Origin of the sequence: Mycobacterium uberis, from assembly GCF_003408705.1 — a bacterium.
GTDB classification, from domain to species: Bacteria; Actinomycetota; Actinomycetes; order Mycobacteriales; family Mycobacteriaceae; genus Mycobacterium; species Mycobacterium uberis.
On record NZ_QAYL01000002.1, the window covers coordinates 1 to 230,686 of the forward strand.

Genomic DNA, 230,686 nt, shown 5'->3' on the forward strand with positions numbered 1-230,686 from the left:
GACCGGAGCTGTGCTGTTCGGTGGTCGCGTCCATTTGGTAGGGCTGTTCGCGGCCCCCTGAGCCCTGAGCTACGTTGACGAATCCATCGCGGTTTTGGGTGATGTAGTCGGTCAACGCCTGTTGATCGGGATAGTCGACGGGAAAGATCAAGTTGAGCGTGTACCTGGGACCTGAAGCATGGATATTGCACATCCCGACCGCCTGGATGCCGCCTAAACTCACGCACGATGGCGGTGCTGCGGCCGCCGGCCAGCCCAGCAGCACCACGAGCGCCAGTACCATGGTCGCTATCAGATAACGCATCGTCGAATTGTCCTCGCAGACCACACGAAGGCGGGGTGCCTCGCACAGTAACCGCCGTCAGCGTACCCGGGGATCAGTCTGACGGGCGGCAAACAAACGTCACCGCATGACTGGTGCACCCCGAACCGATGCGGGTGATAACGACAGACAGAGGCCGACTGCCGCGTAGCCACAGCCGACGGCGCAACGCATCGTAGTCGACCTGAATACCACGAGCCAGGATCTCCAACGCACCGCAGTCCAGCGCTGACAGTGCGTTCCACAGCCAGCACTCATCGAACATGAACTTTCGAGCACCTCGAAACTCCAAATTGTTGGCGACAGCCGATCTCCGGACATCAGGGTCAAGTTGCCACAGTCTGTGCCACGCACCGTAGTGCGTGTACCAGCCCAACCCGCACCACGACACCATTGGGGTCGATGATCCATTGCCCAGCGGGCCGCACCGAGCAACCATCCGGCTCCGCGTCAGCAACCTGTTCAGTGCTATCGAGAATACTGGCTCGTTGGCACACACCCTGGTCGACCAGTTCCGCCGACCAAAAGTACGTCTTACGGACCGAACCGTGGTATAATGTCACCTCGATTTCGGCCGCGAAGCCCAGGCTGCAGACCTGACCGAAATCGATGCTGGAAGCAAACTCTATGATGAAGTCCCGGTCACGGTAGCTATACAGCAACTTGCCCAAACTAGGTCGACAGTCGACTAGGCAGAAACAGCGCCGCCCACCGCTGCGAAGGAACGGGTCAGCGACAATCACCGTATCTCTGGTCACCAGATGCGACACTATAGCGCGGCACAAGTCGATGGTGTCTCCCAGATTGCGCCGCACCATCGTCCAGTCGCACCGGGTCGATATTGCTGCCCACCGTTTAGGTGACGAAGCTGCGGAACGCAGCGAGTTCGATGCCGATGGAACAGGCCACAGTGCACACGACACGACTAGCCAGCCGTTTCGCCTGGTGCGCAACAGTCACCTATTGCAGCGCCTCGTCGGTGAATAGCCAGCTTGAAATATCGCCTAACCTGGCGAGGTTGTCAGGGGTACGGCGGCAACAGCCGCGTCGTCTCCACCAGGATCGAGGCACGGTCACCAAACTAGGAACGTACCGCAGCGATGTCGGCAATCCGAGTGGTATCGGTCAGCCCGAATTCGCCTACGTCGCGAAGCACCGTGGCACCCGACTTGGACCCCAGGTAATTAACGTCTTCAACACTGAAACATAGACCGATGAAGCCGTTACTCAGGACGGTTTGATCCCGGTTACCATCACATTGTAAAACCAACTCTTCGGCACGATCCGGCGCCACACGTTAGCATCGACCCAGTTCAAAGTCTTCCAGCTGGTGAATGCAAAGCGTGCCCAGCCCCGGCCCAGTTTGTCCGGCGACACCGTCGACTCGAAAGTGCGTAGCGGCCAGCCCAGCATCGCGGCGGTAAACTCCTCGGTGGCAGCCTCGACCTGCACGGCGCCAGCGTTAGTTGCCATCGTCTCTAATGTTTTCGGTTCGAAGGTGTGCAGATCTACCACCCATTCCAAAGCCGCCGCGCGCGAGTTCTCGTCGATCTCAGCCTGCGGACGACGCCAGGCACTCAGTCCAGGCAGCTGTACTACCCGGATAGTGACTTTCCATGTCAGGTTCGCGAGCACACGAGCATATCGGCTGCCGACGTTGGTGGGTTCACCCGCGAACATAAACCGGCCGCCGGGCTTCAGCACCCGCAGTACCTCGCGCAGCGACAGCTCGACGTCGGGAATGTGGTGTAGCACCGCGTGTCCCACCACCAGGTCGAAGGCGTTGTCGTCGTAAGGGATGCCCTCGGCGTCGGCGACCCGGCCATCGACGTCCAGCCCAAGTAGCTGCCCGTTACGGGTGGCAACCTTGACCATACCGGGTGAGAGGTCGGTGACCGATCCACGCCGAGCGACCCCGGACTGGATCAGGTTGAGCAGGAAGAAACCGGTACCGCAGCCCAGTTCCAGGGCGCGATCGTAAGGCAGTTCGGCGATTACCTCGTCGGGCACGATGACATCGAAGCAGTGCCGCGCGTAATCGATGCAACGCTGGTCGTAGGAGATCGACCACTTCTCGTCGTAGTTCTCAGCTTCCCAGTCGTGGTACAGCACCTGAGCGAGCTTGCTGTCCTTCCGGGCCGCGGCTACTTGCTCTGCGGTGGCATGCGGATTGGGCGCAGCGTCCGCGGGGATTTCCGTACTCCTCGTCATGAAGGACAACCTAACTACCACCCCGGGTCACCTGCTCGCCACCGTATAGCGACGAACAGGGCCAAGCAGCGGTGAACGCCTCAACATAACGGCGCCGTGCGGCAGCGGTCAACTCAGTCGACTCCAAATCGAAGATCTCGTTGATGCCGGCCTTCGCGGCGGCCAGCGCATGCGGCGGGCTGTCAAGGAAGCGGCGCGCCCACGCTGCGGCGGTGTCGTACACATCGTCGGGCGCCACCATGTCGTCAATCAAGGCCAGCGCTAAGGCCTCCTCCGCATTAAAGAAACGCCCACTAAACACCAGATCCTTGGCCCTGCTCACCCCGGCTACCCGGGTCAGGCGAGCCAGTCCGCCACCATCCGGGATCAGGCCGGCCAGAACCTCGGTCACGCCGAACTTCACGTTGTCACCACTAACCCGCCAATCGGCAGCCAGAGTCAACGTCAGGCCCGCACCCAGCGCGTACCCAGTGATCGCAGCCACAGTCGGCTTCGGAATAGCCGCAACGGCGTCGACAGCCTGGCGCCGGACCTCGGCGACAACGCCGGCTTCCGCCGCGGTCAGAGTCTGCAGCTGTTGCATGTCGTCGCCGACGGAGAAAATCTCGTGGCCGCCAAACAAGATGACCGCGGCGACGTCGTCGCGATGGCCGAGCTCCTCGGCAGCCGACGCAATTTCCCGATAGACCTGGCGCGTCATCGCGTTGGTGGGAGGCCGCGCAAGAAGCAACATGGCCAGGCCGGCATCTTGCGAGCTGTCGCTGACCACAGTGCTGACAAATTCGCTCATGACGAACTCATAGGCCGATGGTGATGACCCGCTGCGCCCGGCTTCACCTCGCTTGCGCCCATCACAGTGGCCACCGCGATGATCCGCCGGCGATCCGCGCCCGGTTGTAGCGATCGGAGTCGAAAAACTCGATCTCCCAGTTGTCGCCTTGCTTCACCAGGTGTGGCTGCACCGGAACAATCTGACGTTCGACGGCCAGCACATCATGCACTTTCGAGGTCGTGAAACCGGCCAGCGCGTCCAGCTGGGCCCAAGTCGGCGGCAACAAGAAGTTACGGCCGGCCGCGAAGTCATTGATCGCCGCCTGCGGTGTCATCCAGTCAGCACGATCGGATTCGGTGTTCTCCCCGTCGGCGCGCTGTCCTTCCGGCAAAGCCGCCACAAAGAAATAGGTATCGTAGCGGCGGGTCAGCTCGGCCTCTGGGGCAACCCAGTTGGCCCACGGCCGCAGCAAGTCGGATCGCAGCACCAGGTTTTCGCAGCGCAGGAAATCTGCGAACGACAGTGTCCGGTCGACCAGCGCGCGACGAGCTTCGCCGTACACCGAGGCGTCTGTAACGACGCCGCTCGGTCCCGAATGCGACTGACCGGCCATCCCGGCGAACAGCACCCCCGACTCCTCGAATGTCTCACGTGCGGCAGCACAAACCAACGCCTGAGCCAGGTCGGCTGTGACACCGAACCGTTGCGCCCACCATACCGGCGAGGGCCCGACCCACGCGATGTCCCCATTGCGATCGCGGTCGTCGATGCCGCCGCCGGGAAACACCATCACTCCAGCGGCGAAATCCATCGCCGCGTGTCGGCGCATCAGGAAGACAGTTAAGCCAGCCGGATTGTCCCGAATCAACATTACGGTCGCCGCCAGTCGCAGTGGCGCCTGTGGGGTGAGCGGTGACGTCATCATGGCTGTCTCCGGTGAGCTGCTCGGGCACGAACTCGACGAGCGAAATAGCGCCCGTCGACAACGTCGAGAGCGATCGACTGGCCGAACACGGTAGACAGATTTTCTGCAGTCAGCACGTCGGACAACAAACCCGCGGCTACCACTTTTGCCTCCGATAATAACAGGCAGTGGCTAAAGTCCGGCGGAACCTCCTCCACGTGGTGGGTGACTAGCACCAACGCCGGCGCGCACACGTCAGTGGCCAGGTCAGCGAGTCGGGCTACCAACTCTTCGCGAGCACCTAAGTCAAGCCCGGCGGCAGGTTCATCGAGCAACAGTAGCTCCGGGTCGGTCATCAACGCCCGAGCGATCAGCACCCGTTTGCGCTCGCCTTCAGACAGCGTCCCGAAAGTGCGGTCGGCGATATGCTCGGCGCCCACACTCTCCAGCACGTCGATCGCGCGCTGGTAATCGACACCTTCGTACCGCTCGCGCCAGCGGCCCAGCACCGCATAGCCCGCCGATACCACGAAGTCGCGCACCACTTCATGGCTAGGCACCCGCTGCGCCATAGCCGACGAACTCAGGCCTATACGCGCACGCAACTCACAGATGTCAATGCACCCTAGCCGCTCACCGAGCACGTAGGCAACGCCCGTCGACGGGTGGTCAGCCGCCGCGGCGATACGCAGCAGCGACGTCTTGCCTGCCCCGTTAGGGCCGATGATCACCCACCGTTCATCAAGTTCCACCGCCCAATCCAGCGGGCCAACCAGGATACGCCCATCGCGGCGCAGCGACACGCCTCTAAAGTCGATCAGCAGATCGGGATCTGCTGCATCGTCGCCAGTTTCGGAACCAGACTCGGGCACCCGAACATCGTGCCGTACCGCGACGCCGCGACAGCTGCCGGGTCACCCCGAGCCGACTACCACCAGAAGCGCCTAATCGGGTGGGATAGCGACGCGACGCACCCCGCCGTCGACAGCGTCAGCGGCCTCAATCTCGCCACGTGTAACACCCAGCACAAAGAGCACCGTATCCAGGTAAGGATGGCTCAACGACGCATCGGCGACGGCACGCAACGCTGGCTTGGCGTTAAACGCAATTCCCAGCCCGGCCACCGCCAGCATGTCGATGTCATTGGCGCCATCACCGACGGCGACGGTTTGCTCCATCGGCACGCCAGCCTGTTCTGCGAAGTCACGTAACGCTTTGGCCTTACCAGGGCGATCGACGATTGTGCCGACCACCCGGCCGGTGAGTATGCCGTCGACGATCTCTAGCTCATTGGCCGCGACAAAGTCCAGCATCAGCTCGTGCGCAAACGGCTCGATAATCCGCCGGAAACCTCCGGACACCACCCCACAACGAAATCCCAGCCGTCGCAGCGTACGCAGAGTGGTCCGGGCACCAGGCATCAGCTCCAGCTGATCAGCTACCTCATCGATCACCGTGGCGGGCAGACCCGCCAAAGTGGCCACCCGCTGCTGCAACGACTCCGCAAAATCCAATTCACCGCGCATTGCGGCCTCGGTTATCGCAGCGACTGCCCCCTGCGCACCCGCTCGGGCGGCCAGCATCTCGATCACCTCGCCCTGCACCAGGGTGGAATCGACGTCAAACACAATGAGTCGTTTAGTGCGCCGGGCCAGACCATAATCCTCCACCGCTACGTCGACGTGCTCCGTGGTGGCCACTCTGTTCAGCGCCGTCCGTAACGGTCCCGCGGCTTCTATCGGCACCGAGACTCGTAACTCCAGCCCGGTAACCGGATAATCAGAAATGCCTCGAATGACATCGATATTGACATCCAGTGCCGCAACCTCACGTGCTACCGCGCCGAATGCCCGGGCGGTAATCGGACGGCCCAGCACGAAAATTGTGTGGGTTGACGGTTCCCGGATGATCGGCAAGTCGTCGCTGCGCTCGATCGTGGCATCGAGACCGCCCACGTGAATCGCAGCCTGCACGTCGTCTCGCAACGCGGTACCGTCGGCGACGTCCGGCGGACATGACACCAGCACACCTAGCGTAAGCCGGCCACGAATCACCACCTGCTCGACGTTTAGCAGTTCGACCCCGTGCCGCGACAACACCGCAAAAAGCGCCGACATCACACCTGGCTGATCCACACCAGTTACGGTTATCAGCACCGGCACCTTGAGTGGTGTGTTCACCCGCGACTCATCTGACAGCGCCGGCCGAGTCGAGCCGCATCAGTGCGAACTCACTTCGGCGTGACGACGCCCAACATGGGCCTCGGTGCGCAATCGTTTCACCATGTGCGGGTAGTGCAACTCGAACGCCGGACGCTCTGAACGAATCCGAGGCAGCTCGGTGAAGTTATGCCGCGGCGGCGGGCAGCTGGTCGCCCATTCCAGGGAGTTGCCATACCCCCACGGGTCGTCGACCGTCACCACCTCGCCATAACGCCAGCTCTTAAATACGTTCCACACAAACGGGAACATTGACGCACCTAGGATAAACGTCCCGATGGTTGAGACGACGTTGAGGCTTTGGAAACCGTCGGTGGGCAAGTAGTCGGCGTAACGTCGAGGCATGCCCATACCGCCCAGCCAGTGCTGCACCAAGAACGTGGTGTGGAAACCGATGGACGTCAGCCAGAAATGGAGCTTGCCTAACCGCTCGTCAAGCAACCGACCGGTCATCTTTGGGAACCAAAAGTAAATACCGGCAAACGTAGAGAACACGATGGTGCCAAACAGCACGTAGTGGAAGTGCGCGACAACAAAATAGCTGTCAGTCACGTGGAAGTCCAGCGGCGGGCTGGCCAGAAGTACACCGGTCAAACCACCCAACAAAAAGGTGACCGCAAAGCCAACAGAAAACAGCATCGGCGTCTCAAAAGTCAACTGGCCCTTCCACATCGTGCCGATCCAGTTGAAGAACTTGATTCCGGTCGGCACCGCGATCAAATATGTCATAAACGAAAAGAACGGCAGCAGAATGGCTCCGGTGGCAAACATGTGGTGCGCCCACACCGCGACCGACAACGCAGCGATCGACAGCGTTGCATAAACTAGCGTGGTGTAGCCGAAGATGGGCTTACGCGAAAAGACCGGGAAGATCTCCGATACAATCCCAAAGAACGGCAGCGCAATGATGTACACTTCGGGGTGGCCGAAAAACCAAAATAGGTGCTGCCACAATAGGACTCCGCCATTAGCCGCATCATAGACGTGAGCTCCCAGATGCCGGTCGGCAGCCAATCCAAACAACGCAGCGGTCAGCAGCGGGAATGCAATCAGCACCAAGATCGATGTCACCAAAATATTCCAGGTGAAGATCGGCATCCGGAACATCGTCATCCCGGGCGCGCGCATGCAGACCACGGTGGTGATCATGTTGACTGCACCCAGGATGGTGCCCAGACCGGCGACGATCAAACCCATAATCCACAAGTCACCTCCGACACCAGGCGAGTGGATCGCGTCGGTCAGCGGTGTATAGGCGGTCCAGCCGAAATCGGCAGCTCCGCCTGGAGTGATGAAACCGGCCATCCCGATGGTGGCGCCGAACAAGAACAACCAGAAAGAAAAAGCGTTCAACCGCGGGAATGCCACGTCGGGTGCGCCGATTTGTAGCGGCAGCACCAGATTGGCGAAGCCGAACACGATCGGGGTGGCGTAGAACAGCAACATGATCGTACCGTGCATGGTGAACAGCTGGTTAAACTGTTCATTCGACAAGAACTGCAGACCCGGTGCGGCCAACTCGGTACGCATCAGCATCGCCAGCAAACCGCCCACAAAAAAGAAGATGAAGCAGGCGACGCAGTACATGATGCCGATCATCTTGTGATCGGTGGTAGTGATCAGCTTATAAACGAGGCTTCCCTTGGGACCGGTGCGGGCCGGGTATGGACGGATGGCCTTGAGTTCTCCCAACGGGGGCGCTTCGACTGTCAACAGCTCCTCCAAACATCCATTCCGGGCAGGGACGCGCTACGCATTGCAGATGAAAAATCTTAGCCTTCAAACAGGTGGCCGGTAGAAGCTGATCCTACAAACTCTCGTAATGCTTCACGAGAATTCGGTGCGACGCGCATCGTTACCAAAGCTGAACTGGCCGGATGTTATGGTCGAACGCGTGCTATTCAGCGCGATGCGACCCCTACCGCTACCCACGGCTATTGTCGTCGCCGCGGCGACGACAATAGCCGTGGGTAGCGGTTGCGGGCCAGGACAGCCCGGCAACAAACCGTCGTCACCCATCCGGTCGCTGCTTATTCCCACCACCCAAATCGCAGGGGCCGGTGTGCTCGGAAACGAGCGCCGGCCGAATCAAGCGTGCGCACCAGAGCCGGCCGCGGTCGATCTGGGACCTCCGACACGGCCAGCCTACAACGCTGCGGGAGTCAAACCAGATGTGGTCCAGGTGCCGACCGAGGCGCAGCGCATTGTGGTGCTGGCCGGTGACCAGCTCGATGCGCTATGCGCACTCGGCCTTCAATCCCGAGTCGTCGCCGCCGCATTGCCGGACGGCTCCACAAACCAGCCTTCCTACCTAGGAAGCACCGTGCATGGCCTGCCCAGCGTCGGTACCCGCAGGGCCCCGGACCTGAGCGCCATCGCAGCGACTCAGCCCGATCTGATTCTGGGTTCTGCAGGGTTGACGCCGAAGTTATATCCGCAGCTAATGGCGATCGCCCCGACGGTGTTCACAGCAGCACCGGGCGCAGCTTGGGAAGACAATCTTCGCCGCGTTGGTGCCGCCACGGCGCGCAGTGATGCCGTAAACGCACTAATAAGCGGCTTCTCCCAACGGGCCATCCAAATTGGGGCCACTCATGACGCAACCCACTACCAGGCATCCATCGTCCAGCTGACCACCAACACCATGCGGATTTACGGGTCCAGTAACTTCCCGGCCAGCGTGCTTACCGCGGTCGGAGTGGACCGTCCCGCAGCACAACGTTTCACCAACAAAGCTTATGTCGAGATCCACACCACCGATGCCGATCTCGCGAAGGCCCCGGATTTTTCCACGGCTGACGCTGACATCGTTTATGTATCGTGTACATCGACAGCCGCCGCTAAGCGCGCCGCCACCGTCTTAGACAGCAGCTCGTGGCGTAAGCTGTCCGCCAATCACGATAACCGCGTCTTCATCGTAAACGACGAGGTGTGGCAGACCGGTGAAGGCCTGATCGCAGCCCACGGAATCGTCGATGACTTACGGTGGATCAACGCTCCCATCAACTGACATGTAGAAGTCCGGATACGGCCCCGCCCGGATCGGGGATACAGAGATTAGGCTTTGGGGTATTCGCTAGCTACGAAGTCACAAATGTTAGACTGTAGGGCAAGGAGTATATAGAGCGCCATGACAACCGTATCTACCTACGCTGCCACGTCTCCGACCGAACCGCTAACTAAGCTCACCATCAACCGTCGCGATCCGGAGCCACACGACGTAGCGATCCAAATTAAGTTCGCCGGAATCTGCCATTCCGATATCCATACCGTCAAGGCTGAGTGGGGCCAACCCAATTATCCGGTGGTCCCAGGACATGAGATTGCAGGCGTGGTGACTGCGATAGGCGCTGAGGTTACCAAGCACAAAGTGGGCGACCGCGTCGGCGTAGGCTGCATGGTGGGCTCCTGCGGTGAATGCAGCAGCTGTGTAGCCGGGCTCGAGCAGTACTGTAGACTGGGTCCAATCTTCACATATAATTCCATTGGTAAAGACGGTCACTATACCCAAGGCGGCTACAGTCAAGCAATCGTCGTCGACGAGAACTTCGTCGTACAGATTCCCGACGCACTACCGTTGGACGCCGCCGCGCCACTGCTATGCGCAGGCATCACACTGTATTCACCGCTTAGGCATTGGAATGTGGAGTCAAAGACGCGGCTGGCAATCATCGGTTTGGGCGGTCTTGGGCACATGGGGGTCAAGCTGGGCACAGCAATGGGCTGCGAGGTAACAGTACTGTCGCAGTCGCTAAAAAAGATGGAAGACGGACTGCGGCTGGGAGCCAGCAAATACTACGCGACCGCCGATCCCGACACCTTCCGCAAATTGCGTGGCAGCTTCGACCTGATTTTGAACACCGTCTCGGCAAATGTGGATCTCGGTGAGTATTTGAACCTGCTCGATGTCGACGGCACGCTCGTCGAGCTGGGCATCCCCGAACGCCCCATGCCAGTACCGGCATTCGCACTGGCACTGATGCGGCGCAGCCTGTCCGGGTCGAACATTGGCGGGATCGCCGAAACCCAGGAAATGCTGAATTTCTGCGCTGCACATGGTGTGACACCTGAAATCGAGATCATAGAACCAGATTACATTAACCAGGCCTATGATCGAGTGCTCGCCAGCGACGTACGTTACCGCTTTGTTATCGACATATCGCATTTGTAATGCTGTACAAGCAGAGAACGGCAATAATTTTATGCCATTGTATGTCCGGTCTAGCGCTATATTGACACTATCGTACTAGTGCATTCTAGTCTGATAGACGTGCCAAAGTGGGGCAAACATCATCAGACAGCACAAACTCCACCATCGGTGGCTGGAGTCATGGCCAGATATACGAAATCCTTTTCCTAGAAAGACATCCCAGCCTGATCAGAACATCTGGACAAGACCGCACCCGCAGTCGCTCGCTGTCAGACGAAGAGGCATCTACGGCGACGTTCTCTGTTCGAGAGATATACAACGGTGTCCACCGGCGAACCCGTGGGACGTCACGCGTGAATTACTGGAGATCTGATATCGAGACTACGACGACACCGATAACCATGTGCACGGACGGTTCTGCGACTCGACCTACAGCTCAACACGTGAGAGCCTGGTGGCAACTGTACATCTACACCATGTTTCGTTACCTCGGTTTACGGCAATCACCACTGATCCAGTCCTGCCCGACACCAATAAGGAGCCAGACTTCCTTCTCCGTAAGAATTCAACGGAGCTGATCGGGGAGTGAGCGGTGATGCTCAAAGCAGGATCTAATGAGCCCATTCTGAATGTCGCATATTCGTTGGACGAAGACATGGATAACCCTGCCGCCAGGCGGCGTGCCCTATGTAGTCGTTGATGGTCTTGAAGCAGTCAGGGCCGAAAAACAGCACTACAACTTGGTCGTGCCATCCAGAGACCAGCCTTAGCTAAAGGTGCTGCAGCAACACGCAACGGTTATACAGTCCAGTCAAATTGTCATAGCCGAACTTAATTTCGGCGGCAACACGGGTTTGTAACTGGGTAAAGAGAGCAACATATGGTCATGAAGGCGTTGAGCTTCGCCTCGTTCCATTCCCAGTCTCCATATTGACCAAGCCAAGCGTTCCAGTGGTATGGTCGACTCCCGGCTTAACACGACAGACTCTTTTGGCGTGTTGACAGAACGCAAACGCCAAGTCAGCATCAGCGAAGTAAACCACCGATGTGGATCGGAACCTGACACATAATGACGAAGCAGCCATTCGATCACCAGCCTTATGACACGAATGCCGTTATTACTGTGCCGCTGCTACTTCGGATTACTTTACCAGATAAGCCAGCATCTTTCGACTGGCCGCGATTGACGTGGCAGTGTCGACGGCCATGAGTTATTTAGCGAAGATGGTGACTAGCTTATTAGGTCTCGGTGTGCTGCAGCATCAATCGCGGATGCTAGCCCCTGTGAGACTTAAAGTATGACCACGACCGCAAGACTTATGCAAAATTCTTGCAGACAGTCACCGAGGCCGACGGCCCTCACGCAGATGATGAAAGTAGACACAGCCTGAGAGGTAATCCAGCTGCTCAACCATCAGCCGGGATGACTGCAACTCGCCATCCGCGTCCATAAGAGTTATAGAGCACTTAGTTGCAGGCTGACACGTTGATCAGCACAGGACGCTGAAGGACGAAGGCTAGGCACGAAGACGTTCTTCCAGGGCTACCCTCTGTCACTTCACAACTGCCACAAACGCTCCGACACGATACCGAACTGCACGCTGTTGCACTTACTGCTGGCCGAAGTCCGCGACAACTACTTACGCTGGGCGTACCACGCAGCTAAGTCCAGCCCGGCAATGACCTCAACGATGCATCAAAAACGGTGCTGATGAATACCAGCCCTGCTAGACATCCCTCGAACACAGGAGCCAATAACAACTGCTAGCAAACAATAGAATATCTCGACAAAGACCGGACGGGCAATGACACGGACTGCCTCCAACGGAAACTGCGGCCATAGGCGGTACAAACCAGAGGGAGCTCCCGGAACATTAGCATTAGATCCATCACCAGGCAGATCGACCATCCACGAGCATCCTGGCATCTCGACGGTGTCTATCAGTTCACACATACCAACGAGCATGCCAAGCGTAGGGACGAACGTCGAGCACTCGCTCAGGAATCAGCCGCCGCGCATACGACCCCCAATCAGCTAATCCACTTCACGATGCCGCCTACAGCGACCTCCTTGCCGCCCATGAACACCCCATCGCCAACACCCAATCCACCGGCCAGGTCGGACTGGCCGGCTTGTGCAGGCACAGAATTGTATTTACAACTAGCCCCCAACGGCCTGTTTGTCGCGGCAGCACCCAGCTATGCCCTATTTCCTAAAAACGTCAAAAAACTCCGTAACTCCTGCTCGATCGTGGCTAGCGTCAGCGCCAAAAGTCCCCATCTTGGTGCGGACAACACCACAACCAGGCATGAGACTGTGCTTGCAGGCGGTCAGGTGCCACATAGACATCAAGAAATACCCTGACATCGGCCACAGCTTCACGAAACGACGGCGCTGTGCTTACTCCGATTCGCCTGATAACTAGGATAACCTACTCCGAGTCCAAGGCCGAAGACGCGCAGCGACGTGTCGTCACTTTCTTCGAGCAACACTTCACCGGAAACCGACAACGATCTGGACTCCGCCGGTCAAGCCTGACCTGACCCGCCGACGATCACATGGCAGTGTGATCTCCGGAGACGATCGAACCGTTCGGTGACCTCGTTTCGCTTCACGGTCTTTGGGTACGGGCGCGTGCTAGCGACGCAGTCGAACGCGGACACGGATCGGACCATCGGCAATCATGGTGAAATGCAGTCCAACTGGGAATTCGTCATCGAGAGAACGGATTTCCACTCCACGGATGATGGTTGCCAAGGCGAGTGTAACCTGGAGCATGGCGAAATGGCCACCAATGCACGATCGCGGACCGCCACCGAACGGCAGGTACTGCCAGCGATCGAGAGCCTTGAAGTTCTCCGGGCTAAACCGCTCGGGGTCGAAGCGAAGCGGGTCGTCCCAGAGCGTCGGATCACGTTGCACAGCCATTCTCCCGACGATAAGCATGGTGCTTTTCGGCACCAAATACCCGCCCACTTCGACGTCACGGCATGCCATGCGCGTCCCGGTAGGCGCCGGCGGACACAGGCGAAGCGATTCCCGGATCACCTGCACGGTGTAGCCCAGCTGCGGAATGTCCTCGGGCGTTAGCGGTCGATCCGGCAGAGCAGCAACTTCTGCCGCGACGCGGTCCTGGTAGTCAGCATGATGCCCCAGCGACCACAAGGCATACGTCAAAGTCGTTGCGGTGGTGTCGTGGCCAGCGAACATAAACATGGTCAGCTCATCGCAGATCTCCTCGTCGGACAACCGATTTCCGGTTTCAGGATCTTCGGCGGCTATCAGTGCTCGAACTAGCGGTGCAACTTTCGTCGGACTCGCGCGACACTCACGGAGAATCTCCTGCATCAAAGCATGCAGTTTGGCGCTCGACACCCGCGCGCGCCGACGCGCCGGTGTCGGCAACCAACGCGGCGCACGCAGCGGGCGCGTCGCACGCCTGATCGCATAGGTCAATGCGACCCGCAACAGCTCTGTAACTTCGTCGGCACGCTGCTCGAGATCGAGCCCGAGTACTGATCGGCCAAGTGAACGCAAAGTTAGCATGCGGCACTCGGCGTCCAAATCGACCTCGGTATCCTCACACCACCCTTCGCACACCGCCTGCGCTGCCTCCGTCATATGGTAACCGAACTCGCTCACACGCTGCTTGGTGAACACCGGCTGTAGGGTGCGCCGACGCGGCATCCATGACTCAAAAGGGAGATCAATCAGGCTGGCGCCCATAATGCAACGTATCTGGTCGAAGACCGGGGTCGTCTTATCAATGGAGTCATCCTTGGCGCTCAAGACGTCACGAATAGCGCTCGGCGACGTTGCCAACACCATCGGAGGCATCAGCCAGCGTGGCCCCAACGTGAAAGCAGTCACCGGTCCGCCAGCATCACGTAGCCGCTCCATCCCCGTGCTGAATTCTCTCGCCGCCGCGAGACGTTGCCGAAAAGGCATCGGATTAACCGGCGGCAAAGGGAGTGACTTGGGCCCATCACCCGCAGGTGCCTGAACCATGACTTCCTCCTGGGGATAACGCCATCCACAGCCAATCAAGTTCAAAGCTTACCGAAGTGCGGTGCGCGTAGAGGCACGCAGTCGCATACCTTCTTCTCACGGCTGCTAGGCTTGACAGCCTACCCTAGCATGTTGGTGTGTGCCGACCCCAACTCACCAAAAGTCCTGCCCGAGGAAGCAATCTCCAGCTAGACAGCGGCGTTCACCTTCGCCGAACTATCGAAAGAGATTGCCACATCCGGACTATAGGGGATGCACTCCGAAAATTCTATGCCTTTTCCCTATTTGCAATCTGCAGACGTAGCTAGGATGTGCAGTGCGCGCGGCAAACTAAATACCTAAAGACTAAATACCTAAAGAGCGATACGTAGCATGACGAACTAAGCAGTCAGAACCGCGGTAGGGTGACGTTGTTACGTTGAGGATTAACGGCCAAGCCGTTCTTTAGGCTCCTATCGACAGTATCATCACCGCGGCGATGTCAAATTTAATTTATCAGATTTAATCTAATTGCGTTGCACACGAACTCGGCTTAGAGCACGCCGGCTTGGTGCTGACGACGGCGGTGCGGCGGTAAACCGCAATATAAGCACGATAGCCTTCTCGGGATTAATCCCGAGAAGGCTATCGAAACCGTCTTGCAACTGTCTTAATTCGTCGGCAAAGCGCTCCGACAACTCATTGAGATCAGCGGTGTTGCGAGCGTGCAAAAACACAGGCGACAAAGGCTGAACGCTGAGGCCTTCACGCTGGGCGAGAATCCATACCGCCTCAACGGCAGACCCTCCCCTAGCATAGTCGCCAAGACTATATCCAGTCACAGTGATCACTGCCAGCGCGGAGCTGGCGAGAACACGATCGCGCATGTCGTCACCCAGCGCGCTACCGGCGTTCCATTCCGCAAGGTGAGCCATGACATCGGGTCGGCGCAAGACATCTAGCAACGCCAAGTCGGCAGCATCAATTTCAAGAGTGCGTATGTCGATACCGGTGTCGGGGTCGGGATCCCCAGGCCAGCGAAGCTCCGAGAGCATCTCTTGGTGCAGCCGCGGTGTCAAATACCGGATGCGGTCGGCTGCACCAAAAATCGCTGCAACCCGGGAAAGATCATCTCGATCAGTAAGTAGGTGCAGTTGTGCCCCCTCGCTCTCGGCGGCGACGGTGAGTAACCTAACTGTCTCGTCGTTGAGTGTTTGAGGCGTTCCGTGATGACGGTTAGTCCTGCGTGCAAGCATAGGGTCATCCAGACTGGCAAGAGTAGGGTCGCTGCCGTTCTCAAAGATCATAGTGGCCCGCAGCGGAGATCCGTCTACGCCATCACAGACACTCACCGGACCGAGTATCCCACGGGCAGCAGCTGCGACTCTGATGTTAAACAGAGCTGCACCCAATGCAACAGCGCTACCGCGGAAACCGACATCCATTGTTGACGTGTGTTCTGCGGCAACACTGATAGTAATTTTAGCCGGTTCCGCATCAATACGCCACGGCTGGCAATTTCCACCAGACGGTGCACGCATAGCGGCAGTCACGATAGGATCCTCTACCGCCGAAAGCGTCGAGGCGGTGGTATGATCGGCTTCGAGAAAGGGGCGCCGCTGCTGGTCCATGTCGGGTTCATCGAGTTGATCCAGGGCTCTACTAACGTCGATACGACACCGACCGGATCGCAGAGTCTCACCCAGACCGATTCTGCGTACAGCTTCGGTCAATGCTGAAGCGCCTAGTACAACATCGGATGCTAACTGAGGCCAAGTCGACAGCGATCGGTCGATCTCAATGACTGATGCAGCAGTACGGGACGATATACGTTCACCTTCGTCGTAACGCAGCATGTGAGGGATCTTGTCCCGCTTACTCATACCCGGAAGCAGTCTGAGGTCTAGCTGGCCCAGCAGTCCATGCAGGATCGGACGTTCAGGTTCCTGATCGAAGCGTTCGACATCGACTCTTCCGCGGTCACTGGTGGCCATCAACACCGGGATATGCCGATCACGAGCACCTATACGCAGGACAGCCTTCATGTCGAGCGAGTCGCACTCTTCGACGACGATGTCAAGTCCATCCAGGAACGCGTCAAGAGTGTCGACGGTGAGCCCAGCGTCAAACACATCCACCGCTAGATAGGGGTCAAGCTCAGTAATTCTGCGTGCGGCCACATACGCTTTATTGAGCCCAAGGTCGAACACAGTGGCTGGCACCCGATTCAGATTCGATAGTTCTAAATGATCAAAATCGGCTAGCCGAAGTCCACCACACAATCCCTGTGCCGCCAGAGTGTGGGCGATGACGTGGCCGACACTAAGACCAACGACTCCAATAGTCAGCAAGTTGAATCGCGTCTGCTCTTGAGCGGTGATGTTGTTTCTGTTGCGATCAAGTCGTAGCGTCCGAAACCCGCGCAGACCTAGCACCGCAACGGCAGTACGCCGCCACGAGTAATAGGCCCACCGAGTCGGTTCAGCAAGAACCTCATCATCAGGCACCGGGAGGAGACTGCGTAGACTTGAAAGCTGTGCCTCGCGGTGATCGAGGAACTCCACCTTGGGATCCGCGCGCAACCGCTCCAACACCGCATGGTCGACAGCATCACTCGGGTCCAGAATCTGCGCCCTGTAAGCGATCGCATCGGATTTAGTCACTATACCAGATTATTATACATTGCTTCGGACCGACTGGGGCACCCTGCGACGAGCAACTTGAGTAGCACCTGACGAGCGGTTGGATTAGACTGATCACAGTGTAGATCATCGCATACTATAACCAAACTTAGCGAAAGTAAGCCTTGTAGTACTTTAGTTAGGTCAGTGTGTTACAGAGGTTTTCGATGTAACCGTAGGCTGGATGCAGTTGGTCTCGTATGTATCGGTGAGCAATCAGAATCCTTAATTATGTAGTACAGATGTTCTCACCATTGGTGTAGAAGGATCGGCAGGCGACAGCCGTGCTGTATTTGTAGGGACTGCTGTTCGAAGGTCAGCGCAAGTCGATACAGCCGATAACATAGCGACTGCTAGTGGAGCACCAGCGATTACAACAGTTTCCGACTAGTTCGCCGTGGGATGTAGAATCGATCCGTAAGGCACTTTCCGGCAAAGCCTGCACCACAATTGAAACCGAATGCATGGGTGATCGATGACGCCGAATTCGTCGAGGAAAGGCAGGCCTAGGTGTGTGGCCCGGCCAATACTCAGGTACCCTGAGCAAAGTCGACAATTATCAAATCACGGGCAGCATGCACACAGCCTCTGATGCGGCATCGACGCTGCTGAATTGGCTGCTATATATGTGCCTGAACGCTGAAACAAGCAGTGCGCCGGCGATCTTTCCGAGGTGACCGCGGTCGCGATCCACCGTAAGCGATGCACGATCGCCGACACCGAGCATCACCGACCGCAGTGACAGATAGCCCTGGAAATGATCGACGGGTTAATCGCATATCGCATGAGGACACACCGCACTACTGGCGACCGTAGACTTCTCCTAACCTCACACTACCGCGACCCACACCAATCCTGCAAAGAGCTAGCCGTGGCCTCCGGACGCGTTGCCGTAAACGGTGCCCTGGGGCCACGGCACGAAGGCCAGTCCGAACAACCTAGCCGCAGCAATACGTTCCCGATTCCTTATCCTGTCGATCAGTCCGGAAAACCGTGACATCATTACCGCCGACGACAGCAGCCTGTCCGAAGCCTAGTTGCTTGCTGAATAACACACCGAAGCAAAAGAATCCGCCGATTACTGGATCTCCATCATCGATCCCAACACACCACCCTAATATTCAAAACCTCTATACTGAGCTTAGCCAAGATCCGCCAGTGTATAGAACAAGATTACCGGAGAATCGATACTGTTCTAGGTCTAGACCACTTCGAGGGCCACTCAGGCCAGCTGGCGCCACTACACCCCCGCGTTTGCGCCGCCCACATGTTTATCACCACCCTGCAGTTGATCAATCCAAAAGCAATGCGGTCAAAGCTGATCTCTCTACGATCTAGTTCGTACAATCCAACGCGAACATGATCATTGGATTTATAACCCCAAACCAACAAAGTACTGCTTGATACCAGATACTCTTATGTTCCGGTAAAAAAGTTCGGTGGTTCCTCTGCTGGATTCAAGGACAGCATGACATACTTCGCGGTCGATGTATCGCTTGACACAACGTATGATTTTGTTACGGAGGCAGTGGCGGTGTCGACATGGCGTTCTAGGCGGGCAGCTTCAGTGGCAAAGTCGCGGCAACGCGTGGCCAATGACCTGATTGCCACAGTCACAGCATCGACTGGGGTGGTTAGTATTTCGAGTTTGGATAACTACTGACACGTCTGGATTGTGTAGTCTTTGTAGAGGTCGGCCAACTGTTCACGAAGTGCTACTGGCACAGTCACAACGAGGCCTTGCCGAGCGTTGTAAGTCTTGGCTTCGGGCACGCACCACACTGGTACGGACGATTCACAACACCCGCCTTATTTCCACGACACCATCGGAGCTTTTAGACTCACTAAGGGTAGCGCCGGCCAACACTATTGCGGTCGCTCTGGCCACATCAGCATTATCCGATTTGCTACAACAGGCACGGCGCTGCCGTTTAGGACACACAACTTCGCTGACCACGATGCCCTCCGTGCGAAAGTGTCAGGTCAGAACCGGGCCGAAATAGCCTGGGCCTTCAATACCTACCGTGCTGGTCAACGACATAAGCTGCATGGAACTGCTTGTGCGTGTCGAGGCCGACAGTAACCTGTGACCGAGCGGATGCGGTGATGGTGGATCCCACTGCAGCCCTTCCTGCAATCGGATTTTTTTAAATGGAATGAAGGGCAAAGCGATCGAGCAGTGACAATACTGCTACGGGATGCTTGGTCGCATTCCTAATTAGGTCACTCTGTCCGGCGGTTCCGTGTCGAACCGACACAGCCGACAAATCTGACAGGTGAAGACACGCCACAACGCTCGCAACCGGTCAAGAAACGAGTCAGACCACACCGATCCGGACATCGACTCTACCGACACAGCCGCAACGTCAAGCCGCGAAAACGTCGGTTGCTCTTTAATAAAATCCCCTCATCCCCAGTCAAAGTGAAGCTTTAGGCAGTGTCCTGGCTCCCGATCTGTGCCGAGGATCGGCGCAGTTCCACCTGGAGTGACTGTACATGCGACCACTTGTATAAAGAGTTTGGCGTGAATGAACTCGTCCTGGGTGGTCGTTGCTTGGGCGCCGTCTGTAGCGTTTTGTCTGGCCTGTTCTTCGCTGAGGAACCACGTCAAGAATTACAGCCAGCAGATAGTACAAGACAGCTTGCTCGATACTTAAGTCAATGTCGGTGATCTGGTTTCTTGGGGTGTAGCAACCTATTGCGGCGCTTAGCTGCCGGTCAGACACCCGATTGTACGATCTGGTTCAACGATAACTTCATGACACGCACGCAGGCTGTTTCGGCGAAAGTTTGGGCGAGCGGATACCCACCCACAAGCTCAGTACGAGAACGGAAGACATCGGTGATGTCGTGATCACTGTTTGACAGTGCCTGCTACGCATCAGCTCAACGATGCGAACGCATCACCCGACAATCTCCAACTACCAGTACGCCATACATTGTTGAATTCACATAACTTTCTGAATCAGTTGAGAGGCTCGGTCAGCTGCATCAAGGTCTGGAACGATTCATTGCACCGTTGGTGATAGTGTGTATCTCAACTGTAGTCGTCCCGCAGATAACAAGCTCCGTGTATTGGCTCAGGAAACTAGCTGAGAAAACAAGGAATCCTGCCCACCGTAGCATCGCTAATCAAGCAAAACTCTTGTAGTAGAATCTGTCTCGAAAAATGATGCTACTACATCCAATGGGCAACCTTGCGTAAGTGTGATAAAGCTGAGCACGATCACCAGATTGTCAATGTTGGTTCCGAATTGACGAACGAATGTTTGGCCGGCCTCTGGTGTATCGAACAGTCTCGTCTGCAAGAGCGACATGAAGCCGTTGTTTGAAGTTGTCAATTATGATACTAACACTAACTTCTTTAAGTCCAGCGAGAGTGACACAGGACGTAAATAGATCTTGCACAACGACATTCTCGGTTATTTCCAAACACATGGACGAGGTGTAAAGACCTTATCGGTTGATCGCGTCCGCGACGAAGTCGACAAAAACCACCGGTGAACAGCTGTCACCGTGAGACGTTGACACGCAGTAGTACCTTACAGCCCAAACCATTCGACTGCTATCCGGTGAATTCGTTACACATCGGCCACCACACCTACCAATCCAATTCCTCTGTGGAATTTATGAATTCTGCTACAGAGATAAAGCAATCCGGTGATAGCAATCCACAAATCGTTGTGCTACCAACGTAGCAATGCCTCCACCCCAATAATGTCACCGACCTGCAGGTTAACCTCGGGTAGCTAGACTAAGTGAAGAATATCGGGTTTTACGCGACACTGAAAGTGTAGTTCCATACCGTTGCGCAGTTCGCTTCAGACGGACGTGTCCGCGGTGAATCTCCATCAGCATGCCTAGCTTCCAGAACAGCTCAATCTGCCCGGCGAATTGAGATACAAGGTGTGTCCTGTGCAAGAGTCGCTGAGGCAACACCGATACTGACAACTTGAGTAACTACCTCGTCCGCGACGGCGACGTGTTCGTTGAATTCCTCTGGAAGACGTCCGCTAAGTGATTGAGCGGTATCGGCATCCATGCAGGCATGACCACGAATTCGTCTCCGCCGAACCGGGCGACCAGGCTCTCGTCGACGAAGACGTCGCGTATTTGTTGGGTGAACACCTGGATGAACTGGTCACCAGCAACGTAACCCAGGGAGTCGTTGATGGCTTTGAGACGGTCAAGATTGAGAAACAGCGCCGCGACTGGGCAGAATTGCCTAGGGTCAACCTTCGCTCAAGGTGTTGCGGCAACGCTCAACGGTTGTGTAGTCTAGTCAAATCATCATGGCCAGAATCGATTTCCGCGGCAACACGAGCTTGTACCTGGGCAAAAGTGGCCTTGAAGAGAGACTGAGCTCTACCTCGCTCCAGTCTCGGTTCCTGTATTGGAGGAACCCCAACATTTCGGTAATGGCGTCTCCGAATCACAGCGGCACGCACACCAGGGAAACTGCAAGAATGGTAATGGCCTAGTGAATACGTTGCTGATAGTCTTTAAATTGGCCGGCTCAGAACGGATTGCCATAGGTTTTTGAGGTTCTCGGCTATCGCGAAGAGCAAGTCGGCGTCGGCGAAAAACACAACACCCGATCGGGTTAGAGTTCGGTACCGCGAGGTGAGATAGCCAGTGGGCCATGAGCTTTGTTGCGCGCATATCATGATCGTTGTGTCGTATGAAGCTAGCATCCACACTCAGCTGATCCAGCAGATAGGTCAATGCACACTGACTGACCTCAATTGATGAGGAAATGTCAGCTGTCATCAGTCGCTTGGCAACGGTAGTCACCAACTGATCTAACCGGTGCACTGCGGTGTCGCCGTTCATCTCGGAAACCAACTCTGCGGTTCTGGACACATCACTGACTCGGGTTTCCGCAAATGCTATGGCGGTCTATTGCCGGGTTGGCGACCCGAACACGGAGGATACAAGTAATCTTCCGGAAGGGGGTAAATTCGGTGGCCCAGAGAACAGCTAGCTACAGTTATCGTAGTTGTTGATCCAAGTGGACATAGATACCGGCATCTGATTACAAGCTTATATTATATATATTATTGGGTTTATATTATTGGGTCCAACTTGTCGGATAGGCTGGGCTGAACCTGAAGTCATGGACTGGAGTGAAGTGTACCGTGACGAAGTCTCGCCAGGCTACCGCTGGTGACATTGCGGTATGTCTGCTTGCGCAGGCTGCCGGGTTGTTGACATCGACGGCGACTCCGGTGGAGGTTAAGGCCACCGGCAACGGGGGCTGAGCACGGCAACTATTCGTCTGGGACAACCTCACATCACTCACCAGCAACCACAAACACTTCGACACAGTGCTGGGCTGTATGCTGTTTAACTTGTGATCGGTCGAACCCGTGACAGCTACCCGCTGGGTGCACCATGGTAAACTGGATCTAGCGATGTATTTGTTGGTATTCACCACTGACGCCCTGCCGATTCGCCGTTTCCCGGGCTAAACTTCTCCTCACCATGAGGAGTGGCGTGAAACTAGGCGAAGTACTGACAGATCGAGGCGGTTTTCACGACCCTGGCTGGACCCCGTGAACCGGTCCACATGATCAACCGATTGAGGTCAGATCACCCCTTCCACACCCGGTGCTGTTTAGTGCAAGGTTCTGTCATGTGAGAATTGGGACAGGTATCATCCCTTTGGCCAATAGCGATTCCATCGCCGCGCCGTCAACTGGACGCGAGAATAGAAATCCCTGCGCGCGATGACAGCCCAATCCCACCAAGACCTGCGCCGACTCGGAAGTCTCGACGCCTTCAGCGACGACCTCGAGTTCAAACTCCCTGGCTAGCGCCATGATCGCCCGGACGATCGCCAGGTCGCTTGGATTGCTGCCTAGTTCGACGACGAACCCCTTGTCGATTTTGATGGTGTCCACTGGCAGAGATTTCAGATGAGTCAGAACACTGTAACCGGTGCCGAAGTCGTCGATGGCCAGGTGCACCCCGACCTCCTTGAGTCTGGCAAGTGTCTTACGTGTGGCCTCGATATCTTGGACCACCACACTTTCGGTGATCTCCAGACACACCACGTCGCTGTCAAGATCGAATTCATCAATGGCGCAGGCCACCGTATCGACGAAACCTTCGGCGACCAGCTGCACCGGCGAGACATTAATGCGCAACAGTGCATCGATTCCCACACCGGCTGAGCGCCATCGACTGAACTCCGCACATGCCGAACGCATCACCCTCCGACCTAGTTTGCCTGCAAGATTAGTCGATTCGGCCACCCGGATAAATGAGTCAGGAAACAGCAACCCCCGTGTCGGGTGCTGCCATCGCACTAGCGCCTCGGTACCCAGGACTTTGCCTGTACGCATGTCCACCTCGGGCAGATAGTGCAGCACCAAAGCGCCGTCATCGGCATCGATCATCCCGTTGAGGTGCAGTTCAACCTCGGTTCGCAGCGCATGCTCTGCGCTGATCTCGCGGTTCAAAACCGCAATCTTGCCGCCACCATCGCTTTTCGCTGATAACGCCGCCTGATCAGCCCAGCTCAGTAGATCCGACGTGCTGTCACGTCCTGGAAGACCGGTAGCGACACCGATGCTGACAGTGCGGGTGATTGTCTCGCCGTCAATTACCACTTGCCTTTGCAGCCGCGTCTGCATGCGATGAGCAAACGACTCGACGGCATTGACTGGCATCGACTCAACAGGCACCACAACGAACTCGTCTCCACCAAATCGGGCAATGATAGCCGGGCCTTCAGCCGCTTCGCGCAGCCGGTCGGCGAAGACCTCGATCAGCCGGTCACCAGCATTATGCCCCAGGTAATCGTTGACCGCTTTGAGCCGATCGAGATCCAGGAAAAGCAACGTCACCGGGCCCCGCTGACTGTCGTCCAGCCTCGCATCAAGGTGAGCGATCAGGGCTCGGCGGTTCAGCAATCCGGTCAGATCATCGTGTTCAGCCAGGTAACGCAATTGCTCTTCGGCAACAACGCGGGCCTGCAGCTGGGCGAAAAGGGTTGCGATCGCCTGCAACGCGCGCAACTCGGCGGCGTTCCATTCCCGGTCCCCGATCTTGACGAATCCGAGGACGCCGGTGGTGACCTCTCCGGACAGCAGCGGTACGCACGCCAGGGAAACAGCTGGCACCGCGGTGCTCTCCTCAATGCGACGCTGATAGTCTGCATTGGACGGTTCGGGACGCAAAACCGCCGGTTCTTTGAGGTGCTCAGCCATTGCGAAAACGGGGTCGGCGTCAGCGAAATACACCACACCGATCGGGTCAGGGTCAGGCACGTAATCGCGCGGCGGCCACTGCGCGACCAGTTTGGTTGCATGTATATCGTGGTCGTTGTGACGAAGAAAGCTCACATCGACACCGAAGTGCCCTGTCAGGTCAGCTAGCACCCGTTCGCTGATCGGAACCGCCGTAGCCGCGGTGGCCGCCATTAGCTCCGAGGCCACCGTAGTGACGAGCTCATCCAGAGACCGGGTCATAGTCTTACCGTAACCGCTTACCCGGGGAGCAACCGGACCCGCTCAAAGTTCTGGCGGCTCCGCACCAACGTGGGCCCCACGGCGGTCAATCGCAACACCAACTCTTAGGGAGTTCCTAGTCAGAATACATGCCAAACTGCGGATGTCGTTGCTCAGCTGATCTAAGTTCGTCGGCGAACAGTGCAGACGGTAAGTGTAACTCGTCAGCATCGTGAACGTAGAGGAACATCGACGAAACTAGCTTCATGGCAAGCCCTTGCCGTTGCGCGTCAATCCACACGGCCTCAACAGCCGATCCGCCAGAAACTATAGTATGCCAACGCGTGCCCACGAACCAAGACCACGGCAAGTACCAAACTGGCCACTACGCGATCATGGATGTCCTGGCTCAGCGCGGCGCCGATATTCCACTGCACGAGGAGTCCCACCACGTCCGTACGATTAAGCACTTCGAACACAGCCAACTGATGCCAGCCTATTTTGAGGCTGCGCACGTCAATGCCAGTGTCCAGAAAAGGATCTCCCGGACAACCCAGCTCCGATAGCATCTCCATGTACAGCTGTGGCGTCAGATACCGCGACCTGCCGGCGGCAACCAAGAATAGTTGCTGCCCGGACGATGTGGTCTCGCGTGGTCAGCAAGGTGCAGCAGCGCGCCTTCGGCTGCCGCGGCCGCGTACAGCACGTCAATCGTTTCGGCCGGGACCGGTGTCGGCTTGCCGTGATGGCGGTTAGTTCTGCGAGCTAATATCGGTTCATAGATAGTCACCAGGGCGGTGTCCTGCTCGTCGCCCAAACTCAAGGTGACCGGTAGCGGTGCACCGTCAACATTTTCAGCCAGGCTTACCGGCTCGAGTATACCACGAACCGCGACCGCAACCTTGACGTTGAACAACGCCGCGCCCACCGCGATGGCGCTGCCGCAGAAACCGACTTGGTGCGCTGCTTCAGCCACCATCGTCGATCCAAGCATCACATCCCCCGCCAACTGAGACCAGGTTGACAGCTAACAACCGATCTCGGCCAGCGTCGTCGCGGTGCGCAACGACAAGTGTTTGGCCTCCAGGAAACGCAGGATGTATGGGATATTCTCGCAGTTGCTTATCGCTGGAAACAACCGGATGTCAAACTCAGCGAGTAGACCGTGCAGAATCAGACATCACAGCCACAAATCGAATCGCTCAACGTCTATCAGGCTCCAGTCACTGGTCTCCATCAGTACTGGAATGCCACGGCTGTGGCCTCCTTCCCGCAGGACAGTCTTTATGTTCAGCGGATCGCATCGCTCCACAACGCGATCCAACCCATCCAGGAACTCATCGATAGTGTCGAATGTCAAGTCAGTGTCAAACACTCGCACTGTACAGATGCGGGTCCAGCTCGACAAGAGAGCGTGCAGCGGCCTGGAGCTTGTTAAGCCCGACGTCACACACTGTAACGGGCACCCGGTTGCAGTTGGACAGCTGCAGGCGATCAAAACTCGGTCAAATGCAGCTGCCCGCACAAACCCTGGACAGTCTGCATGTAGGCGATCACACATACCACGTTTAGCGCAACAACACCGATCTACAACGTAACCTACCAAGGTTGCTCCTCGGCGGTGATCTCGTTGCGGTTGCGGTCCAGCCGTACCACCCGAAACCCGCGCGGGCCCGATATCGCCATGGATAGTGCACTCACGGCCCTGGTTCAACGATCAACTCCGGATCGGGTACCGGCCGCAAGCTGAGCAACTTTCGCAGCTATCGCTCACGATTGGTTGATAAAGCCGACATCGGGATCAGCGTGCAGCCGCTGCAGTAATGCGGCATCAGTGGGGTTCTCAGAAGCTAGAACCTGCGTGCGTGCAGGTTCACGCCGGGCTCATCGCTCACCTGCTTGCCTCCCAAAGCCGGCGCCCATACGCCCAGCCGACATAGCCGGGTACCGCCTCGATCATCTCGCCTACAACTCAACCGCTCGGATGGAAGACTGCGGGTTCAAGTCGAGCAGCCGGCAACCACAATGAACGTTACCGCCATCGACGAAATCGTCGACCAGCAAGTGCACTACAGCGCTCAGGATGAACTGAACCAGCCCCAGGGTAGCTTCAAGCCTGCAAAGCACTCCCCGATGCATGCCCTGGAATAGACACCGAGTTATCATGTGAGTTGGTCACAGGCCGGCTCCTGCGGTCGCTGTAGTAATCTTGCTCCATGCGTTCGTGTCACGTAACAGCTTGCGCGTCTCAACCAGCATCCTTGATAGTTGTTGCGGTTCAGCATGGTTAGCTACAGTATTGCGGTCCCACCAAATCATCTTGGTTCGGTAGTGTTCATCCGGGTATGCAGCCGCCGGGATTTTTGCTGCCACTACTCCCCCCGAAGAACGCCACCGGTCCAGTACATGGGCTGCCGCCGTCGCCATAATGAACTGAACCTCCAACAGAGCCATGACTGTAAATGCGGGGCGTGCTAAGGCCTTGGTAATCGAACCACTCTGATGCGAGTCGCTGTCAGCCCAGGCAGTCTTCACTTCTACGACCCCAAACGGCACGCGATCATTAATCATCTTGCGCACCGCGGGCAGTCCAGAATTATCTGCCCATTCGACCACGGCATGCGAATCCTCAGCTGACCCCAGCGGACCAATCACGCGCGCACCTCCTACCACCCGTCCTTGAGTATTTACCGCTGCAAAAAATAAGCGTGTATCATTACCATAATTAGCATCGGGATCTAGAGTACACTCGACTCCGTGTTTGCTGTAAGTGCGAAATGCACCGTCAAGATACTCATTCCACAATTCCGGATCAAGTGCGGGATGCGATACCACAAGCTGGCATTGCGCGTCGGAAGCCCAGACACTAAGGTTTTTCCGAAGACATAACTTCCGCGGCGGTATAACGACATCCAATTGAGCGGTAACCATGGTTCTCCAATCTGTTGAGTACTAAATAGTGGTGCAGAGCGTCATTGCATTTGCGATTAATGGCACAATCCAGCAGGATATTTCCGCCTATATATAGCGATATCCAACTAGTAGTTTTACGACATGATTTCGAGTTATTATCGAATCGTGTTATGTACATTGCGTCTATTACGCAGATGTGTTGTATTTCGACATCTTGAGCCCACAACTATCGCGTGCACGAAAAAAGCTATATAAACCGTGATAATTGATCAGCCATTCCTGACCCCAGTTAGTACCGCTGTTGTAGATCGTTATTTCAACGGATCTGTGCCGGAAAACGCGATTAATACGACGTTGCTCGCGATATTTTTAGGACCAGCAAATTGGTTTTTCTAGACGACCTCCATTGGTTTATTTAATGGGTGCTATGGGCGCGATAGCGACCGGTCGTTGGACCAAAATTGCCTTTGTGAAATAGAGCACCGACCGAGCAAATTTTGTCGGCACATTAGCCGAAACCTTTGGGCTACTTTGTTTCGTAACCATAGGTCAGTGCTGAATTCAAGCGAATCCGGAGTACGCAGGTAGTCCAGTAGTGATCGTTTTAGGAAAATTGGCGCCGTGTGTCGAACTTAAACGCCTTGACCACGACCTGGCCGTGTCAATCCCCTCTACAGGGCGGCCAACGCAACAGGATGCGCTGACTTTGCAAGCACAACAAGGACATAGGCTTGTCTGTGCGTCACAGGGACGGAGGTAGTACGTACCGCACGCTGCCCAGCACCCAAGCCCACCGTCACCGACTGACAACCCAGATGCAGTTATCCCGCGACGACGGTTTTACACAGCACATCCACCTTCGGCTGGGTCAATTCGCAATATTCATTGCTCAGCACGACCAATTCCTTACGGCTATCGTCGCGAGTTCCGCTCTTTAACAAGCAACGCAGTTGATCTTGCGAAGACGGACTATGAAGTGTTTTGTCGCCCCACCGATCACGATCGATGAAGGTTATGGCCCGTCCTACCACTGGGCCTAGTGAGCCGGGTATGGCAGGCCTCGGAAGCTCAGACCCGACTCAAAAGCGGACCGTAAGCACTTACAGGACAACACCGTAAGCGCTTATGGAACAACCGATAAAACCAAAGCTGCAGCAGGACCTTGGTCAACGATGGCGGCTCGCACACCTACACCTACGAGGCGTGGCACCTCCACCAAGCAAGACATGGCCACCCTTGCACGTTCGTGGTGATAGTTCGCTGCGGCCCCAGCCAGACGACGGCCGTTCTCGTCAACCTGATCTGCGAACCGTTTCACATAGTCGGCGACCTCCGCGCCAGACCTTTGTCTAAGTCGAGCACCTTGGCGAACTACCGTGACCATGCGCATACCTTCTCGAATCAGAACCCTGATCAGAGATACCCGAAAGACCAGAGCTACCCCGAAATTTCGGTGGTTCCCCGGCGGGGAGATGCTGTCCCCTCTACGCACCGCCCCGCCGGGTGTCATTTACAAACCCCAGAGCTTCGCTCACAGCATCACTCAAGGTGTGTGACGGTTGAATTTGTCCTCGTCGATGAGGTAAAACCCAATCGATGGAGGGCCTCGCTCACCGCTATAACCAATTGACACGCGCCGCGGTTTGCTGGCTACGAGCCACCACCGATCTACGCTCACTACCCGACCACTACTCAGTGAAGAAATCGGCCGGTAGTGCTTTTGCAAAATGCCAGCCCTGGGCGGCGTCGCAACCAAAGTCACGCAACCATGCAGCTTGACCCGGCGTTTCGACTCGCTTGGCGCAGACAGCTATCCCGAGCTTGAAGGTGAGATCAATCATTGCCCGGGTGATCTGTTCATCAGCCAGTCTACTGTGGATATCGCCACCGAGATTCTCAATGAACTCGCCGGCGAGTTTGACCATATCGACGGGCAAGCTGCGTAGATAAGCAAGGCTGGAGAACCCGGTACCAAAGTCATCGATCGCTATACCCACGCCCACAGCGGACAATTCCTGCAATCTAGTGATCGATGTCTCATCTATGCTCAGGCTCGCGTTCTCAGTTAGTTCGAGCTGCAAAGCGTGAGCAGGCAGGGCACTATCGCCGAGCACCCGCTCAACCATCGGGAAGAAATCGGGATCCCGGATGTTATGGGCCGAAACGTTGACGCTGACGAATGGTCGTGGGTTGGTACTGTCGTCACGCCAGTTGCGGATGTGCCGACAGGCCTGCTCAATTACGAAGGCAGTGAGCGGTACAATCATGCCGTTTTGCTCGGCAAGCCTGATGAATCGCGCCGGGAGCAAGGTGCCGAGCGTCGGGTGCGCCCAGCGTAGTAGCGCCTCGACGCCGATAAAACGTTTGTCGTTGAGCCGGACGATCGGCTGGTAGACGAGAAAGAACTCCCCGCGATCCAGTGCAGCGGGAACCACTTGCAACAGGTCATCGCAGGAGCTCTGCTGCTCGTGATCGTGATGGCCATAAAACCATCCACTGTTTCGGTCTTCCGCCTCACCGCTGCCGGGCAACCCAATCGGGTTGCCACTAAACCTGTCCGGCAGTGCACTACTCCGCATAGCACCCTCGGTACACAACTATCGACAGGAACTCAACATCGTCGTATGCCAAGTCATCTTCAGACACACCGCGCAAATCGTCGCGACCCGTGACTTTCGATGCCGACATCACGCCAGTTCATTCCCTCATTAACGTTTGGTTGGGCGACGATGCCCGGCTAGCCACAGACTCTAGCGATGCCGTGCGGTGAAGATCGTCAGTACTATTACGTACAACTTTCCATTGTGCCGCGTAGACGGCTCGAGGTTGCCTACTTCGAAGCCCGAACCGCGAAGACGAAAGCACAGGCTGTGCCGGACAGTAGCAGAAAATCGGGTGACTCTTACCGGCGATCGCTACCGGATGCACAACTGCCCTCGTCGGTTTGACATCATGGTAGGTGAAAATGAACCACCTTGGCTGCCGAGTTTATACGTCACACCCAGGTAGATATCGTATAATTAGTCGAAAAGTATTGATAGAATTGCTGTTTTCGACAGAATATAACTCTAGCGCGTTCTTCGGGCTTCGCCCTTGAGAAGCATGCCACAGCAATCCAGTGACGCGATGGGCGCAGCAAAATCTACGCGGTATCAGTACTGGATATACGCAAACACACCGATGTTTACTGCTCGGCGATGAAAAATGCTAGCTAGCATACACAAGATTGATACGCGGAACGGGCGACATTACTGATGTCATCAACTACTTCAGTGCCAGTGAACTATAGCGAATACACGATAAAGGTACGGCTTCGGCAGGAACTACGCGACTGCGCTATCAACGCTATCAAGTTGCGCAAGCTGGTATACAGCCTCCCGTACGAGGTAGACGAGTTCGAGTTACTGCGGATTGTCTGAGCATATGACCGCAACCGCCGATAACTGGTGTTGCAGCGCTAGTTGGGCCGTATCGACAGGTCGTGACATTCATCAACAAGAAACGTCCGTAAGCACTGCCAGCGCGTTGTTATGCAACATAGCATCGCGACCGTGGCGAACCCGAACGATGCACTGTTTCTCGGAGCTGGCGGACTCCATGCACGCGTCTGGCATCTCGCAGTATTTGATTACGTTGACACACAAATCTTGATAGCAACCTCCGCGCTATCGACACGTCAGCGGGAGCCATCACCGGCGATGTTCGGCAGGGCAATAATGTCCGTGCTCCAAGCCATTCGGATGCACACCACCGTGCAAATAAACACTACTGGGCCTCTATCAACCAATACGGCTCTGGCAAAACGCATTCGGGTATGCACCCACAATGACGAGACAGCGATACGTAAGCTGATTTCGACTCACATTGCCCCGATATGCGTGCTGCAAGGATCCCAGCCCCCACATCACTCAAGTGCATGAGGCGCTCGGTGCTCTGTGACCGAAATCAAACCTGTCAATCGTCACGCGTAACCTACTCACTGGCCATAGCGTGATGTTCACTGCTGGGATTCTGCTGTATCTGGCCATAGGGGTATAATTGAGCGCTCCGCATCACAGCCCACCAGTTTTCTAATCGATCACGACTACTATTTTGTGGTGACCGCTTACACCGCGCTAAGATACATATCCAAGTGCTCCGCACATAACGGGCCCTGGCACAAATGTCGAACATCGACGAGATAATCGCCGTCACAATCAACTGACACAGCAATGGAGAGCCCGCCTATAACCGCCGTCGAGAACACCACAGTCTAGTTGTGGCGCGCAGCTTCTTGCACGAGTTGAACGCGGGAGGTGAGGCCAAGTTTGGAGTAGATACGGGTGAGATGGGTATGCACGGTGCGCACGGAGACGAAAAGCCGTGACGCGATTTCCTTGGTGTCTAACCCCTCGCTCACGAGCCGTACCACATTGTGCTCGGCAGGAGTTAGGGATTCCCAGCCGGTGGCCGGTCGTTTACGGTTACCACGCCCGCGCTGTGCGTAGGTGATCGCATCATCGATGGACATGGCTGCACCCTCAGCCCAGGCGGAGTCGAAGTCCTTGCGGCCCATCGCGTCACGAAGCGCCGCAACTGCGGTCTCATAACCAGCGTCCCAGACTTTAAAGCGGACTTCACCTATCTTCTCACGTAGTGCGGACGCCGCACCAAAGAGACGCCCGGCTTGACGATGGTTGCCACCCTTGTTAGTCAGCTCAGCTAACAATTCCATACTGTCTGATATGCCCAGAGAAGCCTGGATGTCAGTGCCACAGGCAAGCGCGGCATGGATATCAGCTCGTGCCAGTTCTGGTTCACCCTGCGCTATCGCGACGCGCGCACGTGTTGTCAAAGACACCATTTGATGCCACCCTGTGGTCGCAGCAACACCGTCGTCGGCGAGACGTCGCGCCATGATTACATCGCCTCGTGCCAAAGCGACCGCTGCCATAAGTTCGTGGTGTATCGCTACCAGGCCGTGGTCAGCACTAAAGTGCGGACGGCACGTCTCGCTGGCCTCGACAGCCGCGGCGACATCGCCCATGACTAATGCCGCGAAAATCATTGCTGCATAACCAATACCTTGGTAAACACCACTTAATTCTGCTGCAGCTTCGACGGCCATGCCGGCCGTGACTAGTGCCGCGTTGGTGTCGCGATGCACCAGCGCCCGAGTTTGAACGTACAGACCGAGAGTTCTCGTCACCACATCGTTAGCCGCTTCAGCACCGACAGCAACTTCACCCGATCGCGCGATCGCACCGTCTATATCGCCCTGCCATAACTGTGCAATAGAGAGCAGCAAATGGCACTGTCGCGAAACGAACCGGTCCCCGATTTCTTGAGCGAGATCGTCAGCCGCCTCAGCCGCTACTCGCAAAGCAACCGGGTCACCTGACACACAGAATCCAACAACTTCCCACAGCTGAATTTGGCTCAACGTCCACTTATCATCTTGCGTTCGCGCGAGCTCGACTGCCTCAGCGAAGTAAGGCTGAGCTACCTCCGCGTCGTAGCCACCGCTGAAACCGCAGGCGGTAAGTGCCCGAGCCAAAACAGCAGAGTCACCTGTTTCGCGTGCCATAGTCAGAGCTTGTTGCGCTTGAGCGGCAATATCACTGCCGTCTGCTGGACTGCTGGCCAGCATGACATGAAGCATAACCTTGTTGGCAAGCGCCCGTACTAAAATCTCTTTGGGTGCAACAAGATGATCGATGTCTTTGTGTTCAAGGACCGAGTCGAACCAGGCCAACCCCTCATGCATGAGGCCTCGCCCAAACCAAATCGGCTGTAGCGAGGACGCGAGTTGCAGTGCGCCAGCAATATCGCCGGTTTCGCGGCTCCATGTGAATGCGCTACGCAGATTGTCGATCTCGACCTCAACTTGCTCGACAAGCTGCTCGTGGTCGATGTCCCCCGAAGCCTCCAGCAAGGCCCCAAGCGCCATGTAGTGATCGCGGTGACGCGTACGCACGAGGTCAACCTCGTTGGACTCTTTGAGTTTCTCCATCGCGTACTGACGTGTCGTTTCGAGCAACCGATACCGCACACTACCCTGTCTGCTTTCGACCATGACCAGCGACTTATCTATGAGCAGGGTTAGCAGATCGAAAACCTGGTCAGGCTCATTAAGGTCATCGTGCCCAACCGCGTGAGCCACCGTGAGGTCGAACGTCCCCGAAATTACTGACAAGCGACGAAACAAGACCCGCTCGCTTTCAGTCAACAGCGCATACGACCAATTCATCGAGGCACGGAGCGTCTGCTGGCGTCTCACCACGGTACGCGCACCACTAGTCAACAGCCGAAATCGGTCATCCAAACTATCGGCTATCTCGGTTAGCGATAGTGTGCGTATCCGTGCGGCGGCAAGCTCGATCGCCAAAGGCATGCCGTCGAGGCTCTGACAGATCTCGGTCACGATCCGACGGTTGTCGTCGGTAATCCTGAAGCCGGGTTGAACCAGGGCAGCACGGTCCGTGAATAATTCGACCGCTTCGTTGGCCGACGACAACATCGGAACTCGCCATATGACTTCGCCGGCCACCCCAATCGGCTCGCGACTGGTCGCCAAAATCGTCAACGACGAGCAAGCACCCAAGAGCGTAGTAATTACCTCTGCACACAGCTCGAGAAGGTGCTCACAGGTGTCCAACACCACCAGCATGCGACGGTCACCGACGCACCTACACATGTTGTCTACCAACGCAATTGGGGAGATGTCATGATCTGTGAACGGTGCTAGGTCGAAGTACGACAGCTCGCTGTCAAACTCGTCCGTGACTCTGTCAACAACCTGTAACGCAAGCCGCGTTTTGCCTACTCCTCCTGCACCGACCAGCGTCAACAATCGTTTTTCGGTCAGAAGCTCTTGCACTTCTCGAATCTGCGCGGTGCGGCCCACAAAAGTGGTTAGTGGCTTCGGAAAGCTTAGTCCGCTAAGGACGGTCCGGATACCTAGCTCGGGAAGGTTTCTGCGCATATTACGGTGACACAACTGCATGACACGTATTGGCCGAGCCAGATCCCGCAGTAAATGACTACCAAGGTCAACCAGCCAAGCATCAGTGGGGAGCCTGTCAATGACGAGATTGCCTGTAGTAGAAGACAACACCGTGTGTCCTCCGCATGCTAGATCAAGCAACCCTGCGACCTGGACCATCGCTAGGACCACGCTATTGGCATCATCGTTGGATATCTGAACCTCACCGGTGTGCAGAGCGATGCGCAGCCGCACTGGTATGAGCGGGGCCAGCTGCAAGTCCAACGCGCAAGCTGCGGCGTCGCTAGCACGAGCGAACGCCGCGAGAAAGTTACCTCTTGCCCCTTGGACAACCTGTTGCACCCCGTCATGGGCCGCGACAGCTTCTGACACCGCGCAGTCTAGGCGTGCAATTGCATCCGATGTCTCATCAGACTGTATTTCGAACAGCTCTGTCAAACCCTCGACATCAACCAGAAGCAACGTCACCGTACAACCGCGATGGAGATCCATCGGCACGTCTGTCGACCTCAGCCGCTCTACCAGACATGAAGCCAAATAATCAGTGCCAACGGGTACTGGTTTTTGCATCTCGCCAAAAGAATACATGTCTCTCGACAAAAATTTGGCAGTGCATGTTAGCCGCGGTCTTGTTCCGTCGAAATGCACAGCCTGCGCCAAATATTTGGAGAAAAACCGATTCTCGATCGATTAACCTGCTGACATCTCGCAAGCCAACAGACTCGGTAGTCGGCGGCGAGCCTATACCTCACCGTAGGCGCGATCACCCTTGCCCACTCAAAACCCCAGAGCCGATCACCCCGACGGTCCAAGGAGGCACATCAAGATACCCGGTGGCATGGTCTTGTGCGACGCACTGCCATGTGGCCGGGCTGACACACTGGCACGTGACCACGACTTCTCCTGTGTTCTTGACCTTCCTGGACTCAACCATCAGCATGCCAGTGTCATCAATAGCATACGACCCGGACGCTTCATGCTCGGTACCATCTGTTTCCAACCCGATAACCCGTCCGTTGCTCAAAGTCACGGTGACCACCGTGTTCAACCTTTCCTTTGCCGCCTTACCACAACCAGCGCGCACCAGCTACGACAGTCGCTGCATGGTGTTCGACCTTGAATTCCGCGCACCACAATCAGCTGCAACAGGATTTAGTAATCGAATACCGCTGCCGAGGCGGCGTTGCCAACGGCGGTCTGTAATAATCTCTGACAATAACCTCCGCAAGCTTCGTGCGACAAGGGTCTAAACTACATCGGCGCAACTACGTATTTGGTCCAGTTCCGATACGTAGAATCAGCGGGCCTGGCCAACGCTTAGAATGGTTGCTGGCTTGGTCACGGGCAACTAGTCGACGGCGAGTGCAAGTCGTTCATCGGCAGGTACAACAGGCATCTGTAGCGCGCTTATAACACACCAGGGTTGCATTCCGTCTCGGCCGCCGGCGCAGTCACTACGTTCAGCAACGCGCCACAAGAAACTTAAAGCCAAGCACGGAACGCTCACAACGTTGAACATCGCGCCTGGACTGAGCGGAGACTTCTTGGTTGCAGCCGGGGGTGGGTGAGAAACACCAGAAGAAGCATCAGTAGCAACGCTGCGTAGTCATGAGGGCGTACTGGCGGTCAGTGCGTCGATCGAGACGCAGAAGGATCGGCTGGCAGCTACGTACACCGTTGCGGAGCAAGAGATTATGACGATAGCTCCGCATGGGGCCGACCTAGTGGCAGTGTAGAATGCGGCCGATCTTAGCGCGCGATAGGCAACGAATTTTTTGTGTAGTCATTGAAGGAGGCGAGTAGTTTAGCCGCAATGGAGGTCGACGTAGGTGCAGTTGAGTCGCATGTCAGCTATACCCCCGGTGGCATTGTCGTATGCGGATTCAGCGTGACGACACTGGGTGGGGGTTGTGTTTCACCCGCCGTTCCACCAGAGGAGTCTTCGACGTTACCGAGCATGAGACCGGAGGCAAGCCTCGTTGCAGGCGGCCGCTGAGACGCAGCGTTCACTGAGCTCCTAATACGCTTTCGTCAGCAAACGAACTCGCCAGCGTTCTGGCCGGGATGCAGTGCGGCGGGGTCCCAGCGCTGACGATTATGTGATTGCACATCTGCATGCAATTACGTTACACATACAACATTTACTGCGACGAATTTCTTTGAGAAGAATACGACTCCAAATGCACTTAATGAGGCCGAGTACGCAGAGATAGGGACTCAAGCCACCACCACGATGGAAATCTACGAGGCGATCTCAACTACGGCGGTGAACTCAATCCCAACCATCGCACCCGCGCCAAGGATCGTCCCAATCTGGTGTCGGTGCGAGAGCAACAAAGGGGCCAGTGCAGCCCGGGACGGCGATGTAGTAATCGACGTCATCTGAGAACTCCTTCTGTGAATGCTATGTCCGATCCGGGACGTGTTCACACCAATCGTGCACTTGATCGTGACATTCGTGTAAGAGCTTTATGAAGACTGGGGGTTTCGAGATCGTATGATTTCTTGAAGGGCTAATCGGCTGGATCGGAGAGTTGACCTAAACTACAGGGGATCTGCTTGTCGCCAACTCCCGGGACACACCCGGGAGTTGGCGACGTCGCCGAGGTTACCAAGCTCATCCCCCATCAGTGCGGTATCTAGTGGGCTGTAGCTGCCACTGGATATTAGGTAGATTTTGTGGATACAAACACCGTCGATGGCTTGACCACCTTGGACAACGACAAAGCGTCACACACATTTCCACTGCCACCAAGTGCTATCATATCGGCAGTGGCAATCTCAGACCCGGGTGCTGAAATTGTTAGATTTGTCAGCACTGCACTTTCGCCGACCACCGCTGGATCTTCTGGGCTGGCTACATTACATGGCGATCTTAGTGGTAGTCCACAGTCATCACTACTACCGACGACATGTGAGATGAGTTTAGCGGGTGCGGTGAGTTGATGGGTGTGCCGGTTGCCGCCGACGATTGGACTTACCAGCCAAACTCGCACTATCTGTGGCAACTACACCGCACGGTCAACATTCGACGACGTTGACCGCGATGGCGAGTCCGCCCTCGGCAGTCTCCTTGTACTTGGAACTCATGTCCCGGCCGGTTGCCCTCATGGTGGCGATCACCTCGTCGAGGCTCACCCGGTGGGTACCGTCGCCACGCATGGCCATCCGGGCGGCATTGATCGCTTTGCCAGCCGAAATGGCGTTGCGTTCGATGCACGGAATCTGGACCAGACCGGCGATCGGGTCGCAGGTTAGACCGAGACTGTGTTCCATAGCAATCTCAGCCGCGTTCTCGACCTGAGCTGGTGTGCCACCGAGGATTTCAGCCAGACCCGCAGCGGCCATAGAAGCCGCCGACCCCACCTCACCCTGGCAACCGACCTCCGCGCCGGAGATGGACGCAAGCTCCTTGTACAGCGAACCAATTGCCCCTGCAGTTAACAGGAACCGCACGCTCATATCGTCCGGGTCTGCCCGCCCGGCGGGACAGTAATGCTGCGCGTAATACAAAACGGCAGGGAGGATGCCAGCCGCACCGTTAGTCGGAGCGGTGACCACTCTCCCACCCGCGGCATTCTCCTCGTTGACTGCCAGCGCGACCAGGTTCACCCAGTCCTCGGCAAACGTCGGATCGCGATTAGGATCCTCGGCGAGCAGTCGCTCGTGCCAGGAGCGTGCACGTCGACGCACTTTCAGCCCGCCGGGCAGATAACCGTCCTGAGCGATGCCACGCTGAACGCATTGCATCATGGCATCTCGGACATTTAGCAGGCCAGCACGTACCTCTTGTACAGGCCTCAAGCTCTGCTCATACTCGGCCATGATCTCGCAGATCGACACTCCACGGATGGCAGCCAACTCAAGTAGTTCGCCCGCTGAGCTAAAGGACATCCTACCAGTGATCCGTTCGGCGCCATCGGGTGGATCGCCGTGCACAACGACAAATCCACCACCGACCGAGTAATAGGTATCGGCGGCCAGATTGGTTCCGTTGCGGGCGATCGCAGTGATAGTTAGGGCGTTGGGATGTCGGTCCAACACCGTCTGCGGGCTCAGCACGACGTCGGCTTCGGTGAAATTGATTACGATCAATCCACCTAAACAGATTGTCCCGGCAGCGCGCATACAGGCCAATCGAGCCGCCATGTCGTCGGCATCGAGTTTCTCCGGATGCTCCCCTTCGAGCCCCAAAAGGATAGCCGCCATGGTGCCATGACCAGCCCCAGTTGCCGCCAGCGAGCCGAACAACTCGACACGGATGTCACACACATCCGTGAGCAAACCGCTGTTAGCTAGGTCCTCGACGAAACGCGCTGCGGCGCGCATAGGACCGACCGTGTGTGAGCTGGACGGCCCAATACCGATCGTGAACAGATCGAACACGCTGATGGTCATGATGAATCCTCGTATGTCTCAGGTCGAGCAGCCATCACCCCCACCCTTTGACCAGCACGTACCGGAGACCTCCACGCGTATGGCCATCGCTGGTGAAAATGGCAGGGGTCAGGCCGATGTCGTACCGGTAGCGGCACTGCGCGATTCTGCAGCTTAACCATCTAGCTAACGACAAACCTCATGGCATCGACAAGCTGTCCGTTCCAGCAAACCACTCAACCCCTTTACGCATGTGCATATGTATGCTGAAAAAATTATAGTGGCTTATTTGTTCCTCTTTTGCGCGATCTTCGCGGAGGTAGTAGCGACTACCCTGCTCAAGAATACTGGAGGGTTCACCCGGCTGACGCCGACTCTAGCTTGTCTGGCTGGCTACGCAGTAGCTTTCGCGCTCCTGGCACTGTCGATCTCACGCGGCATGCAGACAGATGTCGCCTATGTGTTGTGGTCGGCCATCGGTACAGTCGCCATCGTACTAATCGCCGTGCTATTCTTCGACTCGCCGGTATCCGCGACGAAAGTCGTTGGCGTCATGCTGATTATCATCGGGGTAGTACTGCTGAGCCTGGCCGGTGACCATTGACAACCACCCTGGGCCGTTGTCAGCACAAACCCCATCCGTCGCCGGCAGGCAATCGTCGAGACAACTGGACGCGTAACCGCCCAGGAAGGTCCCGGCGAATTGGGCCACCGCCAGATAGCCGCGGAGGCAGATATGCCAGGTTGGATCGATCAACTTACTATTTCAGTCATCTCGAAGCACAGCAGGATGCCGCGCTCACGCATGCCACGACCACCGCGGCCGCGTATCTCGATCGGTGGCGTCGCTAACTCAAAGCGAAGGCCGAGCTTCCCGCCGTACTCGCCCAGCTCACCGTCGGTTACCTGGCCGACCAAGACCGACACCGCACGCTTAACAAAGCGTACATCGCAACTACCCGTCGACCGGAATTGCAATACCCTAGTGCAGCGGCATGAGGGGCCTAGTCGCACTGCTTGAACCGTGCATAGAACGACGGTACGCGGAAGTGGTCACCGTGTTTCTCGATGGCGCCATGCTTGAACTCACTAATCACCAATATCCCGATCAGTACCGATGCGCTCACCAACGCCATCGTCAGACTGGTCATGAACTGACCCTATTGGTTCCTGGGCTGCGCAAATTGTGTGTTGCGCTACAATTTGGTGGCACTGACCCCCCAGATAACCAGAATGCACTGTTATGCGCGCTACCAGGCGCTAAGTGCAGCTTCCTATTGCGCAACATCTTTTCTCCGCTTCAATGAGATCCAGAAATGCGTCGACTGCGTCCTGGCTACAGTCGCGTCTTCTACGAAGTGACTTGAAGAAAACCGCATAGCGGGTATCCTGCGGAGTAAGTAACATGAGATTTTTCCTGTAAATGGCTAGATGGCCCAGGAGCAGAACAGTATATAGAGCGTATAGTTGCCAGCAGCCCAGCGGTCGGTCAATGGGCAATAGACCGGCACCCGTTGCATCGATCGGTAGCCAGCCTCCGATCGTCATCTTCTGTCGCGGCGCAGGTAACACTCGGGATGAGCGTAGCTGTTGCCGCATCCACTGCCAAACCTCGGCGACCAGTTTGGCGTCTAGCGACTACGACCAGCAGATGATTCGACGAATCATATTCGCATAAAACAGACATCGCGATCTGATCATTCATCCGATAGATAAGAAAAAATTGTCATGCAACGGAATTGGTGATGGTCATCTTCAAAAACGTTGTTCAGGAACGCATCACCATCTTTGATTACTGTTGATCAAGCATCGACCACCACACAATCATTTCTTGCCCGTGAGATGTAAGCCAGTATTTCGTCATCCCCCTCCGCAATGTGACCCCGGCGGTCAACCTGCCCGGCTAGCACCTGACCTTGCAGGTCCCGCAGAGCCCTTACTGGAACAAGTAGGGGGTGGTCAGGTCACATTCGAGCATCACGTCCAGCGCCGACCGGTTAGCTGGCACGCTGAGCATCGGGTGCAAACACGCACATTCCAGCTCGAAAAGCATCCCGTCGACAACCAGCTACACACTGAATCGTTCGTAGTGGCGTGGCACGTTGGCGCGTTTGTAGCGTGCTGTACGCACCGACTCCAGCATGGCAAGTGGACCGCATACGTAAGCAGCTGTCGTCAGTGCCGTGTTGGCAAAGGTGTCTGCTACTGTGCCGACTCGGCCACACTTGTAGTAAGCCCATATGATGACCCGATGCGACACTACCGTAATCATCTCGTACAGCATCGGCATATGTTAGTAGATTACGACGAATATAGATTTCTCGCCAACTGATTCTACGATAATCCGCCTCTTGAATCGTCAAAAGGGTTGGCGTAAATCCGATGCCACCTATCACGAACAACACGCCATGCTCATCCGTTATGAGACAGAATGCTTCGTGAGAGCCTTCGAACTCGCACGTGTCACCCGCCTTGAAGGTATCATATATCTTCAATTGAACCGCTGGATCGCCGCCGGCGTCGGCAGCAATCCAGCGTACGGCGACACGAGAGTTGGCATGCAGCCTGACCGAACCGTACAGTGAGTACTGATGGTGACCCAAGGTTAGACGAATATCGATGTGCACACCCGGCGCCCAGGACGATAACAATCTGCCGTACACGTCGGCCAAGGTTAACGCGACCACATCGGGTGTAATCATTTCACGTTGGGTGATCACCGCGGTGTTAGTCCGTTGCACCGTAACCACCCGCGATGGCACCCACTGTGGTGCCAACATCAAAGCCACCGAAGAGCACAGCCGTCCCCACAACGCGGTGTAGGCATGGTCGCACTTTCGGTGACCGTACAAGTATGCGAATATGCTATTCCAAATGCTCTGCTACACAGCATCTCTTGTTATATATTCCGGAGATCTGCTGTGAGAATTACACCCTCGATGACCAGGTCGACCCACTCGCTGGCAAGCCGACCGATGACGTCGGTATGCGAAGTCACGACCAAGTGCCGGCCTTCGATTGGGACGACCCTGCTACAAGCTGGAATCAAGCAGGTTAACTGCTACAGAACTGGCTACACAAAATAGTCGTGACACGCTACTAGCACTTGTACCGATACCGTAAGCCTGCGGCATCTACGTCAGCATCGACCCGGACATGTTGGCGCAGTAGAGGTTGAGTCTATTGAGTGTAGTCATCGATCAACCGGTACACCGCACGGCACTGACTTCCGGCGCTCGATCAGTCAATAAGTTCAAAAGCTACAACAACTTTAATACCTACCCGAGAGCAGAATGCCAACTCGAACACCACTGTGCACAAGAAAAACAGATGCAGGATCTATTTGATGACGTTAGCTACGGCACGGGGTGTGCACGATGACTGTAGAAACCCACCGACATAGTTCAGATTCTGCCCGAATATGTACGTGAACGAAGCGATTTTGAGCATAATCGATCCGTTGGTGACCGCCGCTCAGGCCTTAATCTAGCCCCAGTCGTGAGTCAGCAGGTGCACCTAGTTCACCCCCGGGTTGTCGATCACCGTTCTGATGTCCGAAAAAGTTTGCAAAAAGCGTTATCTCGGCAAGAAGGCCAGGAACGCTGATGCAGCGAAACCACACACATTGTGTGGCCACAAAATTGTATCAGTCAACGGGCCGCTCTGTGACACCGTCCGACACGTGGTTGTTATCCGTATCGCCGTAGACCACCAAGATAGTCGGGCCTCCTCGATCGATCTCGGTGTACGAGTGGACCGCCAGGGTTACATTGCCAGACACGGTCCCGATTGTGTGAGTCATCTGCCCTCGATGCTCAGTGAGACGCCCAGGCAACAGGCTACCGAGCCAAGTTAGTCGACCATGCCCCCGCCCAGCTGTGGCGAATAGAAACTCGGCTTGCAGTAGGCGCCGATGGCCTATACGAACTGGGATGGCCCGAGCACTCAGCCGGGGCGCACTGCATCAAAGCAGTCTCGCCAGCACGACATGGCCCCCGACAACACGTGTGGGTCGACCGAGTACATGAATCGCACACCGCGTATCCACGCACCGGCTGTCACCAACAGCGGAGTACGCACCCGCCATCAGCCCCCAACACGAAGATACTTCATGGTGTCAAAGGCGACCGCTTGGTCTTCAACTCCGCTCTGCGCCGTACCGACGCAACAAGCCTAGCATCACTGGGTCGGTGCTCCAGGGGCTTGTCAAACAGCCAGGTGATCTGGTTGGTAAACGGTGTCACCTCAATACCCCTGGCAGCAAAAAGCCCAGGCATACCCGAATGTGCTTGGGAATGCATGGCGTCCTGGCTGATGAATCCCTGGATGCCCAGTCGCAGTTAGCCGTCTTCGATCAGCAGCAACACCGCCTTTAATACAAGGACGATTCGCTCGTGATCGAGCGAACAATCATGTGGACAGACTGTCTGATCATCGCGGGTACACTGTGGTTATCTCCCTACTGCGTTACAGCCCTGAGAATATTCTCTGGCCTGGCTAGGCACTGCGCGTCCGTCTCAGCCTCAGTGATCAGATGCTCACGCCGCAGGAAGCGGACGAGATCGTTGACCGTTTTGCTCAGCACCGGCTCGCACAGGGAGACCTTGGCGAGGGCACGTGTGCCGGTACCCAGTGTTGTCGTAGCGCTTGTCCCGCATCGCCGCGATCTTGTCGACCGACCAAGTGAGGCAATCGGCCGGACAGAGTGGATCTCGCGGCACGTACCAACGGTGCCACTGCTCGACGAAGGATACGCTATCACGGTAGCCGTGCCGTTCCGATAACAGTGGGATGATATCCCATCAGATTGCAGTAGTAGTCGGTGGTGATGTTGAAGACGGTGTCAGCTGTACCCGGGAAAGCCATCAGCGCGACAACGTGATCCGCGACCAAGTCCGCTGGCAACAGGCTGACTTGATTGTGGGCTTTGACGACCAGGCCGTGCACTATGAATTATCGTCCTGGGTACCAAAGTCTACGTGGGTGGGCGAGATGAGGAAAGCCGGTAGACGCGCACGTCGAGTCCGTGCCGCTAGGCCGCCAGCACCAGCTGCTCCGTGACTCACTTAACATCTGCGAAGAGCTGACGTCTAGGACGCTCATCTCGATCGTTGGCATCGGACCCCCGACCACCGGCTTGGTGTTTCAGCCGTAGACGAAGGTGTTAGAGGCCAGATAGCAAGGTCTTGGGGTGTGCGGTCAGTATCAGGAGCAAAAGCTCCAAGTTGCCAGCTACGTTTACCGGGCTCTAGGGCGTCGTAAGTCCGCGCGTAGTTGACCAAGTTACCGTTATGGACGATGACATCGACGCTGTCAACCAGTAGCTGGAACGCCACCCTGCCGATCCTCAGGTCAGGCTCGGCCAGGCCCCCGCAGATTATCCGCACCCGCGCTCGGGCCTCGGCTTAAATAGCTGAAGACTACAGGTAATCACGCTGCAGTATAGCGATGATCCAATCTAGGCCATGTCCCGCATCAGTGGCGCGGGCCAGCGCGTAAGCAGTGTAATAGGTCTGTTGAAACAGGCTGAACAGCAAAAAACGGTCCCAGAAATCCGATCACGCTAGTCAACAGGATCGCGCTCGGCACACCCGCTCACGCCGGTGAGAGCGCTAGCAGCGGCAACGATGCATCGGCACACATCTATGCGGTCTCGTATACCTTACACCCCACGGAAATCTGAGCCAGCACCTGCCGTAGAGTGTGCAGCGGACGTCCGGACCCATCCCCGAACTTCCGCATCAGCACGAAAAAATCAGCCGCCCTGAAGCGCTGCCGCAGCCGCATGTTGACCTCCTAGGCTAGTTCCCACACGCCATGCTCGTACAGCACGGCCTGCAGGGCCGCGGACAGTTCCGCCAAAGCCAGCAAGTTAATGCGGTACGCGGTAACAACACGTCGCACTTCACACAACTACGTATCAATCAGGTCGAGATCCTCGTCGGCACCGATGTCCATCACGGTCTCCGCAAGTGTGCCGTACTGGCGCTACCGTCGAACTTCCCGATAGGCAAACACATCGTCGAACACGGGCTGATGGCGGTTGCCGATGGGCTCAGCCGGAAGCTCTCCGCTGCTGATCAAGCGCACCACGGTAGGACAACTCACGCCACAAAGGTCAGCGTACTGCCAGGTGGTCACTGTCATGCTCTGCGGCGCACTAGTCACCGCATTGCCGGCCTGCAAGGCTGTCACCACCTGTCGCAACTCCTGATGAACTTCTCGCAGGAGCTCGACGCAGTCATGCTCATCACGCGCATCTGTGCGCTACCGCGTAGCCACGCCGCTGCTCATGGACAACAAACAAGAAACCCAGTACCGGCGTTAGGCCCTGGCGCTGCTCAGGCAGAAACGTTTTCGACTCAATGGCCCAAGCACCCATGCCACACCTAAACTCTCAGGCTATCCGAACGAATCGCACGATGTTTCGTAATCTCCGGGCAATACTGCAAGCTTCCGACTATTTTTCAGGCCAGTGTTGAGAGGGGCACGCAGCGTAGGCCAATAACTTCACTTCGAGATGATCCATGTTGAAATTCAACGCTGGGCGTTGATCTGTGACAAAGGTGCCGCTAGCGAAGGTGCTATCTATCAGCACTTTGCCATGAAACCGCAATTTCCGGAGTGGAGCTAAGGGGGCTCGAACCCCTGACCCCCACACTGCCAGTGTGGTGCGCTACCAACTGCGCCATAGCCCCGAGAAGTTGTGTTCATCGAAGCTACACCACTGTTAGGGAGCGTTCAAAGTCACTAGTCAAACGTCCTTACCCAATAGCTTGATTGACCACCTCGCAGGCTGTCTTTTGCACTGCGGCCAGATGCTCAGGTCCGTTGAAGGACTCCGCATAGATCTTGTAGACATCCTCGGTTCCCGACGGTCGTGCGGCAAACCACGCGTTGGCCGTCGTCACCTTTAGGCCGCCCAGCGGAGCACCGTTTCCCGACGCGGTGATCAACTTTGCAGTAATCGGTTCTCCTGCCAACTCGGTGACCTTCACCTGGTCCCCCGATAACTTGGCCAGCCGGGCTTTCTGGTCACGGTCAGCGGGCACGTCGAGCCGAGCATACGACGGGGTGCCGTACTTGGCGGCCAGTTTCTGGTAGCGTTGCGAGGGGCTTAAGCCGGTGACGGCCAGGATCTCGGAGGCCAACAGCGCCAGGATGATGCCGTCCTTGTCGGTGCTCCATACTGATCCATCGCGCCGCAGGAACGACGCCCCCGCTGATTCCTCGCCGCCGAAGCCGATCGTACCGTCGATCAGACCGTCGACGAACCATTTGAACCCTACCGGCACCTCGACCAACTTGCGGCCGATGCCGGCAACCACCCGGTCGATGACCGAAGAACTGACCGCGGTCTTACCGACCGCGATGCTGTCCGGCCAAGACTGCCGGTGCGTGTAAAGGTAGTCGATAGCCACCGCCAGATAATGGTTCGGATTTAGCAAACCCGCGTCGGGAGTCACGATTCCATGACGATCGGAGTCGGCGTCGTTGCCGATGACGATCTGGTAATGACCCCGGTTGGCGATGAGCGAGGCCATCACGTCCGGCGAGCTGCAGTCCATCCGGATCTTGCCGTCATGGTCAAGTGTCATAAACCGCCACGTCGCGTCTACCAGCGGATTGATCACGGTCAGGTCCAGATCATGCCGCTGCGCAATCTCGGCCCAGTAGTCGACGCTAGCCCCACCGAGCGGGTCAGCACCGATCCGGACCCCGGCGTCACGAATCGCAGCGATATCGACCACATTAGGCAGGTCGTCGACATAGCTGCCGAGATAATCGTGGCGTGCTACGGCCTGCAGCGCGTGAGTTAGTGGCGTGCGCCTGACCATCGAACCACTGCCACGCAGAATCTCATTGGCGCGCTTGGCGATTGCGTTGGTCACATCGGTACCGGCCGGGCCGCCGTGCGGGAGGTTGTACTTGAAGCCCCCGTCAGTCGGCGGGTTGTGCGACGGCGTCACAACGATCCCGTCGGCCAGCGCGGCGGTGCGACCGCGGTTGTAGGTCAGGATCGCGTGGCTGATCGCCGGTGTCGGCGTGTAACGGTCTCGGGAATCTACCACCGCTACCACGTTGTTGGCGGTAAGGACTTCCAACGCCGAAATCCATGCAGGCTCGGACAAACCGTGCGTGTCACGGCCAATGAACAATGGCCCCGTGGCACCGTGCATAACGCGATGCTCGACGATGGCCTGGGTGATGGCCAGAATGTGAGCCTCGTTGAAGGTCCCGCCCAGCGACGACCCACGATGTCCCGACGTGCCGAACACCACTTTCTGTGCGATGTTATCCGGGTCGGGTTCGATGGTGTAGTACGCGGTGACCAGTTGCGACAGGTCGACGAGGTCCTCAGGCTGGGCCGGCTGACCGGCACGTGAATTGGCCACCATGGTTACCAATTCTGCCCATGCTCGGCGTTCCCAGCTTACCTGGCCGGTCAGTCTGACCGTGCGCTGCCTAGCGCATCGGTAAACTCGAAGGGAATCCAAGAGTGCCAGATCATCGAGAGCTAGCCGCGGTGGTCTGTGTCGGTGGCACGCTGGATATAGCGACCCTCACAGCCCTGAGCACCCTCACGGTCTCCGAGCCGGGGTGTTGGCCATAGCCGAACTTTCATCGTCAATATAGTCGGCGTTTTTCTGGTGAGTTCTTTCACCACCTGACTACTGGAACGGTTACCGCTGTCGAGTGATAGGCGTCTCCTGCTCGACATCCGCTAGTAAGACGGGTTAACCACGTTCTCGACCATGCAGGTTGAGACGCTAACGATGATCAAACGTAACGCCTGAAGTCTGACCGCCCGCTAAACAATGATAAGCATCATGGCGCGCTTGCTGGCTGTACAGCTGGCCACAGTTTTGGTGCGCCGAGTTCGGGTGCGCCAATGACCGACACTGCGGCCATGACGGCCGCAACCTGGACCAACGACAGGGTCGCATTGGCCGCGGGTCAGCGCTGAGCCTACTGGTGAACCGCGCCAGGTAGCGAGGTCTTTTCCAGTCAGCATATTGGACGGTAAACATCAACGGTACCACGCTACTGGGGTTTCTGAGCGGCTTGGCGTTGAGCAAAAATGCAGTCCTGCTGGCCGGTATCGAATTCATCGATGGCTACACTGCTTTATTTTACCTGGATGCTGGAAAGTCAGCGGCTAAGGGAAGAAAGTCAAACACGTTCAACATTTGTCAATATCGTCACCAGTGTCGGGCTGGGTGTGATCGCGGTACTACTTCGGCAATGGGCCACGGAGCAACTATGAAACGGCAGTGTTTGAAGTTAACGGATATTTTTTGAGCGGCAACATACTTCGGTGAGCGGCAATGGGTCAGCTTCGAGTCGACTTCTGGCGGATTCCATCTTGGACTTGTTCGACGCCCGCGACGTTGCGACCAGCGTGATGCTGCGTGGAATCGCCAGTTTCGAGCCGAACCACGAACTGTGCAGTGACGCATCGCTAAGCCTGTCCGAAGACCCAGCGGTGGCGATTGCCGCGGTCGGCGTCAAGCCGAAAATCCACTCCCTCGTCCACGACGTAACCGCGATGACCAGCCACGGACTGCTGACTCTGGAGCGAGCAGTGCCAGCCGCCGAGTCTAGCAGATACCAGTACACTAGATGACTTTGACAACCACAACAGGGACCAAAACTGGTGATGAAGTCAAGATCACTGCCTACGTTGGCTGCCAGGAGCGCATAGTCGGGAAACTAGCTCGGTACGCGATATACGATTTTTGCATCGACACGGATACTGGTTCAATAGTACTTTTCGACGTCGACGGCAAAGTTCACGGTAAGTGCCGCCGGGCCCATTTTTTTCTGCCGCAACGTCAATGTTCCGTTGATGATCAACGGTATCGGGTCGACTCAACAAGTATCAGCAGGCGAAGCCAAACTCGCCATCCAACTGTCTAACCCATTGCTGACCGTCTACGAGGGTGCGCATCTGCAAACGCGACAATCAGCTGTTCAAACGACACCAGCCGCTGCCGATGAAAACAGACGCGCCCTGTGACAAAAGCTGATGATCTACACTGCCAAGGCCGCCCGACACGACGAACTGCCGATCCACCACGCGCTCGTCCAGCGACTACTGCAATTATGGCTATATTGGTGCGCAAAGGTTTTGCATGTTATCTGGGGATTTGATGGCGGCCACCAACCACACGAAGACAAACTATTTCAACTCACCCACAAAGTGCCGTCGACTACGATCATCGTTAACACCCTGGAGTCCATTCCACACAGTTTCGACATCGTCGACGAACTGACGACCCGATACGGGTTGGTAACCAGTGAGATGGTTCCGGCAACACTGCTCCTCGACGGAACACCCTGTGGTTCTAGAAGGCCCAACGAAATTACGCTGCGCAAAGCACCGCTAGTGGCCACCCCGATGTTGCCGAAGACTAGCTGCCGCGAAGGTGGGGAACATCGTCGAGCGTGCACGGCACACGTCGAACGTCAACCGTCAGTTGGCTACGTCGAATTCACCGAGAAAGACGTAACAAGGCCGACATCCATCGATCGACTAGCGCCGCAACCCAACTAGGCACAGCTTTCACGTCGTCAGGAGGCGCCTAGACCAAGACCAATTCGTCAATGCCCAACTCAGATAGCGCCACAATAGCATACACCGGAAGACCGGCCAGAGCCACCGCTAACCACAGTTCAAAGCTGTCACGGCCGAAATCGCCGCACAGCTACCCCTGGTCTAACTCATGGAGTGCTGCACTGTTAGACAGCCCCGCCTAGTAATGTACCGCAAACTTGTTGAACCGCTCCGGCTGATGCTGGTACCATTGGCGGAGTTCTTTCTGCAGCGTAACGCTTTTGAGCCAGATGTCCACCCGCGGGTCAGTCTTGTGGAATTCTTGCGGCCAGATTCTACTCACCAAAACGCGCTGGCCGTCGTCGGAGTCAACGTCGTGATGGACTCGCTTTACCCGAATGCCTAGCTGAACGGCCATCAACCTATCGCCTCCGCGACTGACGTCCGCTGGTGAGTTCTTCGACATCTATGGCGTCGCCGGGATTTATGCTGACCCGATCAGGAACATCGAAGTACGATTACAGAAACCGGCCAATCAACTCAGGGAAGTTCGGTCGTCCCGAAGACCACGTTCCACAATACTCAGGGCGGCCGCATCGGTCAGCGCACAGACCCGAGCAGGAATTGGCCGTCGGCGGCGACCCCGGCAAAGACAGCGTGGGCACGCCGTAATCGCCGGCATCCACGATCCACTGATGTTCGGCGCGAATGCCATCTTGGGTGCTCGGGTCGGCTAGCGCCCCATCAAGAATCGTCAGATCGACACCGGTGTCACCCAGTAGGAGTTGCGCCACCACGAGATCGTGTGGTTTGCCGCCTGCAGAGTACAGTTCATGTACAATAGCAGTATACCATCGGTCCAGTAACGACAGGCCGGTTGGCCGCAGCATTGCACCGATTCGCATCAAGGCCCAGCCATAGGAACACTCTCGCTGTCACGAGTGCTTCTTGCCTGTTTAGCGATTGATCGCTTCGAAGTCGAAGAATTGCCAGTTATACAGCGATTCCCAGCTGCTCCCGGACATCGCGGATCTACAACGATATCTGGTATGCGAACGGGCACAGCGAGTCCAATTGAAAACCAGCGGCTGTATTTATCAGACCAAGTTCTTTTTCGCGGTCATAACGGCAAAGATCGTGATGTTAGCCGCCGCCGCGGCGGTTACGACGCTCAGATCGCGAACCTTGACATGAAAGTGAAAGCCCACCGCCAACACGAAGTAGATCGTGAGCATAGTGGTGGTCAGACACACCAGTCCAGGCGACCATCGTGTCGAGAACAGTCCAATCGCGGCCGCCGTCCTGATAGGTGCGAATATTCACCGGTACCGGGGCGGAAAATCGATTGCATCAAGCACCTACGTCACAAACGGCAGCGGAATAGCTGTTACCTACAGCACTCGCGGCTACGTACGTCGCGAACACATCATTAGGTGCACGCTGATACCATGACGTTCCCCAAACGCGGTTCAGTAGTTATACGTGTCCAACGGCGCGGACGAACGAACCTGTTCGTCATCGAAGTCGGACACTAAGATGCCTTATGCACAAACCAACTTGAAGATCTTGGTAGACTGCGCGATGTGCAGCAGATCAGAGCCATTGCAGATCTCTCCCCAATCATGTTCGCACTCTGCAAAAAGATTTCAGCTTAATATATTTCTTAATACTGCAGAGATAGTACCTCATTAACCACCGAACATTGTTCGAATATCAGGAAGATCTTGCCTGTCACCCCGAACTCGACAGAGAAAACCGTAGACTCGATGAACGTCAACCATCAGAACCGATCATCGTTCCATCAACCGCACTGTTAAAGTTGGCCACCTTAGCAGCACATGGTGAAGCGTGATCGTACATACGCCAGAGTCATCAGGTCTTCCCGGAAACTGTTTTCACGGCGGAAATCGTCGATATCAAAAGCGAGTCGAAAGATGCTCGTGACCGCCGGCGATCTCGGTGATGCGCACTACAATCTAGACCGCAGGCCGTCCCAACCAGTATCACGATCGGCACGTTGGGTAATCGTGTCGCGATCTCGGTGACATGGTCCACCGATTCGACCATCACCAACGTCACCCTGCCGACCAAGCTAGTCGCCAATGCAGCTATGTCGTCCGCCCACCAAGGAATGCCAAAGCCATTGATAAGAAACCAGTCGGAGTTTTTAGTGCCAAGACAACGCATGACGCGGTCGCTGGCCATAAGCTTGTCCTTGGTCATGACCACATTCTCGGCGTCGAACACGACGATGTCAGCGCGAGAGCGCGCCGCTGACTGAAACCCGGTTGGCATACAAACCGTTTGATAATAGCTAGCTTTCAGCCAAAACGGGATCGATACGTGAACCAACGTCAACACCATCCACCGAGTAGCCATCGAGCTGTTCATACGTTGTTTGATCTGTCGTCGTCCTAATTCCTTAGGTACGTAGCTCGCCTCCCTAAACCGTAGCCGCATCACGAAACGAATGGCCCAAGTACCCCACAACAGACTAGCGACCCACGCTGACTTTGGCTACGCAACAGCTTCGCTGATGGCGAATGTTGCACGATTCAGGTTCGCTCGAAATAGCGCGTCACCTATTCAGTAGGATTCTCCCAGGAGAGCCCGAGCTAGGTCCATAGGGTCGACCGCAACACCAGCCACGTCAGAGTTGTAATTGGTGCCTACCAGATAACCGCACTCATGCATGCCTTTCAGTGGCCCACCGACGAACTCTTCGACGTCCATCGCTGCCGGCTCCCAACCCTCCCGCAGCCCGGCAGTGTGCTGTCGCGCATAGGCCGAAGCGGAGTAGACCAGATGGACCGGAACTAGCTGATTGTCTTCTCGTTAATAATGGTTCGATCCGACCCACAACCTCCACATATCAGAGTTTATGCAAAACCCAGACTTCGCCGTTGATGCACACACGACTGATAAAGTGCTGATAGCACGCCTCAACATCGACACTCAAATGTAAAGTCATGCTCGATTCTAACGACCCGAAAACAACAGTAAAAACCTGGTCATCGTTATACTTCCAATAACAACTGGCCGAACTGCCCCGGTACGACAAGCTTGGCGAGCAACGCGGCGTCGTCTCTTGACTCGCGCGCTTGCATTCGACAAAAACGGCAGCAAGTCAATCAGCGTTAGACAATCCGAGCACACCCAGAAATTCGAGGCGCTGTCAACACTGCGACAATCCCGAAGCGAGCTCACTGGTTAATGCTATCGAATGTCGATGCACAGTAGAATCGCCAGCAGTGCTAGGAAAAACGCTATCAGGCTCCAAGTGGGCGTCTGGTGGTAATTCGGATTCGACGTTGTGGTAATTATCGAAACGTCATCGGTGGTACCGAACTAAACCAATTGCACTCCGACGATCGGCGTCGTCGCTTGCGGCCGACAGCTGATACCGAAGACCTCAAAACCTTTTAGTCGCAACAACATAGCAAATGTCCGAGTAAACACTGATAATCAATGCCACAGAAAACTATGGTGTCATCCCAACTCCTAGTAGACTAATAGAATGTATTTCTGTACTGTCGGCACTACACCACTTAACGTGCGATGTAAACCGATCGGTATACTTCAAGCGACGAACAGACCGTGCGATACATAGCACACGAAAATCAGAGGAATCCGTAGCACACACCAGCGCATTTTAGACGCCGTAGCCGAGTTTTTCTACTTAGAGAGCATTAACACCACCGACGTCGATTGACTTGCAACCGAGTTGGTAATATCTAAATATGCTCTTTACCAATACTTTCCAAGTAAGTCGGCAGTCGTAGAGGAGTATTTGCGCAGCCTGGAACGACGAAAGGAAAATCCTTCTAGGGCAGATGTCGACGACCGAACGCCACACGAGCTGCTACTGACCCTGTTCTACATTCCCGATCCATTTTCCACACCCATACGGAGCTACCCTTTCCGCAACGCAACTGACAAGAAGCAGGAGCCATGTCGGAAGTTAAAAATTGTTCATGCTAACAAGCGTAACTTCATCAACGGTACTACTAAACTCACCAAGCAAGCGCCACTGACCCACACCTGCTGAGCAAGCAACTCGCTGTACTCTACGAAGGTGCGACTACACTGGCCACGTCCTGGACGACGCATCACTGTGGATGCTGACCCACACCGCAGCAGCGACGCTAATCGACCAAGTGCTCACCTGGTGAAACACCTACTTGCAGAACGAGACAGAGCCAGAGCAGACTAATGCGTTTGATGACGCGTGCAGTAAGTCGTTGTGTCACGTACCAGAACCTCTACTCATCTGGATCACACCAGTGGCAGTTCGCACACAGCAAGCCAACGAGGGATGAGATACCCGAGGCAATCCGAACACTTCCCGAGATCAACAAGGAACAATCTATCAACATGAACCGTAGTTATGGACGAAACCCGTTGAACAGAAAGTGAAAGAAACAAATCTTTCACTCAATCTACAGCGGACAACGTCCTGGCCACATCAACAACAGCAGCTGCACGAGTACCACGGCGACGGCTCTGTCGACTAACCCAAGCGTCGCAGCCAGCTCGGTATCAATCAACTGGGCCAGCACGTTATCGACTGGATTCAGTTGCATGGCGAACCCTATCCTCAACATGATGAGCTAAAGCACTTGGAGTATGTCAACCAAGCTGATCACTGCCCGCCAGCAGGGTGCTGTGGACTGATCTTTGGTTTGCAGAAATCAGGACAACACTTCTGTGCGCATATCTAGTACGGAAACTGTTCGATAGTAGTAAATTTCATGATAAAAGATGGTGCTGATCTTGCTCTGACTGTTGAAGACAGTGCTCCCACAAGTGCACGCGTTTAAACCACACTCGGCGAAAATCGCGGATTAGATGTTGGTGATGTCCTGTAGGTGATTGGTCAACTTGTCCTTGATATTTGGTTCGGTGATGCCGAAAATCAACCGCAAAATGATGTCCAGGGTGAGTACATTCATACAGTCAAGTCTGTTAATATCGGCATCGGCAAATCGTAGCGCGATGTGCTCACGGGTGACCAAAGCGATCATGTCACGAATGCCCTGCAATGCGACCCGAATGAATGCAGGCTCGTATCCACGCACGCTCAGCTTCGTCGGTCATCAACACTGAGTGCTCGCCCATCACGAGACCCAGGATTTAGTTTCCTTCACCCACGTGCAGCAACTTCGGTTCGGCCACGAAGATCTCTTTGATATATTCTAAAGAGGTATAGAACACGAGATTGTCGATATACGGCGGCACCCGTAGTGAGAACGTGTCTCCGTGCCTATGGCGCATCGCCGGTAGGAATCGTTCCCGAAAGCACGCTTTGCAAATAGCAAAGCAACGGTGGCCCCGGTGACAACCTCGCAGTCACAGCGCCAAGCCGACCAACTCGGTTACGTCGAACCCCCCGACCATGCCACATCGTTGTCGACGCAGAGCCAGGGTAGCACACCGATGAACTCCTGGGCTTCCCCGGACATGATCAGAAAATCTTTGAGGAACAGCAGGATGTGGAGAACGCCGCTCATCCGTGCCAGCACCGCCGAAGTCAGATCACCGACCAATTTAGCGACCTCAGCAGAAAACTCGTTACAGCACACTAGATAGAACGGCGCACCCAGAGTGCAAGTGACGTCTTTCCACTCCAGGTTAGTCCGTACTTCCCGGTGGGGGACACCGTACAACACGTACGACACGTTGCCATGCAGCTTGCCCAACACATAGGCCAACCAGTCTCACACGCCACCGTCGGCGTTGAACGCTCCGATGAAGCGAACAACCTCATTTACCATGGCTAACTTTAATTAATATAACTAACAATTGTTAGTCATATATAGAATGCGTCCATGCAACCATCACGCACGACCCGCGACAAGCTGCTGGCTGGCACTCTCGTTTGTGCAGTTACAACAACATCAGCTCACACGACATTACTCACACAGCAGGGGCAACCATTGCGTCAATCAATTACCACCTCGGCGGCAAAGGATGCTCTGCTTGATGACGTGCTGGGCCGTTGCTTTGCCACCCGGAACCAGCGTGTCCAGGAAACGTTCGATCAGTCTGCAGCGACCAGTCCTTATAGACAGGTCTGTGTCGTTCTTAAAGCCACTGTCGATTCGTTCGAAGAGATTCACCCAACTATCTACGCATACATCGAGTCCCACGCACCTGCGCTACGTTCACCGACACTGCAGGAACGCCTTGCTGCTATATACGCCGACGTCCGGCAACGGACGGTCGAATCTGGCTCGCGCTGCTCTCGTTGACGAAGACATGGAACTACCTGAAATCTTGCCAACCACCGTCTCGGTACTGATGACCATCATCGATATCAGTGGATCGCCAACCCGTCAGCCATCCCTCAATCCTCCGCGGTTCTTCAAGCGCTCACCGACATCGGCGAAGTCGTAGCAGGCATCACGTGGCAGTCGCCGTGAACCACACGGCCTTCGGAATGTCTGCCCTGCGCTCGATACGGACGTCGCTTAGCCTGGCTACGCAAAGCCACACCGTGGTGTCGCCAATGGCTGGCACTCGGTAAATCACAGTGTCTAAACGCGCTGCAAGCGATCGTCATTGGCTATAGATATCAGTACGAGACTGACCCACAGATCGCAATGCTCTAGCGATTTCAAACAAGCTGGCCCAGAGATCCGTCCAGAAGTAGAAGTTGTGCAAGCCGAGGACCTTGTCGAGGCTATCGTAGGCAACCAGCAGGGTTATCCCTTCGCTCCTATAGACCGAGATGCCGCCGGATATAATAGATTTCGCGTTATGAACGCACCTTCGTGTGTTTCTCCCCAGGAATCCCTGGGATCCAGACGACGACATCGTCAGCCACCTAACGCGAACCGGCACCGGATATCACCACTTAAGCTGGGTCTACTACCCTGCCGACATGTGGGTTACCCACGTCAACGATCTCAAACTTGGAGTTGTCGGAATGGCTGTCGGTGCGCTGTTAGCGATGTTAGTCACCGAGCAACTCGCCGCCTCTAAGTGGAAGCCACGGCACTCTACGGGCATGCCTGCGCAGCAGGTCGTAACATCGGCTGCCTGGCATATATCACCAACACGACGGCCCGCCGATGGAGCGGATTTCGAGAAGGAAACCGACAGCGATGTTAACGTTTCACACGTGGTTGCTGCCCCCGTTGCCACCGCGATACTTTACTGTGCTTAACAATCGTGGGCGGGTATCCCAAAATGCCATTACGCAGTGGAGCTGCCGGGAATCGAACCCGGGTCCTACGGCATTCCTTCAAGGCTTCTCCGTGCGCAGTTCGCTATGCCTCTGCTCAGATCTCCTGATCCCGCGAACTAGCCAGGATGACGATCCCAGTCGCTGTAGGTGTCCCGATGAGTCCCGCGACCAAACTCATCGGTGGATCCCTCTAGCTGATGCCAGACTCCGGGGCGAGGGCGTTCCCGGTCTGACAGACTAGCCGTCGCTTAAGCAGCGAGAGCATAGTCGCGCTGATGTGAATCGGCGCTTATATTGTTGCAACGACGCTTATGGTGGTCTCTTGCCTGCACCAGCACGCTTCCCTTGATTCGATGCGCGAAGTCGAAACCTTTCAGCCCCTCGCGTCCCTACCGACTGTCGGTCGGGCTATCTATATTACACTGCTAGCAGCGAACAGCAACGGAATTATCTTCCCGACCCCGGAGGGGCCGAGCCAGGTTGCCGCAATCTAGGCTGCCAGAGACCCTTCTCGCGGGCTTTTCCGCGCTGAAATAGATCGCGACGTCAACCGTCTACTGGGACCAGTCGGGGTCAGGTCGCAAAGTCCAGCCGCTCAACGATCTGGGCAGCGACGTCCCTGTCACCACCGAGCTCGATATCCTGTAAGCACACCGGACACATCAGGTGACTGCCGGCCAGCCTGGTGAACTGCAACCCGTCCGGCCGGATGATCGCCGTCGGTTGCAACCCACCGAAGTCGTCGACCAGCTGAACGCAGCCATCAAAGCTGACCAAGATGCGACAAGCCAACGGACACTCGACGCACGCACCACCGAGTTCCTGGGCTAATTTGCCAACGACAAACCCTATGGTGACCGTAATCTCATCGAGATACAGTTGCGACACAGGCTCATAAAGCTCGTCGTCGGACTACGGGCGGCGGCAACGCGTCGTGGAATCTTGCCCGTGCACCCAATAGTTGAAGACCCGTTATCCGCATGAACCGGCCGTAACTATTCATACCTGCCGGCGTCGGGATCGGTGCATTCCACTCGTCATCAGACACGTCCGACAGCGCCGTGCAGCGAGCGTCAGTCACCACACGGTAACACTTTGCCAACGCTTGTCCCGGATTCGCTGTTGAGCTGGAGCACCTAGCATTCGATTCATCGCTCCGATGTCATTGTGCACATGCTCAAGCAACTTGACGTCGATATCCAGTTGGAGTGGGGTAATTTCTTGCAGGAATGACTCGGTGCTAATTAGTGTGCGCCACGACGGCCTGCACGTTCCACCCGAGCAGCGGCGTCGGCTTGCAGCAACCACCCTGGGGCAGCCCAGCTAGCAACGCGTCGATGGAGTCCCACACAGCGAACAGACCGGCCAACACGTCAGGCTCGTCAAGTTGGGTGAGGGAACGAACAACCATAAGTCAGATGTTCGGCCAATCTCGCTTAGATCACGCCCTTGGCGCGGCGGCCTAGCTCCCGGGCCATTTCGCGCTGCGCGTCGCGGCGTGCCATGTCCTGGCGCTTGTCGTGCAATTTTTTGCCACGCACTAGCGCGAGCTCAACTTTGACTTTACCCTCGGTAAAGTACAACGACAACGGCACTAGAGCAAGGTTGCCGTCGCGGATTTTGCCAACCAGGGTGTCGATCTGGCGGCGGTGCAGCAATAGTTTGCGGTTTCGGCGAGGATCGTGATTGGTCCAGCTGCCGTGCTGATACTCCGGAATATGCAGGTTACGCAACCACACTTCACCGTAGTCGACGGTGGCAAACGCATCGGCTAATGACGCATGTCCCTCCCGCAGGCTTTTCACCTCGGTGCCCAACAACGCCACTCCCGCCTCATATAGCTCGACGATTGCGTAATCGTGTCGAGCCTTACGATTGGTGGCCACAATCTGCTTGCTGCCACGCGAGTTACTGGCCACGCTTACCGCCGCACATAGATACGCAACGTTGCATAACCGGTCAACGCAGCTAACACCACGCCAAGCAGCAACAGCCACGGAGAGATGTATAGGACGTCGGCATAGTCGACACGGGCGATCAGATTAGCTTGATAGAATTGGCTTAACGCATTGTTCAAAAGCATTGTTCGCACCACAAGCAGGCCGACGATCGCGATGACGGCGCCTACAGTCGCCGCTGCCATCGCCTCCAGTAAGAAGGGGAGCTGAGTGTACCAGCGGCTGGCACCGACCAGTCGCATGATGCCGACCTCGGTGCGCCGCGTATAAGCCGCAACCTGGACCATGTTAGCAATCAACAGGATCGCCCCAATGGCCTGCACTAGTGCGATAGCGAACGCGACGTCGCTCAAACCGTCTAACACGGCGAACAGCCGATCGATCAGTTCCTTTTGATTGAGCACGGAAAGCACCCCAGACTGGCTCTGTATCGCGGAGTCAAATTCCTTGTGCTGCTCAGGGTTAGCCAGCTTGACGACGAACGACGCGGGAAAGGAATCCTTACCCGCAACATCTTTATACTGCGGAAATTTCCGAATGGCGTCGTCGTAGGCATCCTGCCGATTAAGGAAACGCACGGATTTAACATCATCTCGAGCTTCGATCTTTCCCCGCAACGCCTTGCACGGGTTGGTGTTGCAGGTCGAATCGTTCGCCGACACATCGTCGGTGAGGAAAACCTGTGTCTCGACTCGATCAAGGTAGATGCTTCGGGAGTTGTCGGCCAACCGGACCACCAGTAGCCCGCCACCAAACAGGCCGATTGAGATCGTGGTCGTCAGGATCATGGCGATCGTCATGGTGACGTTGCGACGAAGGCCAGTCACGACCTCGTTGAACAGAAAGCCAAAGCGCACTTAGCGATCCATCCCGTAGATACCACGCTGTTCATCCCGAACCAGCCTGCCCAATGACAGCTCGACAACCCGCTGTCTCATCGAATCAACAATGTGGTGGTCGTGGGTTGCCATCAGCACCGTCGTCCCAGTGCGGTTGATCCGCTCCAATAAATCCATGATGTCCTTACTGGTGTCTGGGTCGAGGTTGCCGGTGGGTTCATCGGCCAGCAGTACCAGCGGCCGGTTGACAAACGCGCGAGCGATCGCCACCCGCTGCTGCTCGCCGCCGGACAGCTCGTCAGGCAGCCGGTTTGCTTTGCCGGACAGACCGACCGTCTCGAGCACGTCAGGCACCACACGGTTGATCGCATCCGAGCGTCTGCCGATAACTTCCAAAGCAAAGGCAACGTTCTCATACACCGTCTTTTGCTGCAGCAACCGAAAGTCTTGGAAAACGCAGCCGAGCACCTGTCGTAGCCGCGGTATGTGGCGACCGGGCAGTTTGTTGACATGAAATTTCGAGACACGCACGTCACCGGTAGTCGGTGTTTCGGCGCCCAGCAGCAGCCGCATAAAGGTGGACTTGCCGGAACCTGACGGACCGATCAGGAAGACGAATTCACCCTTGTCAATTTTGACGTTCACGTTGTCCAACGCCGGCCGCGCCGATGATTTGTACTGCTTACTGACATGGTCCAAGGTGATCATCACGGCTCGCAAGTGTAGCGATGAATTTCGCTGGAACGCGATGGTCAGCGAACGGGCATCGACGAAGTGGGGGCTAGGCGAGTCCCGCCTAGGGTGGCTGCATGGGTGAAGTGGTAGCGACGGTCGACATGACCGTCACCGTGGATGATAGCTAGTCCACTCTGCTACACCCACGTGCAGTCCAGGTCGGACGCGACGCCTGGTGACACCACCTGGTTAGTCGGCTCACCACCAGAAGTTTCCGGTGTGTGATAGCCACCACACTGTCAGGAACACCGCGATTAACGCCAGCGTTGAGGCACGGATCCGGCCACTGAACATGTGGCGAGGCCAGCGTCGTTGGCCGTCTTCGCCGCCCTTACCTAGGATGTTGAGCACGAACTTCACCGCCGCTACACCACGGCCTGCGGTCGCACTAGGCCGCTGTGGCCGCAGGTACAGCGAGATCTTCGATAGCGCCGACCGCTGTGTCGGCTGGCGATCACGATACCGGCGCGGGCGAGTGGCCCGAAGCACGACCACACACAACTGGCGGACAGCCTCAAACTGCTTGCCGAGTAATGTGCGAACCACCACACGCTGTAGTGGTGTCCACTGCAATATTTTCCACCCCCATCACCGTGGTAGCGTTTAATAGCAACTCCGCCAGCATCGAGTCATCATGGGCTTGCTCACACTCCTGTGTGTAAAACCACGTTGACCCAATCAAAATTGGCACTGGTCGCCACCGGGATGTCCACCACCGCCCGCGCCCAGTCCCTTGGACAGGCTGACCGATTCTACAATCTGAGCATTGGGAACAGTGAAGACCGCACCATCGGAAGAGTGCGGCATGTTTAGCCGCAATGTTACATTTTCGACAGCACCGCAGGCCTCGCTGACGGCTCCGCTGGCCATCAATGCTACCAGATCTCGAAGCCGTACTGCTTCTCAACTATGGGGAAGCAGCCGGCAAGCAGATCCTTGACCAGCTGCTGAGCACCAAAGCCCAGCACCGCACCCAACACCACCGCCGGTGCGACCAGCCCACCCATCGAAAAGCGCAGCACGTCACTGATCTGAAGGATGATCCAGATTGCAATGATACCAATCAACACCTCCTGGAGCATCGATGCAACGACCTGGCAGTGTTTGGTTGCTTCCGAGCGCACCAAGACGTCACTTAAGACGAAGTCGACGTCGAACTGGCGGGTCACTTGTTGCGCTACTCAGGTGACAAAGCTAACCACCAGCACCGCTGTGATCAAGCAGCACGACGATCCTCAGGCCTCTGCCGATGGTCCAAGCACAGCTCTCGCCGCGCCAGAAGTCATGCCAATGCTGCGTTAACAAAGCAGCAAGACGTGCCATGCTAGCTGTCATCGCGTCTGTTGCGCCAACGGATCCCGGCGTCCAGGAACCCGTCGATGTCTCCGTCAAGTACGACCGTTGGGTTGCCTACTTCATACTCGTTTCGCAAGTCTTTGACCATCTGGTAGGGGTGCAGTACATAGGAACGCATCTGATTGCCCCACGAGCTACCGCCCTCACCCTTTAATGCGTCTAGCTCAGCGCGTTCTTCTAAACGTTTGCGCTCTAACAATTTTGCTTGCAACACGCGCATGGCCGATACCTTGTTCTGCAACTGCGACTTCTCGTTCTGGCATGTGACGACGATACCCGTCGGGATGTGGGTGAGCCGGACGGCGGAGTCGGTGGTGTTGACCGACTGGCCACCAGGTCCGCTGGATCGGTAGACATCGACGCGCACATCGCCTTCGGGGATGTCGATGTGATCGGTAGTCTCCACCACCGGCAACACTTCAACTTCGGCAAACGAAGTCTGCCGCCGGCTCTGGTTATCAAACGGGCTGATCCGGACTAACCGGTGGGTGCCCTGCTCGCTTGCCAACGTGCCATAGGCGAACGGCGTGTGCACGACAAACGTGGCACTCTTGATGCCGGCTTCTTCGGCATAGGAGGTGTCGAACACTTCGACGCCGTATTTGTGCTGCTCTGCCCATCGAATATACATCCGCATCAGCATTTCGGCCCAGTCTGCGGCATCCACCCCGCCTGCACCGGAACGGATAGTGATCAGCGCTTCACGTTCGTCGTACTCGCCCGACAACAGTGTGCGCACCTCGGCGGCCTCGATATCGGCACGCAACGCTTTGAGTTCGGCATCAGCCTCGGCGAAAGCCTCCACTCCGCTGGCGAAACCCGCAGCCTTTTCTTCAGCCGCTAGCTCGTAGAGCACCGGCAGGTCATCTAGGCGCCGCCGTAGCTGCCCGATCCGGCGTAGCTCGCCCTGAGCGTGGGATAGCTCGCTGGTAACGCGTTGCGCGCGAGCCTGATCATCCCACAGTTTCGGGTAGCATGCCTCATGCTCAAGCTTCTCGATACGGGTGCGTAAACCCTCCACATCGAGCACCCGCTCCACCGTGGTCAAGGTGGAGTCAAGGGCAGCTATGTCGGCTTGGCGGTCAGATTCCACAATCACCCACGTTACCGGCGCCCCCAAGTAGCAACCAGCAGTGCCCTGGGGAGCTCCCGGTAACAGCCATTAGCATCAAAATGCTCGTCATGTGAACGCCACCACAGTGACGTGACCGCTCATTACATCCCACCGCGTCCAGTGTCACAGGGGCCGGGCACGAACAGTAAGGTTCAACTATTGCGTCCACACCACCGGTATCACATCGCCATCGTTGGCTCGGGGCCGTCGGGATTCTTCGCCGCGGCATCGGTGTTGAAGGCCGCCGACTCCTCTGACGAGATCGACGTTGCCGTCGACATGCTGGAGATGTTGCCGACACCGTGGGGACTGGTCCGCTCTGGTGTCGCACCCGATCACCCCAAGATCAAGTCGATCAGCAAGCAGTTCGAAAAGACCTCTGAGGACCCACGGTTCCGCTTTTTCGGCAACATAATTGTCGGCGAACACATCGAGCCTGCCGAACTCACCGAACGCTACGACGCCGTAATCTATGCCGTTGGGGCGCAGTCCGACCGCGCTTTGAACATTCCCGGTGAAGACCTGTCGGGCAGTGTCTCTGCCGTTAATTTCGTGGGCTGGTATAATGCTCACCCCAATTTCCACGAGATGTCACCCGACCTGTCGGGTCGTCGCGCGGTGGTTATTGGCAATGGCAACGTCGCACTCGACATCGCGCGCATCCTGATCACCAATCCCGACGTGCTTGCACTCACCGATATCGCCGACCACGCACTACAATCACTGCGCCCGCGCGGGATCGAGGAAGTGATCATCGCTGGCCGCCGCGGACCGCTGCAGACAGCATTCACCACATTGGAACTGCGTGAGCTAGCAAACCTCGAAGGAGTCGATGTGATCGTCGATCCAGCTCAGCTGGAGGACATCAGTGACGAGGACGCAGCCGCAGTAGGCAAGACGACCAAGCAAAACATTAAGGTGTTGCGTGACTACGCTGCGCGGACGCCCAGACCCGGCCATCGTCGGATTGTGTTCCGATTCCTGACTTCCCCGATTGAAATCAAAGGCGAGGGCAAGGTTGAGCAAATTGTATTCGGCCAAAACGAACTGGTCACTGACGACAGCGGGCGGGTGGCAGCCAAAGACACCAGTACCCGCGAGGAACTGCCAGTTCAGTTGATCGTGCGATCGATCGGTTATCGCGGTGTACCAATGCCGGGGTTACCTTTCGACGACAGCAGCGGTACTATACCCAACACCAACGGCCGAGTGGACGGCAGCCAAAACGAGTACGTCGTCGGGTGGGTTAAGCGCGGGCCGACCGGAGTGATCGGCACCAACAAGAAGGACTCCCAAGACACCGTCGACACTTTGATGGAGGATCTAGCTGGCGCCAAGGATTCCAAAGAGTTCGGTACAGACCACGCCGACCAGCTGGCCGAGTGGCTGGCCACACGACAGCCCAAGCTGGTCACATCGGCGCACTGGCAGGCCATCGACCGCTTTGAACGAGCGGCTGGTAAACCGCACGGCCGCCCACGCGTTAAGCTGCCGAACCTCGCCGAGCTGCTGCGGGTAGGGCACGGCTGATCACGGTCAACTAGCACCCAGGGGTTGAGGATCCCGGCCGGGTCCAGTGCGGATTCCGCCGCACGCCGATCTGCCGCGAACCGGTCCGGACCGTCGCAGTAAACGTGGAGGAACCAACAAGTAACCACACCGGCTCCGCAAACTCACTCGATCGCCGTCCTAGCAACCTTGGTTACCGCAGAGCGGGGTAAATCGAATCCTTCTCAGGTGCAAGTGGTTTCGAAAATTTCGGCGATGATAACACGGCGGGTAAGAGCATCACGCTGGTAGAGCATACGCAAGAATGATGAGCACCAGCTTGTCAAAGAATCATTTTTCTTTGTTTCGCTTACGGTTTCGCTGCTACGCCACGCGAGCACAGTGCCACTGTGCTCGGCAGCGATCCGTTGTGCACAGTACAGCCACGCATCGATCGGGTGGCAAGTCAACTCGAAAGCCAGCTCGAGCACACCGCCACTGACCGGCGCACCAGTACTCGGGAACGCCCCGGTCGGACTCAGAGCCGACAATTGACTGGGCATAGGACGGCTTGGGCAACTATCCGAGTCGCCGCGACCACGGCCGCTCAGTCATCGAAGTTACCGGTGGTCACCTACCAGCGCGGGCGGCCCTGTATCCGCAATCCACACCTCACTTAATGATACCGAGCGTGCCCTCGGAACCAAGGAACAACCGGCGATACTGACTGACCCCGGCTGGGATGGACAATCCGAAGCGATTTAGTCTGGTCGTCGATGTAAGTGTACAGTGCGGCAAAGTGCCCGCAGGAGCGGCCAAGACTGGAGAACGCAAAGAACTGCGAGAAATGCCGCGACGTCAGATCGTGCGAGCCTAGTTGACCTTGTCGATTTCGAGCACCGCACTCAATTTTTCAGTAACATCCACCGTGATAGCCGGACCATCGAATCGGGGCTCGACGCCACCGACGACTGAAGCTACCGCTTCCGTACGGAATAATTGAGTTTTTGTGCACAAGCCAGTCCAGTACGTAGATCACGTCTTACTCACGATGAGGCCGTGCGATTAGGTCGGGGACGTGGTCGATGCAGTCTTACAAATTGCACATAACATCACAAAATTCCTTGCTGCGGAAAGGATCTGCTTGATCAATGGGGTCGACCAAGAAGAGCTTGGCCAGCGATGCTGATGGGGTGATTCGTGATGTAGCGAACCCAAGCACGTTCGGGTCCAGCGGGCGGTGATCGGTCACGTCGTAATCGGGTAGCAGGGCCGTGATTCGCACCGTTAGATCGTGCGTTTTCCGCTCGGATAGCACCTCCTCGACGGTGCTCCAGCCCCACCACGAACACATAACGGGCGCGTCAGCGTTCCAAGCTGATGGTGGCACCGCCGACGAGCAACAGCACGACAGCCGCCACGATGGTCTAGCCCACCCCTGTGAGCGACCAGATGACACCCAAGGTCACGAACACTGGTAAAAGCGCGAAAAGCACTATTCCAAGGCTCTACTTGATCATGTCTACAGAACTCCTCGTCCGGATCGGATCGATATCCTTGCATGCCACGCCTTCAGGATGCCAAACAACCGCCTTTACAGCCCGATTGACTAACGACCGTAATGGCAAACTCTACACATTCACGTTAGCGAGTGGTGTGCCGCCGAGGGCAGCTGGCATCAAAGGTGGTCAAGATCGACGCGTCACGTTGCAAATAGACCACCCGAAAATCGCTGTGCTGTCAAGCATCGACGACACACGACTCAATACCCTGATACGGAGTCCAACTCACGCTGATACCGCGCCCGCCCGCGGTGGTATGACGAGCCGTTAGCTGGCCGGTGGGTCGAGTGGCGCGAACTTCCAGTTGTCCGGATTCTTCGGCGAATACATCACCGGGTGCAACTGCCCCATTGCCGGCCATTGGTCGACGTCGACTACCATGCGCCAATACACCGAATACTCACTGACGGTTGGTCCGCTGATAACACCGGCGATCGTGACGAACTGCTCACCACGAGCGCCGTCGGGCCGTGGGCTAACCCCGGTGACCAGCAACGTGCCGTTTGCCAAGTCACCCCTGCCCACAGCAGGGTGACAGCCGCGCGGGAGGAACCGCTGGGCCAGGAAAACACCCAAGATCACCACCAGTAATAGCAATACACCGAATTCCCACATTCATTCAGGTTAGAGTCATGGTAGGACTTCTGGCATGGATCGCACCGGCGACGACGCAGAATGACAGAACGCGGATACGGAGCAGTGCGCATGGCTCAGGACGATCTGATGCTGGCATTGACGCTGGCTGATCGTGCCGACACGTTGACACGCGCCCGTTTCGGCGCGCTCAATCTACGCGTCGACACCAAACCCGATCTGACTCCGGTCACCGACGCCGACCGCGCGGTCGAAGCCGACATGCGCGAGGTGCTCAGGCGCGAGCGACCAAAAGACAGCATTCTAGGCGAAGAATACGGTGGTAAAACAACTTTCAGTGGAAGGCAGTGGGTTATAGACCCGATCGACGGCACCAAGAACTTTGTACGCGGGGTCCCCGTGTGGGCCAGCTTGATCGCCTTGCTCGACGACGGGGTCCCCTCAATCGGCGTCATCAGCGCGCCCGCACTGCAGCGACGGTGGTGGGCCGCGCGCGGCAAAGGTGCATTCGCAGCGGTCGACAAGGTCCCGCGCCGGCTGGCGGTCTCGGAGGTGACCAACCTGGGTTCGGCGAGCCTGTCGTTCTCCAACTTGTCCGGGTGGGCACAGCGCGGTTTACGCGAGCGGTTTCTAAGCTTGACTGACGCCGTATGGCGGGTGCGCGCCTACGGCGACTTTCTGTCCTATTGCCTACTCGCCGAGGGAGCCGTAGACATCACTGCCGAACCGGAGGTATCGGTGTGGGACCTGGCAGCCCTCGATATCGTGGTGCGTGAGGCGGGTGGGGTTCTGACCAGCCTCGACGGCACCCCGGGGCCACATGGTGGCAGCGCGGTGGCGACGAACGGTCGCCTGCACCGAGAAGTACTGAAGAGGATCGCACCAGTGTGAATTAACTAACAGGACGTTCCCTATATTTACTCCGGAGTAAAATAGGGCTATCTACATTGCCCCAACGATCTGAGACTGCTGACATGACCAACACTGCTCCTGGTGCTAAGCCCTCTTCCGCGCCTCCCAAACGACGCGGTCCAAAGTCCGCCATCGGGATGCAGCCACACAAGCGGACTGGGGTCGACGTCGCAATTGCGATGCTGACTCTACTGGCCGGCCAGGAGTTCCTGGACAGATACCATCTGCGCGATCCGCTCAATCGAGCGTTGCGCTGCGGAGTCAAGACGATGTTCTCCACAACCACGTCCACCAGCCGGCAGTTTAAGCGGGTGCAGAACCTACGCGGTGGTGCGACCCGGTTGCCGCCCAGCGACAGGAACGACTTCGACCTGACGCCAGATGATGATCAGAAGTTGATCATCGAGACTGTCGACGAATTCGCCACAGAGGTACTACGACAGGCCGCTCATGAAGCCGATGAAGCCGCATCATACCCACTCGATCTGATCGCCAAAGCCGCTAAGCTGGGCATCACCGCGATCAACATTCCCGAAGACTTCGACGGCATCGCCGAACGCCGTTCCGGCGTGACCAATGTGCTGGTAGCCGAGGCGCTGGCGCACGGCGACATGGGATTGGCATTGCCGATTCTGGCCCCCGGCGGTGTGGCGGCTGCGCTAACCCATTGGGGCAGCGCCGATCAGCAGGCCACCTACCTGAAAGAGTTTGCCGGCGAGAATGTCCCCCAGGCCTGTGTAGCCATCGCCGAACCGCAGCCGTTGTTCGACCCCACCCGGCTGAAGACCATCGCCGTGCGCACCCCGTCCGGATATCGGCTCGATGGGGTGAAGTCATTGGTCCCGGCCGCAGCCAGAGCCGAGCTATTCATCATTGGCGCCCAGCTGAATAGCAGGCCAACATTATTCATCGTCGAGTCTTCGGCCAAAGGACTGACCGTCAAAGCCGACCCCAGCATGGGGATTCGCGCTGCAGCCTTAGGCCACGTTGAACTCTGCGGAGTGTCAGTACCCCTGAAGGCCCGGTTAGGCGAAGAGGAAGCGACGGATAATGACTACTCCGAAGCGATCGCGTTGGCCCGGCTAGGCTGGGCCGCGCTGGCGGTCGGCACCTCGCATGCGGTGCTGGACTATGTCGTTCCGTATGTGAAAGAACGCGAAGCCTTCGGCGAGCCAATCGCGCACCGCCAGGCCGTCGCCTTTATGTGTGCCAACATCGCTATCGAGTTGGACGGGCTGCGCCTGATCACGTGGCGTGGCGCATCTCGCGCCGACCAGGGCCTCTCATTCACACGGGAAGCGGCACTGGCCAAGCGATTCGGTTCCGACAAGGCCATGCAAATCGGCCTAGACGGTGTGCAGCTGCTGGGCGGCCACGGCTTCACCAAAGAGCACCCGGTTGAACGCTGGTACCGCGACCTGCGAGCTATCGGTGTGGCAGAGGGCATCGTAATTATCTAAAGTCTGCATTCTCTTCAAAGCGAAAGACCGATCATGGCAATCAATCTAGAGCTGCCTCGCAAGCTGCAAGCGGTAGTCGTGAAGATCCATCAAGGCGCCGCCGAGATGGTGCGGCCGATCGCCCGCAAATATGACCTAAAAGAACACACCTACCCGGTTGAACTAGACACCCTGTTCAATCTGTTCGCGGGAGCCGCTGAGTCGTTCGCCTTCGCCGGAGCAGACGCGCTCGGTGATGAGGACGACAAAGACGAAAACCACAACGGCGCTAACATGGCAGCGCTGCTACAGACCTTGGAGGTCTGCTGGGGCGATGTCGCGATGCTGCTGTCCATCCCCTACCAGGGGCTAGGCAACGCCGCTATCTCCGCGGTCGCTACCGACGAGCAGCTGGAGCGCTTGGGCAAGGTGTGGGCGGCAATGGCCATCACCGAGCCGGGCTTCGGGTCGGACTCGGCGGCGGTGTCAACGACTGCCACCCTCGACGGCGACGAATACGTGATCAACGGCGAGAAGATCTTTGTTACCGCCGGGTCACGCGCTACCCATATCGTGGTGTGGGCCACCCTGGACAAGTCGCTGGGCCGCGCGGCGATCAAGTCATTCGTCGTACCACGCGAACACCCCGGCGTCACGGTCGAGCGCCTCGAGCACAAGCTCGGCATCAAAGGATCAGATACCGCTACGATTCGCTTTGATAATGTCCGTATTCCCAAGGACAACTTGCTGGGTAACCCGGACATCGAGGTTGGTAAGGGCTTTTCCGGAGTGATGGAGACCTTTGACAACACCCGGCCGGTCGTTGCCGCCATGGCCGTCGGGATCGGCCGCGCCGCGCTAGAGAAAATCCGCAAGATCCTCACTGATGCTGGAGTAGAGATCTGCTACGACAAGCCCTCGCATGCCCAAAGTGCCGCCGCGTCAGAGTTCCTGCGGATGGAAGCCGACTGGGAGGCCAGTTACCTGCTGTCGTTGCGTGCAGCGTGGCAAGCCGACAACAACATCCCCAACTCCAAAGAAGCGTCAATGAGCAAGGCCAAGGCCGGCCGGATGGCCAGCGATGTTACTCTCAAGACTGTCGAATTAGCAGGAACAACAGGCTATTCCGAGCAGACCCTGTTGGAAAAATGGGCTCGCGACTCAAAGATCTTGGACATCTTCGAGGGCACTCAGCAGATTCAGCAGCTAGTGGTTGCGCGACGATTACTGGGCCTGTCATCTTCCGAGCTCAAGTAACTTTTCGGCCTCATCGCATTGTCCGAGCGTAGCAAAAAGCTGGCACAGTGACCCAGGTCATTTCACAGGGCAACGCGACCTGTGCCGGCGTGTGGTCGTGCCATGACATGTCGAGTTTTAGATTGAAGCGGCGGAGGCTCTTCGATCTCTGGTTGACGACGGAGGTGGCATGCGCGCGGCACAAGTGACTCGGCTAGATGGTCCGGACGCTGTCGAGATCAACAATATCGAGGAACCAACAGGTGACGGCGTGATCGTGGAGGTGCACGCAGCCGGTGCGGCATTTCCGGACGCATTGTTGACCCGCGGCCGCTACCAGTACCGGCCGAAGCTGCCGTTCGTGCCCGGAGCTGAGATCGCCGGAATCGTTCGGTCGGCGCCAGCCAACAGTCACGTAGATCCTGGCGACAGGGTTGTCGGCCTCACCATGCTTACCGGCGGGATGGCGGAGGTTGCAGTGTTGTCACCTAAGCGAGTGTTCAAACTGCCTGACAACGTGACCTTCGAGGAGGGTGCTGGCCTGCTGTTCAACGATCTGACCGTATGCTTTGCCCTCCGTGTCCGCGGCCGGCTACAGCAGGGAGAGACGGTGCTGGTACACGGAGCTGCCGGCGGGATCGGAACGTCGACGTTGCGGCTGGCGCCGGTGCTCGGCGCGTCGCGCACCATCGCGGTGGTCAGCACCGAAGCGAAGGGCCAGACCGCGACCGCGGCCGGCGCCACTGATGTGGTGTTGGCTGAGGGGTTCAAAGACACAGTAAAGGAGTTAACCGGCGAGCGCGGCATCGATGTGCTAGTCGACCCAGTTGGTGGCGACCGGATGGCCGACTCACTACGCTCGCTTGCTCCGGGTGGACGGCTACTTGTCATCGGCTTCACCGGCGGTGAGATACCCACGGTGAAGGTAAACAGACTGCTGCTCAACAACATTGATATAGTCGGTGTCGGCTGGGGCGCCTGGACCTTAACACACCCCGAAGCTCTGGCCGAGCAATGGGCCCAGCTCGAACTGCTGCTTACCGCCGGCCAGCTGCCTTTGCCTGAGCCAATGATCTACCCACTAGACGAGGCTGCTAGCGCAATTGCCTGTCTTGAAAATCGCACCGCTAAAGGCAAAATCGTATTGCGCGTCCGCGACAATGTGTAACCATGGCGACCCACCGCGATGGCAACGATGCCGACTTATGAAGATCCACAAAATCCATGGCGTCACAAGCCTAGCTGACATGGTTTGGCGCCCATGGCGCGCTTTCCGCACGCAGCCAAGACAAACTCGACCGATCGACCACCGTAAACAGCACAGAGTTGCGAGCCGCCCACACCGTCAAGAGCATCACCGAACCACTGCCTTTCCTCGCCACAGTCACCAAGTTCGAGGGAGATTGAACCAAAAGTAGTAAGACAAAAATAACATCGCTCGATACCGGCTTAGATGTGGACTGTAATAAGTTCGGCATGATTGACGCAACGGTTGACCGTCGCAGCAAAAGTCATTCGTCGTGCGAACGACCCAGCAACGCCAGAGCGTCACCAGATACCATCTGCATCGTGCCGGCCTCTATCAGCGCTGTACGGATACTCGTGTACAGCAACAACGCCAGAACCCGCCAACAAGTAATACAGGCACTAGGCAAACGACTGCACCCAGAACTACCCGAGCTGACTTATGCCGAAGTAGCGACCGGCCCGATGGTGATACGACGAATGGACGCCGGTGATATCGATTTGGCCATCCTCGATGGCGAGGCGACGCCGACCGGCGGTATGGGCATAGCGAAACAGCTCAAAGACGAACTTGACGCATGTCCGCCGGTCATAGTGCTCACCGGGCGCCCTGACGACGCCTGGCTGGCTAGCTGGTCACGAGCCGAAGCCGCGGTCCCACAGCCCATCGACCCCATCGCGCTGGGTCGGACCGTGCTCGGACTGTTAACGGCTCTGGCACAGTAGGCGCTAAACACACCGGGCTATAAAGCCGGTGCTCAGCCGTCTCGCAGTTGAATCCGCGGGGTCCGCTTTGCCTAAGGTCGCAATCGCCTCGCCGCCGTGTCCGACCTTAACGGCGCCGCTGTTTCAGCTACCGCGGATGTCTTCGAATCTTGCTGATCCTGGGTTGCAGCGGGCCGCGTTGGTATCCTTCGGGCCCTGAAGCCTGTAGCGACGACGCGGAATTCCAAAATCTGTTATTTGTGTTGGCTGCGCTTGCCTTACCGCTGCTGCCTTCGCCACAATTTCCGAAGGCGGATTTGGCAATACCCTCAATGCCGGAGCCGATATAGCAACCTCCCGAGTCCCAGGAGTAAGTATTTCAGACACACCAGTTGATTCAGGTACCTCAGATGCCAAGTCGTCAGGATCAATCTGATTGTCTCCGATAATCCTGGTATGGGTGTTATTGCCACCAGTGGCCGGGACCCAGAACAGGGACGCCGAAAACCCCAATTCCGGGGCTCCCAACGCTGGCATTGGTCGTAATTGTGTTGCCGCTGCCCAAGTCGTAGTTAGCGCCATTTCCGGTGTCATAGGGTGTATTACCCCCTGCATAAACCCAGTCCCGGCGGCTCTGGCCACTACGCCGTTGACATAGTTGCCGCAGGCGTTCTTGACGCCACCACCGCTAGGGCCGTCGCTACCGCCCAAGCAGGCGCACGCCTCCAAACTCACCGCCGAAGTTAGCTGCTAACCGTACCATCGGCCAGCCTCGGAAAGGCTTACAACAGGTTCTGCCACGGCGACAACTGCACAACCCATTGTCTATTACTACGGATATAGTACCCTGACATCGCGACGACGTCGGTAGCCCACATCTCTCCGTACATGCTCTCAACGACCGCTATAGCCGGCGCGTTCTGGTCAAACAAATTCGACACCATCAACTACACGAATGCATTGCGGTTGCCGGCAATTGCCACCGGTAGTGCCGTCAGAGCTTGCGCCGCCTCAAATATATGCCGCCTCAAATATATTTTGGCCACAACCCGCGCCTGACCCGCCACCCCGGTCGTCACCTAGACAAATTGATTGCGCCGCAGACCCCAGCTCTTCGACCAAGCCCCTCCCAAGTCGCCACCGACATTAGCGCAATACCTGCGCCAGCGAACATCCGTAAGGAGTTGATACCTGACGGCAGCACAAAAAACTCACGGCTCCAATCTTCCCAGATCGCTCGACAGTGCTATGCTGAATTCGTGAAAATCCCTGTGATTACTCGATGGCAATAACCATAACAACAAATATTGCGCCGATCTGCCCATTAACAAAAATATTCGTAAAATTCTGATGTGCTGCGCAGTCTTCCAATGTCCGTGGCTGTTCTGCAGATGGATTCACCACACCACCAGGGGTCGGCGCCGAGCCGAGGCCATATCTTAAGTCGACCCCCGGCATAAGTCTTCGTCACTCCGCGACTATGTTGAAAGTTATTGTGATTGTCCGCCAGCTGGGTCCATCATAATTTTAGTCCGACTACCGCCTGGGTCGACGCAACCAGCCCGCACGACACATCAGGAAGCAAGTTGAACCTCTACACACCCATCCTGGTACTGGGAGTCATTGCCACCTCCTTTGCAGTGGTCTCAGTTGTGATCGCGAGCCTGGTCGGCCCGTCTCATTTCAACCGGTCCAAGCAAACGGCCTACGAGTGTGGGATCGAGCCCATCGATAACGGCGTCAGAACTTCCACGGGCGGTAGCGCAGCCAGCAGGCAACGTTTCCCGGTGAAGTATTACCTGACTGCGATGTTGTTCACCATCTTCGACATTGAAATCGTGTTCTTGTATCCCTGGGCGGTCAGCTACGACGCCCTGGGGGCGTTCGCGTTGGTCGAGATGGTGGTATTCATGCTCACGGTATTTGTAGCCTACGCCTATGTATGGCGACTCGGCGGCTTGACGTGGGATTGAGGGCTACTGAGGGGATTGGGGATAGAGCATGGGTCTGGAAGAACAGCTGCCGGCGGGGATTTTGCTGTCAACTGTGGAGAAGGTGGCTGGTTATGCCCGCAAGAACTCATTGTGGCCGGCAACGTTTGGGTTGGCTTGCTGTGCAATCGAGATGATGGCGACCGCTGGGCCGCGGTTTGACATAGCAAGATTTGGCATGGAGCGATTCTCGGCGACACCCCGGCAGGCTGATCTGATGATCGTTGCTGGTCGGGTCAGCCAGAAGATGGCGCCGGTGCTGCGGCAGATCTACGACCAAATGGCCGAACCGAAATGGGTTCTGGCGATGGGCGTGTGCGCATCATCCGGTGGCATGTTCAATAACTATGCGATCGTGCAGGGTGTAGATCACATTGTTCCGGTAGATATCTACCTACCCGGCTGCCCACCGCGTCCGGAGATGCTGCTGAACGCAATCCTGTTGCTGCACGAAAAGATTCAGGAAATGCCGCTGGGCGTCAACCGGGAACGCGTCATTGCCGAAGCTGAGGAAATTGCACTGACGGCGCAGCCCACGATCGAGATACGCGGCCTGCTGCGATGAGCCAGGGTTCACGCGGGGTAGGTCATCCGGATTACGCAGATAAAGAGGTGGTCGACGTTCGCCACGGTATGTTCGGGGTATCCGGCACCGGCGACACCTCCGGATATGGACGGTTAGTGCGCCGGGTCGTGCTCCCGGGCAGTAGCCCCCGACCTTACGGCGGCTACTTCGACGACGTGGTCGACAGACTGGCCGAAGCGTTGCAGCGCGGCGCGATCAAACTCAACAACGCCATTGAGAAGGTCGTGGTCTATCGCAACGAACTCACACTGCACGTCCAGCGTGATCTGCTAGTCCAGGTAGCCCAACGTCTCCGTGATGAGCCAGAATTGCGCTTCGAGCTGTGTCTAGGTGTCAATGGCGTGCACTACCCGCACGAGACTGGCCGGGAATTGCATGCCGTTTACCCGCTGAAATCGATCACTCATAACCGCCGGCTCCGACTGGAAGTGTCTGTGCAAGATAGTGATCCGCATATCCCCTCACTGTACGCGGTCTATCCGACCAACGATTGGCACGAACGCGAAACCTACGATTTCTTCGGGATCATCTTCGATGGCCATCCGTCGCTGACCCGAATCGAAATGCCCGACGACTGGCAGGGACACCCGCAACGCAAGGACTATCCACTCGGTGGCATCCCGGTCGAATACAAGGGTGCGCAGATACCTCCACCCGACGAGCGGAGGGGTTACAACTAATGAACGAAAGCGAGACAGTCCTGGTCACCGGCAGCCAGGACTGGGAGCAGATCGTCGATGCCGCCCGCAACGCGGATCTCGGTGAACGTATCGTCGTCAACATGGGGCCTCAGCATCCGTCCACTCACGGGGTTTTGCGGCTGGTCCTCGAGATCGAGGGGGAAACGATAACCGAAACCCGATGCGGAATCGGCTATCTGCACACCGGAATCGAGAAGAATCTCGAATACCGTTACTGGACTCAAGGCGTCACCTTCGTGACCAGAATGGATTATCTGTCACCTTTTTTCAATGAAACGGCCTACTGCCTTGGCGTAGAGAAGCTGCTCGGCATCACCGATCAGATACCCGAGCGGGTAAACGTCATCCGGGTGATGATGATGGAACTCAACCGGATCTCGTCGCATCTAGTCGCTTTGGCGACTGGCGGCATGGAACTGGGTGCCATGACCCCGATGTTTGTCGGCTTCCGTGCGCGCGAGATCGTCCTCAACGTGTTTGAATCGATCACCGGCCTGCGGATGAACAGTACCTATATCCGGCCCGGCGGTGTGGCCCAGGACCTACCTCCCAACGCTGCCACTGAGATCGCTGAGGCTCTCAAGCAATTACGCCAACCACTCCGCGAAATGGGTGAGCTGCTCAACGAAAATGCCATCTGGAAAGCACGCACCCAGGATGTCGGTTATCTAGACCTGGTCGGATGCATGGCCCTGGGTATCACCGGCCCGATCCTGCGCTCCACCGGCCTACCACACGACCTGCGAAAAAGCGAACCCTACTGCGGATACCAGAACTACGAATTCGATGTAATTACCGCTAACACTTGTGATGCCTACGGGCGCTATTGGATTCGCTTCCAAGAGATGTGGGAGTCGATAAAAATCGTGGAACAATGTCTAGATAAGTTGCGACCCGGCCCGACCATGGTAAAGGACAGCAAGATCGCTTGGCCGGCTGATTTGAAAGTCGGCCCCGATGGCATGGGCAACTCAGAAGAACACATCGCAAAGATCATGGGTAACTCAATGGAAGCATTGATCCACCACTTCAAGCTGGTCACCGAGGGCATCCGGGTTCCAGCAGGACAGGTTTACGTGGCAGTCGAATCGCCACGCGGAGAGCTCGGCGTGCACATGGTCAGTGATGGTGGTACCCGCCCCTACCGGGTGCATTACCGGGATCCTTCATTCACCAACTTGCAGTCGATCGCGGCGATGAGCGAGGGTGGGATGGTTGCCGACTTAATCACCGCGGTAGCCAGCATTGACCCGGTCATGGGGGGGGTGGACCGATGACAGAACCACAGGCCGTAACGACTGGCGAGCGAGTCTTCATTCGGCTCGGACCGCCACCTGAGGAGCCCAATCAATTCGTGGTCGAGGGTGCGCCGCAGTCGTATTCGTCGGAGGTCAAGGCGCGGCTGGAGGTCGACGCTAAGGAGGTCATCGGTCGTTACCCCAACAACCGCTCAGCGCTGCTGCCGTTGCTGCACCTGGTACAAGCCGAGGACTCCTACCTGACGCCTGCAGGCTTGAAGTTCTGCGCCGATCAGCTGGGACTGACTGGCGCCGAGGTATCGGCGGTGGCCAGCTTTTACACCATGTACCGCCGCCGCCCGACCGGTAAATACCTGGTAGGAATCTGCACCAGCACACTGTGTGCCGTCATGGGCGGCGACGCCATATTTGAGACGCTGGTAAACCATCTCGACGTCCGCAATGACCAGACCACCCCCGACGGCAAGATAACCCTACAACACATCGAGTGCAATGCCGCCTGCGACTACGCACCGGTGGTAATGGTCAACTGGGAATTCTTCGATAACCAGACCCCGGAGTCGGCACGCGAACTCGTCGACTCGCTCCAATCCGGCAAACCAATCTCACCTACCCGCGGTGCTCCACTACGCACGTTTCGTCATACATCGCGTAGCCTGGCCGGCCTACTAGACCAGCGCCCAGACGATGGGCAAGGTGGTGTCGGTGCAGCGACATTGGCAGGTCTGAACGTGGCACGCGAACACGGCATGCAGGCGCCCCCAATGCCAGACGTACCAGGGAAAGAACAGTAAATGGCTGCCTCTGCCGCCCCCGAAGCGACACCGTTGACCCCAATGATCAGCCGCTACTGGGACGACCCCGAATCGTGGACACTGGAAACCTACCAGCGCCACCGCGGCTACCAGGCGATGAAGAAGGCCTTGGCCATGGAGCCCGACGCCGTGATCAGCACTGTCCAAGACTCAGGGCTACGCGGGCGCGGCGGCGCGGGCTTTTCCACTGGCACAAAGTGGTCGTTTATCCCGCAAGGCGACACCGGACCGGCCGCCAAGCCACACTACCTGGTGGTCAACGCCGATGAGTCTGAACCTGGTACGTGCAAAGATATTCCGCTGATGTTGGCCACACCGCATCTGCTTATCGAAGGCGTCATCATCGCCGCCTACGCAATCCAGGCAAACCATGCGTTCATCTACGTACGCGGCGAAGTGCTGCCCGTGTTGCGTCGCCTACAGAATGCAGTGGCCGAGGCGTACTCCGCCGATTACCTGGGCAGCGACATCGCCGGTTCGGGCTTCGACCTAGAGCTGGTGGTACACGCCGGCGCGGGCGCCTACATCTGCGGCGAGGAGACCGCACTGCTCGATTCGCTGGAAGGTCAGCGCGGCCAGCCACGACTCCGTCCGCCGTTCCCTGCAATAGCAGGGTTGTACGGCTGCCCCACGGTGATCAACAACGTCGAAACAATCGCCAGTGTCCCGTCAATACTGCTGGGCGGCGTCGACTGGTTCCGGTCGATGGGTAGCAAGAAATCACCTGGCTTCACGCTGTATTCGCTGTCCGGACACGTCACCCGCCCAGGTCAGTACGAGGCTCCGCTGGGTATCACGCTGCGTGAGTTGCTCAACTACGCCGGCGGGGTGCGCGTCGGGCACCGACTCAAGTTCTGGACCCCAGGTGGGTCTTCGACACCGTTGCTCACCGCCGAGCACCTCGACGTGCCACTGGACTATGAAGGCGTGGGTGGAGCCGGCTCGATGCTGGGCACTAAAGCACTGGAGATCTTCGATGAAACCACCTGTGTGGTGCGCGCGGTGCGCCGGTGGACCCAGTTCTACAAGCATGAGTCGTGCGGTAAATGCACGCCATGTCGAGAGGGTACCTTTTGGCTCGATCAGATCTACAAGCGGCTGGAAACCGGAAAAGGCATGCACGAAGATCTCGACAAGCTGACCGACATCGCAGAAGCCATTTTGGGAAAGTCCTTCTGCGCGTTAGGAGATGGAGCAGCCAGCCCGGTAGTATCGTCGATTAAACACTTCCGCGACGAGTACGTCTCGCATGTCGAAGGAGGCGGATGTCCCTTTGACCCTCGAGATTCTATGCTCACGACAGGACGGGAAGACACAAAAAGGTAGGGGGCCTCAATGACGAGCGCAGTCGAGACTCAAACCGGCGACAGGACAAGCCAGTCTACTATGGTCACATTGACCATCGACGGTATCGAAAATAGTTTTCCCAAAGGAACTCTGGTGATTCGCGCTGCCGAATTGATGGGCATCCAAATCCCGCGGTTCTGTGACCACCCGCTGCTGGATCCAGTCGGAGCCTGCCGACAATGCCTGGTCGAAGTAGAGGGACAACGCAAACCAATAGCGTCGTGCACCACCGTGGTCACCGATGACATGGTCGTGCGTACTCAATTCACGTCGGCGGTCGCCGACAAAGCGCAGCACGGCGTGATGGAGCTGCTGTTGATCAACCATCCACTAGACTGCCCAATATGTGACAAGGGTGGTGAGTGCCCATTACAGAACCAAGCAATATCTAACGGCCGCACAGATTCTCGCTACACCGACGTTAAACGCACTTTCGCCAAACCCATCAACATCTCCACTCAGATTCTGCTAGACCGCGAGCGTTGCATCCTTTGTGCTCGCTGCACACGCTTCTCCGAACAGATCGCAGGCGACCCGTTCATCGACATGCAGGAACGAGGCGCACTGCAGCAGGTCGGCATCTACGCAAACGAGCCATTCGACTCCTACTTCTCAGGCAACACGGTGCAGATCTGCCCGGTGGGCGCGCTGACTGGGTCCTCCTACCGTTTCCGAGCCCGCCCGTTCGATCTGGTGTCCAGCGCAAGCGTGTGTGAACACTGCGCGTCCGGGTGTGCGCAGCGCACTGACCACCGCCGCGGCAAAGTATTGCGCAGGTTGGCTGGCGATGACTCGGAAGTCAACGAGGAATGGAACTGCGACAAGGGCCGGTGGGCTTTTAACTACATCTCACAGCCAGACGTGATCGCCACTCCTTTGATCCGCGGTGCTGACGGAACGCTACAACCGGCGTCGTGGCCCCATGCAATGGTGACCGCCGCCCAAGGGCTCGGTGCGGCCCGTGGTCGCACCGGTGTACTGGTGGGAGGCAGGGTGACCTGGGAGGATGCCTATGCCTACGCTAAGTTTGCGCGAATTACTTTGAACACCAACGATGTCGACTTTCGCGCACGCCCACACTCAACGGAAGAGGCTGACTTTTTGGCGGCATGTATCGCAGGTCGGCCGGTAACCGTCAGCTATTCCGACCTGGAATCGGCGCCGGTGGTGCTGCTGGTCGGGTTCGAGCCGGAAGACGAGTCGCCCATCGTGTTCCTGCGGTTACGCAAAGCAGCCCGCAAACACAGGGTACCAGTGTATGCAATAGCACCATTCGCAACCCGCGCGCTGCAGAAGATGTCCGGTCGGCTTATCAAAACCGTTCCCGGCGTTGAGCCATCGACACTAGATGGGCTGGCCACCGGCGAACTGCGCGACCTGCTGGCCACGCCTGGTGCAGTTATAATGGTGGGGGAACGCTTGGCCACAGTGCCGGGCGGGTTGTCCGCCGCGGCACGGCTCGCCGATACCACCGGAGCGCAGCTGGCGTGGGTACCGCGTCGTGCCGGGGAACGCGGCGCACTGGACGCTGGCGCACTGCCCACCCTGCTGCCCGGTGGTCGTCCGCTGGCCGATGCCGTTGCCCGTGCCCAGGTCTGTGCAGCTTGGCACGTCTACGAATTACCCACTGCCAGTGGGCGGGACGCCGATGGTATGCTGGCCGCTGCCGCCGACGGGACCCTAGGGGCACTTCTGGTCGGCGGCGTCGAGCCTGCCGACTTCGCTGACCCGGACGTGGCGCTGACCGCGCTGGATGCTGTCGGTTTCGTAGTCAGCTTAGAGCTTCGCCACAGCGCTGTCACCGAACACGCCAACGTCGTGTTTCCAGTTGCGCCGACGACACAGAAATCCGGCACTTTCATGAACTGGGAAGGACGCTACCGCGAATTCGCCCCGGCACTGCACGGAACTACCCAGCAAGCCGGCCAGTCAGATCATCGAGTACTCAACGCCCTGGCCGACGAAATGGGCTTCTATCTAGGGCTTTCCACCGTTGAGGAGGTACACGCAGAGCTGTCCGAGCTGGGCAACTGGAACAGGAAACAGGCCTCCTTAGATATCGAGGCCCCGCATATCGCCGCTTTAGCGGCAGCCCAACCAGGGCAAGGTGAAGCCATATTAACCGGTTGGCGGATGCTGCTCGATGGTGGCCGTCTACAAGACGGCGAACCATATCTGGCGAGGACCGCGCGGGCACCGGTGCTGCGGCTGTCGGCAGACTCGGCTACCGAGATCGGTGCCGCCGACAGTGACGCGATTACCGTTAGCACCCCACGTGGGTCGATTACGTTACCACTGACTATCACCGACATGCCGGATCGGGTGGTGTGGCTGCCGCTGAACTCGCCGGGTTCGACAGTGCATCAGCAACTAGGTGTCACCGTTGGCGCCATAGTAAAGATCGGATTGAGCGCATGACCCCTTGCCACGAGCATGCGTGTTTCCCCGCAATCGGGAGGTGCTCCCAGCACGCCGACATACCGATATTGACGTGCACAAGCGCGCCTTCGCGCGAGGCAACCGCATGACAGCCTTTGGACACGACCCCTGGTGGCTGGTGCTAAGCAAGTCATTTGCCATCTTCGTGTTCCTCATGCTCACGGTGCTGGTGGCGATCCTGGCCGAACGCAAGCTGCTGGGCCATATGCAGCTGCGGCCAGGCCCAAACCGAGTGGGTCCGAAAGGCGCTCTGCAGAGCCTGGCAGACGGAATCAAGCTGGCACTTAAGGAAAGCATCACCCCCAGCGGTATCGATCGGTTCGTGTATTTCATGGCGCCGATCATCTCAGTGATTCCGGCATTCACCGCGTTTGCGTTCATCCCGTTCGGCCCTCAGGTGTCGGTGTTCGGCCATCACACACCATTGCAGTTGACAGACCTTCCGGCCGCTGTGCTGTTCATCCTAGGGCTCTCAGCGATCGGGGTGTACGGCATCATGCTGGGCGGTTGGGCGTCAGGCTCCACCTACCCGCTGCTGGGCGGCGTGCGATCCACTGCCCAAGTCATCTCGTATGCGGTGGCGATGGGGTTGTCGTTCGCGGCAGTCTTCCTTTACGCCGGTACCATGTCAACGTCCGGAATCGTCAAAGCCCAGGAAGACATCTGGCACGTATTCCTGCTGCTGCCGTCGTTCATGATTTACCTCATCTCGATGGTAGGTGAAACCAACCGGGCCCCATTCGACTTACCCGAAGCCGAAGGTGAGCTAGTAGCCGGTTTCCACACCGAGTACTCGTCGCTGAAGTTCGCGATGTTCATGCTCGCCGAATACGTCAACATGACAACGGCTTCAGCGCTGGCCGCAACGATGTTCCTTGGCGGTTGGCATGCTCCGTGGCCGCTGAACCTATGGGCAGAAGCCAACGTCGGCTGGTGGCCCGTAATTTGGTTCACAGCCAAGGTATGCGGATTTTTGTTTGTCTATTTCTGGCTGCGAGCATCACTGCCCAGACTGCGCTACGACCAGTTCATGGCGCTGGGCTGGAAGTTGCTGATCCCCGTCTCGCTGGTGTGGGTGATGATCACGGCAGTGATCCGTACCTTGCGTAACCAGGGTTTCCAGCAGTGGACCCCGGTGCTGGTCATCAGCAGCATTGTGGTTGCCACAGCGCTGCTGCTATCGCTACGAAAGCCGTTCAGCGTTGCCAGCACTCGGGCACCGCAGCGCCGCCCGATGGCCGCAAATCCGTCATTCCCGACACCGCCGCTACCAGTCGGTGCAAGCAAGGAGAAAGCAGGTGGCTAGATTCTTAGACGCCGTAGCGGGATTCGGTGTAACGCTCGGTTCGATATTCAAAAAGACGGTCACCGAGGAGTACCCCGAGAAACCAGGCCCGGTTGCGCCACGCTACCACGGCCGTCATCAACTCAACCGGTACCCAGACGGTCTGGAGAAATGCATTGGCTGCGAGCTGTGCGCGTGGGCCTGCCCAGCCGACGCAATCTACGTTGAGGGCGCAAACAATACCGAAGAACAGAGATTTTCGCCGGGGGAACGCTACGGTCGAGTGTACCAGATTAACTATCTACGGTGCATCGGTTGCGGTTTGTGCATCGAAGCTTGCCCGACCAGGGCACTGACAATGACCAACGAATACGAAATGGCCGGTGACAACCGCGCCGATCTGATCTACGAGAAAAACAGGCTGCTGGCCCCGCTGCTGCCGTGGATGACCGCACCGCCGCACCCGAGAGCACCAGGCATCACTAATAAGGACTACTACCAGAGCAACATGACATCAAATAGCTTGCGAGAGAAGAAAAAACCAAGACCAAAGCCGGAGAAGCCCAGTGACCGCGATTGATCTAGCAGCTCATCTTTCTACTGCCACCATCGTTCGAACCTCCACTGGCGAAGCGGTGACGTTTTGGGTGTTAGGCACACTGGCGCTGGTCGGCGCGATCGGAGTGGTGTTGTCGGTCAACGCGGTCTATTCGGCGATGTTTTTAGCGATGACAATGATTATTCTGGCGGTGTTTTACATGATCTCCGACGCACTGTTCTTAGGTGTGGTGCAAGTCGTGGTATACACCGGCGCGGTTATGGTGCTGTTTTTGTTCGTGCTCATGCTAATCGGTGTCGACTCCGCGGAGTCCCTGAAGGAGACGCTACGCGGACAGCGGGTCGCCGGGGTGATGGCCGGCGTCGGGTTCGGCGTATTGTTAATCGCTGCTATTGGCAACGTGTCAACGAACGCAAGTTTCTCCGGCCTGGCCGCAGCCAACGCCAATGGCAACATTGAGGGCTTAGCGGCGCTGATCTTCTCGCGCTATTTGTGGGCGTTCGAGTTGACCAGTGCGCTGCTGATCACCGCCGCCGTAGGGGCGATGGTGCTGGCGCATCGGGGACGTTTCGAGCGTCACAAGACCCAGCGGGAGCTCTCGCAGGAACGCTTCCTTCCCGGCGGGCATCCCACCCCGCTTCCCAGCCCGGGTGTTTACGCGCGCCAGAACGCGGTGGACGTGGCCGCGCTGCTCCCCGATGGCTCCTACTCGGAGCTATCTGTATCACGGATATTACGGGCCAGTGGGGTGGACGGTCTGGAAATGCCCTCGGCCTCGGTGGAGGTGATCGAGGGAGGGGCACCGTGAATCCAGCTAACTACCTCTATCTTTCAGCCCTGCTGTTCACGATTGGAGCCACAGGAGTGCTGTTGCGCCGCAACGCCATCGTGATGTTCATGTGTGTCGAGCTGATGCTCAATGCGGTCAACCTGGCGTTCGTCACCTTCGCAAAGATGCACGGCCACCTGGACGGGCAAATGATCGCGTTCTTCACGATGGTAGTGGCCGCCTGTGAAGTCATCATCGGCTTGGCCACCATCATGACGATTTCCCGTGCCCGCAAATCAGCTTCTGTCGACGACGTGAATCTACTCAAAGGCTGAGAACGCTACCGTGACAAGTTTTTGGGGGACTCAACATGCCTGGCTGCTCGTGGCACTGCCACTGGTAGGCCCCGCAATCTTGCTACTAGGCGGCAGACGCACCGATCCGTGGGGCCACTGGCTGGGTTGCGCCACTGCAGTCGCGGCGTTTGGCGTGGGCGTAACACTACTCGTCGACATGGTCGGCCGCGCCGGAGATGACCGCGTCATCCACCAGAAGCTGTTCAGCTGGATCCCGGTCGGTGAGCTCCAAGTCGACTTCGGACTACAGGTCGACCAGCTGTCCATGTGTTTCGTGCTGCTGATCACCGGTGTCGGCTCGCTAATCCACATCTATTCGATCGGCTACATGGCCGAAGACCCAAACCGACGCCGATTTTTCGGGTATCTCAACCTGTTTCTGGCCTCGATGCTGCTGGTGGTGGTCGCTGACAACTACTTAGTTCTCTATGTTGGCTGGGAAGGCGTAGGCTTGACCTCCTACCTGCTGATCGGTTTCTGGTACCACAAGCCGTCGGCGGCCGCGGCAGCCAAGAAAGCATTCGTGATGAACCGGGTCGGCGACGCCGGGCTCGCCGTCGGTACGTTTCTGATGTTCAGCACCTTCGGCACGCTGTCGTACTCCGGTGTGTTCGCCGGAGCACCCGCTGCAGGGCGCGGCCCGCTGACCGCGATAGGGCTGCTGTTGCTGCTGGGCGCTTGCGCTAAGTCTGCACAGGTTCCACTGCAGGCTTGGCTGGGTGACGCAATGGAGGGTCCCACTCCGGTGTCCGCGCTGATTCACGCCGCCACTATGGTGACCGCCGGTGTGTACCTGATAGTGCGGTCGGGCCCGTTGTACAACTTGGCACCGGACGCACAACTGGCCGTGGCCATCGTCGGTGCCGTCACGTTGCTGTTCGGGGCATTCATCGGCTGCGCGAAGGATGACATTAAACGCGCGCTGGCGGCATCGACGATGAGTCAAATCGGCTACATGGTGCTGGCCGCGGGGTTGGGCCCAGCCGGCTACACGTTCGCCATCATGCACTTGCTTACCCACGGTTTCTTCAAGGCCGGCCTGTTCCTCGGGTCAGGAGCAGTGATTCACGCAATGCACGAAGAGCAAAACATGCGTCGATACGGCGGTCTACGGGCCACACTGCCGGTTACTTTCGCTACGTTCGGGCTGGCATATCTGGCAATCATCGGTGTGCCCCCGTTCGCGGGCTTCTTCTCCAAAGACGCCATCATCGAGGCAGCGCTAGGCATCGGCGACACTTACGGTTTCATGTTGGGCGGCACCACGTTGCTAGGTGCAGGTGTCACCGCATTCTACATGACTCGAGTGATGCTGATGACCTTCTTCGGTCAAAGCCGTTGGGCGCCAGGTACTCATCCGCACGAAGCACCGAAAATGATGACGTGGCCGATGATCTTGCTTGCCGTCAGCTCGGTGTTCTCCGGCGGTCTGCTGACTTATGACGGCACCCTGCAGCATTGGCTCGGTCCGGTGGTCGGCGTTCATGACGAAGCTACCCACACCTTCCCGTCCTGGATCAGCACCACGGCGGCGTTGGCCGTCGTCACGGTCGGTGTTGCGGTGGCGTACCGGATGTACGGCGGCAAGGCGATCATACCCCAGGTGTCCCCCGTCCAGGTTTCGGTGCTCACGACGGCCGCACGCGCCGACCTTTACAGCGATGCTTTCAACGAGGAGGTGTTCATGCACCCCGGCGCGCAACTTACCGATGCACTGATCACAGTCGACAACGTGGGTGTAGATGGCTTGATCAACACGCTAGGTACACTGGTGGTCCGAACCTCTGATCGACTGCGGGGATTGCAAACCGGCTTCGCTCGCAACTACGCGTTGTTGATGCTGGCGGGCGCAGCGCTAGTGGCAACGCTGATCCTAGCGGTGAGGTTCTGGTGAACAACATACCGTGGCTGAGCATACTGTGGCTAGTGCCATTGGCAGGTTCGGTGTTGATCATCCTGCTCCCCTCTGCACTTCGACAGCTTGCCAAATGGACCGGCCTGGTGGTCAGTATGTTGGTGCTAGCAGTTGCGATCATCATCACCGCTGACTTTAAAACCGATGGTGCAGCTTACCAATTCATCGAAAGCCATCGATGGATACCGGCGTTTGGGGCCGGCTACACCCTTGGCATGGATGGCATCGTGACAGTGCTGGTGCTGATGACCGCGGTGCTGATTCCACTGCTGTTGATAGCCGGCTGGAGCGACGGTGGGCAGTGCACTCGGGGCGTGCAAACCTACGTCGCTCTGACACTGGCCGTCGAGTCGATGGTGCTGATCTCGGTGACCGCATTGGATGTCTTGCTGTTCTATGTGTTCTTCGAAGCCATGCTTATCCCGATGTATTTCCTCATCGGCGGCTTCGGTCAAGGTCCCGGCCGATCACGCGCCGCGATAAAGTTCTTGCTGTACAACCTGTTTGGTGGGCTTATCATGTTGGCAGCGGTGATAGGGCTATATATCGTCACCGCGCAACACAGTACTGGCTCATTCGACTTTCAGGATATCGTAGCAGGTTTTGCGTCCAAACGCTACAATGCAGATCCCGCGGTAATTAAGGCACTGTTCTTGGGCTTCATGTTCGCATTCGCGATCAAGGCCCCGCTGTGGCCATTCCACCGCTGGCTGCCGGACGCCGCAGTCGAGGCCACACCGGTCACCGCGGTGCTGATGATCGCCGTGATGGATAAGGTCGGCACATTCGGTATGCTGCGCTACTGTCTACAGTTGTTTCCTTCTGCCTCAACGTATTTCCGGCCACTGATCGTCGTGTTGGCCGTCACCGGAGTTATCTACAGTGCGATTGTAGCTATCGGCCAGACTGACATCATGCGGGTGATAGCATACACTTCGATTTCGCACTTTGGGTTCATCATCCTCGGGATCTTCGTGATGACCAGCCCAGGGCAGAGCGGGTCGACGCTATACATGCTCAATCACGGCCTGTCCACAGCCGCGGTTTTCTTGATCGCGGGCTTCCTAATAGCACGGCGCGGCAGCAGAGCGATTGCCGACTACGGCGGCGTGCAGAAAGTGGCTCCGGTTCTAGCCGGCACCTTCATGGTTTCGGCCATGGCGACCTTGTCGCTGCCCGGTCTGGCCCCATTCATCAGCGAATTCCTGGTCCTGTTAGGAACTTTCAACCGCTACTGGCTGGCGGCAGCATTTAGCGTTACCGCCTTGGTCCTGTCGGCCATCTACATGCTCCTGCTCTACCAGCGGATAATGACCGGGCCGATAGCCCGAGGCAGTGAACAAATCGGCGATTTGACGCCGCGTGAAATCATTGTCTTAGCACCGCTAATCGCGCTGCTGATCGCGCTCGGAATCTACCCTAAGCCGGCACTAGACCTGATCAATCCCACAGTCGAGAACACCATGATCACTATTGGCCAGCATAATCCCGAACCAAACGTGCCGCCCAAGACAGCCGAAGGACCGTAACGATGAACCTGCCAGCCCCCAGCATCGAGTATTTCCTGCTATGCCCGATGCTCATCGTCTTTGCCGTCGCAGTTGCCGGTGTTCTGGCTGAAGCGTTCCTGCCCAGGCGAATCCGTTATAGCATCCAGGTAACGCTTACGCTCAGTGGCTTGATCGCAGCGTCCCTTGCGGTCGTCTTAGTGGCAAGGTCGATTCCGGTGTCCGGTCGCACAGCAGTGTTGGGCGCCATCGCCATTGACCGACCGACGCTATTGCTACAAGGCACTGTACTGCTGGTCGCTATGCTGGCAGTCATCTTTATCGCCGAACGCACTGTAACCGAGCACACCACCAAATCCACAGTGGCGATGAGGATCAGAGCCACTTGGCACACAGGCGGATTGGATTCTTTTACTTCGCAAGCATCTGCGGTCCCGGGCAGCGAAGCCGAACGCGAAGCGCAGCACGCTGGCGTCACCCAGACGGAGCTTTTCCCATTGGCAATGTTGGCAGTTGGCGGCATGATGGCATTTCCAGCGTCTAATGACCTATTAACAATGTTCGTTGCGCTGGAAGTTCTATCGTTGCCCTTATACCTGATGTGCGGACTGGCCCGTCATCGCCGCCTGCTGTCACAGGAAGCTGCGATGAAGTACTTCCTACTAGGCGCGTTCTCGTCGGCATTCTTTCTTTACGGCGTGGCGTTGCTCTACGGTGCTACCGGCACCCTGACCCTGATTGGCATCCGCGATGGACTGTTCACGCGCAGTAACAATTCGATGGCGTTGGTCGGCGCCGCACTGGTGTCGGTTGGTCTGCTGTTCAAGGTCGGCGCGGTCCCGTTCCACTCTTGGATACCCGACGTCTATCAAGGTGCGCCCACTCCGATTACGGGATTCATGGCGGCAGCTACTAAGGTTGCGGCGTTCGGCGCCCTGCTGCGGCTGTTCTACGTCACACTGCCTCCGCTGCATGACCACTGGCGCCCGGTACTGTGGATAATTTCTATCCTGACCATGGCAGTCAGTACCATCACTGCGGTGAACCAAACCGACGTCAAGCGGATGCTGGCCTATTCATCGGTCGCGCATGTCGGGTTCATCCTCACCGGGATGATCGCTGACAACGCGGCGGGACTGTCTGCGACGTTGTTCTATTTAGTCACCTATAGCTTCAGCGCCGTAGGTGCATTTGCAGTCGTCGGCCTGATCCGCAACCGCGACGGCTCAGCAGGTTCAGAGGACGCCGACCTGTCCCATTGGGCCGGACTGGGACAACGCTCACCCCTTGTGGGCGTGGTGTTGTCCATCTTTCTGCTCGCTTTCGCCGGCATTCCGCTGACGAGTGGATTCGTCAGCAAGTTCTCGGTCTTCAAGGCGGCCGCGCAGAGTGGAGCAGTACCGCTGGTCATTGTCGGGGTGATCTTCAGCGGAGTCGCGGCGTATTTCTATGCGCGAGTGATTGTATTTATGTTCTTCACCGAAGCATCCGACAAAACACCACAAGTGGCGCAGCCAAGCTTCTTGAGCAAATTTGCCATCGCAGTCTGCGCCGCAGTCACAGTAGCGGTGGGTATCACACCACAACCGCTACTAGAATTGGCGGATCGAGCCGCCCACCTGGCGCACTGAGCCTCGTGTCAGACCACGAGTGGGCAGGCGGCCAACGCATAGATCACCAGTACAGCGAGCGACACTAACCAAAGGCAACCAGGACAATTTCAGCGGGAACAACGTCACAACCAACCTCGATGAACATAAGCAACAATTGTCGGTCAGCTTCTCGAAAAGGCGACAGGCATGTCAGCCGCCAATCAGAATACCAGGTAGGTACACAGTCCGGATAGTGCAACAAGCTCTTGCGACGGATTAGACCCCACTATCGTGCACACCGACAGCAATACGGCAAGCGTTGCGGCCGATCGAAACGCAGTAGCTACCACCACGCCAATCACGGCTACTGCGGCTACGACAGCTGCTAGCCCGTTGGATCCGACGGCGGCCGACCCCGCCACCAGAAGGCTGAAAACGGCCGACAAAATTTGGATAACGAGTCGCGGGATCAAGGTCATATCATTGCTTTCCGCATACCGGTCCCGGCATCCGACGGTGACAGTGGGGAACACACCCATCAACTACTTCAGGCTGTGATCCCTTGCCCGGACAGTGCATAGACACCCGCAGTGGCCATGTCACGCTACATAACAGAGCGCTGCAGCGCTCACATCCGAACCACTAGGGGATCATACTCACCTTCGAACGGGGAGCCGTCCAGAACGTCGACGGCGACCACCACATGGCCACATTTGCGGAGTTCAATAAACGCCAACGTGGATTCCGTGTCGAGCCAGGTGGAGAAAACGCAACAACTAGCGCCCCAGCGGGAGCGGCTGCGCTCGGCACCAATATTCCAGTCTATGCTTTTCTGTTTTCAAATCAGTCACCAGCGCCGAGCGCGGTATCGAGCACCCTTATAGAATATGGTGCCGTCCCATATCCGTGCCAAGCCATCGCGGAGGAGTACCTCCAAATGCGACAATCCCAGCACAATCACCGCGTCACAGCGCGGTCTGCACCACCTAAGTTGCGCCGCGCACGACTCGCTCGGTGGCTTCAATAGCTGCGTAACGTGCAATTGGCCGCGGCGTACACTCACTGGCCAGTTCACGATACACAATTAGCTACCAAACACTATAGGGGCGAATGTCGGCGTATTCGACACTCGGGCCTATGCACCGGACCAGGTGGGCACCCAGGCGATCAAATAACTCAGTCCGAGGAGTTGGTGATGAAGGCATCGGCGTTAACAGAAACACGACGACAGAGGCCGCGTCGGCGGTACTCGTTCCCGTCAGCAGCCCACCGGGCACGACCGCAGTGATTCGGATCCAGACGAAGTAGAGGCTGCAGCATTCTGTCACTGTGGGCAAACACGTGACTCAAATCCGAATCGACAACTGGACGGTTAGGCAACAAGCAGGTGCACGTGGTCGGCCTCGCCGTTGAACTAAACCAACTCGGCGTCGAGATCAGAGCAAACCGTGTACATGGCGTGCTTGGTAAAAATGAAAAAGGATACCCATCACCAAGAATCCAAAGATCATCATCGAGGCCACACTTTGAACCCGGCCTTTGCCGATCAGCGGTTGCGCGGTTGCCGGCTTCAGGTGCCGCGATTGTGCTGCCTTGGGTTCCATGCCATGATCCCTTCGCCAAAGGGTATCTGTCTCCTCCCAGCCGGGTTGCACGTCAAATTCGGCACTTATGTCGCACACTACCGTCGCCGTGGGCGGACCAATGACTTCAGAAACTCAGTGACCGATGGCCCTGGGAAATGCCGGCAACCGCACCTACCATGCGGCTCAGCAATAGAATTATTCGCAGAGGAGTCCAAGATGCGTGACGTTCAGTCAGACCCGTCTATTATCGTCGGCGTCGACGGATCACGGGCGGCGAATAACGCGACCGTCTGGGCTGTCGACGAAGCCGTCAGCCGCAACATCCCGCTACGCCTCGTTTACGTCATTGATACGGCAGATTTGTGCGGTGCCGACGTGGATCACCGTCAATTCGCTGCCGCGCATGCGGCGTTGTACGATGCTCAGCGAGCCGTCCAGGCCACCGGCGAACCAGTCAAGATCGAAGTCGAGATCATGTCGGGAACGCCGCTTCGCGAACTGATCGGCAAGTCGCGATCGGCGGTTATGACGTGCGTCGGGTCAATAGGGATGAAACACGCATGCCGTGGCATAAGTTCGGTCGCGGTGGGCTTGACCGCGTGGGCCCGGTGTCCGGTGGCCGTGATCCGCACACAGCTACGCTGGCCGACAAACCACCAACTTGGCAGTATTGTTGCTGAGGCAGATCACAGTCTGGTGCTGCGACACGCTTTCGAAGAGGCGCGACTGCGCGTAGCGCCACTGCGTGTCGTCGCCTCATGGCGAGCAGAGACCCCCGATGACCTGCCTGACGGAAGTCGTTTGGTGCAAGCGCACCTGAATCGTCGGATCTCACCATGGCGGAAGCTGTATCCGGACGTGGACGTCGAGCCAGTAGCAGTCCGCGGCAGCATTTGCAGATACCTCACCGAAAACGCAGAGTCTGTCCAGCTCTTCGTTTCCGGCTCCGGCGGCCACGCTTGCGAATTACAGGCAGACAGCGACGGATGCTCTGTCCTTACCGTGCGCCAGAGCCACTGATCGGGATTTCGTGTATACCAGAAGCGCCTGCCATGGTGAGGGTCTTTTTGGTCGACGACCACAAGGTGGTCCGGCGCGGCATCGTCAACTTGCTCGGGTCGGACCCCGAGCTCGAAATCGTCGGCGAGGCTGGCTCGGTCGCCGAAGCGATGACGCGGATACCGGTGGCACGGTCCGATGTTGCGGTGCTCGACGTTCGACTGCCCGACGGCAGCGGAATCGAGCTGTGCCGCGATTTGCTGTCGGACTTGCCCGATGTGCGTTGTCTGATGTTGACGTCGTTCACGTCCGACGAAGCGATGCTCGATGAGGTGTTGGCCGGGGCCAGCGGATACGTGGTCAAAGACATCAAGGGCATGGAGCTGGCACAGGCGGTCAAAGACGTCGGCGCCGGAAAATCGCTACTGGATGACAGGACGACAGCAGAACTGATGGCGAAACTCCACAGCGCTGCGGAACCCACCGATCCGTTGTTTGGGTTTACCGACCAGGAGCGCACTCTACTCAGGTTGCTCAGTGAAGGGCTGACTAACAAGCAGATCGCCACGCGCATGTTCCTTGCCGAAAAGACGGTGAAAAACTATATGTCGCGTTTGCTGACCAAGCTCGGAATGGAGCGGCGGACCCAAGCGGCGGTATTTGCGTCTAAGCTGAATGTTAGCGAACGGTTAGAAAATTAGCTGGGAAGAACGCTCCCACGATGCCACTAGGTTCATATGAATTCATATGAACAAGGCAGTTGACCTTCGCGGCGGTGCGCATCAGCTGCGCGACACCTTATCGCAGCTGCGGCTGCGAGAGCTGCTGATCGAGGTCCAAGACCGGATCGAGCAAGTCGTCACGGGACGCGACCGGCTTGACGGATTGGTCGAGGCCATGCTGGTCATCACCTCGGACCTCGATCTGGATGCCACGCTGCGCACCATCGTGCACACCGCCATCGAGCTCGTCGACGCCCTGTGAGCGATACACGACCAGGTCCAGCAGGTGGTGAAGTTCGTATAGGAGAGCGTCGACGAGAAAACCGCTCAGTGGATCGGCCGACTACCCTAAAGCCGCGATGTGGTGGGCCTACGTATAGACGACCCCAAATCCCTTCGACTGTACAACATCGCCGTGCACCCCACCTCGGTGGGCTTCCCACCTAACTATCCGCCGATGCGAACCTTTCGTGGGATGCCGATTCACATCCGCGGCGGGACGGTATCCAGCAACCTCTATTATCTGGCAGAGAAGGCCGATGGGCAACCGTTTACCGAGAACGATGAGGCACTGGATCCAGGCGCTGGCCGCTGCGGCCGGCATCGCGATCTACAATATCTACCTCTACCAGCAACGACCGGACTCGGCAATCATGGATCGAGGCCACCCGCGATATCGCCACCAAGTTGTTCTCCGGCGCCGAACTCCGCAGCAAATCGATAGACCTGACCGTCGTCGAATGAGGCGTGGCCGAAACATGCGTAGTGCTGGCAGTCCCGGGCCGCAGCAGTGGAATCGATCGTGTCAAGATAGGCGATCATTTCGCTCATCGAGCGATACAGGCTGTAAAGATCCAAATCGTAAATCCGGATTCCTGACAGTCGGCCAACCGGCATTGTTGATTGTGACCGTGCAGCCATTCGGTTAATTTCACAGACCACGACGTTACGCCATATCCAGGTAGGGAAACGTTCAAACCCGCTCAGCGCCTCATCGGCATTCTTGTCGTCGCCAAGTCCACGAACATACCGCTTAATCGGTAGATGTTGTGCCAGAAGAATTCCGCGGCGACAACGCAAAAGTCCATCTGCTCGATCAGCCATTTCGTGGTGATGCACGCCTCGTAGAACTCAATGCGTGCTGTGTGAACTTTCGTCTATTAAAACAATCCGTTCATCCCCGATCAGTTTTTCCAAGGTGTCCGCCAGAGAAGTACCAGCCGGTTTCTCGACAGCGACGTGTCTGATCATCTCCGCTGCGGTGGCTTCGGGTTGGTGACCGTTACTGCGGCACCCATGGTGGAGTGGCCAGTAGTTTCCTAACTTCTTCATCGCTGGTCTGGCGGAAGTCCCAAAATGACTCTCCCACAGCGACAAAAGGTGTCGGCATAGTAGCGCATACAACGTCGTCGACAATGCCGGAGAATTCACGGCAGGTCAATTCCGGGGCCGCTGGAACGGCGATCACGATCTGCGTAGGCTCGATTTCGCGCACTGCTTGCACCGCGACGAACATACTCGCCCCAGTGGCCAACCCATCGTCGACGAGGATGACGGTCTTTCCGGCCACGTCGGCAGGAGGCCCTCCGTTGCGATAAGCGTATTCACGCCGAATCAGCTCACGCTCTTCGCGTTCGGCGATATCGTGTAACTGCTGAGGCGTGATCCGCAGTAACCGCACCACATCGTTGTTGATGACGACGCGACCACCACTGGCCAACGCGCCGACCGCAAACTCTTCGTGTCCAGGTGCACCCAGTTTGCGCACCACAAAGGCATCCAGCGGTGCCTGCAGTCTGGCTGCAACCTCCCACGCGACGGGTAGTCCTCCACGTGCCAGTCCCAACACCACTACATCTTTTTGGTCGTGATAAGCGCCCAGCAGATCGGCCAGCACCTGGCCCGCCTCTCGACGATCGCGGAACACACGTCGAGACGCGCGCCTCCCTAAGTCAGCCGTTCGAGTCATGACCGGCCGCCTGCAGAATTCGAAGTCTGAAGTCTCATAATTATTTGCTTTCTCGTGCTCGCGGCCAGTAATAAATCGCTAACGCGGTCCCGGAGCGCCACTGCTCCGGGACCGCAAAGTCACGTCAACTCGCGGATTGGATCTGGATGTACTTTTCGTTTTCGATGGGCTTCGCTTCGGTGACTGGTACGGGCATGATGAGAACCCCCTTGTGGTAGATAGCGTTGATGTCATCTCCGTTGGCGCCAGACTGTAGGAGAATTTCAGACCGTCCGTCGAATTCCTTAATTCTCACTGTGCTCCTCTTTGATCGTCAATAAAACCATCATGTACGGTGACGTCTACGTCCTTGAGCGAATCGATACCTGGGATCTCGGCATTTACCCGTCTTCATCTCACCTTCCAGCCACATTATCCGACTCTCGAAAACCGGCTACAAACCGGCGAAGCACTCGGACAACTCTGTAAAAAGCAAAGGCGTACGACGCCGAACAGGAAGAGTTGTCATAATGTCTCCTCAGGCCTTAGGGGAACTGACAATTCGATCAGATCACTTGACCGGTAGACGCGGTAGGGAACAAAGCCCTGCGTTGCAGGGCTATTCGTCGGCATGATCATCGGCGATGGTCGTCGACTGGGACCTGGAGCGCTGGCGGCAACGTGCAGTTCAGTCAACAAAACTGAAGTAGAATATGCCCATCGTTGTTAGAGTTAATACCTCTTGACGGACAACAGTCTCACTTTACTACTGTGTTGAAGGTGATCGATGTAGGTAAGGTAATGGAGTACGCTGTTCCCTACCACATTCAGGAATTTTGGTCGGTGTCGACAGGTCATCCTCGTCGGTGGTAGCGGTGCGACGGTCCGTACACGAAGCGCCAATGCATAACAGCCCACTCACTCTCGCCCACATGGTAGCAGCACCACCGGTTCTCGGCACGCCAGTCGTCATGTAACCCACGGCCCTCATCCTGGCCAAGTCCGTCGAACAGCGGAAAGAACGACCCGGCACCCCGCAGCTTGGGGGTCTGCACCTCACTATCGCCAGCCGTGGTCGACACCGTCTTAGACCAGTACCCTATTGCGGTGCGTACTACACTCACCGGTGTGCTCATAGCGGCCAGCGTTGATCACCTCAGTCACTTCGTCCTCGATCAGCGTCTGCCAGACCCGCGCGGATCAGCTTGGCGAATACCGACCCGGAATCAACAGACTGCAATGCATCAGGCCGATGCAATACAAGCAGAATGCTCCTAAAGCATCGCGCAGTGTGTCTTTTCGTGAATCACTTTGGTAGGTAACTGACTGACCACTACGCGATGGCCCACCCCAACACCGGCAACAACACACCCAGCAGGACCTATTCAATCCCGGTTCGGTCTCAGCCCCCAAAACCCCGCTGCCCCAGGTACTTACCCCGCACCTTGGTGCCAAATTCCTTGCCGATGATGGCCGACTAGCACTCCTGATCGATTCGGGTACTGCACTCAACCAGGTTGACAGCTGAGCCGTACCGAGCACATACGCAGCATTGACGCAGTATGTCTTCAGGGCGTTACGTTCCGCTGTTCACCTGTGCACGCAACCTTCCATTACGATGCTTTCGAGACGACAAGCCACCTCGATGAAACTCTCGAAGTCCTGCAACACGTTTGCTGCTTAACGAAAAACCTATAGAAAACTATGTTTTGGCAAACGATGACTGAAGCGGCATCGAAGAAAAGGTGCGCTATACACGCAGTACAAAAGGAAGGAACCTAGCGATGGAGAAAAAGAACAATTAACTCGAAAGCCTAGCTAAATTAACAAAATCTACAGAAAACTAACATGAAAACGACCCCGGAGAAATCCCCAAAAGCCATTCCCGCTCGTAGCGGGGACAGGATTCGAACCTGCGACCTCTGGGTTATGAGCCCAGCGAGCTACCGAGCTGCTCCACCCCGCGTCGGTAAATGCAAGACTACCGAACATCTCCGAAGGTCACCAAATCGCCTGCGCACGACGAGTGTGTGTAAAATAGGCCAAAGTTTACGGCGTGCCAGTGTACAGACACAGCCGCTCGTGGGCGGCAAGGCCATCCACTGACCTATTTGGCGTTATTGAACTTGGTGATGGCGTCGTCGAGCCGCTGTAGCGCCGAACCGTAGGCGGCAAAGTCACCTTTCTTCTGCGCGTCGCGCACCGCACCGATCGCCACCTGGACCTCTTGTAGTGCTGCGGCCCTGGCGGCCGACAACGCGACCGACCCTTCCGGAGCCGGCGGCACCACTGCGCCAGGACGAATCGGCGATCCCCCGTCGTCAACCGACGCCGGGGCGCCCACAGGCGACCTTGGCGATACCGCTTCGGCGGGCTCGATGCCGGTAGCTGCAGAAGCCGCGTCGGGCCCGAATAACCCGGTGAGCGCATCCCCGACGGTGGGACCGTACCCGATCTTGTCGTTGTACATCATAGCCACGCGAATCAGACGCGGATACGATGAGGCGGCATCACTGGCACCTGGAGATGCATAGACGGGTTCCACGTATAGCAGTCCACCCTGAGCCACCGGCAGCGTCAGCAAGTTACCCCACCGGATCCGGTTTTGGTTGTCCCGCCCGATCACACCCAGATCTTGGGATACCACCGGATCGGTGGTGATAGCGTTATTGGCCAGTTTGGGGCCGTTAACATTGCCAGGAATGGTCAACACAGTGATCTTGCCGTACGTTGCAGGATCCGAGCTGGCGCTGATGTAGGCGGCCAGGAAGTCCTGCTTGAACCTATTCATCGCACTGGTTAACTGGTATGACGCAGAATTGCCATTCTTGAGAATGTTTTTCGCAACAATGTAGTACGGTGGTTGATAACTGCTGGCGGTGGGATTCGGATCCAGTGGCACATCCCAGAAATCTGATGTGTTGAAGAATGTTCCGGGATCGTTGACATGGTATTTAGCCAGCAGCATCCGCTGGACCTTAAACAGGTCCTCGGGATAGCGTAGATGCTCAGCCAGTTCGGGCGTGATATCGGCCTTGGGCATAACGGTGCCCGGAAAAACCTTCATCCACGCTTTCAGCACTGGGTCCTGCTCATCCTGCTGATACAGCGTCACAGCACCGTCATAGGCGTCCACGGTGGCCTTCACCGAGTTCCTGATGTATGCAACCTGCTTATCGGGCGCCAATCGATTGAAAGCCACCTCGGTGGAGTCGGCGGTAGCCGACGACAGGGAGGTGGGTTCGGCGTAGGGATAGTTCTCCAGGGTGGTATAGGCGTCGATGATCCACACCAGTCGCTTGTTCACGACAGCCGGATAGACACTGCTGTCAGTCGTCAACCAGGGTGCCACCGCCTCCACCCGCTGCGCCGGATCACGATTGAACAATATCTTGCTGTTAGAACCAATCACACTGGAAAACAAGAAGTTTCTCTCCGCGAATTTCGCGGCGAACACACTGCGGGATAGCCAGCTGCCGATCGGGACTCCCCCGCTGCCGGCGTAGGTGTATCTCTTGGTATCGGTGTTGGTCTCGTAGTCGTATTCGCGGTCATCACCATTTTTTCCGACGATCGCATAGTCGGCGGAGGTATTGGAGATCACCGGCCCGAAGTAGATGCGGGGTTGATCCAGACGCGCCGGCCCGTCAGATATGACAGTGCCGTTCCCAACGACGTTTACTAGAAACTCGGGGTAGCCCCCGTTCTGGTTCGGGTCATTGGCGATACCGCGTACGGTGTTGGCCGGCGACGCGATAAATCCGTTCCCGTGCGTGTAAACGGTATGTCGGTTGATCCAGTCACGTTGATTATCAATCAACCGATCTGGGTTGAGTTCACGCGCCGCCACGACATAGTCACGCAGGTTACCGTTTTTGTCAAAGTAACGGTCGATCGACAGCTGGTCAGGGAAGTAGTAGAAGTTCTTGCCCCGCTGGAATTGGGTAAATGCGGGGCTAACAATCGTAGGGTCGAGTAGCCGGATGTTCGACGTGGTAGCGCGATCGGTGGCGATCTGCTGAGCAATCGCAGGCGTGTCGCCGGTGTAATTACGATAGGTTACCACGTCCTCGGTCAAGCCATAGGCTTGCCGGGTCGCGATGATACTTCGACTGATGTACTCGCTTTCCTTGCGTACCGCATCCGGCTTGGCGATGAGCTGTTCGACGATCAACGGCCAGCCGGCACCCACGATCAACGATGACAGTAACAGCAGGACCAGGCCGATGGCCGGAATCCGCAAGTCCCGCAACGTGACCGCGGCAAACACGGAGGAAGCGCAAATCAGCGCGATCGCCATCAGGATCAACTTGGCGGGCAGCACCGCGGTGATATCGGTGTATCCGGCACCGGTGAACGGCTTACCGCTACGCGTATGTGACAGCAGCTCATACCTGTCAAACCAATAGGCAACGGCCTTGAGCAACACCAGCACACCGATCAAGCTGACCAACTGGATACGCGCCGCGCGGCTTAGCGCGCCGATGCGTCCGGACAGCCGGATGCCACCGAAGATGTAGTGCGTCACCAGATTCGCGACAAACGCCAGAAATACCGCGATGAACATATAGCTGAGCACTAGCCGATAGAACGGTAGTTCGAACGCATAAAATCCGAGGTCCTTGCCGAATTGTGGATCCTTGACACCAAAATCATCGCCGTGCAAGAACAGTTGGATCCGAACCCAGTAGCTTTGCGCGATAATGCCGGCCAACAGGCCAATCGCTACCGGGATCCCGATGCTCACGAGCCGTAGCCGTAACAACACCATGGCGCGATACCGCGCCACCGGGTCGTTGTCGTGACTCGGGACGAAGACCGGGCGGGTGCGGTACGCAAGCGCAAACCCGGCAAACACAATGCCGCCGACCACCAGCCCGGTGACTCCGAGCACCACAATGCGGGTAACCATCACAGTGCTAAACACCGAACGGTAGCCAAGCTCACCGAACCACAGCCAGTCGACATACGCGTCGACCAGTCGCGGACCAGCTAACAGTAACACGATCACACCCGGTACGACCATGATCAGGGTCCAGCTACGCCGAGTCAGTTTTGACATCCCTGCTGCGGGCCGCATCCCCACTAGCTACGCTCCCTGCTCGATTTGGCTGACGTCGATTTTGCTAAACACCCGTACGTCGGGGCCGTGTGCCAGACATCTTCGTTACTGTCACAACTCTACGCACCACAGCACCATTCGATTGCGAGTGAGGGGGCCAAGTTAGCAGCTCGGCAGCTGACCTCCCGACGTCATTGCGTGCAGCGCGTCCACCGCTTGGGTGAGACTCTCGACTTTCACCAACCGCAGGCCAGTACGGTTATCGGAAATCGCCTCATAGCAGTTCTTCGCAGGAACGAGGAACACTGTGGCGCCAGCAGCGCGAGCGGCGACCATCTTATGCGCGACGCCCCCGATAGGACCCACCTTGCCGTCGATACTGATGGTACCGGTGCCCGCGACGAACGTCGATCCGACCAAATCGCCGGTAGTCAGCTTGTCGACAACCGCCAGACTAAACATCAGTCCGGCCGATGGCCCGCCCACGTTGGCAAGGTTGAAATCCACCACGAACGGCGCCCATGGCGCATCTAGCACCGCGATACCCATAAAGCCATAGTTACGATCTTTGCTCGCACCCAGCGTGATCTGTGCGACACCGGGTGGCTCGTTCTTGCGACGAAAGTCGATAGTCACTACCTCGCCGGGCTTGGTTTTCTTCAGCAATCCAGTGAACTGTTCCACATTGGCCACCGGGCTACCGTTGACCGCGTCCAGGGCATCACCGGACTCCAGTTTGCCCGCCGACGGACCGGGATCGCTGACCGTCGCGACGGTAACTGCAGGCGGATACTTCAGGTATCCCAGTGCAGCATAGGCCGCGCTGTCCTCAGACTGTTTGAAATCAGCGCTGTTGGCCTTGTCGACGTCTTCTCGCGACTTGCCCGGCGGGTAGATGAGGTCGCGCGGCACCAGCTGTTCTTGGCCGGAAAGCCACAGTGTCAGGGCTTCACCCAAAGTCAGATTGTCACGCTGGGACACCGTCGTCATATTGAGGTGACCAGAGGTGGGGTACGTGCGCGTGCCTTCGATCGCTACGACCTGCTTGCCGTCGACCTCACCGAGTGTGTCAAAAGTAGGACCAGGGCCCAACGACACAAACGGCACCGTTACCACTGCGAGCAACACACCAAAGACCAGAATCGGCACCAACGCGACCAACAAGGTGAAAATCCGCCTGTTCACGCCGCTTAGATTAGACGGACTCACCTCGGGCGCGTCCAACTATAAGCATGACCCGCGGTGGCGCGTTCTGTCACACCGGTAGGTACCGTTGACAGTGTGGCTAACTTGCCTTTCGGCTTCTCCTCCGAAGACGACTCCCCGAATAACGAGTCGGGACGCGACAAGCACGGAAAAAACAACCCTGATTCCAGTTCGAACGCGTCAGACCCATTAACTTCGTTTAGCATGAGTGGGGACTTCGTCATGGGTGACCTGGGACAAATCTTCACCCAACTGGGTCAGATGTTTACCAACGCTGGCACCGCGATGACTGCAGACAAACAACCGGGTCCAGTCAACTATGAATTGGCGCGACAAGTCGCGTCGAGTTCGATCGGGTTTGTCGCGCCCATCCCAGCCGCCACAAGCTCAGCTATCGGCGATGCGGTGCATCTAGCCGAAACCTGGCTGGATGGGGTCACCGCGCTACCTGCGGGTACTATCAAAGCGGAGGGCTGGACCCCCGACGACTGGGTCAACAACACCTTGGCGACATGGAAGCGACTATGCGACCCGATGGCTCAACAGATCTCGACAGTATGGGCGGCGTCGCTGCCTGAGGAAGCCAAAACCATGGCCGGCCCGCTGTTGTCGATGATATCGCAAATGGGCGGCATGGCGTTCGGTTCGCAACTTGGGCAGGCGTTTGGTCGATTATCCCGCGAGGTACTGACCTCGACCGATATCGGCTTGCCGCTTGGTCCCAAAGGCGTAGCGGCGATACTGCCGCAAGCTGTCGAGTCCTTCGCCGACGGACTCGAGCAACCGCGCAGCGAGATCCTGACCTTCCTGGCCGCCCGTGAAGCTGCACACCACCGGTTATTCAGCCATGTGCCCTGGCTGGCCAGTCAATTGCTAGGCGCCGTAGAGGCCTATGCCGCAGGTATGAAGATCGACATGAGCGGAATTGAGGAGTTAGCACGCGATTTCAATCCAGCCTCGCTGTCGGATCCCGCCGCCATCGAGGAGCTGTTGGGGCAGGGTATTTTCGAGCCCAAGGCAACCCCGGCACAGACCCGAGCGCTGGAGCGGCTGGAGACCCTGTTGGCGCTAATTGAAGGCTGGGTGCAGGTAGCGGTGACCGCGGCGCTAGGCGATCGGATTCCAGGTGCCGCCGCGCTCGACGAGACGCTGCGCCGGCGTCGGGCCAGCGGCGGACCGGCCGAACAGACATTCACCACGCTGGTCGGCCTGGAGCTGCGGCCACGTAAGCTGCGGGAGGCCGTCGCGCTATGGGAACGCTTGACCCAGGCTGCCGGTGCGGACGCTCGTGACGCCGTCTGGCAGCACCCGGATCTGCTGCCTTCCGGGGCGGATCTTGACGACCCGGCTGGCTTCATCGACCGAATCATTGGTGGCGACACCAGCGGTATTGATGAAGCGATTGCCGAACTTGAGCGGGACTGTGGCAACCCCGATGGTGGGAGCCCTGGCTCTGCCGGTCCTGTAGATAACTGATCGAGAGGTGAGTGCCCGGCGTGGCAAAGTCTCGAGTCATGCCGCAGGATGCGCCCTCCCTGCCATGCGCCGGATCCCACGATGCCGATGCAGTCCATGCGATCGCCGACACCGATAGCAGAGTTGCAGCGGTAGGTCGGGAGTCAGCCGATGGCTTGGCGAATCTCGTCGCGTAACTGGTTTGGTGTCGGCGTCGCACCCCGCGGATGCCGGCAGTCCCGAGGCCAGACAGCGTCGATCCGAACTCACGGCCGCGGCCCGCTGTCAGGCCTATTGGTGAAAGCGCTGCTCGGATGCCTGAATTGCGCACAGCAGCCGGTCGCATGCCGCGATCGCTTCCACCGTGGACCTGATGGTACTGTCAGACTACCTGGTCGCCGACCCGTTCATGATTGGCACAGCCGGGGGTGTACCCCACCTTCCGGTTCGGGTCCGTGACGGCACCAGCCTGGTGGGGTCGCTAGTCGTTCCCGGCGTGACCAGTTGTCTAGCCTGCTCAGACCTGCACCGCAGCGACTGCGACACCGCTTGGCCGGCTATCGCTGTCCGGCTGCGAGACACCATTGGGGTGGCCGACCAGGCCACCCTACTCTCCACCGCGGCGCTGGAGCTCAGCCAGGCCAATCGGATGATCGCGGCGATGCGCGGACAGGAGATGGTACCCGATCCCGGACCGCCCTTGACGCTGAACGCCACATTGAAGTTCGATCTGAGCACTGGCTCCATCGTCGCGCGCCAATGGACCAAAATATACGTCATGTCCATGTTGACGCCGGTAGCTGATCTATCCTTGCCCTCCTTGGTCCGGGACGTTCGTCGAGATTGACACGTAAACTCTAGCCAAGTCGTCTAAAACCCGCCCCGTCAATGTGCGATCATTGCGGTGCTTGTCCAGCGCTTCGATGATTGCCCTAAACAGAGCATCGGCTGCACGGTGCTGCGTTGCTTTGCTGCCATGACTTTTCTGTAACATCCTTCGGACATGTATTTCGATGAACCATAGAGTTGAACCTGCGCGGAGAAAACACATTGGCGCGACGCTTGATGATGCGGGTTCAAGACCGAATGAAGTAGCCGTTTGATCAGTTGTCGCCATATCAAAATCAAATCCATGAAGCGCTCAATGTCATGGATGATTAGGTATGTGGCAGACATTAAACGCGGTCAGGCTGCGCGTAATGCGAAGCTGGCCAGCATTCCGGTCGGCATTGCCGGGCGGGCAGCGCTCGGGCTTGGCAAACGACTGACTGGCAAGCCAAAAGACGAGGTCAACGCCGAGCTGATGAAGAAGGCCGCCAACCAATTGTTCAGTGTCCTGGGCGAGCTCAAGGGCGGGGCCATGAAGGTTGGTCAGGCGTTGTCTGTGATGGAAGCCGCGATTCCTGAAGAGTACGGTGAGCCCTACCGCGAAGCCCTGGCCAAGCTGCAAAAGGACGCTCCGCCGTTACCAGTCAATAGAGTGCATCAGGTGCTCAACGCCCAGTTGGGCACCAAGTGGCGAGACCGGTTCAGCTCGTTCAATGACACCCCGGTGGCCTCAGCCAGCATCGGCCAAGTGCATAAAGCGGTGTGGTCTGATGGCCGTGACGTGGCTGTCAAAATCCAGTATCCGGGTGCTGATGAGGCGTTGCGCGCCGACCTCAAAACTATGCAACGCATGGTAGGGGTGCTCAAACAGCTTTCCCCTGGCGCCGACGTCCAAGGTGTGGTAAGAGAACTGGTTGAACGCACCGAGATGGAACTCGACTATCGGCTGGAGGCCGCCAACCAGCGTGCTTTCGCCAAGGTGTATCAGGGAGACCCACGCTTTGTGGTGCCCCATGTGGTGGCAAGCGCACCGAAAGTAGTGGTCCAGGAGTGGATCGACGGTGTGTCGATGACCGAGATCATCCGTGACGGAACCGTTCAACAACGGGACCTGATAGGAACGCTGCTCATCGAACTCACTTTCGACGCGCCACACCGATTGGAAATGTTGCACGGCGACGCCCACCCCGGCAATTTCATGCTGCTGCCCGATGGCCGGATGGGCGTCATCGACTTCGGCAACGTCGCACCGCTACCCGGTGGTTTCCCGATGGAGCTGGGGATGAGCATCCGATTAGCCCGGGACAAAAACTACGACCTGCTGCTGCCGACGATGGAGAAGGCCGGCCTAATCCAAAAAGGCCGACAGGTGTCGGTGCGTGATATTGACGAGATAATGCGCCAGTACGTCGAACCCATCGAGGTCGAGGTTTTCCACTACACGCGTAAATGGCTACAAAGGAAGAGCCTAGACCGATCAGTGCCGCAGATCAGGATAGCGCGGCAGTTGGATCTGCCGGCTAAACTAGCTCTTCCGTTGCGGGTGATCGCGTCGGTGAGCGCGATCCTCTGCCAACTCGACGCGCACGTACCAATGAAGGCATTGACGGAGGAGTTGGTTCCTGGTTTTGCCGAGCCCGATGCCGCCGTCGTCTGACGCTGGCAAAAGTGCAACTATCGAAGCTTTCTCTTCGAGAACATTTTCGGCAGTTGCACTTTCGTGGCTTTATCTAATCAGCAATGACGTCCTTGCGCGAACGTTTGCGATTCACGATCACGCCCCGGCCGAAACCCCCAGCGCTCGGCCCGTTCCAGCGCAGCCGTCAGGCACTGGCGGCGGATCAGGCAGTTCGCGCAGAACGTTCTGGCACACTCCACGTCAGCTAGGGTCTCAGCGAACCACAGGCCGGGATTGCGGAGGACATGGCACAGCAACACTGACAGCGTCTGTTTAGGGACTGTTCAGTGCCGACATGTCCTTCTCACCTGTTTCCTGGTCTGGTGGCTATCTTTCTTCAGGGATCCGGATCATGTTAGTGAGGTTGTTGCCTCACAAAGCTATGGACACAGATCCTGGTGACTTTGGGTCCGTGGCCTTCGGGCGAAAATCGGACTGACTACGTAGTTACGTTATAGCCCAGATCGACGGACAGTTAAGTTTTGGCAGCACCACAGCAGAGTCTAGCCACACACGCACCAAACATGTTGTAGTCAAGCATTGGTGGCCACCCTCCTCTCCGTTTCGCCTACCTTTAAACTTGACTGCAGCCAGCCATTCAACACCATTTCAGCGCCAGCCAACAGAGTGCGGATTTGAGGGTAACGGCGGCAACAGCCAGTGGCAACCGATTTTCTGATCTGCACTTTGCCCGCTATTAACTCAATGGTGCGGACAATCAGGTTCGCGTCCTCGCTGTACCGACATGGTCGCGAACCAACTGCAGCACATCTGATCCGTATTGCTTCAGCTTGCGTGCGCCAACACCCGGAACGGCGATCAACGCTTCCTCATCGACAGGCAGCAGCTCGGCAATTGCGATCAACGTGTCGTCGGTAAAGACAACATACGCAGGCACATCCTGTTCCCTGGCAGTGCCCAGTCGCCACTTTTTGAGCTGCAGCAACAGTTCCTCGTCAACGTTTGCGGCACATGTTTCACACCGCCGCAGCATGACAGGCGCGGGTGTGGTCAAGTCGTTCTTACAGATGCGGCAGCGCGACATAGCGACCCGGTTACCCCGGAATCTGCTCAGCACCGGACCTTGACGCGTCTGTGGCGCGATACCGTTGAGAAACCGCGACGGTTTGCGGCTCTGACGTCCACTCGGAGTTCGCGATAACGCCCAGCTAAGCGCCAAATACACTCGGGCCCTGGTGATTCCAACGTAGAGCAGCCGACGCTCTTCCTCGACGAGTTCACTGTCGCAACCGTGTGCCAACGCGTGCGAGATAGGTAATATTCCGTCGGTCAACCCGACCAGGAACACTGCATCCCACTCAAGTCCTTTGGCGGCATGCAGTGAGGCTAGTGTGACGCCCTGTACCATCGATGGGTGTAGCACATCGGTGCGCAACCGAAGCTCGGCCAACAACCCCGGAAGCTCCAGCTGAGGACACTGCGCTACTTTGTCGTCGACCAATCCGGCCAGCGTGGTCAGCGCCTCCCAGCGAGCCCGGGCGCGGGTGCCGACCGGTTGTTCGGCCGTGAGCCCCAATGGCTGCAGAATACCACGGACCACGTCCGGTAATGGGCCGGACAGGCCTGTTTTGGAGCCATGTTCCACACTGCGCTGCAAGGCTAACAGCGCCTGCTTGATCTCCTGACGTTTGAAAAACCCCTCGCCGCCGTGAACCTGATAGGCAATCCCCGCCTCGGTCAACGCCTCCTCGTATACCTCGGACTGCGCATTGACCCGGTAAAGCACCGCGATCTCGGATGATGGGGTGCCGGATTCGATCAGTCGAGCGATTGATGCCGCCACCGCAGCAGCCTCAGCAGGCTCGTCGGAATGCTCGTGAAACGACGCGGCCGGACCCGGCTCACGCTGGCCAGACAGTCGAAGTCTGCTTCCCGCAACCCGGCCACGAGCCGCGGAGATCACCTGATTTGCCAGCGACACCACCTGCGGAGTGGACCGATAGTCGCGCTCCAGACGCACCACCGTCGCGTTTGGAAACTGCCGGGTAAAGTTAAGCAGGAAACGAGGTGAAGCCCCAGTGAACGAATAAATAGTCTGATTGGCGTCACCGACCACAGTCAGGTCATCTCGATCGCCCAGCCAGGCCGAAAGCACCCGCTGCTGTAGCGGGGTGATGTCTTGGTACTCGTCGACAACAAAACAGCGGTAGCGATCCCGAAACTCCTCGGCCACTGTTGCATCGTTCTCGATCGCAGCGGCAGTATGTAGCAGCAGGTCATCGAAGTCGATCAGCGTAATACCTTGGACACCATCGCCGCGAGCCTTGAGGGCTTCATAAGCCAGGTAGACGTCCGCGATTTGCGTAGCCTCTAACGGAGTATCTCTACCTGCAGCAACCACAGAGACTACGTATTCCTCAGGTCCAATCAGCGAGGCCTTGGCCCATTCAATCTCGCCGGCCAGGTCACGCACGTCATCAGTACCGACATGCAGCCTGGCGCGACTAGCCGCCCGCGCAACAGTGGCGAACTTGCTATCTAACAGCTGCCAACCGGTATCACCGATCACCCGTGGCCAGAAATACCGCAGCTGTCGGTGCGCAGCAGCATGAAAGGTCAGGGCCTGCACGGCGCCAACACCCGAACCAACTTGCGCTGCGGCACCAAGCGCCCGTAAACGGGAGCGCATCTCTCCCGCCGCACGCTGGGTGAATGTCACCGCCAGCACCTGTCCGGCGGCGACGTGACCAGTCCCGACGAGTTGGGCAATGCGGTGAGTAATGGTGCGGGTCTTACCCGTTCCAGCGCCCGCTAGTACACAGACAGGTCCACGCGGAGCCAGCACGGCCTCGCGCTGCTCGTCGTCCAGTCCGGCGGTCAATGGGTCTGCAACCATCGGCATAGAATCCATCCTGACAGCTAAGACAGACAAACCTTGCGCATCGCCATGCCCGATGCTGTTCTCAGCATATCTATAATTAGGGCGCAGTCCTGGCGAAGCCAACCGAGATAACCGGCTAAAGACACCGGTACTGATCTCCAAGTAGTTATGCTGGGACCTCGCCGGCCACCTACGCCGCTAGCCCCATCGCTTGAACTGATATTCAGCACTTGCGTCTTGACACCGTTGCCATACGACTGTGGCACCAAACTTTCGAGGCCACGCTGTCCGTATCATAATGTTCTGGGTTCTTTTTGGCCAATCGCAGACTACGGTCCGTATAAGACGCTCATCACCGATGAAGCCCAAGGCTCAACTTGCCAAGCCATAAGCATCGTAGCAAGTGGACTCTAGAGGCGGTTATCGTTGATTCACAAAGCTTTTGACGTTGAATTAGCTTTCATCGTTTGCAACCTTGCGATCGTTGTGTCAGCCTGTTTACATCCGCCTATTCCGGCCAAACCGGCCACAGCCGCGCCACGTGTCGACGCCAAGTCGTTAATCGTCAACGTCGCTGATGCAATCCGCATAACCAATTGCGCCGACCTCACACCGCGGACAAAGGCAGACCGGCGTCAGTCGCCTGTAGAATACACAAAGACTCCCGGCCCGTACCGGGCCGGTGGGAAATAATATTTTTACGTTCACCAGCGACTAAACACAATTCCGCAAGATGTAACATAGCGGTAAGAATCGAAGGCTTAGAGTCGGGTGGCATGACCCCCAATCGATCAGGTCAGTCAGGACGTCGCCATGTATCCAAACGACGATTCCGCGCCTATGGCACTCGATCAGTCGGCGATATCACTGTGTGCAGCGTTTCACGACAGTGCCTACAATTTCGCTCTGGAGAAGCCAGATCTTGCCATCGTGAGGCCAAACTTCGTGGGATGGAGTCATCAGTATAATGTCAAACCGTCAGTGTTGATGTCCATCCGTGCTAGGCTTAGAACCAGCAGGCGAAACCGCAGAAATTATAGGTGCCGTCCTTTAGGCCATAACCGACCGCATCGACTAGGGCTGCCTTGGTCCACCGTCGCTCAAGATTCGATGATCACGCGGGAGATCGAGATTGATCCAGGGAGCAATAGTTTCGACTCGGATGTAGCTGGTCCAATTGCGGGCTTCAAGCGCTGTGCGTACCTCGTCGCGGGTTAACCACACCGCTTCGACAATCTCGCTGTCATTAAACGAAAAGTCCTAATCCGGATCACTCAAGGCATGAAAACCGACCGTCAGCAAGTGCGGAAATAGCTAGAGCTGGCTGCCCCGGTAATGCACATCTCAGACACTCCGACCGATCTCCTCGCGGATCTCTCGAGTAACGCAGACTTCGAATGACTCGCCAGCCTCGACAAAACCGGCCAGCAGCGAGAATATCCGCTCAGGCCACGCGGTCTGACTCGCCAGCACCGCACGGTCGCCCCCACCATGGACTAAACAGATAACGGGCAGGTCGATACGCGGGAACTCCTCGTGGCTAATGACCGGGTTGACTCGTGACCAGCCCGCCCTGGCTGATTTCATCGGTGAGCAGTCGACTTAACTGAACCGGGAACTGCCATGCCAATTCAGCAACGCGGCAGCGGACGACACTAGTTTACTGCTCGTGTCGTCGAAGACCCTTCCAAGACTGCGGAGGTTCACCATGTCAGCTTCCACATCGGGACCGTCAAGGCGCTTCCAACACAGCCCGAACGTAGCAGCCGCGACGTCGGTACGCAGTTGATCGGTCCGATCGACGCCCACGCACGACAGCAATGGAACATTCCACAACTGAATATCCATGCCAACCCTCTGGCAACGACCCACCACGCCCGCGCCACCCACTAGTGGCCCGCGTGCCGAATATAGAGTAACCGGTCGCTGACCTCGACGGCGTCCACCTCGGGCGCACCGATGCGTAGCAAGCGGCCACCACGCACTACACCAAGCACAATGTCGCGCAGATGTCGCGGGGATCCACCGACCTCGGTCGGTTCCACCTCGCGTTCGGCAATCGTCAATCCGGCGTGAGGAGTTAACAGATCTTCAATCATCTCCACAACACTGGGTGTGGTGGTGGCAAGGCCGAGCAACCTACCTGCGGTCGCCGAGGAGACCACCACCAAGTCAGCACCCGATTGCTGCAACAGGTGCTGATTCTCAGCCTCCCGAATCGACACCACGATCTTGGCCTTGGGTGACAACTCTCGAGCCGTCAAAGTGACCAGCACGGCGGTGTCATCGCGACCGGTTGCGATGACGATCGAGGCCGCATGCTGGGCCCCGGCTAACTGCAGCACATCGGATTTGGTGGCGTCGCCGTGCACTGTGACCAGGCCAGCAGTCGCGGCATGCTCGAGAGCGGTTCGATCGGTGTCAACGATGACTATCTCGCCTTGCATGGCTTCATCGCTGAGCCTCGTGGCGACCGCCGTTTTCCCCTTGGTGCCGTAGCCGATCACGATGGCATGATTGCGCACTCTGTTCCTCCAACGCTGGATCTTCCACCCCTGCCGCGACCGCTCGGAGAGGACCTCAAGCGTCGTGCCCACCAACACGGCCAAGAACGCGATCCGCAGCGGCGCAAAGACCACGATATTAACCAAACGCGCGGCTACAGTACATGGCGTGATGTCACCGTAGCCGGTCGTCGATAGCGACACGGCCGCAAAGTACAAACAGTCCAGGAATGTCAACCCGCCATCCCGCACATCGCGGTACCCGCTTCGGTACAGGTAGACAACAACAGCGGCCGCGAACAGCACCACCAAGGCAATAGCCATTCGGCGGGTGATCACACGGACAGGGCTAGAATGAAGGTCAGGGATACGTAGCACACTAACTAGGAGATGACCAGGCTGGGTGGCCAATGTCTTATAGAGGCCACCACGCTGCTGCAACCTACCGCTGCGCACGACACCTAATGTAACCACGATCGCTGGTTCCCCAATAGCTGGGCAGCGCACATCGCACGTCGGCAGCTAATCGGGTATGACCATCCGCTACGCAAGTAGTAGCAGACCGTGTGCACCAATGACTCCGGGCACCTGCATAACGTGTCCCACGCCAAGCAGGTAAACAACAGCCTAGACACATGGCCGCCGCCCTGCGCGGCGGCTAACCAATCTTTCAACCCACCACGATGATATCGCCATCGGGATCTATGAACGCCACATAACTGCGGCCAACTCCTGAGTGTCGCCAACATCGGAGTCCGCAGTAACTAGCAAGTAAGCACGATCAAACAACCAATCCACACCATAAAACCACTGAACATAGGAATGAAACACATTGTCCAACAATGCGTAAAGGTACAGACGACGCATCAGCCGTCGAACAACACCGATCCGGTTGCGGACCAGGTCCACCAAACCAGTGAATGACACCTGACTGAGCAGTGTTTTGTCGAGAAGCCTTCCTAAACTTGAACTCTCGGCCAATACGGCATTGCAGTCGACGGCCCAACCTTCGATATCGATGATGAGATGAGCCGTGTATCCCGACATCGGGGCTACCATTAACTCCGCTCTGCGTTCGACGTCACCGCGACGCTCGGTCAACGGATCAGCAAGCCGATCCACTTCAATAACATTGTTGTGCAGAGTATTTCGTTTAACGCTAGCGGAAGCAAATGCCCATTGTTCCACTATCCTGCAGGGATCACCGACCGCGGCCGATCGGTCGATGATGTCCTTGAGGTTGCACAGAAAATCCGACGGAATGCAAGGCTTTACCCTTGTGGTTACCCAAGTGATGACCGGACACCAGCAACGTGTCCTCGGCTCTGGTGATGCCCACGTACAACAGACTGTTCTCCTCGTCGACACACCGCTGTTAAAGTTGGCGACGATGCACGGAAATCTTGCCCGACAGCTGGTTTCGATTGGCAATATCCGCTGGTATCCAGCACCGGAATGCGGAGTGTACCCGCTGAGCTGCGATCGCCACGCAGCAGCGGAGGAAACTCAGCGCGCCGCTAAGCTAGGTAGCCTTCGATGCGGTCTACGGGGATATTACACCCAACAGATAAGCAACCACCACCTACCACTCCAAATTCTTCGCAGTGTGCACTATGAAAACCTGGATCCGATCTGGAGTCACGGCCAGCTGGGCCAAGAAGCCCGTTCTCGACCACGTTTGGCCACCTAGGCCAACAGAACAGTGATCAACGCCACAGCCGACACATTGATCTCATTCAGCAGAGCACATATCCAATCAGCATAGTTGGGGACCACGTCGGCGAAAGCGTCAAGGTGGTGCCATGTTGACCCAAACACCTAAAAACCCTGGCGTAGCAGTGCCCGGATTTCACAGTCGACGCCTAGCATGCACGCCACCTCGGCAACCAGTTCGGGCAACGAATGACAGAGGTGGCCTCATGGTGTGGTGAGTTCGCCGGCCAATGCACAAACACGCAATCTCGACATCGGAACCGACCACTCTCGTGATCGACTCGGGCGAACGTATCCTCGCCGCAAAGTCGCCCGTCCAGCGCCAACACGCGCCGCCACAACGCGGCGACATCGCGGTCACCGAACCGCCAGCGTGAACCAGTCAGCACAAGCACTGTCGCAGCGCCCACCGTCAGGTCAGCGACCTAAGGGATAGGCAGTAGGTCGGCCAGACAGACAACCTGAACCGGGATTCCAGCGAGCGCGCAGAGCATCGGCTATGGGTGTAACGGCCGCATTGCTGCACACCAGCACCGTGGCAGTGGACAAGCCTACGGCGTCGAATCGCTGATAATGCGCCGATATTTGGTCGGTGATCCACTCGAGTTCGACGGTGCTCACCGGCCCAGTCCTGCCGAGATAAACCAGGCGAGCGCCGATCGGCTGCATGATGGTAGGGCTAGCCAAGAACATGCCTTCGGCCATTACCAATCGATAACAGCACCCGCTGGGCGTGTCGTTGCGTATCATCCTTGCTGACCGGCGTTTGCCGGTCTCGATGTCGACGAGCACCAACCGGCCGACGGCGTAACGTTCCAGCCGATCGACCCAACTGCGTAGGCGAAGTTCTTCCCCTCAACTACCCGGACGCAACACAAGCGCGCGTCGAGAAATCCATGGGCTCGTGGGTAGAGGTGGACCCGGTGTTACTCAATGCAATGCCGAACTCAACGGGAACCTGGTTCAACTGTCCGGTGGACGATACGGCTGGCACGTGAGTATGCGGACGATCATGTCCTACTGGAGCGAGTTGGTCCGCGCGGTCATGTTGCCACCTGTGGGAACGGCGACCACACTGGTGCGAGCGACACAGACCTCGCCGCCCGACGTCAGCGACCAACTCATCGCAAGGCTGCACCAAGGATTGGGATCCGATTTTGAGCTGCTCGATTTCGACTGCGAGCACATGGTGTCGTATGTCAAGCCTACCGAAGTCGCAGCAGTGATCCACAAGCAGTTAGAAACGCGCTGACCGTACTCACGATGACTGACGATCAGATCGAGCGGATGCGCTCACTGGTAGCAGCAATTCTACCCGACCGTTTTCGCCACTTATGTCGACATCGACTCTGCCGCAAGATGTTCCAGTCCGTGTATCTCCGGTTGGATCATGCGGACCAACTCCTCCGACCTACCCTGGCACCGGGTAATCACAGCATCTGGACGCACAGTGCGACATTTAACCACCCGACAGCTCGAATTACTAAGCGCCGAATGGATTCTCGCCGCTGACGGTAAGATGGCGCTACACGAGGTTCGGTACGAATTTCCGCGCGGCAGTTAGTACTGATCACAAGCGCGGCAAAGCCCAGCACAGCTGGCCGTTACCGTCGGTTTAGAGCACCAGACGGACTAAGGCCGCAGTTCGGACCAGACCCGGAAACGCTTCGACCCTTGACCGCGGGTGCAGTGTGTGGACAGCAAGGCGAAAAATCAACGCGCGCAACAACATCTGCGGCCATTCCGGCAGTGCGTTCCAACGTTCAATAAGTCCATCGTCGGCCTCGCCCCAGGACAACGCGTCCACAACAACGACACCTGCAGCCCACGATGCAGGTCGCCAGTAGGGTGTGATGTCGGTGATTCCCGGTGCTGCAGTGCCCATGAAAAGCACTGTCCCGTAAAGATCCCCGTGCACCAGCTGGTTCGGGCTCTTGGTCGGCTTGCGCAAACTAGCCAGCTGATTGATCAGATCGATCGATCGTTGACCGTCAGCCCCTGGGGGTGTGGCCCACGCCTCCGGGGGTACCGACTGCAACGGCCGGTCCTCCCACGCGGCACGGTCGGCGGAGATGAAGATATCCACGTCCGCCCAGTGCGCCGTAGGCCCCTGGGTCAGAAATCGAGGACGCTCGAGCTTGCCAGTAGCCTCGTGCAGTCGCACCGCCGCCGAGACAACTTCATCGTGTCTAGCCTCCGGCGTCCCGGCGACGAATGTGTCGGACCGCCAGCCCGATACCACATACCGCCCATCAGTCGAGCGGACCGGTCGTGCCAGGCGAACACCATCGACGAACAATGTCTCCCGCACCCGGGCCGACCAAGCCGCGCGGGCATTGTCGGCCACCATCGACAACACGACTTCGCCACATCGCCAGCCACCTTCCCAGCTGGCTCCCAATGGGACGGGCTGCACACCGGTCAAACCGAACGCCGACAACACATACTCGGGCGGCGGCTCAACTGTCACACCGGTTAGCCTAGTAGAGCCCAACACCATGGCGACCGCAAGCGCAGCAAAGCCGGGAGCAGCGGGTCGCCGTCAGCTCAACACCGGACCTCCGATTAGTAGATCACCATGTCGGGTTGCACCTGCTTGGCCCACGCCACAATTCCACCCTGCAAGTGCAACGCATCGGAGAAGCCAGCCTTTTTCACGGTGGCCAACACTTCGGCCGAGCGCACGCCCATCTTGCAATACAACACCGGCATGCGGTCCTGAGGCAGCTTTGCCAGACCCTCACCCGAGTTGATCAACGACCGCGGAATCAGCTGGGCGCCGTCGATGTGCACGATGTCCCACTCGACGGGCTCACGAACGTCGATGAGAGCCAGCTTCTTGCCGGAGTCCAGCAACTCAAGCAATTCTCGCGGCGTGATAGTGGAGTCGGTAGCCGCCTGGGCAGCATCATCAGACACCACGCCGCAAAACTGCTGGTAGTCGATCAGCTCCGTGATTTTCGGCGTGGACGGGTCCTTTCGGATCCTGATCGTACGATAGCTCGCCTCCAACGCATTGTAGACCATCAACCGGCCAAGCAATGACTCACCAATCCCAGTGATCAGTTTGATCGCCTCAGTACCCATCACCGACGCGATGAAGGCGCAGATGATGCCCAGCACACCCCCTTCTGCGCAGGACGGCACCATGCCAGGAGGCGGCGGCTCCGGGTACAGATCGCGGTAGTTCAGGCCCAGCCCGTCAGGGGCGTTCTCCCAGAACACCGAGACTTGGCCCTCGAAGCGGTAGATCGACCCCCATATGTACGGCTTTTCTGCCAGCACCGCGGCGTCATTAACCAAGTACCGAGTCTCGAAGTTATCGGTGCCATCCACAACAAGATCGTACTGCTTGAACAGGTCAACCGCGTTGCTCGACTGAAGTCTGCACTCGTGCAACCGCACCTGGACGAACGGGTTGACTGCGACGATTGAGTCACGCGCTGACTGGGCCTTGGACCGTCCAACATCGGCTACACCATGGATGATCTGGCGTTGCAGATTCGACTCGTCGACGACGTCGAAATCGATGATACCGATCGTGCCGACGCCGGCCGCAGCCAGGTACAGCAACACCGGCCCGCCCAGCCCGCCCGCACCGATGACCAATACCCGCGCATTCTTGAGCCTCTTCTGCCCGCCGACGCCCATGTCCGGAATGATCAGATGACGGCTGTACCGGGCCACCTCGTCGCGGCTCAGCCAGCTTGCGGGCTCAACTAGAGGCGGCAGTGATGTCGGGGATGTCGACACCGAATATCTCCTCGGGTAACGTCACGTCTTAACGTATGATACGTGTCATCTACAACCATCACAGCAGGTGTCTGCATCGACGGCACCGACACGTAATGATAGTTAACAGCGAGACCACCAACGTTGCTTCTAGGTGCGCTAGGTCGAGTTCCTGTGCACGTTAAGCTCAGCTAACGCCGCGGCGGGTATCGTCGCAGGGGCTAAGCGATTGGATACGGCCAAGGATTAAATCGGCAGTTCTTGCCATCGGGTTTGACCCATTCCGGATCAAACTTCGCTCCATCGTCATTGGACGTAGAGAACGTCTGCTGCATCATCACCGGGGCCAAACCACCTTGCTTGTCGCAGGGCTCGTGGCGCACATACCCGATGGCATGGCCGACCTCGTGGTTGATCACATACTGCCGGTAGGAACCCACATCCCCTTCAAACGGAAGAGCTCCGCGCAACCAGCGCGCCTCGTTGATTAAAACCCGAGCTTGCCGGTCCGGCCCAAACGACGGGTTGTAGCATGACGTCTCCAGCCGGAATTCGTAGCCGCATCCTTCACGTACCGTCAGCGGAGACACAAGCGAAATCCGAAAGTCGGACCGCCCGCTATCAATTCGAATGAAAGCGACTTGTGAGTTGTGCGTCCAGCCTTTCGGATTAGCCAGCGTCTGGTCGACCATCTGGACGAATGCACCGTCGCCACCGAACATAGTTGGGTCCAGACCGTTCTCGACCTCGACGGTGTACTTGAAAACCTTGACGGTACCTTGACCAACCTGCGGCGTCGTCCCCGAAACGACACGCCAGGTCTTGTCGCCCGCTTCGGTGAACGAACCCCCGTCTGGCAACGTCCCGGCCGGCAGATCGGCATCGAACGCGGCGAGCCCGTGAAGTGGCGCGTCCATAATCGCCATGCCCACCGCACCGATAATCGGTGGTCCCGTAATGGGCCCGCTCGCCGCCAGCTTCTGTGCGCTTGTCCCGGTTGCCGTTTGGTATACAACCACCGCCGTGAGCGCTATCAGAAGAGGCAATGCATACGCACGCCAACCAAAGACAGAGACGAACCGCCCCAGCCATGTTTGCTTGCGCCACCGACGCGACCAGCCACGATCAGCCCGGACCCGCCCTTCGTCCTTGGCAAGCGGGTCACGCTGGGCCCGCAATGGTTCTCGCCACTCCTCGCGTAGCACAGGCACACAACCAACACTGCCAACGGGCCCGGAGGAGGTCACTGTCTCAGGATTACACAGCTCACAGCCATTGGGAGTCCTGGGCACGCCGGAATGCGTCGAACTCCCCTTGCCAGCGCCGACAAACACCGGTGTCACTCGGGTTAACGACACGGGTAGTAATGTCATTCCGACGAGGCGGTGAGTATACCCGACTCTAATTGACCAACGATACAGACGAGGACTCGATGAATAATCGCGCCAAGACAGCGCAGCGACGTGCTGTGAGATCGGTCGACCGCAGTCGGCCATTAGATAGCATAGCGGTGTCCAGCCGGCGAGGCAACCGGTTGCCCCGCGACGAGCGTCGTGGTCAATTGCTTACCGTTGCCAGTGACGTCTTCGTCGATCATGGCTACCACGCAGCCGGGATGGACGAAATCGCCGATCGGGCAGGAGTTAGTAAACCCGTTCTTTATCAACATTTTTCGAGCAAGTTAGAACTGTATTTAGCGGTGCTTGAGCGGCATGTGGACAATCTGGTGTCGGGCGTACAGCAGGCGTTGCGCACAACCACCGACAACCGGCAGCGGCTACACGCCGCAGTCCAAGCGTTCTTCGACTTCATCGAGCACGACGGGCAGGGCTACCGGCTAATCTTCGAGAACGACAATGTCACCGAGCCTCAGGTTGCCGCACAAGTGCGAGTAGCCACCGAATCGTGCATAGACGCAGTGTTCGCCCTTATCAGTGCGGGTTCTGGGCTGGACCCGCACCGCGCTCGGATGGTTGCGGTAGGCCTAGTCGGCATCAGCGTCGACTGCGCCAGATACTGGCTGAACACCGACCGTCCGATTTCTAAGTCGGACGCCGTCAAAGGAACCGTGCAGTTTGCCTGGGGCGGGCTGTCACACGTACCGCTTACCCGCTTGTAGAGGACTCTGCCCCGATTCCAAAGCCCACCCGGCGAGCGTCAGCAACACCGATCTCCACATAGGCAATCTTAGCGCCGTGTATCAGGAAGCGACGGCCCCTCTCGTCGATCAGGCTCAGTAGACCCGCGCCCTCGCGCAGTGCGGCGCTGACGAGTTCTTCGACTTCACCGGCTGTCTGCGTACTGGAGAAGGTCAGCTCACGCGGACTGTCCGTGATACCGATCTTGACCTCCACTATTGGCCCCTTACTGTTTGGTATGCCTCTGCGATTCCAAGCAAGCGTGTCAGCCAGCAGGCTAGTGGACGCATCCAACACACCGGGATGCAGAGGGGCCCACTGATCCCTCTACAACGGGTGGCGGTAGGCCTCGACGGGCAGCTATCTGCCGATAACGATTAGCTTCCAGCTTAGCCAACATGCTGCGCAACACCAGATACCCGGTTATTCGCATCAGTAACATAAGCACTATCGGTAACACAATGAACCGCCTCGACGGCAAGGTCCAGGACTATCCCGACGAGAGCTATATGACCAACGGAGCCGACCCCTACCCGCCGGACAGCTACGACGAGCTACTCTGGCCGACCAACCATCGATGGCGCCAGGTCGCTGCGCTCTTCGGTGGTGTGGTAGCACTTGGCGCCGTCGCGACCGCGGTCATCATCAACAGTGGAGATAGCGCAACGACCAAGGCCACGGTGGGTGCACCAACTTCCCTCCCGGTGCTCACTACGCCGTCGACACCGTTACCAGCGACCCCATCCATCACGTCACGGACGCCCCAATTACCCCCCGAAACAGTGACCACCATGGCACCTCCCAGTGTCACACCACCAGCGCAAACAACCACCACAGCGCTGCCCTTAACCGGTCCACCGCCGGCGGCGCTGCATCCGCGCACCGTCATCTACAGTGTGACCGGCACGAAGGAGCTCCTCGACCTGGTCACCGTCGTATACACCGATGCCCGTGGCTACCCAAAAACCGAGTTCAACGTGGCACTACCATGGACACGGGCGGTAGTCCTCAATCCAGGCATCCAAACCCAGTCGGTCGTCGCCACTAGCTTCCACAGTCAACTCAACTGCTCGATCGTCAACGCCAAGAGGCAACCAGTCGTGGCGTCGACCAACAACGCGATCATAACAACCTGCATCCGTTAGACAGGATAGCTTGCTTCGCTGACGATTGGGACGCGACCACTAGCTAAGACCGAGGTCGTGCATCCGCTGGCCATGTTTCCGATGCAAACGATCGAAAAACAAACCCAGCTGGCTCAGACCACCACCATCGGACATCACCAGATCAACCAGCTGATCGTGGTCGGCCAGCAGGTACTGCGCCTGGGTGATCGTTTCACCAAACAGTCGACGCGCCCACAGCGCCAGCCGGCTGCGTTGTTTGCCACTAGCAGTTACCGCAGCACGCACTTCAGCGACGACAAACTGCGAGTTCGCGGTTTCCGACAAGGCCGACCGCACCACGTCGGCGACTTCATCGGACAACCTATCGGCAATCTCCAAGTATAAGTCGGAGGCCAAGGAATCACCGACATAGGTTTTCACCAAGGCTTCCAGCCACGTGCTCGGCGTGGTCAGCCGATGGTAATTATCCAGCGCCGACACGTATTTCGACATCGCCGGCACCACGTCAACACCTCGGCGTTCCAGGGCATCGCGCAGCAGCTCATAATGCCCCATCTCGGCGGCAGCAATGCGCGCAATCGAGATCCGTCCCCGCAGGTCCGGCGCCATCCGGGCCTCGTCAGTCAGCCGGTAAAACGCGGCCAACTCCCCGTAGGCTAGTAACGCGAACAATTCGTCGACGGCCGGATGATCTGCCAATAACCGTGACGTCGGCAAATCGGCCAATTGCTGGTCCGCGGATGAGGGCGAGGGCATGGCAACACTCTAGTCGGCTAAGGTAGAGAGAATAGGCGGCTGCTGAGTGACCGGTTATCATCACTCAAGTTAGGTAATGGCTGCGTTTCTGTGTTGCTGCTATCGGCGAAATGTGCGTGCACAGCTGGGCCACCGGGACTGAACTCTATTCAGACTGAACGTGGGATCGGCGACTCGGCGATCTACTCGGAGTCGGGACTGGTACGCGCCTGAGCCGCGACAGCAAAACACCGACGCCAAACCGATACGGTCACCGAAAGGCTTTTCACCCACATATGACTGCACTGGCAAGCACTATTAAACCGACCTTTGCCAAACTTGGAGTCCGCGACGAAATAGTCCGTGCGTTAGCCGAACGAGGCATTGAGCAACCTTTTGCTATCCAGGAACTCACCCTGCCGCTTGCACTCGCCGGCGAGGATACGATAGGGCAAGCCCGCACCGGCATGGGTAAGACATTCGCCTTCGGCGTGCCTTTACTGCAGCGCATCAGCGTCACTACCGCAGCAAGGCCGCTGACTGGCACACCGCGAGCACTGGTCGTGGTGCCGACTCGGGAGCTTTGCCTGCAAGTAACCGATGACCTGGCCGCCGCAGCCAAATACCTGACCGCTGACGATGGTAACCGCCGGTTCTCGGTGGTATCCATCTACGGAGGACGGGCCTACGAACCACAGATCGAGGCACTGAGAGCAGGTGCCGACGCCGTGGTGGGCACTCCAGGACGACTGCTTGACCTTTGCCAGCAGGGCCACCTGCACCTGGGCGGGTTGTCGGTGCTGGTGCTCGACGAGGCCGACGAGATGCTCGACCTAGGGTTCCTGCCCGATGTAGAGCGCATTTTACGACAGACCCCGACCAACCGGCAATCGATGCTGTTCTCGGCTACTATGCCAGACCCGATCATCACGCTGGCCCGCACCTTTATGGACCAACCCACCCATATCCGGGCCGAGGCACCGCACTCCTTGGCGGTGCACGATACCACCGAGCAGTTTGTCTACCGCGCTCACGCGTTGGACAAGGTGGAGCTGGTCAGCCGAATACTGCAAGCGCGTGGTCGGGGCGCGACAATGATCTTCACCCGCACCAAACGCACAGCACAGAAGGTCGCTGGCGAGCTGGGCGAACGCGGTTTCGCGGTGGGCGCCGTGCATGGCGACCTCGGACAGATAGCGCGAGAGAAGGCACTCCAAGCTTTTCGAACCGGCAATGTCGATGTGCTGGTCGCCACTGACGTGGCTGCCCGCGGCATCGACATCGACGACGTTACCCACGTCATTAACTACCAGTGCCCCGAAGACGAGAAGACTTACGTCCACCGCATCGGACGCACGGGCCGTGCCGGCCGCACCGGGGTCGCGGTCACCCTGGTGGACTGGGACGAGCTGGAGCGATGGGCGATGATCGACAAGGCGCTCGGCTTGGACTCCCCCGATCCGGCCGAGACCTACTCCAGTTCGCCCCATTTATACGCCGAGTTGGCTATCCCGGCCGAGGCTAGCGGAACAATCGACGCGCCACGCAAAGCGCAGATCAAACACCGCGGCACGAACCGAGACGGGAGCATCTCGAAAACATCAGACAAGGCTGAGAAACTGGCGCGGTCGCGTGCTAGCGCACGGCGACGCCGCACCCGTGGCGGCCAACCCGTCACCGGGCATCCCAGCAACAACATGACCAGCAACGGCGAGGCCGTCGCGGGGGTCCCGCCAAGCTCTTCGCCCGGCTCCTCATCCACCAACGTCCGCCATCGCCGGCACCGCCACAAGCCGACGAAGGCCGTCGAAAACAGTCTCGACACAAACCTGATTACGCAGGCTAACTGGGCTTCTGACACATGATCAGACCCGAACGCCGGACCAAAACCGACATCATAGCCACCGCGACAATCGTGATCTTCATCACCGCAGCCGCGTTGCTAATCTGGTGGACCAGCGACGCCCGGGCTACCCTCAGCCGACCGGCTGCCGTTCCAGCGTCCAACCCGACTTCAGCTCAGGAAGTGCCAGCCTCCCTCAACCAGCTCTGGGTCGCGGCCAGTCCTGCCACCACCGCCCCCGTAGTGGTGGGTGGGACGGTGGTCACTGGCGACAAGCGCCAAGTGGACGGGCGCGCCCCCACCACGGGCGAATCGCACTGGAGCTATGTCCGCAACCGCGATCTGTGCGGGGTGTCCTGGGTCTATCATTACGCTGTCGCGGTCTATAGAGATGACCGCGGTTGCGGGCAGGTCAGCAGCATCGATGGGTCTACCGGTCGTCGCGGAGCTGCCCGCAGTAGCTACACCGATCCACACGTGCGCCTGTCCTCCGACGGCACAGCGTTGTTGTCGGCCGGCGATACCCGCCTAGAACTCTGGCGCTCGGACATGGTCCGGATGCTCGCCTACGGTGAGATCGACGCCCGAGTGAAACCGTCGGCACGGGGACTGCACTCCGGATGCATATTGGAGTCCGCAGCAGCCAGCTCGTCGGCGGTATCGGTGCTCGAGGCCTGCGCGAATCAGTCCGACCTGAGGCTCGTGCTGTTGCACCCGGGCAAGGAAGACGACGAACCGCAACAATGCCTGGTAGCCGAACCTGGGGTCCGGTCGGGATCGGGGGCCCGCGTGCTGACGGTTTCTGATACCAATACTGCCGTTTACCTGCCCGGAGAAGCCGGCACGCAGCCCAGAGTCGACGTGGTCGACGAGATCGGCACCACTGTGGCAAGCACACCGCTGGCCAAGCCGCCGTCGAGCTCGGCGGCGGTTTCACAGGCGGGCAACCTAGTGACCTGGTGGACCGGCGATACCCTCATGGTTTTCGATCAGAACAGCCTCACACTGCGGTACACCATTGCCGCGGACGAAACGACGGCGCCATTGGGGCCTGGTGTGATGATGGCTGGTCAACTGCTCGTTCCAACCACAGGCGCGATCGGCGTCTATGACCCGCTTAGCGGCGTGAATAATCGCTATATCCAGGTGAGTCGATCGCCGAGCAGCACAGCGGTGATCCCGGCCGTTTTGGGTTCCACGGTGTTCGAGCAGCGCGGCGACACCCTGGTGGCACTGGGCTAACTGCTGAGGCCAAGCGCCCGCTCTGGCCGCTACATCTCGACAGTGAACGTAGGTAGGGGTTTGCCGGTCTTCCAATGCTTGAGCAACGCCTGTGCCAGCTCGCGGTAGGCTAGCGCTCCCTTGTTCTTGCGCCCGGCTATTGCCGACAAGCCCGACGCGCTAGCTTCGGCGAAGCGCACCGTGCGTGGAATGGGTGGAGCCAGCACCGGTAGCTCATAGCGGTCTGCGACGTCGAAAAGCACGTCACGGGTGTGAGTGGTACGGGAGTCATACAGCGTCGGTAACGCACCCAACAGTCGCAGATCCGGGTTGGTGATCTGCCGAACGTCGGCGACGGTACGCAGAAACTGACCGACACCACGATGTGCCAATGTCTCGCATTGCAGCGGCACGATGACCTCGTCGGCTGCCGTCAGACCGTTGAGAGTAAGCACACCAAGTGACGGCGGGCAATCGATGACGATCACATCGAACTGGTCGGACAGTTTGACCAACGCGCGTTTGAGCGCATATTCGCGGCCTGCCCGCATCAACAACATCGCCTCAACGCCGGCGAGGTCGACGTTGGCTGGCAGCAGCGTCATTCCCTCCACCGTCGTGACCAGCGCAGCATTGGGCTCGACCTCACCGAGTAACACCTCGTGCACAGAAACCGGTAGTTTGTCGGGATCTTGGCCCAGCGAGAAGGTCAAACAACCCTGCGGATCCAGATCGACAAGCAGCACTTGCCGTTCCTGATCAGCGATCGCCGCACCCAGTGAAGCAACCGTTGTCGTCTTGGCTACGCCACCCTTCTGGTTGGCCACAGCCAGTACCCGGGTCTTAGTCACCTCATCGCTTCGCTCTGCTTCGTCGCCCGTCCGGTCACAGTGCCATCCTGGCATGATTCTCCGTGATGCGCTTTGGACGATAGCTCCGTCAGGATTTCAGCACGCCGTCCGGCAAAGTCGGTCAGCATGGGCTTGCACAACCACCACCTGCTGCTGCGGCATGGGCGAGTACCGCGTGGTTGAAATCGGGCCAGCACACCGACCATACCGAGCTGGAATTAACCGATACCGACCGGAGTACAAGCCAATCTAGTTTGGACGGGCTCTCGCGGAACTAAAACTCGTTGATCCGGTGATGGCCAGCAACCCACGTCAACGTGCCTTAGTCACCGCTTAGTTGGCCGAGTTTACCGTTGACGAAGTATCTCCAATTGCTCACTGAATGGGGCTATGATTCCTACGAAGGCCTAATCACCGTCTAGATCCGAAAAACCGAACCTGATTGGTTTGGCATGGGTGCACGGATACCCAGGTGGTGAAAGTTTCGATCTGGTCAGCAAACGCGCCTACCAGGCCGTCACGATGGCACTCGAGCACCGAGAGTCGTGTGACGTGTGTTCGTCAGTCATGACTACTTCTGCCACGTGGTGATTACGCGTTGGGTCGGGCTGCCGCTTGTCTAGGGCAGCCGCTTCGGTATGCACACCCGCTCGATTAAAATGTGCGGCTTCGAGCACGGGCTACGGCAACTACACACACTTGGGTTAACTAGCCAGCCGCGGCCAGTTGCACCCAGGTGAACACCTATGGCGACAACACACGTCGCCCAGTGGCGTAGGAGAGAGCCGAACATAATGAAACCGAGCGAACCACCGTTCGCGCTATGCGGGCCACGTGGGACTCTAGTTGCCGACGGGGTACAGATGTACTATAATAATGTCCACTCAGCGCAAGCTGCACTGCGTTCCGGGACAGCACCAATACTGTTAGGCGCGTTACCTTTCGATTTGGCCAGTCCCGCTGCACTGGTGGCACCTAGCGCTGTGCTACGCACCGGTACGCTGCCAGACTGGCCGGCCGGTCCGTTGCCCGCCGTGCGCATCGCCGCCGCCGTCCCGACGCTGGACAACTACCGTTCCTGGATCGGCCGAGCGCGCGAGCAACTCACCGCACCCGGCAACTCGCTACGCAAGGTAGTGCTTGCCCGCACGTTGCAGCTGGCCGCGGACGCTCCACTGGACGGCCGCGTCATCCTGCGCCAGCTAGTTGCGGCCGAACCGACCGGGTATGGATATCTTGTCGACTTGACCGCAGCCGGCGACCAGTACGCGGATATGGCCCTGGTAGGCGCCAGTCCAGAACTGTTGGTCTCGCGCTTCGGCGACCGTGTCACGTGCCGGCCGTTTGCCGGTTCGGCTCCACGTGCCGCTAACCCCGAAGTCGACACCGCCAACGGCGCCGCACTGGCCAGCTCAACCAAGAACCGTCACGAGCACCAGCTGGTCATCGACGCGATGCGCGCTGCTCTAGAGCCAGTGTGCGACGATTTGATAATCGCGCCTGAGCCGCAATTAAGCCGCACCGCGGCAGTCTGGCACCTGTGCACACCAATTAGTGGCCGGCTGCGCGACATCTCAACTACAGCAATCGATCTGGCATTGATCCTGCATCCCACTCCAGCGGTCGGTGGGGTCCCGACAGAGGCCGCATCCGAGCTTATCGCAGCGCTGGAAGGTGACCGCGGTTTCTATGCGGGCGCAGTGGGCTGGTGCAATGCCAGAGGCAACGGTCACTGGGTGGTATCCATCCGCTGTGCTCAGCTATCGGCCGACCGCCGAACCGCCCTGGCCCATGCTGGTGGCGGCATCATTGCCGAATCCGATCCCGACGACGAAGTTGACGAGACCACAACTAAATTCACCACGATCCTGAATGCGCTGGGAGTCAAGCAGTGACCGAAAAAGTCCACTGTGCCATACTACAAGGACGCCGCAAAAATTACGGCCATGATTCCAAACGTTGGCCAAATTCCAGCTAACAGCCGATCAATACACAATCACCGAAACACAAATTCCCACAGCGCTTTTCAGCAGTTCATCAACCGTTCAAGGGCATGTCACCGAAGTCTACAGTGAACTCGCTGCGATAGCGCTATGGTGCCGTAACTTCTCCACGTGGGGCGGTGTTGCAAACCCCCACTCTACTTGGAGGATTTGTTCGTAAGATCGAGGTTTTACCGTCGCTAACTAGCTCGTGCGCTGTTGTTGGCGATGGAGACTGAATACCTCGACAACGGCCACACTCGATTGTCATGGGCGGTGCTGAACTGAAACTCCGACGCCATCCCGCTGTATGACTATGACAGGATCGGTGAACGTCCTCAGCGCGAATGGGCCACCTACCAACTGTTCGACCCCCTACTAGCTGAACTGGCCGGACCACGCCGATATCCAGCTGCGGCCCAGCGCACGGCCGGCGGACTGAACAGCAATACCAATGTGGTCAGCACCACGATTCCCAGCGGGAATCCGAAAACCGGCTGATTCGAGCCGACCGCGAGGTACCACGCGACAGGCAACAGCAACAGTTGGGCAAACACCGCCAGCCCGCGACCCCAGCGTTTGCCGACTAGCAACGCACATCCAGCGGCGAGCACCCCGCCGCCGACCACAACGAACCAGATAGCCGTGCCCAAGCTGTTGATGACACGCTGATCGATGCCGGCAGGCCAGCGAATCACCAGTGCCGCAGCCACCACCAACGCAACTGCACCTTGCAGCACGACAATGAGTCCTGCGCCCCGTACGGCGGCCGGAGCGCATGGCGATACCGCTCGCTTGTGAGGAAGTGTCACAACGTCAGCGTAGTCACCCGAGCCACCGATCGCGCCGCTGCTCAGCAAACCATTACCCGGCCCGCATCATCGTCGTACCTAAATTTATGCGTCCTGCGTGCCGTGCTGATCGCCAACTCAACAGCCACGTCGACTACACTAATCTGGTTACCACCTACTGGTGCACGCACTCAAGAGCCGCCTTGAGCACACCAAGCACCGGGGACACGATACACAGCTCGCACAAGCAGCCGTTGAGGAGGAAGAAGAAGTGGACCTCGTCATCTACGGCGGCGACATGATCAGCGGAGTGGTCAATGGCTTACTCGACCGCTCCGGCACCTACAGCCCACCGGCTCGGTGCCGGCGATCGCCGTGGTGCCCCTAGAGGCTCGACGAACGTGCTGACCCAGTTGCCTAGACAACTCCTGCAGCCTATCGCTGCCACCAAACCGCTCTTCCAACTACTCGACGATTATCGGCGTTCTCAGATTTGGCGCCGCATCGCGCTGATCGACTGCGGCGAACAGTGGGCCTGTTCAATACCGGAATAGGTGTCAAGTAGCCACCGGTCGAGGCTGGACACACATAAGGGCGGCAAAATCACACCATAGCGCTACAGTCTGCATAGCAAGTACCCGCCGGATGAGTATACACGCGCCGCGAACCCGCTCTTACGCTGCATCCTCCCGGCCGCGAACCGATAACAGAGGTACGTTTCGTCTTCGTGTCCAACCCGAGTCCATATGGACCTATATGAACAACCGGTCAGTGTGGATCGATCCCGGATACAGCTCTGACTCTGGGCCGGGAGTGTTCACCCCGACCAACATGAAGCCGATACCCACTTTAGAGAATCGCCCGACAAATGTTCGCCAAACAGCCCACGTTTACATTCAAGCACCTCATCACCGCGGACGACGTGCCGTGCCTGCGAGTGACATCCACCGAGGCCCAATCGCCAGTTAGTTCGATGGAGACTATCTCAGCGTGCACGATACCATGACGTTCCAGGCCGTTTCGGACGTGCTGCCAGTCGTAGTCCCACCCGCCAAAAACGTATCTGAACTGCACTAACCAAACATTTGATGCACGCTTGACAAAGTAATTTGCCGGAAAAGCCAGCGGTAGTAGAGTGCAACGATGTAAAGACTTGGGTGCCAGACGGTCAAAGTGAGATTGCCCACGAGCCAACTCGCGCTATTGACATCTGTAGTGCCTGTGAAACGATCGAAAAGTTGCACGCAGAAATTGCGTAGAGGTACGGAACCTTTCTTGTGCACGCGTTAACAGCCGAAGAAAAATGCCCGTGCGCCTTGCTGCGCAAACGGTAAGGAGTAACAAAGTATGGATTGGCGCCACAAGGCGGTCTGTCGCGACGAAGATCCGGAGCTGTTCTTCCCGGTAGGGAACAGTGGCCCGGCTATCGCGCAAATCGCTGACGCAAAACTGGTCTGCAATAGGTGCCAGGTCACCACAGAGTGCCTCGCCTGGGCCCTTAACACAGGCCAAGACTCGGGCGTCTGGGGTGGCATGAGTGAAGACGAGCGGCGAGCACTGAAGCGTCGCAACGCCCGGACAAAGGCCCGCAGTGGGGTCTGACCCAATTTAGATCACTGCGGCCTCGACAATCGTCGGGGCCGCAGTGATCCTTAGTGTTCTATAGCAGCAACCGAGCCCGACGACCAATTGGCACCCGGAGCACCACATCAGTGCCGCGATCAGGGGCTTCTCGCATGCCCAACGAACCATCCAACTCGGAGGACACCAAAGTCCGCACGATTTGCAGGCCCAGGCTGTCTGACTGTTCCAAGTTGAATCCTTGAGGTAATCCACGGCCATCGTCGTGTACGACAACGTCAAGCCAGCGCGCTGAACGCTCGGCACGAATCGCGACAGACCCTGCTTGGGACACCGGGTCGAATGCATGCTCGATCGCATTCTGCACCAGTTCAGTGATCACCATGATCAGTGCCGTGGCACGGTCGGAGTCCAGCACGCCCAGATCGCCGACCCTGTTGATCCGGATCGGCCTGTCTACTGACGCTACATCGTTCATAATCGGCAAAATCCGGTCAATGACCTCGTCGAGGTTGACCTGTTTGTCCACCGACATCGACAACGCGTCATGAACCAACGCGATCGACGACACCCGCCGCACCGACTCGATTAGCGCTTCCCGCCCTTCGGCGTTGGCCATCCGTCGAGCCTGCAGCCGCAGCAGCGCCGCAACAGTTTGTAGGTTGTTCTTGACCCGGTGGTGTATTTCCCGGATCGTGGCATCCTTAGAAATTAGCGCACGGTCACGGCGCTTCACCTCAGTGACGTCACGGATCAACACGGCCGCACCCACGCTAGAGCCCTGAACTGTCAACGGCAACGTTCGCAGCAGCACCGTGGCCCCACCGGCGTCAACTTCCACCCGCATGCTCGACCCGCCGGCCAACAGATCCTGCACATGCTTGGCCACCTCCTGCGCCTCGAAGGGGTCCGATAGCAGCGGCCGGGTGACTTTCACCAGATTTCGGCCCTGTAACTGGGCAGTCAGGCCCATCCGGTGGAATGCCGACAACGCGTTGGGGCTGGCATAGGCGACGACACCGTTACGATCAAGGCGAATGAAACCGTCACCCGCCCGCGGTGTAGAACGCAACATGGCCACATCCCCTACGTCAGGAAAAGCGCCCTCTGCCAGCATGTGCAGAAGATCCGTGGCGCACTCCAGGTAGGCGGTCTCCAACTTACCGGGCCTGCGGCGCGCTGCCAGTTCGATTTGGTGCTGCGTAAGCACCGCTACCACCTGGTCGCCATACCGCACCGGAAAAGCCGCGACGTGCGGACCAAGCGGCAGCCACGAATGCTGCTGACCTACAGCACCTTCCTGCTGAACGGCGCCAGAAGCAAACGTCTCGGCAACAAGCAGCAGTCGATTGGCATCTACGACGCTACCCACCGCATCGGTCTGCAAAACTGTCGGCGCAGTATGCGGCCGGCATTGCGCGACACAGACCAGTACCCCGTCATCGCGGCGAACCCACATCAGATAGTCGGCAAACGACAGGTCGGCAAGCAGCTGCCATTCCCCGACCACCGCATGCAGGTGGTCAACAGCGTTACCCGGTAGCACTGTATGCTCAGCAAGCAGATCACCGAGAGTGGACATCAGTCACTCCTGGAACGTTTCTCGGCAGCAGATATGAAAACTCCAACGGCTAGCTGATCACGGCAATAAGGTCGCCGGCCTGAATCACATCGCCCACCGACACACTCACCTTGCTGACGGTGCCGGCAACTTCAGCGAGGACGGGGATCTCCATCTTCATCGACTCCAGTAAAACCATAACGTCCCCCTTGCCGACGTGGTCTCCCTCGCTGACAACGACTTCGAGCACGCTGGCCACAAGCTCAGCGCGAACATCCTCGGCCATTTTCACCCCACTCGTTTCGGCCACTGGCGCATGCTGGCTGCTGGTATCTGAAGCTTGATCAGGCTCATGTATATCGAACCATAAGACGAATCGCGCCTGCGGCGCGCGGGCTAGTGGTGCCCCATACGCCGCCGCAAGAACAACACAATGAGACACTGAACAACAACATCACGGGTGCTGGGTGCCCAGGATTTGATGCAACAACGGAGGTTTTCCAATGGCCAAACGAGGCCGCAAGAAGCGCGACCGTAAGTACAGTAAAGCCAACCACGGCAAGCGACCCAATTCCTAACCCAGCGTTCTCAGCAGCTGAGCAAATCACAACCGGGTGCAATCGCTACGGCATACTACGGATGATGGCGGTCTTGCGAATCTCAAGTTTGAGGCGTTCCCGTAGGCCTGCAGGCGCCTTCTCGCCTTTACACTTCGTCGCGATCAACGCTTTGATCCGCTCTTCCAGTCCATAATGCTTCAGGCATCCGGGGCATGCCTCAAGGTGCCGATACAGCCTCTCACGAGTCTCAGCGGTGCATTCACCGTCAAGCAGGGTCCAGATCTCGGCGATCACTTCCGCGCAACCAACGCCGCCACGGGAATAGCTGTCCTCTACGCTTGGGTCATCTGGGCCGGAAAACCCACTCACGACGACACCTCCTCGTGCGCTTGTGGGGCGCGGCAGAAACCTCGCTCCTTGGCCACCTCAGACAACAGACTGCGCAACTGACGTCTACCACGATGAAGCCGCGACATTACGGTCCCAATCGGCGTATCCATGATCTCGGCGATCTCCTTGTACGGGAAACCCTCAACGTCGGCGTAGTAGACTGCCATCCGGAACTCTTCCGGTAATGCCTGTAGCGCTTGTTTGACCTCAGTGTCCGGCAGCGCCTCAAGAGCTTCGACCTCAGCCGAACGCAACCCGGCTGAGGAATGCTCGGCGTTCAATGCCAATTGCCAGTCGGTGATCTCGCCGGTCGGATACTCCGCAGAGTGACGCTGCCTTTTGCGATAACTGTTGATATATGTGTTGGTCAGGATCCGGTATAGCCACGCCTTAAGGTTTGTGCCCACGCAGAACGTGCGAAACCCCAGGTAGGCCTTCACCATCGTCTCCTGGAGAAGGTCCTCGGCATCGGCGGGACTGCGCGTCATACGCAGCGCACCGCCATAAAGCTGATCCAGCAAGGGAATCACCTCGCGCTCGAAACGCGCTGTAAGCCCATTGTTGTTCTCGTCCGGAGACTCGGACTGCAGAACTTCCGACCCGCTCGCGCCGTCTCGGCCATCTTCGTAGTCGGCCATCTCGACTAACCCGGTCTCTTCGTTTGCGGTGACACTAGACAGCGCCGGCAACCACACCAGACTCACAAAAAAACAATTCAACTACCCCCGCCCAATAAGCTCATCGCAATTGACACCACAACTCCTCCCCAGCTAGTCTAGCGACTGCGACAGATATCATCTTCGCAGGTTCGCTGCTAATTTTTTTGAGTGTATTCATCTGCAGCAGTCAATAGCGTCAACGGGCTACTTCCAAGTGCCGCAATCCCGCCAGAAACAGCGTTAGTGTGATGCCATGTCCCTCAATGGCAAAACCATGTTCATCTCGGGCGCCAGTCGCGGCATCGGACTTGCGATCGCCAAACGGGCGGCGCGCGATGGTGCCAACATCGCCCTGATCGCCAAGACCACCAAGCCGCACCCCAAGCTGCCTGGCACGGTCTTCACCGCAGCCCAAGAGCTCGAGGACGCGGGCGGCCAGGCACTGCCGATTGTTGGGGACATCCGCGACCCGGATTCCGTCGAGTCCGCGGTGGCCAAGACCGTCGAGCAGTTTGGCGGCATCGATATCTGTGTCAATAACGCATCGGCGATCGATCTGAGGTCCATCACCGAGGTGTCGATGAAACGCTTCGACCTGATGAACGGTATCCAGGTGCGCGGCACGTATGCAGTGTCACAAGCGTGTATCCCACACATGACGGGCCGCCAAAACCCGCACATTCTGACATTGTCGCCGCCAGTACTGCTCGACAAGAAGTGGCTAACACCGACGGCCTACATGATGGCCAAGTTCGGCATGACGTTGTGCGCGCTCGGGATCGCCGAGGAAATGCGTGATGTCGGCATTGCGTCGAACACGTTGTGGCCGCGCACACTGGTGGCCACCGCCGCAGTACAGAACCTGCTCGGCGGCGGCGAAGCGATGGCGCGAGCCCGCAAGCCCGAGGTGTATGCTGATGCAGCTTACGTGATCTTCAATAGGCCGGCCCATGAATATACCGGCAACTCCGCGCTATGCGAGGACGTGCTGATGGAATCCGGCGTCACCAACTTTTCGATCTACGACTGCGTGCCGGGCGGACAACTGAGCGTCGACCTCTGGGTGGAAGAGGTCAACCCGCCGGGCTACACCCGGCCCTAAGCAGATGAGCGCGGTCAGATCGGCAACTCCCGGGATCGCAGTACCGGTCAAAGCTATTGCGCCACAAAAGATCTTGCAATTCAACGCCGTTACTGACCTACAGCAGTCCCCCGATACCGCACTCAAGCAAATACTCAAAACGCTGGTCATCACGCTGCACCGTGAGCTGGCCGTCGCGATATTGCCGGTGCTGTCCTGGTTGTCACTGAAGACGGCTGCTGCGGCGCTCGGCATGACCAAAACCAACATGGCCGAACCCGCTGCCGCTCAGCGGGTTACCGGCTATGTGATCGGCGGGATCTCTCCCTTCGGTCAGCGCCAACAACTGCAGACAATTGCAGACGTCTCGGTCTTGAGCTGGGACCGGATGCTGTGCAACGCCGGTAAGCAGTATTGGGAATGTCGCGGTGAGCCCACACAACCTGGTCCGGTTGACCGACACAATCACCGCTGACATCTGGGCTAGGTCAAACCAAACTCAGCAGGCGGGTATCGAATTCGCGCGGACAGGGTGCTGTGCGAGGTTTCACACTGAGGTTAGCGATTGGCGGGATTTCGGAAAACTCGCCGGGAAATCGTGCAGGATACCGATGCATCAGTGACAACCAGCTGCTGGCCGGACCTCTATCACCCTGAATTTCGCAGATCCGCTGGCGCTAGAGGCGTCAATCCGCATATTGATCGATCAATAGAATTTATAATAATCAGCCATGCTAAGCGCTCCCAGTCCACACCACTGTCACACAAACAACACCATACACATTGCGGAGCATCGAGCTACGGGTCGTTGACAATGCGACGGCCTTAACCCAACCCTAATTCCGGACGTCGATTCCGAGACGGTTCACGGCACTATCGACGGTAGACACCGCGATAAGAAATCGCAGCCCGCCCCACGGGCAAGGCCATCAGCTCCGCACCAGACGGCTATAGCGGCTCCTGCTCGTGCCAAACCGAAAAACCCCACCACATAGCGGGAAACCACAAACCACAGCCGCCATGATGTACGAGCCGAAGATGTCTTAGCCTTCGTTAAACGACCACACCAAACCTCAACGACTTTACCCTAACGTCAACCGTTCTACGTAACACTGCGTAATGCATTTATACCAACAAATCATGGCAAGCGCCAGTACGACCAGGCAATGGGCGCGCCTGCGAACTCGATTGCATTGCAGTAGGCTCCAGCCGACCATTAACCAGGAGCAATAGCCAATGACTACGTTTAGAGAACGACGCACCATGTTCGACGCTGCCGTGGCCAGCTACCAGTCCGGGGACAAAGCCAGCGCTGGGGCCGCTTTCGCGCGTCTCACCGTTGAGAACCCCGACATGTCCGACAGCTGGCTAGGGCGTCTGGCCTGTGGCGACCATGATCTCGACACATTGGCCGGGGCCCACCAGCACTCGGAAGCGTTATACTCCGAAACCCGCCGCGTCGGGCTCAAAGACGGTGACTTGTACGCCGAGATCGCTGCGCCAATGTATCTGACGTTGACAACGTGGTCGCGTGCCACAATCGGGCTTGCATACGCCAGCGGACTGATTACCGCAGGCCGCTACGAGGAAGCATCAGTAGCTCTCGATGACCCGGTTGTCACCGAAGACGATGACGCTGCTCTAGCCCGTCAGTTCGTCATGGCGACGCTGTTCCACCAGACTCGCTCTTGGTCTAACGTTTTGAAGGTGGCGGAGGTCCCGCCGCCGAGCAGCGACACCAATAACCCCAATGAGCTCATCGACGCTGTGGCGGCACTAGCTTCAACCGCCGCATCGAATTTGGGCCAGTTTCAGTTCGCGTTGGAACTTACCGAACAAGTCTCGACCACCAACCCACAAGTGGCCGCTGACGTGGCGCTTACCAGGGCGTGGTGCCTGCGAGAACTGGGCGACGATGACGCTGCCAGGGCCGCACTCACCGCCGCGCCCGTCAGCGATGTCCTGACGACACACAACACAACCGAGCCGGCTAGCCGTCCACAACCGACCACGTTTCGGCATCCCTACGACGACGGACGCGACCTCCTGGTGGCTCGCCGACGTCCGGCAGCCGGTGGCGGTTGGCGCAAGTTAGTAACTAAAGCGACCTTGGGGCGAGTCAATCCGGAACCAAGCGCCAAGGCCGAGCAGACCAATGAGTTGAATCGCCGTATCTGCGCCCCACTGGCCGATGTCCACAAGGTAGCGTTCGTCTCCGCCAAGGGCGGCGTGGGTAAAACCACGATCACGGTGGCGCTGGGCAATGCCATGGCCCGGTTGCGCGGCGATCGGGTGATTGCCGTGGATGTTGATGCCGATCTGGGGGATCTCTCGGCACGATTCAGTGAGCGCGGTGGACCGCAAACCAACATCGAACATTTCGTGTCAACACGGAACACCAAACGCTACGCGGATGTGCGTGTACACACCATCATGAACAATGATCGGCTAGAAATGCTTGGTGCCCAGAATGATCCGCGGTCAACATACCGACTTGGTCCTGATGATTACGAAACCGCGATGAAGATCCTGGACAATCACTGCAACGTGATATTGCTTGACTGCGGAACGCCGGTCAATGGGCCACTGTTCAGCAAGATCGTCAGCAGTGTCACTGGCATGGTTGTAGTGGCATCCGACGACGTGCGCGGTGTCGAAGGGGCGTTGGCCACCCTGGATTGGCTGGATGCACATGGGCATGCCAGGTTGCTGCAGCACACGGTGGTAGTTCTCAACGCAATTCGGAAAACCAAGCCCTTTGTGGATTTCGGAATCGTCGAAAATCAATTTAGGAAGCGGATTCCGGATTTTTATCGGATACCCTATGACCCGCATCTGGCCACCGGTTTGGCTGTGGAGTACACTTCCCTCAAGCGAAGGACACGGAATGCGCTGATGGAGCTAGTTGGGGGTGTGGCACAATACTATCCAGTCATTCGGGCACACCCACGCGATGAGGACGGTTTAGGAACCTGGATCGAAACGATACGTCAAGTGGAGATGACGGCTCGTTGAGCTGTACGAATAACACGTTACCGCGGACTCGTGAGTCCGCGGTAGCGGGCGCAATTAGCAAGATTGCAACTACTGTGGCATGCTCTACAGCATTGACGCCCAGCGAGCCAGCGCTGCAGACATGTGCCACGCTGCCTCAGTCGACCGCGAGCCTTAACGGTAGTGATGAACACATCATGATGCCGATCACGATCAGGCAGCAACCGGCGACCAGGATCAAAACCGCCATCGACTTGAGCGAAGGAAATGATCTTAACTCCGCCGTCGATTAACAATGATCAAGCTGGAGAAAACTTGCTAACCGCGTGCGGGCAATATGGTCGCCAGATAGCGTCGCGGTAAGGGCGGTCATCCCGCGGAACAGCCAATCCATGCTAATCCACAGAGCCAACAGTATGATCGACTCAAGTTTGCTGTGAAAGCAAAAATTCCAACACTAGCGATACAATGCCGCCGAGGAATGCTAACACTCTCACTGTGACGCCGGTGTGCATACCGAAAGTGACAAACACTTAGCCAATTCAGGATACCACCAAATAGATGCCAAACAGAACGCCCACCATCACCAGTGTCTTACCTGAACAGAACAGCACTGCGACACCCGTTACCACGGTCAGGATACCAATAAGAAGTAGCACTTGCCACGCGTTAAGAGCAAACTGGTGCAATAAACCTTCGAAAACGATTTTTTCGATGGTTGTCATTCCAAATATTATTAGCTAAAGCCGATGCAGGAGAAATGTCCGCGGATACACAATTCAGCATCGCGCGCAGTCGTCGCGAACAGAGCCCAGCTGCAACCGGTTACGGTAGGCAATCACGGGGCGCTGGCATTGAGTACCGCATTGGTGGTAGATGGCAGGCCAAGTCGGGCTTGCCGCGGCTGAGCGAATCTATGTCAGACGCATGCTCGAACGGCCATTCGTGCTCACCGGGCAGCAAGAGTTGGCCGATTTGCAACGCTCGGTGGACAACATTCGTCCGGTGTGGAGCTACACGCACGTTCCCAACAGTTAGGCCGGCGACGCGACCAAAGCAATTACCACCCAGATCAAGCGATTCACACCCGGTTTCCGGGAATGCATTGTAGCTACACAATTCACTCAACGACGCAGCTGGCTGCCTACGCCAACTATGTTGGCGGCGATACAATGGCCGTCGCCAAGAGCATTGGCTAGCTAGTATGCGGGTCTCGAATCACACTGTCGCCGTAAGGCAGCCACCCCACCAGGACCCCGGAGCATACGGAATGTGCGGCGCCAACACCGCCTAGGCCGCGCTTAAAGACCTGGACACGCCGAACGTGACGTAACGCTCACACGGCGTAGGATCAGAGTAGGCCATAGTGCAATCACTTGTGTTACCAATGGTTTCATTGGTTTCAAACGGCAGTTTTTTGTCGGTGTCTTCCGATAGTTTGGTGTTGTGAGTTGAGTTCATTGTGGTGTCGTGGATAGGAAGGTGATCACGGCTGCGTTGGATACGTTGGATACCACGGTACGGGGTAGCGTGGCGGCAGGTTCTTGCATGCGATTGCCGAGTGGACGCGGATCAGCCGTACCGAAGTCTCCCCAACGCATCCGTGATGCCACCGATCTTGGTGAACGGCACGTGATTCACCAGCAAACCATTACCGCCACAGTTAGCGGCCACCACAGCAGCCCAGCGTGCCGAACGACTCGGTGCCGACCAGATCTCGCGGTGATCCACCGGTTCTGCCACCAACTACCCGGCTGGATCGATGCGGCCATCCGTGAACGCGCCAAGGCTGATCCGGCCAAGCAAGACACCCAATACCGGTCCGAACACCTGGCCGGGTTAGCCGATCGTCTCGCCGACTGCCTCAACCCCGACAGGCATCTACACCGACCATGAATCGGGCCCGCCGACGCAGACTAGCCCTAAGCAAAAAGCCGACGGCATGTCGGCGCTACACACCTAGCTGACCCCTGAGGCCCGCACCATACTGAAGGACATGTTAGCCAAACTGGCCGCTCCCGGGATATGTAACCCCACCGATAACACCGCCAAACAAATACCCCCACCACAACCACAACTTAAGAAGTTCAGCTTCCGTGATAAGTAACGTGAAACACATGAAGGAAGTACACCGCCGCCTGGTGTTGGTACGACACGCGAAGTCATTGTACCCGTCGGACTTCCCAGATCAGACAGACGGCCATGACTGGCAACGAGCGCTCCACGGAGTCGGGAAAGCTGACCTGGCAAGTGACTAGCTGTGCACCAACGTGCCTGCTGTCGAAGAAGTGCTGTGCTCAACTACGAAGTAGGCCCGCAAGACATTAGCATACAGGGGTATCGGGACACTGACGTTACGCCGAGCACCTCTACGAGACCACCGCCGACACGGTGCTCGAAGAGATCAATGCAATCAGCAACAAGATTGTCACACTGCTCGTCGTCGGTCATGAACCGACGACATCCCTTGTAGCGCTCGCCCTGACCGGTGCCAGTATCAACGATGTTGCTGCTCAACCGTATCTAAAGAAAACTCCCAACGTCAATGATCATGGTACTCGACGCAGCCGGTTGCTAGCAACACTTTGAACGCTAGTTAGCGTGCCGAACTGATCGGCTTGCACGTGCCGCGCTGAACCCAATTTAGGAGTTGGTAGCCAACGTTAACTCCATAAGCTTGATGGCCTGCCCACAGGTGTCGATACCGGGTGTCTGAGGGTTGATCCACCAGCCAACCACTCCCGCTGCGTCGCTAGCGACACCGCACGCACCATTTGAGTCATCCGGGCGCATAACAATCGAATCCACACCCGCGATCGAACGACTCTCCACCTTGTACTTCAAAAAGTCAGCCACCTTACGCTCATTGGCAAGGCTGCCCTGTTCGAACCAAAACCGGGTGATGTCGATCAGGCCCGCCGGGTTGGCCGCCTGCCATCGGCAGATGGCACCGACAAACGTGCTCTGAATGTCAAGCGGATCAGCACCGACCGTCTTAGCCAGGATGTCAGTGGTCAGTACCTCACATTCCTTGAGTAGGTTTGGGTATTGCTGTTGGGAATCGTTGTTGCGTGGAACGCCACCCGAACCCGCTTTGATCGCCGTACCTTCAATTGACCTCGAACAACCGGCCACGACCAGCACCGCGCTGATCAACACGACAACACCAGCAAAAACGCTTTGCCTACCCCGCACACCGAGACGCATCCGTTCCATCATTTCGAATTCGCAATCGACTGGCGAGTCAGTTCCTTAGCTATATCACACGGCGGCGGGAAAGGCTTTTGACTGAAGCTTACCGACCACTCAATGAAGTCATCTTGGAACTGGATTCCGACTTCGCAGAGTGAATCACCCAGGCTGGGCTCATTTCCCACGGCGATGAAGCCACTGTAGCCGTTTATGCTTATATCATCAACACTCGCCCGTGACAACTCTTCGGTCTTGCGTTCACGCCCGATAGGGCTGCCGCGGTACCACGAAAATGAAAAGTGCGGGCCAAGAATACCGCCGCCGGCCAGCCATTGACAGCCCACCGAATTCCGGGCTGTGTTCATCAGTCCAGTCGCCTTCGTCAACTGCGACACCGTCTGACCACTGATGCCGCCGCACTGCGGGAACATCGGGCCATGACGGCCCGCCGCATTCCCCGACGTTGACGATATCGTCCTCCCCGGCTTGTTGGAGCTTGAACTGGAACACCCCGCAACCGTCGGAATCACAATCATCAAGGCCGACACCACCAGGGCCAGCACCCTCATGTTACGTCGCACTGCGGCTATCCTCTTGCTGAGCCTGCTGCTGGTCCACAGGATGCACTGTAGCGTTAGCCCGACGAATCAACCACCGACACGCCATCTGATCAGGCAATTCAATCCTCTTCGCGTTGACACGCGTAAGCACGGAATCATCCGGCGGTGGCGGCGACCGGGACACGTTCCATGTGCGACAGTTACCAAATGCTTCCGGCACTGCTGTACCAGTACATCCGACCGCACTTCCGACTAGTCGCGGTGCTGATGGTGCTGCAGCTGATCAGTACCCTGGCGACGCTATATCTCCCGACGGTCAACGCGGCAATCATCGATGACGGAGTCTCCAAAAACGACACCGCAACCATCGTCCGGCTCGGTATGGTGATGCTAGCAGTCACCGGATTGCAAGCGTTGTGTTCGATCGGGGCCGTCTATTTCGGTTCCCGGATCGGAATGGCTTTTGGTCGCGACCTGCGCTCGGCGATGTTCGATCACATCACCACGTTCTCCGAGTGCGAGACCACGCGATTTGGAGCGCCGACGTTGTTGACTCGAACCACCAACGATGTCCGACAGATCCAGTACTTGGTTCAGGTATCCGGCACCGTGCTGGTGACCGCGCCAATCATGTGCATCGGCGGTATCATCATGGCTATCCATCAGGAGGCCGCACTGACCTGGCTGTTGCTAATCAGCGTTCCGGTCTTAGCGGTGACAAACTATTGGATCATCTCGCACATGTTGCCACTCTTCCGTAACATGCAAAGTTTGATCGACGGCATCAATAGGGTTATGCGCGACCAGTTGTCCGGTATCAGAGTGGTCCGGGCGTTTACCCGTGAGCCCTTTGAGCGTGCCAAGTTTGAGCGGGCCAATGTCGCGCTCTCAACTACCGCGCTGCAAGCGGGTCACTGGCAAGCGCTAATGCTGCCAACTACTACGCTGACCATTAATATGTCCAGTGTAGCGCTGATCTGGTTTGGCGGGCTGCGTGTCGATAACGGCCAGACGCAGATCGGCTCGCTGACCGCCTTCCTAGCCTACTTCACCCAGACCTTAATGGCGGTGCTGATGGCGACTATAACATTGGTGGCGCTGTCTCGCGCATCGGTGTGTGCTGAGCGAATAACCGAGGTGCTGTCCACTCGCTCCGCCGTTGTCAATCCACCCTGCCCTCGCCTCCCGCGAGGTGGAGTCACCGGTGCCGTGCGCCTGGACGACGCGACGTTCACCTATCCGGGCGCAGATCGCCCAGTGCTACAGGGTATCTCGTTCACCGCGCTACCCGGCACCACAACGGCGGTAATGGGTAGCATCGGTTCAGGCAAGTCGACGCTGATTGCGCTGATTTGCCGACTGTACGACGTGACAGCCGGTGCGGTTCTGGTCGACGGTGTTAATGTCCGAGATTATCATACCGAGCGACTCTGGTCGTCGATCGGGCTGGTGCCCCAACGTGGCTACCTGTTTTCCGGCACCGTCGCCGATAACCTGCGCTATGGCGCGGCCCGCAATCAGGTAATCACCGACGACCAGATGTGGGAAGCGCTACGCGTGGCCGCCGCCGATGGATTTGTCCGGGCACACGACGACGGGCTACACATGCGCGTCGCTCAGGGCGGAATCAATTTCTCTGGTGGACAACGGCAACGGTTAGCTATTGCGCGAGCCGTCATCCGGCGTCCGACCATCTATCTGTTCGATGACGCGTTCTCCGCACTGGACATGCACACCGACTCACGGATCCGTGAGTCTTTACGCGAAATGTCCGGAAAAACCACAATTATTATTGTAACACAGCGAATTTCGACTGCAGCCCAGGCCGACCAAGTAATCGTTGTCGACGATGGGAAACTGGTGGGCTCGGGCGTCCACGAGTCGCTACTGACTGACTGCACCACCTACGCGGAGTTTGTCGACTCACAGGCGATCAGTGCCGACATCGGAGATACACAGTGACCGTACCCGCTGCTCTTACCACCCGGTCCCGCGACTTCTGTGTTTCGGCTGGTTTTTTGGTGAAAAAGCTGATGTCGCAACGTCGGCTCAGCCTTGCGGTGATCACACTCGGCATCACCGGAACAACGATCGGTATCATCGTTCCATGGGTCCTCGGCCACGCCACCGACCTGCTCTTCAATGGCGTCGTCGGACGACGGCTGCCTGCGGGAATCAGTAAAGCGCAAGCGGTCGCTGCAGCCCGGGCCCGTGGCGACAATGCCTTCGCCGACCTGCTGTCGAGGATGAACGTGGTCCCGGGTAAGGGTGTCGACTTCGTCGCGGTGGGGAGAACACTAGGGCTAGTTTCAGTTCTGCATTTCGTTTCTGCACTACTGACTTGGGCACAAGCCAGGCTGGCCAACGTTACCGTGCAACGCATTATGGTCGCGCTGCGTTCCGACGTCGAAGACAAAGTGCACCGGCTGCCGCTGTCCTATTGCGATACACAACAACGAGGTGAGCTACTGAGCCGGGTCACTAACGACATCGACAACCTTCAATCGTCATTGTCGGTGACGCTCAGCCAGCTGTTGACATCGCTTTTGAGCATGATAGCGGTGCTAGCAATGATGATGTCAATCTCGCCGTTGCTAACGCTGGTTGCCATGCTGACAATGCCGATGTCGCTGCTGGTGACACGAGCGATCGCGCGACGCTCGCAACGACTGTTCGTGGCTCAGTGGACGAGCACCGGACTTCTCAATGCCCATATCGAGGAGACCTACAGTGGATTCACGGTAGTCAAGACGTTCGGCCACCAGGCCGCGGCACGAGAACAGTTCCGTAACCTCAACAATGACGTCTGCCAAGCGAGTTTCGGTGCCCAATTCTTCTCTGGTCTGGTATCACCGACGACGACGTTCATTGGCAACTTGGGATACGTTGTGGTCGCTGTGCTGGGTGGCCTACAGATAGCCACTGGACACATCACGCTAGGCAACGTCCAGGCCTTCATTCAATACGTCCGGCAGTTCAATATGCCGCTGAGCCAGGTGGCGGGGATGTACAACACCCTGCAATCCGGGTTGGCCAGCGTAGAGCGGGTTTTCGACCTGCTCAACGAGCCCGAGGAACTACCGGACCCGGTGCTGACACTGCCGCCATCCAACGACCGAGGATCGCGCACCAGTGGTCGCGTGGAATTTCAGCATGTGAGCTTCGCGTACCGCGCGGGCACGCCGGTGATCGATGATCTATCGATGGTGGCCGAACCGGGCAGCACGGTAGCAATTGTCGGGCCGACCGGAGCGGGTAAAACTACCCTGGTGAATCTGCTCATGCGTTTCTACGACGTAGATTCCGGACGAATCCTGATCGACGGAGTCGATATCACCACGATGAGCCGACATGCGCTGCGCGGACGAATCGGCATGGTACTACAAGACACCTGGCTATTCGACGGGACAATCGCTGAAAACATTGCCTATGGACGGCAGCAGGCCAGCGATGACGAAGTGATGGAAGCTGCCAAAGCAGCCTACGTCGACCGGTTTGTCCACACACTGCCAGCCGGTTACCAGACCCGGGTCAGCGACAACGGTAGCAACATCAGCGCAGGCGAGAAGCAACTCATCACCATCGCACGCGCATTTCTGGCCCGGCCGCAGCTATTGATCCTGGACGAAGCAACCAGCTTGGTCGATACTCGCACCGAGGCCCTCATTGCACACGCCACCCGCGAGCTTCGCCAGGACAGAACGAGTTTCATCATCGCGCATCGTCTTTCAACGATCCGCGACGCTGACCGCATTTTGCTCGTAGCGGCAGGCAAGCTCGTTGAGCAAGCCAGTCACGCCGAGCTGCTGGCTCAGCATGGGGCATATTACCGAATGACTCAAGCCTGAACGCCCCGGCTCGATGACCAGGCTGGTGATCACGAAGTTACTGAGCGATGTTGATTACCATGCCCCTCACCATCGCTCTGGGCAAGGTTGCTTCTGGCTCGGCCAGCACCGTCAATGCGTTACAAGATAGGTCAATCGTAATCGTGCGCAAAGCGCATGTTTAACTGAGCGACAAGCCAACTCGTCTGTAAAGTCAATGGTTACCTTTGACAGAGCATTGCATTTCAATCGTCACAACGGCAAGAGCCGCTATGACCGTGACGCCGAACGACAAGACCAATATCAGTTCTTCGGTGTAAATACATTGCAGCATAGCTATTTTCATTATATCAATAGTTAATTATTCCGTCACGATCGTGGCGAAGTCGGCAGTAATGCCAGCGTTTTTCTCACTGCTGCATGTAGTCGTCCAACAATTTGTCGGCACACACTGAACCTACGAAACGGTCATGGCTTGCTTGGATCAGTACATAGAGTCAATCAGGCTCGCCGGAGCCCACACCCGAGGTGTGTCGTGCGATATACACACCACCTCGCTAACCCATGTTAGCTTCCTGAGCCCCAATGGGTTTGGATGGTGATCGGCGGCGACACCCACAGAGTAATCGCTGACAACGCCTCGAGCACCAGCAGCTCATAGCAGCCCGTCGTCACATTAAACATCTTCCATCCAGTACTGCCTATATTTGTCTTCAAGAGTCACTATCGCCGCAGTGTTTTGCCCAAACACGTTGTCCGTCTCCAGCCGATGAATCTACGTGCGGTTGACGCTGATGCACTTTGGGTTCACGCTGCACTGACATAAGCAAACTACCACCGTCACAGTTCCAGGGGACAGCCACAGCGTGCTGACAGGTCAAATCTAAAATAGGGTAGTACGGAATCCGTTGTGCCACTAACAACAATGTCGACAGCGCGCTACAGTGCCGGTAGGCGCCGACATGGAACGGGCTATCCGCGGTGGTCCGGGTCACGACGACATTAACGCCGTCGAAGATCGACTAGATCCAGCGCCGCCTCTCCGCTGCTAATAGCAACCATGCGCCGGTCTGAAAAAAATTATGTCAAGCTGTCCAGCGCGCAGGTGCGTGCTTTGAGCAGGTCAGGGTGGGTCTGTACACCCGAATCGTCGCTGATGTCACGCAAGTATCAGGACACAGTAGTTCGCATAGAACGCGGGACGTGGATAATCGGGGGTCACGTAGGACAACGTCGTGGCCCAGTTCGCGAAGCAAGACACCGGCCTGACCGACGGTTACCAACCTTTTCCCCTCAACCTTAGCGTGCAGCGTTGGAACCTTGATGCTCGAGGCAACCCACAGCTTGCTGGGAGTGCGCGCCACCGCGGCCACACACTCACTTTCGGGACAGAGTACCGTTGCCGTCACGTCAAGGAACAATGCCGCGTCCATCACTGACCGCGTAATCAGGCCATTAACGCCGAGTCCATGCTATGCCTGGTCGTGCGGCTCTAGTCAGATCCGATTGCGTTGCGGTTTCAGGCCGAACCTGCCACACCAGGTAGATGGGACGCGGATCGATCCACCGCCGTCGGACCTCAGCATCAGGGGAGACAGCCCGGCAACCACCGCAGCACAGATCACCACCGCACGTCGTCACCTCGACGGCGACGTCGACATCATCTTTGACCACGATCTACACCCCGAGCAGTGGCAGCAGTTCACCGATATCAAAGCACTCCTGCGCCGCTGCAGCATGTTGCGCTGGTTTAAGCTACCCGCGAGTATCAGGCGTGAAGACGTAGTGCATATTCAGCGTGCACAAGTGGGCTCAGCCACGTTGGGGTGGCTAGTACAGCGGTAACGAAAGACAGGAGGACACAGACTACTGACATGTATGACAACATCTTCGACCGGTTGACCGAGAAGCAGCTTCGGGCCCGCAACACGATCAAGTGGAACTTCTTCGGACCCGACGTGTTGCCATTGTGGGTGGCGGAGATGGACTATCCCACAGCACCAGCGGTGCTCGAAGGAGCGCGGGCCTGCGTCGAGAACGAGGAGTTCGGCTATCCACCGTTCGGCGAGGACACCTTGCTGAGAGCGACCACCGACTGGTGCCAACAACGTTACGACTGGCACGTCCAACCCGACTGTATCCGCATCATTCCCGATGTCCTCAAGGGAATGGAAGCCGTTATCAACTTCCTCACTCGCCTAGAAAGTCCGGTCGCGTTGCCCGTGCCCGCCTACATGCCGTTCTTCAGCGTCCTGCAAGTCACGGGCCGCCAGCTAGCGGAAATCCCGACGTTACAGCAAGATTCGGGACGCTACGTTCTTGACCTAGACGCTCTTGAGGCCGCATTCATCCAGGGGGCCGGATCGGTGATCCTGTGCAATCCGAACAACCCACTGGGCACCGCGTTCACCAAAGCCGAGCTGCAAGCGATCGTGGAAATTGCCGCCAGCCATGGCGCCCGAGTCATCGCCGATGAAATCTGGGGGCCACTGGTTTATGGACGCCGTCACATCGCCGCCGCTTCTGTGTCCGACACGGCCGCCGAAACGGTGGTTACGCTGACATCAGCCTCCAAGGGATGGAACTTGCCCGGCCTGATGTGCGCTCAGGCAATCCTGTCCAACAGTCGAGATGCCGAAGCGTGGGACCGAATCAACATGCTACACAAAATGGGAACATCGACGGTTGGTATCCGCGCCAACATCGCGGCTTACCAACATGGCGCGCCATGGCTAGACAAGCTGATCGATTATCTGCAGGCGAATCGCGACCACCTGGTGCGGACCCTGCCCGAGTTGGTCCCCGGGGTGAAGGTCAACACCCCGGAGGGCACCTATCTATCCTGGGTGGACTTCCGTGGCATCAACCTGCCGGTCGAGCCTGCAGATTATTTGCTGGCGAACGCGAAAGTGGCGCTGTCACCCGGCATCCCGTTCGGCGCCACGGTGGGCGCCGGATTCGCGCGGCTGAACTTCGGCACCACCCGCCCAATTCTCGATCGGGCTATCGAGGCGATCGCCACCGCGATCATCCGATGACTTGGGCTAGGTAACGCGGCAACATGTCCTGCATGTTCTGTGTGATCGTCGCCGGGGAAGCTGCGACTATCCGGATCTACGAAGACCACAACTACCTGGTGATTCTAGATATACGCCGGTCCATCCGCAGCCACACTCTGGTACTGCCCAAACAGCACACTTTAGATCTCACCGACACCCCACCGAATACGTTGGCCGAGATAATCGCCATCGGCCAACGTTTCGCGGAAGCAGCCCGCGTAACCGAACTGGCCGACGCGACGAACATCGCCATCAACGACAGTCGCGCCGTGCTCCAGACAGTATTGGATATTCACCTGCACGTGCTGTCATAACGCAATGGCTACAAATTGTCAGTCACCAAGGACATGATGCTACGCCGGAACCCGGACTGGGAAGGCACCGGACAGATCCTGCGGCAGATGCTGGCACAATTAGATACCACTCCCGCAAAACTGACCCCATGGACCTTTCCCAACGGATTAAGCAGCACGTAGGAGTGCAGCTGTTGAAGCTGCATGACGCGATCTACCGAAGCACCAACAATCAGATCAGGCACCGCATCCCCGGTGTACCAACAAGTTTGTTGCTGCATACTACCGGCACCAAGACAGGCCAACCACGAATCGCATCACTCACCTATGCTCGCTATGGCGACACCTACCTGATAGTAAGTGTCCAAGGGTCGTATCCTCGCTCTCCAAGACTGGTACCATAACCTCAAGGTCAAATTGGAGTTCGAGATCAACCTCAGGCCGCAATGATTCGGTGTGAGGGTAAAGCCTGTGCTACCCGACGATGCAGACTATGCTCAGATCTGGCAGATCGTCAACACGATCAATACCAACTACCGGCGCCGGACGTCGAGGCCGACACCGGTCGTCGTGCTGACCCGCCACTAACCTCGACACCAAAGGTGAATTCACGTCGAAGCTGCTTAACCAACGAAAGTCGGTAGCCGCATCTAGTCGAGGCAGCGGTTCTGGCAGTCGTCTGGCCTGCTGAGGCAACCAACCATGATCTGCCTGCCGCACTCGGAAGCTACTACCACGTCGTGGCCCGGACCGGAGAATCGCAGCACCCTGCTGTGCGGCAGCGTGACCGCGGCCACCACAGCCTGGCCTAACGGTGTGACCGCTCCGAGGGTGCCGGTGAATAACAGCACTGACACATTGCTGCGGACCGGCTCATATACACGCAAGCCGGTACGACCGACGTCCCAGATAACGCACTCGTAGAACGAGCTGCAGAGCCCACGGCGCCAACGACAACACTTCGACTGGTAGATCGGGCAGTGCTTGGTTGGCCGTATGGATGGCGGCGAGCAAGGCTGATAAATACCGCATCCTCTCGGCAGAACACACCATAAGTGAGGCCGTAGCCAATCATCTCTGGTAGCGGAATCACAACGAGAATAATTCGAGCGGCGGTGATTCCGTAGTCGTTGGCAATGACGTAAATGCTCTGCGGCAAGGCTGCGTAACTACCTACTGCTATGCTTACTTGCAAAATCAGGTTACCCAATTGGTAACCGTCAAGCATCACCCGACCGCCTCAGCTGACCGTAAGTCGGCGACACCACACTTTTAGCCAAGCGTTGAACCGTCGTCGTCAATTCATGGGCTAAGTCCGGACAAGCTGCAACACAGATTTTTTGAGCCGTACAGGCATCAAAAGCGCACAAACCCCTTCCACCGCGCTCGACCACCGCTGCATCAATGCATTAGTCTGTGGCGGAAACAAGAAGTCGACGGACAACGCTATGGATGCCTTCAGGGCGGTCGCCATGAAGTTGAAACGCCAGATAACTGGCGCACAACATGCCGTAGACAGTCCATTTACCGATATTCAGAGTCGTGCGCAAATCGAGTATATTAGCAGCGTTTTTGGTGGTGTTGTAGGCGCTTAGGTCGTAACCATTGGAATACAGCCGGGTGCGACGCTCCCAGACCGCATCGAGATCCTGGCCCTCCATCGACTGTGGTTGGATGGGCCTTCCAGCCGAATCATCCATGGAGTGATCCAGCTCTGGGCAACTCAGCAACAAGTTGGAATGCAACATACCGCGCTGGTCGACGAAGACAACGTCACGATCGCGATTGCGGCCAAATCGTGTCCAGTGAATCCGCACTCACCAACGCGGACCTCCGAACATGCTAGTCAGATAGGCCCTCGGATCCCGTGACTGCGCCCTAGCCCAGGCTACCGCAAACTTGGTCTTCCTACCGCACGGGCTGACACGACTCTGAGGTACTGGCAGGAAACCGCAGCTGAATTCACTGCCGAGATCCAACTTCAGATAGCCAGAGTAGTTGGGCAAAAGGCAAGGCACGGAATCTAAAACACTAACCGTGAATTCAGCGCTGTCCGTGCTGTCGACATGCACGCAACCGGAGAGCACGATGGTAATGGCGGCTACCGGAACTGCCCACTGCTCTCGACGAAGCAGAGGATCGGACGTCGGAACCGGTATGCACGTAACCACACTGACACCGTACCGACGCTCGCCTAATAAATTCTCGATGTCTTATTGATGTGTAACTTTGCCATCTAACACGAAGACTTAGTGAGGTTCGTGGTCAACTAGCAAGGCGAAAGGGTGACCTGCTAGTTCATGTCCCTCGAATTGATGGATGGCCGCGATTTTTGCCTCTGAGGCTAGAATTAACGGCGTAGTAAACGTCGTCCAGTGGTATCGATCCAATCCGATCTATACACCGCCAGTCGCCTAGCAACGGTGCTAGCCGCTCTAGTTACCTCCAACTCAGAGCTGGCCAACATACCGGGCAACGTCCAATCTCTTGAAAAATTCTCCTCCGACCTGCAAACCGACCTGCGCACATTGGAATGCAATCTTTCAGCACTGACAACGAGGTTGAAGCTTCGTGCGACTGTGCGCTCAAAAATCACCTGTACCGAGTCATCGCCGTCCTCCAATGCGGAAATACTGTTGTCGAACACGTACTCATTCGTAGGTTAACTTAGCCCGTAGAGCAATGCGACAAGGCCGTCATGTAGCAGCTCGATTTCGGATTACTGATCGGATCTCCGACAAGCGGCAGCCAACAATCTCGTGCGTTCCAGCACCTCTAGCGCCAGACCTCGGACGCCAATCATCTCCTCACTGGGCATAGCCCGTGATACCACTTCACCGTAGCTACCGAATGAACTTGCCGTCCAATCCGATCAGCTGAATCCGTACCGGTTACACTAGCACTGGAATCTACAACCGTCTTCACGCTACTCAATTCCCGCCAGATTTTTGGCATCATGGAAAATTTCGTCGAGCATTGCCGGCGTCAACCTACCAGTGAACATATTCTGCTGGCTCGGGTGGTAGCAGCCAAGCAAGCACACACCGGAAGGCAGCTGCACTACAACGCCATGGCCGAACCGTGGCTTGCGTATTCCGAAATCGCCCGGCAGTCGCAGCGCGACCTGCCAGGCAAATCCACCCAGGGCGACGATTGCCCGCACATGCTCGGACACCAGCCGCCATTCGGCATCCAGCCAAGGCAAGCAGGTCACCAGCTCCGTCGACGTCGGAGCGTTGCCCGGCGGCGCGCACCGTACCGGTGCAGTGATCCGAATCTGATTGGCCTGCAACCCGTCTGCAGCGTCCACGCTGATCGGTGAGTTCACCAGCTCGGCCCGGTACAGTGCCATGTACAACTGGTCTCCAGAACGGTCGCCGGTGAATATCCGCCCAGTCCGGTTGGCGCCGTGCGCGGCAGGCGCTAGCCCCAAGATCAACAGCCGCGGCTGCTCCGATCCCCATCCCGGCACCGGCCGCCCCCAATAGGGTTGATCGGCAAAGGCTCGGCGTTTGACGACAGCAACCTCCTCACGCCAGTTAACCAACCGTGGGCAAGCTCGACACACGCTGATTTGCGCGTTGAGTTCGGGAATCGAGCTTGCTCCACCCGCCAACACCAAAACCTCCTCAGCATCGGCGGCAACCCGGGTCCGCGGCGTGGCCGAATCGCCCGGCCAGCCAGTTCCGGGTCCCACCGGAGAATCAAACGCCTGGCCAGTATTTAGAGGGATGGGCACACTAACATCAAAGCATTAAGCACAGTCCGGCAGCGAATGAGCCTCAATCTACTGAAATTCGGTGGTTCAGCGTACGGTTTCGGCATTAAATTCAACCTCGCAGGAGAAACAACAACCGCGGCCCGGCGTTCCTGATCCTGTCTGCCGCGTTAGTGACATGCGTGGGCAATAGCACTTCCACCATTTAGTTGTCCCTAGGTGATGTTACAACGTGGGGATAACATACGGGACTCGTCTATCGCAGCCGGCTCAACCACACTCCCCTTGCTCGTCTCGACACTGATCACCATCACCACAATGTGGATCATCGCGGGAGCCTTCAGGGTAGTTGACCCTCGCGATTGTCGCGTCGCGGCTCTAGGGCGCCGGCAAGCCGCACCACGCAACCCAACCCAACCGCAGGGGCTGGTATCCGGGATCGCCGACGGGCTGCGTTTCGTGTGAAGCCTGCGGATCTTCTGCACAGTGGGAACAATCGACTTGGCGACCACCACAATGTACCTGCCGATGGAAAGCGTGCTGTTTCCGAATGACTGTCAACGACCGGCATAGCCACAGTAGCTAAGCTGGATATTGATGGCCCTTTTGATGAGCAGTCTGGCAGGCACGGCTACATAAGCCATCTTAATCACAACACGCGCGCCGGCGCACAATTATGCTGACCGTAATCCTGACTTTAGGTTCAGCGACGGTGTTAATCGCGTTTCTGCCGCCGTTGTCGATCATCCTGGTATTGGCCGCACCGATCTACATACTCTATGAGCTGATTACACCAGTCTATAGCTGTATGGCACACACTTAGGTGCCACACTATCTGCGCAGCCGGGTGGATCGAGGTGATGACGCCGTTGGTGTTTATCGCCGGCCTGTTGGGCCTGCTGCTCGCCTGTCCGTTGATCTACGCCGCCGGATTACGGACAGCATTTTTGGAATTGGCGTTGTCCATCGTGTTGGCCGGGTTTGTCTGTGTCAGGTGACCGTCGCTGCACGAGCTGGACCACACACCGAAGTTGGTCGTCGATCCCAGACCGTAGTATCGGGGCGTAGGTGCCCTGACCAGCATCATCGCCACCCTGCCCAACGGGATGGTGGTCACCGACCCAGCCGTCACTAAAAGCTACCGGTACGACCGCACCCTGGACCCATCGGCCGGCAAACCGCTAGCCGTGGTTCGGCCACAACGCACCGGCGAGGTGCAGACCGTGCTGCGCTGAGCCAGTGCCAATCGGGTACCCGTAGGTAGCCGGCAACGGCCTATCGGGCGGTGCTACCACGTTGGATGACGAAGGATCGTGATATCGACGGAAAAGATGCGTGACATCACCGTTGACCCTGTCCCCGCACCGCGATGTGCCAGCCTGACCTGTTCAACGTGGAGGTGCAGAAGGCCGCTGCCGAACATGGGCTTATGCTATCCGCCCGACCCGTCGTCATCCGAGATATGCAACATCGGTGGCAGCATTGCCACAAGTGCCGGCAGGTTGTGCTGTGGCGAAATGCGGCATCACCATCGACTCCGTACTGGACATACGGATGCTGCTAGCCGATAGCACCGCGGTTCGGTTAAGTGGTCCCCACGGCTCAAAGACTTCGCGGAGCTGAGCCTGACAAAGCTCTCCGTTGGCAGCGAAAGACACGCTGGGCATCATCACAGAAGGGAGGCTGCGGCTGTTGCCCGTCCAAAACGCGTCCAGCAATTGTGGTGGCCACCTTCGCCTCGATCCAGGCGGCTGTCGATGCGATGCTGGAGGCTCCGCTTGGCTGCGTCTCGCAATGCTCGAATTCATGGATTCGGTAGCAATTAATGTCGTCGAGTACACCTTCCGGATGGACCTGGACCGCGAGGCGGTCGCCATGCTGGTAGCCAACTCCGACGAATTTGGGCACACAGGCACCGAACACACCGAACTAATCACGGCACTTTTCGCCAAAAAGCATTGTAACAAAAGTACTTTCTACGATTTATCCCGACAAGGCCGAGGTGTTTGTTGCCGCCCAATGTGGGTCCAAGATGTGATCGCGATGGGCTGATACCATCCCAGCACCTCGCAGGCCCTGGTCGCAGCTGTCACCGTTGCAACATTTGACGCAGTTCCCGTCTAGAATACCTAAGGCACCCACACAACCAGCGCCACCCGGAACGGGGGTGCACCACCACCGGTAACGCCACCGCTACCGAGGGCAAGACGCCACATGCCCACACCGCAGCCAAGAGACTAGGAGGAAGTGCTAGTGCGCTCGCCCTCTGACACTCGGAGGAGGCCCACTGCATTTCAAGAATGCGCATAGCATCCAAGTAGGGTCACAACGGCCCGAAGTAGCGATGTCTTCCGGCACGGCATCAGCTGAACTGTAGGCCTGGCGCGTGTCCCACCAATCCGGTCAGGCCACCCAGTAAGCTTGCACTTTAATGGATTTTTCACCATGCGATAGTCCTGCCGCCCAGCTGAAATGATCGCTCACATCGAACGCTGCCGACCGCACGGTCTCGAGAAACTTGTCGCCGTTCTTGCTGCCTACTCAGGTGAAACCGACACTACGCATCACGGGTAGGCATTTGTCGTCGTCGCAGCAGGCTTCGAGAAACACCTATACGGGAGCGCCCTCGATCGAGTCGAGTAGGGAGTTGATCGCGAGTAAGAGTAATAACGTACCCGGTCGAGGGTGGTGTAGGGATGGCGAACTTGCTACCTAAAACCGTCACCCTGATGGTGTCACCGGCCTGTGCGACTCGTGCCCACTCTGACGCACAACCGTCGCACAACGCGAACTCGATATTCACCGTACTGACCGCCAAATTGGGATTTGCCAGCGGTATAACCACGTTGGTTCCCACCAGCGAACCACATCCGTATCCACATCGTCGGATACACGGAACACTCGGCAAGCATCCCATCGTTATCGGAGCTCAACCCCAAGTAGCACGAGCCAATCTCGCGTCGGTCGGTTACAGTGAGTTGGTAGTCGCCAGCACACAATAGCTTCAGCACCGTGACGGTCTAAATTCGGTCAGAGGCCCTGACATCCCTCATCACCAACTGCTAATTTAGGACAGGGTAACCTAATATGTCTGAAGATTCTGTTTAGTTTCGGACGCTCGTGCAGTGATGCAGCAGCCAGGCCAAGGGGATCGTCAGCGCGAGCGTGACAACGATGAGATTCAGCATCGAGCCGGTGTAAACGTGATCTCGGACCACATAGACCATCGCGAACTCCATCGTCACCAGATGGATCAGGAAGATTTCGTAGGAAATCTCGCCCAGCCACACCATCGGCCGGCTAGCCAACAGTCGTGAATACCACCCCAGATCACCTAGCACCAGCGGCGCCACCACCAACATGGCAATCGCTGCGTAGAAGCCCGTTTTGAACAGCGCCTCCCCCAACGACGTTGGCGAGGTGGTTGGCGCGCCGGCGATCGGCGTCGACACAATGAAGTAGCAAATGATCGCCAGCGGTATGGCCCCGAACGCGTAGCAGTGCACACCCATTGCCTGCAGCACGGCCAGTATCATGCCGCCGAGGAACCAGGCCAGGTAGGTCGGCAGCCACAGCCGAGCGCCGTCGGGAAACCAGTGACCGACATGCACCAGGATCAACCATCCCGGGCTGATCAACAATGTCCCCGCAAGAGCGGTCAACATCAACTTCGGCTGCCATCGCCGCTGACAGAGCAGTACCAACAATAGATATGCCAGCAACGGTAGCGCCACGTAGAAAGCGACCTCCACCGCGAGGCTCCACATCTGGGTGAGACCCTGGTGCAGATACGCACCTAGGTAGCCGTCAGTATAGATCTGCGTCAGTGTGAGGTTGCGGATCAATCCCACCCAGCTGTGTCCAGGGTTCGGCCCAGCTGCCCGGAAATGGTATAGGACGTAGGCCAACAACACAGTGATCACGTACGCAGGCATGATACGTTGAACCCGGTACCACGCGTATCGGCTCACCGAAGGTGGCGGACTGCCAGTAACAGCTGATTTCACCCACGGGCGGAACAGTAAGAAGCCAGATAGCACAAAGAAGATCGGGACGCCAATCTCCAAGCGAGCACCGACCAGGCCCCAATAACCTTGAGCGTACTTGCCGGTAGTGTATGCCGCGTGGGTGCCAACGACCAGGAGGGCGGCGGCCGCGCGGATTCCGGTCAGCGAAGCGACCCAATCCACCTGCGACACCGACTCCAGTCTGCTTTGGGCGTCTCTTTTCTTGAACAGCGTCATTCGGTATGTTTTCTACGCGATTTACCGCCATCACGCCCACGGGTTTTCTCGGGTGGACGATCGGGTTGAAGGTCGATCAGAACTCCTGAAATACGTGTTTTCTCAAGCTTTTTCAGCTTGGCACTGGGCAACTTGGCCGGAAGCTCTACCAGAGAGAAGTCTAACCCAATGGTGATATGGCCAAAGTCGCTGCGATGCAAACCTCCCTCGTTGGCAATAGCGCCCACAATCGCACCTGGACCAACCTTATGCCGTTTGCCCACAGCGATGCGATACAACATGAAGTTCTTTTCATTCCTTGTCTTTTCGGAACAATTCCGACGTGCGTCACTACGCTGATTTTTGGCCCCTTTGGGCTCCTTCGTCCGCTGAGGCGACGGTTCAGGCGCCATCAAGAACGCTTCGCCGTCACGGGATTGCAACGCCAGTGCCGCGGCAATATCAGCCATCGGGACATTGTGCTCGCGTTCGTAATCCTCGACCAGTCTGCGAAATAACTCGATTCCCGGATCGCCGAGCGCGTCGGTGATGGAATCACTGAATTTAGCTACCCGCTGTGCATTGACATGTTCGACAGTAGGCAACTCGGCCGCGATAAGCGCTTGCTTGGTAGCTTTTTTAATTGACTTTAGCAGGTGGCGCTCCCGTGGGGAAACGAACAATAGCGCCTTCCCCGAGCGGCCAGCCCTGCCCGTGCGTCCAATCCGGTGCACATAGGACTCGGTGTCGTGTGGAATATCATAATTGAGCACATGCGATATCCGCTCCACATCTAGTCCACGCGCAGCGACATCGGTGGCAACCAGGATGTCGGTGACACCTTCTCGCAGAGCGGTGATGGTCCGCTCGCGCTGTCCTTGTGGAATGTCACCGTTAATAGCCGCGGCAGAGAATCCTCGGGCACGTAGTCTCTCGGCAACCTCTTCAGTCGCCTGTTTGGTGCGGACAAAGACGATCATCGCCTCGAATGGCTCGACTTCCAGGACACGAGTCAGTGCGTCCATTTTGCGTGGACCGGCAACGTAGATGTAATGCTGCGAAATATTCTCGGCAGTAGCACTTTTCGCTTTGAAAGTGATTTCGAGCGGATCGTGTAAGTACTTGGTAGTGAGTTTGCGGATCGCTGGTGGCATGGTCGCCGAAAACAGAGCTACCTGTTTGTATTCCGGGGTTTCAGAAAGGATACGCTCAACGTCTTCCGCGAAACCCATGGTGAGCATCTCGTCGGCCTCGTCGAGCACCAAGTAGTCCAGTCGCGACAGGTTCAGCGTGCCACGTTCGAGATGGTCGATGACGCGGCCAGGGGTACCAACCACGACCTGTGCACCACGTCTGAGCCCGGCTAGTTGCACACTATACGATGACCCGCCGTAGATTGATAGCACGTTGACCTGCGGCAGATAAGCCCCGTAACGACTGAACGCCTCAGCTACCTGCAAAGCCAGCTCACGAGTGGGCGCCAGCACCAGAGCTTGAGTTGCTTTGCTCGTGATGTCGATTTTAGACAGGATCGGGATCGCGAAAGCCGCTGTCTTGCCGGTGCCGGTCTGCGCTAGTCCGACCACATCTGAACCTGCCATTAGCGCCGGAATCGTCGCCGCCTGAATAGCTGTCGGTGATTCGTAGCCAACGTCGACAATTGCCCGCAAGACACGCGGATGGATCTGCAAATCGGTAAACGCTTCAACGGATGTCACAGGCGTGTTGTCTGGGATAGCCATCGCACATGGAGTTTAATGGTTATCGTCAATCTAGTGGAGCTGGACACAGCAGGTCCATAGGTCACGAGCGTCCATGTAGGTACCGCGACACGCCACATCAGCCGTACAATTGCGGACACTTGCGACAGCAAGCGGTACCGTGCCCGATGTGTGGTCACCACCCTGTCCCGAGTCACTGCCGGGTATGGTCGCTGTCTTATTGGTCACCACGACGTTGACCGGCTGTGGTTCAGAGGACTCTACGGTCGCAAAGACGCCAGTGGCCCTCTCGACCACCGGAGCCACGTCAATCATTATCTCTACTGCATCGATCCCACCATCCGCGACGGCTGCCCCGCCAACTAGCAGCGCGCCACCGGCCGATCCATGCGCGGTCAATCTTGCCTCACCCAACATCGCCAGGGCGATCTCCGAGCTGCCCCGCGATCCGCGCAGTGCGCAACCCTGGAATCCCGAACCGTTAGCCGGTAACTACAACGAGTGCACCCAGCTATCGGCGGTTATCATCAAGGCCAACACAAACACAGTCAACCCCACCACTCGAGCGGTACTGTTTCATCTTGGCCAATTCATCCCGCAAGGAGTGCCCGACACATACGGGTTCAATGGCATTAGCCCGGCTCAGACCACCGATGACACGGTGGCGTTGACCTACCCTAGCGGCATTAACAGCATAACTACCGCGGTGAGGTTTCATTGGAACGGCAACGCGGTTGAGCTTATCGGTAACGCCACAGGCGACTAGCCGCGCAGCCAAGTAGTACCCCGTTACCGTCGGACCTTTCACCTACAGTTATTGCCGTGTTTGTCACCGATGAGACCATCGTCTACAGCGCATCAGATCTCGCCACCGCAGCCCAGTGCGAGTACGCTCTACTTCGGGATTTCGACGCGAGATTAGGCTGGGGCCCCATCGTCACCACCACCGAAGACGAACTGTTCGCGCGAACAAGCACTCTGGGTGCCGACCATGAGCAGCGTCATCTTGACCAATTGCGCCACAAGTTCGGCGATGCGGTTGCGGTTATTGGCCGTCCAGCGAACACGCGCACCGGGTTCGCCGCCGCCGCCGAGGCGACTCAGCGCGCCATCGCCAACCGCGCTCCGGCGGTGTATCAGGCCACAGTGTTCGACGGCCGCTTTGTCGGGTTCGCCGACTTCCTGCTACGCGACGGTGACCGATATCGGATCGTTGATACCAAGCTAGCGCGTTCACCTAAGGTCACTGCGTTATTGCAGCTAGCTGCCTACGCCGATGCACTAGCGCACGTGGGCGTCCCGGTTACACCTGAGGCCGAGCTACGGCTCGGCAACGGAACCATCGTTTCCTACCGGGTCTGCAACTTGATCCCGGTGTACCGGTACCAGCGCGCGCTACTGCAGCGACTGCTCGACCGCCACTATGCTGCAGGAGCTGCGGTGTGCTGGGAAGACAACGAGGTGCGGGCGTGTTTGCGCTGTCCACAGTGCACCGAACAGTTGCGGGCAACCGACGATCTGCTGCTTATAGCAGGTATGCGAGTAAGCCAGCGCGACAAGCTTCTGGACGTCGGAATTACTACCATCACCGAGCTGGCCAATCATTCCGGCCCGGTACCTGACCTGTCTTCCAACGTGCTCAGCAAGCTAACCGCACAGGCCAAACTGCAAATCCGTCAACGTGACACTGGCATTCCGCAATTCGAGATCGTTGACCCGCAGCCGCTTACACTGTTGCCCAAGCCGGATCCTGGTGACCTATTTTTCGACTTCGAGGGTGATCCGCTGTGGACAGCCGACGGCCAAGAATGGGGCTTGGAATACCTGTTCGGCATCTTAGGCACCGAACCTGCCGGTAACTTCCACCCACTGTGGGCGCACAACCGTATAGACGAACGCAAGGCGCTCACTGAATTTCTGGCAATGGTGGCCAAGCGCCGTAAGCGTCGACCACAGATGCACATCTATCACTACGCGCCCTATGAGAAGACTGCACTGTTGCGACTTGCCGGACGATACGGGGTCGGTGAGGACGAAGTCGACGAGCTACTGCGCAGCGGGACGTTGGTTGACCTTTACCCTTTGGTACGCAAAAGTATTCGCGTAGGTGCTGAATCGTTTAGTCTGAAGGCGCTTGAGCCTCTATATATGGGAGCACAACTGCGCGCCGGCGACGTAACCACCGCTGCCGACTCGATCACCGGCTATGGGTGGTACTGCGAATTGCGTACTGCAGGCAGATCTGACGAGGCGGAAACCGTACTCAAGGAGATCGAAAACTACAACCACTACGACTGCCGGTCCACTCGTGAACTACGCAACTGGCTGCTTTTGCGTGCACACGAAGCCGGTATCATACCGACTGGCGCTCAACCAGTTTTCCAGGGGAAAACCACTGACGATAGCAGAAATTCTACAGCAACTTTGCCGGCCTTGTCAATTTTCACTGGTGATGCCGCCGTCGGCGACCGCACACCCGAGCAGACCGCCATCGCCTTAGTAGCCGCAGCATGCGGCTACTACCAACGCGAGGATAAGCCGTTCTGGTGGAAGCACTTTGACCGGCTCAACTTTCCTGTTGACGAATGGTCCGACAACACAGACGTCTTCATTGCCGACGACGCGTCGGTCATCGTCGATTGGCATACACCTCCTCGCGCACGCAAGCCACAGCGACGGGTGCGACTGCGTGGCGGGTTGGCACGTGGTGAACTCAGTTCGGTAGTATTTGCACTCTATGAGCCTCCGTCTTCGCCTGGGATGACTGCCCACCCCAACCGGCGAACCGCCGGTCGAGCCGAGGTTGTCGAAGCCGACGACCCGTCGGTACCCACCGAGGTGGTCATTGTGGAGCGAGTAGGAAATAGTGGAAAAACATTTCATCAGTTGCCGTTCGCGCTGACCCCGGGGCCACCTATAGCAACTACAGTCCTGCGGGATTCGATCGAATCAACGGCTACTGCGCTGGCCGCCAGCTTGCCACAACTACCCCGCACCGCGCTGATCGACATTTTGCTACGCCGTGAGCCCCGAACCCGCAGCGGTGCCCCACTACCGCGTGACACCGACACGGTCGCTGCCATTACCGCTGCGGTGCTGGACTTGGATTCATCATACCTGGCCATACATGGGCCACCCGGGACCGGCAAGACGCACACCGCCGCGCACGTCATCACACGGTTGGTCAGCAACTATGCCTGGCGCATTGGCGTTGTCGCGCAATCGCATACTGCGGTGGAGAACCTCTTGGACGGTGTGATCGCAGCCGGCCTCGATGCACGACGAGTCGCAAAGAAACGGCATGGCCGCAGCGCTACACGCTGGCAAGAGATTGACGGGAACAAGTACCCGATCTTCATTGCCGACCCCGCTGGATGCGTAATCGGTGGTACGGCATGGGATTTCGCTAACCGCAATCGGGTGCCTCCGGGAAGTCTCGATTTACTAATAATCGACGAGGCCGGCCAGTTCTGTTTGGCCAATACCATCGCCGTGGCACCTGCAGCAGCCAATCTCATGCTACTCGGCGACCCGCAACAGCTACCACAGGTCAGTCAAGGCACTCATCCCGAACCGGTCGATACCTCCGCGTTGAATTGGCTGGTTGACGGTCAGCAAACCCTGCCAGATGCACATGGTTACTTTCTGGATCGCTCCTACCGAATGCATCCGACGGTCTGTGCCGCAGTCTCGACACTGTCCTACGAAGGCAGATTACATACCCACGCTAAGTACACAGCAGCGCGATACCTCGATGAGTATAAACCCGGTGTGCATGTACTTACCGTTCACCACCAGGGAAATTCGACAGAGAGCCCCGAAGAGGCCGACGCGATCACCGCAGAAATAGAACGGCTGCTCGGCACGTCGTGGACTGATGAGCACGGCACCCGGCCGTTGGATGCCTCCAATGTCTTAGTACTGGCGCCATATAATACTCAGGTGACGCTGATGCGTCAACGATTGATATCTGCCGGGCTCGGTGGAGTGCGAGTCGGGACAGTGGACAAGTTCCAAGGCGGGCAGGCTCCAATAGTCTTCATCTCGATGACCGCCTCATCTGCTGACATGGTACCACGAGGAATTTCATTTCTGCTCAACAGGAACCGGCTTAACGTCGCCGTCAGTCGAGCGCAATATGCGGCAGTAATCGTGCGCTCGGAGACGTTGACCGACTATCTGCCCGCCACGCCCGTTGGCTTGATTGACTTGGGCGCATTTTTGATGCTGGCGGCATTCGATGCGGCCGGCTGACCGAAATCTAGTAAAGTCTGCTTACTGGATGCTTGCCGGCCGATAGCCGACGAAATCGCCCGAATCGCGACAGTAAGGTCAATTTGGCGGTGTTTCATCGTCGATGAGCCGATGACGACCAGAACCGATCTGACGTTGCACCAGCGACGTAAGCAGGTCGCTTTTGACGAAACGGCGGAAGCACTGACAGATTTCGATGTGAGCAACGTTGAAGTATCAACTCGACATAGTCATTATCATCTTCGTCATAGCCACCACTGCAATCGCCGTCTTCGGGGACCAGACAGGGTCGCTCACCGGTAGCATGACTCATCGCCGAAGCCGTGCCACCGACCACAAACAGGGCGGCGATAATTCCGAACAAGGCGACAAACGCGGACAACAGTATCGACTTCTACATAGCGGCCGATGACAGGCTACGCAGCCACTCGGGCAGCGTCAAGGCGTTGGAGTCGCTGGGCGCGTACCCGCCGCACAGGATCCACGGTATGTCAGCACTGATCCACAACATCATGCAATACGGCTATTCTCATGTTGCCGAGCACGGCTCCGAGTTGGAGGATCGCACTGGACACAGCAGAGCCCTCACCGACTAGTTGCGACGCCCACTTGCGGATCGCGGTGACGGTCAATGGCGACCACACCAACACCGACCTGCCGCCGATTACGCGGAGCAGTCGCACCAACCACTGGATTGGTGCACCCGGGTCCATCTTGAACGAGATTCACGTCAGCGCGATCAACAGCGCCATCGTCGCGAACGCCCCAACCGCCACTCCGACATTGCACAGACTGAATTCTCGGTAGCTGAAGATATCGACTGGGATCCGCGGCTCGCGGGTACCAATTTCCTGCCGATAATAATGAATGTTACCAGGAACCCGACGCCTACGACGAGCGTCGCCTAGACCCACGGCGCACAACGAGCAGATTGCCCCTGCTGTAGTCGGAAGACGATCAGAAACGTTCCAGCTCCGGATAACACGACGCTGACCAAGTCGAACCGATGCTCCTGTGTGGGGCAGCACCAGCACCAACCAAACCGTCATCGCCAAGCCGACGACACCGACGGGGACGTTAACCACTGCCAGCCCAGCCCGTCATCAACGCACCACCGACCAATGGCCCCAGCAGGTTGACAGCACCGGCAATCGCCCTTACATGCTCATCGCGGTACCGGCGGCATTGCGCTGGACAAATCCGGGTGATAGTCGACAAAGCTTGCGGAGGAAGCACCCCAGTGCCAACACCTTGCATGACCCAAACAGCGATTAACATGGCGGCGCCACCCGACAACCCACACCACGCCGAAGCGGCAGTAAATACCACCCAGACCGATTAGGTAGCGGCTCTTAAGGGCCGAACCTATCGCCCAACCGCCCGGCCACCAGCAACGCCGCCGCATAACCCAGCAAGTAGACGCTGGTCACCCCGATAACGGCATCATACCCGACACTCAAGTCGGCCATAGTAGCCGGGTTCGCGATGGCGACGATGTCGCGTATCGAGCACGATCATGAAGAAACCAGTCACCATCGTCCACAGCGCATACCATGAGTTTGCGGAGTCGATGCGAACCGATGCCATTTGCCCACCTCGTTCAGTTTCCGACAAGGTGTCGCGTCGCGCGGCCTTGGCATGCGTCCGATCACGGTCGTCGTTTAGCCTCGGTGCCGAAGATGCAGCTAACCAGCAACGCTAAGCTGATAGGTCATCGTAATCCCTCCTGTCCGGAATATCCCTCCCCGTCCGGTCGACCAACGGGCCCAACAGCCCACATCATCCCAACCTAAATATTCAGTCCACATTATTTCGGCTGGGCAACCCAATTCGATTATTACCGAACTTGGCACCAAGACGCACGGTTCAGCATGATTGCCACTCTACCAGCGATAACTGGAACCGGAGTTAGCCTAAAAGCACGCCATTCATAGGAGAGGCAATATGTGCGCCCAACGAAACGGTCATCAAAATAGGTCCTGGAATCGGTCCCAACAGGACCAAAGTTCAGCCACTATAGGCGGCCACCCCAAAGCGTCTATCCGGGCACTGGCGCAGATCATCGAACGTAGTTCGCGGATACACAGCCCGGTGGCAGAAGCTTACGTGGCCTGGCTGCGACGTACACGCCCAGGTGCCAACCCGGCCGAAATCATCGCCACGTTGGAAAAGCGCTATCTGGCCGCGTTGACCGCAAGCGGTGCGGCGGTGGGTTCGGCGGCCACATTACCCGGAGTCGGGACGTTGGCTGCGGTGTCGGTCGGTGCCGGTGAGACGGTGTTCTTTCTGGAGGCGACTGCGGTCTTCGTACTAGCAATCGCGTCAGTGTATGGCATCCCCACCGACCACCGGGAACGACGTCGTGCGCTGATGTTAGCGGTGCTGGTCGGAGACAACACCCGGCGTGCCATCGGAGAACTGATCGGTCCGAACCGCACCACCGGGGGTTGGCTAACCAAGGGCATGGCCTCACTGCCGCTGTCAACGTGGACCCCACTTAATACACGGATACTCAAGTACACCGTCAAACGGTACACGATGCGTCGCGGAGCACTGATGTTTGGCAAAATGCTGCCGGTCGGTATCGGCGCCGCGGTGGGCGGCGCTGGCAATTGCATCGTGGGTAACAAGATTGTCCGCAATGCCCGCAACGCGTTCGGTACCGCGCCGTCGCACTGGCCAACCCCCCTGGTCCCGTCGCCAACGATTCATGAGGCTGGCTAGACCTCAACGAGGTGCAGAGCCCCGGCCCATCTGGCTGATCGCAGCCAAAGCGATAGCCTTTATGAGGAGCGGAGACCGTTCCATACCGCGGCGGGCACGAAGGATACCCCGCCAACCAAAGTGCAGATAGTTGCAAGCGTGGCTCAATGCGCTTGCAGGACAGAAGAATCGAGGCGAACAGCGGCCGTGGCCAACATAAGCTCACCATTCGGGCAAAACGAATGGCTGGTCGAAGAGATGTACCGCAAGTTCCGCGACGACCCCTCCTCGGTCGATCCAAGCTGGCATGAATTCCTGGTTGACTATAACCCCGAATCAACCGCCGAACCGGTGTCTGCGGTCCCGACCTCCGCTGGTAGATACCCTTCGTCCACACCTCAAGCAAAGTCAGCCGCAGCCACTGAACAGGCAACGAACAGGGCCAAACTCCCGGGCATCCCAGCGATAGCCAACGGGCCAGCCGGCCCTGTCGAAGGTGACGAATTGCAGGTACTGCGCGGTGCCGCCGCAGCGGTCGTCAAGAATATGTCCGCTTCACTGGACGTGCCAACGGCAACCAGCGTGCGAGCCGTCCCAGCCAAGCTGATGATCGACAATCGGACCATCATCAACAACCAACTCAAGCGCAACCGCGGCGGGAAGATCTCCTTCACACATTTGCTGGGCTACGCCTTGGTGCAGGCGGTCAAGAAGTTCCCAAACATCAACCGGCACTACGCGGAGATCTACGGCAAGCCCACCGCGGTGACGCCGGCCCACACCAATCTCGGCCTAGCGATCGACCTGCAAGGTAAAGACGGCAAGCGGTCCCTAGTGGTGGCCGGCATCAAGCGCTGTGACGAATTGCGCTTCGCGCAATTCGTCACAGCCTACGAAGATATCGTCCGCCGGGCCCGCGATGGCAAGCTAACCGCCGAAGACTTTGCCGGCGTTACGATCTCACTGACCAACCCCGGCACTATCGGCACCGTACATTCGGTGCCGCGGCTGATGGCTGGCCAGGGCGCTATCATAGGCGTGGGCGCCATGGAATACCCTGCCGAACTTCAAGGCGCTAGCGCAGAACGCATCGCCGAATTGGGCATTGGCAAGTTGATCACCCTGACTTCGACCTACGACCACCGCATCATCCAAGGCGCAGAATCAGGTGACTTCCTGCGCACAATCCATGAAATGCTACTCTCGGACAGCTTCTGGGACGAGATCTTCCGCGAGCTGTCGATCCCATATCTGCCGGTGCGCTGGCGCACCGACAACCCAGACTCGATCGTCGACAAGAACGCTCGTGTCATGGAGTTGATCGCAGCCTATCGCAACCGCGGCCATCTGATGGCCGACATCGATCCGCTGCGGTTGGATAACACCCGCTTCCGCAGTCATCCGGATCTCGACGTGCTGACCCACGGTCTGACGCTGTGGGATCTGGATCGGGTATTCAAGGTCAACGGCTTTGGCGGGTGTGAACACAAGAAGCTGCGTGACGTGCTGGGCTTGCTTCGCGACGCCTACTGTCGCCATATCGGCGTGGAGTACACCCACATCCTCGACTCCGAACAACAGGAGTGGCTGCAACAGCGGGTCGAGACCAGGCACGTTAAACCTACTGTAGCCGAACAGAAATACATCCTGAGCAAGCTCAACGCGGCCGAAGCCTTTGAAACGTTCCTGCATACCAAGTACGTCGGGCAAAAGCGATTCTCACTAGAAGGCGCCGAAAGCGTCATCCCGATGATGGATGCGGCGATCGACCAATGCGCCGAACATGGCCTGGACGAAGTGGTCATCGGGATGCCGCACCGTGGCCGGCTCAACGTGTTGGCCAACATCGTCGGCAAGCCATACTCACAAATATTCACCGAGTTCGAGGGCAATCTAAACCCGACACTGACACACGGCTCCGGCGATGTCAAATACCATCTCGGTGCTACCGGTTTGTATCTGCAAATGTTTGGCGACAACGACATTCAGGTATCGCTGACCGCCAACCCGTCACACCTAGAAGCCGTAGACCCAGTGCTCGAAGGTCTCGTCCGAGCCAAGCAAGACCTGCTCAGCAAGGATGTCGGCGACAACCAAGATGAAGTGTTTTCGGTGGTGCCGATGATGCTGCACGGGGACGCGGCCTTCGCCGGCCAAGGAGTCGTGGCCGAGACGCTAAACCTAGCGAATCTGCCCGGTTACCGTGTCGGCGGCACCATTCATATCGTAGTCAACAACCAGATCGGCTTCACTACCGCACCAGAATACTCCAGGTCCAGCGAATACTGCACGGATGTCGCCAAGATGGTCGGCGCGCCAATCTTCCACGTCAATGGCGACGACCCGGAAGCCTGCGTGTGGGTAGCCAAACTGGCGGTGGACTTCCGGCAAAGGTTTAAGAAAGACGTCATCATCGACATGCTGTGCTACCGCCGGCGCGGGCATAACGAGGGCGACGATCCGTCGATGACCAACCCGTACATGTATGACGTTGTCGATACCAAGCGCGGCGCCCGTAAGAGCTACACCGAAGCCTTGATCGGCCGTGGCGACATTTCGATGAAGGAAGCCGAGGACGCGCTGCGCGACTACCAGGGTCAGCTGGAGCGAGTGTTCAACGAGGTCCGCGACCTGGAGAAATACGGCGCGCAGCCCAGTGAGTCGGTGGAGTCCAACCAGATGATCCCCGCGGGGCTGTCCACCGCGGTGGACAAAGCGCTGCTGGCCCGCATTGGCGATGCATTCCTGGCAGTACCAGAGGGTTTCACCGTGCACCCGCGAGTACAGCCGGTGCTCGAGAAGCGCCGGGAGATGGCCTACGAAGGCAAGATCGACTGGGCTTTCGCCGAGTTACTGGCTCTAGGATCGCTGGTGGCTGAAGGCAAGCTAGTGCGTCTATCGGGCCAAGACACCAAGCGCGGCGCCTTCTCCCAACGGCATTCAGTGATCATTGACCGCCACACCGGCGAGGAATTCACTCCGTTGCAGCTGCTGGCCCGCAACCCTGACGGCAGCCTGACCGGTGGCAAGTTCTTGGTCTACGACTCGCCGCTGTCGGAGTACGCCGCTGTTGGTTTCGAATATGGCTACACGGTGGGCAACCCGGATGCCGTGGTGCTGTGGGAGGCGCAGTTCGGCGACTTCGTCAACGGTGCACAGTCAATCATTGATGAATTCATCAGTTCCGGTGAGGCTAAGTGGGGACAATTATCGACGGTGGTACTGCTACTGCCGCACGGGCACGAGGGGCAGGGCCCCGACCACACCTCTGGTCGCATCGAACGCTTCCTGCAGTTGTGGGCGGAGGGCTCGATGACCATTGCGGTGCCGTCGACTCCGTCAAACTACTTCCACTTGTTGCGCCGGCACGCTCTCGACGGTATTAAACGTCCGCTCATCGTGTTTACGCCCAAGTCGATGTTGCGCAACAAGGCCGCAGTCAGCGACATCAAGGACTTCACCGAGATCAAGTTCCGCTCAGTGTTGGAAGAACCCACCTACGAGGACGGTGTGGGCGACCGCAGCAAAGTCACTCGAATCTTGCTGACGAGCGGCAAACTTTACTATGAGCTAGCCGCCCGCAAAGCCAAGGACAATCGGGACGATGTCGCGATCGTGCGCCTAGAGCAGCTTGCCCCGCTGCCGAAACGTCGACTGCGCGAAATTATCGAACGCTACGCCGGCGTCCAAGAGTTTTTCTGGGTACAGGAGGAGCCGGCCAACCAAGGCACGTGGCCGTCGGTAGGCCTGATCTTGCCTGAGCTGCTGCCTGACTTACTCTGCGGCATCAAGCGCATTTCACGCCGGGCGATGTCGGCCCCATCATCAGGTTCGTCGAAGGTGCATGCTGTCGAGCAACAGGAGATCCTCGACATAGCATTCAGTGAGAGACGCTGCTAATGCAGGGGTTCACTGGCAAGGTCGCCGTTATCACCGGCGCTGGTTCAGGTATCGGACAAGCCTTGGCTATCGAACTGGCCCGTTCGGATGCCAAGCTGGCGATCAGCGATGTCGACACCGAAGGGCTCGCGCAAACCGAAGAACAGCTGAAAGCGATCGGCGCGTCGGTCAAGACCGACCGACTCGACGTGACCGAACGCGACGCGTTCTTGGCTTATGCCGACGCGGTCAACGAGCACTTCGGCAAAGTGAACCAGATCTACAACAACGCCGGCATTGCATTCACCGGAGATATCGAGGTCAGCCAGTTCAAGGACATCGAGCGGGTGATAGACGTCGATTATTGGGGTGTGGTGAACGGTACTAAGGCGTTTCTTCCATATTTGATTGCCTCTGGAGATGGCCATATTATCAACGTCTCGAGCGTGTTCGGCTTGTTCTCGGTACCGGGGCAGGCAGCGTACAACTCAGCTAAGTTCGCTGTCCGCGGCTTCACCGAAGCGCTGCGCGAAGAGATGGCGCTGGCCGGCCATCCGGTGAAAGTGACCATTGTGTACCCGGGCGGCATCAAAACCGCGATCGCCCGCAACGCCACCGCCGCCGAAGGAGTCGACGTGAGCAAGATGGCCAGCCGGTTCGACACGCGGGTGGCCCACACCAGCCCGCAGCGCGCTGCCCGGATCATCCTCAAAGCAGTGCACAAAAAGAAGGCACAAGTACTGGTCGGCCCGGACGCCAAGATATTGAACATAGTGGCCCGTTTGGGAGGATCTAAATATCAACGGCTGTTCGCGCAAATGGCGAGCCGGCTTATCCCCCATTAACACCAAAGCTGATGTTGCCGCTGGCACCGCCAACGTCAGTCGTTACCACCCGGGACGCACGCATCCTGGTGACGATGCTTGCAGCGCTCGCTAAGGTGTGCAAGTGTACGGCCCACACTGCGTGTCGCTTGTACGGACACTCGCTCTCGCGGCAACTAATGGCCTAGTGGGTGTTCTGCCAACCACCCGTCGGCGACCACCTGCGGATCCGCGCCGTGTGCTACCTGGCGGCGCATCTCAGTCAGGGCGGCGGTGTCCAGCACACCAGCCACCTCGTTAACGGCCAGTAGTTGTCGATCCGTTAGCATGTTACGCCGATAGAGCGGCACCACGTTCTCAGCCTGGATCAGCGCGGCTTTGCCGTCGGCGAGCATAATCAGGTCGGCGGGGAGATCGGGGTTGGCGGTGGTGGTCCAGCCCACAGTCAACTGGCCGGCCAACAACTTACCGAACATCGTTGGATAATCAGGAAATTCACGCGCGGCGGGCAACCGGCACGAACCCACCGCCGCGGGGGTGTGGGCGCCAGCAACGATCCCGACGACCAGCCCGTTGCAGTGATGGGGTACTAGGCTCAACTCACTGCCACCCCAGGCCTTCGCGGTGCCCGAAGTCACGACCAGCGAAGGCTTGTCTTCGGCGGCAACGGTGTAGTCGCCAGCGGCGATACCCTCAGGCAGTGCGGAGACCATCGCGCGGTAGACCCAAGCGTCGGAAAGTACCGTTGTACCCGGCTGCAAAATCTGTAACACGTTGCCGGTAAATTCAGGGACGACAGTGAATCTGCCCGAATCCAAAGTCGCTATCGGGTCAGCGCTAACTTCACCTCGCGCACCGAAGCCGTATGACCGTAACGCCGCGACATAGATGGCGGCAAGCAGGGTAGACTCCAAATCGGGCTTAGATCCGACAACCAACTCCGGTTGACGATCACCGGTGTCGGCCGAGCAACCGCCCGCAACAAACGCCCCAGCGAGCAGCAACGCCGACAGTCTACCGACCCTCACTCCGCGGAATCTGACGCTTTTGATGCCAAGGCGACCGCTTTGGCAACCACTACCCCAACACGCAGCTCAGGACGATCCGGTCGCGGGCGAGGTCGTCGCTGGTGACACTGAAGATCACTTCGGCCGTGGCCATCATCATCTTTTCGGTGATCCGATGCGCTCCGACATTCAGCGAGCCAGGAAAAGCGAGCACGTCGTTGATCTGGTTGCAGAAATTGCTGCGTCCGGTGACCATCACCGCTACATACATGGCGACAATGTCGGAAGTATATCTCCCGGTCCGAATTTGACAGCGCGAACACAACCTCACTGGGCGTCATCGTGGCGATCAATTCTTCACCGATCAGGCCCGCTGACACCCCGAGGAACACGTCCACGCCGACGAGCGTCTCGGCCATGCTGCCGGTGAGACCGCCGAGGTTGGCGCGTCGCACCAAGTTGACCTTGACGCAATTCATGTCATCACGCCTAGTATACAGAATGTCACGCGAATCAAGCACAATGATATCCGAAACGCTCGATGCTAGAAGGAGATTCATGCACATGACACCCGCAGCACCGACGCAGGACACCATCACCTGCAGCGCAGACATATCGCGCCCCAGTAACTTGGTCACACCCATCAAGGCGGTCTGCACGACGATCGCCGTGCCATGCTGGTCGTCGTACATCACCGAGTAGTCTAGCGCCTTGACAACCCACCGTTCGGTTTCGAAGCAGCGCGGTGCGAAGATGTCCTCAAGGTTTACGGCACCTAACATTAGACGCAGCCGTGCCAGGATTTCGACGATCTCGTCGGGATTCTTGGTGTCCAGGACGGTCAGGATCGCGCTAAGCCCGCCACATGCCCTGAACAGGGCGCACTTGCTTCCCATCGCCGACAGTGAAGCCACAGATCCGATGTCACCAAGACCAAGTACGATACTGCTATCGCTGACGACGGCCACCAGCCGACTCGCCCAAGTGCAGCGGGTGGCTCGGGTGCGATCGGCGGCGATCGCACCACTGACCTGCGCTATGCCTGAGGGGTAGGCGATTAACAACGTGCGTTGGCTGTCTAGCGGGTTTTTTGGTGCTACAGCTAGCCTTCCCGCCTAGGTGAGCCTGAAAGACCTCGCCGTCGATAACGATCTGCGGCAGCAAGTCGATTTTTGGCACGGGGTCGAGAGTACTGCAGACTTGGAACCACCTAGTCTGGCGCCAACAGCCGGCACGATCACCAACGAGACTGATATACTTCCCAAGCGGGGGGCTGTACCACAATAGCCACTAGTCGTGCAAGGGGTTAATCCATCTGAGGCCGGTAAATTGGGTAAAGTCGGTGTCATTGGAATGGATCTCAGCGCAACATTCGATGCCGTACGCGGCCAATTGCACGCCGGTGATCAGTTTTCCGGCTGTACTTAGCATCTCGAGCACACCCAACGCGATGTCCAGATGGCGCGACCCAGTGGTAAGTAGGTCCACGTTCGACTGGGAAAGCCATATAGTGCACATGGGCGATCGCGTCCACGGTGGACAACGGCGCGGCAAGCACTGGTGGCGCAATCCATAAGAATCCGAATAACGCCGGATGGGTCAACCCGACTCGAGTAGGGCTGTTGACAGTATCTTCCCACCACGCATGCGCGCGCTGATGCTGCGGGAACCCAGTTATGACCGCGTAAAGCAGCAGATTAACGTCAGGGATGATCACAGTTGCGCGCGATGTCCAGGATCCCCTCATCCTCCAGCTCGTCGACCAACCAGTTGAAGCCAGCAAGATCAAATACAAGCCGCACTGTAGCCTCATGCCGCTTCAGTCAATACAGCTGCTGACGTGCCATCTGCTGCGCCAATGCACTCCGCAACGCGTCATTGATGACGTGCTTCATGGTACAGCGTTCGCGATGAATCGCCTCTTCGACCAGACAGAAGACATCATCGTCTAACGTCAAGGTAGTGCGCACGGCAGTCATCACGATATCTGCATAAGCGTGCTTCAAGACGGCGCGACTACACGGACGGTTAAATCAAGCCGAGTTGCTTGACCGCGTTGCGCTCGTCGACCAGCTCGGCGGTCGATTTGTCGATGCGGCTGCGGGAGAAGTCGTCGATCTCTAAACCACTGACGATCGTCCAGTCGCCGTCCTTGGTAGTGGCCGGAAACGAAGAAATCAAGCCCTCCGGCACACCGTACGAACCATCGGATACCACCGCCATCGATACCCAGTTGCCTTCGGAGGTGCCCAGCAGCCAGTCTCGGGCGGCATCGATGGTCGCCGAAGCAGCCGAAGCGGCCGACGACGCGCCGCGTGCATCGATGATCGCCGCGCCACGCTTGGCGACCGTCGGTATGAAGTAATCCTCAATCCAGGCCTGATCGCCCACGACCTCGGCGGCGTTCTTGCCGCCAATCTCAGCATGGAAAACATCAGGGTACTGGGTAGCCGAGTGGTTGCCCCAGATCGTCATCTTCGCGATGTCGGTGACCGCGGCGCCGGTCTTAGTGGCTAGCTGCGAGATCGCCCGGTTGTGGTCAAGACGGGTGAGCGCTGAAAACCGCTCGCGGGAGATGTCGGGCGCACTGGTCATCGCAATCAGCGCGTTGGTGTTGGCCGGGTTGCCTGTCACACCGACGCGGATGTCGGCGGCGGCGACTGCGTTGAGAGCCTTGCCCTGCGCGGTGAAGATCGCACCGTTGGCCTCCAACAGGTCGCCGCGCTCCATGCCCGGTCCACGTGGACGAGCCCCGACAAGCAGGGCCAGGTTGACACCGTCAAAGACCTTGTGCGGATCCGCGCCAATCTCGACACCCGCCAACAGTGGGAATGCGCAGTCGTCGAGTTCCATCACGACACCCTCAAGCGCCTTGAGTGCGGGCTCAATCTCGAGCAGACGCAGTTCGATTGAGCGGTCAGGCCCCAGCAGTGAACCACTTACCAAGCGGAACAGCAAGCTATAGCCGATCTGCCCGGCAGCGCCGGTGACAGCAACCTTGAAGGGACTTGCACTCACTTCGGTTACTCCTTGATTGGAGAAGATCGGTATTGTGAGTTTCACTCTCGGATGAAACTAGGTCGAAACTAGCGCACCTCTGCCGGCCCAAGATTTTCGGTCCAGCAGTGCTAGTGTCCTCGAGCACTAGTCTGGCAAATCGTCGGTCCTCCGCTGTTCTGCCAGGATGCGTACCATAAAGCACCGCTGAATAACACCTGCGCTGCGATGGGAGGTTGAGATGTTCCCGGGGTTTAACGCGTTGCCTGAAGCGCTAAGACCGGTCGCGAAGCCCCGACCACACGCGCCCCACGTACATCCGATTTTCCTCCCACCCACCGAACCCTTAGTAGACTGCGGTGTATATGTCGGAAGTAATCGGCTGCCCGGCAAATACACGACGTACGCCGCCGCACTGAGCAAGGTGCGCGAGATCGAACTAATGGGACACGAGGGATTCGTCTGGGTCGGATTACACGAACCTGACGCAAGCCACATGCAAAACGTCGCCGACGTTTTCGGCCTGCACCCATTGGCAGTCGAGGACGCCGTGCATGCCCATCAGCGGCCCAAGTTGGAGCGCTACGACAACACGTTGTTTCTGGTCCTGAAGACTGTCAATTATGTCCCACACGAATCGGTGGTGCTGGCCCGCCAGATCGTCGAAACCGGCGAGGTGATGATATTCGTCGGCAAAAATTTCGTTGTCACGGTCCGCCACGGCGAGCATGGTGCGCTGTCCGAGGTGCGTAAGCGGATGGATTCCGACCCCGAGCATCTGCGGCTGGGCCCGTACGCGATCATGCATGCCATCTCCGACTACGTGGTGGACCACTACTTGGCTGTGACCAATCTGATGGAAGACGATATTGACGCCATCGAGGAAGTGGCATTTACCCCCGGCCGCAGGCTAAACGTCGAGCCGATTTACCTACTCAAGCGCGAGGTCGTCGAACTTCGCCGCTGTGTTGCTCCGCTCTCCTCCGCATTTCAGCGAATGCAAACGGATAACAAAGACTTGATCTCCAAGGAATTGCGTCGTTACCTGCGTGATGTCGCTGACCACCAGACCGAGGCTGCCGACCAGATCGCCAGCTACGACGACATGCTCAATTCACTAGTACAGGCTGCAGTGGCCCGCGTCGGGATGCAGCAGAGCAACGATATGCGCAAGATGGCAGCCTGGGCTGGTATCGTGGCGGTGCCCACCATGGTCGCCGCCATCTACGGCATGAACTTCCGTTTCATGCCCGAGCTGAACTGGACGTGGAGTTACCCGGCGGCGATGGCCGGAATGACCATTGTCTGCCTGGTACTTTACTGGCAATTCCGAAACAGGAACTGGCTTTAACCCGGTAGACGATGCGTGCGACAGCTATGTTCCGTCAGTGATTTTGTACGGCAAGGCGATTCGGACTCAGCACGTCGAAGCTGCCACTATACACCATATCTGCCGCATGGCGTCGGCACCATTGAGCGACACCCAGGCCGCTCGAGTAACTGTCATAGGAGTCGCTGGACAGAAAGCGTACTGGATCTCGAAGGGGCGCTAGCGGTAGGTTAATGCTATCACTGCGACCCAACAGCACCGCAATGAACGACAACCGCCCCAATAGTCGCACCCACAGCGGCGACCTAAGGTCGATCAACGCGTCCTCGACTAGCACCGCCAGGCTGTGCGCTAGCCCGGTTACCGGCCCGGGACCGCGCAGTCACAGCACGTGAGCCGTTCAACTGGTTAGCAAGAATCTCGATCGGATCAATCATCGAATAACTCGAGTACCACAACTACACATAATACAACAATCCGTTTACCCCAGAACAGAATCGCAGCATCTCGATGAATTCGGTACCCAGTAACGTCACGTTCGCAGAATTGGTCTCGGCGGGTATGCCTGGGGAACCTGCCTGCGCGAACTTGCAGCACAGGTATGCACATACTTGGGCCAGAGTATTTGTCACCGCGCATCAATCAGTGCAGGAAAGGTTAGATTCACTCCAGAGTCAGCATCGAAAACGGTAATTTTCGTTGTGTCGAAAGCTAACTCGATCGATTCTCCGACAACAACTTTTGACCCAGCAGGAACTCTTGCCACAAAATGATTTTCACTTGCTTCCGACTCAGCCGCTAGCGCGTCCAACTGAGCTGAATGCAGATCACAACCAGTGGTGGTGAAGTAAACGTATTTGTCTGCTCCCAGCGATTCAACCAAGTCAACCTTCGCCTCGAACGTCAACGCCGTGCCGCGTTGGTGTACATCGATCAACTTGGCGTCGGCCAGATGCTCGGGTCGCACCCCGACAATAACCCTGTCCGGCATTGGGTGCTGCCCGATCACCGTCTGGGCTTCCCGCAATAAAGCCAGCTCGCCGAAGGGTAAGGTCAGTCCGTTCGGCGTCAATGTGGCGGGGAAGAAATTCATCGCTGGCGAACCCATAAACCCCGCGACGAAGAGGTTAGCCGGACATTTATAAAGCTCGTCGGGTGTCCCAATCTGCTGTACGACACCGGAGTGCATGACCACCACGCGATCTCCTAGCGTCATGGCCTCGGTCTGGTCGTGGGTGACATAGACGGTGGTGGTACCCAGCCTGCGTTGCAGTCGGGCGATCTCGCCACGCATCTGCACCCGCAGTTTGACATCCAAATTGGACAACGGCTCGTCCATCAAGAATGCTTTGGGATGGCGAACGACCGCCCTGCCCATCGCGACCCGCTGCCGCTGCCCGCCAGATAACTGCGCGGGCTTACGGTCCAGAAGATCGGTCAGATCAAGGATTCTGGCTGTCTCGGAAACCTTTTGCGCGATCTGTACTTTCTTCATCTTGGCCAGCGTCAGCGGGAACGCGATATTCTGCCGCACAGTCATATGTGGGTAAAGCGCGTAAGACTGGAACACCATCGCGATATCACGGTCCTTGGGCGCCTTCTCGTTCACCCGTTCACCACCGATACGTAACTCACCTGACGATATATCCTCAAGTCCAGCAATCATATTCAAAATCGTGGTCTTTCCGCAGCCGGAAGGCCCGACCAGGATAAGGAATTCTCCGTCGGCGATGGTGATGGACAGGTCGCGTACCGCCGTCGCGCCGTTGGAGTAATTCTTGTTGACATGCTCCAGTACAATCTCAGCCATCGAGTTATCCCTTCACAGCACCAGAAGTCAACCCGGCAACAATTTGTCGCTGGAAAATTAGAACAAAAACGACGATCGGGACCGTAATCACAATTGCCCCGGCCGCGATCGAACCAGCCGGCTCCTCGAACTGCGAACTACCGGTGAAGTTCGCGATGGCAACCGGGGCAGTAATCGCCGCCTTGGTGGCGGTCAACGAAAGCGCGAGCAACAAGTCGTTCCACGCAAAGATGAACACCAGGATCGCCGTAGTGACCAAGCCCGGTACCGCCAGCGGGACGATCACTTTAAGGAAAACCTGACCCGGCGTAGCGCCGTCTACCTTGGCTGCCTTCTCTAGATCCCATGGGATTTTGGCGAAGAATGCCGACAAGGTATAGATGGCAAGCGGCAACGCGAAAGTGATATAGGGCAGGATCAGCCCCGCCCATGTGTCGAACAGACCGGTCTGGCGTTCGACATTGAACAACGGCGTCACCAGCGAGATCACCGGAAACATGGTGATCAGCAGGGTAGCACCAACAAGTAGACGCTTGCCGGGGAAAGCCAACCGGGCAATCGCGTAGGCCGCCATAGCGCCGAGCACCACTGCTATCATTGTGGTAGTCAATCCGATTCCGATGGAGTTAATCAGCGCTGAGCTGAAAAAATCGCCCCGAAAAATGCCACGGTAGTTGTCTAAAGTCACTGACGACGGAATCAGCTTGCCGTCCTTGACCGTTGACGTCGGTTTGAGTGACAGGGACAGAATCCACAGTACCGGTAGTAGCGCATAGCCCACCACGACGGTGTCGATGATGACCCACATCGTGGCCCGCTTCGTGTCCACCAGCTTAGCAGCCATCGCGTTCATCTCCGGACGCCGTGGCACCGAACACCTTGATGAAAATTACCGCAATGAAGACGGCGCAGCCGAAAATCAGCACGCTGATCGCCGAGCCAAGCCCCATGTTGAATCCTTTAAACAGGTTGTCGTAACCTAGGATCGACACCGAGGCGGTATTGTTGGCACCTTGGGTCAACACATAGATGTTGTCAAAAATACGGAACGCGTCCAGTGTCCGGAATAACAGCGCCACCACGACCGCTGGCTTAATGATCGGCAAGGTGATCTTCGTTAGCCGCCGCCACACGCCGGCGCCATCCATCTGCGCAGCTTTGAGCAAATCCTCGGGAACCAATGCCAACCCAGCCAGCAACAGCAACGACATGAACGGTGCGGTCTTCCAGACCTCCGCGATGATCACGATGCCCAACGACGGGATTTGCTCGGCCAGTGGCGCACTACCTTGCGGCAGCAGGTTCGCCAAATATCCGGTGCCCGGCGTCCAAGCGTAATACCAACTGTACGAAGCGACCACCGTGACAATGCCGTACGGGATGAGCACCGTCATGCGCACCAAGCTCTTGCCGAGGGGAGTGTGGTGCATCACCAGCGCCAGCGTCAGACCCAGAATGAATTCGATCGACACTGAAACCACAGTGACCGCCAACGTCACCGCCAGCGCCGTCCACCAGTATAGGTCGGTCAAGATCGTTTGGTAGTTGCTTAGACCGATGAACGCGGTATCGTTCGGGGTCGCCAGGTTGGCACGTTGCAGACTCAGCCAGACCGCATATCCGATCGGATAGACCGTCACCGCCAGCATCAACATCGCCGCGGGCGCGACCAGAAGGAACGCCAACCGTTGTTCTGGTTGCACACTCCTGACGCGCACGTGCCACGATTTACCGGCCACCACTGTCACAGCCGCCGCTTCCCCTGCAAGCAGGCGGTCACGGCAACAATCCCTTCCCGTCGATGGCCTTTTGCACCTGCACGGCGAGCTTGTCGGCCATAGGCTCTGGGTCAATGTCGTTGATAGGACTCAGTGCGGCCGACAGCCGGATCGACACCGCCTGATAGGCTGGCGTCACCGGCCGCACTGCGGCATCGGTAAGCTGTTGTCGAATGATAGTATACATTGGGTATTTGGCTTGGAATTTCGGGTCGGAGTACAGCGAGGCCCGTACCGCCGGCAGACCCCCTTCAATCGAAAGATACTGCTGGTTTTGCACACTGCGCAGACATCTGACGACTTCAAACGCTTCGGCTTTATGACGGCTGGTGCTGGCCACCGCCAGATTCAACCCGCCGATCGTCACCTTGGCCGGTTCGTTGCGCAACACACCAGGATACGGCGCGAAACCAAACACTTTCCGAGCGGCCTGATACGCGATGTGAAACTGCTCGTCGTTAGGCACGAATGTCCCGATGTTGTTGATGCTGCCGGCCAACTCGAAGACCCGATTAAGCGGTAAAAAGGCCACCCCGCCCTTCACCGCGTTCTCCATCATCGATGCCAGCACAAACGGCCAGTTAACTTCCAGCGCGGCCTTACCCTGCTCAACCGCCAATCGTGCGGCGCCTTCGTCGGTTCGAGTGATCGACGGGTCCACGCCGGGCGCGGTGGCCACCGACTTGAGGATCCGTAACGCCCGGACAGTGGCGGCCCGATGCTCCGGTGTGTCCGTCAAAGTGACACGGCTACCATCTTCGGACAGCACTTGACCACCCGCACTGACGAGCAAGGTATTAAACCATACCACAAGCCCCTCGCCCTGATTAGCCTGCACGGCGATCCAGCTAGGCTCGCCGGCCGCATACAACCGGACCGCCTCAGCCACCATATCATTCCAGTCACCTGGCGGTTGGTCCACCAAATCTGCTCGGTACCAAAGCAACTGGGTGTTGGTAGTAAAAGGCTCGGCATACAGCTTCTGCTTCCAAGTGGCCGTCGCGAGTGGGCCCGGGAGAGTGTCAACGATCGCGTCAGCCTCAGCCAGTCTTGTCGGGTCTGCAGATAGCGGCAGTGTCCATCCTGCCTCAGCGAACTCCGCGGTCCACACTATATCCATCGCCATCACGTCCAGGGTGTGGTCATTACCGGTCAACCTCCGAGCCAGTTGCAATCGCTGCTCGTCTGGCGACCTCGGCAGACTCACATGCCGAATAACAAACCGGCCGTCAAACTGTTCAGTGCAACGCCGGGCAACCTCGGTAAATGTCGCGTCGTCATTAGCGGGCGTGTAGAAGCTGATCACCAGCTGGTTACCGCCGGCCCCACAGGCCGACACCATCAACGCAAGAGTCAAAGCTGTGAGCACGACCGCGCCCACTTGGCGGACATGCCAACTCACCGCCACCTGCGCCTCCCGTCCGGGCGTCAGATCACCAGACGCGCCAGCAAATCACGCGCCTTCTCCGCATTTTGCGGATCGCAGAGTACATCGTAACGACCAGCCACTAGTTGCAAAGTCGAGCTGAAATCCCTTGTGCCGCGGACCATTGCGTAGGGAAGCGCAGAGGTGATCAACACAAAGAACACGCCGGCAACCAAGCCAGTGGCCAGCGCCATCCACGGATTAGGACTAAAGAAACCCAGAATCAATCCAATGAACAGACCGAGCCAAGCACCGCTAAGTAGGCCACCGCCCAACACCTTGGCCCATGTCAGCCGACCAGTGACCCGTTCCGCCTGCATTAGGTCGACACCAACAATAGTCACCTGCTGAACCGGGAATTGCTGTTCAGATAGGTAGTCGACGGCACGCTGCGCTTCGGCGTAGGTCGGATACGACCCGACCGGCCAACCTTTGGGCGGGGTCGGTAACCTGGGCATGCCACGGCCACCCGCGCCCATCGCTCCAGAAACCCGTCCAGGCTGGAAAAGGCTAGTCATCGATGCGCATCTCCTCCACTCCACCCTCTATTCTGAACCATCGTGTCATCCGAGAGCTTCCACACTATCCAAAGAAGCCTGCAGACAACCTCTAAGCAAGACGTGACATCCCTACGTTTTCAGCGTCAGATCCCCCGACGCGGGGAGTGCAGCGATGGATCCGGTGCCCGCCCGGCACCGCGCTGTCTGGCCAGCCTATCGAATCATTGGCTGCCACCTTCGATTTGCAACCGCAGCTCCCAGCAGCGCATAGGCTAGGTTTAATAGCATGACAGATCCCGGCGGCACCTTCGGCGAGGATGCCCACCACGATGGGGCTAATCCGCCAGCCGGTTCGGAGACCCCGCAACAGCAGGCTGGGGACACTCTCTGGAATCCGCCAGCACAATCGCAGGCAGCCGATTACCCATCCACGGTGTATCCGCCACCCACTGTTACTCCCGGCTATCCGCCGGATCTTCCGGTCGACTATCCAGAACCCATGGCACCCACCCAGCCTGAATACAGACAGCCGCCAGGCTACGACGGACCACCCTACCCTCCGCCACAACTTGGCACACCTGCGGTCGACCAAGGACCACCTTGGCATTCGGGCAACTATACAGGCGCCTATCCGCGAGACGACTACCCGCCAGACTATCTGGAGAGCTATGGTGCAACACAGCCAGGAATGAACGTTATGGCGATCGCCTCGCTGATCTCCTCGTTCACCGGGTTGGTGTGCTGCATCGGCTCAATCGTGGCCATCGTGCTTGGTGCCGTCGCCCTCGATCAGATCAAGCGGACACGCCAAGAAGGTTACGGTTTAGCCATCGCCAGCATAGTGATTGGGATCGCAACTCTGCTGGTGAGTTTGATCGTCGCGATATTCGCGCTGCATTCGCATTAGAGCCTGCATTGCGGCCACGCCGATGCCGGGCAGCTGCCCATCCGGGACGCGGCTGCTTACGCTTTTCAGCATGGGATCGGTCAATAAAGTGTATGTGGCGCGACTCTCGCGGATGTTGGTGTTGGGCCCACTCGGCGAGTCCTTCGGGCGCGTCCGTGATGTCGTAATCAGCATCAGCATCGTCCGCCAGCAACCGCGAATCCTGGGGTTGGTCGTCGATTTGGCGACGCGCCGCAGCATTTTCATCCCGATTCTGCGGGTCGCCGCGATCGAGCCGGACGCAGTGACACTGGCCACCAGCAACGTGTCGCTGCACCACTTCGAACAGCGACCGGGCGAGGTGCTGGCACTCGGTCAAGTGCTCGACACCCCGGTTAGGGTTAACGATCTCGCACTGCCCGAGTTGGCCGGCGTTGACGTCGTGATCACCGACCTAGGTATCGAACAAACCCGAACGCGCGACTGGATGGTCACCAAAATCGCTGTCCGTGCCCAGCGACGGCTGGGACGACGCGGCCCCGTGCACATCGTGGACTGGCAATACGTCCAGGGCTTGACGCCCTCGGCGTTAGCGATGCCGAGTAAAGGAGTTGCGCAACTGCTGGACCAGTTTGACGGACGTAAGGCGGTCGATGTGGCCGACGCCATCCGCGAACTTCCGCGCGCACGACGCTACGAGGTGCTCAAAGCACTCCGCGACGAACGGCTCGCCGACATTCTTCAGGAACTTCCCGAACTGTATCAGGCCGATGTATTGTCACAATTAGGCACTGAACGCGCCGCCGATGTGCTCGAGGCCATGGATCCCGATGATGCCGCCGACCTGCTTGGTGTGCTGAGTCCGACTGATGCCGAGTTACTGCTGACCAGGATGGACCCTGGGGATTCTGGTGCGGTGCGACGGCTACTGACGTACCCACCAGATACCGCGGGTGGTTTGATGACCTCCGATCCAGTGGTGTTGACGCCGGACACCGGGGTTGCCGAGGCACTGGCCCGGGTCCGCGATTCCGACCTCACCGCCGCACTGTCGTCAATGGTGTTCGTGACCCGGCCGCCCACAGCCACGCCTACCGGTCCCTACCTAGGCTGCGTATACCTTCAGCGGCTGCTCCGCGAAGCGCCAGCCGAGCTGGTCGGTGGAATCATCGACACTGCCCTAGCCACGCTGACACCGGAGACTCCCTTGGCCGCGGTGACCCGGTACCTGGCCGCCTACAACCTGGTATGCGGGCCAGTGCTCGACGACCAAAACCACCTCTTGGGAGCGGTTACCGTGGACGACCTGCTCGACCATCTGCTACCGCCTAACTGGCGTGTAGATGTACCGGAGCTCTCAGGATACGGAAGCGCCGGCGTGCCCGGAGGGTCGTGATGAGGAAGTCGCCCGCACCACGACGGCTCTACACCCCACGGACATCACGCAGGTTGACGCCGAGCTGGGACGCCGAGACCGTCGGGCACATCACCGAGTCAATCGCGCGTTTTTTCGGCACTGGTCGCTATCTGCTGCTGCAGACGATCGTGGTGTTGGTGTGGGTCGCGCTGAATCTGTTTGCACTGAAATGGCGCTGGGACCCGTACCCTTTCATTCTGCTCAACCTGGCTTTCTCTACCCAGGCCGCCTACGCGGCACCGCTTATTCTTCTGGCCCAGAACCGTCAAGAAAACCGAGATCGAGTCGCACTCGAAGAAGATCGTCGTCGCGCTGCGCAAACTAAGGCCGACACCGAGTATTTGGCCCGTGAACTGGCTGCCTTGCGGCTGGCTATCGGCGAGGTCGCGACGCGTGAATACCTGCGCCACGAACTAGACGACTTGCGCACCCTGCTGGCTAACCTGCAGCCGAACAACTCGCGCAGAGAGCCGGCCCAGACCGGTGACAGTGTAGATTGGCACGCGAAGAAATCCAAATGACAACCTGGCCACCATTACGCCACTCTGACCACAATAATTAAATTAAGTCAATAATTAAATTTAAAGTGGTGAGGCTAGTTCACTAGGATGAGGATAAGGAACCGCTTGGACAAGCGTAGTTTCCCGACAGACTCACAACTGAGGATGGTCGAGTGCGTATAGGGAGACGCTAGGGTGCACACCTGGCCCTAGCAACGGTGCGGGCGCGGTCGAGCAACACGGGCATCCGCGTTTAGTATCGCCGTGATCATCCCCTCGTGTTCGCCGGTGCGGTCGGGAGCACGGCCCCCACTTTTCACGGAAAGATTCCCACCGCTGAGCACCACGATCACTCCAGTGGCTGCGGTTTCCCTTTTCAGCAGTGGTCTATTCGGTGAGCTGTCCGGTCCGCGTGTCATCGCCGTCGCGCGCCCGCTGATCGGCTTCCACGTCGCCACGGCTGCGGTACTCGCTCCGCCGCCACTCATGATCGTGAACACACGTGGCACGCTTGGCATTCCTAACTATCGCGCTGTCGCCTACAGCGCTGCCGAACAGAAGATGGCTGTCGCTTCCCCAGACTGCAGCATCAGCTGGAACCTGCTGACCGGGATCGGGCCCGTCGAACCGGGCCACGCAGGCGGCAGTGCCGTTGATGCATGCGGCACTGCACTCCACCAGATCTACGGACCTGCTCCGAACGGTACGCTGCCCGACAACGAAATCATCATTCCGAGCGGGGTTGGCAATCACATCACCTATGCCCGCACGATAGGACCAATGCAGTTCTTGTCAGACACCTGAACACGATAAGCCTCCGACAGCAAATGCCACAGCATCGGGGGCAGCGCCGCTTCACAGAATCTATTGGACTCCACACTGGCCGCTTCCCGGTACTTACACAGCGGCGCGTTTAACCTGCGTTACCCGTCGGGGGTTTTAATCGCGACCTTACGCTACAATTACGCAGCAGCATATGCGCTGAACGTGCTGGGCCGGGCCGCGACCTATGCCACTGGCGTAATCCCGGTGGATTCTGCCACCGATTACCAAGCCGGTGCCGCCACTCGACGACGTACACCTCGAACGCCCGGAAGAAATTGAGCCTGGGCTACTGGTAAACGTCCACGGCTTGCCGATTAACGATCCAATGGCGCAGATGCCGCTGATCGACCTCAGCTCATTGCAGCCAGTGGCGACACAGCCTGGCTGTACCCTGATCTGTATCAGCTCGGCGCCCGCTCCAGCTGGCTGACCCACGCGACGGGCCGAGCAGACCTCGAGCAGCCTACACTCGGCAGTGATGTCTGGAACTGATCAATACGCTGCCGACCTGAGCACAGCGGTACGCACCGCACTGGCAAAGGTGATCGACCCCGAACTGCGGCGCCCCATCACTGAACTTGGGATGGTCAAAAGTATTGACATCAAGCCGGATGGCAGCGTGCAGGTAGGGATTTACCTCACCACCGCCGGTTGCCCGAAGAAGTCCGAAATCAGCGAGCGCGTCACCAAGGCGATTGCTGACATTCCTGGCACCACGGCAGTGCAGATTGATCTAGACGTGATGAGCGACAAGCAACGCATCGAGCTGCGCAAGCAGTTGCGCGGTGATGCCCGTGAATCGGTGATCCCGTTCGCCCAGCCTAGCTCGCTAACCCAAGTGTATGCGGTCGCATCTGGCAAAGGAGGAGTCGGAAAGTCCACTATAACCGTCAACTTGGCCGCGGCAATGGCCGCCCGTGGCCTGTCAGTCGGCGTGCTCGACGCCGACATCCACGGTCACTCCATCCCCCGCATGATGGGCAGCAGCAAACGACCCACCCAGGTTGAGTCTATGATCCTGCCACCCATTGCCCATGAGGTAAAGGTCATCTCGATTGCCCAGTTCACCGAGGGCAACACGCCGGTGGTATGGCGCGGGCCAATGCTGCACCAGGCATTGCAGCAGTTCTTGGCCGACGTGTATTGGGGTGATCTGGACGTGCTGCTGCTCGACCTGCCACCTGGTACTGGCGACATCGCCATCTCGGTGGCTCAGTTGATCCCAAACGCCGAGATTCTCGTGGTGACCACGCCACAGCTGGCCGCGGCCGAGGTCGCCGAACGGGCCGGCAGCATTGCCCTGCAGACCCGTCAACGCATTGTCGGTGTGGTGGAGAACATGTCGTGGCTTATGCTGCCCGACGGCTCAAAGCTGCAGGTATTCGGCGAGGGCGGCGGCCAGCAGGTAGCTGATCGGCTCTCACGTGCGGTCGGCGCCGACGTGCCGCTGCTGGGTCAGATCCCACTAGACCCCACATTGGTGGCCGCCGGTGATTCGGGTGTACCTATCGTGTTGAGCACCTCTGACTCGCTGGTCAGCAAGGAACTGCTCCGCATCGCTGACGAATTCTCGTCGCGGCGGCGCAGACTGACAGAGGTGTCGCTGGGGCTTGACCCGTCGCGGCGCTAAGTCGCGTCAGTGTCGAACGGCGCCGGACCATGTTGCTGTACCGGCTGCGTCGACTTCTGCCGCGGCGAAACTTCGATCGGCCAGCCAACGGAGTTTCCCGTAAACAGGGAGTTATCGCCGTCGAAGAGGTGCTTGGTGAGCGCCGCACGCGGTGTCATACCCCGCAGCTTCTGTAGCTCCCTGAATTGGCCACGCAGGTCGTCGAACTCGGGGCCGATGTCTTCGCGTAGCTGGTTGGTCACACCGCTGAGATAATCGCGTACCTGTCGCAGAGCGCCCGACGTCCAACGGATGGCTCCGGGAAGCCGTTCCGGGCCAAGCACCACCAACCCGACCACCACAAGGACGAGCATTTCCCCCCAGCCGATGTTGGTGAACACCTAGCTGACATCGGGGTCGGGCTTCACCATCAACGTAACGTGCCGACCGCCGCGGACCACCTCGATCGGGGTGTCCTGTCCAATGGTCAGCTGCCGCACGGCGACGACGAACTCATCGGCGTCGGCAACCTCCCGGTTGCCAACCTTAACTATGACGTCGTTTTCCAGGATTTCGCCCTTTTGCGCGGGACTTCCTGTCTTCACATTGGCCACCTGGGCGCCGGACGCGATCGCGTTGCTCACTGACCGGGTGCTGACCCCCAGCGTCGGGTGCACGATCTTGCCATACTTGATAAGGGCTTGCGCAACCGACTTCATCTCGTTGACCGGGATCGCGAAGCCCAGCCCGCTGGCGCTGTCCGACAGTGACTTGCCGGCAGTGTTGATGCCGATCACCTGGGAATTCATATCAATCAGCGGGCCACCAGAGTTGCCGTGGTTGATTGAAGCGTCGGTCTGGACAGCGTCTATAACGGTGTGGGTATCAGATCCCTCTCCCGACAATGGGACGGGCCGGTGCAGTGCACTGATGATGCCGTGGGTCACCGTGCTGCGCAGCCCCAGCGGCGCACCTGCCGCGAGGACCTCATCACCAACTCGCACCTCGTCGGAATTACCAAGCCGAGCCACAGTCAGGTTGTCGACGTTGTCGACCTTGAGGACAGCCAGATCTGTCTTGGGGTCGCGGCCCACCAGGTTGGCGGGCACCTCCTTGCCATCGTTGAACACCACGGTCGTCTTGAATTGGCTAGGATTGCTGGCTGCCTCGGAAATCACGTGATTGTTGGTGACAATATAGCCGCGGCCATCGATGATGACACCGGATCCCTGCATTCCCTCCTGGTCATTCTTCGACTCGATCGTCACCACAGAGTCGGCTACTGCCGCCGCCACCTTGGCGAACCGACCGGCCGGTTCTTCAGAATTGTTATTCGTTGCCAGCGTCACTTTCGACGTAGTGAACGCGTCAACGACCTCAGCCGTCTTGCGTCCGATCACACCGCCGATAGCACCAAGCACCAACGCAATCAGGACCAAAATGACCAGAGTGAGGGAAGATACCTTGCCACCAAATAGTACGTCGCGTACGCTAAGCTTGCCACGCTGGCCCAACGCAGTGTGTGGCATCAGCGGAGACACCGCAGGACTCCCCAGAGCGGCCACAGCAGCAGGGTCTCGCCACGGATCATCGGGTTCGTCCAGCTGAGCGCCATCCTTCTCGGCAGCCAGCGCACCTGCATCGATAGGATGGCGCTGCAGCGAATCAACACTCCCGAATGGCCGGCTAAACGCCTCAGCAAGGACGGGGTCAACCGGTTGATCATTGGGCTTGAATTCGGTGCGGTCCCGATACTTCTGTGGGCGAACATCTTCAGCGACAAAAGATCCCCGCAATCCACGGGGGCGACCGAACGCCTGACGTGATGCGGCGTCGACCGACGGCCGGGAGCCAGAGCGCAGCTCTAGGCGATAGCCCGGACTTTGGCCGCTATTGGCGCCTTGGTCGGAGGTCACATTACCCTCTTTTGGATCCTCTATCTGAGTGCTCGAAATAGGACACTGGTGCGGCGCGAGATATCTGAACACCGCGTTACCAGTGTCCACCCTAGTATCCACGGTCCCCGATCCGCCGGTAGACGGCCACGCGCCAGCAATTATCATTTAAAACTCCGGCAAGTGGCCGTCAAGTCAATCAGCACTTACGCTAGTCACGGACTTTGCCATCAAAGAAACGGTCGGATACTGGCCCCTCCGAAATCGGCGACGTATCGTCAAATGAACAGTACGGAATTTCAGCCAGCAATGCGAGTAAGGCGCTCGGAATCCGAATCGGGTGGGAGTCACGCAGCGCTGCACGTGCTCGGCTCTGATCATCTATTTCGGCCGCGCATTGAGTGCACAACGAAAGGTGATGTGCAGCTCGCAAGTGCGCGTTTATCCGCAACTCGCCGTCGACGAACGCCGCGATCGCCTCGACAGATAGATGCTCGGTGGAGCCAAACCGCCGGGTCGCGCCAACCGGCGCGTCGCTCTGGGATGCAAACTGTACAGGGAACCAGGAGAACGCACGCCGGAACACCTGTCCCCGGTCGGCCATCACCAGCCCCTTTCACTGCCACCCATACCTCAAATGTAGCGCAGCGCAGTGCTCAATACCCGCATAGCGCCGACAAAACCCCAGCATTAGTGGATCCCGTTCACGCCCCTCCTGGTGTACCGCAAGGTGATGTTCTTAGGGGCACGTGGAGGTGCTCTGGGACTACGCCGACTTAAACGTACGTAGCGTCAGTATCGGCACCATGTACAGGATGCGCAGTTAGGTAGTCGCGTAGCGCCTGACGTCCGCGGTGGATGCGGCTACGTACGGTGCCCAGCTTCACACCCAAAGTTGCACCAATCTCCTCGTAGGACAAACCTTCGATATCACAAAGCACAACAGCAGCACGAAACTCCGGCGGCAGTGAATCCAGGGCAGCTTGTAAATCAGGTCCCAACCTAGAATCGTGGTAGATCTGCTCCGGACTTGGCTCGTCGGCAGGTACCCGGTCGTAATCATCGGGCAAGGCATCCATGCGGATGCGGGCACGCCGGCGGGCCATGTCGAGGAACAAGTTCGTCGTAATGCGGTGCAGCCAACCTTCAAAGGTTCCTGGCTGGTAGTTCTGGACCGATCGGAACACCCGAATGAAGGTATCCTGCGTCAGATCCTCAGCGTCGTGCTGGTTGCCCGAAAGCCGATAGGCCAGCCGGTACACCCGACCCGCGTGTTGGCGCACCAGTTCATCCCACGACGGCATCGTTGCCTTGTCCCCAGTTGCGTCAAACACCGCAGTGCCTTGCAACGCGTCAAATGACTGTACCCAGTCGTCGCGACTGGATTGGAGATGAGACATGGTGGTTGGGCTCAACAGCGTAGTGATGATCGTATCCTCCAGATTTGCCTCACCCTTAAGGGTAGACAGTTCGTCACCGAGCGCAACACGCAGCTGGCATTGCGTATTCCCGGTCCAGCATTCGCCGCGTTCCATACCGATACCGTCGCCCATCGGCATATGCGCGATATAGGAGCAAACTGAAGTTTGCCTGAAAAACCATATCGTGACCAGCGCTATACAGCCGATATCGACTATGCACACCGCGAATATGACTTTCGTCACTCCAAAGCTTCGGAGCGTGTCGTGGCGGTCACGAGACCACGACCGTAGGTCACTATACTGGACCTAATTGCGCGGCTCCTCATTCGCGCGCCTGCCCGACCACGATACAAACTCGACATACGCTGCAAACATGGATGGTACCGGTAACAGCTCGGTCACTCCCAGCCCGGCGGCCACCAGTCGAGCCGATTCACTCTTCGCACACGCGGAGGGATCGATATCAGAAGACGCCATTCTGGTCGGTGCCCGCGAGCGTTCCGAAGAGATCGGCGCCGGGGCTGTAACACCCGCGGTCGGGGCATTGCTGAGCCTGCTGACCAAGCTCAGCGGTGGCAAGGCTGTCGCCGAGGTGGGTACCGGTGCCGGAGTCAGTGGACTCTGGTTGTTGTCCGGGATGAGCGACGACGGTGTCTTGACCACGATCGATATTGAGCCCGAGTATTTGCGGCTGGCCAAACAGGCACTCTCTGAGGCAGGCATTGGACCGTCTCGCACCCGGCTAATCAACGGCCGCGCCCAAGATGTACTGACCCGGCTCGCTGACGAATCGTACGACCTGGTGTTCATCGACGCCGACCCGATCGACCAACCGGATTACGTCGTCGAGAGCGTGCGACTGCTGCGATCTGGCGGTGTCATCGTGGTGCACCGAGCGGCATTAGGCGGGCGAGCTGGTGATCCCGCGGCGCACGATGTCGAGGTAAGCGCGGTTCGCGAGGCAGCCCGACTCATCGCCGAGGACGAGCGACTCACCCCTGCGCTGGTGCCGCTTGGCGACGGACTACTGACCGCAGTCCGCGAGTAACCAACTTTTACAGATTCCTAATGATGCATCGCATCCTTGACCGAGAACTGAACACACGTTTAGCATCCTGAACATACATTCAGGCGTTCTGAACCACTACCAGTCGGATTCCGCTATGCAGCCATCGAGCTGTTTGGCGAGCACGGTTTTGAAGTCGGTCTGTGCACCATCACCGAAACAGCGTGGGGTAAACACGTCGCTGGTCATCCACTACTTCGGTTCCCAGGACAGCCTTCGCGAAGCGTGCGACGCCTACATCACTGAAGAAGGCCGCAGCGGCAAGTCGGCAGCGATGAAGTCGAGGAACCCGGCGACATGATTTGCGCAAATGGCCAAGATCGAATCCTACGCACCGCTGGTAGCCTACTCGGTGTGCAGCATGCAGCCAGGAGGTAAATTAGCATAATTTTGTGGCACAGTATGATTGGTGGCACTGAAATGCGCCTTTACGAAGGAGTGCGGGTTGGAACGCTTAAGCCGATTCGCGATCCTCGAGCCAGGGAAAGTATCTGGCGATGACAGGCAGTGGCGGCTTCTTCTTGTAGCTGCAGATGCGCGAAAACTCAAAGGACCTACGTGCGGTACTACACGATTATGCACGCGAAATGTTACCGCACTCCCTGGATATCTACATCAACGGCTTGATGGCGGACAACACCATATACAATACATTTCTGGCGGCAGCAACCGAAGAAAACCAAGAAGAGTTTAATGCCAGCTAACAGTTCACAGGCCCTTATCGAAATCCTTTAAACTGACCAAGAATTTCGATGCAGTGCGGGCATAGGATGACCTTGGATCTAACGCTGCATACCAGAGAGGTGCACGACTTCCTCGGATCCAGTGGCGCTGGGAAGTCCACCACCATACGTATCCTGCTGAGCCTGGTGAAGACTGACAGTGGAAGCGCACGGCTACTCGGCGGCAACCTATGAACCGACGCCATCGAATTGCACGGCCAGATCGCTTATTTAACAGGCTATGTCATGCCGTATCCGTCGCTAAACTGCTGGGAAACCATAGATTCACTGGCCCTCATGCATGGCGTCATCGACGAGAGGTGCCGCGCCGAGCTCATCGAGCGCTTCGACCTTGACCTACATAAGTAAGGCATGCGCCTAATATTTATAAGGGCAACCGCTATAAGGGCAACCGGCAAAAAATTTCGCTGATTTCTTCTGCCTCTTCCTTACGAACCTAGCTACTGATTTTGGACTAGCAGAGCAGCAAGCTTGAACCCGTTGATAAAGAACGTGCCTCAGTAGTGCGTTAGTGAAGCGCGCGACCACGGCATGACAGTGCTGTTGTCCAGCTACATCCTGACCGAAACAGAGGTGCTGTACCAACTAATGACCATTATCCGGACCGACAAGACCGTCGAGAGCGGTTCGCTGAACTCGCTGCGACATTTGAGCCACACCTCGATCAAAACCGAAATATATAGACGATCCTAGCGCTATAAGCTGGATCAAGGATGTCGAGGACATCAGCGTCGACGGCAATACACTGAGCGCCCAGATCGACAGCGAAAACCTCGTACAGCTGATTTGGATGTTCGGTTACACCAGTGTGCGCAGCCCGATCAGGAAGCTGCAAAATCTAGAAGAGCCCTTTTCACATTGCCATAACATTTCAGAAAACGGAGACGACACCCAGGGTTCACACAGCGGCAAGAGGGCATCAACGTTATGCACACCGCAACCCTGAATCGATCACCCCATCCGGCGCACACAGCGCCGCCTGTCAACTTGAATTTCTCTGGCACGCTTAGGATGCTGCAATTGTATCTGCGGCGTGATCGAGTCGTGTTGCTCCTGTCGCTATCTTTAGGTCAGCGTGTACATGCGAAACATCTCGAAGATCTACCCGAGTGAGACCATCCGCTCCGGATTCTCGACTACCATCATGGCTAGCACGATCCGGCGCGCCCTCTAAAAGCAGATCTACAACAGCAGCCTTAAGGCAGTGGGTATCTGGCAAGCAGGTATGTTCCAATTGCTAATCACGGTGGCAGTCATCCTTACCATGATCCAGCACATCTGTGCTGACGAGGAGATAGGCCGCACCGAGCTGATCCACTCGACCGCAGTCGGACGGTATGCCAACCTCACCGCAACGTTGATGTTGTCGATCGGGGCATCGATCACCACCGGTGCGATCGAGACGGCGGGTTGGTGGCCGCGATGTCGGCGCGGGACTGATTGCTGAACGTGCCGGCTCCGCTACCGACCGCAACGGTCCTGCGCAGCGCCAACGGGCTGACGTGGCGGCTGGACCGCGGCCCTCCCTGCTCTGGACCGTGGGCTTAAGTCTGTATAGCGTGTGACGATAGGCACACGTAGTGCACGGTATCAGCAACGAGCTCGGTGCCAGCTATCACGGCGCGTGATATCGTCGCCCGCATGGGCAGCACGCCCGCACTGGATCAGTGCTTTCAGCACGATGGTTGGCATGATAGCTGCCACGTTCGCCATCTCGCTCACCCTGCGACTACACCAGGAAAAATTCAGCCTGCGAATTTCTATGATGCTATTCGGCGCAGTTTCCTAAAAGTGTTGGTTGGCAATCCAGTTCAACACTGCGTTGGCTGGATCCACAGCGACAAGCTGACCATCGTGGTCGGCACCGCGGCCATGCAGCTGCTTACCATCCAGTTGTTGGCCTCAGGGACGATCGGACTGTTCGGTCTCGCACCGAAGTTCACACCGGTTACATAGGGAATGTTACTTGTATTCGTCGCAATTGTACTTGATAGGCTCGTTGGACAAATTCCCGTAGTGGGCACCCAACCTCGAACCATGCGCGCACGTTCTTCGGATCTGTGGCGGTGACTTCACCATAGTGCCATTGTTTTAGCTTCTGACGATCTATTCGGTGTTAATATCATTGAAAGACAAAACTTTCCGACGAAGCAATCTGCGTAATTATTTTCGCTTAACAGATCTGCGATCGGGAAGTGGGTAGAATCATGAAGACCGGTGTTCATCTTATCGCACCATCACGTATATGGACTGACCGTGGTGGGTCTGCTCTTATTTTCCGGTCGGCACGTTCAATTATTGGCAGGCATGATTTTTCATCGAGGTATTCACAACCACATTGTTCTCCCCCACCACCTACTTGGCACAGGCGAACTCGACTGCGGTGTGGTAATACATTCGTGTCGGATCACGAGCCGAAGACAGAACCGTGCAAAAGATCGTCATAACCGGGTGCAGTTGTGGAACTGTTCGCGATGATGATTGTGAGCGCATTAGACCATCCGATAGGACGGTCATCGATTTCTACCCAGGTGTCCTTGCTGGGTGATGTGCTGGCAGCCGGTCGAGCTAGAGATCGCCATGGTAGTCATCCAGAACGGCTTACACGGCAGACGTCGTAACCGTGCAAGCACAAGCAGACGGCAATCGATGACAGTGTTGATTGGTTCGCCCAACACCCGATATATATCGGAAACGCGATCATAATGTTCGGCACACCGCTGACGCTCGAATTCTACTGGAGAGCTGCTACTGATCCCTCTAGTATGGCAGTGCTCGTCTTCCGCATCCTCAACGAGAGAAGATGCTTACCCAAGAATTTAAACAGATACCATGAACACACGCAGCGGTACGATATGGGCTGGCACTCTATGCCTGGTAAGTGACCCATTAACTGCCGGAAATACTGGTCAGCCAGATATGTACTAGCGTGTCGACAATTTTCTTATAGGGGATCGATAGCTTTTTTCGACGAATGTCACGCCATAACTCGCTCGGTCATCAGTTGCAGCGCTACAACCAGATCCTCGACAGGAACGGTGTCAAGGGCTGCGCCGCGCTTGCGCTTGGCCTTAATTGCAGCGGTATTGTAGTCGATTAGCTGCTGCATAACCTTGGGCCACAACTGGTACCGCCTCGGGGTTAGCGGCTTTTGGCCATGGCACTAACAATAGCTACCGCTCGGCGGATCCTGCATGCTTCCAAGAATGCCGTGATTGCAGACCGTCAGACCGTGGCGATGCCCGCGAGTAGCTATTCAGCGAGTGCTGTAACCGCCGAGCGTAACTTGACTTTCAGGTTATCGAACAGCGACAGCAACACCTCATTCTTTGACGGAAAATAGAAATAAAAAGTTGAGCACGAGATTCTGGCGCCTTGGGCTAGGTCATCGACGGATAAGTCACATTGCTCTGTGCAGAGCAATCAACCACGGCCATAGCTTACCTGCGCGTCGATAGGTCTCGACAATGATATTGACATGGCTCAACGGCTGGCCTAACCCACGCTAGGCTAGATCTACACACCCTTACTGACCGCGATGACCCCGCCAGCACTGATCGGGAAACGTTCCCGATCCTTTTGGAGATCCACACCAACCATCTCGCCGGGCCCGACCAACAACGTTCTTATCCAAGATCGCAGCACCTACTATCACGCCACAGCTGACCCGAGCAACCGGCATGATGGCACTTCCCTCCACGATCGTGCTGTCGTCGACCACGACATTCGACGACAGCATCAAGTTGCACACCGAGGCTACCGAAATGATGCTCCCCACAACCATCATCGGTTCTTGAACAACGCTGCCATTGACAAACTTCGCAGGCGCGAAGGCTATCCGACTCACCGCAAATCGTGCCAACGTCGCGCCAGTAGGCCCGGTCCCGGTTGGTGATACCAGGCACACCTCATTGCCAGAAACAATCCGGCACTACGGTCATCCCATCGGTCAACAGCCACAAGATGATGTCACCGCCCATGTCGTGATCCGAGTGGTCGTCACCGGCGTCGGGACGAGTCGAATCGACGAGCACTTTGGTGGCAAAGATGTAATTGCCCATTGAGACAAACGTCGTATCAGGGTCGTTCGGTGTCCCAGGCGGCTCGGTGGCCATGATGACTCGAGAATACCTGCCAGAGGTCTAAGGGAAGGCGAGGATACACGTAACCGAACTGGTCGCACAACTGCGCGGTCGATGCATATTACATGGACACACACCGCCCAGACGCTCTGATCGTACAGGGCCATCAGCCCGATCCTAGTTCCACGATGACAACGCGACGTTGTCTACCTCGTCATCGGATCTGATGATGGCCAATGCCGCGTCAGCCAGTCACTGTTGTGTAGCCATGCATACCTGGCATACCGTTCTGGCCGGACATCTAACTACGTTGCTCTATGACATCCCCATTTGCTGACCGCACACTCGCGCTGTAATCGCTGCGGCTGTGGAAAGCTGGATAACTCGGTGGAAGCTCCCAGGCATCGACGCCACTATAGCACACCACGGTGCTGAGTGCTCACGCAAGCGTAGCGGTCAGCTCCAGTATGTGTGACGACATACTACAAATCTATCCCACGCTGGATCTAAACCTGGTACACGTCATCCGGAACGGAATCGACACCGAGATGTGGTATTCGGCCGGACCGACACGTACCGGGCCGGCTTTGGCCGAGCTCGATATCGATCTAAACTGGCCGACCGTGGCGTTCGCCGGACGGATCACCCGACAAAAGGGTATCACTCATCTGGTGGAGCGACCGCGCATTGGCTTAGCCCGGACATGTAGATAATACTGTGTGCCAATGCTCCCAACACCTCGAAGTTAGCCGACGAAATGCGGGCCGCCGTCTACAAACCGGCCCATAATTGCACCGGGGTGCTTTGGATCCGGGAAATGCTTCCCATCAGTAAAGATAAGTGAAGTACTTTCGGCAGCAACAGTCTTTATTTGTCCATCGGTATACGAACCGTTAAGAATCGTGATCCTTAGAGGCAATAGCATACGCATCGGGATAGTAGCCTCCGGCATCGGCGTGATACCTGAAGTAGTCACCGACACAATGAACTACACCACTGGTGCATTACGACCCCACTGACTAACAAAGCATATTAGCAACGGCGGTCAGTGAGTTGGTCGCCAACCCAAGAAAGCTGATCACTACAGCCACACCGGACATCAACGCTGCATCGAGGAATTCCCCCTGAGCTCACGTCACCGAACAGATGCTGTACATTTGCCGGAAAGTCTGTGCATAACCAAGGCTACCTGCCGGATGGGCTTGCTAGCTGGTGACGCCCTTAAGTTCGTCACCAAGCGCGGCGGCTTCGTCGGGTGTCAGCTCGACGACAAGTCGGCCTCCACCCTCTAGTGGTACCCGCATCACAATGCCGCGCCCCTCCTTCGTCGCTTCCAGAGGACCGTCTCCGGTCCTGGGCTTCATCGCCGCCATCGTGCGCTCCCTCCAAATTCGAGCTGATCCGCCTTCGCGGACCTATTCGGCGCCGAGCATGCCCCGTCAGTGGATATCCAGTAGTACCCGACATTGAACTGACAAATCACCCTTCCATTGTTCCCTATTCAAGTCGGCGAGTGCACAAAGACCCGGTTCTCGGGCTTAACCAGGGCTCTGTACCTAGTTGCCCGGCTAGCCTCCTCGCAGCTACGCGGCTGCCGGGTGGCCCCACGACAAGGCCGCCGACGACCCGCTCGGAAAGTTGAAATCACCGAGTTGAGGGTACCCAGCAAGCGCGAATATGGTCATCGACCATCCCGGTCGCCTGCATCAGCGCATAGGCTGTAGTAGGCCCGATGAAACGGAACCCGCGCCGCTTCAATTCATGCGCCATCGCTTTCGATTCCGCACTGGCCGAAGGGACGTCAGATCCATCAGCAGGCCGAGATCGCGGCTGGGGGGCGAATGACCACAGCAATTCGGACAAGTCTGCTGCAGACCCTAGGTCAGCAGCCGCACGAGCATTGGCGATCGTTGCCTCAATCTTGGCACGATTACGCAATATTCCGTCATCGACCAACAGCCGTTGCACATCGGCGTCAGTGTAACAGGCTACCTCCTCGATATCGAACCCGGAGAAGGCGCGCCGGAAATTCTCCCGCTTGAGCAGAACGATCAGCCACGACAGACCACTCTGAAAGACCTCAAGGCTCATCCGCTCGAATAAGGCCACTCCGCCGCTTACCGGGCGACCCCACTCCTGGTCGTGATAGTTGCGATACAGCTGCCAATGAGAACCGGATCGAATGTCCGCCCAGCCACAGCGCACCAGCCCGTCATCGTTTACGCGCATCACTCCTCCTCATCGCTGTGCTTTGCGTCGTCGCCAATGCAGTTCACATAACATCCTGACTGTCGTCCCCGTTGGCGACATTCGAAACATCGGTATCTGCTTTAGTGTCGGCGATGGCCACAAGCTGACCACGTAGCACCTCAATTTCGCGTCCCAGTCGGTCCAGCACCCAATCCACCTCGCTGGGCTTGTACCCACGCAACACCTGGGTGAACTTGACGGCGTCGACATCAGTGCCGGTAACGCCGTGCGCCGGCAGCATCGTCGCCGTCGTTCCGCGAGGCAAGGGCGGCAACTGCTCGCCGCGACCGAACAAAAAGCTGGCCGCACAAAACAGCACAATCGCGACGAGAACCAGCATCACCAAGTACAGCAACACCAACGCCACGTAAACGATACTGCCCTAACGTGGCCGCAACCTGTTCATCGGTGGCCGGTCGGCCAGCGACACCGACCAAGTATGCCGGGTGTAGACGTCACCGCCGGACTCGTCGACAAAGAATTGGGTCAGACCGACGCCGGAGTCGGGTAAACAGCAACGCGATAGCAAGGTCGCAATGATCTGGCGGCTCATTACCCCCAGCTCAGCCAGCGGCCGGTTGCGGTGTGCTCGAACACCAAGGTTGACTTGTGCGATCGCGTCGAGGCCAAGCCAGTCGAAGGTGTCGACCAGCAGGCCGATCTCCACGCCATAACCCGGAGCGAAGGGAAGCGCTGTCAGCAGTTCGCGGGTGGCTGCGTACTCACCGCTCAGGGGCTGTAGCACATAGCCCAACTCCGGCCGCAGCGACGCCAACAATGGCCGGGCCACCAACTCGGTAACTCGGCCGCCACCAGTAGCACGCGCACTGCTGCCCGCATCGCCGCTGTTTAGCGGCCGCCGATAAAAACCTTTGACCAGGTGAATGCCCTCGCCGGTGAGTAGCGGGCCAACCAGCCACGGCACAAACATCGGGTGCGGGTTGATCAAATCAGAATCGACGAACACCACGATGTCGCCGCTGGTAACGGCAAGCGAGCGCCACAATGCCTCACCCTTGCCGGGCCGGGTCGGGACCTCAGGCACAGCTTGTTCACGGCTGATCACTCGGGCGCCGGCACTGATGGCACGGATCTCGGTCTCGTCGGTCGAGCCGGAGTCCAACACGATCAGTTCGTCGACCAACCCCCCACGATCGGAGACCAGCGGTGAGATACTGTCGATCACCGATTCGATGGTTTGTTCCTCGTTGAGGGCCGGCAGCACCACCGAGATCGTCCGCCCGGCCTTGGCTGCCTCCAATTCGTCGATCGTCCAGGCTGGACGGCTCCAGCTGCGGTCCGCGAGCCACGCGTCCCTGGGCTGGGCTGCTAGTGCGCTAGCGGCCAGCTCCGATACCGTCATGCGAGTCCCCTCACCGTGCGCGTCGGCGGGCGCGTCCCCTGGATCGAGGCCACCATCTCCAAAACCCGCCGGGTCGCTCCGACCTCGTGCACCCGAAACATGCGGGCTCCGGCTGCCGCCGCCCACGCAGTAGCCGCCAACGTACCCTCGAGCCGTTCCGTCAAACCCACACCCAAAGTCTCCCCAACGAAGTCCTTATTGCTTAACGACATGAGCACGGGCCACCCGGTCTTAACAAGTTCGTCCACATGACGCAACAACAACAGTCCATGGAATGTGTTCTTGCCAAAGTCATGAGTCGGGTCAACCAACACCGAATCACGGGCCACGCCAGCCGCGACCGCCCGCTCAGCGGCGGCGGTGACCTTGCGAATCACATCGTCCACCACACCACGGGTAGTCGTACCGTAACTGACCCGGAAAGGGCGCGTGCGGGGCAGTGCGCCACCAGTGTGCGAACACACCAGGCCCGCGCCGAACTCGGCGGCGATCTCGGGCATAGCCGGGTCAACACCACCCCAACTGTCGTTGATCAGGTCGGCGCCCGCGGCACAGGCCGGTCTTGCCACCTCTGATCGCCAGGTATCGACGCTGATCAACAGATCTGGATAGGTGCCGCGCAGCCACTCGAGGAATGGCACCAACCGCGCGATCTCGGTGTCTGCATCAACACCCTGGCCAGGCCCTGCTTTAACGCCACCGACGTCGACAACATCGGCGCCCTCGACAACAGCCCGGTGCGCGGCAGCCCGAGCAGCCTCGTCGCTGAAGGTCGCACCCCGGTCATAGAAAGAATCCGGAGTGCGGTTGACGATCGCCATAATCAGCGGTCGATCCGATGCCACCGACCGACCGCACAGCATTGACTGCACCAGTCAATAGTGCCTGGTGCCGGCAGCGCGCCGTTGCAGAGACCATCCGTCACGCGAGTATCCAGTCAGCCGCACACTCGCGTCAGCTTTGCGGTCGTTTACCAGCCGACACTTCGGCGAGGTAGCCATCGTAGTAAGACACGTAGCCGTCAGCGCGGCCGGCCAACACATACAGCGGATCAGCTACGTCGGGGCCATAGCCCTGCTTGCGCAGCTCCACCTTGCGGCTCTTGAATGTGGTGGTGTGCACGATCGATTCCACCACCCGGACGAACAACGGCAGCGCGTAGGCGGGCAGCTGGTCATAAACCGCACGGGCCAAGGAGAGGCCGTCGAACTCGGCGCCTTCACGCAGCTTGATAGCGGCCATCCCGGCGCGGCCGCCGGTACGTGGAACCTCGACCCCGAAAACCGTGCACTCCTCGACGGACTTGTCGGACGCTAACACCGCCTCGACCTGTGTGGTGGCGACGTTCTCACCCTTCCAGCGGAACGTGTCACCAAGCCGGTCGACAAACGCGGCATGTCGCATACCCTGCGGTCTCATCACATCGCCCGAATTGAACCAGCAATCGCCTGCCCGGAAAGCGTCGCGCACCAACTTGGCTTCACTTGACGCTTTGTCGGTGTAGCCATCAAACAGCTGCAGCCAGTTGACGGGGCTGAGTAACAAACCGGGTGCACCGGAAGGCACTCGACGCACCCATCCATTCTCGTCACGCAGCGGAGCACCAGTGTCGAGGTCGTACTCCACATAGGCCAGCGGCATCGGCGAGAACCCGGCCGTCCCGGACACATTAAAGATATTGATAAAAGCGGTGTTGCCTTCGCTGGAAGCATAGAACTCACACACCCGCGCGATGCCGAAACGTGTGGTGAACTCTCTCCAGATCTCCGGTCGCAGCCCATTGCCGGCAATCAAGCGCACCCGGTGCTTGCGGTCGGTCGGCTTGGCCGGCTGGTTAAGCAGATAACGACAAATTTCGCCGATGTAGATGAACGCCGTGGCCTGGCTGGCAATCACCTCTTCCCAGAACCGCGACGCCGAAAACGACTGACCCAAGGCCAATGTAGCGCCCGAATTGACCACCGAGGCCACCGCAACCGTCAACGCGTTGTTATGGTACAATGGCAGACAGCAATACAGCGTATCGGAGCCCTTCAACCGCAAGCCCAGCCCACCGAATGTACTCAGCGCGCGCAGCCACCGGTAGTGGGTCATCACGCTCGCCTTGGGGAGCCCTGTAGTCCCCGAGGTGAAGATGTAGAAGGCGGTATCTTTGGCCCGCACTGCAGACGCCGTAGCCGGGTTAGTGGTGGGAGATGTCGCAGCGAATCGCTCGAGATCTTCAATGGTCAACGGCTCGATTCTGCCCGAGCCACCGCATTCGGTGACGACGCTGACCAGATCGGTCTCGACGATCAGCACCTTGGCGTCGAGCAAGCCCAGGCTGTGCGCCAACACTTCGCCGCGCTGGTTGTAGTTGAGCATGCCGGCGATGGCGCCACACTTGACCACAGCCAGCATCGCCAGCACAGCGTTAGGTGAGTTACGCAGCATAATCGCTACGACGTCATGCGGCCCGACGCCACATGCGGCCAGCACCGCGGCGTACCGGTTGGCTGTCGCATTGGCGTCGCGGTAGCTCACTTGCTGATCCCCAAATCTGAGGAAGGCCCGGTCACCATAACGCGCGGCTCGCTGCTGGAAGATAGTGCCGATCGACTTCTTCGAGTTCGGCCAAACCAACAGCCCGGTCAGCACTCCCTTTATAACCACCGGTATATCGGCAAAAACCCCGGTGACCCCAGCTGCGATATCGGTCAGGTTGACCGTGGTACGCGCGACACTGTCGCGATCGGACACTGCACACCCCCGATTTCTGGTGTCAAGTAAACTCAGGCGGACAGGCAAGCCTCGAGCGCGGCATCCACCTTATCGACTACCACTAGCCGCTCCATTGCTACCGGTGAGACGTAACCACTATCGAGCAATCCGCGCAGCCAGACCCAGAGGCCGTCATAATGCCCCCAGGGATCCAGCATTACGATAGGTTTACTGTGCATACCCAAGTAGCCCGCGGTCCATGCCTCGAACATCTCATCTAAGGTCCCCAGACCGCCCGGCAACACTATGAACGCATCAGCGCGATCGTCCAAGACCTGTTTACGTTCGGCCATCGTCGCAGTAACGATCAACTCGCCAGCATAGGTGTCGGCAATCTCGCGGCGCTGTAGCATTTCCGGGATCACACCGACTGTCCGACCACCGCGTGTCCGTGCCGCGGACGCCACCGCTCCCATCGCTGAAACGCGGCCACCACCCCAGACCAGGATCCAACCGCGCTCAGCAATCGCCTCACCGAGTTTGGCAGCCAGTCCCAGCAACTCTGGGTGCGTCGGTCCAGCCGCACAAAAGACACAAATCGCCCACTCACTGGGTGTACCGTGATTCGGACGCATAATGGCTCAAAGATAGACTAACGCCGTTGAGACCATGACACTAACCACACGGCCATCCGGCCCGCGGGCACACTGCAATTCGGCAGTGTCGGTTCGATAAAACGTCCCTCAACGCGCGGTCGTCCTGGAGCAGCTGAGTGCTGCTCTCAGTGAGGTGTCGCGACCTGGGGTCGAATCGCCCCGCTCCACCACCTCAAGCAGCACCCGCCCCGCATCGTCGCCGAGCGGGGCCCATTGTCCTTGGAATCCATCTTCGCCCGATTAGCCGCTGAACTCTTCATCAGTCGCCACCCGAGCACCGTTATCCGCTGAGTTATCGGCACCCAAGACCGAGCACGCAGTCCCGTTCGGCGCCTTCAGCCACCTGGTGGACATCGCAGCGCCGTGGACCGACGATCTTCTGCAGCGGATCGACATCGACGCATCCAACGACATGACTAAAGTCCTCCTGGCTAGCGGAGATCGACGAATTCGTTGCCGAGTTACCGCCGCCGGCGCGGAAGACGCTAGCTTACCTCGCCGTCGAGGAGCCGCTAACGCTCGCCGAACTAAGCATCCTCGCCAGCGACAATATAGTAAAGCAGGCCGAAGAATGGGGCACGGCAGAAACCCGAAGACACGGCGAACACGCAGATAACCAAATGGTTTACACAGCGCATCCATTGTTCGGTGAACAGGAACGTACCGTGCTTGGCGACGACGCCACACCAAGCTGATCATGCTGCACTCGCGGCATCCGTCAGGCAACCTCAGTGACCAGCTGTGACTCAGAGACCTCACGGTGGGCGAACGACTGGCCCACTCGACGCTGCAACGTTTCAGCGACTCCTCCAACTCTGGCAACGTGACTGGCCGCGGCCAATCCCGCCACGCTGTCGCAACCGGAGCTAGGAGCCTGGACATTGCTGTGGGCTGCCAATCAGTTCTTTATATGCGCGGCAAGCCAGAACTGGCTACCGTGTTCCTGCAGACCATCCGCAATCGGGTTACGGATACTGGCCCGAGCACCACGCTCGACGCGCTGAGCGCCACCTCGACCATGAACGCGGGCAATGTCGATAAGGCCGTCGAAACCACCGGCAATGCGGTTAGGGTCAATCGTCGACCGATTACCGCCGGTAGCCTGTGCGCCCCCAGTGCGCGGCGCGATAAGGCCGCTTCGGCGATGTCGAGCCTATGGCGCATCGCGTGTTAGACGCCGAACATCCCGGGCGACTGCGCTTCACGGTCGGGCTGGGTCCGACGACCGTGCTGTTGATGCCGGGTCAACTCGACATGACGGCCGACCTCGCTCAGCAGTTCACTGACTTAGCTGAACTGCTGTAGCCAGGCCGCATGATCGATAAGATGCTACTGAACCATGTGCTGAAAGTTACCGAAATTCGGTCACGTTGCGGCGCTGCGCGGCCCGGCAGCATCCGCCTTAGAGCGCACCGGCTACTCACGGGGACCGATCTCGCTAATGCTGCTGTCAATGGTGTTGAAACAGCAGGGCGACATACCCGAGTCCGCAAAAGCATTGCGACGCGAAGCAGCCCGACATAGAACGAAGTCAACGTTGTCCGCATCTAAGCCCGGGTTGGCCCACACCTCGACCAACGTCACCGTCCGGCACACGATAGGGGCGATCACGGCGGACCGAGAGGCCGCTCGCGCGACAGAGCGTTCAGGCCAATCGGCGGCGGCTGTTCTACATCCGCGCCGTCGACTCGGTGACCCGGCTGGCCGCCGAAATCGGCTATACTGTAGGCGACATCGTCGTCAACCATGCCCGCGTATTGGCCACGCGTAACCCTGTCGCCCTGACGACTGTGTCCAAGTAGCTGACCGCAATCGGGATGCGCGCCGCGGCCATCAAACGCTGCGGGCAGACTAGACCTTGACGCTGACCGCGTCAGCCGCCGAGATAGCCACGCAACATATCCACGGCGGTGGTGATCTGGGCGACCGGCACGTGTTCGTCGCACCGGTGCGCCAGGTTGGGGTCACCGGGGCCGTAGTTGACCGCCGGGACACCCCGCACAGCGAATCGCGACACATCTGTCCAGCCGTATTTCGCGCGGACCTGCCCGCCGGCGGCCTCGATCAAAGCCTTGGCGGCAGGCTGCGACAGGCCAGGCAGTGCGCCCGCTGCCGCGTCGGTCTGCTCGATATGCACATCGAGCCCATCGAACACGTCATGCACGTGGTGCAGCGCCGCAGCGACCGACCGATCGGGAGCAAAGCGATAATTGACTGTCACCGAGGCCGCATCGGGAATCACGTTTCCGGCCACACCACCGTCGACACGCACAGCTGATAAGCCCTCTCGGTAGACACATCCATCGATGTCGACGGTGCGTGCCAGATAGCTTTCCAACCGGTCCAGTACGGCGCCCAGTTTGTGGATTGCGTTGTCACCCAACCAAGAACGTGCGGAATGCGCACGCGTTCCAGCCGCGCCGATCACGACGCGCAGTGTCCCCTGGCAGCCGGCCTCAATATAGCCGCCGGTGGGTTCGCCCAGAATAACCACGTCAGCGGCGAGCCACTCGGGCAACTCTCGCTCGATGCGACCCAAACCATTTGCTGCCGAATCGATTTCCTCACAGTCGTAGAACACCAATGTCAGGTCATGCGTCGGCTCGGCTATGGTAGCCGCCAAATGCAAGAAAACCGCATCACCGGATTTCATGTCCACGGTGCCGCAACCGTGCAGCACGTCCTTCTCGCGACAGCTGGGCAGGTTTCCGGCTGCTGGAACAGTGTCTAGGTGCCCGGCGAGCAGCACCCGCGACGGCCGGTGCAACGAGGTACGCGCCAACACGGCGTTGCCGTTACGAACGATCTCAAAACCGGAAGTCTGGGCCCGCAGCGCGGTCTCTACCTCGTCGGCGAGTCGTGCCTCGGACCGCGACTCGCTGGGAATGTCTACCAACGTCGCAGTCAGTTCAATTGGGTCCCCACACAAGTCCAGCACGCATTTCAGGGTACTAGTGACGCCCTGGATGCTGAGCAAGTACCCTGACCGCCGTGACTGTAGCTGCAGGTGGAGTTGGCATCGGGCTGGCGACGCTGGCCTCCGACGGATCGATCCTCAACACCTGGTTTCCCGCACCGGAACTGACTAAGTCGGGCACCAGCGCCACCTCACGATTGACGGTGTCCGACGTTCCCCCTGAGCTTGCTGCACTGATCGGCCGCGATGACGACCGCGGCACCGAGACCATCGCGGTCCGCACGGTCATCGGCTCATTGGACGAAATCGCCGCCGACGCTTACGACGCTTACCTGCGGTTACATTTGCTTTCACACCGGCTGGTGGCACCGCACGGACTTAACACCGATGGCTTGTTCGGGGTATTGACCAATGTGGTGTGGACCAATCGGGGACCCTGCGCAATCGATGGTTTCGAAGTCGTCCGGGCACAGCTGTGTCGCCACGGACCAGTCACCGTCTATGGCATCGACAAATTCCCCCGGATGGTTGACTATGTCGTCCCTACCGGGGTGCGTATCGCCGACGCCAACCGAGTGCGTCTAGGCGCCCACCTCGCACCGGGCACCACCGTGATGCACGAGGGTTTCGTCAACTACAATGCCGGGACTTTGGGTGCGTCGATGGTGGAGGGCCGCATCTCAGCGGGCGTGGTGGTAGGCGATGGCTCCGACGTCGGCGGCGGAGCGTCAATCATGGGCACCCTGTCCGGCGGTGGCACGCAGGTCATTTCGATAGGCAAGCGGTGTCTTCTCGGCGCCAACTCAGGGCTGGGTATCTCACTAGGCGACGACTGCGTCGTTGAAGCTGGCTTATATATCACTGCCGGCACCAAGGTCAATACTCCGTACGGCAAATCGGTTAAGGCTCGTGAGCTGTCTGGCGGCAGTAACCTGCTGTTCCGACGCAATTCGATGACAGGGGCGGTCGAGGTGGTCGCCCGTGACGGCCAAGGCAGCACACTCAACGAGGACCTGCATACTAACTAACGGCCGAGCCCCACCGGTAAATACCACCGCAAGGCCACCGGGATCGAAGTATATTGCGTATCTGTGACTTTGACCCAAGTGCCCTATCTGGCGGCCCCGGTACTAGGCATCACGAAAGCGCGCAGCGGGGTCCGCAACGCACTGCTGACCCCGCCACCGACCGCGCTGTGGACCATCTGCCTTGTTGGCAGACCTCCATTAGCTGGGCTGACCCGCTTTGGGTCACGCCAACCAGACCAGTTACCGGCATGCTGCAAACCGCCGGGGCAATCGCTTAGTTGGCCCCAGAACAACTTTGCAGCACTGCCAAAGAGCTGACCGACATAGCCCGACCCAAGCCCATAGACAGATCCGGACCACCCACACCTGCCGCCTGACCCAATGCCTGCCTCAGCGCGTCAGCTTCATCACAGACTGCTAGCGATCGTATCGTTAACAATTTCCCCAACCACGAGAAGGACACCCACCAACATCGAGTTTGCTGTGTCGGCCATGGAAAGCACTGAATCGACCACGTCACAATATGTCGACTAAAGCTATTGGCAGCACTTTGCTCCTCCCCTGCAATAGATTCGGACCTGCGCCTATCTGCCGCAGCGGTGCCGGTAGCCTACTTGCTCAGGCCAATCTCGTGGACGATCTCCGACAGCGCTTCACATGGCGTTGCCGCCATCGCGGCCGCCGTAGCATTCTCGTAATCATACATCTTGGCAGCGTCCTGGCCCCACATCTCACTGTAGGCCGCATCGACGTCGGCCATCAGTGGGACGTTTTCCGAACGATGTTGGTCTTGGCCAACACCCGGGACAGGGCGTGGTTCGCCTCAACATCCTGCGGCGGCACCGTCATCTTAAATGCCGTCGCATATGCGCTCGCCGCGGTCGTAATCTAAGATGCCGGTTTGCTTAGCCTGCGCAGTGGTGGAGTCTTAGCCACCGCCACATACCTCATGATCGCGGGAGCCATCGACACCGACGACAGACTCAAGCACAACCCCACGATCAGCTCGGAGATGACTGAATCTAAGGACGCCACCAAGTACAGATCAGCCACGAGGCTCCTCCAGGCTGTCGTGGCGATCAAATATTGCACCCGAATACATATTCTCGCCTAGTCAATCTCTGTGGTACAGCCCCAAAACTCATCAAATTTATCTTCTATGCTTGTCCTATCGAACAGACCGGCAGGCATTACCACGCAGATCCCCCAGGTAAACCTTGATTGGACTATAGGCCAGGTAACGTGTAGCAGCTGAGACGTCCTGTCTTCAGTACCGTCAAAGGCTGCCCGGTGTCGACTTTGGTAGGAGCGGCGCTGAGGTGACTCTAGGTTAGGCCCAACTGGAACCGACAGAGCGGTCCGTGTCAGCCATGTTGTTACCGGCAGCTTGCACCTTTCGGCCGTGAGCGTTGGCCTGCTCATAAATCATCTGAAAGTTGCGACCCAAATCACTGACGAACTGCTCACATGCCACCGAACCCTGTCCACCCCAAAAGTCAGCGGCATCACGCACACTCGCCAAGATGGCCTGGTGCGTGGCCTCCAACGATGCCGCTTGTACGCGGATCGTTGCACCATGCGCATCAATATCCCCGAACTGGTAGTTAATACTGGGCATAAACTATCGTCCTCCTGAATTAGTAAAGTAAATGAGAAAGTAGTGGGACAGCAGCGGTTTTCGGAGCTAGCTACCCTGCAGGATCTGCTGAGAAGTCTGCTCTTGCTGCTCATAGCGGGTGGCAGCAGCACCCAACCCATCACGAACCTCGTGCAGCATGGTCACGATGTTGCGAAACGCCTGATTCATCTGCCCCATGACGTCAAAGGACGTCGCCTGAGCCGCCCCACTCCAGCCCGCACCCGCGATGTTCAGCGTCGACGCCCACATCTTGTGAGACTCGTCCTCCACGGTCTGAGCATGCACTTCAAAACGGCGCGCCATATCCCGCATCGACTGCGGATCGGTCATAAAACGTGCTGTCATTATTTGCTGTCTCTTTCGATTGGTTTCGTTGCCTTGCAAGTGAAACAACCCGAGCCGCAGCGGTTACCCGCCCGCCAGGTTGCGTGGCATCGTAAACGGACGCGGTGGCAGACGCAGCGCACTGCTGACGCCAACACCGCCCCCGCCAGATGCCATAGGTGCCATTGGCAGCTCACCCATCATCTGCCCCGACTCGCCTTCGGCTGTGGCGACTATGCTGGTCAGCGGCAATCCGCGCACTTGCGTGATGCTCTGGTTGGCCACGGCCCATGTTTCCGGCACCCGCAACGAGCCGACCGACGTCGCCCGGCCCAAATTGGCAGTTATCTGACCACCCAAGCCTGGATTCAGAGGGCTGCGACCCACCAACTCGACAGCGCTCTCCATCGCCTTGGCCGCATCTTTTGCTGCCTTGGCCGCTGTCGGCATGAAGCCCTTCATCATCGAACCCATGGTGTTAGTTTGCGACACAGCCTGGCCAAGCATCGAAACACCGTTGTTGGTCATGCCGACGAGGTTGCTCATGGACGACAAGTGCTTTGTACCGCCTTCCCACAATGACTTCGCCGCCGACGAGGGTCTAGGAAGAGCTTGTGGGGTGACAACTCCCACTTGCTCGTTCAGCTGTGGCGTCCCCAGCTTGGAAGTGACGTTCATTCCCTGACTGGCCACCTGATTGAGCGCGACTTGGCTGAATGCCTGCTCAGCCGCGCAGGCCTCTTGGGTTAGCCCGAACTCGCTAACCATCTCCGGTGCCGGCATAAATGGGATCGTCGCCACCACCGCCTCTAGCACGCCAGCCTGATAGCCTGCCATCGCTGTCGCGTCTTGGATCCACATTTCACCGTATTCCGCCTCCTTCTCCGCGATCGCGAGGGAGTTTTGCCCGAAAATGTTAGTCACGGTCAGTGTCAACCACTCTGCGCGGTTCGTGAACACCGTCAACGGTGGCACTGTCGTCAGGTAAGCTGCTTCGTAGGCATTCGCCGCTGCCGTGACCTGGTTCGCGGTTCGCTCAGCTGATTCAGCGTTCATGTTCAGCCATCCCACATATGGTGTGACCCGTTCTAACAACGTCGTCGCCGACGGACCCATAAACGTTGCCAGCAACGTATCGATCGCTGACTCCAACCCCTGCGCCGCCGCAGTCAACTCTTTGGCCAGACCAGTCCATGCCGTGGCGGCGGCCAATATCGGACCTGAGCCCGCGCCGAGATACATCCGGGTGGAGTTGGTCTCAGGCGGCAACGCTGCGAAATCGAACATCTCGTTGCTCCCTATTTACTCGCTGCTATCTACTCGCGTGCAGCTGGTGACATTCGTTACCATGTCCTCCTAGTTGCCGATCTCGGTGGGCGCAGACGCCAACGAGTCCGTCAGTAGCATCTGGACTAGCTTCTGATGAATGGCCGCACCCCGGGTGGCGTGTGCGGGATATTGCTGCCCGTGGTTACTGAAGAACTTGGGCCAGCAATGCTGACGCGTCATTTCATTGGCGTCCAGGGGAGCAGTTTCGTTGGTCGCCGAAACTGCTACGGCACTGCTTGCCACCGTGGCAGCACCGAGGCTCTGCAGGACATCAGCTTCCGTGGTCAGTGCTACATGGTTGTGCTGTCCCAAAAAAGACATACAAATGCCTCCTCGAAGAACTCAAGTCACTTACCAGAGGAGCGATCAAGTACCGCAAATTGATCTGACTCCTTGCGTAACTCGGCACCCACTGCGTCGGTGGTGCGAACTGGCCTCAATGATCACCGTTACGCAACGCTGGCAACAGGTTAAAATCACCCGAATTACCGCAGCGTAAGGTGCAAAGTGCACTCGTAGGCCCAGCCAAAGCGCCATTCTATCTGAACAAATAAACGCGAGGTAAACACCATACGAACCGTCATCGGTGTAATCGTCAGGTGTACGCGTTCGCCCGGGTGCAATAGATGCACTGCCCGTAGCGGACTTGAGCGATGCTATTTTATATTTAAAATGATTATCGTTGTCGATATCAGTGACAACATCAGCGTTGTGGCGGCTCACTGGTTCGCCGGCGCGGCGAAAATGTTGTGGTGGTTCGGTCGGTAAGTAAGGCCGCCGCAGTGGCCACGGAATTGGGTGCCGACTATTTCTTGGTTGACTTTGCCGAGATGCACCGGATGTAGTCCTTGGCGGAGGAGAGTATCCGCATCGACGTCTTGACCGACAATGTCGGCGGTAGGTCATACAAGTCCACAAGATGGCCGACGGCAACGAGAAAGCCTAACTAGGTCAACTGTTTAGCACCGTTTCTGTCTGCAATACAGTTGATTACCGTGACATAGCTTTCATCGCCTGGTCGTCGGACTTGTGGCTAGCGGTGTTCGTCCACGCCGATAGTGGTTTTTTGGTTTTAGTTGGGTTCTTAGCTTGAGGTCTGGGTTGTGGCCTATTGTTTGCGGGTGTAGGGGGATCTGTATCCGTGCATGTTGTTGAACCCGCAGCCGACGTTTTTGACCTGCTTGGTCAGGTTGTTGTAGCCCGCGGTTTGTGAGTTGGTAATGCCAGTGGTGGTGAAACGGGTTGATCTTGGATCACCAAGTGTTGACGGTGCCAGCCCGGATGATCAGTTCTGGGGTGTTGGAGTCAAGGCGCCACGTCAGGAAGCGGTGCAGGCGATGTCTTGTCAGATGCGGTTCCTCGCCAAGCCGCACGATAGACGATAAGGTGTACGGTTATTTTTTGGCGATCCACGTCTAGAGGATCTCGGACGCTGGGATCCTCTAGACGTGGATCTAGTTCCATATCTTGATAAAGCGCTTGTTGGATAGTCGTTCTCGTAGAGTTGAGTAAGCGTCACTGATTGACCCACTCGGGATCAAGCTTGTCGCCGCGGCGATCCCGCAGCTCCCAGGTGACCTGGCGGAGTACTTTGGTCAGTGCATCGTTAGCGAGCGTGTCCTGATGGCCGACAACAAGCGTGGCACCCGGCAGCACGGCGTGGATCGCCGACGTGTAGCCCGCGGCCGGATCGATGGCTAAGGATTTGATGCCATTGCAAAACTAGGAACCACGTTGGGCAAACTAGTCGATGTCCGGGTTTCGCGGTGCGGCCCTACAACCTGTCCCAACAGGTCCTGATTGCCGGCCAGGTCCACAAAACCGGTTCAATCCACACGGCGCCCGTTGCAGCACAACGCTACCAGTAACCTCGCGTGCACCGCGATCAGGTCTTGCGCTACCACGCCAGGATTAGCTCTGTACCGTAGAGAATAGAAAGATCTATCGGTGAACTGCTCACATATTCCTTGGCCGGACGTGAAGACCATTCCATATCCTGGACACCCTGGCGCTGACGGCTCATTGTCACGGTGTTAGACACGCTCCACCCATAACTCCTGGCAGCCTAAACAACAATGTCATCACCCCGGTCACAACCCTTAGCTCCCTTCATCAGCTGAACACTTAGCAACACCTAGACCTCCAAAAGCCAAGGGCCCCTCACCCCATAAGACACGCCGACCAACATCAAAACACCCCTACCCAGTCAAGTAGCAAAAACGGTGTGATCTGGTAACCACGTATACTGGCTCTGCCACAGCTTTCCAGCTGACCCGGCGACACTAAGGTTCTCCGACGTCAGGGTCCAGTTGAACTGGAACAGCGGTTGGATAATGGGTTCAATCAACGGCGGCCCACCATTGAAGCCGTCAGGATCAATAGTGGCACTCATCAAGTACAGTCGGTTAGCCGTGATCCCGTCTAAAAGCGAGCAAAAGTAGTGTTTGCGGATCGCCAACGTGTCGACCAATAAGCAGCAGACCAGGAAAGTCCTGGCGCGTATAGTACACTTAATTATTATCAGCATATCGCCCCGAAACGGACTATTCCTAACCTACACCGGACGATCCACCCGTGGTCAAGGGCATTGGCGTACTCACTGTCAAGCAGGGAGCTCGGGTGGTGCCGCAACAGAACGAGATGGTAATGCCATTGGAGTGCAGCGCTTTGGCCACTGGGTTCCAGCCCTTTTTCTGAAATACCGACAACGGTGTGTTGAGCCCGTTGACGCTAGAGAGTGTCCTGAAGTAGTGATCGAACAACCTGTTCTCCTGCATCAACAACGCGAAGTGTTCATGTCGGTCAAATAATCGGAACACGGTCCTGCGTCATAAGCCTTTTCGATCACCAGACCCGCCAGCAACATCCGAGCCCTCGCGCTGGCGGCGGTGGCGATCTTTGCCAGAAACTCTCGACAGGACATTCCGTCAATTGGATTGCCACCCAATGCCCGCCCTTCCGCGAAGACCTTGTCATCAAATTCCCGATCATGGTATAGGCACGTCACCGATCAACCAGGAAACTCCGATCGGCTTGTCCTACGGGGGACTTAGACGTCCGCCAGCGGACACGGACACACAAGTGTTGGTGCGCACGGTTTACTTTGCAGCATTCATCACCACCTTGTCTTCGGGAGCGCGACGAGAATTCTGCTTGCTAGCCAACCGACAGCGCCCACAAACCGCCGGGATAGTCCACACCAGAGTCTATGAGAGTGTCTGTACAGCAACAATTGTGAATGACTTCTGATATGCCATCGCAGCGCGGGAAAGCCCACTTCGGCGAATAGCTCCATAACCATGGTTTCGGCCCCAAACCAACTTACTTTCTCCCGAAGTTCCATGTTCGGTCTTCGTCGAAACACGGGCAAATCGGGTTGTCTTCTAGGTGCCGCGGGAAGATCAAAGCCCTAATTGCTCCTCGTTGCGCCGATATCTCGAGACACCCCCAGCCGGTTCTTGGCTTGCTGAAGCGCTTTTAACGACGTTAGAAAACTTGTTACTGCAAGCTATACTCGCCCCGAAGGCACACCTTCGCTGCTCCAGTGATTCACATCAGCACGCGAGACCTAGTACGGCTGTGAACTAGCACCGCGGGTGCGGGTGCACGGCTCTCTGCACATTGTCCGTCAATGACAGATGGCTAGGTCGCGCCGAACCCTACATCCAAATCGGTGTAGACCATATTACCGTAGGTAATTACAGCTTAACTGGATACCGCCATACCAGACTCCAGTGCGGGGCACCATACTAGGCCACAACCGCATCACATGCAAACTCGCGCCACCGTGACCCATCATCACCCAGTATTCCCTCGCCGCCACTCATACCCATCGATATCGGCATGGCGTCACCGGCAGGAACCCCGGTCATCGCCACAGCGTTTGACATCGCCCCCAACCCCGGCAACGCTGCCACCGCCGACTGTACCTGCGTGGTCCAACCGCTCCAGGCCACTGATCCTGCCACTAACACGCCCGAAACCTCCTGCGACATAACCCCGTCAACCCCGTCAGATTCAGCGGCAGTGCACTAAAATGGCATCAGTATCGGCACAACCGACGTTGCCCCTAGGTAATTAGGCCGCCATGGCGGCCACATCCTGAACCTATATCTCCACATATGGAAACTCCGTGGTCGCGATCGCTGGAGCATTAATACCGAAGATGTTCGCCGCCAACAAAGACAATAACGTCATCCGACTCACAGTCACCTCCACCACCGGCGACACCGTAGCAGCCAACGCCGTCACTGCCGCTCGAGCCTGACTAGCCTCCAACTCCGCCTGTCCAGCCGCCGCGCTCAACCACCCTACTTACAGCGCGGCTGCCGCCATCGACACCGATGCCGGACCCGCCCACTCGCCAACCCCGCAATCCTCGCGGAAGACTGACGATGCCGACGCCTGCAAATCCAATACCAGCCTATACCAGGCCGTCGCTGCCACAAATAACGACCACAAACCCACATCAGAAAATATTCTCGTAGAGTTAATCTCGAATGTAAAACACGAAAAGTCCAGAATCATAACAACTTCAATCCAGCAAATCGTACCAGTCTACCCAACAATCACTCATCCAAAAATTACCCACTTCTATCACTGGATCACAGGACAATCCTCTGCTACAATTCCAGATTTTACCAAGCCCTTTCCACCACCCCGACAACATTATTTAGCAATTGTATCACCACTCCGACTGACCTAAGAGAACTCTCGAGAAACCGCTACGTAAGGCGGCACGTCATTAGACAACGACAACGGATTTTGACGGTGAAGAATAGGTGAAGAATACAAATGATGAACGGCAATAAGTTTCGTGGAACTGAGCTTGAAAAGAGACGACCACCTTACGGTCAGTGGCGTATCATGCGACGTGTCGGATCGATGCTTCAACAAATTGCTTAAAATAATTCTAAAACGAACTCAAATCGAATGATTTCCCGAGCAGCTGTACCTCCTACAATGGGTATTCCCATCCACCCGACCCGCGTTACCACCGGCGACCCCCACCCCGCATTTTCAATGTCTCTGACCACCAGCCGGCAAGCACCGTCGCACATCCTAGAAACCCCGCGCCAGCTCTGGACTCAGTCACCTTGCGCGGGCCGGCAACTGGCCCCAACCCGACAAGCGAACGGCAACCATATCGACTCAGAGCCCAGTAAGCGGTACACCGGCGCTGCGATATCAAGCAACAACCAAAAGTAATTAACGAACAACTTCGTCAACACTGGTGCCATTCGCCGCTTCGTGGGATATCACCTACTGGTAGGGACTTGACACGCTCCAACGACCTGGAGGCAGCTCCTAGCTGCCCTTGAGCCGCACTGCAAGGTAATCAGCAACGTTGGTCATCGCGACCCGCTCCTGCGTCATGGCGTCACGCTCGCGTACGGTAACGGCGTTATCGTCAAGTGATTCGAAGTCCACTGTCACGCAAAACGGTGTACCAACCTCATCCTGACGCCGGTAGCGTCGCCCAATAGCGCCGGCATCGTCAAATTCGATATTCCAACATTTGCGCAACTCCGCGACCAAATCACGGGCTTTGGGGCTCAAATCGGCGTGCCGAGATAACGGCAGCACAGCGGCCTTGATCGGCGCCAACCGCGGATCCAGTCGAAGTAGCGCACGTTTATCCATCCCGCCCTTAGTATTTGGGGCTTCATCCTCGGTGTAAGCGTCAATCAAGAACGCCATGAACGATCGATTCAGACCGGCTGCCGGTTCGATAACGTACGGCGTGTACCGAATATCGTTGACCTGATCGTAAAACGACAGATCAACCCCGGAATACTTTGCGTGCGTTGACAAGTCAAAATCAGTTCGGTTAGCAACACCTTCCAATTCGCCCCAACGGCTACCGACAAAGCCGAACTTGTATTCAATGTCGACGGTACGGTCAGAATAGTGCGACAACTTGTCCTTCGGATGTTCGAACAGCCGTAGGTTCTGCGGATGAATACCGAGTTCGACATACCACTGCATCCGTGTATCGATCCAATATTGGTGCCAGTCTCTCGCGGTCGATGGCTCCACGAAAAACTCCATCTCCATCTGTTCAAACTCGCGAGTACGAAAGATGAAGTTGCCCGGGGTGATCTCGTTGCGAAAACTCTTACCAATTTGCCCAATACCGAACGGTGGCTTGCGACGGACAGTCGTCACTACATTTACAAAGTTGATGAAGATGCCCTGCGCTGTCTCAGGTCGCAGGTAGTGCAATCCTTCCTCAGTCTCGATCGGCCCGAGATAAGTCTTAAGCATCATGTTGAACTCGCGCGGGTCCGTCCACTGGCCAGGCTCACCGGTGTCCGGATCGCGAATATCGGCCAAGCCGTTGGGCGGCGGCTGCCCATGTTTAGCTTCGTAGGCCTCGATCAGATGATCAGCGCGGTAACGCTTGTGAGTGATCAACGACTCAACCAGTGGATCGTGGAAGACCTCGACATGGCCAGACGCCACCCATACCTGCCGCGGCAGGATGATCGACGAATCGATTCCTACAACATCGTCCCGGCTGGTTACCACTGAGCGCCACCATTGGCGTTTAATGTTTTCCTTGAACTCTACCCCTAGCGGACCGTAATCCCACGCCGATTTTATGCCGCCGTAAATCTCGCCCGCAGGATAAACAAAACCGCGCCGCTTAGCCAGGTTAACCACAGTATCGATGACGGATGCCACGAGACAGGGCACTCCTTCTTTGATCAGGACGGTCGCACAGCGGCGAACCGCGTGCACAAAGCATTCAGTCATGGTAACGATCGCTGCCACCGTTTTTGACATGCGTCATCATGCATGTGACAGTGGAATTACTCTAACGGACTCAATACCAGGCACTGCTCGAAGGTGATGACCTGAATTATGGTGACGTCCCCGTCAACATCGACCACCGCTGACCGCCCACCCGCGATCGTGACCGCCAACTTAAGCTCAGGTTTAGTTGGGGGTCACAAGCACGACGCTGATGGGATTTCGAGGCTAGCAGACTACCCCGCGCCTCCATCCCGGGAAATTTTGGACGCAGCCGGGGAGTTGCTACGCGCGCTGGCCGCACCCGTGCGGATCGCCATCGTACTGCAACTGCGTGAATCTCAGCGGTGTGTCCACGAACTGGTCGATGCACTAGACGTACCACAGCCACTAGTTAGTCAACACCTGAAAATCCTCAAGGCGGCGAGGATAGTCGCCGGAGAGCGGTCCGGCCGCGAGGTGCTTTACCGACTTGCCGACCACCACCTGGCACACATCGTCGTTGATGCTGTCACCCATGCTGGCGAGGATACGCTGTGACCCACGCCAACGATGACGCAATGGAGACGCAGCCCGCTGACAAAGGACGAAGCGGTGAGGGGGGGCGGCACACATGATGACTGGAGCCAGCGTCCGCTCTACCCGACAACGCACAGCAATATCGACACTGTTGGAGACGCTCGAGGACTTCCGCTCAGCCCAGGAACTGCATGACGAGCTGCGCCGTCGAGGCGAGACTATCGGCTTGACCACCGTCTACCGGACCTTGCAATCGATGGCAGCGGCGGGAGCAGTCGACACGTTGCGCACCGATACCGGCGAATCGGTCTATCGCAGGTGTTCTGAACACCATCACCACCATCTGGTGTGCCGAGGCTGCGGTTCTACCATCGAGGTTGGCGATCACGAAGTCGAGGCATGGGCGGCCGAAATGGCCGCCAAACATGGATTCTCTGACGTCAGCCACACCATCGAAATCTTCGGCACCTGCTCAGAGTGCCTGTCTTGAAACTGCTTCAAGGCGCCCCCCGTACAGCTCGGCTCACGACGTTAATGCACGGCGTATCTGGACACCCGTATCCAGTACCAGCAGGATCAATATGCGCAACGCATCATCAGTCAAACCGGCACCCGGAAAGTTGTATCGCAGCATCACGTCCGCAGTTTTGAGCCCAGGTTTTCCGGAGTTACGCTGCGCGACCTGCTCGCTGACCTTCTCCACCAGGATCACCGTGCCGAGATTAGTGTCGCGCGCATACTGTGCCACCCGATCGCCGATCTTCTTGGTTAGCGGCAAATCCCACGCCAATATCTGAGTAAGTGACACCAAGTCGAGGTCGGAAACGATATTGACCACCCGCAATGATGCGAACGTATCGTCGATGCGCACCGTGAGCGCGCCGTCAGGTTCCGCTTCAGCGGGTAACACGCCGCGCAGGACCAATGAGAGTCGCTCATGTAAAGAGGTCACTATGCGCTCCCAAAGCGTCGATTGCGTGACGCGTATTCCTCGCACGCCGCCCACAACTCACGGCGGTCGTAGTCGGGCCACAACTTGTCTTGAAAGATGTATTCGGCATACGCCGCCTGCCACAGCAGGAAATTGCTAGACCTTTGCTCCCCCGAGGTCCGCAGAAACAGGTCGACATCGGGTATATCGGGTAGATGCAAGTTCCGGGCCACCGTGGACTCGGTGATCCGCTCCGGATTGAGCCGGCCCATAGCTGCCAGACGAGCAATTTTTCTTGCAGATTCTGCGATTTCGGTGCGGCCACCGTAGTTGACGCAGTAGTTGACTGTGATGACGTCGTTATTCACCGTCATCTGCTCCGCGATCTCGAGTTCTTTGAGAACACTGCGCCACAACCGAGGTCGTGAACCCAACCAGCGGATCCGGACACCCATCGCGTTGAGGTTGTCCCGACGGCGACGCACCATGTCTCGGTTAAAACCCATCAAGAAGCGAACTTCCTCGGGAGAACGCTTCCAGTTTTCAGTGGAAAAAGCGTAGACGCTGAGCCACTTGATCCCGAGTTCAATAGCGCCACAGACGACGTCAATGACAACCGCCTCGCCCATTTTGTGGCCTTCGGTGCGGTGCAGTCCACGTTGGTTGGCCCAACGACCATTGCCGTCCATCACGATGGCGACATGAGTCGGCAATTGAGCAGCCGGGATTCGTGGAGCGACGGCTTTCGACGTGTGCTGCGGTGGTCGACTAGGCCCTCCGTCGGGTGATGACGGCAACGCCGGAAAGACAACCGGCCATATCGATTTGTCGGGAAAGGTCGGGTAGTCATCGGACGCGGCGGGCAGCTGCGGAAAATCTGTGGACTTCAGCTTGCGCTCATTCCTAACCACAGGGCATATCCTGCCTCACCAACGCTGTGCGCAGCTCAGCGATGGACCGATCACCCTGGCACGTCCGCTCCACCAGCGGTAACGTTTTCAGCTGCCGTTCCAGATGCCACTGCAGGTGTGCGGCCACCAATCCGCTGACGTAGCTGCGGTGGGACTGCGGCGCCTGCCGCGCGGCTTCCCAATCGCCATCATGCAGCGCAGACATCAATTCCAGCACAGCCAGCGGCGGTGTAGTCGAACCGGCCGGACGGCAGTGCACACATACACTACCCCCAGCAGCAATGTGAAACGCCCGATGCGGACCGGGCGTGGCACAGCGGGCGCACTCAGTCAGCGCTGGAGCCCATCCGGCGATCCGCATGGCACGCAGTAGATAGGCATCCAGCACCAAGTCGCGAGGCCGGCTTCCGTCAGCCACCGCACGCAGCGCGCCCACCGTAAGCCGATGCAGAGCCGGGGCAGGTGCCCGTTCTTCACCAGCAAGACGTTCGGCAGTTTCCAGTATCACGCACCCACAAGTGTACCGACCGTAGTCGCTGACGATGTCGGTGACGAACGCGTCAATCGAAACGACCTGAGTAACAATATCGAGGTTGCGGCCAGGGTGTAGTTGCGCGTCGATATGCGCGAACGGCTCGAGTCGGGCGCCGAATTTACTACGCGTGCGACGCACACCTTTGGCCACCGCACGCACCAACCCGTGATCGCGGGTCAGCAAAGTGACGATCCGGTCGGCTTCGCCGAGCTTGTGCTGACGTAGCACTACCGCCCGGTCCCGATATAGCCGCATCACAACAGTTTTGCACCCCACCGCAACATAGTCGGTATCCGCGCCGATAGTCTCGTAACCCGTGGTTGGCGCTTCTGGGTCCGCTTCTGGGGCCATCTCGGCATCCGGCGACCAGCGCCTGCCCACACTAACTGACTTGCTTTACCAACTGGCCACACACTCAGTGACTGCCCGAGAATTGGTGCAACGTTCTCTGCAGGCCATCGAGGCCAGCCAGCCCACGTTGAACGCTTTCCGTGTGGTGCTCACCCAGTCCGCGCTGTCTGACGCGGCAACCGCAGACCGGCGACGGGCTGACGGCGACACGGCGCCGTTGCTCGGCATCCCGATCGCGATCAAGGATGACGTTGACGTGGCAGGAGTGCCAACCGCCTTTGGCACCGAAGGGCATGTGCGATCCGCCGCCCATGACGCCGAGGTCGTTCGCCGCCTAAAGGCGGCCGGTGCGGTCATCGTCGGCAAAACCAACACCTGTGAACTGGGCCAATGGCCATTCACCAGCGGGCCCGGATTCGGGCATACCCGTAATCCCTGGTCGCGTCAGCACACGCCAGGAGGGTCGTCTGGCGGTAGCGCGGCCGCGGTGGCCGCAGGCCTGGTAACCGCCGCCATCGGCTCCGATGGCGGCGGTAGCATCCGCATCCCCGCAGCATGGACACACCTAGTAGGCATCAAACCGCAACGCGGGCGTATCTCTACCTGGCCGTTACCGGAAGCGTTCAACGGCATCACGGTCAATGGGGTGCTAGCCCGCACGGTGGCTGATGCGGCATTGGTGCTCGACGCGGCGTCCGGCAACGTCGAGGGTGACCGACACCAACCCCGCCCGGTGACGGTATCCGACTATCTCGGCATCGCGCCTGGTCCACTCAACATCGCGCTGTCCACCCGATTCCCGTTCACAGGGTTTCGGGCCAAGTTACATCCAGAAATCTTGGCTGCTACGCAAATGATGGCCAAGCAACTCGAACTGCTTGGCCACACCGTAGTAACCGGCAACCCGGACTACGGCCTGCGGCTGTCGTGGAACTTTCTCGCCCGGTCCACCTCCGGTCTGGTGGACTGGCAGGAAAGGCTGGGCGATGACGTCTCCCTGGACCGCCGCACCGTTGCCAATCTGCGCACGGGTCATGTGCTCGGGGAGGCGATTCTGCGTAACGCGCGCCACCACGAAGCCGCCGACCAGCGTCGCGTCGGTTCGATCTTCGACATCGTCGACGTCATCCTGGCGCCGACCACCGCGCAGCCACCACCATTGGCACACACTTTCGACCGATTGGGCTCCTTTCGCACTGATCGCGCCATGATCGCCGCGTGCCCAGTGACGTGGCCGTGGAACGTGCTGGGTTGGCCGTCGATCAACGTGCCGGCAGGTTTCACCGCCGAGGGGTTGCCAATCGGTGTACAGCTAATGGGACCAGCAAACAGCGAAGGCATACTGATCTCGCTGGCCGCCGAACTGGAAGCTGTTTGTGGCTGGGCAACCAAGCAACCGAAGGTATGGTGGAACACTGTCACACCGCCGAACTCTGTGGACGATTGAACTCGTCAAAAACCTAGTCGGTCAAGCTGTTTGGAGTTACATTGCCAATTCTTGGCGACCTTGACATGCAAGTCGAGATAGATCTTGGTCCCCAACAACTTCTCGATCTGGCCACGTGCCGCGGTACCCACTTCCCGCAACCGGGCGCCGCTCTTGCCGATGACGATTCCTTTCTGACTAGGACGCTCGACATAAAGCGCAGCGTACACGTCAATCAAGTCGTCACGCCCTGCTCTCGGGCGGACCTCGTCGATCACCACAGCCAACGAATGTGGCAGCTCGTCATGCACTCCTTCCAACGCGGCCTCGCGAATCAACTCTGCCATCAGAAGCTCTTCCGGCTCGTCGGTCAGTTCACCGTCGGGGTAATACGCCGGACCCGGCGGCAAAGCCGCAGCCAGCACATCGACCAGCACGTCGACCTGTTCATCCGTCACAGCCGACACCGGAACAATTTCGACTGAGTCGAAGACGAGGTCGCTGACAGCGACCAGCTGTGCAGACAGCCGGTCTTTGGGGACTTTGTCGAGCTTAGTAACGATAACGACGAGCGTCGTTTTCGGGGCAGTCGACCGGATCTGATCTACAATCCATCGATCTCCCGGACCGATTGCCTCGTCAGCCGGGATGCACAGCCCGATGACATCTACTTCGGTATAGGTGTCATGCACCAAGTCGTTGAGTCGCTTACCCAGCAGCGTACGCGGCCGATGCAGACCGGGAGTGTCGACCAGAACAATCTGGAAGTTGCCCTCCCTATGCACGATCCCACGAACGGTATGCCGCGTGGTCTGCGGCTTCATCGAAGTGATCGCTACCTTGGCGCCAACCAACGCGTTGATCAGCGTCGATTTGCCGGTATTCGGTCGGCCGATCAAACATACGAAGCCCGAACGGAATTCGGCCATGTCAGGTTACCGCCGAATTTCGCACCAAGTGCACAGTCTTCGTCATAACAGATTCCCGGCTCTATCAGTCAGTATTACCACTGCTGCTGGAGCCAGTTCATGCACCGTAGCGATACCGAGATGGTCCACGGACCCGGCCATCAGCACGGCGACCTCCAACCTACTCACCCCACTGGACGCGGCGACGACCGCCGCCTGCAGGCCGGTCAGCTCGAGCGTTAACAAGGTCACCGGCACAGAGGCATATACGTGCGGCCGTCGACGTTACGGACCGTAGCACCGCTGCCAGGGGTCACCAACTTGATATCCTTAGCATTCAGTGACTCAGCCAGCCAACCGCCGTTGGCACCATCGGAACCGTCAGATTTGGCCCGGCTCAGCAGCACGGTGCCGATCTGCACTTGTCCCCAAAGATCGGGGTCATTCTCAGCGCGCAGCCGCAAACCATGTGACACCACTTCAGCGCCAGGCAACGGGATACGGCCCAGGTTCAGAGCCAGCAAACCTCCCACCACATTAGCATTGAGACCATCGTCAAATTCCATGCCGTATAACTCACTAACGTCTTCGATCGACAGTCGCGCTGAAACCCGAAAACTCTTGTAGCCCAAATCTTCTACTGAACCTATTTCAGCGTTGTCATACCCGTCAGCGATATTGCCGACAATTTCTTCTAGCACGTCTTCGATACTGATCAAGCCAGCTATCGCACCGTACTCGTCGGCCAACAGTACCATGGGATTGCAGTCACACTGCATTTCGCGCAGCAACATATCCAACCGGCTTGGAGTCCGGAACAAAAACTGTTGGACGCATCACCTGTGCCACAGTCGTGGTCTGGCCGTGATCCGGCGAAAAGAACACATAATGTGCAAGGTCTTTCACGTACACCACCCCAATGATATCGCCTCCAGAATACGTGAATAACCGATAAGTACAGCCAAAGTTGTCGCTTGAGCGGCCGACTTGTAACTTCCAATCGAGTTCATCTCAGTGCATCACACCATCACCTCACGGACTGGGGTGTTACCAAGTCCGACGACTGATTCGATCGTCCGGCGTTCGTCGGCGGCAACCACGCCACGCTGCTGCACCAGATCGACGACTTTGCGGAACTCAACTTTGGACGCAAACGGCTCGTCTCGCAGGACGCGAACCAGGGTCAACGCATTGCCGACAACCGCCAGCAACCGAACGATCGGCATCAACAGTCATGAGATCGCCTGCGACGGAAAGGCTGTCGCCAATGAAATAGAATATGCGTTCTGGCGAGACAGTATGCGTGTGTCAACGTCGACAACCACGAAGCTGACCACCACCGCGATTGTCGCGGAGCCGAACAAAACTCAGCCCAAGCCGAGAGTGCCGTAAAGGAGCACCACTAGCAGTATGATCGCTGTAATTTCACATGCGATCCACAGCAGTACTGCCAGATTTATGTAGCGTGACCGACCGGCCGTCACCTTGAACAGCCTGCCCCTAATTTTAGGCAGCTCGTCGCGAACTAGCCCCTGCACCCGGGTCAGCTACACAGTAGCTGATAGCAGCGTCGATCGCAGCGAAGAGCCTACCCAATCCAATCAACACGATCACGCCGAGTAATTGATTTAGACCGGTCACAAGTGATCGAAATACCTTGACTTGTCTAGCAGTCGACAGTCCTTTTCGTTCTGACGATCGTACTGATAGGCCTGGACCTGTTCGGCTACCCACTCTTCCAGTAACCGGTCCTGCAAGGCGAACATTTCCTTCTTCTCGTCTGGCTCACCGTGGTCGTAGCCGAGCAAGTGAAGCACACCGTGAATTGTCAGAAGCGCCAACTCATGTCCGAGGCTGTGGCCCGCTGCAGCCGCCTGCTGCACGGCGAACTCTGGGCACAGCGCAATGTCACCCAACATGAAGAGCCCTGGTTCAGGGGCGTCGGGTCGACCACCCGGCTCGAGTTCGTCCATAGGAAAGCTCATGACGTCCGTCGGCCCAGGTAGATCCATCCAGCGCATATGTAGATCGGCCATCGCCGCGGTGTCCAGTAGCACCATCGACAGCTCCGCGCCTGGGTTGACGTCCATTTTGACGATGACAAACCGCGCGACGCTGATCAGTTCTGCTTCGGAGACGTCGATACCTGACTCGTTAGATATTTCAATACTCATAAAACACTCATACGACTGTTCACACCACCATCATCGACGACTGCGAACGCCCGCCAAGCCGCCCGATTCATCCTCAAGTCTGGCTCCTTGTATTTGGCATAGGCTTCGACGCCCTCTGACGCCAACCAGTAACGCACCACGTCCAAACTGGCCAGCCCCGCGACATGAATGTCGTCAATATTTTCCAGGATATCGACTGCCGCACGCAAACCCAACCCAGCATCGCCCGGCAGATCAACCTGAGTGACATTCCCGGTGACAACGACTTTCAATCCAAAACCCAGTCGGATGAGGAACATCTTCATCTGCTCGGCGGCGGTAGAATCGCGTATCGCCCGGACGATGAACGCATCGTTAAGTGTGCGACCCCGCATATGCTTTAGCAATGCCATCTTGATAACGTCGGCAGACATCAGCTCCGGGATCAGCTCGGAGTCCATCATGTCGTACAGCGGATACAGATAAAAGTCTGTCTTCTCACTCAGGCTTCCTGAGAAAAAGCCAAGGAAATCAACGGCTTCCACTACCAGCCAAGTCAAAATGATCCAGGCCATCTGCTTGGTCCGCAATGCATTGACCGCCTTGACCATACACCAGCCAGAGCGGCAATCTCCTTCTACAAACGACTCACAACACCACCCGCTTTACCGACGGACTCACGGCTACCAGAACATCCACACAGTAGATCAACTCACACAACCCATCGACCCACACCACAACCCACACCACAACCCACACCACCACACCCCACATAAAACAAAACCACACAACACTCAACAAGAAGATGCATTCGGTCACATTGAGTTCTTTGATCCAAGCCAACCGGTTTTGATGGTCTGCAATCGCCAACTCGCATGCAACTGCATGAGTTTTCCTATCCTGGTGCATCTCACCTTCCTGATACTAGGAGCGCTGAATCACGACAGCCAACGTTCCTGCACGAGTTCTGTGACACAGCGGAAGCCCATCTTGGGGTAGTCCGCAAGAAATTGTTGAATCTGTACAAGCTCGAGCACAGTATCTCTGGGTTAACAAGACGGCGGACGTGATCTGCCGCGGTGGATCTGGCGCTGACTGAGTGGTGCTCAAAGACCTCTTCAAATCGGCGGAACCGTAGCCGGTTTGACTGGCTGGATCGTGGCATAAGACAACCCGCCATGTTGAGCCACTTGACGGTTAAGTATCCGTTGGGTTGTGCCTCGGATGCCATTGTGATCTTACTTTAACTCTAGGCAATAACTTGCAATAGCGTCGATATTGGAATTTGTTGCACGCCAATGATACAAATCAGCGGCAGCGATCCCAGATAGGCGTTGCCGTCGCATACGAAGTGGCTGTGACCTGCTGTAGAGGAGACAGAAGCGTGCATACCGTCAAGAACATCCACCCGTTAATATGGTTGATCCAGTTGCTTTTTCGCGTTTCTATATACCTGTATCGAATGGGGCTCGGTCCGATATTCGGACGACACTTGCTTCTTCTTCGTCCTGCCAGGCGAGTATTGAGGATACAACGTTAACAGATCCTGGCAGTTGTCGAACATGATCCAACCGATAACAGTTTTATTGTCACGTCGGGATGGGGACCGACCGCTGCATGGTACCGCAACGTCGTCTACATGCCCTAGGCCACGATTCAAGTTGATAGGCATACCATACCTATAACAGCGGCGCAGCTGATCGAGGACAAAAACGTGGAAACCTTTGCCAGAACACCACAGTTCCGTGAAATATCTGCTCCCCTCGTATTCGGCTTCTCAGTCAATGGCGCCGAGGCCGACTCCCAAGCAATGGGATGGCACCTGTCATTCATCCGAGTTGACTAGAGGCGCTCTTGGACCCCCGTGGCCAAACGAGTTTCGTCAACTTTCCCTGACACGACTTCAGGGGCTACCTTTATTGCCATACATGGTGGGCCGATGCCCGAGTGTTTTGGCTACCTCGACGATCGTGGTATCAACGACGTCGGCCCACTCAAGCGTCCGGGAACGGTGTGGGCAAGCACTCGTCAATGATCCGCGTCTCGGCATGCTAGTTAGCAACGAATTCACCGTGCCTGTTTTGAGTGTAGATCTCGGCGGATTAGCCACACTTGCGTGATTTTCTGGCCAGCACCTTGATAGCCTCGTCGTCGGAGAGCTGTCTCGCCTGTTTACCCGAGAATTCCTCGTTTTGGATCTTTGCCAGCAGCATGCGGAGAGTCACGGTTCGCAACTTGATCCTGGGTCCTCATCGCTCCGGTCAAATCTTCCCGGAGCTAAGACTTTAGTTCCTCCATCTTCTAGAAGCTAATCACCACAGCACTTACGTTACTGTCCAACGTTTAACAGACGTTTAGAAAAACACCGACCGCCGATCCTATGGAACCATTACGAACGACCACGGCGGCTACCCACAGTAAGCACGCCTCCCCCTGACGATCCGGTGAGCTCATCACCTGGGTTCCGCCGGCCAACTATCCCTGCCGGGATACACCACGCCACCCAGTTACGGTGGTTCGTTTGGCTATAGCTCAGCATCGGGATACAGAGCACCGCTCGACTATGGGCCGCCGTTCGAGTTTTCCGTACGGTCCGCTACCACTGGTCCCGGCAGTGGCCAAACCCGGGATTATCCCGCTGCAGCCGTTGACCCTGAACAATATCTTTAACGACGTGGTCGACGTGCTGTTCGCACCCGTGCCGATTGCACTAGAGAGACTTCCAGTCACCGCTGTGATCACCAGATCCTTTACACTGGCTCGTAATAACCTCTGGCGAGTACTCGGCATCCAACTGCTAGCATTCCTCGTGGAGATTGTTGTTGCCGACACTGTCACAGTACCATTCGCAATCGCAGAAAACATGCTACTGACCCAGGACAACAGCGACCAGTATCCTGCTCCTGTACACCACAATTACGTCCATCGAGTCGGCGATCGATCAAATCATTACCACGCCATTCAATGCCGGATGCATCGTACTGCTCTACACCGATCGACGAATGCGCGCCGAAGTATTCGGCCTGGTGCTGAAGACCGATGCCGCCGGCGGACACTACGAGGTCGTATCCACCGACAACCTCTGGCTAACCTGACCTGGCCCTAGTAAGAACTGAGCGAGAATCAGCTGACTAGTTCCTTCCATCGACATCGACCGCGATAACGCACACCAGGACGCACAGAACGAGCTCTCCAAACCTATTTACAGCAAAGCTTTTGCAACACAACAATTCATCGAATGGATCAACAAACTATTGCACCGTCTGCTAGAGAAAACGTCTTCGATCCCGAGCTGGTGGTTCACCACCACGGTGCTGCTCAATTCTGTTGGTTGTCATGGCGATAGTCACCATCCACGTCGTGCGGCGCGCCATGCGAACCAATCGAGGTAATGACAGCTTATTATTCGACGCCGCTCAACTCACAGCGGACCAACATCAGAAGACCACTAAAAAGCTAAACGACGGAGAGAAATCAAGAAACACCTGTTACGCGCTGTAGTACGCCAGCTCGAGGAGGACGGCGTGCTCAATCTAGCCCCCGGCCGCACCACTAACGAGCTAGCACACGACGCTGGTAACGTCTTTGACGTACTTTACAAACTAATGAGCATAAACTGCAAAGATATTCCTATGGCTACTAACCAGGAACTCAGGACGCCTACCGAATGATCACCGACCTCGACGACCACCTGTAGTCGCGACCATCAGCCATACCGTTGACGGTTGAACAGCCCACCGCGTTCGACTCATGAGCGCAGATCCAGTGAGGACAGTCAATGCGGTGGCATGTACCGAATACGCAACTACCACCTGACGATGGCGATCATGGTGCTAGGTAGTACTAACACTAGTCGTGCTCGCAATGCTGGCTGCGTTCAGCGCTTATCTTGCCGGTACCATGGCCCGGGCTGTGGATGTAGCCCGTGTTTACTGGCTCCGGCGGTGCCCACGAGCTAGCAACACTGCTACACAACAACGGTGTCGAGGTCATCGGAACCGACATCATCGATGACGTCTAAAAGGCAGCTCGCCGCGACGCATTAATACTTACTGGCGACTCAGAGCCAATACCTGATCGACAGTGCAATATTGAATCTGCTGGCGACGGCCACGGCGATTTCCTGTTGGTGGATCCAATGGCGCGAACCCACGAGAGTGCCTGGACTCGAAGCGGCGCATCAAACTTGCGACAGCAACTCGAATTGCAGATTACAGGAATCTAATCGGGTCTAATCAGCCCGATTCGGGCCAAGCGACATCTACGAAGCAGACAGCGGCCTGGCGGCAATCAACTGTGATGATAGGGCGCTGCTCTAGTATAGCGACACCGCATGAACCATCATGGTGTTCCGTAGCACCGACTTCATGACCAATGATGGCCTGTTGGAGGTCAACAATGCCACATAGCGCTAGCGATGAATCCTGCTGGAGGTCGACTCCATCTAATTTGGTACGCACCTCACCGGGTTTAAAGTGAAATATGTCTAGCCGACATCGACTGACGATCCAATTTCATAGAATGTGATCTGGATCGTCTGACCGCTGTGGACCGTCTTGCTGCTGGCCCTGTGGAAGGGCTGGGGACTGGTCCACCGGCAGCCGAAAAGTTGCCTATCGTCGTATGTGCGTCGAAAACGGTGGAAGGCTACAGGCGTCTGTACCGATCCCGCAGAGCTCGCCAGCGCGTCAGTGCTAGCAGCAACGGTACCCCGGTGCACCGGGACCCATTCGGAATATGCTTGTTACCACCTATTCAGCCTGCCACTGGCCAGCGATACTGGCCTACTACAACTCGCCTGTACACTCGACGAACTCGAAAGACAGGTCATCTACTCATGACACAGTCAGATTCTACCCAGAACCCTGGTACTGAATTGTCTGGCCTCCTCAGAATCTGCGCGTGATGCACTGCTGACGTTACGCGCCGAGATCGCCAAAGCTGTCGTTGGACAGGACTAGGTCATCAGCGATGTGGTTATCACACCACTGTGTAGTAGGTGCGTACTGCTCGAAGGTGTTCCGGGAATGGCGAAGACGTTGTTGGTGCGCGCTGGCTGCCGCATTGCAGCTGGAGTCCAAGCGGGTTCAGTTCCCCCTGACCTAATGCCCGGTGATGTCACTGGTTCGCTGGTCCATGACGCGCGCACTGCCGCTTTCGTATTCCGCTTGAGTCCAGTGTTCACTAAATCTCTTATTGACCGATGAGATCAACCAAACCTACCCGGAACAAAGGCTGCACTGCTTGAGGCGATGAAAGAGCGTCAAGGGCAGCGTGGACAGCGAACCCAAGGCGCTTCCCGACCCATTCATCTCGCCGTCGCGACACAGAACCTAATCAAATAGGAGGGAACTTAATCAATTGCTCGAAGCCTAACTCGACCGTTTTCTGGTCAAACTGAGCGTGTCCTTGCTGTCGAGCAACATCGAGAACGATATTCTTGACTAGCCACTTACACGTTTTCGATCCTTGCAATCTGTCCGCGATCAAACCGCTAGCCGCGCTAGCAACCGACCACGAAACGGTACACCAGGAACTGGCCACCGACGAAATGCTAGGTTACATTGGCGACATCGTCACTGCCACTCAATCCTCCTCCATGCTGCACCTGAGCACGTCGCCACACAGAGCGATGGCGCTGCTAGCCACTGTCCGGCCGTGGTCATAGTTGTTTGACCGCAACTACGTCACTCTTGACGACATGAAAGCCATGGCCCAATCCAACGTTGAGACACCGGATGGTACTATGACCGGAGACCGAGCTTGAAAGCGCCACACCCGAGAGCATAACTCCAAAGCATATTAACGCTCAGTTCTATTACTCTACTAGTGATCCTAACCGAGCTTACCGGCTTAGTAACGTTGCCCTTTGTCCTACCGACCACGGTGTCGCTTTGGCCAGTAAAGGCTTTCCTGGCATTGCTGATGCTGCTATTGACCACCTTAGCTATCGATGTCACGTTAGCGACCAACACCCACTAGCTGCGATATACTCAATCTCATCAGACTACTCTCCTCGACTCATCCAGCTGCTCGTAGTGGACTTGTTGATTCACAATGACAGTTGTAGCCGGTTCCGCGGTCAGGTCCGCGATGCTTGGCCGCCCAGCGCACACACTGAACCGCGCACCCATGCCGTCGACATCGTTATCGGGCAGCGCCAACATGCGACACCGTACCGCGACCAATCCATCGCAGCTACCAGAACGCGGCCATGGTAACCACCCGATCGATTGGCCCACTAGAGTTGGCGTGCCGACAGAATTTCCAGCGGGTGCTCGGTGTCATCTGAATGTTGTCGTCGTTTCTGTCTCGCAAACACTTACCGTCACGGCTTGCCAAGCTACGTAAGTTATGTCGTCGGTGATGACGTGCGTTCGATCAACTGTCGCGCAACTGCACGTCGTGCTGACGTCATGGTGCGCACGTGGAGGCCCGAACACGACCGGCAGGTGGTGGGTCGGTTCAGCGTCAATCCAACCTCTGCTGATCTGGTAAGTTAGCCATGACTGGACTGGTTGATAGACGCCTCACTGCTGCTGGCAGCGCTGGTGTCGCGCACCGAACTTTTTGCCCAGCTTGTTGATGTAATGTACCGATTACAACTTAACTATTCTTGAATCTTACTGATAAGCAATGGTTTCCGATATTTTTCTGTTCACACGGTGGCGATCATTGGTGTTGTTGATCGATCGCAACGCAACAGCTCTAGACGAGGGCCTGTCGCTGATCTTGCCGCAGATATCAGCCAAACATCAGGTAATGAGCGCCGCCGTCACAGACCCATGCGTCGACCAAATCACCTCAGGGTGGTCTCTAGACAACCACAGTGTGCAATACTGCAGTGGCTGAACGAGCACACAATGACCAGCGTTCCATAACGTCGCTATTGCGCCATAACGGGATGACCGTCGTTGACGTGACACCCGCAGAACCCGATCCCGTGCTCACTGACCGTGATATGGCGATGAAAAATATTGGACAACTTGAGCTTTCAGTATTGATATCGGAATCGACCCCGTCGCTGCCCGCAACATAACACGGATACAATTGCGGGACTAGGGCATGGAGCTGATCCGTCCCCGCCGGTTCACTAAATCAGCCGACCAAGACCACGGCGAAACCAGCGATGGACACCGAGGTGACGCCCACAGCTCGTTCAAACCGTGTATTATCGAAAAACGTCGACTTGGCGAAACCACGTCAATGACATCGTATTATCTTTAAATCAAAAAAAGCTAACAGTGCACAAGCGACCACCAACAACTAGCGTCGTTACGCTGGGCTCCTGTAAGACGGGCAACAGCGCCAATCCTGAAGACGCGGCTTATGACCGTGCCTCAACTGGTGAGAATCGCGTCAGGAACTTTATCGAAATCACCATTCTCACAAAATTTCTCGGTACGACAGTCTAAATACCCAATATACGACAAAAATTCCACTTCGGGGATAATTCCGATTCCCACTCGAGCAAATATCAGCAAGAATGACGATGTCACCAACACCTCAATTAGCACGGAGGTCGACAGCACGCCTACTAATCCCACCGCAACCTAGACAACACCTAATCCTTGTTCGGCAAGCACTTGTTCACACAAACGGTCATCGGTCGACATCACCAACCACCCCAGGCACATCACGGTTGTCGCCGTCAAAAACACCACTGTCAGCTCCAGCAGCACATGCAGCATAAGCAGAGCCTGCAGATAAAAGCCTCCGCTGACCTAGGACATCGGACCTGCGATCAGTCCTAGGGGTTGGCGGCGTTTTGGAAGAGCACAAACAGGATCGGTATGCAGAGCACGATGGAAAACGCTATGCACTGCGTCGCCACCCAGGAGTTGTTCGCCCGCACGCTGAAGGTGAACGACAAAGCTGGGTGCACATTACAATTAAGAAGCGACATCGCGATTCACCAATTCGCCAATTTCACTTGGTGTTCCGACGGCTAACTGTACTTTGGGATCGGTTGCTATCCAAAAAACAATAGCCAGCACTACGCTTGAATAACGCAGCTCCTGTCCCAGCCTCACCGCCATGTTCAGTAGGCGACTACGAGAAAGATACAGTCCAAAACCGGATCAAGGTACCACTGGACGGCGCATGCGCGGCCGTCACCACGGCACAAGCGTACGCGATCAGGCTCGAGAGCCAGCCAATCGGCAGTGTATCCGACCCGATCGTGCTGGCCTACCGTAACATCGACAGATGTGTAGACACCTGCTGGTAAAGTTCGACCAGTTCGTCAACTGTAGCGCCAGTCACCGACCAACGTTATCTTTAATTCATTGTTCGAGCCGGCCCCACATCCCGCGATAGGTCGGCACGAATGCGTCGACATTCACTCTGCTCGGATTAAAATCGCAAGTTCAGCAAATACTGAGTCTAGTGGGTTGACATCAGCCTGTACCGTTCGAGAATATGTCAGAAGTGGTAGCCGGGTACGCTATGGTGCTTGACGGTCAGGTCACCCAGTTGCCAGTGCGGCCTGTGAAGCACGCTGATCAATATCACACTGATATTCGCCGGTTACGTGCTCACTGCAAGACATCGCCGCGAGCTGATGCGGCTTCGTCCAACTCCGGTCAGCCCGCCACTGTGGTCACCGACAGTGCCTCAGTATCTCGTCCCTCTCGGATTCTCTGGGCCGCTCTCGGCGGTACCTGGTTCCTGACCGCAGCAAACGCCGTAGTCAAACAGAGATGGATTCTCGTCTCCAACGCTAATGTGCAGCAGCAGCCGCGAGTATGGCGACGTCGCCGACTAGCAACGCCCATCCGCCCAATGGAGACAACGATACCGGCGGAGCGAGTCGCAGAGAAAACAGGATACCGACAACACCGTCACCAGAGATGTAGTGTAGAATCATGCGCCAAAGTCAATAAAACATCTACAGTAGCGACCCCGACACCGTCGTGAGCGCCAGCCCCCACTTGACCCAGAATCGCATGCTTCAGCGACGGTTGCCCTACGTCGATTCCGGCTGCACTCTCGGTGCCGCATTCAATATTCAATCGTCAAGTTGTCATTCTTCCCGTTCATCACACGGTGCTACTCGCATGCAGCTGCATGCAAACAAGACTACCACCGAAAGCGTTGCATCATATTATCCAGTCAATATATCACGATATATCAAGAGCGTGGTGGATGCTCCGCAAACACAAATCACCATGAATATGAACAACACGTTTGCTTCTCCTACCAAAGACCTCCGTAACCGAGCCAAGCCTCGGATTCGATTTCAGCTTTGGCGCGAGCGATCCACACGACAGCCGGCGCGGTGACGCGCGAGCGGCCATTCTGGTGTTGCCCACCGAGCGGCCAATGCAGGGCTACGAGATGCTCCAGCAGATTGCCGAACTCAGCAACGGAATATGGCGAACTAGCCTTGGTTCAGTGTACCCGAAGCTACAACTGCTCGCCGACGAAGGATTGATCGCAGCAGATGGAATCGACGGCAGCAAGAAGCTTTTCGAGCCGACCGACGATGGTCGGGCCACGGCCGAGAAGGCCACGACCCCGCCATGGGACCAGATCGCTCCAGGCACCGATTCTAGACACATCAGCCTGCGAACAGCAATGGGCCAGCAGTTCGGTGCGATCAAGCAATTTACACACACCGCCAGCG

The 230,686-nt window shown here is 57.7% G+C and carries 200 protein-coding genes, 2 tRNA genes, 1 other RNA gene and 39 pseudogenes (1 of these 242 cut by a window edge); 94 read left to right on the forward strand and 148 right to left on the reverse strand.

Features of this window, described 5'->3' with window-relative positions; all coding sequences use genetic code 11:
* The 3 genes and pseudogenes from MUBE_RS02070 to MUBE_RS19705 form a co-directional block, all read right to left on the reverse strand.
* Positions 1 to 304, reverse strand: a pseudogene (locus tag MUBE_RS02070) (esterase); the annotation flags it as partial.
* 73 nt (positions 305 to 377) lie between these two features.
* Entirely contained in the window at positions 378 to 587 is a 210-nt protein-coding gene (locus MUBE_RS19700; protein WP_424399016.1) for a THUMP-like domain-containing protein, read from the reverse strand.
* Between the two features lie 61 nt (positions 588 to 648).
* Complete coding sequence (locus MUBE_RS19705) at positions 649 to 1,107, reverse strand: hypothetical protein (protein ID WP_424399017.1); 459 nt, start codon at positions 1,105 to 1,107, stop codon at positions 649 to 651.
* A 4-nt stretch (positions 1,108 to 1,111) separates the two neighbouring features.
* Between MUBE_RS19705 and MUBE_RS19710 the strand changes: the two genes are divergently transcribed.
* Positions 1,112 to 1,309 (forward strand): hypothetical protein, encoded by a 198-nt coding sequence (locus MUBE_RS19710; RefSeq protein WP_424399018.1) that lies wholly within the window; start codon positions 1,112 to 1,114, stop codon positions 1,307 to 1,309.
* Positions 1,310 to 1,549: 240 nt separating this feature from the next.
* Here MUBE_RS19710 and MUBE_RS02080 read toward each other — a convergent pair whose 3' ends face one another.
* From MUBE_RS02080 to ctaD, 6 genes are all read right to left on the reverse strand, one after another.
* On the reverse strand, positions 1,550 to 2,533 hold the full coding sequence (locus MUBE_RS02080) for a class I SAM-dependent methyltransferase (protein WP_116539312.1): 984 nt from the start codon (positions 2,531 to 2,533) through the stop codon (positions 1,550 to 1,552).
* Between the two features lie 10 nt (positions 2,534 to 2,543).
* Positions 2,544 to 3,323, reverse strand: coding sequence for an enoyl-CoA hydratase (locus MUBE_RS02085; RefSeq protein WP_116539313.1), 780 nt, complete (start codon positions 3,321 to 3,323; stop codon positions 2,544 to 2,546).
* A gap of 61 nt (positions 3,324 to 3,384) precedes the next feature.
* The gene (locus tag MUBE_RS02090) at positions 3,385 to 4,227 is read right to left on the reverse strand and encodes an NUDIX hydrolase (RefSeq protein WP_116539492.1); all 843 of its coding nucleotides are present in this window, start codon (positions 4,225 to 4,227) and stop codon (positions 3,385 to 3,387) included.
* Complete coding sequence (locus MUBE_RS02095) at positions 4,227 to 5,081, reverse strand: ABC transporter ATP-binding protein (protein ID WP_116539314.1); 855 nt, start codon at positions 5,079 to 5,081, stop codon at positions 4,227 to 4,229. The genes MUBE_RS02090 and MUBE_RS02095 overlap by 1 nt, the downstream gene beginning before the upstream one ends.
* Positions 5,082 to 5,153: 72 nt before the next feature.
* Positions 5,154 to 6,389 (reverse strand): phosphoserine phosphatase SerB, encoded by a 1,236-nt coding sequence (gene serB, locus MUBE_RS02100; protein WP_116539315.1) that lies wholly within the window; start codon positions 6,387 to 6,389, stop codon positions 5,154 to 5,156.
* Between the two features lie 39 nt (positions 6,390 to 6,428).
* A complete protein-coding gene (gene ctaD / locus MUBE_RS02105) occupies positions 6,429 to 8,141 on the reverse strand; it encodes an aa3-type cytochrome oxidase subunit I (RefSeq protein WP_116539493.1) in 1,713 nt (570 codons plus the stop codon).
* Between the two features lie 196 nt (positions 8,142 to 8,337).
* On the opposite strand from ctaD, the gene MUBE_RS02110 reads away from it, so the two are divergent.
* Entirely contained in the window at positions 8,338 to 9,438 is a 1,101-nt protein-coding gene (locus MUBE_RS02110) for an iron-siderophore ABC transporter substrate-binding protein (RefSeq protein WP_116539494.1), read from the forward strand.
* Between the two features lie 120 nt (positions 9,439 to 9,558).
* Entirely contained in the window at positions 9,559 to 10,599 is a 1,041-nt protein-coding gene (locus tag MUBE_RS02115; RefSeq protein ID WP_116539316.1) for an NAD(P)-dependent alcohol dehydrogenase, read from the forward strand.
* A 2,617-nt stretch (positions 10,600 to 13,216) separates the two neighbouring features.
* Here the strand turns inward: MUBE_RS02115 and MUBE_RS02120 are convergent.
* From MUBE_RS02120 to MUBE_RS19715, 4 genes are all read right to left on the reverse strand, one after another.
* Positions 13,217 to 14,587: a cytochrome P450 gene (locus MUBE_RS02120; RefSeq protein WP_116539495.1), complete on the reverse strand. Its 1,371-nt coding sequence runs from the start codon at positions 14,585 to 14,587 to the stop codon at positions 13,217 to 13,219.
* Positions 14,588 to 15,093: 506 nt separating this feature from the next.
* A complete protein-coding gene (locus MUBE_RS02125) occupies positions 15,094 to 17,229 on the reverse strand; it encodes an Rv1355c family protein (RefSeq protein ID WP_116539317.1) in 2,136 nt (711 codons plus the stop codon).
* A gap of 883 nt (positions 17,230 to 18,112) precedes the next feature.
* The gene (locus MUBE_RS15355) at positions 18,113 to 18,250 is read right to left on the reverse strand and encodes a hypothetical protein (RefSeq protein ID WP_165849643.1); all 138 of its coding nucleotides are present in this window, start codon (positions 18,248 to 18,250) and stop codon (positions 18,113 to 18,115) included.
* A gap of 2,957 nt (positions 18,251 to 21,207) precedes the next feature.
* Positions 21,208 to 21,450, reverse strand: a complete 243-nt coding sequence (locus tag MUBE_RS19715; RefSeq protein WP_116539318.1) for a diguanylate cyclase domain-containing protein — start codon at positions 21,448 to 21,450, stop codon at positions 21,208 to 21,210.
* Between the two features lie 935 nt (positions 21,451 to 22,385).
* On the opposite strand from MUBE_RS19715, the gene MUBE_RS18795 reads away from it, so the two are divergent.
* The gene (locus MUBE_RS18795) at positions 22,386 to 22,508 is read left to right on the forward strand and encodes a hypothetical protein (protein WP_279386649.1); all 123 of its coding nucleotides are present in this window, start codon (positions 22,386 to 22,388) and stop codon (positions 22,506 to 22,508) included.
* 372 nt (positions 22,509 to 22,880) lie between these two features.
* On the opposite strand, the gene MUBE_RS02135 is transcribed toward MUBE_RS18795, so the two are convergent.
* The 9 genes from MUBE_RS02135 to MUBE_RS02165 all read right to left on the reverse strand — a co-directional run bounded on the left by MUBE_RS02135 (position 22,881) and on the right by MUBE_RS02165 (position 35,638).
* A complete protein-coding gene (locus MUBE_RS02135; protein ID WP_116539319.1) occupies positions 22,881 to 24,722 on the reverse strand; it encodes a putative bifunctional diguanylate cyclase/phosphodiesterase in 1,842 nt (613 codons plus the stop codon).
* A 115-nt stretch (positions 24,723 to 24,837) separates the two neighbouring features.
* The gene (locus MUBE_RS16750; protein WP_243632755.1) at positions 24,838 to 25,002 is read right to left on the reverse strand and encodes a hypothetical protein; all 165 of its coding nucleotides are present in this window, start codon (positions 25,000 to 25,002) and stop codon (positions 24,838 to 24,840) included.
* Positions 25,003 to 25,006: 4 nt separating this feature from the next.
* Complete coding sequence (locus MUBE_RS16755) at positions 25,007 to 25,270, reverse strand: hypothetical protein (protein ID WP_243632756.1); 264 nt, start codon at positions 25,268 to 25,270, stop codon at positions 25,007 to 25,009.
* A gap of 20 nt (positions 25,271 to 25,290) precedes the next feature.
* A complete protein-coding gene (locus MUBE_RS16760) occupies positions 25,291 to 25,710 on the reverse strand; it encodes a hypothetical protein (RefSeq protein ID WP_243632757.1) in 420 nt (139 codons plus the stop codon).
* Between the two features lie 171 nt (positions 25,711 to 25,881).
* Complete coding sequence (locus MUBE_RS16765; protein ID WP_243632758.1) at positions 25,882 to 26,109, reverse strand: hypothetical protein; 228 nt, start codon at positions 26,107 to 26,109, stop codon at positions 25,882 to 25,884.
* A 767-nt stretch (positions 26,110 to 26,876) separates the two neighbouring features.
* Entirely contained in the window at positions 26,877 to 27,632 is a 756-nt protein-coding gene (locus MUBE_RS19720; RefSeq protein WP_116539320.1) for a hypothetical protein, read from the reverse strand.
* 1,670 nt (positions 27,633 to 29,302) lie between these two features.
* Positions 29,303 to 30,211: an EAL domain-containing protein gene (locus MUBE_RS02155; protein ID WP_116539322.1), complete on the reverse strand. Its 909-nt coding sequence runs from the start codon at positions 30,209 to 30,211 to the stop codon at positions 29,303 to 29,305.
* Positions 30,212 to 31,866: 1,655 nt separating this feature from the next.
* Positions 31,867 to 35,067, reverse strand: coding sequence for a LuxR family transcriptional regulator (locus MUBE_RS02160; protein WP_243632760.1), 3,201 nt, complete (start codon positions 35,065 to 35,067; stop codon positions 31,867 to 31,869).
* A gap of 295 nt (positions 35,068 to 35,362) precedes the next feature.
* Positions 35,363 to 35,638, reverse strand: a complete 276-nt coding sequence (locus tag MUBE_RS02165; protein ID WP_133297018.1) for an Omp10 family outer membrane lipoprotein — start codon at positions 35,636 to 35,638, stop codon at positions 35,363 to 35,365.
* A gap of 1,134 nt (positions 35,639 to 36,772) precedes the next feature.
* Between MUBE_RS02165 and MUBE_RS19725 the strand changes: the two are divergent.
* Positions 36,773 to 36,817 (forward strand): annotated as a pseudogene (locus tag MUBE_RS19725) (hypothetical protein); the annotation flags it as partial.
* 23 nt (positions 36,818 to 36,840) lie between these two features.
* On the opposite strand, the gene MUBE_RS16775 reads toward MUBE_RS19725, so the two are convergent.
* Both MUBE_RS16775 and MUBE_RS02180 read right to left on the reverse strand, forming a co-directional pair.
* The gene (locus MUBE_RS16775; RefSeq protein WP_243632761.1) at positions 36,841 to 36,981 is read right to left on the reverse strand and encodes a hypothetical protein; all 141 of its coding nucleotides are present in this window, start codon (positions 36,979 to 36,981) and stop codon (positions 36,841 to 36,843) included.
* Positions 36,982 to 37,620: 639 nt separating this feature from the next.
* Complete coding sequence (locus MUBE_RS02180) at positions 37,621 to 38,997, reverse strand: L-serine ammonia-lyase (RefSeq protein WP_116539327.1); 1,377 nt, start codon at positions 38,995 to 38,997, stop codon at positions 37,621 to 37,623.
* Between the two features lie 259 nt (positions 38,998 to 39,256).
* On the opposite strand from MUBE_RS02180, the gene MUBE_RS02185 reads away from it, so the two are divergent.
* Positions 39,257 to 39,580 (forward strand): DMT family transporter, encoded by a 324-nt coding sequence (locus tag MUBE_RS02185; protein WP_116539496.1) that lies wholly within the window; start codon positions 39,257 to 39,259, stop codon positions 39,578 to 39,580.
* A gap of 149 nt (positions 39,581 to 39,729) precedes the next feature.
* Here MUBE_RS02185 and MUBE_RS15360 read toward each other — a convergent pair whose 3' ends face one another.
* From MUBE_RS15360 to MUBE_RS16790, 7 genes and pseudogenes are all read right to left on the reverse strand, one after another.
* Positions 39,730 to 39,903, reverse strand: a complete 174-nt coding sequence (locus MUBE_RS15360) for a hypothetical protein (protein ID WP_165849644.1) — start codon at positions 39,901 to 39,903, stop codon at positions 39,730 to 39,732.
* 77 nt (positions 39,904 to 39,980) lie between these two features.
* Positions 39,981 to 40,127: a hypothetical protein gene (locus MUBE_RS15365; protein WP_165849645.1), complete on the reverse strand. Its 147-nt coding sequence runs from the start codon at positions 40,125 to 40,127 to the stop codon at positions 39,981 to 39,983.
* Positions 40,128 to 40,778: 651 nt separating this feature from the next.
* Positions 40,779 to 41,852: pseudogene (locus MUBE_RS02195) on the reverse strand (iron-sulfur cluster-binding domain-containing protein).
* A 1,045-nt stretch (positions 41,853 to 42,897) separates the two neighbouring features.
* Positions 42,898 to 43,364: pseudogene (locus tag MUBE_RS19245) on the reverse strand (metal-dependent hydrolase); the annotation flags it as partial.
* Between the two features lie 370 nt (positions 43,365 to 43,734).
* Positions 43,735 to 43,923, reverse strand: coding sequence for a hypothetical protein (locus MUBE_RS16780; protein ID WP_243632762.1), 189 nt, complete (start codon positions 43,921 to 43,923; stop codon positions 43,735 to 43,737).
* Positions 43,924 to 44,075: 152 nt separating this feature from the next.
* The gene (locus tag MUBE_RS16785; RefSeq protein WP_243632763.1) at positions 44,076 to 44,363 is read right to left on the reverse strand and encodes an SDR family oxidoreductase; all 288 of its coding nucleotides are present in this window, start codon (positions 44,361 to 44,363) and stop codon (positions 44,076 to 44,078) included.
* A 256-nt stretch (positions 44,364 to 44,619) separates the two neighbouring features.
* Positions 44,620 to 44,763: a hypothetical protein gene (locus MUBE_RS16790; RefSeq protein WP_243632764.1), complete on the reverse strand. Its 144-nt coding sequence runs from the start codon at positions 44,761 to 44,763 to the stop codon at positions 44,620 to 44,622.
* Between the two features lie 30 nt (positions 44,764 to 44,793).
* Between MUBE_RS16790 and MUBE_RS15370 the strand changes: the two genes are divergently transcribed.
* Positions 44,794 to 45,369 carry a hypothetical protein gene (locus MUBE_RS15370; RefSeq protein WP_165849646.1) on the forward strand — a complete coding sequence of 192 codons (576 nt, stop codon included), beginning with the start codon at positions 44,794 to 44,796 and terminating at the stop codon, positions 45,367 to 45,369.
* A 232-nt stretch (positions 45,370 to 45,601) separates the two neighbouring features.
* Here MUBE_RS15370 and MUBE_RS02220 read toward each other — a convergent pair.
* Together MUBE_RS02220 and pgm are read right to left on the reverse strand one after the other, a co-directional pair.
* A tRNA-Ala gene (locus MUBE_RS02220) sits at positions 45,602 to 45,674 on the reverse strand.
* Positions 45,675 to 45,740: 66 nt separating this feature from the next.
* Positions 45,741 to 47,375: a phosphoglucomutase (alpha-D-glucose-1,6-bisphosphate-dependent) gene (gene pgm / locus MUBE_RS02225; protein WP_116539328.1), complete on the reverse strand. Its 1,635-nt coding sequence runs from the start codon at positions 47,373 to 47,375 to the stop codon at positions 45,741 to 45,743.
* A 101-nt stretch (positions 47,376 to 47,476) separates the two neighbouring features.
* Here pgm and crcB point away from each other — a divergent pair.
* From crcB to MUBE_RS16800, 3 genes and pseudogenes are all read left to right on the forward strand, one after another.
* Positions 47,477 to 47,873 (forward strand): annotated as a pseudogene (gene crcB, locus MUBE_RS19250) (fluoride efflux transporter CrcB).
* A gap of 422 nt (positions 47,874 to 48,295) precedes the next feature.
* Positions 48,296 to 48,604 (forward strand): DUF190 domain-containing protein, encoded by a 309-nt coding sequence (locus tag MUBE_RS16795; RefSeq protein WP_116539329.1) that lies wholly within the window; start codon positions 48,296 to 48,298, stop codon positions 48,602 to 48,604.
* Between the two features lie 402 nt (positions 48,605 to 49,006).
* A complete protein-coding gene (locus MUBE_RS16800) occupies positions 49,007 to 49,534 on the forward strand; it encodes a DUF190 domain-containing protein (protein WP_116539330.1) in 528 nt (175 codons plus the stop codon).
* A gap of 199 nt (positions 49,535 to 49,733) precedes the next feature.
* Here MUBE_RS16800 and MUBE_RS02245 read toward each other — a convergent pair whose 3' ends face one another.
* The 8 genes and pseudogenes from MUBE_RS02245 to MUBE_RS02270 all read right to left on the reverse strand — a co-directional run bounded on the left by MUBE_RS02245 (position 49,734) and on the right by MUBE_RS02270 (position 55,245).
* On the reverse strand, positions 49,734 to 49,952 hold the full coding sequence (locus tag MUBE_RS02245; protein WP_116539331.1) for a DUF488 domain-containing protein: 219 nt from the start codon (positions 49,950 to 49,952) through the stop codon (positions 49,734 to 49,736).
* A 100-nt stretch (positions 49,953 to 50,052) separates the two neighbouring features.
* Entirely contained in the window at positions 50,053 to 50,439 is a 387-nt protein-coding gene (locus MUBE_RS16805; RefSeq protein ID WP_243632765.1) for a hypothetical protein, read from the reverse strand.
* 192 nt (positions 50,440 to 50,631) lie between these two features.
* Entirely contained in the window at positions 50,632 to 50,787 is a 156-nt protein-coding gene (locus tag MUBE_RS15380) for a hypothetical protein (protein ID WP_165849647.1), read from the reverse strand.
* 216 nt (positions 50,788 to 51,003) lie between these two features.
* Positions 51,004 to 51,953, reverse strand: a pseudogene (locus tag MUBE_RS02255) (aldolase/citrate lyase family protein).
* A 167-nt stretch (positions 51,954 to 52,120) separates the two neighbouring features.
* Complete coding sequence (locus MUBE_RS16810) at positions 52,121 to 52,339, reverse strand: DUF2750 domain-containing protein (RefSeq protein WP_341537690.1); 219 nt, start codon at positions 52,337 to 52,339, stop codon at positions 52,121 to 52,123.
* Between the two features lie 1,634 nt (positions 52,340 to 53,973).
* Entirely contained in the window at positions 53,974 to 54,117 is a 144-nt protein-coding gene (locus MUBE_RS15385) for a hypothetical protein (protein ID WP_165849648.1), read from the reverse strand.
* Positions 54,118 to 54,378: 261 nt separating this feature from the next.
* On the reverse strand, positions 54,379 to 54,612 hold the full coding sequence (locus MUBE_RS02265; RefSeq protein ID WP_116539332.1) for a hypothetical protein: 234 nt from the start codon (positions 54,610 to 54,612) through the stop codon (positions 54,379 to 54,381).
* 297 nt (positions 54,613 to 54,909) lie between these two features.
* Positions 54,910 to 55,245: a hypothetical protein gene (locus MUBE_RS02270; protein ID WP_133297019.1), complete on the reverse strand. Its 336-nt coding sequence runs from the start codon at positions 55,243 to 55,245 to the stop codon at positions 54,910 to 54,912.
* Between the two features lie 1,064 nt (positions 55,246 to 56,309).
* On the opposite strand from MUBE_RS02270, the gene MUBE_RS02280 reads away from it, so the two are divergent.
* Positions 56,310 to 56,702, forward strand: coding sequence for a hypothetical protein (locus MUBE_RS02280; RefSeq protein WP_133297020.1), 393 nt, complete (start codon positions 56,310 to 56,312; stop codon positions 56,700 to 56,702).
* Between the two features lie 34 nt (positions 56,703 to 56,736).
* On the opposite strand, the gene ssrA is transcribed toward MUBE_RS02280, so the two are convergent.
* The 8 genes and pseudogenes from ssrA to prfB form a co-directional block, all read right to left on the reverse strand.
* Positions 56,737 to 57,104: a transfer-messenger RNA gene (ssrA, locus tag MUBE_RS02285) on the reverse strand.
* 192 nt (positions 57,105 to 57,296) lie between these two features.
* Positions 57,297 to 58,134, reverse strand: a pseudogene (locus MUBE_RS19730) (maleylpyruvate isomerase family mycothiol-dependent enzyme).
* A gap of 25 nt (positions 58,135 to 58,159) precedes the next feature.
* Positions 58,160 to 58,642 (reverse strand): SsrA-binding protein SmpB, encoded by a 483-nt coding sequence (gene smpB / locus MUBE_RS02295; protein WP_116539335.1) that lies wholly within the window; start codon positions 58,640 to 58,642, stop codon positions 58,160 to 58,162.
* Between the two features lie 2 nt (positions 58,643 to 58,644).
* Entirely contained in the window at positions 58,645 to 59,538 is an 894-nt protein-coding gene (ftsX, locus tag MUBE_RS02300; RefSeq protein WP_116539336.1) for a permease-like cell division protein FtsX, read from the reverse strand.
* Positions 59,539 to 60,228 carry a cell division ATP-binding protein FtsE gene (ftsE, locus tag MUBE_RS02305; protein ID WP_116539337.1) on the reverse strand — a complete coding sequence of 230 codons (690 nt, stop codon included), beginning with the start codon at positions 60,226 to 60,228 and terminating at the stop codon, positions 59,539 to 59,541.
* A 225-nt stretch (positions 60,229 to 60,453) separates the two neighbouring features.
* Complete coding sequence (locus MUBE_RS15390; protein ID WP_165849649.1) at positions 60,454 to 60,615, reverse strand: Rv3103c transmembrane domain-containing protein; 162 nt, start codon at positions 60,613 to 60,615, stop codon at positions 60,454 to 60,456.
* A gap of 28 nt (positions 60,616 to 60,643) precedes the next feature.
* A pseudogene (locus MUBE_RS02310) lies at positions 60,644 to 61,590 on the reverse strand (mechanosensitive ion channel domain-containing protein).
* Positions 61,580 to 62,704: a peptide chain release factor 2 gene (prfB, locus tag MUBE_RS02315; protein WP_116539497.1), complete on the reverse strand. Its 1,125-nt coding sequence runs from the start codon at positions 62,702 to 62,704 to the stop codon at positions 61,580 to 61,582. The pseudogene MUBE_RS02310 and the gene prfB overlap by 11 nt, the downstream one beginning before the upstream one ends.
* 180 nt (positions 62,705 to 62,884) lie before the next feature.
* On the opposite strand from prfB, the gene MUBE_RS02320 reads away from it, so the two are divergent.
* Positions 62,885 to 64,255 (forward strand): FAD-dependent oxidoreductase, encoded by a 1,371-nt coding sequence (locus MUBE_RS02320; protein ID WP_116539498.1) that lies wholly within the window; start codon positions 62,885 to 62,887, stop codon positions 64,253 to 64,255.
* Positions 64,256 to 64,458: 203 nt separating this feature from the next.
* Here the strand turns inward: MUBE_RS02320 and MUBE_RS20690 are convergent, their stop codons facing one another.
* On the reverse strand, positions 64,459 to 64,776 hold the full coding sequence (locus MUBE_RS20690) for a hypothetical protein (RefSeq protein ID WP_481318825.1): 318 nt from the start codon (positions 64,774 to 64,776) through the stop codon (positions 64,459 to 64,461).
* 179 nt (positions 64,777 to 64,955) lie between these two features.
* On the opposite strand from MUBE_RS20690, the gene MUBE_RS20695 reads away from it, so the two are divergent.
* Positions 64,956 to 65,090 carry a hypothetical protein gene (locus MUBE_RS20695; RefSeq protein WP_481318826.1) on the forward strand — a complete coding sequence of 45 codons (135 nt, stop codon included), beginning with the start codon at positions 64,956 to 64,958 and terminating at the stop codon, positions 65,088 to 65,090.
* Between the two features lie 216 nt (positions 65,091 to 65,306).
* Here MUBE_RS20695 and MUBE_RS20700 read toward each other — a convergent pair whose 3' ends face one another.
* Together MUBE_RS20700 and MUBE_RS02335 are read right to left on the reverse strand one after the other, a co-directional pair.
* Entirely contained in the window at positions 65,307 to 65,567 is a 261-nt protein-coding gene (locus tag MUBE_RS20700) for a hypothetical protein (protein WP_481318827.1), read from the reverse strand.
* 475 nt (positions 65,568 to 66,042) lie between these two features.
* Positions 66,043 to 66,390 (reverse strand): hypothetical protein, encoded by a 348-nt coding sequence (locus MUBE_RS02335; RefSeq protein WP_116539339.1) that lies wholly within the window; start codon positions 66,388 to 66,390, stop codon positions 66,043 to 66,045.
* A gap of 90 nt (positions 66,391 to 66,480) precedes the next feature.
* Here MUBE_RS02335 and hisN point away from each other — a divergent pair, with 90 nt between their 5' ends.
* The 5 genes from hisN (at position 66,481) to MUBE_RS02360 (ending at position 71,927) form a co-directional block, all read left to right on the forward strand.
* Complete coding sequence (gene hisN, locus MUBE_RS02340; protein ID WP_116539499.1) at positions 66,481 to 67,260, forward strand: histidinol-phosphatase; 780 nt, start codon at positions 66,481 to 66,483, stop codon at positions 67,258 to 67,260.
* 83 nt (positions 67,261 to 67,343) lie between these two features.
* Positions 67,344 to 68,741: an acyl-CoA dehydrogenase family protein gene (locus MUBE_RS02345; protein WP_116539340.1), complete on the forward strand. Its 1,398-nt coding sequence runs from the start codon at positions 67,344 to 67,346 to the stop codon at positions 68,739 to 68,741.
* 33 nt (positions 68,742 to 68,774) lie between these two features.
* Positions 68,775 to 69,977, forward strand: a complete 1,203-nt coding sequence (locus MUBE_RS02350) for an acyl-CoA dehydrogenase family protein (protein ID WP_116539341.1) — start codon at positions 68,775 to 68,777, stop codon at positions 69,975 to 69,977.
* Positions 69,978 to 70,146: 169 nt separating this feature from the next.
* Positions 70,147 to 71,124 carry an NADPH:quinone oxidoreductase family protein gene (locus MUBE_RS02355; protein WP_116539342.1) on the forward strand — a complete coding sequence of 326 codons (978 nt, stop codon included), beginning with the start codon at positions 70,147 to 70,149 and terminating at the stop codon, positions 71,122 to 71,124.
* A gap of 401 nt (positions 71,125 to 71,525) precedes the next feature.
* Positions 71,526 to 71,927, forward strand: a complete 402-nt coding sequence (locus tag MUBE_RS02360; RefSeq protein WP_116539500.1) for an Rv3143 family two-component system response regulator — start codon at positions 71,526 to 71,528, stop codon at positions 71,925 to 71,927.
* Positions 71,928 to 72,688: 761 nt separating this feature from the next.
* Here MUBE_RS02360 and MUBE_RS16825 read toward each other — a convergent pair.
* On the reverse strand, positions 72,689 to 72,850 hold the full coding sequence (locus MUBE_RS16825) for a PPE domain-containing protein (protein WP_243632768.1): 162 nt from the start codon (positions 72,848 to 72,850) through the stop codon (positions 72,689 to 72,691).
* 3 nt (positions 72,851 to 72,853) lie between these two features.
* Positions 72,854 to 72,985: a hypothetical protein gene (locus MUBE_RS18800; RefSeq protein WP_279386650.1), complete on the reverse strand. Its 132-nt coding sequence runs from the start codon at positions 72,983 to 72,985 to the stop codon at positions 72,854 to 72,856.
* 507 nt (positions 72,986 to 73,492) lie between these two features.
* On the opposite strand from MUBE_RS18800, the gene MUBE_RS02370 reads away from it, so the two are divergent.
* The 14 genes from MUBE_RS02370 to nuoN all read left to right on the forward strand — a co-directional run bounded on the left by MUBE_RS02370 (position 73,493) and on the right by nuoN (position 89,067).
* Positions 73,493 to 73,879, forward strand: coding sequence for an NADH-quinone oxidoreductase subunit A (locus MUBE_RS02370; protein WP_116539501.1), 387 nt, complete (start codon positions 73,493 to 73,495; stop codon positions 73,877 to 73,879).
* 28 nt (positions 73,880 to 73,907) lie between these two features.
* Positions 73,908 to 74,462, forward strand: coding sequence for a NuoB/complex I 20 kDa subunit family protein (locus MUBE_RS02375; protein ID WP_116539343.1), 555 nt, complete (start codon positions 73,908 to 73,910; stop codon positions 74,460 to 74,462).
* A complete protein-coding gene (locus tag MUBE_RS02380) occupies positions 74,459 to 75,163 on the forward strand; it encodes an NADH-quinone oxidoreductase subunit C (protein WP_116539344.1) in 705 nt (234 codons plus the stop codon). Before MUBE_RS02375 ends, MUBE_RS02380 begins: the two co-directional genes overlap by 4 nt.
* Positions 75,163 to 76,461 (forward strand): NADH dehydrogenase (quinone) subunit D, encoded by a 1,299-nt coding sequence (nuoD, locus tag MUBE_RS02385; RefSeq protein WP_116539345.1) that lies wholly within the window; start codon positions 75,163 to 75,165, stop codon positions 76,459 to 76,461. The genes MUBE_RS02380 and nuoD overlap by 1 nt, the downstream gene beginning before the upstream one ends.
* Positions 76,458 to 77,237: an NADH-quinone oxidoreductase subunit NuoE gene (gene nuoE, locus MUBE_RS02390; RefSeq protein ID WP_116539346.1), complete on the forward strand. Its 780-nt coding sequence runs from the start codon at positions 76,458 to 76,460 to the stop codon at positions 77,235 to 77,237. The genes nuoD and nuoE overlap by 4 nt, the downstream gene beginning before the upstream one ends.
* A complete protein-coding gene (gene nuoF / locus MUBE_RS02395; protein WP_116539347.1) occupies positions 77,238 to 78,584 on the forward strand; it encodes an NADH-quinone oxidoreductase subunit NuoF in 1,347 nt (448 codons plus the stop codon).
* A gap of 9 nt (positions 78,585 to 78,593) precedes the next feature.
* Complete coding sequence (locus tag MUBE_RS02400) at positions 78,594 to 81,023, forward strand: NADH-quinone oxidoreductase subunit G (protein WP_116539348.1); 2,430 nt, start codon at positions 78,594 to 78,596, stop codon at positions 81,021 to 81,023.
* 106 nt (positions 81,024 to 81,129) lie between these two features.
* Entirely contained in the window at positions 81,130 to 82,350 is a 1,221-nt protein-coding gene (nuoH, locus tag MUBE_RS02405) for an NADH-quinone oxidoreductase subunit NuoH (protein ID WP_116539503.1), read from the forward strand.
* Positions 82,343 to 82,909 carry an NADH-quinone oxidoreductase subunit NuoI gene (nuoI, locus tag MUBE_RS02410; protein ID WP_243632769.1) on the forward strand — a complete coding sequence of 189 codons (567 nt, stop codon included), beginning with the start codon at positions 82,343 to 82,345 and terminating at the stop codon, positions 82,907 to 82,909. Before nuoH ends, nuoI begins: the two co-directional genes overlap by 8 nt.
* Positions 82,905 to 83,696, forward strand: coding sequence for an NADH-quinone oxidoreductase subunit J (locus MUBE_RS02415; protein WP_116539504.1), 792 nt, complete (start codon positions 82,905 to 82,907; stop codon positions 83,694 to 83,696). The genes nuoI and MUBE_RS02415 overlap by 5 nt, the downstream gene beginning before the upstream one ends.
* Entirely contained in the window at positions 83,693 to 83,992 is a 300-nt protein-coding gene (nuoK, locus tag MUBE_RS02420) for an NADH-quinone oxidoreductase subunit NuoK (RefSeq protein WP_116539349.1), read from the forward strand. Before MUBE_RS02415 ends, nuoK begins: the two co-directional genes overlap by 4 nt.
* Before the next feature lie 10 nt (positions 83,993 to 84,002).
* Positions 84,003 to 85,907, forward strand: coding sequence for an NADH-quinone oxidoreductase subunit L (gene nuoL, locus MUBE_RS02425; protein WP_116539350.1), 1,905 nt, complete (start codon positions 84,003 to 84,005; stop codon positions 85,905 to 85,907).
* Complete coding sequence (locus MUBE_RS02430; protein ID WP_165849651.1) at positions 85,904 to 87,457, forward strand: NADH-quinone oxidoreductase subunit M; 1,554 nt, start codon at positions 85,904 to 85,906, stop codon at positions 87,455 to 87,457. The genes nuoL and MUBE_RS02430 overlap by 4 nt, the downstream gene beginning before the upstream one ends.
* 2 nt (positions 87,458 to 87,459) lie before the next feature.
* Positions 87,460 to 89,067: an NADH-quinone oxidoreductase subunit NuoN gene (gene nuoN, locus MUBE_RS02435; protein WP_116539352.1), complete on the forward strand. Its 1,608-nt coding sequence runs from the start codon at positions 87,460 to 87,462 to the stop codon at positions 89,065 to 89,067.
* 182 nt (positions 89,068 to 89,249) lie between these two features.
* On the opposite strand, the gene MUBE_RS16830 is transcribed toward nuoN, so the two are convergent.
* From MUBE_RS16830 to MUBE_RS15395, 3 genes and pseudogenes are all read right to left on the reverse strand, one after another.
* Complete coding sequence (locus tag MUBE_RS16830) at positions 89,250 to 89,567, reverse strand: hypothetical protein (protein ID WP_243632770.1); 318 nt, start codon at positions 89,565 to 89,567, stop codon at positions 89,250 to 89,252.
* Positions 89,509 to 90,299 (reverse strand): annotated as a pseudogene (locus tag MUBE_RS16835) (DUF58 domain-containing protein); the annotation flags it as partial. The gene MUBE_RS16830 and the pseudogene MUBE_RS16835, both read right to left, overlap by 59 nt.
* A 165-nt stretch (positions 90,300 to 90,464) precedes the next feature.
* The gene (locus MUBE_RS15395; protein WP_165849642.1) at positions 90,465 to 90,632 is read right to left on the reverse strand and encodes a hypothetical protein; all 168 of its coding nucleotides are present in this window, start codon (positions 90,630 to 90,632) and stop codon (positions 90,465 to 90,467) included.
* A 198-nt stretch (positions 90,633 to 90,830) separates the two neighbouring features.
* Here MUBE_RS15395 and MUBE_RS02450 point away from each other — a divergent pair, with 198 nt between their 5' ends.
* The 3 genes and pseudogenes from MUBE_RS02450 to MUBE_RS16840 all read left to right on the forward strand — a co-directional run.
* Positions 90,831 to 91,634, forward strand: a complete 804-nt coding sequence (locus MUBE_RS02450; RefSeq protein WP_116539353.1) for a universal stress protein — start codon at positions 90,831 to 90,833, stop codon at positions 91,632 to 91,634.
* Between the two features lie 32 nt (positions 91,635 to 91,666).
* Positions 91,667 to 92,314, forward strand: coding sequence for a response regulator (locus tag MUBE_RS02455; protein ID WP_116539354.1), 648 nt, complete (start codon positions 91,667 to 91,669; stop codon positions 92,312 to 92,314).
* Between the two features lie 46 nt (positions 92,315 to 92,360).
* A pseudogene (locus tag MUBE_RS16840) lies at positions 92,361 to 93,040 on the forward strand (GAF domain-containing protein); the annotation flags it as partial.
* Here the strand turns inward: MUBE_RS16840 and MUBE_RS19735 are convergent.
* The 3 genes from MUBE_RS19735 to MUBE_RS16855 all read right to left on the reverse strand — a co-directional run bounded on the left by MUBE_RS19735 (position 92,987) and on the right by MUBE_RS16855 (position 94,599).
* Positions 92,987 to 93,439 (reverse strand): erythromycin esterase family protein, encoded by a 453-nt coding sequence (locus MUBE_RS19735; RefSeq protein ID WP_243632771.1) that lies wholly within the window; start codon positions 93,437 to 93,439, stop codon positions 92,987 to 92,989. The pseudogene MUBE_RS16840 and the gene MUBE_RS19735 overlap by 54 nt on opposite strands.
* A gap of 178 nt (positions 93,440 to 93,617) precedes the next feature.
* Positions 93,618 to 94,304 carry a phosphoribosyltransferase gene (locus tag MUBE_RS19740; RefSeq protein ID WP_243632772.1) on the reverse strand — a complete coding sequence of 229 codons (687 nt, stop codon included), beginning with the start codon at positions 94,302 to 94,304 and terminating at the stop codon, positions 93,618 to 93,620.
* A gap of 124 nt (positions 94,305 to 94,428) precedes the next feature.
* Positions 94,429 to 94,599, reverse strand: coding sequence for an Hsp20 family protein (locus MUBE_RS16855; RefSeq protein ID WP_243632773.1), 171 nt, complete (start codon positions 94,597 to 94,599; stop codon positions 94,429 to 94,431).
* A gap of 559 nt (positions 94,600 to 95,158) precedes the next feature.
* On the opposite strand from MUBE_RS16855, the gene MUBE_RS19260 reads away from it, so the two are divergent.
* Positions 95,159 to 95,260 carry a hypothetical protein gene (locus MUBE_RS19260; RefSeq protein ID WP_341537689.1) on the forward strand — a complete coding sequence of 34 codons (102 nt, stop codon included), beginning with the start codon at positions 95,159 to 95,161 and terminating at the stop codon, positions 95,258 to 95,260.
* A gap of 915 nt (positions 95,261 to 96,175) precedes the next feature.
* Here the strand turns inward: MUBE_RS19260 and MUBE_RS02480 are convergent.
* The 3 genes from MUBE_RS02480 to MUBE_RS02490 all read right to left on the reverse strand — a co-directional run bounded on the left by MUBE_RS02480 (position 96,176) and on the right by MUBE_RS02490 (position 100,530).
* A tRNA-Met gene (locus MUBE_RS02480) sits at positions 96,176 to 96,249 on the reverse strand.
* 141 nt (positions 96,250 to 96,390) lie between these two features.
* Positions 96,391 to 99,369: a UPF0182 family protein gene (locus tag MUBE_RS02485; RefSeq protein WP_116539357.1), complete on the reverse strand. Its 2,979-nt coding sequence runs from the start codon at positions 99,367 to 99,369 to the stop codon at positions 96,391 to 96,393.
* A gap of 138 nt (positions 99,370 to 99,507) precedes the next feature.
* A complete protein-coding gene (locus MUBE_RS02490; protein WP_116539358.1) occupies positions 99,508 to 100,530 on the reverse strand; it encodes a YlbL family protein in 1,023 nt (340 codons plus the stop codon).
* 96 nt (positions 100,531 to 100,626) lie between these two features.
* Between MUBE_RS02490 and MUBE_RS02495 the strand changes: the two genes are divergently transcribed.
* The 3 genes from MUBE_RS02495 (at position 100,627) to MUBE_RS02510 (ending at position 104,491) form a co-directional block, all read left to right on the forward strand.
* Positions 100,627 to 102,027: a zinc-dependent metalloprotease gene (locus MUBE_RS02495; protein WP_207801637.1), complete on the forward strand. Its 1,401-nt coding sequence runs from the start codon at positions 100,627 to 100,629 to the stop codon at positions 102,025 to 102,027.
* Between the two features lie 352 nt (positions 102,028 to 102,379).
* On the forward strand, positions 102,380 to 102,853 hold the full coding sequence (locus MUBE_RS02500; protein ID WP_165849653.1) for a hypothetical protein: 474 nt from the start codon (positions 102,380 to 102,382) through the stop codon (positions 102,851 to 102,853).
* 306 nt (positions 102,854 to 103,159) lie between these two features.
* Entirely contained in the window at positions 103,160 to 104,491 is a 1,332-nt protein-coding gene (locus tag MUBE_RS02510; protein ID WP_116539361.1) for a macrolide-binding ATPase MABP-1, read from the forward strand.
* Positions 104,492 to 104,568: 77 nt separating this feature from the next.
* Here the strand turns inward: MUBE_RS02510 and MUBE_RS02515 are convergent, their stop codons facing one another.
* The 5 genes and pseudogenes from MUBE_RS02515 to MUBE_RS02540 form a co-directional block, all read right to left on the reverse strand.
* Positions 104,569 to 104,772 carry a WhiB family transcriptional regulator gene (locus tag MUBE_RS02515; RefSeq protein ID WP_424399019.1) on the reverse strand — a complete coding sequence of 68 codons (204 nt, stop codon included), beginning with the start codon at positions 104,770 to 104,772 and terminating at the stop codon, positions 104,569 to 104,571.
* A 458-nt stretch (positions 104,773 to 105,230) separates the two neighbouring features.
* Entirely contained in the window at positions 105,231 to 107,375 is a 2,145-nt protein-coding gene (locus MUBE_RS02520) for an ATP-dependent DNA helicase UvrD2 (protein WP_165849654.1), read from the reverse strand.
* Positions 107,376 to 108,454: 1,079 nt separating this feature from the next.
* A pseudogene (gene nudC / locus MUBE_RS02530) lies at positions 108,455 to 109,202 on the reverse strand (NAD(+) diphosphatase).
* 41 nt (positions 109,203 to 109,243) lie between these two features.
* The gene (locus tag MUBE_RS02535; RefSeq protein ID WP_116539505.1) at positions 109,244 to 110,314 is read right to left on the reverse strand and encodes a potassium channel family protein; all 1,071 of its coding nucleotides are present in this window, start codon (positions 110,312 to 110,314) and stop codon (positions 109,244 to 109,246) included.
* Between the two features lie 246 nt (positions 110,315 to 110,560).
* A complete protein-coding gene (locus MUBE_RS02540) occupies positions 110,561 to 111,046 on the reverse strand; it encodes a hypothetical protein (protein WP_116539364.1) in 486 nt (161 codons plus the stop codon).
* A gap of 37 nt (positions 111,047 to 111,083) precedes the next feature.
* On the opposite strand from MUBE_RS02540, the gene MUBE_RS02545 reads away from it, so the two are divergent.
* Positions 111,084 to 111,548, forward strand: coding sequence for a hypothetical protein (locus tag MUBE_RS02545; RefSeq protein ID WP_116539365.1), 465 nt, complete (start codon positions 111,084 to 111,086; stop codon positions 111,546 to 111,548).
* Here the strand turns inward: MUBE_RS02545 and MUBE_RS18805 are convergent.
* Complete coding sequence (locus tag MUBE_RS18805) at positions 111,545 to 111,676, reverse strand: hypothetical protein (RefSeq protein ID WP_279386651.1); 132 nt, start codon at positions 111,674 to 111,676, stop codon at positions 111,545 to 111,547. The two genes, MUBE_RS02545 and MUBE_RS18805, sit on opposite strands and share 4 nt — an antisense overlap.
* A gap of 312 nt (positions 111,677 to 111,988) precedes the next feature.
* Positions 111,989 to 112,363 (reverse strand): hypothetical protein, encoded by a 375-nt coding sequence (locus MUBE_RS02550; RefSeq protein ID WP_116539366.1) that lies wholly within the window; start codon positions 112,361 to 112,363, stop codon positions 111,989 to 111,991.
* 202 nt (positions 112,364 to 112,565) lie between these two features.
* Here MUBE_RS02550 and MUBE_RS02555 point away from each other — a divergent pair, with 202 nt between their 5' ends.
* On the forward strand, positions 112,566 to 112,823 hold the full coding sequence (locus MUBE_RS02555; protein ID WP_133297024.1) for a hypothetical protein: 258 nt from the start codon (positions 112,566 to 112,568) through the stop codon (positions 112,821 to 112,823).
* 11 nt (positions 112,824 to 112,834) lie between these two features.
* Positions 112,835 to 113,135: pseudogene (locus tag MUBE_RS02560) on the forward strand (MGMT family protein).
* Between the two features lie 51 nt (positions 113,136 to 113,186).
* Here the strand turns inward: MUBE_RS02560 and MUBE_RS02565 are convergent.
* The 3 genes from MUBE_RS02565 to MUBE_RS02575 all read right to left on the reverse strand — a co-directional run bounded on the left by MUBE_RS02565 (position 113,187) and on the right by MUBE_RS02575 (position 116,508).
* On the reverse strand, positions 113,187 to 114,041 hold the full coding sequence (locus MUBE_RS02565; RefSeq protein WP_165849655.1) for a TIGR02569 family protein: 855 nt from the start codon (positions 114,039 to 114,041) through the stop codon (positions 113,187 to 113,189).
* Between the two features lie 95 nt (positions 114,042 to 114,136).
* A complete protein-coding gene (moeZ, locus tag MUBE_RS02570; RefSeq protein WP_116539369.1) occupies positions 114,137 to 115,324 on the reverse strand; it encodes an adenylyltransferase/sulfurtransferase MoeZ in 1,188 nt (395 codons plus the stop codon).
* A gap of 200 nt (positions 115,325 to 115,524) precedes the next feature.
* Positions 115,525 to 116,508 (reverse strand): DUF3152 domain-containing protein, encoded by a 984-nt coding sequence (locus MUBE_RS02575; protein WP_243632793.1) that lies wholly within the window; start codon positions 116,506 to 116,508, stop codon positions 115,525 to 115,527.
* 227 nt (positions 116,509 to 116,735) lie between these two features.
* On the opposite strand from MUBE_RS02575, the gene fasR reads away from it, so the two are divergent.
* Positions 116,736 to 117,422: an HTH-type transcriptional activator FasR gene (gene fasR, locus MUBE_RS02580; protein WP_116539507.1), complete on the forward strand. Its 687-nt coding sequence runs from the start codon at positions 116,736 to 116,738 to the stop codon at positions 117,420 to 117,422.
* Here the strand turns inward: fasR and MUBE_RS02585 are convergent.
* Positions 117,409 to 117,657: a DUF3107 domain-containing protein gene (locus tag MUBE_RS02585; RefSeq protein WP_116539370.1), complete on the reverse strand. Its 249-nt coding sequence runs from the start codon at positions 117,655 to 117,657 to the stop codon at positions 117,409 to 117,411. The genes fasR and MUBE_RS02585 overlap by 14 nt on opposite strands.
* A gap of 233 nt (positions 117,658 to 117,890) precedes the next feature.
* Here MUBE_RS02585 and MUBE_RS02590 point away from each other — a divergent pair, with 233 nt between their 5' ends.
* Complete coding sequence (locus tag MUBE_RS02590) at positions 117,891 to 118,586, forward strand: MmpS family transport accessory protein (RefSeq protein WP_207801640.1); 696 nt, start codon at positions 117,891 to 117,893, stop codon at positions 118,584 to 118,586.
* 39 nt (positions 118,587 to 118,625) lie between these two features.
* On the opposite strand, the gene MUBE_RS02595 is transcribed toward MUBE_RS02590, so the two are convergent.
* Positions 118,626 to 119,324 carry a ferritin-like fold-containing protein gene (locus tag MUBE_RS02595; protein ID WP_116539371.1) on the reverse strand — a complete coding sequence of 233 codons (699 nt, stop codon included), beginning with the start codon at positions 119,322 to 119,324 and terminating at the stop codon, positions 118,626 to 118,628.
* A gap of 275 nt (positions 119,325 to 119,599) precedes the next feature.
* Here MUBE_RS02595 and MUBE_RS02600 point away from each other — a divergent pair, with 275 nt between their 5' ends.
* Positions 119,600 to 121,168 (forward strand): DEAD/DEAH box helicase, encoded by a 1,569-nt coding sequence (locus MUBE_RS02600; RefSeq protein WP_116539372.1) that lies wholly within the window; start codon positions 119,600 to 119,602, stop codon positions 121,166 to 121,168.
* Positions 121,165 to 122,388 (forward strand): Rv3212 family protein, encoded by a 1,224-nt coding sequence (locus MUBE_RS02605; protein ID WP_116539373.1) that lies wholly within the window; start codon positions 121,165 to 121,167, stop codon positions 122,386 to 122,388. The genes MUBE_RS02600 and MUBE_RS02605 overlap by 4 nt, the downstream gene beginning before the upstream one ends.
* Before the next feature lie 29 nt (positions 122,389 to 122,417).
* Here MUBE_RS02605 and MUBE_RS02610 read toward each other — a convergent pair whose 3' ends face one another.
* Positions 122,418 to 123,218, reverse strand: a complete 801-nt coding sequence (locus tag MUBE_RS02610) for a ParA family protein (RefSeq protein WP_116539508.1) — start codon at positions 123,216 to 123,218, stop codon at positions 122,418 to 122,420.
* A gap of 126 nt (positions 123,219 to 123,344) precedes the next feature.
* Between MUBE_RS02610 and MUBE_RS16860 the strand changes: the two are divergent.
* From MUBE_RS16860 to MUBE_RS16865, 3 genes and pseudogenes are all read left to right on the forward strand, one after another.
* Positions 123,345 to 123,958 (forward strand): annotated as a pseudogene (locus MUBE_RS16860) (acid phosphatase).
* A 54-nt stretch (positions 123,959 to 124,012) separates the two neighbouring features.
* On the forward strand, positions 124,013 to 125,113 hold the full coding sequence (locus tag MUBE_RS02620) for an isochorismate synthase (RefSeq protein WP_116539374.1): 1,101 nt from the start codon (positions 124,013 to 124,015) through the stop codon (positions 125,111 to 125,113).
* A 51-nt stretch (positions 125,114 to 125,164) separates the two neighbouring features.
* Positions 125,165 to 125,593: pseudogene (locus MUBE_RS16865) on the forward strand (GNAT family N-acetyltransferase); the annotation flags it as partial.
* Here the strand turns inward: MUBE_RS16865 and MUBE_RS02630 are convergent.
* Positions 125,557 to 126,012 carry a hypothetical protein gene (locus MUBE_RS02630; RefSeq protein ID WP_207801631.1) on the reverse strand — a complete coding sequence of 152 codons (456 nt, stop codon included), beginning with the start codon at positions 126,010 to 126,012 and terminating at the stop codon, positions 125,557 to 125,559. The pseudogene MUBE_RS16865 and the gene MUBE_RS02630 overlap by 37 nt on opposite strands.
* Before the next feature lie 93 nt (positions 126,013 to 126,105).
* Between MUBE_RS02630 and MUBE_RS02635 the strand changes: the two are divergent.
* Together MUBE_RS02635 and whiB1 are read left to right on the forward strand one after the other, a co-directional pair.
* A pseudogene (locus MUBE_RS02635) lies at positions 126,106 to 127,068 on the forward strand (diacylglycerol/lipid kinase family protein).
* Between the two features lie 270 nt (positions 127,069 to 127,338).
* Positions 127,339 to 127,593, forward strand: a complete 255-nt coding sequence (gene whiB1 / locus MUBE_RS02640) for a transcriptional regulator WhiB1 (protein ID WP_116539376.1) — start codon at positions 127,339 to 127,341, stop codon at positions 127,591 to 127,593.
* 58 nt (positions 127,594 to 127,651) lie between these two features.
* Here whiB1 and MUBE_RS02645 read toward each other — a convergent pair whose 3' ends face one another.
* Together MUBE_RS02645 and MUBE_RS02650 are read right to left on the reverse strand one after the other, a co-directional pair.
* Entirely contained in the window at positions 127,652 to 129,154 is a 1,503-nt protein-coding gene (locus tag MUBE_RS02645; RefSeq protein ID WP_116539377.1) for a sensor histidine kinase, read from the reverse strand.
* A 49-nt stretch (positions 129,155 to 129,203) separates the two neighbouring features.
* Positions 129,204 to 129,419, reverse strand: a complete 216-nt coding sequence (locus MUBE_RS02650) for a biotin/lipoyl-binding carrier protein (protein WP_116539378.1) — start codon at positions 129,417 to 129,419, stop codon at positions 129,204 to 129,206.
* A 217-nt stretch (positions 129,420 to 129,636) separates the two neighbouring features.
* On the opposite strand from MUBE_RS02650, the gene MUBE_RS19745 reads away from it, so the two are divergent.
* Complete coding sequence (locus MUBE_RS19745) at positions 129,637 to 129,711, forward strand: 50S ribosomal protein bL37 (protein WP_003416889.1); 75 nt, start codon at positions 129,637 to 129,639, stop codon at positions 129,709 to 129,711.
* Between the two features lie 45 nt (positions 129,712 to 129,756).
* Here MUBE_RS19745 and rsrA read toward each other — a convergent pair whose 3' ends face one another.
* Complete coding sequence (rsrA, locus tag MUBE_RS02660) at positions 129,757 to 130,062, reverse strand: mycothiol system anti-sigma-R factor (protein ID WP_116539379.1); 306 nt, start codon at positions 130,060 to 130,062, stop codon at positions 129,757 to 129,759.
* Positions 130,059 to 130,721, reverse strand: a complete 663-nt coding sequence (locus MUBE_RS02665; RefSeq protein ID WP_116539509.1) for a sigma-70 family RNA polymerase sigma factor — start codon at positions 130,719 to 130,721, stop codon at positions 130,059 to 130,061. Before MUBE_RS02665 ends, rsrA begins: the two co-directional genes overlap by 4 nt.
* Before the next feature lie 274 nt (positions 130,722 to 130,995).
* Between MUBE_RS02665 and MUBE_RS02670 the strand changes: the two genes are divergently transcribed.
* The 3 genes and pseudogenes from MUBE_RS02670 (at position 130,996) to MUBE_RS02680 (ending at position 134,838) form a co-directional block, all read left to right on the forward strand.
* On the forward strand, positions 130,996 to 131,844 hold the full coding sequence (locus MUBE_RS02670; protein ID WP_116539380.1) for an SDR family oxidoreductase: 849 nt from the start codon (positions 130,996 to 130,998) through the stop codon (positions 131,842 to 131,844).
* A 4-nt stretch (positions 131,845 to 131,848) separates the two neighbouring features.
* Positions 131,849 to 132,302: pseudogene (locus MUBE_RS02675) on the forward strand (YbaK/EbsC family protein); the annotation flags it as partial.
* 757 nt (positions 132,303 to 133,059) lie between these two features.
* Positions 133,060 to 134,838, forward strand: a complete 1,779-nt coding sequence (locus MUBE_RS02680; protein WP_116539381.1) for a nucleotide-binding protein — start codon at positions 133,060 to 133,062, stop codon at positions 134,836 to 134,838.
* 521 nt (positions 134,839 to 135,359) lie between these two features.
* Here the strand turns inward: MUBE_RS02680 and MUBE_RS02690 are convergent.
* Complete coding sequence (locus MUBE_RS02690; RefSeq protein WP_116539383.1) at positions 135,360 to 135,542, reverse strand: hypothetical protein; 183 nt, start codon at positions 135,540 to 135,542, stop codon at positions 135,360 to 135,362.
* 151 nt (positions 135,543 to 135,693) lie between these two features.
* On the opposite strand from MUBE_RS02690, the gene MUBE_RS19265 reads away from it, so the two are divergent.
* The gene (locus MUBE_RS19265; RefSeq protein WP_165849656.1) at positions 135,694 to 135,855 is read left to right on the forward strand and encodes a hypothetical protein; all 162 of its coding nucleotides are present in this window, start codon (positions 135,694 to 135,696) and stop codon (positions 135,853 to 135,855) included.
* Positions 135,856 to 136,389: 534 nt separating this feature from the next.
* Here the strand turns inward: MUBE_RS19265 and MUBE_RS15410 are convergent.
* Positions 136,390 to 136,560 (reverse strand): hypothetical protein, encoded by a 171-nt coding sequence (locus MUBE_RS15410; protein WP_165849657.1) that lies wholly within the window; start codon positions 136,558 to 136,560, stop codon positions 136,390 to 136,392.
* Between MUBE_RS15410 and MUBE_RS19750 the strand changes: the two genes are divergently transcribed.
* Positions 136,540 to 136,713 carry a DUF222 domain-containing protein gene (locus tag MUBE_RS19750; protein ID WP_165849658.1) on the forward strand — a complete coding sequence of 58 codons (174 nt, stop codon included), beginning with the start codon at positions 136,540 to 136,542 and terminating at the stop codon, positions 136,711 to 136,713. The two genes, MUBE_RS15410 and MUBE_RS19750, sit on opposite strands and share 21 nt — an antisense overlap.
* A gap of 747 nt (positions 136,714 to 137,460) precedes the next feature.
* Here MUBE_RS19750 and MUBE_RS02705 read toward each other — a convergent pair.
* Together MUBE_RS02705 and MUBE_RS02710 are read right to left on the reverse strand one after the other, a co-directional pair.
* Positions 137,461 to 138,036 (reverse strand): DUF3558 domain-containing protein, encoded by a 576-nt coding sequence (locus MUBE_RS02705; protein WP_424399020.1) that lies wholly within the window; start codon positions 138,034 to 138,036, stop codon positions 137,461 to 137,463.
* On the reverse strand, positions 138,033 to 138,590 hold the full coding sequence (locus MUBE_RS02710) for a DUF3558 domain-containing protein (protein WP_116539385.1): 558 nt from the start codon (positions 138,588 to 138,590) through the stop codon (positions 138,033 to 138,035). The genes MUBE_RS02705 and MUBE_RS02710 overlap by 4 nt, the downstream gene beginning before the upstream one ends.
* A 186-nt stretch (positions 138,591 to 138,776) precedes the next feature.
* Between MUBE_RS02710 and MUBE_RS02715 the strand changes: the two genes are divergently transcribed.
* On the forward strand, positions 138,777 to 140,531 hold the full coding sequence (locus tag MUBE_RS02715) for an ABC transporter ATP-binding protein (RefSeq protein WP_116539386.1): 1,755 nt from the start codon (positions 138,777 to 138,779) through the stop codon (positions 140,529 to 140,531).
* Positions 140,528 to 142,417 (forward strand): ABC transporter ATP-binding protein, encoded by a 1,890-nt coding sequence (locus MUBE_RS02720; RefSeq protein ID WP_116539387.1) that lies wholly within the window; start codon positions 140,528 to 140,530, stop codon positions 142,415 to 142,417. The genes MUBE_RS02715 and MUBE_RS02720 overlap by 4 nt, the downstream gene beginning before the upstream one ends.
* 655 nt (positions 142,418 to 143,072) lie before the next feature.
* On the opposite strand, the gene MUBE_RS19755 is transcribed toward MUBE_RS02720, so the two are convergent.
* A complete protein-coding gene (locus MUBE_RS19755) occupies positions 143,073 to 143,171 on the reverse strand; it encodes a PPE domain-containing protein (protein WP_116539511.1) in 99 nt (32 codons plus the stop codon).
* Between the two features lie 548 nt (positions 143,172 to 143,719).
* Between MUBE_RS19755 and MUBE_RS16875 the strand changes: the two genes are divergently transcribed.
* The 4 genes and pseudogenes from MUBE_RS16875 (at position 143,720) to MUBE_RS02745 (ending at position 146,336) form a co-directional block, all read left to right on the forward strand.
* Positions 143,720 to 144,241 (forward strand): hypothetical protein, encoded by a 522-nt coding sequence (locus MUBE_RS16875; RefSeq protein ID WP_243632774.1) that lies wholly within the window; start codon positions 143,720 to 143,722, stop codon positions 144,239 to 144,241.
* Positions 144,242 to 144,270: 29 nt separating this feature from the next.
* A complete protein-coding gene (locus tag MUBE_RS02735; RefSeq protein ID WP_116539388.1) occupies positions 144,271 to 145,434 on the forward strand; it encodes a MalY/PatB family protein in 1,164 nt (387 codons plus the stop codon).
* 23 nt (positions 145,435 to 145,457) lie between these two features.
* Positions 145,458 to 145,931: pseudogene (locus MUBE_RS02740) on the forward strand (HIT domain-containing protein).
* Positions 145,898 to 146,336, forward strand: a pseudogene (locus tag MUBE_RS02745) (nitroreductase family deazaflavin-dependent oxidoreductase). Before MUBE_RS02740 ends, MUBE_RS02745 begins: the two co-directional pseudogenes overlap by 34 nt.
* A 62-nt stretch (positions 146,337 to 146,398) precedes the next feature.
* Here the strand turns inward: MUBE_RS02745 and MUBE_RS16880 are convergent.
* The 3 genes from MUBE_RS16880 to MUBE_RS02760 form a co-directional block, all read right to left on the reverse strand.
* Positions 146,399 to 146,791 (reverse strand): alpha/beta hydrolase, encoded by a 393-nt coding sequence (locus MUBE_RS16880; protein ID WP_116539389.1) that lies wholly within the window; start codon positions 146,789 to 146,791, stop codon positions 146,399 to 146,401.
* Positions 146,792 to 147,157: 366 nt separating this feature from the next.
* Complete coding sequence (locus MUBE_RS02755) at positions 147,158 to 147,565, reverse strand: hypothetical protein (protein ID WP_116539390.1); 408 nt, start codon at positions 147,563 to 147,565, stop codon at positions 147,158 to 147,160.
* Between the two features lie 1,109 nt (positions 147,566 to 148,674).
* Positions 148,675 to 149,487 (reverse strand): uracil-DNA glycosylase, encoded by an 813-nt coding sequence (locus tag MUBE_RS02760; RefSeq protein ID WP_116539391.1) that lies wholly within the window; start codon positions 149,485 to 149,487, stop codon positions 148,675 to 148,677.
* 198 nt (positions 149,488 to 149,685) lie between these two features.
* Between MUBE_RS02760 and MUBE_RS02765 the strand changes: the two genes are divergently transcribed.
* From MUBE_RS02765 to MUBE_RS02770, 3 genes and pseudogenes are all read left to right on the forward strand, one after another.
* Entirely contained in the window at positions 149,686 to 149,931 is a 246-nt protein-coding gene (locus MUBE_RS02765) for a hypothetical protein (RefSeq protein ID WP_133297026.1), read from the forward strand.
* A 395-nt stretch (positions 149,932 to 150,326) separates the two neighbouring features.
* On the forward strand, positions 150,327 to 150,464 hold the full coding sequence (locus MUBE_RS15420) for a hypothetical protein (RefSeq protein ID WP_165849659.1): 138 nt from the start codon (positions 150,327 to 150,329) through the stop codon (positions 150,462 to 150,464).
* A gap of 108 nt (positions 150,465 to 150,572) precedes the next feature.
* A pseudogene (locus MUBE_RS02770) lies at positions 150,573 to 151,486 on the forward strand (FAD-binding oxidoreductase); the annotation flags it as partial.
* Positions 151,487 to 151,869: 383 nt separating this feature from the next.
* Here MUBE_RS02770 and MUBE_RS19760 read toward each other — a convergent pair.
* The 3 genes and pseudogenes from MUBE_RS19760 to MUBE_RS02785 all read right to left on the reverse strand — a co-directional run bounded on the left by MUBE_RS19760 (position 151,870) and on the right by MUBE_RS02785 (position 155,431).
* Positions 151,870 to 152,378, reverse strand: a pseudogene (locus tag MUBE_RS19760) (ferredoxin reductase domain-containing protein).
* 192 nt (positions 152,379 to 152,570) lie between these two features.
* The gene (locus MUBE_RS02780) at positions 152,571 to 153,710 is read right to left on the reverse strand and encodes an acyltransferase family protein (RefSeq protein ID WP_116539394.1); all 1,140 of its coding nucleotides are present in this window, start codon (positions 153,708 to 153,710) and stop codon (positions 152,571 to 152,573) included.
* The gene (locus tag MUBE_RS02785) at positions 153,707 to 155,431 is read right to left on the reverse strand and encodes a DEAD/DEAH box helicase (RefSeq protein ID WP_116539395.1); all 1,725 of its coding nucleotides are present in this window, start codon (positions 155,429 to 155,431) and stop codon (positions 153,707 to 153,709) included. The genes MUBE_RS02780 and MUBE_RS02785 overlap by 4 nt, the downstream gene beginning before the upstream one ends.
* 139 nt (positions 155,432 to 155,570) lie before the next feature.
* Between MUBE_RS02785 and MUBE_RS02790 the strand changes: the two genes are divergently transcribed.
* The 3 genes from MUBE_RS02790 (at position 155,571) to MUBE_RS15020 (ending at position 160,260) form a co-directional block, all read left to right on the forward strand.
* A complete protein-coding gene (locus MUBE_RS02790; RefSeq protein WP_116539396.1) occupies positions 155,571 to 156,176 on the forward strand; it encodes an LppP/LprE family lipoprotein in 606 nt (201 codons plus the stop codon).
* A 56-nt stretch (positions 156,177 to 156,232) separates the two neighbouring features.
* Complete coding sequence (locus MUBE_RS02795) at positions 156,233 to 159,664, forward strand: TM0106 family RecB-like putative nuclease (protein WP_116539397.1); 3,432 nt, start codon at positions 156,233 to 156,235, stop codon at positions 159,662 to 159,664.
* Between the two features lie 323 nt (positions 159,665 to 159,987).
* On the forward strand, positions 159,988 to 160,260 hold the full coding sequence (locus tag MUBE_RS15020; protein WP_133297027.1) for a hypothetical protein: 273 nt from the start codon (positions 159,988 to 159,990) through the stop codon (positions 160,258 to 160,260).
* A gap of 129 nt (positions 160,261 to 160,389) precedes the next feature.
* Here the strand turns inward: MUBE_RS15020 and MUBE_RS02810 are convergent, their stop codons facing one another.
* From MUBE_RS02810 to MUBE_RS18810, 3 genes are read right to left on the reverse strand one after another with little or no spacing between them, the layout of a single operon-like run.
* Positions 160,390 to 160,749 carry a hypothetical protein gene (locus tag MUBE_RS02810; protein ID WP_116539400.1) on the reverse strand — a complete coding sequence of 120 codons (360 nt, stop codon included), beginning with the start codon at positions 160,747 to 160,749 and terminating at the stop codon, positions 160,390 to 160,392.
* The gene (locus tag MUBE_RS02815) at positions 160,742 to 160,993 is read right to left on the reverse strand and encodes a hypothetical protein (protein ID WP_116539401.1); all 252 of its coding nucleotides are present in this window, start codon (positions 160,991 to 160,993) and stop codon (positions 160,742 to 160,744) included. The genes MUBE_RS02810 and MUBE_RS02815 overlap by 8 nt, the downstream gene beginning before the upstream one ends.
* A 23-nt stretch (positions 160,994 to 161,016) precedes the next feature.
* Positions 161,017 to 161,133 carry an MFS transporter gene (locus tag MUBE_RS18810; protein WP_165849660.1) on the reverse strand — a complete coding sequence of 39 codons (117 nt, stop codon included), beginning with the start codon at positions 161,131 to 161,133 and terminating at the stop codon, positions 161,017 to 161,019.
* A 475-nt stretch (positions 161,134 to 161,608) separates the two neighbouring features.
* Between MUBE_RS18810 and MUBE_RS02825 the strand changes: the two genes are divergently transcribed.
* The 3 genes from MUBE_RS02825 to MUBE_RS02835 all read left to right on the forward strand — a co-directional run bounded on the left by MUBE_RS02825 (position 161,609) and on the right by MUBE_RS02835 (position 167,091).
* Positions 161,609 to 162,388, forward strand: coding sequence for a hypothetical protein (locus tag MUBE_RS02825; protein WP_207801632.1), 780 nt, complete (start codon positions 161,609 to 161,611; stop codon positions 162,386 to 162,388).
* Positions 162,389 to 162,574: 186 nt separating this feature from the next.
* Positions 162,575 to 166,267, forward strand: coding sequence for a multifunctional oxoglutarate decarboxylase/oxoglutarate dehydrogenase thiamine pyrophosphate-binding subunit/dihydrolipoyllysine-residue succinyltransferase subunit (locus tag MUBE_RS02830; protein WP_116539403.1), 3,693 nt, complete (start codon positions 162,575 to 162,577; stop codon positions 166,265 to 166,267).
* Positions 166,267 to 167,091 (forward strand): SDR family NAD(P)-dependent oxidoreductase, encoded by an 825-nt coding sequence (locus MUBE_RS02835; RefSeq protein ID WP_116539404.1) that lies wholly within the window; start codon positions 166,267 to 166,269, stop codon positions 167,089 to 167,091. The genes MUBE_RS02830 and MUBE_RS02835 overlap by 1 nt, the downstream gene beginning before the upstream one ends.
* 155 nt (positions 167,092 to 167,246) lie before the next feature.
* Here MUBE_RS02835 and MUBE_RS02840 read toward each other — a convergent pair whose 3' ends face one another.
* The 5 genes and pseudogenes from MUBE_RS02840 to MUBE_RS02860 form a co-directional block, all read right to left on the reverse strand.
* Positions 167,247 to 168,098 (reverse strand): glycine betaine ABC transporter substrate-binding protein, encoded by an 852-nt coding sequence (locus MUBE_RS02840; RefSeq protein WP_116539405.1) that lies wholly within the window; start codon positions 168,096 to 168,098, stop codon positions 167,247 to 167,249.
* Positions 168,095 to 169,256 (reverse strand): annotated as a pseudogene (locus MUBE_RS02845) (NAD(P)-dependent malic enzyme). The gene MUBE_RS02840 and the pseudogene MUBE_RS02845 overlap by 4 nt, the downstream one beginning before the upstream one ends.
* Before the next feature lie 111 nt (positions 169,257 to 169,367).
* Positions 169,368 to 169,794: pseudogene (locus MUBE_RS02850) on the reverse strand (TA system VapC family ribonuclease toxin).
* Positions 169,781 to 170,047, reverse strand: a pseudogene (locus tag MUBE_RS19270) (type II toxin-antitoxin system antitoxin VapB33). The pseudogenes MUBE_RS02850 and MUBE_RS19270 overlap by 14 nt, the downstream one beginning before the upstream one ends.
* A 58-nt stretch (positions 170,048 to 170,105) precedes the next feature.
* Positions 170,106 to 171,095, reverse strand: a complete 990-nt coding sequence (locus MUBE_RS02860; protein ID WP_116539406.1) for a malate dehydrogenase — start codon at positions 171,093 to 171,095, stop codon at positions 170,106 to 170,108.
* A 220-nt stretch (positions 171,096 to 171,315) separates the two neighbouring features.
* Between MUBE_RS02860 and corA the strand changes: the two genes are divergently transcribed.
* Positions 171,316 to 172,425: a magnesium/cobalt transporter CorA gene (gene corA, locus MUBE_RS02865; RefSeq protein ID WP_116539407.1), complete on the forward strand. Its 1,110-nt coding sequence runs from the start codon at positions 171,316 to 171,318 to the stop codon at positions 172,423 to 172,425.
* A 34-nt stretch (positions 172,426 to 172,459) separates the two neighbouring features.
* Here the strand turns inward: corA and MUBE_RS16890 are convergent.
* The 6 genes and pseudogenes from MUBE_RS16890 to MUBE_RS02895 all read right to left on the reverse strand — a co-directional run bounded on the left by MUBE_RS16890 (position 172,460) and on the right by MUBE_RS02895 (position 177,936).
* Positions 172,460 to 173,003, reverse strand: a pseudogene (locus MUBE_RS16890) (suppressor of fused domain protein).
* A 29-nt stretch (positions 173,004 to 173,032) separates the two neighbouring features.
* Entirely contained in the window at positions 173,033 to 174,214 is a 1,182-nt protein-coding gene (locus MUBE_RS02875) for an ABC transporter ATP-binding protein (protein WP_116539408.1), read from the reverse strand.
* A 4-nt stretch (positions 174,215 to 174,218) separates the two neighbouring features.
* Entirely contained in the window at positions 174,219 to 175,043 is an 825-nt protein-coding gene (locus MUBE_RS02880) for a carbohydrate ABC transporter permease (protein ID WP_116539513.1), read from the reverse strand.
* A 4-nt stretch (positions 175,044 to 175,047) separates the two neighbouring features.
* Positions 175,048 to 175,869 carry a carbohydrate ABC transporter permease gene (locus MUBE_RS02885; protein WP_165849676.1) on the reverse strand — a complete coding sequence of 274 codons (822 nt, stop codon included), beginning with the start codon at positions 175,867 to 175,869 and terminating at the stop codon, positions 175,048 to 175,050.
* Between the two features lie 121 nt (positions 175,870 to 175,990).
* Positions 175,991 to 177,334, reverse strand: coding sequence for an extracellular solute-binding protein (locus tag MUBE_RS02890; protein ID WP_116539514.1), 1,344 nt, complete (start codon positions 177,332 to 177,334; stop codon positions 175,991 to 175,993).
* Between the two features lie 86 nt (positions 177,335 to 177,420).
* Entirely contained in the window at positions 177,421 to 177,936 is a 516-nt protein-coding gene (locus MUBE_RS02895) for a general stress protein (protein ID WP_116539410.1), read from the reverse strand.
* A gap of 268 nt (positions 177,937 to 178,204) precedes the next feature.
* Between MUBE_RS02895 and MUBE_RS02900 the strand changes: the two genes are divergently transcribed.
* The 5 genes and pseudogenes from MUBE_RS02900 (at position 178,205) to MUBE_RS02925 (ending at position 183,176) form a co-directional block, all read left to right on the forward strand.
* On the forward strand, positions 178,205 to 178,825 hold the full coding sequence (locus MUBE_RS02900; RefSeq protein ID WP_116539411.1) for a DUF4190 domain-containing protein: 621 nt from the start codon (positions 178,205 to 178,207) through the stop codon (positions 178,823 to 178,825).
* Positions 178,826 to 178,895: 70 nt separating this feature from the next.
* A complete protein-coding gene (locus tag MUBE_RS02905) occupies positions 178,896 to 180,200 on the forward strand; it encodes a magnesium transporter MgtE N-terminal domain-containing protein (RefSeq protein ID WP_116539412.1) in 1,305 nt (434 codons plus the stop codon).
* Positions 180,200 to 180,742, forward strand: coding sequence for a DUF1003 domain-containing protein (locus MUBE_RS02910; protein ID WP_116539413.1), 543 nt, complete (start codon positions 180,200 to 180,202; stop codon positions 180,740 to 180,742). Before MUBE_RS02905 ends, MUBE_RS02910 begins: the two co-directional genes overlap by 1 nt.
* 237 nt (positions 180,743 to 180,979) lie before the next feature.
* A pseudogene (locus tag MUBE_RS19765) lies at positions 180,980 to 181,973 on the forward strand (hypothetical protein); the annotation flags it as partial.
* Between the two features lie 51 nt (positions 181,974 to 182,024).
* Complete coding sequence (locus MUBE_RS02925) at positions 182,025 to 183,176, forward strand: Mrp/NBP35 family ATP-binding protein (RefSeq protein ID WP_116539416.1); 1,152 nt, start codon at positions 182,025 to 182,027, stop codon at positions 183,174 to 183,176.
* On the opposite strand, the gene tatB is transcribed toward MUBE_RS02925, so the two are convergent.
* The 4 genes from tatB to sigE form a co-directional block, all read right to left on the reverse strand.
* The gene (gene tatB, locus MUBE_RS02930; protein ID WP_116539417.1) at positions 183,173 to 183,556 is read right to left on the reverse strand and encodes a Sec-independent protein translocase protein TatB; all 384 of its coding nucleotides are present in this window, start codon (positions 183,554 to 183,556) and stop codon (positions 183,173 to 183,175) included. The genes MUBE_RS02925 and tatB overlap by 4 nt on opposite strands.
* Positions 183,557 to 185,071 (reverse strand): serine protease HtrA, encoded by a 1,515-nt coding sequence (htrA, locus tag MUBE_RS02935; RefSeq protein WP_207801633.1) that lies wholly within the window; start codon positions 185,069 to 185,071, stop codon positions 183,557 to 183,559.
* A 190-nt stretch (positions 185,072 to 185,261) separates the two neighbouring features.
* On the reverse strand, positions 185,262 to 185,654 hold the full coding sequence (rseA, locus tag MUBE_RS02940) for an anti-sigma E factor RseA (RefSeq protein WP_165849661.1): 393 nt from the start codon (positions 185,652 to 185,654) through the stop codon (positions 185,262 to 185,264).
* Positions 185,655 to 185,826: 172 nt separating this feature from the next.
* Positions 185,827 to 186,585 carry an RNA polymerase sigma factor SigE gene (gene sigE, locus MUBE_RS02945; protein WP_165849677.1) on the reverse strand — a complete coding sequence of 253 codons (759 nt, stop codon included), beginning with the start codon at positions 186,583 to 186,585 and terminating at the stop codon, positions 185,827 to 185,829.
* Between the two features lie 259 nt (positions 186,586 to 186,844).
* On the opposite strand from sigE, the gene MUBE_RS02950 reads away from it, so the two are divergent.
* The 4 genes and pseudogenes from MUBE_RS02950 (at position 186,845) to MUBE_RS19770 (ending at position 190,483) form a co-directional block, all read left to right on the forward strand.
* Positions 186,845 to 187,519 carry an O-methyltransferase gene (locus MUBE_RS02950; protein ID WP_116539419.1) on the forward strand — a complete coding sequence of 225 codons (675 nt, stop codon included), beginning with the start codon at positions 186,845 to 186,847 and terminating at the stop codon, positions 187,517 to 187,519.
* Between the two features lie 123 nt (positions 187,520 to 187,642).
* Positions 187,643 to 188,241: pseudogene (locus tag MUBE_RS02955) on the forward strand (TetR/AcrR family transcriptional regulator).
* 32 nt (positions 188,242 to 188,273) lie between these two features.
* A pseudogene (locus MUBE_RS02960) lies at positions 188,274 to 189,226 on the forward strand (ATP-binding cassette domain-containing protein).
* A pseudogene (locus MUBE_RS19770) lies at positions 189,208 to 190,483 on the forward strand (ABC transporter permease). The pseudogenes MUBE_RS02960 and MUBE_RS19770 overlap by 19 nt, the downstream one beginning before the upstream one ends.
* Before the next feature lie 774 nt (positions 190,484 to 191,257).
* Here the strand turns inward: MUBE_RS19770 and MUBE_RS15430 are convergent.
* The 3 genes and pseudogenes from MUBE_RS15430 to MUBE_RS02975 form a co-directional block, all read right to left on the reverse strand.
* Entirely contained in the window at positions 191,258 to 191,404 is a 147-nt protein-coding gene (locus tag MUBE_RS15430; protein ID WP_165849662.1) for a hypothetical protein, read from the reverse strand.
* 128 nt (positions 191,405 to 191,532) lie between these two features.
* Positions 191,533 to 191,703, reverse strand: a complete 171-nt coding sequence (locus tag MUBE_RS02970) for a TetR/AcrR family transcriptional regulator (RefSeq protein ID WP_116539420.1) — start codon at positions 191,701 to 191,703, stop codon at positions 191,533 to 191,535.
* A 93-nt stretch (positions 191,704 to 191,796) separates the two neighbouring features.
* Positions 191,797 to 192,386 (reverse strand): annotated as a pseudogene (locus tag MUBE_RS02975) (GlgC family sugar phosphate nucleotidyltransferase); the annotation flags it as partial.
* A gap of 52 nt (positions 192,387 to 192,438) precedes the next feature.
* On the opposite strand from MUBE_RS02975, the pseudogene glgA reads away from it, so the two are divergent.
* A pseudogene (glgA, locus tag MUBE_RS02980) lies at positions 192,439 to 193,541 on the forward strand (glycogen synthase).
* A gap of 26 nt (positions 193,542 to 193,567) precedes the next feature.
* Here glgA and MUBE_RS02985 read toward each other — a convergent pair.
* From MUBE_RS02985 to MUBE_RS03015, 7 genes are all read right to left on the reverse strand, one after another.
* Positions 193,568 to 193,735: a DUF3117 domain-containing protein gene (locus MUBE_RS02985; RefSeq protein WP_003406247.1), complete on the reverse strand. Its 168-nt coding sequence runs from the start codon at positions 193,733 to 193,735 to the stop codon at positions 193,568 to 193,570.
* A gap of 271 nt (positions 193,736 to 194,006) precedes the next feature.
* On the reverse strand, positions 194,007 to 194,591 hold the full coding sequence (gene tag, locus MUBE_RS02990; RefSeq protein ID WP_116539421.1) for a DNA-3-methyladenine glycosylase I: 585 nt from the start codon (positions 194,589 to 194,591) through the stop codon (positions 194,007 to 194,009).
* 43 nt (positions 194,592 to 194,634) lie between these two features.
* A complete protein-coding gene (locus MUBE_RS02995; RefSeq protein ID WP_116539422.1) occupies positions 194,635 to 194,979 on the reverse strand; it encodes a DivIVA domain-containing protein in 345 nt (114 codons plus the stop codon).
* Positions 194,980 to 194,994: 15 nt separating this feature from the next.
* Positions 194,995 to 195,975 carry a glucosyl-3-phosphoglycerate synthase gene (locus MUBE_RS03000; RefSeq protein WP_116539423.1) on the reverse strand — a complete coding sequence of 327 codons (981 nt, stop codon included), beginning with the start codon at positions 195,973 to 195,975 and terminating at the stop codon, positions 194,995 to 194,997.
* Positions 195,972 to 196,838 carry a dihydropteroate synthase gene (gene folP / locus MUBE_RS03005; RefSeq protein ID WP_243632794.1) on the reverse strand — a complete coding sequence of 289 codons (867 nt, stop codon included), beginning with the start codon at positions 196,836 to 196,838 and terminating at the stop codon, positions 195,972 to 195,974. Before folP ends, MUBE_RS03000 begins: the two co-directional genes overlap by 4 nt.
* 91 nt (positions 196,839 to 196,929) lie before the next feature.
* Complete coding sequence (gene fadD6, locus MUBE_RS03010; RefSeq protein WP_116539425.1) at positions 196,930 to 198,714, reverse strand: long-chain-acyl-CoA synthetase FadD6; 1,785 nt, start codon at positions 198,712 to 198,714, stop codon at positions 196,930 to 196,932.
* A 32-nt stretch (positions 198,715 to 198,746) separates the two neighbouring features.
* Positions 198,747 to 199,310, reverse strand: a complete 564-nt coding sequence (locus tag MUBE_RS03015) for a TIGR00730 family Rossman fold protein (RefSeq protein WP_116539426.1) — start codon at positions 199,308 to 199,310, stop codon at positions 198,747 to 198,749.
* 781 nt (positions 199,311 to 200,091) lie between these two features.
* Here MUBE_RS03015 and MUBE_RS15030 point away from each other — a divergent pair.
* On the forward strand, positions 200,092 to 200,505 hold the full coding sequence (locus tag MUBE_RS15030; RefSeq protein ID WP_133297031.1) for a hypothetical protein: 414 nt from the start codon (positions 200,092 to 200,094) through the stop codon (positions 200,503 to 200,505).
* Positions 200,487 to 200,636, forward strand: coding sequence for a hypothetical protein (locus tag MUBE_RS15435; protein ID WP_165849663.1), 150 nt, complete (start codon positions 200,487 to 200,489; stop codon positions 200,634 to 200,636). Before MUBE_RS15030 ends, MUBE_RS15435 begins: the two co-directional genes overlap by 19 nt.
* Positions 200,637 to 200,747: 111 nt before the next feature.
* Here MUBE_RS15435 and MUBE_RS15440 read toward each other — a convergent pair whose 3' ends face one another.
* A complete protein-coding gene (locus tag MUBE_RS15440; RefSeq protein ID WP_116539428.1) occupies positions 200,748 to 200,942 on the reverse strand; it encodes a hypothetical protein in 195 nt (64 codons plus the stop codon).
* A 262-nt stretch (positions 200,943 to 201,204) separates the two neighbouring features.
* Positions 201,205 to 202,269: a succinyl-diaminopimelate desuccinylase gene (gene dapE / locus MUBE_RS03030; RefSeq protein ID WP_116539429.1), complete on the reverse strand. Its 1,065-nt coding sequence runs from the start codon at positions 202,267 to 202,269 to the stop codon at positions 201,205 to 201,207.
* A gap of 53 nt (positions 202,270 to 202,322) precedes the next feature.
* Between dapE and dapD the strand changes: the two genes are divergently transcribed.
* Complete coding sequence (gene dapD / locus MUBE_RS03035; protein WP_116539430.1) at positions 202,323 to 203,276, forward strand: 2,3,4,5-tetrahydropyridine-2,6-dicarboxylate N-succinyltransferase; 954 nt, start codon at positions 202,323 to 202,325, stop codon at positions 203,274 to 203,276.
* A 610-nt stretch (positions 203,277 to 203,886) separates the two neighbouring features.
* Here the strand turns inward: dapD and MUBE_RS03040 are convergent.
* From MUBE_RS03040 to MUBE_RS03090, 14 genes and pseudogenes are all read right to left on the reverse strand, one after another.
* Positions 203,887 to 204,036: a hypothetical protein gene (locus tag MUBE_RS03040; protein WP_116539431.1), complete on the reverse strand. Its 150-nt coding sequence runs from the start codon at positions 204,034 to 204,036 to the stop codon at positions 203,887 to 203,889.
* Positions 204,036 to 204,125 carry a hypothetical protein gene (locus tag MUBE_RS19775; protein WP_116539432.1) on the reverse strand — a complete coding sequence of 30 codons (90 nt, stop codon included), beginning with the start codon at positions 204,123 to 204,125 and terminating at the stop codon, positions 204,036 to 204,038. The genes MUBE_RS03040 and MUBE_RS19775 overlap by 1 nt, the downstream gene beginning before the upstream one ends.
* A gap of 39 nt (positions 204,126 to 204,164) precedes the next feature.
* On the reverse strand, positions 204,165 to 204,329 hold the full coding sequence (locus MUBE_RS15445; RefSeq protein ID WP_165849664.1) for a hypothetical protein: 165 nt from the start codon (positions 204,327 to 204,329) through the stop codon (positions 204,165 to 204,167).
* Positions 204,330 to 204,606: 277 nt separating this feature from the next.
* Entirely contained in the window at positions 204,607 to 204,894 is a 288-nt protein-coding gene (locus tag MUBE_RS03050) for a WXG100 family type VII secretion target (protein ID WP_116539433.1), read from the reverse strand.
* 66 nt (positions 204,895 to 204,960) lie between these two features.
* Complete coding sequence (locus tag MUBE_RS03055; RefSeq protein ID WP_116539434.1) at positions 204,961 to 205,260, reverse strand: WXG100 family type VII secretion target; 300 nt, start codon at positions 205,258 to 205,260, stop codon at positions 204,961 to 204,963.
* A 63-nt stretch (positions 205,261 to 205,323) separates the two neighbouring features.
* Complete coding sequence (locus MUBE_RS03060; protein WP_116539435.1) at positions 205,324 to 206,526, reverse strand: PPE family protein; 1,203 nt, start codon at positions 206,524 to 206,526, stop codon at positions 205,324 to 205,326.
* A 69-nt stretch (positions 206,527 to 206,595) separates the two neighbouring features.
* A complete protein-coding gene (locus tag MUBE_RS03065) occupies positions 206,596 to 206,889 on the reverse strand; it encodes a PE domain-containing protein (RefSeq protein ID WP_116539436.1) in 294 nt (97 codons plus the stop codon).
* A 1,194-nt stretch (positions 206,890 to 208,083) separates the two neighbouring features.
* On the reverse strand, positions 208,084 to 208,278 hold the full coding sequence (locus MUBE_RS03070; RefSeq protein ID WP_116539437.1) for a transposase: 195 nt from the start codon (positions 208,276 to 208,278) through the stop codon (positions 208,084 to 208,086).
* A gap of 496 nt (positions 208,279 to 208,774) precedes the next feature.
* On the reverse strand, positions 208,775 to 209,095 hold the full coding sequence (locus tag MUBE_RS19780; RefSeq protein WP_116539438.1) for an alkaline phosphatase family protein: 321 nt from the start codon (positions 209,093 to 209,095) through the stop codon (positions 208,775 to 208,777).
* A gap of 22 nt (positions 209,096 to 209,117) precedes the next feature.
* The gene (locus tag MUBE_RS16905) at positions 209,118 to 209,345 is read right to left on the reverse strand and encodes an alkaline phosphatase family protein (RefSeq protein WP_243632778.1); all 228 of its coding nucleotides are present in this window, start codon (positions 209,343 to 209,345) and stop codon (positions 209,118 to 209,120) included.
* Positions 209,345 to 209,575 carry a hypothetical protein gene (locus tag MUBE_RS16910; RefSeq protein ID WP_243632779.1) on the reverse strand — a complete coding sequence of 77 codons (231 nt, stop codon included), beginning with the start codon at positions 209,573 to 209,575 and terminating at the stop codon, positions 209,345 to 209,347. The genes MUBE_RS16905 and MUBE_RS16910 overlap by 1 nt, the downstream gene beginning before the upstream one ends.
* A gap of 742 nt (positions 209,576 to 210,317) precedes the next feature.
* Complete coding sequence (locus tag MUBE_RS16915; RefSeq protein ID WP_243632780.1) at positions 210,318 to 210,563, reverse strand: hypothetical protein; 246 nt, start codon at positions 210,561 to 210,563, stop codon at positions 210,318 to 210,320.
* Between the two features lie 112 nt (positions 210,564 to 210,675).
* Positions 210,676 to 211,095 (reverse strand): annotated as a pseudogene (locus tag MUBE_RS16920) (PPE family protein).
* 780 nt (positions 211,096 to 211,875) lie between these two features.
* Positions 211,876 to 213,255 carry a glycine--tRNA ligase gene (locus tag MUBE_RS03090; RefSeq protein ID WP_424399024.1) on the reverse strand — a complete coding sequence of 460 codons (1,380 nt, stop codon included), beginning with the start codon at positions 213,253 to 213,255 and terminating at the stop codon, positions 211,876 to 211,878.
* A gap of 180 nt (positions 213,256 to 213,435) precedes the next feature.
* On the opposite strand from MUBE_RS03090, the gene MUBE_RS03095 reads away from it, so the two are divergent.
* Both MUBE_RS03095 and MUBE_RS03100 read left to right on the forward strand, forming a co-directional pair.
* Positions 213,436 to 213,864, forward strand: a complete 429-nt coding sequence (locus tag MUBE_RS03095; RefSeq protein WP_116539439.1) for an ArsR/SmtB family transcription factor — start codon at positions 213,436 to 213,438, stop codon at positions 213,862 to 213,864.
* Positions 213,865 to 213,940: 76 nt separating this feature from the next.
* The gene (locus tag MUBE_RS03100; RefSeq protein ID WP_116539518.1) at positions 213,941 to 214,333 is read left to right on the forward strand and encodes a Fur family transcriptional regulator; all 393 of its coding nucleotides are present in this window, start codon (positions 213,941 to 213,943) and stop codon (positions 214,331 to 214,333) included.
* A gap of 33 nt (positions 214,334 to 214,366) precedes the next feature.
* Here MUBE_RS03100 and MUBE_RS03105 read toward each other — a convergent pair whose 3' ends face one another.
* From MUBE_RS03105 to recO, 3 genes are read right to left on the reverse strand one after another with little or no spacing between them, the layout of a single operon-like run.
* Entirely contained in the window at positions 214,367 to 214,795 is a 429-nt protein-coding gene (locus MUBE_RS03105; RefSeq protein ID WP_116539440.1) for a hypothetical protein, read from the reverse strand.
* A complete protein-coding gene (locus tag MUBE_RS03110) occupies positions 214,795 to 215,685 on the reverse strand; it encodes a decaprenyl diphosphate synthase (protein ID WP_116539441.1) in 891 nt (296 codons plus the stop codon). Before MUBE_RS03110 ends, MUBE_RS03105 begins: the two co-directional genes overlap by 1 nt.
* Positions 215,678 to 216,475, reverse strand: a complete 798-nt coding sequence (gene recO, locus MUBE_RS03115) for a DNA repair protein RecO (protein WP_116539519.1) — start codon at positions 216,473 to 216,475, stop codon at positions 215,678 to 215,680. The genes MUBE_RS03110 and recO overlap by 8 nt, the downstream gene beginning before the upstream one ends.
* Positions 216,476 to 216,536: 61 nt before the next feature.
* Between recO and MUBE_RS03120 the strand changes: the two genes are divergently transcribed.
* On the forward strand, positions 216,537 to 218,018 hold the full coding sequence (locus MUBE_RS03120) for an amidase (protein ID WP_116539442.1): 1,482 nt from the start codon (positions 216,537 to 216,539) through the stop codon (positions 218,016 to 218,018).
* Between the two features lie 5 nt (positions 218,019 to 218,023).
* Here the strand turns inward: MUBE_RS03120 and era are convergent, their stop codons facing one another.
* The 7 genes and pseudogenes from era to MUBE_RS03155 all read right to left on the reverse strand — a co-directional run bounded on the left by era (position 218,024) and on the right by MUBE_RS03155 (position 223,311).
* Positions 218,024 to 218,926 carry a GTPase Era gene (era, locus tag MUBE_RS03125; RefSeq protein ID WP_116539443.1) on the reverse strand — a complete coding sequence of 301 codons (903 nt, stop codon included), beginning with the start codon at positions 218,924 to 218,926 and terminating at the stop codon, positions 218,024 to 218,026.
* 42 nt (positions 218,927 to 218,968) lie between these two features.
* Positions 218,969 to 219,258: pseudogene (locus MUBE_RS03130) on the reverse strand (cytidine deaminase).
* Between the two features lie 18 nt (positions 219,259 to 219,276).
* Positions 219,277 to 220,546, reverse strand: a pseudogene (locus MUBE_RS03135) (hemolysin family protein); the annotation flags it as partial.
* Entirely contained in the window at positions 220,543 to 221,079 is a 537-nt protein-coding gene (ybeY, locus tag MUBE_RS03140; protein WP_116539445.1) for an rRNA maturation RNase YbeY, read from the reverse strand. The pseudogene MUBE_RS03135 and the gene ybeY, both read right to left, overlap by 4 nt.
* Positions 221,076 to 221,669 (reverse strand): annotated as a pseudogene (locus MUBE_RS03145) (PhoH family protein); the annotation flags it as partial. The pseudogene MUBE_RS03145 and the gene ybeY, both read right to left, overlap by 4 nt.
* A 37-nt stretch (positions 221,670 to 221,706) precedes the next feature.
* Complete coding sequence (locus MUBE_RS03150; protein WP_165849666.1) at positions 221,707 to 221,967, reverse strand: hypothetical protein; 261 nt, start codon at positions 221,965 to 221,967, stop codon at positions 221,707 to 221,709.
* Positions 221,968 to 222,900: 933 nt separating this feature from the next.
* Positions 222,901 to 223,311 (reverse strand): annotated as a pseudogene (locus MUBE_RS03155) (GatB/YqeY domain-containing protein).
* A gap of 430 nt (positions 223,312 to 223,741) precedes the next feature.
* On the opposite strand from MUBE_RS03155, the pseudogene MUBE_RS19785 reads away from it, so the two are divergent.
* From MUBE_RS19785 to MUBE_RS03180, 4 genes and pseudogenes are all read left to right on the forward strand, one after another.
* A pseudogene (locus MUBE_RS19785) lies at positions 223,742 to 224,153 on the forward strand (hypothetical protein); the annotation flags it as partial.
* A 1,878-nt stretch (positions 224,154 to 226,031) separates the two neighbouring features.
* Positions 226,032 to 226,265 (forward strand): AAA family ATPase, encoded by a 234-nt coding sequence (locus tag MUBE_RS16925; RefSeq protein WP_243632781.1) that lies wholly within the window; start codon positions 226,032 to 226,034, stop codon positions 226,263 to 226,265.
* Positions 226,266 to 226,498: 233 nt separating this feature from the next.
* A complete protein-coding gene (locus MUBE_RS16930) occupies positions 226,499 to 226,726 on the forward strand; it encodes a hypothetical protein (RefSeq protein WP_243632782.1) in 228 nt (75 codons plus the stop codon).
* A gap of 161 nt (positions 226,727 to 226,887) precedes the next feature.
* Positions 226,888 to 228,097, forward strand: a pseudogene (locus tag MUBE_RS03180) (DUF58 domain-containing protein).
* Between the two features lie 301 nt (positions 228,098 to 228,398).
* Here MUBE_RS03180 and MUBE_RS03185 read toward each other — a convergent pair.
* Together MUBE_RS03185 and MUBE_RS15450 are read right to left on the reverse strand one after the other, a co-directional pair.
* Positions 228,399 to 229,343, reverse strand: a pseudogene (locus tag MUBE_RS03185) (stage II sporulation protein M).
* Positions 229,344 to 229,780: 437 nt separating this feature from the next.
* Positions 229,781 to 229,927 (reverse strand): hypothetical protein, encoded by a 147-nt coding sequence (locus MUBE_RS15450; RefSeq protein WP_165849667.1) that lies wholly within the window; start codon positions 229,925 to 229,927, stop codon positions 229,781 to 229,783.
* A gap of 353 nt (positions 229,928 to 230,280) precedes the next feature.
* Between MUBE_RS15450 and MUBE_RS03190 the strand changes: the two are divergent.
* A pseudogene (locus MUBE_RS03190) lies at positions 230,281 to 230,686 on the forward strand (PadR family transcriptional regulator); its annotated part runs 77 nt beyond the window's last position; the annotation flags it as partial.

Coding starts and splice junctions, on each gene's coding strand:
- MUBE_RS19700 (WP_424399016.1), bottom strand. CDS start 587: ATGTTCGATGAGTGCTGGCTGTGGAACGCACTGTCAGCGCTGGACTGC.
- MUBE_RS19710 (WP_424399018.1), top strand. CDS start 1,112: ATGGTGTCTCCCAGATTGCGCCGCACCATCGTCCAGTCGCACCGGGTC.
- MUBE_RS02080 (WP_116539312.1), bottom strand. CDS start 2,533: ATGACGAGGAGTACGGAAATCCCCGCGGACGCTGCGCCCAATCCGCAT.
- MUBE_RS02085 (WP_116539313.1), bottom strand. CDS start 3,323: ATGAGCGAATTTGTCAGCACTGTGGTCAGCGACAGCTCGCAAGATGCC.
- MUBE_RS02090 (WP_116539492.1), bottom strand. CDS start 4,227: ATGACGTCACCGCTCACCCCACAGGCGCCACTGCGACTGGCGGCGACC.
- MUBE_RS02110 (WP_116539494.1), top strand. CDS start 8,338: ATGCGACCCCTACCGCTACCCACGGCTATTGTCGTCGCCGCGGCGACG.
- MUBE_RS02115 (WP_116539316.1), top strand. CDS start 9,559: ATGACAACCGTATCTACCTACGCTGCCACGTCTCCGACCGAACCGCTA.
- MUBE_RS02120 (WP_116539495.1), bottom strand. CDS start 14,587: ATGGTTCAGGCACCTGCGGGTGATGGGCCCAAGTCACTCCCTTTGCCG.
- MUBE_RS15355 (WP_165849643.1), bottom strand. CDS start 18,250: ATGATGTCACGGTTTTCCGGACTGATCGACAGGATAAGGAATCGGGAA.
- MUBE_RS02135 (WP_116539319.1), bottom strand. CDS start 24,722: ATGACCCGGTCTCTGGATGAGCTCGTCACTACGGTGGCCTCGGAGCTA.
- MUBE_RS16755 (WP_243632756.1), bottom strand. CDS start 25,270: ATGCTATCGGAGCTGGGTTGTCCGGGAGATCCTTTTCTGGACACTGGC.
- MUBE_RS19720 (WP_116539320.1), bottom strand. CDS start 27,632: ATGGTTACCGCTCAATTGGATGTCGTTATACCGCCGCGGAAGTTATGT.
- MUBE_RS16775 (WP_243632761.1), bottom strand. CDS start 36,981: ATGACGTCGATTACTACATCGCCGTCCCGGGCTGCACTGGCCCCTTTG.
- MUBE_RS02180 (WP_116539327.1), bottom strand. CDS start 38,997: ATGACCATCAGCGTGTTCGATCTGTTCACGATCGGTATTGGGCCGTCC.
- MUBE_RS15365 (WP_165849645.1), bottom strand. CDS start 40,127: ATGACCAGTCTGACGATGGCGTTGGTGAGCGCATCGGTACTGATCGGG.
- MUBE_RS16790 (WP_243632764.1), bottom strand. CDS start 44,763: ATGCGGCTGCGGCAGCGCTTCAGGGCGGCTGATTTTTTCGTGCTGATG.
- MUBE_RS15370 (WP_165849646.1), top strand. CDS start 44,794: ATGCTCGTACAGCACGGCCTGCAGGGCCGCGGACAGTTCCGCCAAAGC.
- pgm (WP_116539328.1), bottom strand. CDS start 47,375: ATGGTGGCCAATTCACGTGCCGGTCAGCCGGCCCAGCCTGAGGACCTC.
- MUBE_RS16800 (WP_116539330.1), top strand. CDS start 49,007: ATGATCTACACTGCCAAGGCCGCCCGACACGACGAACTGCCGATCCAC.
- MUBE_RS02245 (WP_116539331.1), bottom strand. CDS start 49,952: ATGGCCGTTCAGCTAGGCATTCGGGTAAAGCGAGTCCATCACGACGTT.
- MUBE_RS16805 (WP_243632765.1), bottom strand. CDS start 50,439: ATGCGAATCGGTGCAATGCTGCGGCCAACCGGCCTGTCGTTACTGGAC.
- MUBE_RS15385 (WP_165849648.1), bottom strand. CDS start 54,117: ATGCAACTGAATCCAGTCGATAACGTGCTGGCCCAGTTGATTGATACC.
- ftsE (WP_116539337.1), bottom strand. CDS start 60,228: ATGATCACCTTGGACCATGTCAGTAAGCAGTACAAATCATCGGCGCGG.
- MUBE_RS20690 (WP_481318825.1), bottom strand. CDS start 64,776: ATGCCCAGTCAATTGTCGGCTCTGAGTCCGACCGGGGCGTTCCCGAGT.
- MUBE_RS20695 (WP_481318826.1), top strand. CDS start 64,956: ATGGACAATCCGAAGCGATTTAGTCTGGTCGTCGATGTAAGTGTACAG.
- MUBE_RS20700 (WP_481318827.1), bottom strand. CDS start 65,567: ATGTGTTCGTGGTGGGGCTGGAGCACCGTCGAGGAGGTGCTATCCGAG.
- MUBE_RS02335 (WP_116539339.1), bottom strand. CDS start 66,390: ATGTGGGAATTCGGTGTATTGCTATTACTGGTGGTGATCTTGGGTGTT.
- hisN (WP_116539499.1), top strand. CDS start 66,481: ATGGCTCAGGACGATCTGATGCTGGCATTGACGCTGGCTGATCGTGCC.
- MUBE_RS02345 (WP_116539340.1), top strand. CDS start 67,344: ATGACCAACACTGCTCCTGGTGCTAAGCCCTCTTCCGCGCCTCCCAAA.
- MUBE_RS02350 (WP_116539341.1), top strand. CDS start 68,775: ATGGCAATCAATCTAGAGCTGCCTCGCAAGCTGCAAGCGGTAGTCGTG.
- MUBE_RS02355 (WP_116539342.1), top strand. CDS start 70,147: ATGCGCGCGGCACAAGTGACTCGGCTAGATGGTCCGGACGCTGTCGAG.
- MUBE_RS16825 (WP_243632768.1), bottom strand. CDS start 72,850: ATGGTGTCGAATTTGTTTGACCAGAACGCGCCGGCTATAGCGGTCGTT.
- MUBE_RS02375 (WP_116539343.1), top strand. CDS start 73,908: ATGGGTCTGGAAGAACAGCTGCCGGCGGGGATTTTGCTGTCAACTGTG.
- MUBE_RS02380 (WP_116539344.1), top strand. CDS start 74,459: ATGAGCCAGGGTTCACGCGGGGTAGGTCATCCGGATTACGCAGATAAA.
- nuoD (WP_116539345.1), top strand. CDS start 75,163: ATGAACGAAAGCGAGACAGTCCTGGTCACCGGCAGCCAGGACTGGGAG.
- nuoE (WP_116539346.1), top strand. CDS start 76,458: ATGACAGAACCACAGGCCGTAACGACTGGCGAGCGAGTCTTCATTCGG.
- nuoF (WP_116539347.1), top strand. CDS start 77,238: ATGGCTGCCTCTGCCGCCCCCGAAGCGACACCGTTGACCCCAATGATC.
- MUBE_RS02400 (WP_116539348.1), top strand. CDS start 78,594: ATGACGAGCGCAGTCGAGACTCAAACCGGCGACAGGACAAGCCAGTCT.
- nuoH (WP_116539503.1), top strand. CDS start 81,130: ATGACAGCCTTTGGACACGACCCCTGGTGGCTGGTGCTAAGCAAGTCA.
- nuoN (WP_116539352.1), top strand. CDS start 87,460: ATGAACCTGCCAGCCCCCAGCATCGAGTATTTCCTGCTATGCCCGATG.
- MUBE_RS16830 (WP_243632770.1), bottom strand. CDS start 89,567: ATGGGTGTGTTCCCCACTGTCACCGTCGGATGCCGGGACCGGTATGCG.
- MUBE_RS15395 (WP_165849642.1), bottom strand. CDS start 90,632: ATGGAACCCAAGGCAGCACAATCGCGGCACCTGAAGCCGGCAACCGCG.
- MUBE_RS02450 (WP_116539353.1), top strand. CDS start 90,831: ATGCGTGACGTTCAGTCAGACCCGTCTATTATCGTCGGCGTCGACGGA.
- MUBE_RS02455 (WP_116539354.1), top strand. CDS start 91,667: ATGGTGAGGGTCTTTTTGGTCGACGACCACAAGGTGGTCCGGCGCGGC.
- MUBE_RS19735 (WP_243632771.1), bottom strand. CDS start 93,439: ATGGCTGATCGAGCAGATGGACTTTTGCGTTGTCGCCGCGGAATTCTT.
- MUBE_RS19740 (WP_243632772.1), bottom strand. CDS start 94,304: ATGACTCGAACGGCTGACTTAGGGAGGCGCGCGTCTCGACGTGTGTTC.
- MUBE_RS02500 (WP_165849653.1), top strand. CDS start 102,380: ATGGTACTGTCAGACTACCTGGTCGCCGACCCGTTCATGATTGGCACA.
- MUBE_RS02510 (WP_116539361.1), top strand. CDS start 103,160: ATGATTAGGTATGTGGCAGACATTAAACGCGGTCAGGCTGCGCGTAAT.
- MUBE_RS02520 (WP_165849654.1), bottom strand. CDS start 107,375: ATGCCGATGGTTGCAGACCCATTGACCGCCGGACTGGACGACGAGCAG.
- MUBE_RS02545 (WP_116539365.1), top strand. CDS start 111,084: ATGATGTCCTTGAGGTTGCACAGAAAATCCGACGGAATGCAAGGCTTT.
- fasR (WP_116539507.1), top strand. CDS start 116,736: ATGAATAATCGCGCCAAGACAGCGCAGCGACGTGCTGTGAGATCGGTC.
- MUBE_RS02595 (WP_116539371.1), bottom strand. CDS start 119,324: ATGCCCTCGCCCTCATCCGCGGACCAGCAATTGGCCGATTTGCCGACG.
- MUBE_RS02600 (WP_116539372.1), top strand. CDS start 119,600: ATGACTGCACTGGCAAGCACTATTAAACCGACCTTTGCCAAACTTGGA.
- MUBE_RS02605 (WP_116539373.1), top strand. CDS start 121,165: ATGATCAGACCCGAACGCCGGACCAAAACCGACATCATAGCCACCGCG.
- MUBE_RS02620 (WP_116539374.1), top strand. CDS start 124,013: ATGAAACCGAGCGAACCACCGTTCGCGCTATGCGGGCCACGTGGGACT.
- whiB1 (WP_116539376.1), top strand. CDS start 127,339: ATGGATTGGCGCCACAAGGCGGTCTGTCGCGACGAAGATCCGGAGCTG.
- MUBE_RS02645 (WP_116539377.1), bottom strand. CDS start 129,154: ATGTCCACTCTCGGTGATCTGCTTGCTGAGCATACAGTGCTACCGGGT.
- MUBE_RS02650 (WP_116539378.1), bottom strand. CDS start 129,419: ATGGCCGAGGATGTTCGCGCTGAGCTTGTGGCCAGCGTGCTCGAAGTC.
- MUBE_RS02665 (WP_116539509.1), bottom strand. CDS start 130,721: ATGGCCGACTACGAAGATGGCCGAGACGGCGCGAGCGGGTCGGAAGTT.
- MUBE_RS02670 (WP_116539380.1), top strand. CDS start 130,996: ATGTCCCTCAATGGCAAAACCATGTTCATCTCGGGCGCCAGTCGCGGC.
- MUBE_RS02680 (WP_116539381.1), top strand. CDS start 133,060: ATGACTACGTTTAGAGAACGACGCACCATGTTCGACGCTGCCGTGGCC.
- MUBE_RS02690 (WP_116539383.1), bottom strand. CDS start 135,542: ATGACAACCATCGAAAAAATCGTTTTCGAAGGTTTATTGCACCAGTTT.
- MUBE_RS19265 (WP_165849656.1), top strand. CDS start 135,694: ATGGCAGGCCAAGTCGGGCTTGCCGCGGCTGAGCGAATCTATGTCAGA.
- MUBE_RS02705 (WP_424399020.1), bottom strand. CDS start 138,036: ATGATGGAACGGATGCGTCTCGGTGTGCGGGGTAGGCAAAGCGTTTTT.
- MUBE_RS02715 (WP_116539386.1), top strand. CDS start 138,777: ATGCTTCCGGCACTGCTGTACCAGTACATCCGACCGCACTTCCGACTA.
- MUBE_RS16875 (WP_243632774.1), top strand. CDS start 143,720: ATGCTCGAGGCAACCCACAGCTTGCTGGGAGTGCGCGCCACCGCGGCC.
- MUBE_RS02735 (WP_116539388.1), top strand. CDS start 144,271: ATGTATGACAACATCTTCGACCGGTTGACCGAGAAGCAGCTTCGGGCC.
- MUBE_RS15420 (WP_165849659.1), top strand. CDS start 150,327: ATGACGCCGTTGGTGTTTATCGCCGGCCTGTTGGGCCTGCTGCTCGCC.
- MUBE_RS02780 (WP_116539394.1), bottom strand. CDS start 153,710: ATGACGCTGTTCAAGAAAAGAGACGCCCAAAGCAGACTGGAGTCGGTG.
- MUBE_RS02785 (WP_116539395.1), bottom strand. CDS start 155,431: ATGGCTATCCCAGACAACACGCCTGTGACATCCGTTGAAGCGTTTACC.
- MUBE_RS18810 (WP_165849660.1), bottom strand. CDS start 161,133: ATGGCCGACTTGAGTGTCGGGTATGATGCCGTTATCGGGGTGACCAGC.
- MUBE_RS02825 (WP_207801632.1), top strand. CDS start 161,609: ATGTGCGCCCAACGAAACGGTCATCAAAATAGGTCCTGGAATCGGTCC.
- MUBE_RS02835 (WP_116539404.1), top strand. CDS start 166,267: ATGCAGGGGTTCACTGGCAAGGTCGCCGTTATCACCGGCGCTGGTTCA.
- corA (WP_116539407.1), top strand. CDS start 171,316: ATGTTCCCGGGGTTTAACGCGTTGCCTGAAGCGCTAAGACCGGTCGCG.
- MUBE_RS02875 (WP_116539408.1), bottom strand. CDS start 174,214: ATGGCTGAGATTGTACTGGAGCATGTCAACAAGAATTACTCCAACGGC.
- MUBE_RS02885 (WP_165849676.1), bottom strand. CDS start 175,869: ATGTTGATGCTGGCGGTGACGGTCTATCCGATCGGATATGCGGTCTGG.
- MUBE_RS02890 (WP_116539514.1), bottom strand. CDS start 177,334: ATGGTGTCGGCCTGTGGGGCCGGCGGTAACCAGCTGGTGATCAGCTTC.
- MUBE_RS02895 (WP_116539410.1), bottom strand. CDS start 177,936: ATGACTAGCCTTTTCCAGCCTGGACGGGTTTCTGGAGCGATGGGCGCG.
- MUBE_RS02900 (WP_116539411.1), top strand. CDS start 178,205: ATGACAGATCCCGGCGGCACCTTCGGCGAGGATGCCCACCACGATGGG.
- MUBE_RS02905 (WP_116539412.1), top strand. CDS start 178,896: ATGGGATCGGTCAATAAAGTGTATGTGGCGCGACTCTCGCGGATGTTG.
- MUBE_RS02910 (WP_116539413.1), top strand. CDS start 180,200: ATGAGGAAGTCGCCCGCACCACGACGGCTCTACACCCCACGGACATCA.
- MUBE_RS02925 (WP_116539416.1), top strand. CDS start 182,025: ATGTCTGGAACTGATCAATACGCTGCCGACCTGAGCACAGCGGTACGC.
- rseA (WP_165849661.1), bottom strand. CDS start 185,654: ATGGCCGACCGGGGACAGGTGTTCCGGCGTGCGTTCTCCTGGTTCCCT.
- sigE (WP_165849677.1), bottom strand. CDS start 186,585: ATGGAACGCGGCGAATGCTGGACCGGGAATACGCAATGCCAGCTGCGT.
- MUBE_RS02950 (WP_116539419.1), top strand. CDS start 186,845: ATGGATGGTACCGGTAACAGCTCGGTCACTCCCAGCCCGGCGGCCACC.
- MUBE_RS02985 (WP_003406247.1), bottom strand. CDS start 193,735: ATGGCGGCGATGAAGCCCAGGACCGGAGACGGTCCTCTGGAAGCGACG.
- tag (WP_116539421.1), bottom strand. CDS start 194,591: ATGCGCGTAAACGATGACGGGCTGGTGCGCTGTGGCTGGGCGGACATT.
- MUBE_RS03000 (WP_116539423.1), bottom strand. CDS start 195,975: ATGACGGTATCGGAGCTGGCCGCTAGCGCACTAGCAGCCCAGCCCAGG.
- folP (WP_243632794.1), bottom strand. CDS start 196,838: ATGCTGTGCGGTCGGTCGGTGGCATCGGATCGACCGCTGATTATGGCG.
- MUBE_RS03015 (WP_116539426.1), bottom strand. CDS start 199,310: ATGCGTCCGAATCACGGTACACCCAGTGAGTGGGCGATTTGTGTCTTT.
- MUBE_RS15435 (WP_165849663.1), top strand. CDS start 200,487: ATGGCGCATCGCGTGTTAGACGCCGAACATCCCGGGCGACTGCGCTTC.
- MUBE_RS03040 (WP_116539431.1), bottom strand. CDS start 204,036: ATGGCCGACGTCGATGCGGCCTACAGTGAGATGTGGGGCCAGGACGCT.
- MUBE_RS19775 (WP_116539432.1), bottom strand. CDS start 204,125: ATGACGGTGCCGCCGCAGGATGTTGAGGCGAACCACGCCCTGTCCCGG.
- MUBE_RS03050 (WP_116539433.1), bottom strand. CDS start 204,894: ATGCCCAGTATTAACTACCAGTTCGGGGATATTGATGCGCATGGTGCA.
- MUBE_RS03055 (WP_116539434.1), bottom strand. CDS start 205,260: ATGACAGCACGTTTTATGACCGATCCGCAGTCGATGCGGGATATGGCG.
- MUBE_RS03060 (WP_116539435.1), bottom strand. CDS start 206,526: ATGTTCGATTTCGCAGCGTTGCCGCCTGAGACCAACTCCACCCGGATG.
- MUBE_RS03065 (WP_116539436.1), bottom strand. CDS start 206,889: ATGTCTTTTTTGGGACAGCACAACCATGTAGCACTGACCACGGAAGCT.
- MUBE_RS19780 (WP_116539438.1), bottom strand. CDS start 209,095: ATGCTGATAATAATTAAGTGTACTATACGCGCCAGGACTTTCCTGGTC.
- MUBE_RS16905 (WP_243632778.1), bottom strand. CDS start 209,345: ATGCAGGAGAACAGGTTGTTCGATCACTACTTCAGGACACTCTCTAGC.
- MUBE_RS16915 (WP_243632780.1), bottom strand. CDS start 210,563: ATGTCGCAGGAGGTTTCGGGCGTGTTAGTGGCAGGATCAGTGGCCTGG.
- MUBE_RS03095 (WP_116539439.1), top strand. CDS start 213,436: ATGGTGACGTCCCCGTCAACATCGACCACCGCTGACCGCCCACCCGCG.
- MUBE_RS03100 (WP_116539518.1), top strand. CDS start 213,941: ATGACTGGAGCCAGCGTCCGCTCTACCCGACAACGCACAGCAATATCG.
- recO (WP_116539519.1), bottom strand. CDS start 216,475: ATGCGGCTATATCGGGACCGGGCGGTAGTGCTACGTCAGCACAAGCTC.
- era (WP_116539443.1), bottom strand. CDS start 218,926: ATGGCCGAATTCCGTTCGGGCTTCGTATGTTTGATCGGCCGACCGAAT.
- ybeY (WP_116539445.1), bottom strand. CDS start 221,079: ATGAGTATTGAAATATCTAACGAGTCAGGTATCGACGTCTCCGAAGCA.
- MUBE_RS03150 (WP_165849666.1), bottom strand. CDS start 221,967: ATGCACCAGGATAGGAAAACTCATGCAGTTGCATGCGAGTTGGCGATT.
- MUBE_RS15450 (WP_165849667.1), bottom strand. CDS start 229,927: ATGATTCTACACTACATCTCTGGTGACGGTGTTGTCGGTATCCTGTTT.